Here is a 230,686-nt window from a genome sequence, read left to right on the forward strand (position 1 = left end):
GGCGCCGCCACATCCCGCCGCTGCGGCTCGGATAGGGCGTACCAGCGCGCATAGGTCTCCTGCACCACATCCTCGGCCTCGGCCAGCGAGCCGAGCAGCCGGTAGGCGAGATTGATCAGCTGACGGCGCTCGCTGATCACCGAGCGCAGTTGCGGATCGGTCATGGTGTCGGCTCCTTCGGTCGATGCGGCCCTCACTGAATTGACGAAACAGCGACCCGAACTGTGAGGCGGCCTGACATTCCGGTCGGCTGCGTCGTCGGAAGGTCGTGACACCTTCAGCAGAGCAGGAGTTCCGGACATGATCAGAATCGGCATCATCCTCGGCAGTACCCGGCCCAACCGCAACGGTCCGCAGGTCGCCCAGTGGGTTCTGGACACGGCAGCGCGTCGCGGCGACGCCGAGTTCGAATTGATCGACCTGCGCGAGCACCCGTTACCGCATCTGGACGAGCCCGTGCCACCGCTGTTCGGCCCCTCCGTACATGAGCACACCCGCGCCTGGGCCGAGCGGGTCGCCCCGTTCGACGGGTTCGTGATCGTGACCCCCGAGTACAACCACTCGGCCCCCGGGGTGCTGAAGAACGCCATCGACCACGTGTTCACGGAGTGGGTGAACAAAGCAGTCGGATTCGTCTCCTACGGTGTGAACGGGGGCGTGTGCGCGGTGCAGCAGCTGCGGCTGGTCTGCGGCACCTTGGGCATGGCCGATGTGAGCCCCGAAGTGGCGCTCTCGCTGCACACCGATTTCGAGAACCACGCCCACTTCGCCCCGAGCGACCACCATGCCGTGACCCTGAACAAGGTGCTGGATCAGCTCATCGCATGGAGCGCCGCACTCGCGCCGCTACGCCGGGCCACCGCTGAAACCACTCTCATCAATTCCTGAGGAGCCAATCATGCTGACACCAAACGACTTTCGGTCACTCGCCGACCGTGTCGAGATCGAAGCACTCCGCGGCGAGTTCACCGACGCGGTGATGATGCGCGACTTCGACCGCCTGGCATCACTATTCACCGATGACGCGGTGCTACGCATCCCCGACGCCGGTATCGAAGTCGCCGGCCGCGCCGAATTCCAGACCAAAATGCGGCTGATGCAAAACGCTTGGGACTATTTCGTTCAGCACACCCATCCCGGCACGATCGACATCGATGGCGACACCGCCAGCGGCCGCGCCCACATCTGTGAACTCGGCCGGTTGACAAGCGGCAGTGCACATTTGAACTATGCGATCTACCACGATCGCTACCGGCGAACGGCCGACGGCTGGAAGTTCACCGAGCGGGTCTACGAGATTCGATACCTCGACAACTCGCCGCTAGCGGGCTCACCGCCGGGAGAGAACGGACTGGGTGTGGACGCATCCGCTGTGCAGCTACACGGGTGATCGTGCGCTGGCCACGGGGCCGCTGCTACCACCGGCAGCATCACGCCCCGCTGGCCTCGCCGGCGGCACAGGTTTCTGCAATCGCCTGCCTCGACTAGTTGTCAATCGGCTTTCATGGATGTGGGTGGATCAGCGACGGACTCGACAATTGGCGTGTCGCACAGGAGTCCAGCGTCGACCCAAAGCCCGTCGAGCGCTGGATCACAAAGGGCCGCAAGCCTTTCCCACGGGTAGGTGGATGAGTGTCCGGCTAAATCGACGATGCCGGCGGGGGTGGGTAATCGTCGACGGTCATGGAGTTGTAGACACGTGCGCTCTTGGCGGTGAGGCGGAGGAAGGCGCGGCTGGGCCCTGCGGGCAGGACGGAGAGCAGGCGAGTGCCCTGGACCAATCCCCGCACACCGAGGCGGGAGGTGGGGATCAGGGTTTTCGCCGCGCTCAGCGCAACCGCGCGGCTGTCCCGCACGTGCTCTGTCATCGCGCGCTCGTAGGCAGGAAAGGCGCGCTCAGGGTCGCCGCCCGCCCGCGCCAGCTCCCCGGCCAGGACGTACGCGCCGACGACAGCCAGACTGGTGCTGCCACCGACAGCCGGGCCGGGACAGTAGCCCGCGTCACCGACGAGCGTCACCCTCCCCCGTGACCAGGTGTCCATGCGGAGCTGGGTGATCGAGTCGAAGTAGAAGGCCGGAGTGTGGTCGACCGCGTCCAGCCAGCGCTCCACCTCAGGGTCCATACCGCTGAACGCGGCGCGCAGCAGATCCTTCTGTCTTGCGCGGAGCCGGCGCGCGCTCGACAACCGTGACCGAAAAGCCGTGTCTGGTAAGCCAGTACGCCAGCACCGGACCGGCGACGCTGGCGCCGGAGATGAGAATCTGCATGAGTGTGCCCTACGTTTGTTGGTGTCCGGGGTTCGATGCCCTGAATTCCCCGGGCGGTGGGTTCGAAGTCGTGTGGTTGCCTTCGTCGAGGGCCGAAAGGGTGCCCGGCGAACTGGTGGCCGGGTCGGCCGGGTTGACCGGTACCGCACAGACCCGATGCCGGATCGGGTGGGCGGGATCGAGGGTGTCACAACGCATCCGGCCGAATGACGGAGCCTGGACACCACCGGTTTCCCAGCACCGCGGTAATCGTGGGTCGAAACCACCGGACAGCGGACGCCGGGCACGATCGGCCCGTTGACCCGGCACTAGGACAGTCACGCACGAGGGGTTGTTCAGTATTGCTCGGCGAAGTCGCGGATGAGGGTGCCGGTGGCGCCGGGATCCTCGATCATGGGGGTGTGACCGCAATCGAGGGACTCGATCCGGACGTTCGGGACTCGGCGATAGTCCTGGAAGGACGCTGCCGGCCAGCGTTTGTCCTGGGAGCCATAGATCACCATGGTCGGTAGGCCGAGGTCCACGAGGCGGTTCGGTTCGGGGCGGTCCCGCAGGTACGCATCCGACGCGTTCGACGTCGCGGTGAGGCTACGGTATGTCATACCTCGGACGTCGGCGATGATCCGCTCGGGAACTGGTACGTCGCGGGTGAAAGCACTGCTCAGGGAGTACCTAATAGCGGCGTCCGGAAGCAGCGGCCACAGCGGTTGCCCGATCGCCGGGTTGAGCAGCAGATCGCCGGCCGGGCCGTTGTCGGCGAACGCGTCCAGCCGTGAACCGGTATCGATCAGCGCGAGCGCCGTCACCAGATCATGGCGCTGTTCCGCCAACGAGGTCGCCACATAGCCACCGGTGGAGTGTCCGACGACGATCGCGTGGCGCACGCCGAGTCGATCGAGCACCTCTGCGACCCGGCTCGCCTGCTCGGCCATTCCGTAACCACTATCCGGTTTGGCCGATTCGCCGTGTCCGAGCAGATCGATCCGCACCACGTATCGATTCTGCAGAGCGGGCATCACCGGGTCCCACCATGTGGTCGATCCGGCCAGCCCGTGCAACAGCACCACGGCATCCGCACGGGGAACCCCGCTCGAGATGACATGGATGTCTCCAGTGGGAAGGTGCACCATCTGCTCCTGGGAAACGTCCGGCGCGGCGGTCGCGACACCTGCCGCGTTGCCCGCGAACAGGGCGGCCGACACCGCACCGATCATCAGCCCGATGCGTCGTCGCCGACCCGGCGTTGCGGCAGCGGTGGTCTCATTCATAGGTCCTCCTTCGACCGATTCGTGACACCACCACCCTGCTGGGCGACAACGACATTCGTCTTGAAGAAATGTCAGCGACGGCGGTCGGCATCGACTGCCGATACCCGACGGCTCATATAATCGCGGTGTGGCTTGGGAGATCACACGACCACCGCGGACACCCGCGCTGCACGGTGTAGACATGGCCGGATTCCGCATTCACGGTGACGGCCCAGCTCAGCTGCGCGCCATTCCCCATCCGGCCGTCACGGTAGCTGTCAGCATCGGTGACCATTGCTTCGACGTCCGCGACTCGACAGGCCGAACCCACTCGGGCAGCCTGGCCCTCGGCCTGACCGGCACCGCGGCCCCGGTGCGCGTCCAAGCCATCGAGTGTGTACAGGTCCGCCTGTCACCGGTCGTTGCACCCGCCATCCTCGGATTACCGCTCGCCGAATTGACCGGGAACATCGTCGCGCTCGACGATCTGTGGGGTCGCGACGCGACGCGCCTGAGTGAGCGCATGCACGAAACGTGCAGCTGGCACGAACGATTCGCGCTGATCGAGACGATGCTGTCGGCACGGTTGCGCGACGACCGCCGGGCCGACCCGGAGGTCGCGTGGGTATGGCACCAACTCATCCTCAGCCGAGGCCGATTGCGCGTCGAGCGCTTGGCCACAGAGGTCGGGTGGAGCCGCCAACGGCTATGGTCACGCTTCAGCACGCAGATCGGCCTCACGCCCAAGCGCGCCGCCATGCTGGTGCGGTTCGACCACGCCATGCACCAATTGGTCCGGGGACACTCACCCGCGCAAGTGGCGGCCGACAGCGGTTATGCCGACCAGCCCCATCTCCACCGCGACGTACACGGATTCACCGGCGCTCCCCTCACCTCCGCGGCCGGCGAACCATGGCTCGCAGTGGACGACAAGGCCTGGCCATCGAGCACTGCGGGCTGAACGGCGTTCGGCGAACGGGCTCGATGCCGAAACAACCCAGCGCTACTCCGCCCTGAGCCTGGTCGAAATTCCGGGCCGCCGGCCGAGCCTGCCAAGCCGTCGAGGCGGCGGCGCGGGCACTCGGAGCGCAGACGCCTCGGCCCGCGCCGCCCAGCCCAACCGAGTGATCTGCTGGCGGCCCGGCGCGGCAGTGTTCAATATTCCCTAGCGTTCAATTAAACTGAACAACGTGGCCGACCGAACACAACACCGTGACATCGAACACTCGACAGCCCAGGCGCTGTCGGAGTTATCGATCGAGTTCTCCGTGCGGCACTGGACGTCGGATCAGACCGCGATCGTCAACGTGAGCCGCCACGGCTTCGATATGACATATCGGATGGCTTGGTTGCCGCACGCGACTCTGTCAGAACTATCGCGAGTCGACCAGCAAGACCGCGCGCATCGACTGCTGGTGACCGGCCCACAGATAACCAGTCGCACTGCGGAGGCACTCCGCGCCGCCGAAATCGACTACATCGATTACGCAGGAAACGCGCATCTGAACTTCGGCCCTGTACTGGTAGATATCCGCGGACGTCGTAGTCCAACCAAGGAGCCGAGTCATCGCCCTGCGGATGCCAACCTGTTCAGCGCTCGACGGATGCAGGTCCTCTTCGTGTTGCTGGCATGGCCGGATTTCGTGGATATGCCGGTTCGCAAGATTGCAGAGGCTGCCGGAACGTCGGTGGGGATCGCGCAGTCGACGCTCGAAATCATGAAGGAGTCCGACTACCTCATCGGAAGATCACTACAACGTCGCGATGAACTGGTCGACCTATGGGCCGCTGCATTCCGAGGTGCACTCCTGCCGAAAATCCGGCGTAGCTCCTTCAGCGGAAGTATCGAAAGCTGGTCGCCGCCTCACGGATACTTCGTGAGTGGAGAATCTGCTGTTGAATTGATCCGGCAACCACAGACACTCACGATTTACGTCGAGCACTTCGACCTCACAGAAGCCATCCGAAACGGCTGGCAGAAGTCCGACGACCCGAATATCGAGGTTCGCCAGAAATTCTGGAAGGAGCCCAACTGGACGGCCCCATCCGATCGACACGGTGTCTTCACCAGGTCTGCGGCCCCTCCGCTCATGATCTACGCAGATCTCCTGACGTCCAGTGAGCCACGACAATCCGAGGTGGCGAGAACATTGAGGAGGGACCAACTTGTTTGACCCTCTTCGAATCGGTACACAGTCATTGGATCTGATCGACAGCGTGGTGGTCGAATTGATCTCAGGCGCTAAGGCTGACGAGACATCGATCATGGTCATCGGTGCGCACTGTCGCGACTTGCTGCACACAGCCTTTGGTCGCACCGATCTACTACGCTCTACGAGTGATGTGGATATCGCCATCGCCGTCGACGGCGATGCCGAATATCGACGGATCATCGCGGCACTACCTCGGTCGGGAACCACCGATATCCGTTTTTCGATCGCGGGAGTCGCGGTCGATGTAGTGCCGTTCGGCGACATCGAAGACCCCGCCGGAACGACCTCCCTAACAGGCAGGACAGAATCGCTCGACGTCTTCGGCTTCCGGGAGGTCTTCGCCCATTCGATCGAGTTGCGATTACCGAGCGGCTATCGGGTGCGGATTCCCGTGCCAGCAGGCTACGCCGCGCTCAAGTTGAAGGCTTGGTGCGATCGATCCGTCAACGGCGAGTACAAGGATGTCGGCGACATCGCGACAGCGTGCGGCTGGTACCAGGACGACGCTGACATTCGAGCAGCGCTCTACGGAGCACGTACCGATCTGCTGATCAGAGCTGAAACAGACGTCGACCTCGCCGCTCTGTATCTTCTCGGCGAGGAGATCGCGGACATTCTCGGTCGAGTACGAGTAGCTGAGCTAGCAGCGGCATGGGACCGCACAGATCGCGAGCTGCTCGCCCATCACTTCGCTCGGCACCGGTCTAGGACACATCCCGACCATGCGGCGGCAAACAGAGCGATACTGGCTGTGAACAACTTCCTCTTCGGCTGAACGGCGGCACGCGTTCGAAATCGGTGCGCAGGAACACTCTCCTGTTGGAGAACGCCCCAGCGCTGCCTCTGCAACATGCGCCTGGGCTCCTCCATTTGCCCCGGGCGCAACGAATTACACGTTGAAGCGGAACTCGACGACGTCCCCGTCGACCATGTTGTAGTCCTTGCCTTCCATCCGAACCTTGCCCGCAGCCTTCGCCGCCGCCATGGAGCCGTGTTCGACGAGATCGGCGAAGGAGACTACTTCGGCCTTGATGAAGCCGCGTTCGAAGTCGGTGTGGATGACGCCGGCGGCCTTGGGGGCGGTGTCGCCCTGGTGGATTGTCCAGGCGCGGGCCTCTTTCGGGCCTGCGGTGAGGTAGGTCTGCAGGCCGAGGGTGTGGAAGCCGGCGCGGGCGAGGGCGTGCAGGCCGGGTTCGGTCTGGCCGATGGATTCGAGGAGTTCGGTGGCGGATTCGTCGTCGAGCTCGAGCAGTTCGGATTCGACCTTCGCGTCGAGGAACACCGCATCGGCCGGGGCCACTGCGGCTTTCAGCTCCGCGATCTTCGCCTCGTCGGTGAGCACCGCCTCGTCGGCGTTGAAGACGTAGAGGAACGGCTTGGTGGTGAGCAGCGAAAGCTCTTTCAGCAGTTCGTTGTCCAGCTTCGCGCGGGCCGAGAAGAGGGTCGCGCCGGTGTCGAGGACTTCCTGGGCGGCCTTGGCTGCGTCGAGAACCGGCTTGCGGTCCTTCTTGACCTTGGCTTCCTTCTCCAACCGCGGGATCGCCTTCTCCAGCGTCTGCATGTCGGCGATGATCAGCTCGGTCTCGATCACCTCGATGTCGGAGGTCGGGTCGACCCGCCCGTCGACGTGGATGACGTCGTCGTCGGCGAACACCCGAACCACCTGGCAGATGGCGTCGGCCTCACGAATGTTGGCGAGGAACTTGTTGCCGAGGCCCGCACCTTCGGAGGCGCCTTTCACGATGCCCGCGATGTCGACGAACGACACCACAGCGGGCACGATGCGCTCGGAACCGAAGATCTCGGCGAGCTTGTTCAGCCGCGGGTCCGGCAGTGGCACCACCCCGACGTTCGGCTCGATGGTCGCGAACGGGTAGTTCGCCGCAAGCACGTCGTTCTTGGTCAGCGCGTTGAACAGCGTCGACTTTCCGACGTTGGGCAGGCCGACGATTCCGAGGGTGAGACTCACGAGGAACAGAGTCTACGCGGCGGTCCGGGCCACTCTTCCCGCGCCGTCGCCGAACGGCTGTCACACTGCCTGCGCCGCCGCGCACCGGATGGGATGGCGACGCAGGCTTCGGGCAACGTCAGGGAATAAGGACGACCTTGCCGAGGTTGGCGCGGCCTTCGACGACGGCGTGCGCCGCGGCGGCGTCGTCGAGTGCGAATTCCGCATGGACGGCGGGGCGCAGTTGGCCCGAGGCGAAGTACTGCCAGAGTTCCTGCCGCCAGTGCTCGTACAGATCCGGGGAGTTCATGGCGATCAGCGCGAGCTGGAAACCAGTCACCGATTTGGCTCCGACGAGCAGATCGTAGGCCTGGATCGTGCCGCCGCCGGAGCTGTAGGCGACCAGCCGTCCGCCTGGTGCGAGTGCCGCGATGGCGGGGGTGAGCAGTTCGCCACCGACCGCGTCGAGCGCGTAGTCGACGGGGTCGCCCCACGACTCCTGTCCGTATCCGACCACCTGGTCCGCGCCGAGATCACGCACGAAATCCGCCTTGACGAGATCAGAGACCGCAGCGACCACCCGCGCCGCACCGCGCACCCGTGCCAGCTGAACAGCAAGGTGCCCGACGCCGCTCGCGGCAGCCGTGACCAGCGCGGCCTCGCCGTCCTTCGGGTTCGCGGCGTCGAGCGCACCCAAGGCGACGAGCCCGCTGCGCACCAGCGCGACAGCATCGACAGCGGAGGCGCCGTCGGGGATGGGCGATGCCATCGCCACCGACAACAGCGCGTAATCGGCATAACCGTGGCCGAACACCAGTCCGGTCACCCGGTAGCCGGGCGCGTATCCGGTGACACCCTCGCCGACCGCGACCACTTCACCCGCGATCTCGCCGCCCAGCGCGATCGGCTCCCGCGGCTCACGCACCTTGCGGACCACCGGCAGGGTCACCCCGATCGCCTCGACCCGAACCAGAAGTTCACCCGGGCCCGGCGTCGGCGCCTCGACCGACACGACCTCGAGTACCTCCGGACCACCGCTGCGCTCGTATTGAACCCGCCGCATCACACCTCCAAAATACTTAGAAGCGGTAACGGTAACCGGACAACAGTGTGTTTCCGCAGCACCTCGGCGGCCCGAGTGCTCCATCTCACCATCGCTCGACATCGGCTGAGAGGCACGTTCGGGCCCTTGCCGCGCAGAGGTTCAGCTGTGCGACTCTCCGCCCGCGTCCGGACCGAGGGCCCGAGTGAGCGTCCGTGCGAGATTCTGTGCGAGCTCGTCCGGCGCGGGTATCGCATCGGGTCCCGCTTCATAGAAACGCAGGAAGGCCTGATGGAAGCAGGCTCCGTCGAGGAGGGCCGCGACTGTATCGACGTCGGCGGCCGAATCGACCCGACCGAGTTCCTGCTCGGCGCGCAGATAGCCGACGATGCCCGCGATCGCACGACCGGGACCCGCGCCATGACGATTCATCGAATCACGGTGTGCCGCCATCCGTTTCGGCTGCGCCAACAGGCCACCGAGCAGTGGCAGCGATTGCTGATAGAAGCTCAGTGCGCCGCGCGCCATCGCGGCGAGATTGTCTTCCACCGTGGCCGCACCCGGCTGCGGCCCGGCCTCGATCGAACCCGGCATGCGATGCCGCAGGACATTGAGTATGAGGTCTTCTTTGTCGCTGAAGTGCTTGTAGAGCGCGGCTTCCGAATACCCTGCGGCCTTGGCGATCTCCTTGGTGGTAGCGAAGGCCACCCCACGGTTGCGCATGATCTCGGCGGCGGCGTCGAGGATCTGATCGCGCGTTCCCACAGTGCCTCCCGGTTGACAAGTTAGTAAGTACTCACCCATCCTAGGTTAGTAAATACTCACCAACTAGAAGGGTCCGTCATGCGACTCACAATTTTCGGAGCAACCGGACGCACCGGCGAACACCTTGTGCACCAAGCCCTGGCGGCCGGGCACCAGGTGACCGCGGTGGTCCGCGGTGTGCACTCGATCCAGGACCGTCCCCAGCTCCGTGTCGCGTCGGCCGACGTCATGGACCCCGGATCGCTCACGGAAGCGATCCGAGGTGCGGACGCGGTGCTCGACACCATCGGCTCCAGAGACAAAGGACCGACGAGTGTTGCGACCGACACCGCCCTGTCCATCACCAAGGCCATGGAATCGGTCGGCGTCCGCCGCATCGTCCTGGTCAGCAACAGCGCCAGAATCGCAGGGCCGGGCGACGACTGGTTCACCCGCTTCGTGGTCAAGCCGCTCATCCTGCGTCCGCTGCTGCAACACAGCCTCGACGACATGGCCGCAGCCGAGCAAGCGGTGCGTGACACCGCGCTGGATTGGACGATCATCCGTGCACCCCAGCTCACCGACAAGCCGGCGAAAGGCTCCTACCGGACCGCAATCGAGCGCAATGTGACGTTCGGGATCAGAATCTCCAGGGCCGATCTCGCCACATGCATGCTCGACGCAGCGGCCGACCCGCAGCTGATCCGCGCGCACATCAATGTCGCGAGCTGAGCGACAAACCCATCCTGTGGTGCCGCTCGGTTGGCATCGACGATCCGGCGGCGCGCCGATCATGCATGACCCCGCCTGCCCGATGCACGTGTACCAGAGCACTTCGGGTGGCCGGTGCAGTTGTGGCAAGCACAGTTCCGCGTTGCGCTCTGACGGCGGGTTGCGGGAACCGGCGACGGGCGTAGCGTGACGTTCATGGAGCCGACCACCGAAGTGGTGACGGCACGACCCGCACCCGCGCTCGCGGCCTTCATCGACCGCTACGTCGGCTACCGCATGTCCGGGTTCGCGCCCGGACTGCATCGGGGACTGCCGTCGCGGCACATGACGTTCATCGTCGCCATCGGGCACACCATCGACGTTGTCGCGCAAACCGATCCGCGACAGACACCCGACAATTACGGCTGCGTGCTCAGCGGCCTGCAGGCCAGCAGTGCGACCATCGCCCACGACGGTTTTCAAGAGGGCGTGTCGATCGCCCTGACTCCACTGGGCTGTCGCACCCTGTTCGGCATGCCCGCGGGCGAACTCTGGAACCTGTCGATGGAATTTGCGGATGTGATCGGCCTGGCCGGGCGCCAACTGTGGGAGCAAATCCAGACATTGCCCGCCTGGCCGGATCGCTTCGCCGCGTGCGATCGCGCACTGACCGATCTGGCCTGCCATGATCGGGTGGTGACGCCCGAATTGACCTGGGCCTGGCGGACTTTGGTCGATACCGGCGGCACCGCGCCCATCGGTCCGCTGGCCGAGAAGATCGGCTGGAGTCGGCAGCACCTGGCCCGCCGTTTCGGCGCGGAGTTCGGCCTCGGCCCGAAGCTGGCCGCGCGGGTCGCCCGATTCGAACGTGCGCGACACATGATCGAACGCACCCCGTCCTTCGTGAGCATTGCCCAGGTCGCGGCCACCTGTGGCTACTACGACCAGGCCCACCTCAACCGCGACTTCGCGGACTTGGCCGGCTGCAGCCCGACGACCTGGCTGGCCGAGGAGATTCCATCCGTCCAAGACGACGCGGGGTTCGCCGGATGAGGCTGGAGACATGACAAATCCCACGACAGCAACCAGCACCACCCGCACCGCCACCGCGATCTGGCCCTGCCTGATCTTCCGTGACGCTCGCGCCATGTCCGCGTTCCTCGTCGAGGCCTTCGGCTTCGAGGAAACCGGCGTCTATGCCCGCGAGGATGACCCGTCGATCGTCGAACACGGCGAGCTACGCTGGCCGCTCGGCGGCGGCATCATGTTCGGCTCCCACGGCCGCGACGACACTGTGTTCGGACAGCGCTCCCCCGGCAACGACTCCACCTACGTCGTCTGCGACAACCCCGACGACCTCTTCGCACGCGCGACCGCCGCGGGAGCCGAGGTGGTGCGCGGCCTGCGCGATGAGGACTACGGCTCTCGCGGCTTCACCGTCCGCGATCCCGAAGGCAATGTCTGGAGCTTCGGCACCTATTGGGGCGAGTAGATCGGCGGCAAGCGCGGCCGGGTTCGCCCATGGACGCCCGGCCGCGTGCGCGCATCCTGAAGACGGTACGGCTCGGGTGCCCGGAAACCGCTGATAAGCCGGTTTCACCAGGCGTGCATCGAATTTCGACCGAGGAAGGGCGTAACCAGCGCGATCGAGCAGAACTCAGCGGCCGCCCATTCCCGACTGTGCGATGCCGCTGACGAAGGACTTCTGCGCGATCGCGTAGATCACCAGCAGCGGGGCGAGCAGAACCATGGTGGCGGCCATCAGGATCGGCCATTGGGTGTGGTATTGGCCTTGCAATCGCACCAAACCCAAAGTGGCGGTGGCAATCTCGTTGCGCTGGATCATCACCAGCGGCCAGAGGAAGTCGTTCCAGACGCCGATCCAGGTGAGGACGGCCAGCACCATGAGGGCGGGGCGGGTGTGCGGGAGCAGGACGCGCCAGAAGACCTGCCAGGTGGTGCAACCGTCGATGATGGCCGCTTCCTCGAGCTCCGCGGGCAGGGTGCGGAAGAATTGGCGCATCATGTAGGTGCCGAACGCGCTGCCGAACAGGCCGGGCACGATCATCGCCCATGGGGTGTCCACCCAGCCGAACGCGCGCATGATCAGAAACTGCGGGATCACCGTGACGGTCAGCGGCACCATGAGGGTGCCGAGATAGGCGAGAAACAAGGCGTCGCGACCGCGAAATCGCAGGCGGGCGAAGGCATATCCGGCCAGCGCGCAGAAGAAGACCTGTCCCGCGGTGACGCACAGCGCATAGACGGTGGTGTTGAGCAACATCCGGCCCAGCGGCAGCAGATCGAAGATCTCGCGATAGTTCGACCATTGCGGTTGCGCGGGCAGCAGTGTCGGATCGGTGATCTCGCCGTCACGCTTCAGTGAGCCCGACAGCGCCCACAGGATCGGGGCGAGCGCGCACCAGGCGATACCTACCAGAGCAACATAGCCGAGGGTGCCCCGCAGGGTACGCCGGAGGATTGCCCGCTGAACCCGACTGCCCCGGACAGCGACACCGATCTCGGTGGCCGGTGCACAGGCGGGGGCTCGCATCGGCCGCTCCACTGTTTCAGCGCTGCGCTCTATCGATGATGCACGGCGAACAACCCTGTAGGCGTTCACAATTCGATCTCCTCGCGCCGCGCGAACCGCAACTGCACCAAGGTCACCACCAGCAGGATCGCGAAGATCACCCAGGCCAGCGCCGCCGCGTACCCGACCTCATAGAAGCTGAATGCGTTCTGGAACAGCATGATTCCGAGCAGATAGGTGCCCGTCTCCGGCCCGCCGTTACCGCCGGTCAGCGCATACGCCTGGTCGAAGGCCTGCACCGAGCTGATGATCGTGATGACGAAGACGAACGACAGCGGTCCGCGAATCAGCGGCACCGTGATCGACCAGAACCGCCGCAGCCCACCGGCCCCGTCGATCTTCGCCGCCTCGTACAGCGTCTCCGGCACCCCCTGCATGGCGGCCAGCAGGATCACCGTCGCGAAAGGCACGCTCTTCCACACGGTCACGATGCTCAGCGACACCAGCGCCCAGTCCGGATCGATCAACCACGGCAGCGGATCGATACCGACCCAGCCGAACACGATGTTGAGCAGCCCGTCGTCACTGGTGAAAATGAACCGCCACACCACAGCCATGGCCACGGTGGAAGCCACCAACGGTAGAAACGCGATGGTCCGAAAGATGCCGATACCCATCAACTTTCGGTTGAGCACCGCGGCGACGCCCAACCCGATCACCACCGTCGGCACCAGCGTCAGCACCGTGAAAGCCGCCGTATTCCGTAACGCGATGAGAAACAGCGGATCCGCCGCGAACAACCGCCGATAGTTCGCCAACCCCACGAAGCGGGGCGCACTGAACAAATCCCACGCGTGAAAGCTCAAATACAGCGAAAACCCCAACGGAAAAAGCAAAAATACCCCCACCGCCGCCAGGTTCGGCGCCACGAACAACCATCCCGCCCGCTCTCGCTGCCGGGCCAGCCGCCCGCGTTCGCCGAGTGACACAGGGTGGTGGGCACTGGTCGAGGTTCGCCGCAGCCCGGTGCCGCTCGACAGGCGCTCGCGCAGCGTGGTCATGTGGTGGGCTCCAGGAGGGCGTTGATGTCGGTGGTGAAGTCGCCGTTGAGGGAAGCCGCGGTGGCGGCGCCGCGGAGGACTCGGTTGCCGCCGCGTTCGAGCAGGGCCGAAACCTTGCCCCAGGCGGGGGTGACCGGGAGTGGGCGGGAGCCGGCGGGGCCGCCGGTGAGGACTTCCAGGTTGCGGATTTCGCGGTGCGCGTCGGCGAAACCGCGCGAACCCATGGCCGATTTCAGGACGGGGACGAACAGACCCGAGGCGGCGATGATGGCCTGGCCTACCGGGCCGGTCGCGAATTTGACGAATTCCCAGGCCTGTTCGATGCGCGGGCTGTCCGCCGCGATGGACAGACCGGTGCATCCCACATCGGTGATCGCGCCGGGACCACCATGTGGACCGACCGGCAGCACCGTGAGATCGACATCGAGGTCCTTCTTGCCGACGAATTCGGAGTACAGCCAGTGCCCGCCCATCATCATCCCGGCCTTGCCACGCCGGAACAGGTCGGGCGCCGAAACCGATTGCTGGTCAGCGACTCTCGGCGCGACGTGATGCCGCACCGCGAGATCGGCGTAGAACTGGAATCCCTCGGCGAACCGGGGATCGCCGAGATTGGTTCTGGTCGGCCCCACCGACGGCGTGAACCACTCCACCCCGTTGTTCATGCCGAAGCAGGCCGCCGAGAAGTACGGCACCCAGGCGTCGGTGAAGCCCCATTGCCGCGTTCGGCCCGAGGACTCGCGGTGGGTGAGAGCCTTTGTCGTGTCGAGGAATTCAGCGAAACTCCACGCCTCGGTCCAGCGGGCGGGCGGAGTTGGTCCGGCCTCGGCGAACAGCTGCCGGTTGTAATAGAGGAACACCCCGGACCACTGCTCGGGCAGCGCGTATTGCCCACCGGAATAGGTGAATGTGTCATACAGCGTCGGGAATCCGTCACTTCGCAGCGCGGCGGCGTGCTCGGCGTCGCGCTGGAGCAACGGGTTGAGGTCCAGGAGCACGCCGCGCTCGGCGAGACTGGCGTAGAGCAGTTCCCAGGCCATGATGATGTCGGGACATTTGCCGCCCGCACAATAGGTGAGCATCTGCTGCAGCGCATCGGGCCCCGACACAATGGTGCGAATCTTGATGTCCGGGTGGGTTTTCTGGAATTCCTGAATGATCCGCTGCCGGACCCGCGCTTCCTGTGGCCGGGCGCCGAAGAAGAAGGTCAAGGCGTCGTCGTCGGCGCCGCACCCGGTGGCGAGCAGCGGCGCGGCCAGGGCCGAAGCCAGCAGCGTGCGCCGGCGTAGCTGCCGAACCGGCGGGGCGGGTTGCGTTGAATCCAGCTGAGGTGGATGCATGGCGATCGAAACTAACCCTGGTCCATTCGGACACAGCGCATCGCGAACTGCCAGAAGTGGGGACACCGGGTGGGATACAGGTCAGCCCTCCTCGGGGCGGATGTAGCGCATCACGAACCGCATGGCAGCATACGTCCGGCAACACCGAGGTGATGGCCGACACACGAACAATATTTAACGTCGGCCGAAGGAGTCGGGAAACGCGCCCGCACGCCGTCACCGATCGGATACGTTGTCACGTGTTTCAGCAAGATCCTGCGCGTTTTACAGGAGAGTAGGGCGGATGGCGACAATCGAATATTTACGGACCGATCCCGAATTGCCGCCCGTCGGCGTTGTCGATCGGTCTCCGATAACCCCGGCCAAGAAGGCGGTGTTCGCCGTCATCGCGGTTCTCGGCGCGGTCGCGTGGGCCGTGGTCGCCATCGCACGAGGCGAGAACGTCAACGCCGTGTGGATCGTGATCGCGGCGGTCTGTAGCTACGTGATCGCTTTCCAGTTCTACGCAAGGCTCATCGAATACAAGATCACCAAGCCGCGCGACGACGTGGCAACGCCCGCTGAAGAAATGGAAAACGGCAAGGACTATATGCCGATGGACCGGCGGGTGCTCTTCGGACACCACTTCGCCGCCATCGCGGGCGCTGGTCCGCTGGTCGGTCCGGTGCTCGCCGCGCAAATGGGCTACCTGCCGGGCACGATCTGGATCATCGTCGGCGTCGTTTTCGCGGGTGCGGTGCAGGACTACCTGGTGCTGTGGGCCTCGTCGAAGCGCCGCGGCCGTTCGCTCGGGCAGATGGCCCGTGACGAGCTCGGCCCGATCGGCGGCGTCGCGGCGATCGTTGCGGTGCTGGTGATCATGATGATCCTGCTCGCGGTGCTCGGCATCGTGGTCGTGCAGGCGCTCGCCGCGGTCAAGGGCGCGGACGGCCAACTGCACGGTGGCAGCCCGTGGGGCGTGTTCTCCATCGGCATGACCATCCCGATCGCCCTTTTCATGGGCGTCTACCTGCGGTACGTGCGACCGGGCCGGGTCGGGGAGGTCTCCGTTGTCGGGTTCGCACTGTTGCTGCTCGCCATTATTTCCGGGCGCTGGGTCTCCGAGTCCGGTTGGGGCCGTGACCTGTTCACCCTGTCCGGCACCACCATCGCGTGGATGCTGATCCTCTACGGCTTCGTCGCCTCGGTGCTGCCGGTGTGGCTGCTGCTCGCACCGCGCGATTACCTGTCGACCTTCATGAAGATCGGCACCATCGGCCTGCTCGCCATCGGCATCGTGATCACCATGCCGGTGCTGAAGGCCCCCGCGGTGTCGGAGTTCGCGCACACCGGCAACGGTCCGTCCTTCGCCGGCAGTCTGTTCCCGTTCCTGTTCATCACCATCGCGTGTGGTGCGCTGTCGGGATTCCACTCCCTTGTCTCCTCCGGCACCACGCCCAAGCTGCTGGAGAAGCAGTCGCACGCGCGGATGATCGGCTACGGCGGCATGCTGATGGAGTCGTTCGTCGCGATCATGGCGATTATCACCGCCAGCATCATCGACCAGCACCTGTACTTTGCGATGAACGCGGGCGCCGGGCTCACCGGCGGAACCGCCGACAAGGCGGCCGCCTACACCAATTCGCTCGGGCTCAGCGGTGACCCCATCACCGCCGCAGAACTCACCAGGGCCGCGACCGAGGTCGGCGAGACCAGCATCGTCTCGCGCACCGGTGGCGCGCCGACGCTGGCGGTGGGTATGTCCCAGGTGATGTCGCAGTTCCTCGGCGGCTCCGGCATGAAGGCGTTCTGGTACCACTTCGCGATCATGTTCGAAGCGCTGTTCATCCTCACCACGATCGACGCGGGCACCCGTGTCGCGCGCTTCATGCTCTCGGACTCCCTCGGCAATCTCGGCGGCCCCGCCAAGAAGTTCAAGGACCCGTCGTGGCGGCCCGGCGCGTGGATCTGCTCGGCCGTCGTGGTCGCCGCATGGGGTTCGGTGCTGCTGATGGGTGTCACCGATCCACTGGGCGGCATCTACACGCTGTATCCGCTGTTCGGCATTTCCAACCAGCTGCTCGCGGCAATCGCGCTGACCGTTGTGCTGACCATTCTGATCAAGAAGGGCCTGGTCAAGTGGGCCTGGATCCCGGCGCTGCCGCTGATCTGGGATCTGACAGTGACCATGACCGCGTCCTGGCAGAAGATCTTCTCGGCCGATCCGAAGCTGGGATACTGGAAGCAGCACAGTAACTACAGCACGGCCCGCGATGCCGGAAAGCTGTTGGCGCCTGCCAAGAATGTCGACGACATGGACAAGATCGTGCGCAACACGTTCATCCAGGGCAGTTTGTCGATCATCTTCGCGGTGCTCGTGCTGATCGTGGCGGTGGTCGGCGTCGTGGTCTGTGTGCGCGCGTGGCGTGCGGGCGGCGGCCCGAGCAGCGAATCACCGGAGGAACCCTCGAAAATCTTCGCGCCACGTGGGTTCATCGCCACTCCCGCGGAGAAGGAAGTACAGAAGGAATGGGACGCCCTGATCGAATCGGGGCAGGTCCGCGCGCCGGGCGCCGCACACGCCCGAGGGCATTGACCGCATCCGACGCCCCGCGCACCGGCCGGTCTCCGCGACCGGCCGGTGCGCGGCTGCGCGCAGCCGCAACCGCCTGCGGCACTACGGTGCGCGCGCTCGGCTGGTGGTTCAACTCAGTTCTCGGCGGTCAGGACTATCAGCGCTATATCGCGCACCTGCGCCGAGCCCATCCCGGCTGCGAAATCCCCACCGAACGGGAGTACTGGCGTACCCGCCACGCCGACGCCGATCGCAACCCCAGCAACCGCTGCTGCTGAGCCCCCAAGGGGGTAGTGGCGGATTTCCGCTAGCGCACAACGAGGGTTGCTGCCATTGTGGTTGGGGTGACGATCACGGCATTGGATTTCGAGCGCTGCTACCGGGCGGTGTCCACCAAGGACTCCCGCTTCGACGGCCAGTTCTTCACGGCGGTGCGCACCACCGGAATCTATTGCCGCCCTTCGTGTCCGGCGATCACGCCGAAGCCGACCAATGTGACCTTCCTGCCGACGGCCGCGGCAGCACAACAGGCCGGATATCGCGCATGCCGCCGCTGTCTGCCCGATGCCGCGCCGGGATCGCCGCTCTGGAACACCCGCGCAGATCTGGCCGCCCGAGCGATGCGGCTCATCGGTGACGGCGTCATCGAACGCGGCGGGGTGCCCGCGCTTGCCGCAACGCTCGGCTACTCGCAACGCCAGCTGACCCGGGTGCTCACCACCGAGCTCGGCGCCGGGCCGCTGGCCTTGGCGCGAGCGCACCGCGCGCACACGGCCCGGCTGCTGATCCAGACCACCAGCATGCCGATGTCCGACATCGCCTTCGCCGCCGGATTCGCCAGTATCCGTCAGTTCAACGACACCGTGCGCGAAGTGTTCGCGGTCAGCCCAACCACCATGCGCACCGAGGCCCAGCGGGTGACGCGCTCGGGGAACGGTCAGGTGGTCGCGCCGACGAATGGTTCGCTGACACTGCGGTTGCCCTACCGGGAGCCGCTGGATCGGGCGTGGCTGGAGTGGTTCCTGTCTTCACATGTGGCCCCCGGGATGGAGCTGTGGGAGGACCGCGCCTACACGAGAAACCTGCGCACGCCGCACGGGCACGCAACGATCCGGCTGAGCTTCCAAAGCGACCATGTGCGCGCCGAACTGGCGCTGCACGATATGCGTGACCTGGCCCCGACCGTCGCGCGCGTACGCCATCTGCTGGATCTGGACGCCGACCCGGTCGGCATCGATGAGGCGCTCGGTGCCGGTCCCGCCGCTGTGCCGACGGAGCAGAGCCGGGTGACCCGATTGGACTACGAAACGGTGGCCTCGCGGCGAGCGGCGGCACACCGCCCCGACGCTGCGGAGTTCATACCCGACGGTGCCGACCTGCCCGACGCGGGGACCGCACCCGCACAGCACCCGTTCAATGTCGGTGTGACCGTACGCACCACTGATCACCGTCAGCCTGCCTTCACACCGGGAATCCGGGTGCCCGGGTGCCTGGATGGACCGGAGTTGTTGCTACGCACCATGATCGGGCAACAGATCTCGGTCTCCGCGGCCGCCACCCACACCGCGCGGCTGGTCGAGGCACTCGGCGAGCACGTGGATGGACCGGTGCCGTTGCTCTTCCCGACTCCCGACGCGATCGCCGAACGCGGCGCGGAGGTACTGACCGGCCCCGCGCGGCGTATCCGCTCGATCCTCGCCGTCGCCGAGGCACTCGCCGCAGGCGAGCTCGTGCTGCACCAAGGCCGCACCGCAACGGATTTGCGGCGCGAACTCATGGGTCTCGATGGTGTCGGACCGTGGACCGCCGACTACGTCACCATGCGCCTGCTCGCCGACCCGGACATCCTGCTCGATACCGACCTGGTGGTACGGCAGGGCGCCGGCCTGCTCGGCCTCGACCTCACCGACACCTCCCGCTGGGCGCCGTGGCGTTCGTATCTGTCCATGCACCTGTGGAAGACGGCACTGGCGGGCCGCGGCACCAAGGCGGCGGCTCGTTCGAAGCCACGCACCAACTCCTGATCACCCCTGCCAACTCGAAAGCGAGTGCCCAATCGTGACTGCTGCGATTGCAATTCCCCACGAAACTGTCCAACCAGCAACCACCACAGCTGATTTCGCAATCACCGAAACGCCGATCGGCCCATTCACGGCACTGGTGGATGCCGACGGGGCGGTATTGGCCTCCGGCTGGACCGCCGACGCCGAGAACCTGCGCGGGCTGATCCACCCGAGCCTGCGACCCGCCGAATTACGCCACCGTGATTCCCTCGGCGAAGTGACCCGAGCGATCACCGCCTATCACGACGGTGATCTGACGGCGATCGACGACATTCCCGTCCGCCAGCAATCCGGCGAATTCCTCGTGCACGCGTGGGAAGTGCTGCGGACCGTCCCCGCGGGGAGCCCGATCACCTACACCGACTATGCCGTGATCTCCGGCCGCCCCAACGCCACCCGCGCGGCCGCCAACGCCTGTGCGCGCAACGCCGCCGCCCTCTTCGTCCCCTGCCATCGCATCTTCCGCATCGGTGGCGCTCTCGGCGGCTTCCGCTGGGGACTGGAGGTGAAGCGCTGGCTGCTCAACCACGAAAGCCCCACGTATCAGCTGGGACTGAGCAGTCTGAGGACCGACCCGAATTCCTGACAGCCGAACGCCGTGGCCGACATCGACGCGCCCGCACTTCCTGCACTACGTCGGCGAAACATCGCGGCGGCGAACAAGGCGGTGCCGTTGTGGCCGACGGCTGCGCTCGTCGCCGGTGCCGAGGGAAAATCAGGCGACAGTAGTTTCGAGGCGGGAGCCTGCGCGGCCACGCAGGACGTGCAGGCGGCTCGGGATGCGTTGGCGCATTTCGTCGACATGGCTGACAACACCGACTACCCGGCCGCCGTCACGGAGTTCGTCCAATACGCCCATCACAGCATCGAGCGTGTCGGCGTCGAGGCCACCGAAACCTTCGTCGATGAAGAGGGTGTCCAGGACCAGGCCGCCCGACTCGGCGGCGACCGTGTCCGCCAGACCGAGCGCCAATGATAGTGAGGCCATGAAGGTTTCGCCACCGGAGAGGGTTTTCGCGGGGCGAACAGCGCCGGTGTAGTCGTCGCGGATATCGAGACCGAGGCCGCCGCGACGGCCACGCGGGCCGGCCTTGTCGGAATGGACGAATTCGTAGCGGCCACCCGACATTCGGCGCAGCCGGACCGATCCGGCCAGTGCGACCTCCTCGAGGCGAGCGGCGAGCACATAGGAGCGCAAGGACATTCGACGGTTGTTCTCGCCCCTGCCGGCGACCACCTCGGCCAGCGCGGCGAGCTCCTCATGGGCGCGCTGCACGGGGGCGATGCGCTCCACCGCCGCCCACAGCTGACCGCCGAGACGCTCCAACTGGCTCACCCGACGTGACGCCTCCGCGTGCGCGGCGACCGCGACGTTCAGCTCGGCCTGCGTGGCGGTCACCAACGCCTCCAGCTCCGCGAGATCGCCGGGTTCGGCTCTGGCCGCCGCTTGGATATCCGGTTCCGCGAGAACGGCTTCCGCGTGGGCGCGAGCCCGGTCTGCGGTCACCAGCTCGGCTTCGATCTCGGCTTGCCGCTGCGCTGTGCGCGCGGCCGCCGTCACCACCCGCGCGTAGGCGGTCAGCATAGCCACGTCGTCGCGCCGTACGGCGGCTGGTTCGGATCCCGTACCGAGCGCACGCGCATCGACCGGTTCGCTATCTGCAGCCGAACTGTTGGTATCGACGACGCCTCGCCGCGGATCCGGCGGATCTCCGGCCACTGCAAAACCCGCTGCTATTGCGAGACTTTCGACGCGGTCGGCGACTACGGTCACCTGTTCGGCGGCAGTCGCGGCGTCATGGCGCGCGTCGCGCAGCGCGGTGGCGTCGGCGATCAGAGTGTGCAGGCGGGCGCGGCGGCGATCAATCGTCTCGTCAGCACCGGCGGCGGCGCGCAGCCGGGCGGTGAGTTCGGCGAGGCGGGTGGTCGTGGCCGAGATGCCTGCGGCGACCGTGCTCCGGCGGGTGTCGGATCGACGGAGTTCCTCGTGCAGGCGCAGTTCATCGGCCCGCAGGCGGGACAGCTCGGCCGTGAGGCCCTCGGACCGGCCCGCAAGTTCGGCGGCGTCCTCGTAGCGATCGGTGGCGGCGCGCAGCGTGGCGGCCAGTTCGACTCGGTCGGCATCGCCGCCGCGCGCGATCAGCGCCTCGATGTCGCGTTCCAAGGTGGTGATGTGCGACAGCACGCGGTCGCGGGCGTCCTCGGCGGCGCGTTCCGCTGCGGCCGCGGCATCCTCGGCATCCTTGGATACGGCGCTGGCAGCCGGCCGGGCGGGCGCGGGATGGTCGGCGGAGCCGCACACCGTGCACGGCTGTCCTTCCGACAGCTGTCCGGCGAGTTCGGCGGCCATCCCGGCCAGCCTGCGCTCACGCAGGTCCAGCACCCGTTCTTTGGCGTCGTTGTGCGCGGTGCGGGTCGACTCGAATTCGATCCGTGCACGGTCGAGAGCGCTTCTGTGTCCGGCGATCTCGACGGCGGCTGCCGCCGCGATCTGCAGGCGTTCGCATTCGGCGGACACCCCGGGCAGCGAAGCCGCGGCCTCGGTGGCCTCGCGCAGCCTGCCCTCTGTGGTGACGATCGATCCGGGGAGCTCTTCGCGCAGCCGAGTCAGCTCGCAGACCCGGGCGGTCAGTGTGGCGGCCTCGTCGTGCAGGCCGGACAGCTCAGTGGTCAGCGTGGTCGCTACGGCCGCGTCGGCGGCGACCTCGTCGAGCGCGCCGATCTGACCGCTCCACCGCCGAATGGCCGCATCGATATCGGCGTCTACACCGGCGATCGGGGACGCGTCGGCACCAGCCTCGATGGCAATCAGGTCGATCCCAGCGATATCGGCGGCCGCTGGTTCGCCGAGCAGGCCGGCCAGTCGCGCGGCGATGCGCTGAGATTCGTCGGCCTTGCGGCGCGCGTGCATGACGGCCGCACGAGCCTCGCCGATCGCCTCGTCGACCGGCGCTGCGCGACGGGCTGATTCGAGTTCGGCTTGCAGATCAGCGCGGTGCACGGCACCGCTGATGTACTCGTCGAGCTGTTGTCGGGCGACTGCCATCCGGCGGCGCAGCTCGTGCACCCGGCGCTGCTGCTCGGCGAGGGTCCGCACGCGCACCGACTCTTGTTGCCTACCTTCGGATTCCGCTGCGGCAGCCGCCAGTTCGGCACGGGCGGTGGCGAGCAGGTCCTGCGACCACGACACCGCCTCCAGCGTCTCGACGGATTCGGCGCGGCCGAGTCCCACCGCACCTCGAATCTCGGCGATCAGTTGATTGATCCCGTCCTTGCTCGCCTCGACCTCGACGGCCGACGCTCGGCGCTTGTCGGCCAGCCACTGCTCGGCCGTGCCGAATCGTTCGGTGTCGAAGAGCTTTTCGAGCAGCTTCTCGCGATCCTCGTTGTCCGATCGCAGGAATCGCGCGAAATCACCCTGTGGCAGCAACACCACCTGGAAGAACTGTTCGGCACTCATACCGAGCAATCGGACTATTTCCTCGCCGATATCCGGTATGCGAGAGAGGTTCTGGCCCTGCCCATCCAACCATTCCAACGTCGCTTTGGCCTGTTCGGTACGGACGCCGCTGCCACGCACCTTGGGCCGCTCGAACTCTGCGGTGCGCGTCAACCGCACTCGCCGCCCGCCGAGCGTCGCCTCCAAAACCACGCGTGGCGGCGTCTGCTCGGGCGCATGATCGGAATGCAACCGCTTTCCCTCGCCGCGTGCGCCGGGCACCTTGTTGTACAGCGCGAACGCGATCGCATCCAGCACGGTGGTTTTGCCCGCACCGGTCTGGCCGTGCAGCAGGAACAACCCGTCCGCGCCGAGCGCGTCGAAGTCGACGACTGTTGTTCCGGCGAACGGGCCGAACGCGGTCATCTCGAGCCGGTGCAGTCTCACGCGACGGCCCCGACGCCAGGCAGCGCAGACAGATGTATCGCGGAGCGGAGCCGGTGGTCACCGCAGGCCCGCAACCTCGAGCCCGGCCACGTTGGTTCTGCGCCACCCGAGGTCACCCGATCCACGTCCGACACGCGAAGCGGTAGCCCGGATCGCCCTCCACCGGCGCGAGCGTCCGTGCTCACGCGGACAATTCCTGGGTCGTGCCGCTCGCCGCCGTTACCGCGTCCGGTTCGGTGACTGCCGCCGCGAGAGCTCGTTCCAGCCACTGCATGTCGCTTGCGGTCGGCACCCCACGGACATCGGCGAGGAAGCTCTGCGCTACATCGGTGTCGCGGCGGCCGTGCACTCGTTCACGGTAGCGCAGCTCCGGATTGCCCTCCGGGCGTGCCCATTCCACGTGCACGGCATGCGGGAAGCGTTCGCGGAGCTTGCGCATGGCATCGACGGGGCGCGCGTGGTCGGTGAGGGTGGCCGAGACGTAATGGTCCTCGGCCGCGGTGTGCACCGGGTCGGCGAGCAGTTCGTCGAGAGTGCCGGTGAGCTTGCTCAGCCCGCGCACCGGCGGCAGGTCGTGGCGGCGCACCGATTGCAGCCCTTCGGCATCCAGATCGATGATCCAGACGGCTTTGCGGTGGGAGTTCTCCGCGAACGAGTACGGCAGCGGTGAACCCGAGTAGCGGACCGACTCCGACAGGGACTGTGGCGAATGCAGGTGACCGAGGGCAACGTAGTCGATGCCCTCGAATGCCGACATCGGCACCGTCTCCACCCCGCCGACCGAAATGGATCGCTCCGAGCCTGTCGCTTCCCCACCGACGACGAAGGCGTGTGCGAGCACCACCGTGCGCGTTCCCGGCCGCGCGGCGATATCGGCCCGTATCCGGCCCATGGCTGCGTCCAGGATCTCCGCATGCGAACGTGCCTGCGGCACACCGAGTTCGGCGCGGGTGATCTCCGGCTCCAGGTAGGGGATCCCGTAGAAGGCGACCTCACCGTGTTCGTCGGTCAGCAGTACCGGCCGGTCGGCATCGGCGACGGTGGTGCGCAGATACAGACCGCCCGCGGCCGCGAAACTGGCTCCCGCGCCGAGGCGGGCGGGAGAATCATGGTTGCCAGCGGTCGCGACGATCTGCGCTCCGGCCGCGCGGATGGCCTCGAAACCTCGATTACATACGGCGATCGCATCGGAGCTCGGGATGGACCTGTCGTACACGTCGCCCGGCACCACAACGACGTCCACCGACTCCGCGACCACCAGGTCGGCGATGGCAGCCAGCGACCGAGCTTGGTCGGTTAGGAGGTCGACCCCATGGAACGTGCGGCCGATGTGCCAGTCCGAGGTGTGCAACATCCGCATGCCGCGAAACCGTAGGCGAACCCACCGACAGACTCAATTTTTTGGCAGCGCCTGCGGCGCGGCGTGTTCGCGGCCCCCTTGGTCTCGCTTCCGAGCCGTCGAGACTCGCGCCTGCGGCGCATGCGCTTCGACGACTCGGAAGCGAGACGGGCCGCGAACTCTAGTGCTCGGTCTCGCTTCGCTCGGAAGACATCATCGTGCCGAGTGAGGGAGTCGGTAACCGAGCTTGCGACTTTGGTCGATGCGCTTCGGCTGGTGTGGAGGTGAGGTGCAGACGCTCGCTGGCGCGGAGGGTGCCTCGTCCCGCGCGGGCGCGTCCAGTGGCGAGGCTTGCGACTTCGGTGGATGCGCAGTGGCTGTTGTGGAGGTAGGACGGGCTGCGGACACTTGGGCTGGGGTCTCGCCGCTCTCGGAAGGTGTCACAGTGCCGAGGACGTGTTCGATGGGGATGATCGCGACTTCGGTGGATGCGCCAGCGGCGCGGAGGGCGAGGAGCGGCGCTTGTGCGACTCGGTTCTTGGTGGTTTCGGGTGGTGCCGGTCTGGGCTTCACTCGATGTCAGTCGATAGCGCAGCGCGGTTTGCTGAGCTCGCCGCGGCAAGCGGCCGCGCACGCTGTCGGTGCGGTTCCGCGGCTGTTTGTCGAGGTGCTGCTGCCCGGTAGCTCGGCGGATTCGTTTCTTGTCGGTGGAGTGCGGCACTATCTGCGCTATGACCGCACCGATGCTCGTCGCACTGATGCTGGTATTCGCCGCGGGGGTCGGCCTCGGCTGGCTCGGGCACGCGGCGCGCGCGGGGCATCGGGCGACGGCCGCGGAGGCGAGATTGTCGGCGGCCGCCGATAACGAACGGTTGCTACGGCAGTCGCTCACTGCGGCCAATGAGGATGCGGCGCGCAGGCATTCGCATGCCATCGGCGCCATGGTCGATCCGTTGCGTGAAGCGGTCGGCGCGCTGAATCAGCACATCCAGCAGGTCGAGCATCATCGCATCAATGCCTATTCCAGCCTGCGCGAACAGGTTGCGGGCATGCAGCGCACCTCGCACCAGCTCACCAGCCAGACCAGTCAGCTCGTCGCGGCGTTGCGCGCGCCACAGGTGCGCGGGCGGTGGGGCGAGATCCAATTGGAGCGGGTGGTCGAGCTGGCAGGCATGAGCAGGCACTGTGATTTCGACACCCAGGTGACCAAGGCCACGCGCGGCGACGGAACTTCCGAACGAACCGCCATGGTCCGACCCGACCTGGTGGTCCACCTGGCGGGCGACCGGCAGATCATCGTGGACGCCAAGGTGCCGTTCACCGCCTATCTCGACGCAACCATGGCCGATGATCCCGACGTGCGCGCCGAACTGCTCGGCAGGCACGCCAAGCATCTGCGCTCCCACATCGATCAGCTGGCCGACAAGGCATATTGGACCGCATTCGACCCGACACCGGAGTTCGTCGTCTTGTTCGTGCCGGGTGACCCTTTCCTCGATGCCGCGCTGACCACGGATTCCGGACTGCTGGAGCACGCGTTCGGCCGCAACGTGATCCTCGCAACGCCGACGACATTGATCGCTTTGCTCCGCACGATCGCGTTCAGCTGGCGTCAAGAGGCATTGTCTCGGGACATGGCAACCGTTCAGCAATTGGGTAGGGAGCTGTACGCCCGGCTCGGCATGACCGGCAAGCATTTGGACCGGCTCGGCGCACAACTCGGTAAGGCCGTGGACGCTTTCAACTACACCGTCGCATCCGTGGAGTCGCGGGTGATGGTCACCGCACGCAAATTGCACGACCTGGAAATAGCTGAACGCGAGGTGCCAGCAATCCATCGTGTGGATTCCTGGCCGCGCGCGGTGGGCTTCGCCGACGCCGACGATTAGCCCGGACAATGGACGTGCCGTAACACCACCGAGCGTGATGGCAGTTAGTGTTCATAGCGTGGCTGCTTCCCAACGTGTGCAATCCCGGGTGCCCGCGCCGCATCGTTCGATCCTGCCGTCGGTCCCGGGCATCCCGGTCGGCGCAGCGGTCCTGATCGCGGTCGCCTGCACGTTTCTGGGGTTCCTTATCGATGCCAGCGGCGAGGGCGGCGAGCTGACCGGCACCTTTGCGACGCTGTATGTGGTCGGCTGCGTGATCGCGGTACTCGCCGTGCGCTACCGCGGACTGTTCACCACGATGGTGTTGCCGCCGCTGCTGCTGTTCGTTTCGGTGCCGCTGGCCTATCAGCAACTGACCGGGCGCGAATCGACCTCGATCAAGGACATCCTGCTCAATCTGGCGATCCCGTTGGTGAACAGGTTCCCAACGATGGCAATTGCCACGCTGCTCGTGCTGGCGATCGGCGCGGGCCGGATCCTGCTGCACCGGCGCGAAGCAACCTCCGAGCGCACCGACGAGTCCAGGCGCGGCACAAGCTGGGGACGCAGCGCACCGAAACGCCCACGGACCGGTACGTCCGCGCGCACCCTGGCCGAATCCACTCGCCGCCGGGTCAAGCGCGCCGAGCCCGAACCCGACGACCTCGACGCCGATGAAGCATCGCCGCGAATCCGCAAACGCTCCGGCGAGCAAGTGGCCGATACGCCGCCGCGGCTGGCCGCGACCGCCGCGGAACCCGGGGCCGACGACCGTCCCACCGCAAAATATCCCCGCGGCAACCGTGGCCCCGCCCGGCCTACTGCCGCGATGCCGCGCGCAGGCGCCGAGCCGAACCGCAGGTCGGAAGCTCGTGGGCGCGCCGAGCTACCGCCGCCGCATCCGCAGCCCAATGTCCGCTACCGCGAACGTGATTCGAGCAGGACCGAACGGCGCAAGCCGGGGAACCTGTAGATGCGACCGCGCCCGGGCGCCTATTACGGCCCCGGGCAACAGCGATCAGTGCGACAGTGCTCAGTTCCGAGTCGTGCGCAACTCCCGCGGCAACGCGAACACCAGCGTCTCATTAGCGGTGGTGACGGGCTGAACATCGGCGAAGCCGTGCTCGGCCAGCATGTCCAGCACACCGCGGACCAGGATTTCCGGCACCGAAGCGCCGGAGGTGATGCCGACCGTCCGCACCCCCTCCAGCCACGCCGGATCCACTTCACGGGCGTAGTCGACCAGGTAGGAAGCCTTGGCGCCGGCGCCGAGGGCCACCTCGACCAGCCGCACCGAGTTCGACGAATTGCGCGAGCCGACCACGATCACCAGATCGCACTCCGGCGCCATCGCCTTGACCGCGACCTGACGGTTCTGGGTGGCGTAGCAGATGTCGTCGCTCGGCGGATCCTGCAGCGAGGGGAACCGCTCGCGCAGCCGCTTGACCGTCTCCATCGTCTCGTCGACGCTGAGCGTGGTCTGCGACAGCCAGATGACCTTGGACTCGTCGCGGACTGTGACGCGATCCACCGAATCGGGACCGTCCACCAGCTGTACATGGTCGGGGGCCTCCCCCGCGGTGCCCTCGACTTCCTCGTGGCCTTCGTGGCCGATCAGCAGGATGTCGTAGTCGTCGCGGGCGAAGCGCTTGGCTTCCTGATGCACCTTGGTCACCAACGGGCAGGTCGCATCGATGGTGTGCAGATTGCGGGCTGCCGCCGACTCGTGCACCGCGGGCGAGACACCATGCGCGGAGAACACCACGACCGCACCCTCCGGCACCTCGTCGGTCTCGTCGACGAAGACAACGCCCTGCTCACGCAGTGTTTCCACGACATGCCGGTTGTGCACGATCTCCTTGCGCACATAGATCGGCGCACCGTGCTTCTCCAGGCTCTTCTCCACCGTTTCCACCGCGCGGTCCACGCCGGCGCAGTACCCACGTGGCTCCGCGAGTAGCACTCGCTTTCCGCCGTCGGCATCGGCAGATCCGGAGCCGGCCGAGCGGGCGATTCCGAGGTTCAAGGATATGGCCGAAGACATGCCGTTCAGCTTACGTGCGCCGGACGAATCGATCAGCGGCCGGTCACCGCCACGACGCCATGGTGCGGAACAATATGGGTGACGTCCGGACATCCGTCTGGGACGAATCGGCCGGAATGGTGGTGGATGACGGTGCCGGACGGTGACACATACGCATCTGTTCTTTGCATAACAACCCGCTTCGGGCAGGCTAGGACCATGTTCCGACCACCATTCCTGGCCCGCGTCGCCGCCGGTGCGGCCGTTTATGCCATCGAAGAAACCCGTCGGCTACCTACGGCGGCAATGAATCTCCCGATCACCGCGATCAGCCAGATGTTGCAGACCACGATGCACATCCAACAGTTCGTGACCAGCCTCGCCCTCAAGGGCGACGCGGTCTTCGAGCAGTTCACCAATAGCCCCGTGGAACAACCCGAGTGGGCCACGTTCGACGAGGACGAGGCACCCGAGCAAACCCTCGGCTCCGATACCCCCGCCACCGCACGATCCAGCCGTTTCGACCTGTACACCGCCGAGGAACCCACCGAATATCGGTCCAACGGCCACAGCTCCGCCGTGCAGACCCTCATCGAACCGGAAACCGCCGAGCAGGAAACCGCTGCCCCCGACACCGACGAGCCCGAGCCGGAGATCACCGAACCGGAAGTCGCCACCCGCTACGACTACGCCAACATGACCCTGGCCCAGCTACGTGCCCGCCTGCGCATGCTGACCGTCGAGGATCTGAGCGCGCTGCTGGATTACGAGCAGCAGACTCGCGCCCGCGCGCCGTTCATCACCATGCTGACGAACCGGATCGCCACCGTGCGGGCCCAGTGACCGAACCCCCGACGTCTTCGTCGACGGTTGGCCGGGTGTCCTCCGGCCAACCCGCCCGTCCGGCCGATTCGGCCAAAGCCGCGCCGGCCAATTCCGCCGAGCAACCGTGGCCGGTGCGTTCGGTGGCCATCAAGGTCGCGCAATGGATCGATCGGCTCGGCAGTATCTGGGTCGAGGGCCAGATCACCCAGATCAATCTGCGCCCCGGCACCCGCACCGCGTTCCTGGTTTTGCGCGATCCATCCGCCGACATGTCGTTGTCGGTGACCTGCGACCCCGACTTGATCCGCAAATCGCCTGTCCCGCTGCAAGAAGGCAGCAGGGTGGTGGTCTATGGCAAGCTTTCGTTCTTCACCGGCCGCGGCACAGTGTCATTGCGCGTCATCGAGATTCGCCCGGTCGGCATCGGTGAGCTGCTGGCCCGCATCGAACGCCTGAAGGCGCTGCTCGGCGCCGAGGGTCTGTTCGATCCCCGGCTGAAGCGACCGATCCCATTCCTGCCCAAGACCGTCGGCCTCATCACCGGCCGGGCCAGCGCCGCCGAGCGAGATGTCCTCACCGTGGCCCGCAATCGTTGGCCCGCAGTGCATTTCGAGATTCGCAATACCGCGGTGCAGGGCCCGACCGCGGTGCCGCAAATGCTGGAGGCGCTGGCCGAGCTCGACCGCGACCCAGCCGTCGAGGTGATTGTGCTCGCCCGCGGCGGCGGCAGCGTCGAGGATCTGCTGGCCTTCTCCGACGAGGCACTGTGCCGCGCGATCGTCGCCGCGACCACCCCGATCGTCAGCGCGATCGGCCACGAACCCGACAACCCGCTCAGCGATCTGGTCGCCGACCTGCGCGCGGCCACCCCCACCGACGCCGCCAAGCGCATCGTGCCCGACGCCGCCGCCGAGCTGGCCGGTGTGCGCGATATGCGAGCTCGCTCGGCGGCCGCGCTGCGCGGCTGGGTCGACCGCGAAACCAGGGCGCTGGTGCAGCTGCGTTCCCGGCCGGTACTCGCCGATCCACTGCGCGAACTCGAACGCCGCTACGAAGAAGTCGAACGACTGCGCACTGCGACCAGACGCACCGCCGAACATCTGATCCGCACCGAAGCCACGGCAACGCGCCATCTACGCGAGAAGTTGACCGCGGTGGGCCCGGCCGCGACGCTGGCCCGTGGCTACGCTGTCGTGCAGCGTGTGAACGGTAAGGAGCGGCATGTAGTGCGCTCGATCGACGACGCGCCCGCGGGCAGTCAGCTGCGTATCCGCGTCGCCGACGGCGCCGTGACCGCCGCCGCGCTCGGCACCCAACAGCTCGGCACCCGAACAGTGGTCGCCGAGCCCACCGAAAACACCGAAGCAGGGAGGAAATGACCGTGGCCGACTCCGGCAAGGACGCCGACACCGAGCTGGCCGAGATCGCCACCTTCGGCTATGAACGCGCCCGCGACGAACTGGTCAACGTCGTGAAAATGCTCGAGCAGGGCGGTATGGACCTCGACGATTCGCTCGCGCTGTGGGAGCGCGGCGAGGCACTGGCCAACCGCTGCGAGGAACATCTCGCCGGCGCACGTAAGCGCGTCGAGGACGCTTTGTCCCGATCCGAGGCCGAGTCCGAATAAGCCGGAGGAGCAGTAATGACCATTCGTCGCGCCACCCCCGACATCCGCACCGACGACATGGAGAGCAGCCGCGAGTTCTACAAGCTGCTCGGCTTCGAAGAGGCCATGGATCTCGGCTGGGTGGTGACGATGGCCTCGCCCTCCAACCCGACCGCCCAGGTCCTGCTCGTCGGCCCGGAAGCCGAACAGCTGCAACCCGATATGAGCGTCGAGGTCGACGAGGTCGATGCCGTGCACGACGACATGGTCGCCGCGGGCGCCGACATCGTGTACGCACTGCGCGACGAACCATGGGGCGTGCGCCGCTTTTTCGTCCGCGACCCGAGCGGCACCATCGTCAACGTGGTGAACCACCGCTGACGGGCCGTTCCCGCTCGACCCGCGGTTCCCGCATCGTCGGCCCACCCTCGCCATCCGGTTTGCACCGGGCAGCGCGACCGGCGCGCGGTTCGAGTGGTGCACACCCGCCCCACACGCCGGTCCCGGCGATCAGTCCGCCGCGATAATGCGGAAGCGGGCCTTATCGTCTGCTGTAGCCCAGTGCTGGAATCCGGCCTTCTCCAGTACGCGGATCGAGGCCGGGTTCGACAGCTCCACATTCGCGTATACGGTGTGCACTTCCGTTGTGGTCAGCGCGAATTCGGCGAGGGCGCTGGTCGACTCGGTCGCGTACCCGCGACCCTGCCGCGAGCCGACGACGCCGTATCCGATCTCCAGCGCACCGTCCACCGGCGGCCAGAACAGGCCGAGCGAGCCGACGACGAGGCCGGTTTCGCATTCGATGATCTGGCGGTGGCCGTACTCGGTCAACCAGCCGGGATGCTCCGCGACGAGGGAGACGATGACGCGGTCGCCCTCGGCGGGGAAGTCCTCAGCCCAGTGGGCGAGGCGGCGGCCGTCCAGTACGGCGGCCACCTCATCGGCGGTCCACGATCGCAGCATGAGGCGATCGGTGATCAAGTCGGAATCGGCGGTCGAGAAATGGCGAGACATAGGGACACTCCTGACGATCGGAAGAGTCCGGCCGGCAAGTGAATTCGAGATTCAGCGGCGAGCAGACCGGATGCGGACGTGCGGAAGACGGCTACCGACAGCCATATTCATCAACCTCCACCCGACCTGGTCCTCGCGTATCTCGCGCCAGGGCAACCGTAGCGCCCACACTTGGTTCGCGGCAACGTGCACAACTACCGGCAACACCAGCGGGGGTGACGCCTCGGCGCTCCAAGCACCCCCGCGCCTCAGTGCTCAGCGAACTCAGTGCTCAGCGAACTCAGTGACTCAGCGCTTCAGTGGCTCCGCGGCGGCGACGGCAGCGGCCAGTGTCCGGAAAGCGGCCTCGTTGCCCGCGCCGGTGACGAGCACGCGCGACCGACCGAGATCGGCGATCCACGCCGATTCTTCACCGGGCTCGGCGTAGACGACCCACTTCTGGTCGCCGACCTGTTCGGCGCCGCTGGCGTAGCGCGAGCCCAGCACGAAACGGGACAGCGACTCCTCGGTCGCACTGCTCTGGCTCATGCGCATATAGGTGCCCTGCGGGGTGAGGTACCCCACCGTGCTGACCGGTCCGCCGCCGTTGCTCGTGATGGTGTCGCGGCTGCCGGAGTTGGGCGTCCAGCCCGCGGGCAGGCTCGGATTCCGGATCGGGAAGGGCAGGGTGCGGGCGTCCGCGGTCAGCGCGGCGGTGACGTCGAAGTGCGGGATCTGCCCTTGCGTCGGGCCCTTGGCCGCGAAACTGCACTGGCTTGCCAACCCGGCGAAAACCACGGCGATCAGCACCAACGGGAGCAGCGACCAGAGCAGATCCCGGTAGTCGTTGAGAATGCGCGGCTTTTGGTACGACACGCTCCCAGTATCCACGCACCATCTGGCAGGCTCGACCACAGGTGGCCCTGGGCCGGTACGGGTGTACCTGATCGGGAACGTCCATGCTTCTGAGACAATCACTCCTAGCAACGACCGTAGGAGGCACACCGTAATGACGGCATCTTCGCCCGCACCCAGCCGCCGCGAGGCGCCGGACCGCAACCTCGCGCTCGAACTGGTCCGGGTCACCGAGGCCGGTGCGATGGCCGCGGGTCGCTGGGTCGGCCGTGGTGACAAGGAGGGTGGCGACGGCGCGGCCGTCGACGCCATGCGGCAGCTGGTCAGCTCCGTTTCCATGCGCGGCGTGGTGGTCATCGGCGAGGGCGAGAAGGACGAAGCGCCGATGCTGTACAACGGTGAGCTGGTCGGCGACGGCACCGGTCCCGAGGTGGACTTCGCGGTCGACCCGGTCGACGGCACCACGCTGATGTCGAAGGGCTCGCCGGGCGCCATCGCTGTGCTCGCGGTCGCCGATCGCGGCGCGATGTTCGATCCGTCCGCGGTGTTCTACATGCGCAAGATCGCGGTCGGCCCCGACGCCGCCCACGTGATCGATATCTCCGCACCGATCGGCGAGAACATCCGCAGGGTCGCGAAGGCCAAGGGCCTCCTGAAGTCCGACCTGACCGTGTGCATCCTGGACCGGCCTCGGCACGCCGAGCTGATCCAGGAAGTCCGCGACGCGGGCGCCCGTATCCGGCTGATCTCCGACGGCGACGTCGCGGGCGCCATTGCCGCCGCGCGACCCGACTCCGGAACCGACATCCTGGTCGGCATCGGCGGCACCCCCGAGGGCATCATCGCCGCCGCCGCCATGCGCTGTATGGGCGGTGAACTACAGGGCATGCTCGCGCCCACCGACGACGCCGAGCGGCAGAAGGCGCTCGACGCCGGACACGATCTGGACCGGGTACTGACCACCGAGGATCTGGTGGCAGGCGACAACGTCTTCTTCTGCGCCACCGGCGTCACCGACGGCGACCTGTTGCGCGGCGTCCGCTACTACGGCGGCGGCGCATCCACCCAGTCGATCGTCATGCGCTCCAAGTCGGGCACCGTCCGCATGATCGACGCGTACCACCGCCTCACCAAGCTGCGCGAATACTCCTCGGTCGACTTCATCGGCGACGAGGACGCAATCCCCCCGCTACCGTGACGGGCCGCTGACTTCGATCACCCCTGGACCGCCGACCACTCCCCGATGTGGTCGGCGGTCCAGTCGCATTCGCCCTGCGCACACGGCCGACCCGAAATCGCCGCATAACCACCACCCACCCTCGCGGCACGATGACATCTTCCGAGCGCAACAAGACCCAGCACCAGCGTTCCCGGCGCATCCCACCCCTCACAAACGACGCGCATCGACCAAAGTCGCAAACTCAGCTACAACGCCCCCACTCGGCACGACGACACCTTTCCGAGCGCAACAAGACCCAGCACCAGCGTTCCCGGCGCATCCCACCCCTCACAAACGACGCGCATCGACCAAAGTCGCAAACTCAGCTACAACGCCCCCCACTCGGCACGACGACACCTTTCCGAGCGCAGCAAGTCCCAGCACCAGCGTTCGCGGCCCGTCCCACCTCCAGAACAACCAACGCGTATCGACCAAGGTCGCAAGCCCAGCTACCAAACGCCCCCACTCGGCACGATGATGTCTTCCGAGCGAAGCGAGACCGAGCCCTAGAGTTCGCGGCCCGTCTCGCTTCCGAGCCGTCGAAGCGCATGCGACGAAGTCGCGAGTCTCGACGGCTCGGAAGCGAGACCAAGGGGGCCGCGAACACGCAGCGCCGCAGGCGCTGCCAAAAGACACAGCGAACACGCAGCGCCGCAGGCGCTGCAAAGACAACACAGCTAGGGTCGATTTTATGACGACCGAGGAGACGCAGTACCGCATCGAACACGACACCATGGGCGAGGTCCGAGTACCCGTGCACGCGTTGTGGCGGGCGCAGACCCAACGGGCCGTGGAGAACTTTCCGATCAGCGGACGCGGCCTGGAGCGTGCGCAGATTCGCGCGCTCGGCCTGTTGAAGGCAGCGTGCGCCGAGGTGAACCGCGATCTGGGTCTGCTCGATGCCACCAAGGCCGACGCGATCATCGCCGCGGCCGTGGAGATCGCCGAGGGCAAGCATGACGACCAGTTCCCGATCGATGTCTTCCAGACCGGTTCCGGCACCAGCTCGAATATGAACGCCAATGAGGTGATCGCCTCGATCGCCAAGGCCAACGGCGTCATCGTGCACCCCAACGACGACGTGAACATGTCCCAGTCGTCCAACGACACCTTCCCCACCGCAACGCATCTGGCCGCCACCGAGGGCGCCATCAAAGATCTGATTCCGGCGCTGGATCATTTGCGGCTTGCGCTGCTGGACAAGTCGACCGAATGGCGCACGGTGGTGAAGTCCGGGCGCACCCATCTGATGGACGCGGTACCGGTCACCCTCGGCCAGGAATTCGGCGGCTACACCCGCCAGGTCGCGGCGGGTATCGAGCGCATCATGGCGGTGCTGCCGCGCTTGGGTGAGCTGCCCATCGGCGGCACCGCGGTCGGCACCGGCCTGAATGCACCGGACGGTTTCGGCACGAAAGTCGTTGCGGAACTGGTGCGCTCGACCGGCCTCGATGCACTGTCGGAGGCCGAGGATCACTTCGAGGCGCAGGCCGCGCGCGATGGCCTTGTCGAGGCTTCCGGCGCGCTGCGCACTGTCGCGGTCAGTCTCACCAAGATCGCCAACGATATCCGCTGGATGGGTTCCGGCCCGCTCACCGGCCTCGGTGAACTGCAGCTGCCCGATCTGCAGCCCGGCAGCTCGATCATGCCGGGCAAGGTGAATCCGGTACTGCCCGAGGCGGTTACGCAGGTCGCCGCGCAGGTGATCGGCAACGACGCGACCGTCGCGTTCTCCGGCGCGAGCGGTGCGTTCGAACTGAACGTCTACATCCCGGTGATGGCACGCAATCTGCTGGAGTCGATCCGCTTGCTCGCCAATGTCTCCCGGCTGTTCGCCGACAAGTGCATCCGTGGCCTGGTCGCGAACGAGGACCACCTGCGCACCCTGGCCGAATCGTCCCCGTCCATCGTGACGCCGCTGAATTCGGCGATCGGCTACGAAGAGGCGGCTGCCGTCGCGAAAGAGGCGCTGAAACAGCGTAAGACGATTCGGCAGACGGTCATCGACCGTGGCCTCATCGACGAAAAGCTGACAGAGCAAGAACTCGACCGCCGACTCGACGTGTTGTCGATGGCGAAGGTGAAGGACGGACAGCAAGCGTCCGCCAGCGAATAGCCCCTCAGCGCCACAAAAAACCGGCCGGTGCACGTGTCCGTGCACCGGCCGGCGGCAATTCATTCGCGTTATCCGCGACAGCCCGAATCAGGCAAGCGACTCGGCACGCAGATGCGCGAGCTCGGCACGAGCCTTTTCGCCTTCGTCACCGAGATCGGTCCGTTCGAACACGTTCCACCGGGCCAGCAGCGGAGCGAAAACCAGCTCGCCCTCCTTGGCCCGGTCGTAGATGCCCGCGTCGGCCAGCAGGTCGTCGCTGCTGCGCCCGTCTGGCAGCGTCACCGTCGGCACGTGGAAGCTCGCCACACTGTCAGCGATGGCACGCATCGTCTGATCGGGCGCGATGTCGAAGGCGGCAGCGATCAGGTTGGCGAAAAGGACAGACTGCAACTCGTCGTCGGCCGCAATGCGCTCGGCCATGAGGGTGACCATCTTGTTCTCGCGGAGGGCCGCGGTGTTGCGATGCCGGATCGCGGCGGCCGATTCCTCGAACGCGCAGGTGGCAAGCACGTCGAGCAGGTGCAGCGCAGGACGGCGGAAGCCCTTGGTCATGTGGTCCATCCGCAACCGCTCCAACTCGATCGGATCGACCGAGCGGGTGACCATGAGGTAGTTGCGGATCATGATCTCGTGGCGGTTTTCCTCGGCCGTCCACCGGCCGACCCAGCGCCACCACGAACCGGTGCGCAGGTACTTGCCGATCTCACGGTGGTACGAGGGCAGGTTATCGGCGATCAGCACGCTGACGGTCAACGCCAGCTTGGCGGTCTCGCTGAGCTCTGATTGCTCCGGCTCCCAATCGATGCCGCCCAGGAAGCCGAAGTTCCGGCCATCGTCCCACGGCACGTAGTCGTGCGGCTGCCAGCCGTCTGCGGCTTCGATATGACGACGCAGATTCAGTTCCACCTCGTCCGCAAGCGCTTGCAGAAGCTCGCGGTCGGTCAAGAGATTTTGCACTCACACAACCTAGCTGCTGGGCCCGCGGTGCGGGCATCGACAGATGAGAAACAGGGGATGGAGACCGGCGTCCGGCAACGTGCGCGCACGGCCCCGGACGCCGCGGCCGATCAGGCCTTGGGCGTGACTGTAGTCTTGCCGTCCACCCACGTGATCGTGCCCCCGCTGAAATCGCTCTCCTTGCCGCCCTCGATGTCCTGCTCGTCGCTGGTCGGGTAGCCGAGCTTGCCGTTGGCGCCGCCGTTGTCTTCCCACGCCTTGCGAATCTCGCCCCACACGATGTGCGAGCCGGTGTCCTTGCTCCAGAAGATGGTGCCGCCGGTGAAGTCCTGGTACTTACCATCGTTGGGCGCAGTCTCCAGCGCCTCCAGCGGGGCACCGAGCGGACCGGTCGGACCACCTGTCGCGGTGTACTTTTCGAGGATCTCACCGGCAACGGCGATGTCGCCACCCTGCGTAGCGATCTTGGTTTCATCCGCGGCGCCCGCAGTGTGCTCCTCCATGTGCTCCATGGGCATCGAGGTGGTCGTCTCCGAAGCGGGCTTCGAGTCTTTGTCGTCATCCTTGCTGCAGCCCGCGGCAAGCAGCAATGCGCCTGCCGCGAGCACCGCGGTGAGTCCAGCCGTTCGTCGAGCGAAGTGGTGCATTTCCATCCTCTCGAAAGTGGCTACCGGCGACACCGCGGACGCGGTGACGTCGGCCGTAGCCTAGGCCGCTGCCCGGCAACGACCCGGCGAATCGATGACCGACTCGCCGGGTCGTTGCTGAACACGTATCGCGGCGGATACTACCCATTCGATTGTGAGGTGAAACACACCCTGAATAGTTGCTGGCTACTCAGGCGCCGCACGGGGTTTGCCGGGCTATGCGCTCGGGCCGTACTCCTCCAGCATCTCGGTCACCAGCGCGGCGATCGGCGACCGCTCGCTACGGGTGAGGGTGATGTGCGCGAAAAGCGGGTGCCCCTTGAGCTTTTCGATCACCGCGGCGACACCGTCGTGCCTGCCGACGCGCAGGTTGTCGCGTTGTGCCACATCGTGGGTGAGCACCACCCGTGATCCCGTGCCCAGTCGGCTGAGCACGGTGAGCAGCACATTGCGTTCCAGCGATTGCGCCTCGTCCACGATCACGAACGAATCGTGCAGCGAACGACCGCGAATGTGGGTGAGCGGCAATACCTCCAGCATGTCGCGGCTGAGCACCTCCTCCATCACCTCGCGACTCGCCAACCCGTCGAGGGTGTCGAAGACGGCCTGTGCCCACGGGCCCATCTTCTCGCTCTCGGAGCCGGGCAGGTAGCCGAGGTCCTGTCCACCCACGGCATACAGCGGCCGGAACACCACCACCTTGCGCTGGGTGCGGCGCTCGAGCACCGCCTCCAAACCCGCGGTGAGCGCCAGCGCCGACTTGCCGGTGCCCGCTCGGCCGCCGAGCGAGATGATGCCGATGCTCTCGTCGAGCAGCAGATCGAGGGCGATGCGCTGCTCGGCCGAGCGGCCATGCAATCCGAACGCCTCGCGCTCGCGCACCAACTGCACTCGTTTGTCGGGAGTCACCCGGCCGAGCGCGCTGGAGCTGGAGCCGAGCAGCCGAATTCCGGTGTGGCACGGCAGTTCCTTGGCATCATCCAGATCGATCGCACTCTCGGAGTACAGCCGGTCGATCTGAGCGGAGTTGACATCTAGCTCTACCATCCCGGACCAGCCGGAGGTGACCACGTCCTGGGCGTGGTACTCATCGGCCTGCAATCCCACCGCACTCGCCTTGACGCGCAATGGAATGTCCTTGGAGACCAGCACCACGGCGCGGCCCTCCGCCGCGAGATTGAGGGCACAGGCCAGGATTCGGGAATCATTGGTGTCGGTGCGGAACCCGACCGGAAGTACCGCTGGGTCGGTGTGGTTCAGTTCCACCTGCAGCGTTCCACCCTCGGTGCCGATCGGCACCTGCTGATCCAGCCTGCCGTGCTGCAGGCGTAGATCGTCCAGGTTGCGCAGGGCTTCCCGCGCGAACCAGCCCAGTTCGTGATGGTGTCGTTTGCCTTCGAGCTCGCTGATGACAACCAGCGGTAGGACGACATCGTGCTCGCCGAACCTGGTGAAAGCCCAGGGATCCGACAGCAACACCGAAGTGTCGATCACAAAGGTCCTGGCACCGGAACTGTGGGAATGCATGGGGCGGGCCCCCTTGGTGTCCGAAGAGACAGCGGCGGAATCCTTATTTTTCGCGGAGCGGGAATGCGCCGAGGGAGCGGGAACGGAGCGTGCAGCAGTCACGGTGGGCTCCTTTGTGTCCGCGCGGCACCCGCACAGACGATCTCGCTGGACCGGTCCGTCCTGATGGGATCCGACGTGAGTCAGATGCCACGAGGGCCGGGTGCCGGCCCCCTCGTACTGAATAGCTCAGTCACGGTCAGGACCTCCCGTGCGAGTCACACCGACGCGACCCGCACCACCGACGCTACCGCCGACCGAGATTCCTCGCTCCCGGACTGGTAGGCGTGTCCGTGAATTTGTCGTTAACCCGAGCTCACGGGAACATCCGGCGCCCAAGGGTTAGAGTCGCAGACATGGCCGGTTACGAGGATCTGGAGAAGCTGTCGTCCAAGGAGTTGCACGACAGGGCGATAAAACTGGCGGTGCGCCACGGAGACGTGAAGTACCTGTGGCGATTGCTCACCTCGATCCCCGCTGCCGAGGCTGCGGCGGGCAACCTCGGCCAGAGCGCGGCCGACATCAAGTACGTCGTCCCGATGATCGATGACTACGTCCACGCGGGCGACGGCGAAGTCGCCGAGGTGTTGCGCCCGTTCTACCTGGAGTACCTCATCGAGCACTCCTAGTTCCCGGCTCAGCCGCCGGGAACACCGCGCGCCACAGCCCGACAGCGGTGCCGCGCAGGAAGTTCTCCCAGCTGAAGTGGTCGTCCCACAGGATGATCCGGCCCTCGCGCAGTTCGAAGGTGCCCGCGACCCAGAACGCCACGTGCACCGGACCGAACCGCAGGATGTCGGTGCGGTCGGTGAGCACCACGTTGTCGTCCTCGGCCGCAATGTGATGCATCTCGACGGCGAAGCCGAACTGGTCCCGGTGCAGACCGCGCAGGATGCGCCGGGCCAGACCGCCGCCGACGTCGGGCAGCGTGGAGTTCTTCCAGACGAGGTCGGGGTGCAGAAGCTCCAGCGCCTCCTCCACCGCGCCCATTTCCAGCGCGGCGAAGAATTCGCGCACGGTGATGATCGCGTCTTCTGTCAATTCGGTCTGATCGGACATGTTCCGACTGTATGCCGCGCGGGTCGGCTCCGGGCGGATCAGCGCCGGTCTGCGATGAAGACGGCGAGTCCGTCCAGGATGCGGTCGATGCCGAAGTTCAGCGCATTGTCACGGCCGGCCCCTGGTTCGGAGGCACCGACGACAGCTTGCTCGGCGAAGGCCGCGACTGTCTCGGGGTAACGATCGCCCGCGGCCGCCATGACCTCCCCGAGCTCACGCATCAGCTGTTGTTCCAGTCCCTCTTTACCCACCGTCATCGATTGCTGCGCGAGGCTGCGGACGTGACCGTTCAGCAGCACCATGGTGTCGAGGCGTTCGGCTCCGGTCAGGCCGGTGCCCGCCAACACCTGCAGCGCGGCCTCCATCCACAACAACTCGTTGGGCCCGAACGGACGCACTCCCACGGAGAGTTCGAGCGACCACGGATGCGCGTTGTACTTCTCGAAGATCGCCTCCGCCCACCGGCGCAGGCCGATGCGCCAGCGCTGCTCGACCGAATCCGCTTGGATCGCTGCCATATCCGGCGGCGTGCCGAGGGCCGCGTCGAGCATCAGCGCGGTGAGCTCGGCCTTGCCCGGCACGTAGCGATACAGCGACATCTTGGTGTAGCCGAGGCGCTCGGCCAGACGCTGCATGGACAGGTTTGCCAGGCCTTCGGCATCAGCGAGGGCGATAGCCTCGGCGACGATCCCATTCAGTGACAGCGAGGGCTTCGGTCCACGCTTTGGTCGCTGCTGGGTTCCCCATAGCAGCTCGACAGCGGTAGGTGATGGCATCACCACATCCTTCCGGAGATACGGCTTGACTCGGAACTGTGTCTACCATACTCTCATTCGTGTCTGACGGAAACAGATTCCATGGGACGCAGAATATAGGAGTTTTCATGCGAAACAAGACCGTCCTCATCTCCGGCGCCAGCGTTGCCGGTCCCGCTCTCGCCTACTGGCTGAACCGATACGGATTCGCCGTCACCGTGGTCGAGCGGGCACCTACGCTGCGGACCGGTGGTCAGGCCATCGACTTCAAGGGCGAGACGCACCGCATCGTGCTCGAGCGGATGGGGATCTGGGACGATATCCAGGAGCAGCGCACCGGCACGACCGACATGGTGTTCGTCGACGAAGCAGGCAAAGAACTCGGCGTCATGTCCGGCGACTTCACCGGCGGCGACGTGGAAATCCTGCGCGGTGACCTCGCGGCGATCATGTACAAGAAGACCGCCGACGAATGCGAGTACCTCTTCGGTGACTCGATCAGCACACTCACCGACACCACCGACGGTGTGTTCGTCGAGTTCGAGCGCGGCCCGGCGCGCACCTTCGACCTGGTGTTCGGCGCCGACGGAATCCATTCGCGGGTACGGAAATTGGCCTTCGGACCGGAAAAGGACTTCGTCAAGCACCTGGGCCACTACTACTGCGTCGCGGGTGCGAGCCCGTGGAGCCTCGACGCCGACGGGCCGCGCGACCGCGCGACCGCGTATGCGCACAACACACCGGGCAGGCTCGCGGTCAGCGGCGGCTCGAAAGCACAGCAGCTCTACATGTTCGCCGCCGAGGAACTCGACTACGACCGCAACAGCACCGCGGACCAGCAGCGGGTCATCAAGCAGACCTATGCCGACGTCGGCTGGGAACTGCCGCGCATGCTCACCGAAATCGACGAGTTCGAGGACGTCTTTCTCGATTCGATCAGCAAGGTGGACATGAAGAAAGCCGGTTACACCAAGGGACGGGTCGCGCTGGTCGGCGACTCGGCCTACGGAAACACCCTGGGCGGCTTCGGAACCGGACTCGCGATCGTCGGCGCCTATGTCATCGCAGGCGAACTCGCCGTCACCGACGATCACACCACCGCCTTCGCCAACTACGACGAGATCATGCGCCGCTACACCAAGCTCGCGGGCAACAGCAATGCGGGTGCGTTCCTCGCGCCGAAGACCGCGCGCGGCATCAAGATGCGCAATTGGTTCATGAACTCGCGGATGTTCACGCTCATGATGAAGTACAGCGACAGCGCGGCGAACAACATCGACCTGCGGGACTATCCGGCTCTGGTCACCCAGTCCGTTGCGAACTGAACCGGTCCGACGGTGCGAATCCGCCGCGGCGTGGCTAGCACCGGAGGGCAGGGGTGTGTTTCGATGGAACCGGGGCAGGGTCGGGTGCGTCTATAGGGTCAAGACGGCACTGACGGAAGGGCGGAGGGCCGGTCATGAGACCAACCGACGGCCGCGCGATCACCAATCCCGAGAACGCGCAGAACTTTTCGCACGCAGAGATCAAAAAGGCGTCGGTTCAGATGAACCCGGCCGGGCTCGACGGCGCCCTCGAAGCCTGGTCGGCCATCGCCTCGGCGGTGACCAAGGCCGGGGAACAATTCGAGGCGGCCATTCAGCAAGCGACCGACCAGGATTGGGAGGGTGCCGCCGCGGACAGCGCCTTGCGTGGCATCCGGCAGTTCACCGCGCGGATGAGTGAGCTCGGGCAGGCGCTGAATCAGCAGTCCCAGCCGCTCTCGGCGGCGGCAGGCGCGGCAGCGCGGTTCAAGGCGGCAGTGCCCGAGGTGATCGAAAGTTCCGGAACCACAACCGATCCTGCGGCCCGGAACACCGCCGAAGAGCAGGCCCGCGACGATATGAACACGCTGTACATCCAACCGTATGGGAATACTGCCCCGGACATTCCGACGCTGCCACCGCCGGTGCGACCCGCCGGTGTGAATCCAGGTGGTATCGGCGGCGTGGACGCCGGCGCGCAACCCGGCAGTCCGAACGGCACCGGATCGGGCAAACCCGGCACGCAGAGCGGGACCGAGCACGACAATCCGACCGGCCACGACGAGCCCGCCGCGCCGGACAAACCCACGGACAAGCCGGCCGCTGGAGACCGACCCACAGATCACGGCGCACCGGCAGAGCAGGACACACCGGGCGAGCAGGACACACCGGCCTTGCAGTCCGAATCGGAGCAGCAAGGGAATCCGGAAGCAGAGACTCCGCGGCAAGTCTCGACCGCATCGAGCGGGCAGAACGGCGCGCCCACCATTCCAGCAGGCACCACACCCACCTCTACGAGACCGGTCATGCCCTCGACACTCGGCCCTGCCTCGTATCCGGCAACGGTCCCGACCGCGTACACGCCGATCGCGCCGGTCACGCTCGACGGCATCCCGAGCCGGCCGACGACACAGAGCTCGCCCACCGCGGCACCGGTCTACAGCAGCGAACCTCGACCAGGCACGTCGGTCCCCGGTCAGCTGGGCCCGACGGCGGGGACGCCGGGGACGCCGGGGACGCCGGGGACACAGCCTGTCGCCGGCCCTGCCGGTCGTCCCGGTGCGACAGTCGGAGCGGGCTATTCGAACATGGTCCCGCCGCGCACCCGGGCACGAGGGACCGACGGCGAGCACGACTCGCCCAGCTACCTGCGCTCGGAGGAGCACGCCGCGGAACTTCTCGGCCCGGTCGAGCGGACCGTCCCGCCGGTGCTCGGGGCCGAGTGATGGCGCAATGGTTGCTCACGGCCGAGCAGTTCGCGGCCGCGTGGTTCGGAACCGGCATGGACCGTTTACCTTTTCCGTTCCGGTTCACCAGCCGCTTCCCCGGCCGCAACGAGTATCAGGCGTATCAGCAGCAGTTCCGCGCGGAACTGGCGCACGAGGACCACATCCACCTCCGGCGCGCGCTCGGTGTGCTGGCCCGACCCGATTGGCGCATCGAACTATTCGGCATCGACAATGCCCGCGAGTCGGCGGAGATTCGGGCCATCGGGTGCGCGACCCGCGGCGGCCCCGGCGTCATCGCCGTGCAGCCGCCCGGCCCCGACGGTGGCAAGGTGCGCTTGCGCCGCTGCCGCGTCGACCAGCTCGCCACCGAACTGGTTCGGCTACTGCCGGACCCGCCTGCGGGTACCGCGGCCGAAAAGAGCTACCTGCTCGACGATCTCAACGACGACCGTCCGGACCCGTTCGCCAGTGCGCCCTCGCGCGCGATCAAGGAACGCTACCGGCGCTTCTGGCGTCAGCCCTACGACACCAGAGGCTCTGCCGTTGTGTTGCTCGGCCCACGCAACGGCGCGCCGATCCGGACCGGCAAGCTGCGCTGGATCGATACGACGGAGGGCCGCTACTGCGAGATTCCCGCCAACCGCGCCCTCATGATCCGGCCGTCAACCAGCACGGATATCACCCGCTACCTGGACGAGTCCATCATTCGCGGCAAAGCGCGGCTCGACGGTTAGGGACCTGCGACGCCCTGCGCGCCCTGGTGTCCGTACGTTTGCCGGGGATTATCCTGCCCGCATGGCGACTCGGCGGCCGCCAGGCCGGAGCAGGCCGCGACGGTTCCTGCGCAGCGCCGTGGCCACGCTGGCGCTGCTGTTGTGCGTGGCCGCTGCCGCTGCCGCGCTCTGGATCACCCATCGCGACTCGACACGGTCGGCGGTGGGTTCGCCGAGTCCTCGGCCCTCCTCGGCGGCGTGGTTCCCGCCCGGTCCCGGATCCGCGCGGGCACTGCTGAACAGCCTGACCGTGGGGCGCGACGAGCATTGGGAGAGCTACGCCCGCAACGCATTCGGTCCCGGTTGGGCAGGCCGCGGCGGCGAACCGGTGCAGTCGGACGGATGCACCGCACGGGATGCGGTGCTGCGCCGAGACCTGCACGAGGTGCGAATGGCCGACCGCGATCGGTGCATGGTGTTGTCCGGCAGGTTGGACGATCCCTACACCGGTACACCATTGCCCTACAACCGCTTCAAGGCCTCCGACCTCGAGATCGACCATGTTGTCCCACTCGGTGACGCGTGGCGTTCGGGAGCATGGGATTGGCCCGCGGATCGGCGCGAGCGCCTCGCCAATGACATCGACAACCTGGTTGTGGTGCAGAAACAGGCCAATCGGGACAAGGGCAGCAAGAGTCCGGACCGGTGGCGGCCGCCCCGCCACGAGTACTGGTGCGAGTACGCCAGACGCTGGGTCGGTGTGAAGGCCCGCTACGGCCTGCACGTCACCCCGCCCGAACGCGACGCGCTCGGCGAGATGCTCGACAGCTGCCCGGCGCAGTGAGTCGAGGGGACGTCGCTATCGGCCGACCCGATCGGCGCCCGCCTGATCACCAGGTCCGACCGCTACCGCGATGCGGCCGCCGACCTCGCTCCTGACACCACCGTGCGGATACTCGACCCTGGCCACGCACTCGTGCTGTTTCGCGACACGGCAACCAGTACTCGCGTTTCACGGGTTCCGCCAGGGTCAGTTTCTCCCTGTCTACCGAGTCCGCATGCCCAGTAGCGTTGGCTCGCATGAGCATCCGCCTCGGTTATCAGATGCCGAATTTCAGCCACCCAGGCGCGGTCCGCGATCTGTTCCCCTCGGTGGTCGCGCAGGCGCAGGAGGCCGAAGCGGCCGGGTTCGACACCGCGTTCGTGATGGACCACTTCTATCAGCTGCCGGTTATCGGGCCGCCAGAGGAGCCGATGCTGGAGGCGTACACCACGCTGGCCGCGCTCGCGACCGCCACCGAGCGAATCCAGTTGTCGGCGTTGGTCACCGGCAATACCTATCGCAATCCGGCGCTGCTGGCCAAGACCGTCACCACGCTGGATGTGGTGAGCGGCGGCCGGGGGGTGCTGGGCATCGGTGCGGGTTGGTACGAACTGGAACACCGGCAGTATGGATTCGAATTCGGCACCTTCACCGATCGGTTCGCCCGGCTGGAGGAGGCGCTGCAGATCGTCATCCCGATGTTGCGCGGACAGCGGGCCAGCTTGGACGGGGCCTGGTACCGCGCGGAGGCGGCGATGAATGAACCGCGCCTGCGCGACGACCTGCCGATCCTGCTCGGCGGTGGCGGCGAGAAGAAGACCTTCGCGCTGGCCGCCCGCTACGCCGACCACCTCAACATCATCTGCCACGCTGCCCAACTGCCGCAGAAGTTGGCCGCACTGCTCGAACGCTGCGCCGAGATCGGCCGCGACCCGGCGACTCTCGAAACCAGCTACCTCGCCAACGTCATCCTCGACGAGGACGGCGACCGCGCCCGCAAGCTACAGGCAGACCTGCTGCGTAAACAGGGCGACGAGCTGTCGGCGCTGCCCGCCGAACTGCGCAACTCGCAGGCCGATCGCCAATTCGCCGGTGACCCCGACGATGTCGCCGAACAGCTGCAGCAACGCGTCCTCGACCACGGTGTCGACGGCTTGATCATCAACATGGTCACCAACGGCCACGAGCCGGGCATCGTCGAACTCGCCGGCCGCACGCTGCGTCCGCTGGTGCGGTAGCACAGCGACTTCCGTTCCGGCACAGGCAATCTCGTCGGTGCATCCATGAAAAACGTCTCCGCACACCTCGAATGGTGTGCGGAGACGTCGGTCGGAGCGGGTCGGCTCAGCCGAGCAGGTTCCAGTCCTCCAGGCCCTGGTACAGCGGGAGGTCGCGGGCCAGCTTGACGACGCGGGCGCGCAGCGATTCCGTGTCGGAGCCGCCGGCGAGCGCGGTGGCGATGATGTCGGCGACCTCGGTGAACTCGGCATCGCCGAAGCCACGGGTGGCCAGGGCGGCGGTGCCGATGCGCAGACCGGAGGTGACCATCGGCGGGCGCGGATCGAACGGAACGGCGTTGCGGTTCACCGTGATTCCGATTTCGTGCAGCAGATCCTCGCCCTGCTGGCCGTCGAGTTCGGAGTTGCGCAGGTCGACGAGCACCAGGTGCACGTCGGTACCGCCGGTGAGGACGCTGATGCCCTTGTCCTTGACGTCGGCGCCGCCGAGGCGTTCGGCGAGGATCTTCGCGCCGGACAGGGTGCGCTCCTGGCGGTCCTTGAACTCGGCGCCGCCAGCGATCTTGAAGGCCACGGCCTTCGCGGCGATCACGTGCATGAGCGGGCCGCCCTGCTGGCCGGGGAACACCGCGCTGTTGAGCTTCTTCGCGTACTCCTGCTTGGCCAGGATCAGGCCTGAGCGCGGACCACCGAGGGTCTTGTGCACGGTGGAGGACACCACGTCGGCATACGGCACGGGCGAGGGGTGCAGACCCGCGGCGACCAGACCCGCGAAGTGCGCCATGTCCACCCACAGGTAGGCCCCGACCTCGTCGGCGATCTCACGGAAGGCGGCGAAATCCTGGTGGCGCGGGTAGGCCGACCAGCCTGCCACGATGACCTTCGGGCGCGCGGCCAGCGCGGTCTTGCGCAGCTCGTCCATATCGATGCGGTGGTCTTCCTTGCTGACCCCGTAGGAGTGCACCTCATACAGCTTGCCGGAGAAGTTCAGCCGCATGCCGTGGGTGAGGTGTCCGCCGTGCGCGAGGTCGAGGCCGAGCAGTTTGTCGCCCGGATCCATCAGCGCCATCAGCACCGCCGCGTTCGCCTGCGCGCCGGAATGCGGCTGCACATTGGCGAATTCGGCGCCGAAGAGCTCCTTGGCGCGATCGCGGGCGAGGGTCTCGACCACGTCGACGTGCTCGCAGCCACCGTAGTAGCGACGGCCCGGGTAGCCCTCGGCGTACTTGTTGGTGAGCACGCTGCCCTGTGCCTGCAGCACGGCGCGCGGCACGAAGTTCTCGGAGGCGATCATCTCGAGGGTGTCGCGTTCGCGGGCGAGTTCGCCTGCCATCGCGGCAGCAAGCTCCGGATCGAGCTCACCGAGAGACTGGGTATTGACAGAGGCGGTCGTCTGCGTCACCGCATCAGTCTATTGGCCCCCGTATACGCCCACCGCCAGGGGGTTCGCTCTGGCCGAAACATCGCCGAGCAGCACACCGCTGTGCGTCCGTCTCGACATTCGCGACAGCCATGTGCCAGTCGCCGAGCCGCGTCGCACCAGCGGGCGAGTCAGGCCGGAGTTGTGGCGGATAGGAGGGCCACGAGATGTTCCTGTGCCTCGTCGAGGGGCGTGGTGGATTTGCGGGCGCGGGATTGGACGATCGCGCCTTCGATCGCGCTGACGACGAAGCTCGCCAGTGATGCGGCTCGGGCCGGGGGGATGCCGCTGCCGGTGAAGGCGGTGGTGAGGTGGTCGGCCCAGTCGCCGAGTGCCGCACCTGCGGCGGCTTGCACGCGGGGCTCGGATTCGGCGAGCGCAGCGCCGACGATGGGGCAGCCCGCGGTGAACGCGCTCTGCTCGAGGACCTGCTTCCACCAGCCGATCAGTGCGGCGAGCCACTGTTCGGGCGGGCCCGCGGCGGTGACCTTATCGATCACGGAGGTCATCCGGTCACCGGCGATCTTGGTCGCGGTCTCGACCAGTTCACTCTTTCCGGCGGGAAAGTGCTGGTAGAGCGAGTTGCGTGAGGCATTGCTGCGGTCGAGCAGCGCGGCGAGCCCGGCGGCGTGCACGCCCTGTTCGCGGACCAGCTCGATGGCGCTCTCGATCAGCCGGGCGCGCGGGCCTGCGGTCATCGGTGTCCTCCTCACAGTTGCGTGAACCGATCGGTCCATGTTCCAATCATGACAGATGTGGACCGATCGGTTCATCGAAAGGATGGAACCCATGAGTTCGGAAACCACGGCCGCCCCGGAGATAGATTTCACCGAGCTGTCGGGGCTGGAGCTGCTGCGGACGGCAATGACGATGGCGGGCCGGCCGCGGTTCATCGGCGATCTGCTCGGCATGGAGGTCGACCTGCTCGAACACGGCAAGGTGGTCTTCGGCCTCGAGACCCGACCGGATTTCGCCAACCCGCTCGGCACCACGCACGGCGGCATCTGCGCGACGCTGCTGGATTCGGTGATGGGCTGCGCCGTGCACACCACGCTGGACCCCGGGGTCGGCTACACGACGCTCGAATTGAAGGTCAACTACATCCGCTCGGTCCCGACCGACGGCAGGCGACTCACCGCGACCGGCACCACCATCCACGTCGGCCGCACCACCGCCACCGCCGAGGGCCGCGTCGTCGACGACAAGGGCCGCCTCGTCGCACACGCCACCACCACCTGCGTCATCTTCCGCTGACCCCCACCCTCCCGACGCCACGAGCGGCACGAGCGGCACGAGCGGCACGAGGGTAGTCGAATGGCGGCTCCCACCACCGAACTAACCACCATTCGACTACCCTCGTCACCGAAAATGCTTGAAACGCAACCACAGCCAGTCCTCACGCTGGAAGTTGTTGCCTGTCTGCCCAGGCTGCGGAAGACAAAGCCGGGTACGGCACACGACGTACCCAGCACTGCCCGGAACACCGCTGGGACGTGAGTTTGCTCGTCGAGCCGGGGCACGCGACCCAGCTCGGCTCACCAGTACACGGTGATGTTCTGGGGTGGGCTTGTCTTCCGAACCGGGGGCACGCCACCCAAGATCTCCGGACTAGTTCACCGTGATGTTCTGACAGGGTGACTCGCCTTTCGAACCCCAGGGTGTGCTGTCCAGTTTCGGGTTGCCCTCCAAGGGTTGACCGGGCAGTGCTGGGCGCGTCAGGTGGGGTACCCGGCTTTCTCTTCCGCAGCTTTGCGAGGCAGGCACACGGCTTCCAGCGTGCGGACTGGCTGTAGTTGCGTACTCGTACCTTCTTGGTCCCGGCATCCGATCGATCACTGGCCGATCTCGACGCAGCCGCACCCCGTGCGGTCCGCACACCCTTGCGGCAACCGGGCACCCCGTGTGGTGAGTGTCCGGTTGCGTCCTGGGGAGGATGTGCGGATTATCGGGTCACATCGCGCGCACCGCACCGGGGGTGAGCGGTTCGTCGAGGAGGCGGCGGAAGCGTTCGACTCGGTCATCGGAGGTCGATGCGCGATCGAGCCAGCCGCCCAGTAGGCGATAGCCCTCCACATAGGTGCTGATGTAAGCCCGCCACAGCGGTGAGGACAGGAAGCGCAGCGACTGGCGGGCACGCTCGGGGGTGATCAGGTTCCAGCGCTGCAGAAATTGCGCGACCTCGTCTGCGTCGCGGTGCCGGTCGTGCAGCAGCAGCGCGGCGTCTTGTCGCACGCCGAGCAACTTGCTCGACGCAGTCGCCAGGCGTTCGGCGCGCTCACCATCGAAGCGCAGGCCGAGATCGGCGTATATCTCCTGCGCCCATTTCCCCCAGCCAGGTCCGACGATCGCACCGAGCGCGAGATCGGCGAGACCTTCCGCCATGAGGCACTGCGGCGTGTTCACCAGGAACAGCGTCTGCTCGGCCTGGCCTGCCGCAACCAGGCCGGCCTCCTTACGGCAGTGCTCGGTGTGATGGCCCGGGTAGGACTCGTGCGCGATGAGGTGCGGCAGGTTCGCCATGTGCTGTTTGAGATCGGAGTTGATCGCCACCGTCGACTGGTAGTTGCCCAGGTAATAGTTGAACCCGGACCAGGGCTTGTCGCCGACCACCTCATAGGTGACGTGCTCGTTGTCGGGCAGCGGATAACGCGCACGCACGAGTTCACGCAATGCGCCGGAGAACTCTTCGACACAGGCGCGTAGCCGTTCCGGCGGAATCTCGTCGGCCTTGCGATGGGCGGCGACCCGCTCGGCCAGCGATCCTTCGCCGGCCAGCACCTCGTCCATCTGCCGGTGCGCGTCACGGTAGGCCGCCTCGTCGTCGGGCGCGATGTCGACATCGAAGTAGGCCCGCACCTCCTCGACGAATCCGATCTCGTCGCCGGCGAACTTGCGACCGGAACATTCCAGCGCGCGTAGGTGCACGTCGAGGAACTCGGTCCGCTCCGGCGCGAGTCCCGCGGCGGGCAATTCGGCGCGCAGCGCTGCGGCCCGGCGAGCCAGCGCACGTGGTTCCGGTGCGGGTGCGTTCTCGACCTCGCGACGCAGCGCCGGATCTCCGGTATAGGCGTCGACGAAACCTTCCTCCAAGCGGTCGAAGGCCAAACCGAGTCGCAGGTACTCCGTCACGAGCGGATGCGCTTCCATGCCGCCCGACATTAGCCGCTGTCAGCACCGGTATCGACCCGGTTACCATCGGGTAGTGGCACCCCGCTTTTCGCACGCTGTTGACGCAGAGCAGAATCCGGCTATGCGGCCAGAGCTAGACCGAATCTCACAGCAGCGCCACGTTATGTGTGCGTGTTTGCCTAACAGGAGCGTCGGGTAAGTGGCACGAATGAGCGAGCCGAGTCCGTATGTGGAATTCGACCGGAAACAGTGGCGCACGCTGCGGAAGTCGACTCCACTCGTGCTCACCGAGGAAGAACTGATCGGGCTTCGCGGCCTCGGCGAACAGATCGACCTCGAAGAAGTCGCCGAGGTCTATCTGCCGCTCGCTCGCCTGATCCACCTGCAGGTTGCCGCACGTCAGCGGCTTTTCGCCGCGACGGCGACCTTCCTCGGCGAGAAGCATCCCGACCAGCAGGTGCCCTTTGTCATCGGCGTCGCGGGCAGTGTCGCGGTCGGCAAATCCACCACGGCACGCGTGTTGCAAGCGTTGCTCGCCCGCTGGGATCACCACCCGCGTGTGGATTTGGTCACAACCGACGGATTCCTCTACCCCACAGCCGAACTGACCCGGCGCGGCATCATGCATCGCAAGGGTTTTCCGGAAAGCTACGACCGCCGTAAACTTCTGCGCTTCGTCACCGAGGTGAAATCCGGCGCACCGGAAGTGTGCGCACCGGTGTATTCGCATATCTCCTACGACATCATCCCCGATAAATTGCACTGCGTGCGGCAGCCGGACATTCTCATCGTGGAGGGCCTCAACGTCCTGCAAACAGGTCCGCGACTGATGGTCTCGGACCTGTTCGACTTCTCGATCTATGTCGACGCCCGCATCGAGGACATCGAGAAGTGGTATGTGCAAAGGTTTCTCACACTCCGGGAAACCGCATTCGCCGACCCGAACGCACACTTCCACCACTACTCCGGATTCACCGACGAGCAGGCGACCACCACCGCACAGGAGATCTGGAATTCCACCAACCGCCCCAACCTGGTCGACAACATCTTGCCGACCCGCCCCCGGGCCACCCTGGTGCTGCGCAAGGATGCCGACCACACCATCAACCGGCTGCGCCTGCGCAAGCTGTAGCCCGATCGGTGTACCAGCCGGTCGCTAGAGTTTCCAGGCCGCGTCGAGCCGGGCGGCGACGTCGATATCGCGGGCAGCGGTGATATGCGGTTTGCGAATTTCCTTGGCGATGTAGCGGGCGACGAAACGACGAATCTCGTGGTCGACGCTGGCGAGGATGCGCAAGAGCCGGCCGCGCTTGGTGGCGGTGGCGACGTTGATGCGAACGTCGCTCGGACGCGGCTCGGCGATGTCGATGATCACCCGAAGCGGCTCCGCTGTGCGTGCGGTCAGGTGCAGGTGGATATAGCCCTCGACCTGGAAGCGATGCCGGTCGACTGCCAGGTCGATGAGCATGTCGACGCTCAGCGGGATGCTCAGCTCGAAGGAGATGTACTCGTCGACGCCGCGACGCACCCGCGGCCGTCCGAGCTGGACCTGGGCACTGGCCTTGACAAGGTGACCGGGCCCGACTCCGATCGGGCCGAAATCGAATGCCGCACCGGCCAATTGGCCGAAGGCGCCGGCGATGCGTGCTTCGGAGGCGGCGTATTCCAGGAAGCGCCTGCCGAATTCCTCGTAACTGACGTAGGACACCGGATCACGGTGCTGCCCTGCCGTCTCGTCGAGCGCGAATTCGCGTGGCCCGCCCGGCCAATCGTCGTACGCACTCATAAGACCGCACGGTACGCGAGAAGCGGCGAGGCGGAACCCGATTCGCGCCGCGATCGAGTGCTCAGACCCCGAAGCGGCGATGCCTGGCGGCGAAATCGCGCAGTGCGCGCAGGAAATCCACCCGCCGGAACTCCGGCCAGTACGCCTCGGTGAACCATATTTCCGAGTATGCGCTCTGCCATAGGAGAAACCCGGAAAGTCGCTGCTCACCGGAGGTGCGGATGACCAGATCGGGATCCGGTTGGCCGGAGGTGTACAGGTGCTGGCCGATGGCGTTGACGGTGATCGACTGCACCAGGTCCTCGCCGGTCTCGCCCGCCGCCATCTCCTGACGGACCAGCTTACGGACCGCGTCGGCGATCTCCTGCCTACCGCCGTATCCGACGGCCACGTTCACATGCACCCCGTCTCGACCGCTGGTGCGTTCGGCAGCGGTGCGCAGCCGCTTGGCGATCAGCTCGGGGAATCCGTCGAGCGAGCCGACGATGCGCACGCTCCAGTTCTGTTCCGGATCCGATAGTTCCTCGACGACATCGGTGATCACCTCGAAGAGGGTCTCCAGCTCGTCGGGATCGCGCTGTAGGTTCTCGGTCGAGAGCAGGTAGACGGTGACCATCTCGATGCCCTCGGCGGCACACCAGCCGACCAGTTCGGCGATCTTCAGCGCACCGACTCGATGCCCGTGGCTGACATCGGTGAAACCGTTCTCCCGCGCCCAGCGCCGATTACCATCGCACATCACCGCGACATGCCGGGGATGTTGTTTGCCGGCCAGCTGCTTGGACAGCCGCGCCTCGTAGATGCGGTATGGCAAACCGCGCACCCGACTCGGAAACTCCACGGCGACCTACAGTACGCCTCACCGGCAGGATCCCGGCAGCGACCGCGAATCCCGTACAGTAACGGAGAGCCATAACTTACGGTCCCGTAGGTTACTGGACGGTACAAACTGGAGGTAACTGGTGTCCGAATCGGTCGCCGCCGACGCGGCATCCAGCACGACCCCGGGCACGGCAGGCGAATCCTTGACGGCGGCGCTCGGCAAGCCGCGGCTGCGCGGCTGGATCCACACCTGGGCCGTCGGCATCGCGGCAATCGCGGTCATCGCCCTGGTCGCCACGGCCGCGACCATCTCGGCGACGGCAGGCTGGTCGACACTGGTCTACGGGCTGACAGTGTGCGGACTGTTCGGGATCAGCGCCGTCTACCACCGGGTGACCTGGCCGACCGCGAAGGCGCGCATCCGGATGAAGCGCGCGGACCACTCGATGATCTTCCTGTTCATCGCCGGCAGCTACACCCCGTTCGCCCTACTCGGACTGCCGGGGCGGACCGGACAGACCCTGCTGCTGGTGGTCTGGATCGGCGCGCTCGCGGGCGTCGCGCTGAAACTGCTGTGGCCGACGGCGCCGCGCTGGGTCGGTGTGCCGCTGTATCTGCTGCTCGGCTGGGCCATCGTCCCGGTCGCCGGGCAGCTGAACTCGCAGGTCGGCATCGCGCCGCTGATCCTGTTGTTGATCGGCGGGCTCGTCTACAGCGGCGGTGCGATCCTCTACGCCACCAAATGGCCCAATCCGTGGCCCGCGGTATTCGGCCATCACGAGTTCTTCCACGCCGCGACCGTGCTCGCGGCACTGTGCCACTATGCCGCAATCTGGCTGGTCGTCTTGCGCTGACCGGCCACAACGGGCGAAGTGAACAATTTCGACCGTCCCATTCCCTCGGTTTCGGCAATACAGTCGGATGCGAGGGAACTCGATTCGGGGCGGCAGACGATGGCACAACAGACGATCCACACCGACAAACCGGCCACGGCTCGGCCACCGGAACAGCGGTTGGCCTATCGCTGGGGCGTCACCGTGGCGCAGTACCGCCGTCCGATCGCGGTGCTGTGGCTGTTGGTCATCGTCGCCTGCGCGATCGCCTACCCGAAACTCGACGGCAGGCTGGAGGCCGCCGAATTCCACGCCGACAATGTGGAATCGACACGGGCCAGCGAGCTGCTCGCCGCGCACTATCCCGATCTCGGCGCCGAAGAGCTTGCGCTGGTGTTCTATTCGGCACAGCGGACGGTGGACGACGCGCAGTACCGAGCCCTCATCGAACGAGCGGTCGAGGATGTGGGTGGCGTTGCGGGTGTCCGGATCGCTCTCGGTCCCTTCCAGGGCGACCAGAAGTCCCAGATCTCCGCGTCCAGGCATGCCGCGCTGGCGATCATCGGGATCGATGGCGATATCCCGACGCGTGCCGCGCTGTCCGCCGAGCTCCAGGACCTAGCGGGCCACCACTCCGGCGACGAGGTCACCGTCGGCCTCGCCGGGTTCTCCCCCGGACTGCGCGATCTGATGGAAATCGAGGTCGCCGATTCCGGCCGGGCCGAAGCGATCGGTTTGCCGGTCGCGTTTGTGCTCCTGATCATGGCCCTCGGCACCGTTGTCGCCGCGCTCGTGCCGGTCGCGGTGGCGCTGAGCGGGCTGCTGCTCGCATCCGGCGGACTTTTCCTGATATCGCATGTGATGGGCACCAGTTCCCTGATGCTCGCGGTCGCGACCATGATCGGCACGGGCATCGGATTGGACTATGCGATGTTCGTGGCCAGCCGGTTCCGAGAAGAACTCGCCAAGCAGCCACCCGGCGGCTCGCAAGCGGGCATCGCGCATGCCTGCGGCGTAGCCGTCGCCACCGCGGGCAAGACGATCGTCGCCTCCGGGCTGATCGTGATGATCTCGCTGTGCTCGCTGATGGTGGTACGCGCGCCCGTGTTTCGCGGAATCGCGGTCGGCGTCGTGGTCGCGGTCATCGCGACGCTCACCGTGGCGATGACGCTACTGCCCGCGCTGTTGGCGCTGCTGGGTCCGGGGGTGAATCGCGGCGCGCTCCCGGTCCGCTGGCAGCCGCTGGAGACACGGGCGGGCGCGGACGCCGTCGATCCGGCCACCGGCCGGTGGGCTCGCTGGAGCCGGACGGTGATGGCACGACCCGCGCTGTTCGGCATCGCCGCCACGCTGGTTCTGCTGCTGGCCGCGGCACCACTCGCTGGAGTGCGCTACGGCGTCGACATGGGCACCGCGGCCATGAGCGAGACCGACTCCGGGAAAGCCGGTGCCATCGCCACGGACAATTTCGCGCCAGGATTGCTGGCGCCGATCACGCTCATCGCGACCGGCCCCGGCGACACGGCACTGTCCGCCGACGCGGCCGGACAGGTGCAGACCTTCCTGACCGAGCTCGGCCACGACGAGCGCATCGACCGGGTGCTGCCGTTCCAGCGCGATGGGCGGATCTTCGCGACAGTGATCGCCGAGACGCCGTTCGATTCGCCCGAAGCCACCGCGCTGGTCGGGGATATCCGCGCCGATGCCGCGGGGCTGCCGGATTCGCAGGTGGTGGTCGGTGGCGTGACCGCCGAATTCGCCGACATGTCCGACGAGATCACCAGGAAACTGCTGTTGGTGGTCGCACTGGTTCTATGCTGCTCGTTCGTGTTCCTCGTCGCTGCCTTCCGCAGCATCGTGCTGCCGGTGAAGGCGATCGTGATGAATCTGTTGGCCACCGGAGCCGCCCTCGGTATCACCGTCGCGGTGTTCCAATGGGGTATCGGTGAGTCGCTGCTCGGGTTCCAGAGCACCGGGTTCATCCAGGTATTCCTGCCGAGCATGGTGTTCGCCATGCTGTTCGGACTGTCTATGGATTACGAGGTGTTCCTGATCCGGCGGATCAAAGAGTTCTGGGAGGACAGTCCGCGCACCGCCGCCGACAACGAGCACGCGGTCGCCGCAGGGCTACAGCACACGGCACGGCCGATCAGCGCGGCCGCCGCGATCATGGTCGTCATCTTCGGCAGCTTCCTCATCGCGAGCGTGCTGGAGCTGAAGCAGATCGGACTGGCGCTGGCCGTCGCCGTCGCCATCGATGCCGCGCTGGTGCGGCTGATCCTGGTGCCCGCGCTGATGAAGCTGTTCGGCACCTGGAACTGGTGGCTGCCGACACTCGTCGGAGAAGGTTCGCGAAACCGGTGATCGCCAAGCTGGTCGTCTGGGCACTGCGGGCCCGCTGGGGTCTGGCCGCGGTCGTCATCACCTGCAACCTCAGTGGTCTCGCCGTCATCGTCACCGAGCTGTGGCTCAGCGGCTTCTTCCACCGGCTCGGCCCCGACACCGTGCGCGCCATGGCGCTGGTGGCTGTCTACCCGGCGGTCGGATTCCTCGCCGGTATCGCACTCGCGATCCGCGACCGGACCGTGTACTTCGGCTGGCTCGACGACGGGCGCAAACCCACACCGGAAGAGGCCCGCCGCCTGCTGCGGCTGCCGATCGCCATCACCACGCGCGCCCTTGCCCTGTGGCTGCCCGGTGTGATCATCTCTGCCGCGGCGTTATCGCGGGTAACCCCGCAGCACGACCTCGCCGTCATGATGGCGATGTTCGTCCTCGGCGGATTCGAATCGGCGGCATTGACCTTCCTGATCGTCGATCGGCTGATCCGACCGACCATTCCGATCGTTACCGCCGTGCTCGGCGCGACAATGCATTGGAGCTCAACGGTATTCGTCCGTGTCGTGCTCACCTGGGTGGTCTCGGGGGCGATGCCGCTGTTGATGCTCATCGTGGTGCTCGCCGACCCGGTGTCCGGTGCGTCCGACCGCATCCGCACCGGCATCTACGTCGCCGCGGTCGGGATCGGCGTCGGGGCGCTCGCCACCGCGACGCTGGCCCGCGCCGTAGCCGCACCGCTGCGGATGCTGCGCCGGGCGTTGGACCGGATCACCCATGGTGAGCTGGATGTGCGAGTGCCGATCGGCAGCGCGAGCGAGATCGGGCGGCTCGAACATTCGGTCAACGATCTTGCCACGAATCTGCGCGAACGGATGCGGATGCGGGAGGTGTTCGGCAGGCATGTCGGGACGGAAGTCGCCGAACGGGCCCTGGCCCGTGGCGTCGATCTGACCGGCGATGTGCGCGTGGTCGCGGCACTGTTCGTGGATGTCACCGGCTCCGTGGAACTCTCCACCGGGCTGCCGCCGCAGGAGTTCGTCGCCAAGCTCAACCGGCTGCTCTCGACGGTGGTCGCGGCGACCGAGGCGAACAACGGTCTGGTCAACAAGTTCGAGGGCGACGCGGCACTGTGCATCTTCGGCGCACCGATCGCGTTGCAGGACAACGCGACCCCGGCTCTGCGGGCCGCCCGCCGGATCCGCGACGAAGTGGTCGCCGCCGGTGAACTGGATATCGGCATCGGCGTCGCCCTCGGCCTGGTCTTCGCGGGCGACGTGGGTTCCGATACCCGGCTGGAATACACCGTCATCGGCGACGCGGTCAACGAGGCCGCACGGCTGACGACCGAGGCCAAGAAGGTCCCCCGCCGAATCCTGGTAAGCGGCACAGTGATCGAAGCCGCCGCGGACCACGAGAGGGCCGAATGGACCCTGTACGAATCGATCCGGCTGCGCGGCATGAAGGAACCCACCGCCTGCTGGACCGATATCGACCCCACGGGCAGCACCGGCCAACCCACCGCCGGCACCGAACACACCGCAGCGACGATAGCCACGGATGGCGCCACACCGGTGAGTGCGGTCACCGAAATCCGCTGCACGGCACCGGAGACCAAGGAAAGCAATGCGGTCGCCGCGGCGCCGGGCGGCAGCACGGACCCGACAGCCGATCGCAGTCCGATCTCCGAGAACCGCACGCCGGCAACGGGAGACGAGTCCGACACGCTCCACGTGCGCGCAGCGGGGTCCGACGCGGTCACCACGAGTCGCACACGGGGCGAAAAGCCCTGACTTCGTTCACTGCCTGCCCAGGGCGGCCTGCACGTCCGTAGCGGTCCTGACCGGGAGGTCGCAGACCGAGCCGCGACACACGTACACCGCGGCCGCGCCGTCGATCAGGGGGCGGTCGGCCAGCAGCGGCACCGAGTCCGGTTCGCCCGCAACGATTATCGAGCCGCCAGGGGCTGATTTCCTTGCGGCCGAGAGCAATCTCCGCTCTTCCTGGAACTCGAGTGCGCCCGGCGCATCGAGCGACAGTTCGCCGCCGCCGAGGTATGCACCACTCGGACCGACGATCGCAACCTGGAGCGGACCGCGCAGCGCCGCCTCGGCGACTGTCAACCATTGCCCGGCCGAGCGTGGTGCGCGAGCGAGCACCACCGCGCCTCGGGTGAGAGTCTGGTCGGCCAGCTCGCGGTAGCGCACCGCGCGGGCCGGATCGCTTGCGGCGCTTGCGGTCAGGAGTGCTTCGGCGAGCGCGGAGGCGCCCGCCGGGGTGGCGCCGTCGATCGGGTCGCGCGGGCGGGTGACCAGGATTTCCGCGTCGTCGGCAGTGTCGAACCAGCTGCCCGGCGCCGCCGGGTCGGCGAAGTGCTCGATGGCCTTGTCCAGCAGGCGTTGTGCGTCGGCGAGCCAACTCGGTTCACCGGTGGCTTGGTGCAGGGCGAGCAGCCCGACAGCCAGCCATGCGTAGTCCTCCAGTACACCGGGTGCTGTTCCGGCGACGCCACCGAACGAGGCGCGCAGCACCCGGTCATCGACGACGTGCCGGCCGAGCAGATAGCGTGCGCAATGCGCCGCAGCCGCAACCCAATCGGGGCGGCCGTGCGCAGCTCCCGCTTCGGCGAGCGCAGTGATGGCCATCCCGTTCCATGCGGTTACCACTTTGTCGTCGCGCGCAGGCTGCGGGCGACGGTCGCGGGCGGCGCGCAGCGTGGTTCGAATGCGCTCGAAGCGGGCGGGGGCATCCGGATCGACCGGCACCGCGGCCTTGATGGCGTCGGGATCGGTGTATCGGGTGAGGATCGAGGTGCCTTGCTCGAAGTTGCCCGCAGTGGTTACTCCGAAAACCTCTGCGGCCCAGGCACCGTCGGTGGATCCGAGCTCGCCGATCAGTTCGGCGGGTGTCCACACATAGGTGGCGCCCTCGATCCCCGGCCCGCCCGGCTCCAGGTGGGTGTCGGCATCCAGTGCGGAGGCGAAACCGCCCTGTTCGGTGCCGAGATCGTCGAGCAGGAAGCCTGCGGTCTCCTCCGTGATGCGCAACGCGAGCGGCCACGCGAGGACCGTTTCGCCCGACGTCGATCCGGTCCGGCGCGCCAGATGCGCGTAGGCGCGCAGCAATTGGGCGTTGTCGTAGAGCATCTTCTCGAAATGCGGTACCAGCCAGGCATCGTCGACGGAATAGCGCGCGAAGCCGCCGCGCAGCTGGTCGTAGATGCCGCCACGAGCCATCGCTTCCGCGGTGTGGGACACCGCATCGAACACCGCGGGATCACCGGTGCGCTCCCAGCTTCGCAGCAACCCCTCCAGCAGCGCCGACGGCGGGAACTTCGGCGCACCACCGAAACCGCCGTGCTTATCGTCCACCTCGCGCAGCACCGCGGCCACCGCATGGTCGAGCAGTTCGGCGGTGATGCTGAAATCGCCGCCGGGCAGCCCGGCCGCCTGCGCCCGCAGCGCCTCGGTCACCTGCGCGGACGCCTTGTTCACCTCGTCGCGCCGGTTGAGCCAGGTGTCGGTGATCGCGGCGAGCAGTTGGGTGAACGACGGCATGCCGCCGCGGGGCAGCTTCGGGTAGTAGGTGCCGCAGTAGAACGGTTCACCGTCCGCGGTGAGGAAACACGTCATCGGCCAGCCGCCCTGACCGGTCATGGCGACGGTGGCGTTCATGTAGACCGCGTCCAGATCGGGCCGTTCTTCCCGGTCTACCTTCACACACACGAAGTTCGCGTTCATCAGCGCTGCGGTCGCCTCGTCCTCGAAGGACTCGTGCGCCATCACGTGGCACCAGTGACAGGACGAATATCCTATGGACATCAGGATCGGGACGTCCCGCTCCGCGGCTTCAGCTAAGGCTTCGGCATTCCATTGCCGCCAATCGACCGGATTGTCAGCATGCTGACGCAGGTAAAGCGATGTGGCACTAGCTAATTGGTTCACACCCACCAACCTCCTATGTTGAGTCAGCGCACAGACACGCTCAGCCCAGTCCAGCCTCCGTACACGAAGCACAGACTTGGCGAACTGGCACAATCGTCCCACTATCGCATCGCGGACTCGTGCGCCATCACATGAAGAGTAGTGCGCCATCATCTCAGACACTTGGCCAATGGCCGCTTCGCACCGCGCGCCACGCGGCTAGTAGAGACTGGTGTCAGGATCAAATCCCGGCCAGGATTTGATCCAGGTGCCCGGTGGATTGCCCCCTGAATGCGCCTATGGAGCTATTCCGAGACCTTCGGCGAGCATAGGCCAGGACTGATAAAACGCGTCGCGCCAGTACCCCCAGGAATGCGTGCCTGCGGGTGCGTAGTCGAAGGTTGCCGGGATCTGGAGTTGGTTGAGGCGGTCCTGCAGATTGTGGGTGCACCAGTTGGTGGCGGCCTCGATGATGCCGCCGACCAGGATCTGGTTTCCCAGACCGTAATTGCCGGGCAGTGCATAGGGGCCATTGAGTGTGTCCCACTGGCCGGGGAGACCGTTACCGGTGGACATGAACAATTTGGTGCCGCGTAGGGCCTCGGCGTGCACCACCGGATCATTTGCGGCCCAAGCCGGATCGTCGTCCTCGCCGTACATGTTGCGCACGTCGCCACCACCGTAGGTTTCGACGACCAGTTTGGTGAACCGTTTGCCGAGCGGGTCGGCGATCTGTGCGCAACCGCTGTATCCGGCGACGGACTGATAGAAGCCGGGCTTGGCTTCGGCCATCTGCAACACCGATGTCGCGGTCATCGAATTCGCGGCGATAGCGTTAATCCCGTTGGTGCCCAACGCTTGATCGATCAGCGGCGGCAGTTCGTCGAGGAAGAATGTTCGCCATTTGTTGCGCCCCATCGCAGGGTCGTCCTTCTGCCAATCGGTGTAGTAGGCGAATGCGCCACCGATCGGCATCACGACATTGACGTCCTTGGTTGCCAGGAAATCACCCACATCGGTCTTGGCCCACCAGGTGGCCGCATCCGTCCCGCCGCCCGCCCCGTTGACCAGGTAGAGAACCGGCCGAGGTTGGGATGCGTCGTTGGGGCGCTGCACCCTGACGGTGATGTTCTCGGCCATCGCCGTGGAGTAGACCCGCAATGTCAAATTGCGCCCGTCGATCGTGCCGGAGGCGATCTTCGAACCATCCGGCGCGACAGGATCCGCAAGTAGCTTCTTGGACTCGACAATCGGATCGCCAGCGGTAGCCGAGCCATTCCCCGCCCCGAATGTTGTCACACCCACGGCAAGTGCAGTAGCGACGATGAACAACATTGCACGCCTGGGCGATTGGCGTCTCAACTCGAACCCCCAAGTCAATTGCATCCTGCGGACATACCGCATCCGAACAACACTAACGCAGCACTGGACGAATGACCGAACGTGGCGTGGAGCTGCGCAGACCGGCCGGTTCGTATACCCTCCTCCAAGTCCACTTCGGAAGAGGGCGATCCGGCGTGGCTCGCTCTCTTCTTCGCGTCGATGGTTGTATGGGGTAGAGAGATGGCGAGTAGCGACGTCGAGCTGGCAGCTCGTTGGTGGCAGTGGGCGATGTCGGTGCCGAACGCCAAGAATCCGGTAGTGGACAAGACCGGAGAGTTCGCCGCGATCGATCAGCCGACGGATGTCTGGTTCCTGGCAGGCACCTTCGGTGGGCGGGTCGAGCGGCGGTGCACGATTCCGCACGGCCGGCCGATCTTCTTCCCGGCTTTCAACATGTTCGAGAAGGTTCCGGACGGATTTTTCGCGCGTGGCGAGGTGCCGGTGGCGCCCGCGGCGTCCGGTCACGCCGCATTGAACGGAGTCCCACTGCCCGTGCGAGCAGTGACCAACGACAAGCCATTCCGGATCACGGCGGCAGCGGGCGGTCCCTTCGGTCACACCGGCCGGTTCAAGGCCAAAGCTTGGGGACTGTGGGTCCGTCTCGATGATCTCGCGCCTGGCGACTACGTCCTCACCTTCGGTGGCGAATACGAGCCCGGCGGCTTCTGGGTCGAGATCACCTATCAGTTGGAGATCCGCTAGTGCCGCGTCAAGCAACGTTGGGTCGGTGATCCGCACTCCGGACCTTTGACCCGACCGCAAAGTCGCGGAACTCAGTACAGCTGGCCGGTCCGCAAGTCCAAGGCACCGAACATATGCCGGACACCCTGGGTGCGGTCGTAGATCGCCCGCAACCGTTTCGGCCTGCCAGCGGCGAACCAGCTGCGGCCTGCTCGGGGCGGACTACCAGGCGCGGCGGGTGCTGGACACACTCGAATCCTAGAACCAGCCGACATGTTTCCCGACCCAGCACCCCGAGCTCGTCTGGTAATCCCCCCGGGCGGGTCATCAGGATCTGCCAGCAGCGTCGGCGCCGTCAAGACCTACCGTCCAGGCGCGGTCGCTGGTGATGTCATCGCTCGATCGACGGTGGACACCCCTCGACTGAACGGCACCGCGTGGGCCTCGACGATCACGTCCGCAACCGAGGCGCGGGGGATTGTGGTGTAACGAGTTATGACTGGGTGAGGGCAGGCTGCCGCTGCGCTGAAGTACGGGCAGCGGCGCGGTGCGCGGCCAGGGCGGCCGCCACACCCAGAGCGGCGATGGCGGCGAGACCGAACTCGAGGAAACGGGCCGAGCGCAACGGGGAGGGTTCGCCGAGGTTCACCAACACGCCGGAGATGGCCGCGCCGAAGGCGGTGGCGATCAACTGCACGGTGCCGATCGCGGCGGCAGCCTGCTGCGCTTCGGCCGGATCGGGGCTGCTGGCCATGACCGCCGCCGACAAGTGCGGCCAGGCCAGGCCGATGCCCGCACCCGCGATCATCATGCACAGCACCCACACCAGCAGGGTGGACAGGCCCGCGTGGCGGATCTGTGTGAGAGCGGTGAGCGTCAGACCGACAGTCAGCACGACGGGACCCGCCAGCCGCAGTCGATCGACGGTGCCCGGCCGCTGCGCGCCCGCGCTGACGACCTGTGCCAGCGTCCAGCCCAATGATGCTGCCGCACCGACGAATCCGGCCGCCAGCGGGGCGAGCCCACCCAATTCCTGGGCGAAGAGCGGCACGAAGTTTTCCAGGCTGATACCGATCGCAACCGCGACCATGGTCAGGTAGATCCAGCGCAGCGGCGACCTTTTCACGAAGGTCAGGCGCGGCAGCACCGTCACCGCGGCGCGCCGCTCCCAGGTCAGGAATCCGGCCACGACCAGCAGCGCCGCCACGACACCGGCCGCGGTCCAACCGCCGCGTGGCAGCACGCCGGCGACGCTGACCAGCGCAGCGGCCGCCATCAACAGCGTCAGCGAGACCGCGGGAATCCGCTGCGCGTGACCGGATCTTCCGGTGCCGCGCAGCGCAATCGGCACGATCGCCCCGACCGATACCGTCAACACCGCAAGGCACGCGAACGCCAGCCGCCACGGCCCCAGCTGAGCGAACACACCCCCCAGCGCCGGGCCGACGAACGTCCCCACACCCCACATCGCCGACACCAGCGCCGCCGCCCGGGCGCGCAGCGCGGCCGGATACGCCTGGTGAATCACCGCGTACCCCAACCCCATCAGCAGGCCACCGCCCAACCCCTGGACCGCCCGGCCCACCAGCAGCAGCGACATGGACGGGCTCACTGTGCAGATCACGGTGCCGATCGAGAACAGCCCGAACCCGGTCAGATACGACCCGACCGGACCGCGGGCGGCGAGCATCGCGCCCACCAGCGTCGACGACACGATCGAGGCCACCACGAAAACAGTCGTGGCCCAGGCCAAATAGCGCGCGCCACCGATCTCGCCGATCGCCGTCGGCAACAGGCTCGCAGTCACATAGCTACTGATGGCGTACAGGGCGGTGCCGCCGGCGAGCACGATCGTCACACCGAGACGGTCACGAGTCAACAGATCACCCCAACCGGGGCCGGATTCGGGCACAGAGCTCATCGGGTCTTCTCAATCTCACTAGCAGCAGCAGAAATACGGGACAGCAGCGGGAACCGCATGCCCGCCAAAACGGCGGCCATGCCGACCGCGGACCCGGGGTCAGCCCAGAACAGGGAAGTTCGCGCGAATAACGTTGTGCGGATCACGGTTTCGCTTGATCTCCCGCAACCGCGCCAGCGTGTCCGGGTCGAACGCCGCGGCGGCGGACTCACCGGGAGCCAGGAACGTATAGGGCTTGGTGCCGGTGATTTGCGTCCCGAGCGCGTCGGTGATCTCCTCGAACCGGCCACGGATATCACCGAGCAGCTGCGGCAGCCCGAGTCCGAGCAGGTACAGCGCGTAGGGTTCGGTAACCGCGCCGCGCGCACCGCCGTCCGGCCGGTCCTGGGCGAGCGCACCGCCCAGGCCGCGGATCTGCACATTGAGCAGCGGTGCGACAGGTGCGTCGATGAGCGTCTTCACCACCGCGTCGTCGAGTTCGGTGAGCAGTTCGCCACGCGAGAGCGACGGGCTGGGGTCGGTGGGTTCGGCGGTGATTTTGCCGATCTCGGCTGGGCTCAGTTCGCCGCGGGTGTCGGCGACGGCGCCGTCGATCGCGTCGAGCCGGCTGGTCAGATGGCGTCCCTCGGCGGGATCACCGAGGTAGGCGAAGTCGATCGCGACGGTCGGCGCCACGCCTGGAATCTGATAGCGCTGCAACCACACCGACAGCTCGGCGGGCGCGCCGGTGGTGAGTTCGGTGAACAGGTCGAAGACCTCGCGGGTGCGGTCGGCCGCCCACATCACCCGTCCGCCGTAGAGGCGGGGCAGCGCGAACAACTCGAACTCGAGACCGGTGACGATCGCGAAGTCGCCACCGCCGCCGCGCAATGCCCAGAACAGGTCCGGATCGGAATCGGCGGTGACTCGCTGCGGCCGCCCGGAGGCATCGACGACCTCGACGGCGCGCACCGCGTTCGCGGCCCACCCGTACTTTCGGGCGAACCAACCGAAACCGCCGCCCAGGGTGTATCCGGTCACACCCACGACCGGGTTGCTCCCGGCCAACCCCGTGAGCCCGTGCCCGGCCGCCGCGGCCTGCACCTGCCCCCACTGCACACCACTGCCGACTCGTGCCACGCGCCGCTCGGCGTCGATGTCGATGCTGTCGAAGCGCGCAGTGCGGACCAGGATCGCGCCGTCGATATCGCCGGTCGCACCGTGCCCGGTCGGCTGCGTCACCACGGCACGACCCGCCCGCTGGGCGTACTCGAGTACCGCCGCCACATCCAGTGCGTCGGCCACCTCGACAACGCCGGCCACGGACTGCGCGACTGCCGTGTTCCACGGCCGCGCCGCCTGATCGAAATCGGCGTCGCCCGGCAGGATCACACCGCCACGGACCGCAGTGCGCAAGTTCTCGATAGACATTCTCAATCCTCATTCATCATTGTCGTGCTGGGTTGTCTACTGGTCGACGAAATAGGGCCCGCCGGTGTGACATGAGCTCCTCGCCAACGAAGTGACATCGCTTACTCGTTGCCGGGTGTCGATGGTGCGTCGACCGTCTTGCCTCCGAACTGCGCCCGGCGTGGCCTCCGAGACTACGAAGTGCGGCGCATCCGCGCTATCCGGCAAGTGCCCCTAGTTCTTCATGGTTTGCTGCACCATTGCCTATCCGGATTAGTTGGGCACATGCTGTACGGCCGAGCGCTCGAGGAACGGCGGATCAGCACACTGGTGAGCCACGCTGAAGCCGGCCAGAGCGCTGCCCTGGAAACCGTGGCCGCAGCGACATGACCGAGCACGATCAGTAGTCCGCCAGGGTGATGGCGTTGGCGGCGCGCTCGATCGGTTTGATGATGGGGCGCAGGGCCAGGCCCTTCCAGGGCATGTGGCGGAGCATGCGGAGCATGGTGGTCTGGGTGCGGATGGCGCGGCGGTCGGTGGCGACCATCTGGGTGGCGTTGGACCAGCCGAGGGTTTGGTTGCGGGAGATGTAGTCGCTCATGGCTTCCTGGTAGCGGGGGAAGGCGGCGTCGTGGTCGCCCCTGGCCGCACGTAGTTCACCGGCCAGGACGTATGCGCCGACCAGGGCCATGCTGGTGCCTTGGCCGGACAGGGGGGACGGGCAGTAGGCGGCGTCACCGACGACGGCCACGCGGTTGTCCCACCAGTGGTCGAGGTGGATCTGGCTGACGGTATCGAAGTAGAAGTCGGGGGATTCGGGCATGGCGCGCAACAGGTTCGGGGCTTCCCAGCCCGCGTCGGCGAAGGTTTCCATGACGAGGCGCTGTTGGGCGGCGATATCGCGGCGGTCGGGGAGCTGGTCGGGGGCCGGGAAAATGAACTGGGCCTTGGCGGTGGTGTGCTGGGTGCTGTAGAGCTGGACGACCTTGCCGGGGGTTGGGTGGACCAGTTCCCAGCGGTCCAGGCCGAGGTCGTTGGGGACCGAGAACGCGCAGACCGCCATGCCGGTGTGGCGGGCGAACTGCTCCTCGGGGCCGAAAGCAATGCGACGCACGGCCGAATGCATGCCGTCGGCACCGATGACCAGGTCGAAAACGCGCGGGGCGGCATTGCGGAAGCCGACAGTCACACCGTCGGCGTGCTGGGCCATATCCGTGATCGAATCGCCGAACAGGTACTCGACATCGCCCTTGGTGGCATCGAAGAGGATGCGGGCGAGGTCGCCGCGCAGCACCTCGTCATCGCCGGGCGAGCGCAGGCCGATCAGCTCGGGGCCCAGCGTGGCGAGGGCCTTGCCGGACGCGTCGACCCAAGCGCCGCCGCGCATATCGGTGGAGGCTTGGCGCAGCTGCGGCATGAGGCCCATGCGCTCGACGACATCCATCGCCACACCGCGGATATCGACCTTGTAGCCGCCCTCGCGCAGCGTCTGCGACTGCTCGACGATGGTGACGGTGAAGCCGTAGCGGGCCAGCCAGTAGGCGAGGGCCGGACCGGCGATGCTCGCGCCGGAGATGAGGACGGTCTTGTTGGTGAACTGCTGTGTCTCGGTCATGGAAAGTAGCTTCGCGGGGGCCGCTCACCGTGCCCTGACCATAGGCTCACCGTCACTCACCGACCAGTGCGGCCACCTCCTCGACGGTGCATCCGCGGCCCTTGCGGTAGGCCGCGAGGAATCCGGATTCACCCAGTTCGGAGCGGGTTTCGATGGTGATGCGGGCGACCTCACCATCGCCTTCGGAGCACAGACCGCGCAACGTTTCGGCGGCACCGAGCAGTTGGGCCGCACACTCCACATCGCCGCACGTGGCGGCCACTCCGGCCAAGCCCTCGACGGCCGTGGCCGCCACCGGTCGCAGATGGTGGCGGTGTGCGAGTTCGAAGGCCCTGCGATGTGTGGCGCGTCCCGCCTCCAGGTCGCCTTCGGAGACGGCGACCCAGCCCAGACCGATGAGCGCGCGGGCCCGGGCCTCGGTCGCGCCCACTGGGCCTTCGGATGCCAGGTTCAGGGCCGCGGTGTATCGCTCGCGAGCGCTCGACAGGTTCCCGCCGGCGCGGTCCAGATCGCCGAGCCCGCGAATCGCATTGGCGTGCATATCCGTCGCGCCCACCGAGCCGGACAGTTCGGCGGCGCGTTCGTAGGCGGCGCGGGCGGCGGCGGGGTCGCTGCCTGCCAAGATGTCACCACGGCGGTTGAGCAGATCGGCGGTGTCGTCGACGGTGCCCAGCTCGGTGTAGCGCTCCACGGCCTCATCGATCAGGGCCACGGCGGCCGGTCGATCGCCGCGCCAGTCGGCAACCGCCGCAAGTTTGTCCAGCGCCGTGGCGATCGCCCAGCGGTCGCCGGTTGTGCGGAAACCGTCCAGGGCACCGTGGAATTCAGCCTCGGAGTCGAGAATGCGCCCGGACATGAGCAGGCGCAGCCCATCACCCAATCGGAGGAAAGCCTGCGACCACGAGTCAGGCCCGAAGAGCAGTCGCGAACGATCCGGATCGACGGTTGCCATACCGCCCGCGATGGCGAGCAGAAACACCAGATGCGGTCGCCGCAAAGGGGTTCGGGATTCCGATACCGCCGCAGCCGCGCGTTCGATCGCCGCTCGCGACTCGCCGCCTGCCCGCGCCGCCACTGCCGCGCACAGCGCGTACTCCTCGACGGACGCAGAATCAACTCGAGGCAGTAGATGTTCGGCTATTTCGACCGCGTCGCCGGGCCGACCGTTCAACCACCAGTACCACGCCTGGGCGGCGATGAGCCGTTGCGCCAGCGGCGGATCGGTACGCACCGCCCAGTGCAGCGCCGCTTGCAGATTGCCGTCATCGGCGGCCAGCCGCGCCAGCCAATCCAGCTGATCGGCCCCGCGCAGCAGCGGGTCGGCTCGCTCGGCGAGGTCGGTGAAATACCGAGCGTGCGCGTCGAGCAGCCGCTCATGCTCGCCCGAGTCGATCGCCTGCCGGCGCGCGAACTCGCGAATGGTCTCCAGCATTCGGTAGCGGCCGCCGGTCACCTCCACCAGTGATTTGTCGGCCAGATCGTCGAGCAGTTCATCGGCATCGTCGATATCGCAGACATCGCGCGCGGTCCGCGCGGTGGCTCCGCCCGCGAAGACCGAGAACCGTTGGGCCAGTAGCCGTTCAGCCGGGGCCAGGAATTCCCAGCTCCACTCGACCACCGCCTGCAAGGTGCGATGGCGGGGCTCGACGGTACGGTCACCGCGGGCGAGCAGCCGGAAGCGGTCGCCGAGGCGCGCGTCGATCTCGCCGAGATCGAGGGTGCGCAGCCGGGCGGCGGCGAGTTCGAGGGCCAGCGGCAATCCGTCGAGGCGGGCGCAAACGCGCCGGACGACGCCGATCGTCGCGGCATCCACGGCAAATCCGGGTCGCGCGGCGGCGGCGCGATCGGCGAACAACCGGACGCCGGCGCACTCGAGCTGCTCGGCCAATGCGGCATCGGCCGCGGCGACGGGTAGTTGCCCGACCGGGAAGACGGTTTCGCCGGTGATCCGCAAGGGTTCTCGGCTAGTGGCCAGCACGCGCAAACCAGGGCAGTCCAGCAGCAGCCGGTGCAGCAAGCGTGCGGTGTCGAGAATCAGGTGCTCGCAATTGTCGAGAATGATCAGCTGCGGTCGTTCGGCGAGCACCGCGCGCACGCGGCTCTCGATATCGCGGGGCTCCCCCGGGGTGTGCCCGCCGCTCTCCCGCCCACCCAACGCCGCGGCCACCGCCTGGACCACCTGCGCCCCGTCCACCAGCGGGGCCAGATCCACGAAGCACACCGGCCCCTCGGTGCGAGCGCCCGCTTCCAAGGCCAACCGCGTCTTGCCGGTCCCGCCCGGACCGGTCAGCGTCACCAGCCGGGACTGCGCGAGCAGCAGCGCTACCCGCGCCAATTCCGCATCGCGCCCGAAGAATCCGGTGAACGGCGTGGGCAGCCGCCGGACCGCGCGTTCGGGTGCGGCATCCGCGCGCAGGATCGCCAGATGCGCCTGCGCCAATTCCGCCGAGGGGTCGGCACCCAGTTCCTCGGCGAGCAGCTCCCGCCCCTCCTCGAACAGCGCCAGTGCCTCCGCCTGCCGCCCCGCCCCGTACAGGGCCCGCATCAGCAAGGACCGTGCCCGCTCTCGAAGCGGGTGCGCCGCAACCATTTCGGGCAGGGTGGCCAGCGCTGCCCGGTGATCGCCCAGCGCCACCGCCGCCTCCGCGCGATCCTCCAGAGCCGCGAGCCGCGCCTCGGTGAGGCGAACAGTCTGCACCGCGGCGAAGGGCGCATCCGCCACATCGGCAAGGGCCGGGCCGCGCCACAGCCGCGCGGCCTCGTCCAGCAAGACGGCAGCGGTGGCGAAATCCTTGTCGTGCACGGCCTTTCGACCGTCCTGAGTGAGTTGGACGAACCGATGCGCATCGACGTCCCGCGGTGCTACCGCCAATCGATACCCGGCAGCCGAGGACTCGATGATCTCCTCGGTGCGGCCCGCTCTGCGCAGTGCACCCCGCAGCCGCGACACCTGCGCCTGCAGGGCATGCCCGGCATTGGCCGGTGGCTGCTCCCCGTAGAGACCATCGATCAACCGATCTCGCGACACGACGCGGCCGGCGTCGATCGCCAGCAGTGCCACCAGCGCCCGCACCTGCGGGCCGCCGACCGCGATCGGACTCCCGTCGGCCAGGCGGACTTCGATGGGACCGAGGATTCCGAACTGCACGGTTCACAGTATGCCCGCGCATTCTCCTAGCTACCGGTTGGACGGCTACTGGGCACCGATGGCCGGGCTGATGGCGGTGCCGCCGCTCACATCGACCACATTGGCGGTGATCCAGCGGGCATCCTCGGAGGCGAGGAAGGCCACCACATCGGCGATATCTGCGGGCTGCCCCACCCGGCCCAGCGCGGTCATGGCACTGATGCTGGCCCGCACCTGCGGATTGCCATCGAGGAAGGCGGCCATCCCCTCGGTCTCGGTCGCACCGGCGGCCACCGCGTTCACGGTGATACCGCGCGGACCGAGCTGTACCGCGAGGGTTTTGGTGAGCACATCGATCGCCCCCTTGCTCATGGCGTAGGCCACCTGCGACGGGGCCGCCACCCGCGGTGCGCACGAGGAGATATTGACAATGCGACCGCCATCGCGCAGCAGTGGCATCGCCTGCTGCGAAATGAACAGCGGCGCGGCTACATTCACTGCGAAGAGGCTGTCCACCGCCGCCGGGGTCAGTTGCTCGATCGAGCCGTTGCCACCGCCGCCGCCCGCATTGTTCACCAGAATGTCCAGCCGTCCGTCCGGCAGGCTCTTCGTCAGCTCGGCGAACAGCACGTCGATTCCGGCGGGCGTGCTCAGGTCGGCGCGGATAGCGAACGCCTGCCCACCCGCCGCGCCGATTTCCGCGACGGTCTTCGCTGCCGCTTCGTCATCGTGTCCGTAGTGCACCGCGACCACCGCGCCGTTCGCCGCCAACCGCAGGGCGATGGCGCGGCCGATTCCGCGAGAAGCGCCGGTGACGAGGGCGAACTTACCGATCTGAGACATTGGAACTCCTGTGCTCGGGTTTGTTTCCTTGACACAGACGTTCGCCGACCGCTCTCACCAAACCCTCACCGTGTGCTCACGGACGGTGATTTCGCCCAATCACCCGATCGCGGAGGATGAGCGGGACCATACCTACCCAGCAGTCTGGACCGATCCAGACCGAATCTCTCAATTCGAAACGAACCCGGGAGGCCGGTCATCATCGGGATGAATCCCGCACAAACGCTCGGCCACGATCGGAACCGACTCCTCAGCGTGCACCAGGTGAATTCCAGCCATGCTGCCAGACAACAACTCCCGGCCCTATCGGTCAGATGCCCCCAGTTCGCGTATAGGAGACACGCTCTAGGCAGCCGTGGCGCGTTCGCGTTGGTCGCCGCGGCCTCGACGCTGACGAACTCGTTCGCTCCGGGGAGTGTGCCGCCCCTTGCGAGCGAGCTGATCGCAATACCGATATCGAAACCGATATCGTCGCAGCGTGGATCCCCTGCGCCAACTGCGGTATTTCATCGTCGTCGCCGAAGAACTGCATTTCGGACGCGCGGCGGAGCGCCTCGGCATCGCCCAGCCACCGCTGAGTCAGCGGATCCGCAAACTCGAGGCCGACCTCGGTGCGCGACTGTTCGATCGCGACAGTCGCCGGGTAGCGCTCACCGAGGCCGGGCAGATTCTGCTTGCCGAGTCCCGCGATCTGCTCGCGCGCTGGGAGCGGACGACAGCGCTCGTCGGCAAAGCGCATCGGGGCGAGATCGACGCCTTACGCGTCGGGGTGCCGCCCGAGCTGGCCGGGCGGGTGCTTGCCGCGGTGCTGACCGCATTCGAGAGCCGTGACATCCGGGTCGACCTGCAGGAACTGTCCACCGCCGAGCAGGTCCGATTGCTGGCCGACCGGCAACTCGACGCCGGTCTGTTGCAGCATCCGGTCGACATGATCGGCCTGGAAACGGGACCAGCGGTGGACACGCCGCTGGGCGTGGTTTTGCCGCGGGATTCACCGCTGGCCGTGCGTTCCTCACTCACCCTCGCCGACCTGGCCGGGCATGGACTGGTGATCTTTCCGAGAGCCGCGGCGCCCGGGCTGTACGACGCGACGCTGCGCACCTGCTGGGACCACGGTTTCCGGCCGACGTCGGTGCAGCACGCCCGCAATCCCGAGTTCGTACTCGGCATGGTGCTTTCCGGCCGCGGCGTGGCCTTCGACCAGGGCATGGTCGCGCAAAAGGAGCCGCGGGTGGTCTGGCGCCCCTTGCCGGAAGGAACATTGAGCTGGCGACTGTCGCTGGCATGGCCCGCTACGGCACCGCATCCGCTGGTGCGTGAGCTCGCCGAGCTGGTCGCGAATGTGGTGCAGGGTGACGGAGCTTCCCGCCCCGCACCTGTTCAGGAAATACCGCAGCGTCCATGGAATGTGGTGTACGGCAGGCCGTGAACAATGTTTTCGATCGCGTGCTTCGCCGCCGCGCCGATCGCACGGTCCACCTCGGGTAACCGCTGTTCGAGGGTGTCGGCCCTGGTAAAAACCGCCACGGCGTAGCGACTTCCGCCGGGATATTCCACGACGCCGATCTCATTGCGAACGCCGGGCAGTGTGCCGGTCTTGGCCCAGAGTCGCACCTCGGGCGGAAACGCCGCGGCGAGGCGGTGCCAGTTGACCTGTTGACGCATGAGATCGCGCACCCATCGGCAGGTCTCGGCGGTGCCTGCCCGATCCGCGCCGATGAGCGTGAGCAGCTCGGTCATTTCGCGCGGCGTGCTCGCGGTGGTCCGAAGCGGATCCAGGGCGCGGGTGCCGAGGACCTCGGCGGCACTCAGCGCGGGAAACCGTGCGGCGAAGTCGATCGGGTCGCGGGCTCCGATGTCCTCGGCCATGGTCTGCACGATGTGCCGTGGCGACCCGACGATCCGAGTGCCGGTGAGTCCGAGCTCGCGCACGAGCGAGCGCACATTGTCGAGGCCGATCCGATCGAACAGCAGATCGGCCGCGGTGTTGTCGCTGAGCGCGAGGGCGAAGAACGCGGCATCGCGCAAGCTCAACTCGACATCGTCCACGCATCCCGCCGTGCCGACGCCGCCGAGCCGGTCCCGTGCGGCAGCACGCACCCGATCGGCCGGGTCCAGCTGACCCGCGGCGACCTGGCGGGCGAACTCCAACACCAACGGCACCTTGACCACCGACGCCAGCACCACCGGCTCGTCGGCGCCCAGGCCCACCGCACCGCCGCAGTCGAAACACCTGGCGTGCACCCAGCCTCGTACACCGACCTTCCGGAAGAACTCGTCCACGACAGCCAGCATTCACGGTGGGCTCGGCCACGGGGCAACCCGCCCGCACCATTCGAACGACGCGCCGAACCCGCGTCTTGACTCTCCCGTCGTTGGAGGGTCCACGCTGGCCACGAACAGGCAATTCGACAGGAGGACCCGCTGGTGAAGATCGATCTGGCCAAGACCGACAAGCACTATTACGACGCGTCACGAGATCCGGCTCTGCGCACGTTCGACGCCTACAACTACGTGACGGTCACCGGTTGCGGCGCACCCGCGAGCCCGGCATACACCGACGCCGTCGCGGCGTTGTATCGCGCCGCCTACGGCGCCAAGAAGCTCGCCAAGGCCGCGGCCCAGGATTTCGTGGTACCAAAACTGGAGGGCCAGTGGTGGGTGGAATCGGACGAGCCGCCGCTGTCGGTGCCGCGCGAGCAGTGGCACTGGAAGTTGCTGATCCGCATGCCCGAGGTCGTCACCGCGGGCATGGTGACCGGTGCGAACTTCGAAGCACTGACCGAGGGCGAGGCGATTCAGGTGATGCACGTCGGCCCCTATGCGACCGAACCCGAGACCCTGGCCCGCATGGAGGCGTTCATGACCGCGGAAGGGCTGGCGATGAACGGCCTCCATCACGAGATCTACCTCTCCGATCCACGCAAGTCGGCAGGCGCGACCACCAAAACCATCCTGCGCCACCCGGTTCGCCGCGTCGGCGACTGACCGGGGCTACCGCGGCGTGCTCACCACGTCCGGCCGACGTAGCCGAGTAGCCGTCGATGGGCGGGGGCGTCGGCGGCTACGGCGACCTCGTTGTCGAACATCCCCGGCTTGCGGAAGCCGTCGATGCCGCCCATCGCCTGCATGGTGGCGAGCAATTCGGCGCACAACTCGTCGTCCGCGAGATCCGGCCGCTGCACGCCGAGCGCGAGGTCGACGCCGTGCACCACCAGTTCGGTGAGGTGGACCGTCGCCGCGGCCCGGCCCGGCAGGTCACCCAGCGAGAGGTGCACCGTCCCCGTCAGTGCGTCCGGGCGATGCCATGCGGCACGATCCACCTCCGCGGCCGCGGCGTAAGCGCCCTGTGGATCGATGCCGAGCCAGTCGTCTTCGCGCTCGGCGCCCGCATCCGTACCGCTCAGCGCGGCGGCGAACAGGTGTATGCCGCCGACGACATGATTCAGCACCTCGCGCACATCCCAATCCTGGCACGGGGTCGGCGCGACGAGCCGGTCGTCGTCCACCGTGGCGACGATCGCCCCCGTCATGTCCAGGGCGCGGTCGATCTGGTCGATCACAGAATCCATCGTCTTCCTTCGGTCGGCGGGGTTCGCTTGAATGAGTAGCACACCGGGCCGACATCCAAACCGCGACCAGCACAGACGGGCGCGTCGAAAACCCCATCGCCGCGACCGAATTCGAATCGCCGAGGCCGGGTACCCCGCGATATCTCGGTCAGCCGACGGGACCTGCCCGGTCCGCTACCGACGGCCGATCATCGCCCTGAGGCGCAGCGCCTCCGGCAGTGGCTTCGGATCGCGCTGCGCTGGTGCGCGCAACGCCCATATCAGCCAGCGCGACAGGACTATCCGAGCACCGGGTAGTTGGCCCGAATCACGCCGTGCGGGTCACGGGCCCGCTTGATTTCGCCGAGGCGAGCCGGTATCGACTCATCGAAGGCGGCCAACTTCGGAAACGAGTCGCGCGGCCGCCGATCCACACCGGATGCACTGCTCGGGTGTGGTGGCTCGTGCCGCGACTACTTCAATGACGAAGTAGAACCTGCGAATGTCACAACGGCCGCCCGCTCGGTGCGGACGGCCGTTGTGACAGGCGGAAGCCTCAGGTTTTGTCGGCCTTGCCGTCGGGCTCGGCGATCTCGGTGGCATCCTCGGACACCCGCCGGGTGATACCGGGCTCGGTGCCCTCGTCGGCCTCCTGATCCGGCTCGGGATGCTCCGGCTCGAAGGTCGGGGGCAGATTCTTCAGATGCCGGTTCATCGAACGCACCAGCAGCACCGTGCCTGCGAGCAGGATCAGGATGATGACCAGCCCGAGCGGCGACGCCTTACCGAACTCTGGCCCGGTCGGGGTGCCAGGAGACTGCGCGAGCAGGGCGAGCATCACAGATCCTCGATGCCTGCGAACAGGTCGTTCTCGGGGATCGCGGTGCGCACCTTCGTCTTGGCCAGCTCGAATTCCTCGGTGGGCCACACCCGTTGCTGCATCTCCAGCGGAATCGCGAAGAAAGCGCCGTTCGGGTCGATCTGGGTGGCGTGTGCGCGCAGCGCGTCGTCACGCTGTGGGAAGTATTTGGCGCATTCGATCTGCGTGGTGACCCGCGACATCACATCACCGCGCTCGACGGCGTACTTACGAATCCGATCCAGCCACTCCTGCATCGGGAACGGTTCGCCGATCCGCTCGAACTCCGCGGCGAACGCCTCCATCCGCTGCAGGCTGAACCCGTGGTCGTAGTACAGCTTCAGCGGCGTCCACGGCTCGCCGGCATCGGGGAACCGCTCCGGGTCACCCGCGGCCTCGAACGCGGCTATCGAGACGTCGTGGCACCGGATGTGATCCGGATGCGGGTAGCCGCCGGTCTCGTCGTAGGTCGTCATCACATGCGGCCGGAACTCCCGCACCACCCGAACCAGCGCCTCGGTGGCTTCTTCCAGCGGAACGAGCGCGAAGCAGCCCTCCGGCAGCGGCGGCAGCGGATCGCCCTCGGGCAGACCCGAATCGACGAATCCCAGCCAGGTCTGACGCACCCCGAGCGCGGCGGCCGCCGCGGCCATCTCCTCGCGCCTGACCTCCTCGATCCGGTCGAGCACGCCGGGGATGTCCATCGCGGGATTGAGGATACTGCCGCGTTCGCCGCCGGTCAGCGTGACGACGAGGACCTCGTTTCCTTCGTCGGCATAGCGTGCGGTCGTCGCGGCACCCTTGCTCGATTCGTCGTCAGGGTGGGCATGGACCGCCATGAGGCGAAGGCCACTCACGTCTCGTTCACCTCATCGCTCTCGCTCGCGGCTGCTTGGGCTTCGTTCCCTATAGTTCCATTCGACAGACTTTTGTTCCGACGTACCCCCCGGGAGCGACCACTCATGACCGAGCCTGCGCCGGAATCCGCCGGTGGCGATGCGGCCATCGAACGGCGCGCCGACCGCTACGGCACCGCGCCGCGCCGCAGACCGCGCTGGATTCCACCGGTTCTGGGCGGGGTCGTCGTGCTGCTCGGGTTGGGTGTCGCCTACCTCGGATGGCAGAAATACGGCCCCGAGGACATCGAGGCCGAGCAGCTCGGCTACGTCGTCGTGGACGACTCGACGCTGACCGTCCGGATGAAGATCACCCGCAACGATCCGCAGCAGCCGGTGGTGTGTTTCGTGCGGGCCATGGACAAGGACGGCACCGAGGTCGGCCGCCGCGAAGTCCTGGTGGAGCCGTCCGACAGCGGCACGATCGAGCTGTCCACGACCGTGCGGTCATCTTCGCGTGCCTCCGCGGGCAGCATCTACGCCTGCAGTGATCAGGTCCCTGAGTACCTTCGCGCGGGCTGACTACCTTCGAACGGCTGATCTATACCCCAGCCACGGCAAAACAAACTCCGACCTGCATGTTTATGATTCATGCTAAAATAGCCTGATACACGGTTCCGGGGCTCGGAGCCGTGTTTGCTGCATTGGCGGCCAGCGCTGTCGGTTCCGGATTTTCGTATTTGCCCGGAGCAGAGGCCTGTCGGGGTTCGAAGAACTTCCCCAGGATGGCACTAGCCGTCGGCTGGTGCGTGCCCGCCCCCTGTGGGCACTGCAGCGGTTATCAGGGAATCCCGGCCTGCCGGGAACAACTACTAGGGAGTGATCGAGATGACTGAGACGCAAGTGACTTGGCTGACCCCGGAGTCGCACGACAGGCTCAAGGGTGAGCTCGACGCGCTCATTGCCAATCGTCCCGTCATCGCTGCCGAGATCAATGAACGCCGTGAAGAGGGCGACCTCAAGGAGAACGGTGGATACCACGCCGCTCGTGAGGAGCAGGGCCAGCAGGAGGCGCGCATCCGCCAGCTGCAGGAACTGCTGAACAATGCCAAGGTCGGCGTCGCACCGACGAAGGCAGGCGTCGCGCTCCCGGGCTCGGTCGTCAAGGTCTACTACGACGGCGACGAGTCCGACACCGAGACCTTCCTGATCGCGACCCGCGAAGAGGGTCTGAACGACTCCAAACTGGAGACCTACTCGCCCGCCTCGCCGCTCGGCGGCGCGTTGATCGACGCCAAGGTCGGCGAGACCCGTGAGTACACGCTGCCCAACGGCAACACCATGAAGGTGACGCTGGTCAGCGCGGAGCCCTACCACAGCTGACGCACCCGGCCGAGGCATTGCGCCCGGCCTCCTCGGACAGAGGAACCACGCTCTCCCCCGAACGCAAGCGGCCGCACCCGATTCCGGATGCGGCCGCTTCGTCATGTCCGATACCTCAGCCGGCGAGTGCCTGCTCGACATCGGCGATCAGGTCGCTGATGTCTTCGATGCCGACCGAAAGCCGCACCAGATCGGCGGGCACCTCGAGATCGGAGCCCTCGGTGGATGCGTGTGTCATCGCGGCGGGGTGCTCGATCAGCGATTCCACGCCGCCGAGCGATTCGGCCAGGGTGAAAATCTTGGTCCGCGAGCAGAAGTCGCGCGCCGCGTCCGGGCCGCCGTGCAGCCGCACCGAGATCATGCCGCCGAAGCGCTTCATCTGCTTGTCGGCGATGAAGTGGCCGGGATGCTCGGCCAGCCCGGGGTAGATGACCTGTGAGATCGCAGGGTGCCTGGTGAGGAACTCGGCGATGGCCTCCGCGTTATCGCAGTGCCGATCCATCCGCAACGCGAGGGTCTTGGTGCCACGCAGGGTAAGGAAGGCGTCGAACGGGCCTGGCACCGCGCCCGCACCGTTCTGCAGGAAGGCAAATGCCGCGTCGAGCTCCGGGTCGTTGGTGATCAGCGCGCCACCGACCACGTCGGAGTGCCCGCCGAGGTACTTGGTGGTCGAATGCGTGACGATGTCGGCGCCGAGCAGCAGTGGCTGCTGCAAGTACGGCGTCGCGAAGGTGTTGTCTACCACCAGTTTCGCGCCCGCCGTGTGCGCGACCTCGGCCAGTGCGGGGATGTCGCCGATGCTGAGCAGCGGGTTGGTCGGGGTCTCGATCCAGACCAGTTTGGTGTTCGGACGGATCGCGGCGCGCATCTCGTCGACGTTGAACACGTGGGCGGGCGAGTGCTCGATGCCCCACTGGCTGAACACCTTGTCGATCAGCCGGAAGGTGCCGCCGTAGGCGTCGTCGGGAATCACGATGTGGTCGCCGGGCCGCAGCGTGGCGCGCAGCGCACAGTCGGTCGCGGCCATGCCGGAGGCGAATGCCCGTCCGAAGCGGCCCGATTCGAGCGCGGCGAGGTTGGCCTCGAGCACGGTCCTGGTCGGGTTGCCGGTCCTGGCGTACTCGTAGCCGTCGCGCAGCCCGCCCACCCCGTCCTGGGCAAACGTCGAACTCGCGAAGATGGGCACGTTCACCGCACCGGTCCGCGGATCGGGATCGAATCCGGCGTGCACGGCCCGTGTAGAGAATCCCAACTCACTCATGGCCCCAGCCTAGATGGCGGTGAATTATGGGCAACTGGCTGGTGCGACCTCTTACTGCGTATACCGGGCCGTCTGTTCCCCGCCGCCCCTCGGCCATCGGCAGCAGGCGGCCGCGGACAGTGTCCCGGAGCCTTGTGACGGGCGGTCGGAGTGAGGCCGGTCTCGGTGCCGCCGATCCGAATTAGGCTGAGGCCATGGTGACTGTCGAAGAACTGTTCGCGATCGATGCCCTGCTATCCGACGAGGAGCGTGAGATCCGGAATACCGTCGCGGCCTTCGCGAACCGACGGCTGCGACCGCATATCGCGGACTGGTTCGAATCGGGCACCTTTCCGGCCCGTGAGATCGCCCCTGAGCTGGGCAAGCTCGGGTTGCTCGGCATGCATCTGGACGGTTACGGGTGCGCGGGGATGTCGGCGACCACCTACGGGCTCGCCTGCCAGGAGCTCGAGGCGGTGGACTCGGGGGTGCGCAGCATGGTGTCGGTGCAGGGGTCACTGGCGATGACGGCGATCCATAAGTTCGGATCCGAGGAGCAGAAGCAGCAGTGGCTGCCCGAGATGGCGGCGGGCCGCGCGCTCGGCTGTTTCGGGCTCACCGAACCCGATTTCGGCTCCAACCCCGGTGGCATGCGGACCCGCGCCAAGCGCGACGGCGCCGACTGGGTGCTCAATGGATCGAAGATGTGGATCACCAACGGATCGGTGGCCGATGTCGCGGTGGTCTGGGCCCAGACCGAGGACGAGGGCAAGCAGGTGGTTCGCGGATTCCTGGTACCTGCGGGCACGCCCGGGTTCACCGCGCGGGAGATGCATCGCAAGCTGTCGCTGCGCGCCTCGATCACCGCGGAACTGGACTTCAGCGATGTCCGGCTGCCCGCCGATGCCTTGCTGCCGCAGTCACGCGGGCTGAGCTCCCCGCTGGCCTGCCTGAGCGAGGCCCGTTTCGGCATCATCTTCGGTGCGCTCGGCGCGGCCCGCGACTGCCTGGCCGCGACCATCGAATACGCGAGGACCAGAGAAGTCTTCGACAAGCCACTGGCCGCCTACCAGTTGACCCAGGCGAAGCTGGCGGACATGGCGCTGGAGTTCGGCAAGGGCCAGCTGCTCGCGCTGCATCTGGGTCGGTTGAAAGACCAGGGTGTGGTGCGCCAGGAGCAGATCAGCGCGGGCAAGCTGAACAGCACACGGGAGGCCATCGCGATTGCCCGCGAATGCCGCACCATTCTGGGCGCCAACGGCATCACGCTGGACTATCCGGTGTTGCGTCATGCGAACAACCTGGAGTCGGTGCTCACCTATGAGGGCACCGCGGAGGTCCACCAACTCGTGCTCGGCAAAGCGCTGACCGACGCGAATGCGTTTCGCTGAGAATTGAAATTGCCACGGATGTGCTGACGCAAGTCGGCTCAGGCATTCGACTCTGCGACCAGCCGAGCGATTTCGCGAGGACATAATCCGGTCCGTGGCGCACCGTCCCATGACGCACGTCCGCCGCGAACCGGATCGGCCCGCGGCGGACATCGCACCTACTCGGTGTCGGCTGCCTATCGCATATCGCGCGGATCGCCGTACTGCGAATAGCCGCCCTGCGGATATCCGCCGTTCGAATACCCACCCTGCGAATACCCACCCGAATACGACCCGTCCGACGCCTCCGGCCGCCACTGCTGTCCACGGGCGGCCTGCTGATCCATCCACAGCTGCTCGCGCGACGCATCCTCTCGGCCACGGTTATACGCCTCCGCATGCCCTTTCACCGCGGACATCTCCGCTTCGAGGTTGCTGAGCCAGCTGTCCCAGCGCCGCTGCATCGGACGGACCATGCCGCCGCCCACGCCGACCACCAGAATGCCGCCGATGGTGGCGAGGACAGTAATCAGAATCGGCATCGTGACCGAGGTCGCCACCCCGATCTGATTCAGTGCCGCAACGATGCCGACACCCCAGATGAACATCGCGGCGAACCAGCCGAGCGTCGGGCCATAGGACAGGCCGCCGAGCATGTTCGTGACGATGTCACGAACGGCGTGCGCGATCGCCGCCGCGATCACCACGATGACGATCGCAACCGCGGCCTTCGGCAGCCAGGAGACGATGCCGTTCAACATATCGCTGACCGGGTTCGGCCCGAATACGCCGAATCCGAGCTGCAGCGCGATAAGCAGGATCGCATAGTAGGCCAGCTTCACCAGTAGATCCGAAGCGTCATAGCGGCTGCGCGACAGTATCTGTTTGATCCCGCCCCGCTCGACGAGCCGGTCGAAGCCGACCCGCTCGAGCACTCGGTTCACGATCGCCGCGACCGCTTTCGCAACGATCCAACCGATGAGCAGGATGACGAGGAATCCGGCCAGCTTGGGGACAAATGTCGCGACGGAACTCCACGCGTCCGAGAAACCTTGCTGGAAATCGATAGCCGAACTGTAGGTGTGCACGGCCCATCCCTTCGCTATCCCGATTGTGTCCCGACGATTTGCCAGGGCAGCTTCCAGGCCGGTTATACCTCGGCGTGAGCATCGGAATCATTGATTTGCGGACAATTTGCCATCCCCGCGGCGGCCTGATGTTCAGCGCTTCGTGCCAGCCCGGACCGTGGCGGCGCTATCGGTGGTTCCGAACCGTCGGGGCCGGGAGGCGATCGCGCACCCAGGGTCATCTGATCGGCCGACGAAGCGCCCCGGCTTCGGCGGCCGATCCGCACGGGTGCGCGCTATTGACATTCGATGTGAACTAGATCACACTCCTAACTGTGTTAGGTGAATCTACTCGCAATAGGCAAGCCGAACGGCGTGAGGCAACTCGGCAGGAGATTCTGGAGGTTGCCTGGGAGTTGGTGCGGGAACACGGCCTCCCGCAGCTGACGCTGCGCGAAGTGGCGAGCCGGGTCGGCATGCGGGCCCCCTCGCTGTACACGCACTTCGCTTCGAAGAACGCCATTTACGACGCGATGTTCGGCCAGGCCTGGCAGGAGTACGAGCGAGTGTCCCAGCGCGCGATCGCGGAGCTGCCCGCCTCGCCTCGGGCACAGATGCGGGTACTGTCCCGAGCCTTCTTCGACTTCGCGGTCGCCGATCTGGCGCGCTACCAGTTGATGAACCAGCGGACCATCCCCGGCTTCGTACCGTCGTCGGAGTCGTATGCGCCGTCCGTCCGGGTAATGCACCAGGGCCTCGAACTACTCGCGAATATCGGCGTCACCGATCGCGGCGATGTCGAGATCTGGTTCGCCCTCCTGGCCGGACTCGTCGATCAGCAGCTGGCCAACGACCCGGGCGGCGACAGCAGACGCAGGCTGCTGGATCGCGCAGTGGATATGTGGGCCGATGGTGTCGGCCTGGCACACGACAGCGGAACAACCGAGTGACAGCGCAAGGAAGCGACCATGACAACGATGAGCACCAGCGAACGGACCGAGCTCCGCCGACCCACGCTCGACCATCCCGAGGCAATGCGGCTGGCGGCAACGGAATACACGCGCATTGCGCAAGCGGTGGCCGGGCTCGCCCCCGATGACTGGGCGAAGCCCACCGAATGCACGGAATGGACTGTGCACCAACTGATTTCGCATGTAGTCGGCATGGCCGCAATGGCGGCCTCCCCGCGAGAGAACTTCCGGCAGAACCGGATCGCGAACAAGCGACCGGGCGGCGAAGCCGAAACGATCGACGCGCTGACCGCACTGCAGGTCCGCGAGTTCGGCGAGCACACGCCTGCGGAGCTCACCGCGCTACTCGCGAAGCTCGGCCCCCTAGCCGCCCGGATGCGCCGCCGCATACCCGGATTCATCCGCCGTCGGCCGATGCCGGGTTCGCAGCTGGTCAACGGCGTCGCCGAAAGATGGAGCCTCGGCTACCCGATCGACATCATCCTGACCCGGGACCCCTGGATGCACCGGATCGACCTGTGCCGGGCCACCGGCCAGGATCTGATGCTCACCACCGACCACGACGGACGCATAGTCGACAACGTCGTTCGCGAATGGGCCCGGCGCCACGGTATGCCCTACCGGTTGACGCTCACCGGACCGGCGGGCGGCGCCTGGTCATCCGCCGACACACCTGATCCGCTCGAACTCGACGCCATCGAGTTCTGCCGGGCACTCTCCGGCCGCGGCGAAGCAACCGGCTTGCTGCGCACCCAGGTCCCGTTCTGATTCGCGCCGACCAACCCTTTCGAGGACGCCATGAACATCCATCAGCTCACCGCCGATGTCACCGCGCTCAGTGACTGCGCCGAGGTGCCCGGTCTCGGGTTCATCCCGGTCAACGCTTTCGTTCTGCACGCCGCCGAGCCGGTCGTCATCGACACCGGTTTGAGCAACTCCGACAAGGACTTCCGCACCGAGCTCGGGCCGGTCATCGACCCCTTCGACGTGCGCTGGATCTGGCTCACCCACCCGGACCGCGATCACACCGGCGGGCTGTGGAGCCTGCTCGACGCCGCACCGCACGCCCGCATCGTCACGACCTTCGCCGGCGTCGGAATCATGTCCTGCGAGTGGACGATTCCGCTCGATCGGGTGTTTCTGCTCAACCCCGGGCAGCAATTGGATGTCGGGGATCGCACACTGATCGGCTTCCGGCCGCCGCTGTTCGACAACCCCGCTACGGTCGGCGTTTTCGATACCAGCTCCGGGGCACTGTTCAGCTCCGACTGTTTCGGCGCGCCATTGCCGAGCGCGGAGATCGCCATGGGCGCCGATGTGCGCGCCGCCGGACCGGAGTTGCCGCAGGCACAGCTGCTGTGGGCCACGGTCGACAGCCCATGGGTACACACCGTCGATCCCGAAAAGTACTCGGCCACTGTGGATCCGATTCGCAAGCTGGATCCGTCCGGCATCTTCAGCACACACCTGCCGCCCGCCATCGGCATGAACGATCACATGTTCGATACGATCTCGGCGGCCCCGACGGCTCCTCCCTTCGTCGGGCCGGATCAGCGGGCGCTGGAAGCGATGCTCACGACATTCGAACCCTGACCATCGGATAACCCTGCTACGCCACCGATCCGGCAGGCCGCGCCGATAGCGGGCCGCGGCGGCCCCGGGATCGCCGGGCCTTCGGATTCAGCCCGGCGATCATGAGGAAAATCAGTGGCCGATGCTGCCCGTGCTCAGGAAGCCGAGGAGGTCGTGGCGGGTAATGACGCCGACGGGCTTGCCTTCCTCCACCACCATGAGCGCGTCGGTGTCCGACAGCGCCTTGGTCGCGGCGGAGATCGGTTCGCCGGAACCGATCAGCGGGAACGACGGGCTCATGTGCTTGGCGACCGGATCCGTCAGGTGTGCGCGGCCTTCGAACACCGCGGAGAGCAGATCGCGTTCGGAGACGCTGCCCGCGACCTCGCCCGCCATCACCGGCGGCTCGGCGCCGACGACCGGCATTTGCGAGACGCCGTATTCGCGCAGGATCTCGATGGCGTCGCGCAGGGTCTCCGACGGGTGCGTGTGCACCAGATCGGGCAGCCCGCCCGACTTGCCGCGCAGCACGTCACCGACCAGCGGCTCGTCGGTGGTGCCATCGAGACGCTCACGCAGGAAGCCGTAGGAGCTCATCCACTCGTCGTTGAAGATCTTGGACAGGTAGCCGCGGCCGCCGTCGGGCAGCAGCACCACGATGAGCGCGTCCGGATCGCGGCGCGCGACCTCGATGGCCGCCACCACCGCCATGCCGCACGAGCCGCCGACGAGCAGTCCCTCCTCGCGGGCGAGCCTGCGGGTCATGTCGAAGGAGTCGGCATCGGAGACCGCGATGATCTCGTCGGGGATGGCCGCGTCGTAGGCGGATGGCCAGAAGTCTTCGCCAACGCCCTCGACCAGGTACGGACGCCCGGTGCCACCGGAGTACACCGAGCCCTCCGGGTCGGCGCCGATGATCTTCACCTTGCCGCCGGAGACCTCCTTGAGGTACCGACCGGTGCCGGTGATGGTGCCGCCGGTGCCGACGCCCGCCACGAAATGGGTGACCTTGCCGTCGGTGTCGCGCCAGATCTCCGGGCCGGTGGTCTCGTAGTGGCTGTCGGGTCCACCGGGGTTGGAATACTGGTCGGGCTTCCATGCGCCGTCGATCTCGCGTACCAGCCGGTCGGAGACGTTGTAGTAGCTGTCCGGATGATCCGGCGGCACGGCGGTCGGGCACACCACGACCTCGGCGCCGTAGGCCCGCAGCACGTTGCGCTTGTCCTCGCTGACCTTGTCCGGGCAGACGAACACACACTTGTAGCCACGCTGCTGGGCGACTAGGGCGAGGCCGACGCCGGTGTTGCCCGAGGTGGGTTCGACGATCGTGCCGCCGGGCTGCAACTGCCCGGATTTCTCGGCGGCCTCGATCATCTTCACCGCGATCCGGTCCTTGGAACTGCCGCCAGGATTCAGGTACTCGATCTTGGCGGCCACCACGCCGGCGTTCGGTCCCACCACAGAGTTCAACCGGACCAGCGGTGTATTACCGATGAGGTCCACGACATGATCCGCGATGCGCATGGCACCCATCGTTGCAGAACCGTCGTCCGGGCAGCCCACCGCCATGTTCTCTACTACCCGGCACCCGGCCGAACACCCTTGGCCCGCACCGCAGAGCCGGTAGATGTGAATTCGGGCACGCCACGTCTGTCGTGACTACCGGCAATCCGTCGCGCCCGCGCCTAGGATCTCTGAGCATGAGGCAGCCGAACATCGCCCGTGCCGCCGCGGTTCTCGCCGGATCGGCGGTGGCCGTGATCGTCGGATCCGGTGCGCAGGCGAACGCGACGACCGTCGAGTTCCCCCAGGTGCCCACGCTGGCCACCGGCGGACTGTGCTGGACGAACGTCAGGACCTGGGTCGAGACCAACCAGCAATGGCCTGGCCGTGCCATATTCAACGTCCGTGCCCTGCCGGTCTCCGGGGTCGGTCCCGGCGCGTACCCGTTCGCGCCGCTGTGCGAGGTCTACACCACCGTCGCTTGGCACAATATGACCACCGGCGCGACGGGCGCTTACAACAACATCGTGGTCACCGGCATCTACGGCAGCATCCAATACTCGCTGTTCCAGGACACCGGCCCCGGCCGTGTCGAGGTCACCGTCACCACCAACAACGTCAGTATCCCGGCCCGCGGCTGGTTCGACGTGCCCGCCTGAGGTCATCGAGTGAACCGCCCGGCGGAATTGTGTCCGCCGCGTGCGTCCGTAAAATTTCTCCCCGTGAGCACACCACGGATCAGCTGGCGTATCGCGGCAGTCACCAGTGCCGCAACCGTGCTGGCCGGTTCCGGCGCGGGGACGGCATCCTGGGCGGCGTATCGCCTGCTCATGGCGCAGGCGGGGGTGGCGAGGGGCGTGATCGGGCGCGACACCTCGAAACCACCGGAGGCCGACGGAATCTACACCGCAGGATGCCTCGTGCCGCAGCCATGGCGAGCCGGTGTGCCCGCGGATCTGCACTTGATGATCTTCGGTGATTCCACCGCAGGCGGCGTCGGCTGTCACAGCGCCGAGGAGGTGCCCGGCGTGCGCATCGCCCGCGGCCTCGCCGAGGCCACCGGACAGCGAATTCGGCTGAGCACCAAGGCGATATCGGGGGCCACCTCCAAAGGACTTGCCGGCCAGGTCGACGCGATGTTCGTGGCGGGGCCGCCGCCGGACGCCGCGGTCATCCTGATCGGCGCCAACGACATCACCAAGAAGCATTCCATCCGGGCTTCAGCACGCAGACTGGCCAGCGCGGTGGCGCGGCTGCGCCGAGCCGACGCCATCGTGGTGGTCGGCACCTGCCCGAATCTCGGCATAGTCACCGCGATTCCGCAGCCGCTGCGGACCGTGGTGCAGAACTGGAGCGCCCGACTGGCTCGGGCCCAGACCGTGGCGACCACCGTCGCGGGCGGGCGCCCGGTGCAGATGGGCAATCTGCTCGCGCCCGAGTTCCGCGCCGCGCCCGAGTTGATGTTCGCCGCCGACGGATTCCACCCTTCGGCGGCGGGCTACGAACTGGCTGCGGCGCTGCTGCTGCCCGCACTGATCGACGCGCTGAACGAGGCGCCCCCCGCTTCCCGCCCAGCAGGACGCGACGTAGATTCGATGAGAACGCACTAGTAACAAACGGTTCGCGGAGTGTGCTCGGACAACGTCTGAACGCCAACACTTACCGTCCCAACAAAGGAGTCCTCATGCCCGAGGCCGTCATCGTTTCGACCGCCCGCTCCCCGATCGGCCGCGCCGCAAAAGGCTCGTTGGTCGATATGCGGCCCGACGATCTGACGACGCAGATCGTGCGCGCGGCGCTCGACAAGGTGCCTGCGCTGGACCCGGCCCAGATCGACGATCTGATCCTCGGCTGCGGTTCGCCCGGCGGTGAGCAGGGCTTCAACCTCGCCCGCATCGTCGCCGTGCAGCTCGGCTACGACTTCGTGCCCGGCACCACCGTGCACCGCTACTGCGCCTCGTCGCTGCAGTCCACCCGGATGGCGTTCCACGCGATCAAGGCCGGCGAGGGTGACGTATTCATCTCCGCGGGTGTGGAGACGGTGTCCCGCTACAAGAACGGCTCCGCCGACAGCTGGCCGAACACGCAGAACTCGCTCTTCGACGAGGCGAGGGCGCGCACCGCGAAGGCCGCCGAGGGCGGCGCGGGCATCTGGCACGACCCGCGCGAAGACGGCCTGATCCCGGACGCCTACATCGCGATGGGCCAGACCGCGGAGAATGTCGCGTCCCTCACCGGCATCACTCGTGAGGACCAGGACCGCTGGGGCGTTCGCTCGCAGAACCGGGCTGAGGCAGCCATCAAGGCCGGTTTCTTCGAGCGCGAGATCACCCCGATCACCCTCCCCGACGGCACAGTCGTTTCCAAGGACGACGGCCCGCGCGCCGGTGTCACCTACGAGGCGGTCAGCCAGCTCAAGCCGGTCTTCCGGCCGGACGGCAGCATTACCGCCGGTAACTGCTGCCCGCTCAACGACGGCGCCGCCGCGCTGGTCATCATGAGCGACACCAAGGCCAAGGAACTCGGCCTGACCCCGCTGGCGCGCATCGTGTCCACCGGTGTCTCCGGCCTTTCCCCCGAGATCATGGGCCTCGGCCCGATCGAGGCCATCAAGCGCGCCCTGGCGCTGGCAGGCAAGACGGTCGATGACATCGACCTGTTCGAGATCAACGAGGCGTTCGCGGTGCAGGTGCTCGGCTCTGCCCGCGAGCTGAAGATCGACGAGGACAAGCTGAACGTCTCCGGCGGCGCGATCGCGCTCGGCCACCCGTTCGGCATGACCGGCGCCCGCATCACCACCACGCTGCTCAACAACCTCCAGACCTACGACAAGCAGTTCGGCGTGGAGTCCATGTGCGTCGGCGGCGGCCAGGGCATGGCAATGGTTATCGAGCGCCTCAGCTAGTTACGTCAATCGAACGGCTCCCTGTCCGGCGGACAGGGAGCCGTTCGGCGTTTCACGCCCACGGCACCCGATCAGGCCGGATGCGGGTTCAGCTTGTCGATGTCACACTTCCCGACCGGGTTCCGTCTTCTAAGCAAACACATAGGTGAACAACCCACCAAGGAGCCCCCTCCCATGCACACCGCCTACGTCATCGTCACTGTCCTCGCCGCCGCCTGGGTCGGCTTCTCCGGCTTCTCGCTGCTGCGGCGCGCCAAGTTCGTGGTGGACCCGCTGGTCGAATACGGCGTCCCCGAGTCGTGGTGGACCTGGCTCGGCCTCGCCAAGACCGCGGGCGCGATCGGCCTGGTCGCCGGCCTGTGGATCCCCGTCATCGGCTATGCCGCCGCGGTCGGCATCGTGCTCTATTTCGCGGGTGCGATCATCACCAACATCCGCGCCCGTGCCTACTCCAGCATCCCCTTCCCGCTGCTGTACATGGTTCCGGTCATCGTCGCGGTGGGGCTGGGCGCCGCCGCCTGATGGCGACCGACCGTCGCCGCAACGACAAACGGCTCCCCATCCGAGATCGGATGGGGAGCCGTTGCTTGTCAGGGTCAGTCGTTGTTGAAGTAACTCAGCAGGCGCAGGATCTCGACGTAGAGCCAGACCAGGGTGACGGTCAGGCCGAGCGCGACGCCCCAGGCCGCCTTCTCCGGCGCCTGTGCGCGGATCAGCTGATCGGCGGCGTCGAAGTCGAGCAGGAAGCTGAATGCCGCGATCGCGATGACGACGAGGCTGAACACGATGGCCAGCGGGCCGCCGTCACGCAGGCCCAGGCCGCCGTCGACGAAGTAGCTGGCGACCGCGTTGCCGAGCGCCAAGACGAGCACGCCGATCATGGCGCCGATGACCATCCTGGTGAAGCGCGGGGTGACTCTGATCGCGCCGGTCTTGTAGACCACGAGCATGCCCGCGAACACACCGAAGGTGCCGAGCACGGCCTGCGCGATCATGGCACTGCCGCCGACCCCACCGAACTCGATATTCGTGAACATGAACGACAGCGCGCCGACGAACAGACCCTCGAACACCGCGTAGGACAACACGATGACCGGGTTGTCCATCTTGCGCGCGAAGGTAGCGACCAGCACCAGCACCAGGCCGACGAGGCCACCGCCGATGACGAACAGCGGCGCGAGCGAGTTGTTCGCGTTGGTCAGGCCGTAGGAGATGATCGCCGAAAGTGCGAGCACGCCGAGCGTGACCGCGGTCTTGGTCACCACATCGTCGATGGTCATCGCGCGCGTGGCGGGGGCCTGCTGATACGGCTGCTGATACGGCTGGCCGTACTGGTTACCGAACTGCTGACCCAGCTGGCCCGCGCCAGTCATCCCTGACCCGAAGTTGGCATAGCCACCGCCCTCTTGCCGAGGGAGATTTCTGAAAACCGGATTGCTTGTCGTGCGCACCGTGAATGCCTTTCTGGAGTCGTGGCCCACGCTCGCCGTGGCCGTTGGTCACTCGATATCCAACTACCCGTCCAACGTGTGTCGGCTGTGCCGAGTTCCCGGAGCCAGGCTCCAGCAACTCACCGAGACGGACAATTCGGACTCTACTATCGATGCGCGTCGTGCAGCCCACGCACCGACCGCGTCACCGTGAACTTTCGATTGCGACCGATCACTTCGGTCTGCCCGACCATCCGCTCGATCACCCCTCGATAATTCAGGTGCGAGTTGAAGACGGTCCAGAGCTCACCGCCGGGACGCAGCACTCGGCCGGTCTCGGTGAACATCTTGATCGCCGAGCCGGTGTGCACGGCCGCGCCGACATGGAACGGCGGATTGCACAGCACCAGATCGGCGCTGTTGTCGGCGGCCGAGGACATCGCGTCATCGCGCACCACCGTCACTCGGTCGGCGACGCCGTTGGCTTCGGCAGTCGCCCGCGCCGAGGCCACCGCCGCGGCCGACTGATCGGTGCCGAGGACGGTGATGCCCGGTCGCGCCTTCGCCAGTGTGACCGCGAGGATTCCGGTGCCGCAGCCGAGGTCGATGGCGTCGCGGGCGTCGGGCTTCATCCACTTCAGGTGCTGCAGCAGGAACCTGGTTCCGATGTCGAGGCGGGCCCCGGAGAAGGCAGCGCCGTGTGCGACGACATCGATGTCGAGATCGTCGATCCGCTCTCGCACCGGGAACGGCAGCTCACCAACCGGTTTCGGCCCCGCGACTAGCAGGGTGCGCGACTTCTGCCTGCCGCGACTGGCGCGCACGTCCGAAAAGGACTCGGCGAGTAGGTCGTTCATCGATGTGGTGAGGTATTTGTCGCGACCACCCGCGAACACCTGGACCTTCGGGTCGGCGTAGCGCGCGATGGCGTCAGCGACCTCGGCGAGCCCGGCGAGGACCCGCGGCAGCCGCAGCAACACCACCTGCACGTTCGCGAGCAGGCTGTCGGTGAGTGGCTGCGCGCTGTAGCGATCCGCGAGTCCGAGCGCGCGGGCGTTGTTGGCCAGCGCCAGCTCGCCGGTGAGCAGGTCCTGATGCACCCGGACATCGCGCAGGTCGTGCCCGGCGATCGCACCGAGGGTGAGCGCACCGTAATTGTCGCCGATAACGGCTATTCTCCCGCTACCAGCCGCGGCGATCGCGTCGTCGGCGACATCGAGGATCAGCCGATCGGCGGCATCCACGGCGTAGAGGTTCTGAGCCTCCACATCCGGATACCGCCGCAGTCGGCCAAGTACTTCCTCGACAGTTCCCACACGTCAAGTGTGCTAGATCGTTGCCGCGCGGTATCGTCGGGGCCGGAAAAACAACCGAGCTACTGCGCCGCAACGGGATCCGGATCAGCTCGCCGTAGCCTTGCCGCCGCTCGGCGCCACCGCGAACCAGGTGCCGCCAACACCTTGGCCGAGCAGATCGCCCGCGTTCTTATCCTTCCCGAAGTAGTACACCGGCCAGCCGCCGACGGTGACTTGACATGCGCCGTCGGCACGTTCGATGAATCCGACGCGCTGCGGGTCGACGCCGGCCACATAGATCGACTGATTTCGGGCGACGGTCAGCGGCGGCCAGGTAACGGCGCACTGCCCGGCGCAATTGGAGGCCGACGGATTGGCGGTGTCCTTGTCGAACCGGTACAGCGATCGACCGGCTCCGTCCGAGACATACTGCCCGACACTCGGATTGCTGGTCACATTGAGCTGCACCGCATTTGCGCCCGCCGGAGCGGGCCCGTCGTAGATCTTCAGCCAGCCCTGCGTCTTCGCAACCGCGGGCACCTGTCCTGCCTGCGGCGCAGGGGCGGCGGCGGACGCGGGCGTGACCGAACTGGTAACGGCGACCGGTTTCGCCGGTTCGGCGCCTCCGCACGCAGTCAGCAATCCGGCGAGTGCCACCGCGGCAGCGGCGAACGGCAGCGCAGAACGGCGGAAGCTTGTGGTCGACAGCATTTTTCGAATCCCTCCATGGATCGTGGTGCACCCGGTGCACCCGGTCACCGATAACTACGTGGCAGCCGCCCGCCTGGTTCACCGGCATCGGCAACCGCATCGTGCAAATCAGCGGCAACACTCGATTCGACGGCTACCATCGGGCCCTATGCGCACAAGGATGGCGTTGGCAGCCGCTGCCGCAGCGGCACTGCTCGCCGGCTGTGATGACGACGGGACTGCCACCTCGGGCTCCCCGACCACATCGGCTGCGAGCACGCTCGCCGACGCGACACCACGGTCCACACCAGAGGACGCGCAACCGAAGCGGGGCAAACCCTCCGGCGACGCAGGCCTCACGGTGACCGATATTCGGATCGGCCACCAACCCGGATTCGACCGCGTGGTCTACAACCTCGGCGGTGTCGGCGACCCGGGCTGGATCGTGCAATATGCCGACCGAGCCGTCCAGGACGGCAGCGGCACGATCATCGACGTAGCGGGCCGCTCGATCCTCGAGGTCCAGATCACCGGCTCCGCGTATCCCTTCGACAGCGGCGCAACCCCCTACGCGGGTCCCGACCCCGCCACCGACCCCAGCGCCCCCGCGGTCGCCGGCGTCTACCGGTCCGGCGTCTTCGAAGGCACCACCCAGTCCTTTATCGGCGTGCACGCCGACCGCCCACCATTCTCCGTGACCACCCTCACCAACCCCACCCGCCTGGTCATCGACATAGCCACACCATGACGAGTTACCCACCAGGGGTATCGCAGAGCGTGGACCCGCCATGCCTAGAATGGGCGAGGTGACGGCACAGCACGCTCCACTGCGCGCATCCGGGCTCCCCCGGCTGCTCGGCGTGCTCGCGCTGCTCGCGGGCATCATCGCGATGCATGCGGGCGTGTTCGCGGTCCCCGGCGAACACCATATGGCCGCAGCGGTTACAACGGCCATGCCTGCCGACGACCACGGCACCGCCGCGACCGGAACGGACTGCGGCAGCGATGGCTGCGGCGACTCCCACGGCGGCATGCACGCGTGCGTGTTCATCCTGACCGCGGTCGGTCTCATCTTGATACTCGTGTTGCTCTACCGGGTCACCGTCGATCGACCGCACCTCGACGCGGCAGCACTGCGCAACGGCAGGTCCCGGCGCGAACGCGCACCGCCGTGGACAGTTCCGTCACTGGCCGAATTGTCGATTCTGCGGATCTGACAGGTCCACCGCGTCCGAGCCACCGAGCACGGCCGCGGCTTCCGCCTGTCCGACACCGAGTCATTCGCATTCATCAGGAGCACAGACATGTTCATCACCCGTACCCGGATCACCGTCACCATCGCCGCAACCGCGGCAGCACTTTTCGTTGCCGGCTGCGGCAACAACGACTCCGGCTCCATGCCCGGCATGGAGCACGGCTCGTCAGCCGGCGCGGCGGCCCGCTCCGGCTTGCCTGCCGCCCGAACCGACTTCAACGCCGCCGATGTGACCTTCCTGCAAATGATGTATCCCCATCACGCGCAGGCCGTCGAGATGGCGAAGCTGGTCCCTGGCCGGAGCGAAAATCAGCAGTTGCTCGCGCTCGCCACAGACGTCGAAAAGGCACAGGCTCCGGAGATGCAGCAGATCAGTACCCTGCTGCAGAGCTTCGGCCAGCAGGCGCCGACCGCGGCAGGCGGACACACCGGCCACGACATGGCGGGCATGATGACGCCTGAGCAGATGAGCGCCCTGCACGCCGCGTCGGGCGTCGAGTTCGATCGCCAGTGGATGACCATGATGATCGATCACCACGCCGGCGCGATCGCGATGGCGAACACCGAGCTCGCCACGGGCACCAACCCGGACGCGAAGGCATTGGCCGGTGCCATCGTCACCGCGCAGCAGGCCGAAATCGGCACCATGCGCGCCATGCTCGGCCAGGGCTGACGCCGCAGGCCGCAGCCGCCGCGCCGGTATCGGTTCGTCATCGATATCGGCGCGGCCCGCTGACGAGCGGCGCGCCGAAAAGTACGGTCGAATGTCCGGCCTCGTTGGTACCTCCAGTGGCCGGGAACTCGGAGGGAAAGAGGGGATCCGACAATGCGTCGACTGGAACGTGCTGGTCTGGCTGCCACCATCGCGGCGACCGGCGTTGGCCTTGTCACGATCGGCGCCTGCTCGACGCAGGTCTCCGGCACCGCTGCGGTCAACCGGACCGACCTCGCGGCCTACACCTCCGAGGTCACCGCGTCCTCGATCGCCGCGTCCTCCTCACGCGCCGCGGCGGCGGAGCGCACGACCGAGGCCGCGTGCACCGCACTGCGCAGCGCGAATGCCAGCTCGGTGCACTCTTTCAACGAATACATCACCGTGAGCAATGATCGCGGGCTCGACGATCCCGAGGTCGATGCCAAGGCCGATGTCGCGGTCGGCACGCTGCGCGACAACGCGCGCAACCTCGACGCAAAGTTGACCAACGAGGTGGCGGTCGACGTGGCCGGTCCGCTGCGCGCCTACCGCGACGACACCAATGGGCTGGCCGACACGCTCGCCCAGCGCGCACCGACCGACACCCTGAATGCCGCCATCGACAGGTTCAACGCCACCAAGGACGCCGCAATCGCTGTCTGCAAAGACCACTGAGACAACTCATTTCGAGCCGCGTTCGGCGCGCTCGAGGAAGTCTTCCAGCAGTTCGTTGAACGGCGCGCCGGTGTCGGGCACGAGGTGATCCATGCCGGGGCAGACGGCGCGCTCACCGCCGGTTCGCTCGGCGATGGCATCGCAGATGTCCTCGAACGCCTGCCGGTGCCCGCCCGAGACCACCAGAATCGGCAAGCCCGCCGCACGGAGCCGCTCCAGCGGCGGATTCGCCTCGTCCGGCGGACGGGCTCCCTGCAGTTGCCGCATTCCGTCGCGCAGATGGTCATCGAACTTCTGCCTCTACGGTGTCAGGGCCAGCAGTACCTGCGCCAAGGTTTCCACGCGATCCAGTTTTCGGCGTCCGCGGCGCTCCAGCCGCGATCCTCCGAGATGGCCGGTTCAAGCCCCCGGCGGTACGACGGCCTGCCAGGAAGCCGGCGCCTCGGGCTCGGCCGTCCGGCTCTGCCGCGAACGCGCGTTCCGGCGCTCGAGCACAATCAGCGCGGTGCCGCCGAGCACAATAACGATGGCGATGACCGCGCCGACCACCGCCGGCCCGCGATAGCCGGCTACCCCGATCGCCGCGGCGGCGATGGTCACCAGACCTCCGATGAACAGCAGGACGAACCCGGCCCAATTTCGTGCGTCGGCCAGCGCTTGTCCTGGTTGGGATTCGGATGTGCGGGCGATATCGGGTGCGTCGTCGAGTGGGGGAATTTCCCACGATCCGTCCGATGTCATGCTGGTACCTCACGTTTCGGTTCGGGCAAAGCGCCCGGCTGCGTCATATCGAGGGGTTGCCCGATTACGCGGCCCCAAACTGTTCGGCAGCTACCACTCGTCGATGGGACTGCACTGCCCCGCCAAGGGAATCAGCAGCGGCCATCCCCGCCGCCGGCGAGCACGCGATCCAGCACAGCGACGAGCTCGCCGGTCGGATCTTCGACCGATGTCGGCGATCGCCAGGCGATGAACTGATCGGGTCGCACCAGAACCGCGCCACCCGCGTCGATCCCGACCTGTCGCGCCCAACTGTTCGCCGAGTCGGTCGCGACGACTGCAAGCGGGACACCGAGACGGTCCGCTGCCATTTTCGCGGCTCGTGCCCACTCCCCACCGCCCGCATCGATGAGCAGCGTGAGGCGGGATTGCACGAGGTCGAGCGTGGACACTCGACTACCGTCCAGGTCGATCCAGGCATGCGGCAGCCGGGAGCCGGGTGCGCCGTCCAGCACCAGCTCGATGTCCTCGGTGGAGGGCAAGTGCGGTTGCGGATCGACCACCGCCGCCGAGTCGTAGCGGTAGCCCAGCTGCACGATCGGGGCGTTGATCATGCCCATCGCCGTCCGCTCCGAGGCTGCCGCCGCACTGGAATCCCAGTGCAGCCGTGGTGCTTTCAGCCGTAGCAACGCTTGCTCCAAGGTGGTCAGCGCCACCGGTCGACGCTCGGCGTGATAGCTGTCGAGCAGCGCGGGACCGGCCTGCCCGGCGCACACCGCCGCCAATTTCCAGGCCAGGTTGTGCGCATCCGCAACGCCGGTGTTGAGGCCGAACGCGCCGAGCGGCGGGACGGCGTGCGCCGCGTCACCGATCAGGAATACCCGCCCTTGTTGGAAACTGTCGGCAACCAATCCACATGCCCGCCATGGCAATCGACTGTGCACCTCGACGTCGAGCCCATGGTCGCCGACGGCAGCGCGGATCAGGGCACGACAGCGTTCGGGCGTGAAGTCGTCGGCCGACTGTCCATCCTCCGGGCGGTATTCGGTGTGAAAGATCCACTCGGTTGCGCCGTCCACGGTCATGAACATGCCCGGTGCATCCGGGGTGGTGATGTCGCAGGCGGCGAAGAACCGCCCACGGGTGTAGGGCCGCAGATCCGCGCGGAAGAGGATGTTCGCTTTCGGATTACCCAGTGCGCCAGGGCCGGTCGTGCCGATCCCGAGCGCGCCGCGGACACCGCTGTGCACGCCGTCGGCCCCGATCAGATAGTCCGCCCGGATCGTCGCACCGTCGTCCAGGTGCGCGGTGACGCCGTCCGCGTCCTGTTCGAAGGACAGCAGCCGAGTCGAGTGCCGAATCGTGGCGCCCCGCGTCGTCGCCGCAGGCAGCACTACCGAATCGAGCCGGTGCTGTGGGCAGGTGCCGCGAATCGTGGCGGGGCTGAATCGGTCGGCGACCCGGCCCGCACGTGCGGGTGCCACATCCGGCAGGGCGCTCGGATCGATCGAGGCCAGCGTGACCGCGGAGATCTTGCCGAGGTTGCCCGCCGTCATGTCCACCGCCACCGCGTCGACCGCGTCGGCGAGCCCGACCTCACGCAGGAATTCGAGGGTTCGCGGTCCGAGGCCGGTCGCGCGCGGATGGATCGAAGGTCCCGATTGACACTCGACGACCATCGCCTCGACCCCATGGTGTGCAAGCAACAGCGCTGCGAACAGGCCGACCGAGCCACCGCCCGCGATCAGCACGGGAACCCGAGTCTGTGTCATGGCCACTCCCTTATGGATACAGTGTTCTCATTACGGCTACACCGTAGCCATACTGCTACGATGTTCGCAAGGTCGGACTTTTCACAAGGAGGACGTAGTGGCGAAGTCGGCGGAGACCCCCGCTGTGGTGTGGACCAAGCAGCGGCGCACCCCACGCCGCAGCGCGCCCGGCGTCGAGCAGATCGTCCGTACCGCCGTCGACCTCGCCGACAGCGCAGGACTCGAGGCCGTCTCGATGCGCCGTATCGCCACCGAACTCGGGTCCGGCACCGCATCGCTCTACCGCTACGTCGAAGGACGCGACGACCTGCTCGACCTGATGATCGATGCGGTCAACGGCGAAGTGGAACCCCCGGAGCTGGCAGGCGATTGGCGCACCGACCTCACCGCGGTGGCCCGCCATCTGCGCGCCACCATGATCCGCCACCCGTGGCTCGCCGCCGAGCTCACCGGACGCCCCACCCTCGGCGCGAATTCCCTACGCCTGCAAGACATTGCACTAGCGGCCGCCTCCGCCCTCACCGCCGACATCACTGTCGCGGCCGCTGTCGTCGACACCGTCGACGCCTACGTCTTCGGGGCCGTCGCTCGACACCTCGCCGAGGAGCAGGCGCAACGCCGCACCGGCCACACCGAAGACGAATGGCGCGTCGCCGTCGCGCCCTACATCCGCGAAGTCATCGCGAGCAACGCCTACCCCCACTTCGCCCGCCGCGTCGCCGACGCCGAGGACGCCGGCCCCGAGCAGCGCTTCGACTTCGGTCTCAACTGCATGCTGGACGGCATCGCCGCCCGCATCCGCGGCTGACAACTACGCCCTGATCAGCCCTTACCGCCCGCTACTCGATCGAACGAGGGTCCAGAACGACCGCGACCGTGACGCACGTCGGCATCCGGCCCTGCTCGGCAGGCCGCATCGCTGCTGCCACCGGCTGCCACCAGCTGCCGCCGGATGGCGTCAACGGCACACGGTTCGACCGCGTGCGGCTTCGTTCGGCCGCGTACCGATCAGCTCTCTCGATTGATGTCGGCGTCCGATGTGACACCAGGCATCAGGGGGCCGACTCGGCAAGGCAGAAGTCGGAAACCTCCGATGATGGCGTGTATGCGGCCAGCAGGGTGGTGGTGATGACGTGGGCGGCGTCGTCGTCGGTTAGGCGGCCTGCGGCGACTTCCGTTGCGGCGCCGTGGATCACGCTGTGATAGACCGCAACCATCCAGGAGGTGGGCAGGTCTGCGCGGAACGCGCCTTCGGTTCGGCCACGCTCGATGAGGCGGCTCACTCGGCGCATCGGGAGGTCGTGGGCTGCGCGGATACGTTCCGCAGGAATGTGATTGTGTGCGGCCACCAGCAGTGAGCGGAACTGGTCGATGAGCTTCCAGGATGCGGCGACGAGTCGGCCGATGGCCGCGCGCGGGTCGCCATCGAGATCGACGCTGTCGAGGGTGTAGTCGCTCTCGGCGACGGCGCGGGTGAACACCGCATCGATCAGTTCCGCACGGGATGCGAAATGCCCGTAGAGGGTGACCCTTCCGACGCCGGCTCGCTTGGCGATCTCGCCGATATTCGCCTCTGGGTCGGCGATCAGCGCCTCCTGGGCGGCATCGAGAATCGCGGCGATATTGCGCCTGGCGTCGGCGCGTTTGGCCTGGCCATGCTGTTGCGTCCGTGGTGTTGCCACCGAGTCGCCACCCCTTCTCAAACAAGCTTGTACGGGTTGTGTGGCAACTATAGAACGGCCGCGAGCGGGGACTGCCGGTGAGTCGTGTCACCAATCCACCTCTTCTCGTACAGCAGTGTTCGAGTTACAGTCGATGCATTAACTCGAACATTCACGTTCAACTTAGGAGCCGTCATGCATCCGCAGACGCCAACTCACCACCACCACGACACCGCCGAGCCCCAGGATCCGCGCCGATGGCGGGCCCTGACGGTGCTCGCGACCGCGCAATTCATGCTCATCCTCGACATCACCGTGGTGACCGTCGCGCTGCCGGATATCGGACGCGATCTCGAACTCGGTCGGGCCGCGACGACTTGGGTGATCACCGCGTACACACTGCTGTTCGGCGGACTGATGGTCTTCGGCGGCCGATCGGCCGACTTGTTCGGCGCGCGCCGCGTGGCGATGACCGGCCTCGTCGCGTTCACCGGTTCGTCGCTGCTGGCCGGGCTCGCGGTGAACGCGCCGATGCTGTTGAGCGGCCGGGTCGGACAGGGTGTCGGGGCCGCGCTGCTGTCGCCGGCGGCCATGGCGATCGTGACCATCACTTTCCACGGCGCGGAGCGCAACAAGGCCCTCGGCGTGTGGGGTGCCCTCGGCGGCACCGGCGCGGCGGTTGGCGTTCTGGTCGGCGGCCTGTTGACGGCAGGACCCGGCTGGTCGTGGATCTTCTTCGTCAATGTGCCGGTCGGGCTGGTGCTGCTAGCGGCAATGACCAGGGTCGTGCCGGATCGACCGGGGCAGCGTGGACGCAGTATCGATGTGCTCGGCGCGGTGCTGGTCACCGCCGCGGTGGGCGCTGCGATATACGGGCTGATCAATGCCGGTGATGATGGTTGGGCCGACTCGCTCACCGTCGTTCCGCTCCTTGCGGCCGTCGTGCTCGGCGCGACTTTCGTCATCTATGAGCGCAATGCCGTAGCGCCGCTGCTGGATCCGCGCCTCCTCGTACGCAGGCCGATTGCGGCAGGGGCGGTGCTGATGCTGGTCGCGACCGGTCTGCTGATCACCGGCTTCTTCCTCGGTTCGTTCTATCTTCAGCAGGCGCAGGGGAATTCGGCCCTGGTCACCGGGCTGCTGTTCGTACCCATCGCGCTGGGCACCATCATCGGAGCCCACAATGCCGGGAGTCTCATCGGCAAATACGGCTATCGACCAGTCGGCGTTGTCGCGCTGACGATCACGGCCGCAGGCGCCGCCGTACCCGCATTGTGGGATGGCACCGCCGCCGTGATCATCGGCCTTACCGTAGCGGCGGCCGGCCAGGGCGCTACCTTCGTCACCGCGACAACCACCGCGCTGGCCAACGTCGCCCACGACCAAGCCGGAGTGACCTCCGGCCTGGTCAACACCTTCCACGAAGTGGGTGCGGCGCTCGGCGTTGCGGTCCTGTCTACTGTTGCCGCGGTCAGCCTCCGCACATCCGGCGCGGACCTGAGCGGTTTCACCAATGCCTTCACCCTGAGCGCCATCATCGCGGCGGTCGTCGCGGCGGCCGCGCTGGCGTTCATCCCGGCAGGCAAGCCGCCGGTCGGCATACGGGTCGGCGCGCACTGACACCAAGCCTCGAAGCGGATCCGGTCGATGGGTGGGTGCGCTTGCCATGAGTCAGGATGCTGGCGTTCTCGAACGTCCGATCATACCAACGAACGAGCCTCTGATCGATGGCCACGCGAGCGTGTTCACTCGAGATCGTGCTGGTCGGTGGCGTTTTCGGCTGTCGTTCCCAGCACGCGGTCCAGTAGATGGTCGATGAGATCGAGTGCGGCGTGTGGGGTGCTGTATCCCTGGAGCAGGCCTTGGGCTAGTCCGCCGATTGTCGCGGTGATGAGTGCGGCGTCGCGGTCTGGTGATGCGTCCACGCGTTGGGCTCGTTCGATTTGGTCGGCGATGATCGTGGCCAGGGTGCGTGGTGCTGCGAAGGTTTCTTCCGCGGTGATGCTCTGGCCGGTGACAGCTGCCCATCCGAAGCTGCCGAGGACGATCGTTTCCTCCCGGCGTTGCTCGTCGAGAGGGAGCAATTCGGTGAGGACCGCGCGGATCACCGCGCGAGGTGTAGCGTCCTGGCCCAGCGCGGTCCACCGGCGCGTGAATCGGGCGCCGGCATCCTCCATCACCGACCGGTGGGTCGCCAGCAGGAATTCCCTCTTGGTTCCGAAGTAGTACTGCACCAGCCGTATCGACATTCCGGCCTCGGTGGCGACCGTTTGAAAGGTGACCGCTTCCAGGCCGCCGCCGACGATGACTCGGCGCACGGCGCTGGTGATCTGCCGCCGCCGCACTTCATGGTCGACCAATCGTGGCACGCGTCCTGCCGCCTTTCTGTTGTGTCGAACAACCCGCCAGCCTAGATGGTACGTACATACCACATACGTGATATGTTCATGACATCAAGATGATACGGTCATACCGTAAAAGGGGACGAAGGGGAGGCTCATGCCGAAGATCGGGCGGTTCACCAGCAGCGAGGCCAAAGCGGCCTACCTGCGGGCCTACGAAGCACTGGCGGTCGACTGGCCGGTGCCGTCGACGGACATCGAGGTCGAAACAACATTCGGGACAACGCGAGTGCGTAAGTCGGGAACGGGGGCAGGCCTGCCGCTGGTGCTGTTGCCAGGCATGCCCGGCAACAGTTTGTTCTGGACCCCATTCATCGAGGAGCTGACGCGTGAGCGTGTCGTCTACACACCGGATGTCATCGGCTGGCCAGGCCGCTGCGAGCAGAGCACACCGGTGCGTGACCATGCCGAGATCATGAAGTGGCTGGTCGAGGTCATCGATGGGCTCGGCGAGGCTCGCATCCACGTGGCCGGGTACTCCGACGGCGCATGGATCGCCGGACTGCTCGGAGTCCATCACTCCGAGCGCCTGGCGAGTCTGTCCATGCTGGAACCGGGCGGAGCCACCTTCGCCAAGCCTCGGTGGGGCCTACTTCTGAAAATGGTCTCCGCAGGTATGCGGCCCACCCGTGAACGCATGCAGAAACTCACCCAGTGGTTGACTCCTGGTGTCGTGCTGAGCGACAAGGAATGGGCAATGGCTGTGGCGGGGTTCAAGTTCCGGCTGGCGTTGCCGTGGCCGAAGCCGTTCACCGATGAACAACTGGCTGCCATCACCGCGCCGCTGCTGGTGTTGTTCGGCGGGGCTACGGTCGTCAACGACCCCGATATCGGAGTGCGGCGCCTTCGCCAGCATGCGCCCGCCGCCGACGTCGAGGTCTACCCCGGTGTCGGACACGAACTGCTGTGGGTACTCCCGCAGAAGGTGATACCCCGGCTCCTCGAGTTCGTCGCCGAAAACGATGCAGTCCGGACATGAGCAAACAAGTTTGATCAGGCGACACACAGTAGAAGCTGCGGAGCGTTCGGCACGGTGTCTCGTGAACGATGCTGCGCTCAGGTGGTCAGTGCATCACCGCTGCTGAGGTGTTCAGCGTAAACCTCTGCCGGACTGCGGTAGCCATGAGACCGAGTTCACCGGGGAAGCATAAGACTCGGACAGTGAGAAGGCTGCCCGCAGCCGCGCGAAAATGTCCAGTCTTGTTTGTTCAAACCCCAAGGCGGGGTAATGGCTTCGGGGATGCCTACGGCGCGATCGGACAGCCCCTCAGCGACCTGCCGAACCCGCGATGAGCTGGATCTGCGGCCAGGTCATTCAACAAAGGTGAAAATGCGGATGCCGAGTGTGGACGCGCCTGCAACGATGTGGTCATGGGGAGCGTGCTGATGACCGGTGATATACACGGCAATACCGATCATGCGGTGCGGTTGGTGCGTGTTGCGGGGCGGCAGAAGTGCGAGCGGATGTTCGTGCTCGGGGACTTCGGCGCCTGGGAACACACGCCGGAGGGCAGGCACTACTTCGATGTGGTGAATCGGGTGGCGCGCAAGCAGCGGGTTCAGGTGTACTTCCTCGACGGCAATCACGATAAGTCGTCGCTGGTCCATGAGCTATATGACGACAAAGCCGATGATGACGGCTTCCTGGTGTGCCGCAGCAATATTCGGTATGCCCCGCGCGGGCATCGATGGGTGTGGGAGGGGACGCGGTTCGCGGCGTTCGGTGGGGCGTATTCGGTCGACAAGTCGTGGCGATTGGCGAAGGAGGCGCAGAGCGAACGGAATGCGGAGCGGCGCAGGCGCTTCAGGTCGTCGCGGCGTCCGGCCACGGCGGGGAAGCTGTGGTTTCCGGAAGAGCAGATGACCGACGAGGAGTTCGATGCGGTGCTCGCCGCCAACCGCACGCCGGTCGATGTGCTACTCGCGCACGACAAACCGCGTGACTCGGCCCCGAACTGGAATCGCAAGAATCTGCCCGAGTGCCTGCCTAATCAGGACCGTATCCAGCGCGCGGTCAACACGCTGCGGCCCGGCCTGATGCTGCACGGACATCTGCACTACCGCTACACCGACATGATTCGGTGCGGTGCCGATCAATGGACGCAGGTCGACGGCCTCGGCGCGGACCCAGAAGCCTCCCATCGGCACGACTACGACCGCGACAAGTCTTGGCTGGTACTGCAATTGCCATATCTCCGCGCGTCGGCGGACCGCGAGCATCCGGAGTTGGCGAGCTGATATTCATCGCGGCTCGCAAGGGTCGTTTCTTGTCTCTCCCACGCGAGTTCAGTGCACTCGAGCCCGGTTTCGCAGTACAAGCGCACCCAGCGCCGCCCCCACCATGCAGAGCCCGACCACCCACAAACCAGCACGCTGGCTGCCCGTCATATCCTTCAGCGCACCGGTCACATACGGCGCGACAAAGCCGCTGACATTGCCGATCGAGTTGATCAGCGCGATGCCGCCCGCCGCAGCGGCGCCGGAGAGGAAGGTGCTCGGCAGCGCCCAGAAAGTGGGCAGCGCGGCGAGCACCCCGACCGCGCACACGGTGGTCGAGTGCCGAATCGTGGCGCCCCGCGCCGTCGCCGCAGGCAGCACTACCGAATCGAGCCGGTGCTGCGGGCAGGTACCGCGAATCGTGGCAGTGCTGAATCGGTCGGCGACCCACGGTATTGCCGTGAATGTCTCCGGTCATCAGCACGCTCCCCATGACCACATGGTGGCAGGCACACCCGCGCTCGGCATCCGCATTTCCACCTACGATCGGCTCCATCGCCACCACCCGCCGGGCCGAAGTGACAGAGCTTTTCGAGCAGCTGCTCGCCGCACACAATCACATCCCCGCCGAACGCATGCGGGCCGCCCACGACCTGCCGATGCACCACGTCGGCCGCCTCATCGCGTGTGGCCGAGCCGAAGGCGCGTTCCGCGCCGACCCACCCACGTCCTGGATGGTCGCGGTCTATCACAGCGTGATTCACGGCGCCGCGACGGAAATCGCCGCAGGTCGACTCGCCGACGACGATGCGGCAGATCTCATCACCAGCACCCTGCTCGCCGCCTACGCACCACCGGCCGAGTAGCTCAGTTGTCCGCGAACAGAATACGGTCGGCGTAAGCGGTATCGAAATACTCCCGGGCCGTGGCGATCTTGCCGTCGCTGACGCGAAAGAGGATGACCACCGTATTCACATACTCCGCACCGGAGACAGTGGTCGCTCGCGTCGTCCACTCGGCGGTCGCGCGGTCGCCGTCCGCGAGGACGGTGTGAACTTCCAGCGTCATAGGCACGGCCGGATCGAAGCGGCGGGTCATCTGGGCGAGAAATCCGTCGAAGATCTCGTCAGGGCCGGTCCAGGTGCGCGAGGTCGGGAGATTGCCGATCAGTGTCCAAGTGCCGTCCGGCGTGAATGCGGCGCGGCATTGCTCGATATCGCCGGTTTGCAGCGCATTGATGTATGCAACGATCGCGGCACGGGTCTGCTCGGTGGTCGACATCGTGTTCCTCATTTCATTTCGATGGTGAGTACCGCGTTTCCACGGATCAGCCGATTGTTCAGATCGGTTAGCACAGTGCGGGTTTCGGCCCAGTCTTCGATTCGCCCGATCTCCGGGTGCAGGGTATCGGCGGCAACCGAATCGACCAGTGCGCGTAGATCCTCGCCGTCCGTGGTCGTGGAGACCCAGTGCGGGAAATGCTCGAGCGTGAACGGGGTTGCCGAGAAAAGCCGAAAGAAGTCGAGCGTGATCGGTTCCAGGCTCGCCTGCCCGAACCACAGCACCTTCCCACCGGGGCGCAACCGGGTCAGCGCCGCCGAAAAGACTGTGCCGCCAACGGATTCGAGCACCACGTCGAATACCCCCACCGCCTCGGCGACGTCGCGCACCACCGCGGCTGCGCCCAGCTCGGCCAGTCGCAGGCCCCGATCGCGCGACGCGGACACCGCCGTCACCGACGCGCCCGCGGCCGCCGCCAGCTCGACCAGGTAGTGGCCGACCCCACCGGAGGCTCCGGTCAGCAGGATCCGTGTGCCGGACAATTCATCGACCCGCCGTAGCAGGCGCAGCGCGGTCAACCCGGCCAAAGGCAACGCGGCGGCGGTGATCGTGGCGACGGCGTCGGGAACTACCGCCAGCTTCGAGGTCGGCACAGCGACCAGCTCGGCCCAACCGCCGCCCTCAGGGTGCGCGACGACCCTGGTACCCATCGCGGGTCCGGATCCGTCGGCTGCGACCGCGCGGACCCGGCCGACGATGTCCTGCCCCATCACTCGGCCCGATGCCGCAGGCGTCCCGTACACGCCCGTCAGCGCGAAAATCTCGCCGCGATTCACCGAGAACGCTTCGACCTTCACCAGCGCCTCGTCAGCTGCGGGTGTGGGTTCGGCCAAATCGACGAATTCCACAAGCATCGGATCGGCGGTAGCTGCCAGTGCTTTCATTGCGCTCTTCCCTTCTCGAACCGTCGCTTAGAACCATATGAGCGATCGTTTCTCTCTGGAAGAAGGCAGTAATTGGTGGTATAGGTACCTGGTGGATACCAAGTTACCGTCAGAGGTGATGGCCTACGATATTTTCAACAGCAGCTGCCCGTCCCGACATGTATTCGATCGCCTCGGCGAACGCTGGACCGGCCTGGTGCTACTGGCGCTCGGGCCGGGCACACAGCGGTTCTCGGAGCTGCGCCGCCAAGTCCAAGGAATCACCCAGAAGATGCTCACCCAGACCCTGCGCGGCCTGGAACGCGACGGGATCGTCGAGCGGCGGGCATATCCGACAGTCCCGGTCACCGTCGAATACTCGCTGACCCCGCTCGGCCGCAGCCTCTGTGATGCGGTCGCGGTGCTGCGCACCTGGGCCTACGAACACATCGACGAGATCGAGGCCGCCAATGCGAAGTACACCCGACCCTGACGGACTTGCCCGTCAGCGCACACGAGCTCGGTGCCGCAGCACGAGCAAACTCAGGGCCGCCCCTACCATGCATAGCCCGACCACCCACAAACCAGCACGCTGGCTGCCCGTCATATCCTTCAACGCACCGGTCACATACGGCGCGACAAAGCCACTGACATTGCCGATCGAGTTGATCAGCGCGATGCCGCCCGCCGCAGCGGCGCCGGAGAGGAAGGTGCTCGGCAGCGCCCAGAAAGTGGGCAGCGCGGCCAGCACCCCGACCGCGCACACGGTGACAGCGGCCATGGCCGCGAATGGATTTCCGAGGTAGAGGGCCACCGGGATGGCGAGTCCGCCGATCAGTGCGGGCAGGGCGACGTGCCAGGTCCGTTCACCGGTTCGGTCGCCGTGCCTGCTCCACAACACCATGACTACCGCGCCGATGACATAAGGCACGGCATTGATGAGACCGCGCTGGACGATCGAGAAGTGCGTTCCGTACTGCTGCTGGAACCCGCCGATGATGGTCGGCAGGAAGAACCCGAGCGCATACAGGCCGTAGACGATGCCACCGTAGACGAGCGCGAGGCCGAGTACGCGCGGATGGGTCAGTGCCTTGCGCACCGTCCAGTGCTCGGCCTGCTCCAGCGCGGCCTGTTCGGCGGCGAGTTCGGCTGTCAGCCAATCGCGTTCGGGCAGCGAGAGCCAGCGCGCCTTGTCCGGACGGTCGGTGAGGTAGAACCAGGTCATGACCGCGAGCGCCAGCGCGGGCAGGCCCTCGACCAGGAACATGAAGCGCCAGCCGGTGAGCCCGAACACGCCATCGCCGTACTGGATGATCAGACTCGACACCGTCGAGCCGAGCGCGGTGGAGATCGGTACCGCGGTCATGAACAAGGCAACGATCTTCGCGCGGTGCTGCTGCGGAAACCAGTAGGTGAGATAGAGCAGAATGCCGGGGAAGAAGCCGGCCTCCGCAACACCGAGTGCGAAGCGCAGCACATACAGCATGGTTTCGTTGGGTACAAAAGCCATTGCGGTGGCGACGATCCCCCAGCTCGCCATGATCCTGGCGATCCACCGCCGCGCCCCGAACCGATGCAGCGCCAGATTGCTCGGCACTTCGAGAATGAGGTAGCCGATGAAGAAGATCCCGGAGGCGAGGCCGAACGCAGTTTCGCTCAGCCCGAGATCGGCCTTCATACCGCTGGGCCCGGCGAAGCCGATATTCACCCGATCCAGGTAGTTGACGAAATACAGCAGCCCGAGAAAGGGCACCAGACGGAGGGTGACCTTGCGCACCGTCGCGCCGGACACATCAGTGGCGTGGACCATTCGGGCACTCTCGACGCGCGACGCCCGGGAGTCAAGTCATCGGGGACGGGAGACTGCCGACCGCGCCGGTGCCGCTATTCGATGTACCAGCGAAAGCTGTCGTTGCCGACGGCATGGGCGTCGATGGTATCCCGCAGGTAGTTGGCCGTTTCGACCACGACGCCGCCGGATTCCCTGCCCCCGATCAAGATTCCGAGGAACGCCGCACGTCCCTCCGGGGTCTGGTTGTACACAATGCCGCCGGAATCGCCCCGGTCGGCGTAGAAGTCGGTGACGAAGTGGTTGTCGCCCACCGAGGTGATGGTTCCGCACGTCCAGGTGGTTGCCGATCCGACGTGGCACACACCCTCGCCGACAAAGGGTTGGGTGTAGGTGGATTGAATGCCGAAGGTGCCGAGCGACGCCGAGATGCCGACATTGTTCGCGAGCCGGATGAGGGCGAAGCCGAGGTTCGCGGTCGTCGAGTCGTCACCATAGCTCTGTTCGAACCATCCGATTATGCCACCGTTTGCGTTGTAGACGCGCGCCCCTGACTGAAAGCAGTGCGCGGCCGTGACGGCGTATTGCGCACTACCCATATGCCCCGTCGCCCCGACCGAACAGATCCGGTCGGCAGCCCGGATCGTCATGCCCGGGTACGCGGTCGCCTGAGCCTGCGCGGTCGCGGGGAATCCCACGCCGAGGCCGACTGCGAGGGCTGCTGCCGCTGTCACCAACCTCGACAGCCTGTTGCGGTAGTGCATGATTCGCCCCTCGGTTGTATCGGCTCGGCCTTTGCGCCGGTAAACCGCTTGGGCTGCCGACACCTGCACGATATCGCTCGCCCCCGCGAGGCGCGCGCTCGAACTTCCCTCCCCCGGCGAGCGGGGGCTCAGGCAGCGAATCCGAGTGCGTCGCCCCGATGACCGGAGCCATGTACAGCAGCGGGAACGGGACGTGGGAGTACGAGCGCGCCCTGAGCATCGTGCCGACGGCACCGCCGAAATACAGCAGCAGGCCGATCGCGGCCATTATGCCGATGAACGGCACGAAAAGCCCGGCCGCACCCATCGCCTTGGCGGCGCCGAGCCAATTCCACCAGGACTCGGACACACCGAATTCTGTCAGTGCTTCGACCACCCAGCCGACCCGAAAGAAGATCGCAGCGACCGAATAACCGATCCAGGCTGCGTCCAAGATGGTGGCGGCGGCATGCGCAGTGGACATCGGTCGGCCGCGCGCACGCCGAACCTGCCGGCCCGCAACACTGTGAGGTCACTTGATAATCGGCTGCGTGGGTCCACACCCCGCCACACCAGGAATTCGATAGGACATCGGTGGGACAAGGCGCGAGCGAGAGCGGCCGTGACTACAGACCTGCGTGTGAGAACAGCCCCGGCGAGCCGATGGACTGCCCCACCGTCACAGGTGCGGCGAACTCGGCGGACCGCCTCGGCAATCGCACAATCCGCTCGAACAGCGTGAGGTAGGCGTCGATCATCCGGTCCGCGTCGAAGCGTGCCTTCACATCGTCCCGGCACACGCGGCGGTCGATCGTGCCGATCTCGGCGACCGCCTCGACCGCAGCGGAGATATCGGTCACCAGAAACCCCGTCGAGCCATCGCGCACGATCTCCGGCATCGATCCCAATGGCGTTGCGATGACCGGTGTTCCGGTCGCCATGGATTCGATGACCGACAGTCCGAACGGCTCGGCGAAACCGATGAGGTGCAGCAGCGCACGCGCGCCGCCGAGCAACTCGTCGCGCTGCGCGGGACCGACCGGACCGACGTAGGTCACCGCCGCATCGGCGAGATGCGGCTCGACCGCGGTGCGGAAGTATTCCTCGTCTTGAATCACGCCTGCGATGATCAGCGGAAGCCCGGCCAGCCGGGCCACCTCGATCGCCAGGTGGGTGCCCTTTTCCGGGTGGATTCTGCCGAGAAAGAGCAGATATTCGCCGTGCTCCGGCCGGAACGTAAAATCCGCGAGGTCGACGCCGTGATGAATGGTCGCGTCATAGCCGAGATCCGGGTGGCGATCGGCGGCACTGATCGCCACGTAGTGCGCGATATCGTCGAATGCCCGATAAACGGGCACGATTTTCGGCGAGGAAAAGCCGTGGATCGTGGTGACCATCGGGGTCGACACCAGCCTGCTGTAGGTCAGCGGCATGAAGTCGAAGTGGTTGGCGAGCACGTCGAACTCTCCCGCATGCTCGAACACGGTCGAATTGTGCAGCGCCTCTAGCACTTTCGCATCCGCGCCGACCGTCTCTTCGTATCCCGAAGGAACGGGACCGACCAGCCGTGCCGACGTCGTCGAGTCGGCGGTGGCAAACAGCGTCACCTCGTGGCCACGCGCGAGGAATCCCTCGGCCAAGGTCGAGGCGATTTGCTCCCACGGTCCATAGTTTTTCGGAGGCGACCGATGTGCGACCGATGAAATAACGCCGATTTTCATAGATCCTCGATTACTGGCGATTTTGCCGCGAGAATCGTCGAGTGACGGAGCGGACTTGATAACACGACCGTACCACGCCCCATGTCCCGTGACCTGGGTGTTACGATCGGGGCCTAGTGGTCGATCCGCCCGTGTCGCAGTCCGGAGCAGATTCTCAAGCGCTCGAGCGCAGCACGATAGCCAATTGAGTGGCTACAGACAGCGCCACCGTAGACGCTGCCTCGAAACAGGAAGGCTGACGTCGTGTCAGTTCGGTCCTATGGAGTTCTGAGCACGTATCCGCCCACCCAGTGCGGGTTGGCGACCTTCACCGACGCCTTGGTCGCTTCGCTGACGTCGCACGAAAACAGTTATACACCAGTCGATTTGGTCCGCGAACCGGCTCGCGAGGTGAGCACGGTCGGCGTTGTCGCCGTTGTCGACACCCCCGAGCAGGCACCGCGGCCCGAGGTGGCGCATCAGTGGGTGCGCAGCGCACGCGGCGGCGCGACCGCCGCGGCCGCGGCGCTCAACCGCTACGACGTGGCGATAGTCCAGCACGAGTTCGGCATCTTCGGCGGGCGAGACGGTGCCGATGTGCTCGAAACCGTTCGCGCCCTTCGTGTTCCAGCGATCGTGGTGCTGCACACCGTGCTGGCCACCCCGACGTCCCGGCAACGAGTGATCCTCGAAGAGCTCGCTCGCATCTGCGCTGCGGTCGTCACGATGACGAAAACCGCAGGCCAACGCCTCATCGATCACTACACGGTCGACCCGACGAAGATCCGGCTGATCCCGCACGGAGCCGCCGACAACCGCGCCGGACAGCCCGAGGACCGGCACCAGCCGATCTCACGGTCACCGGTAATCCTCACCTGGGGGCTGCTCGGTGTCGGCAAGGGCATCGAATGGGGCATCGATGCGATGGCCCAGCTCGCCGATCTGCGACCTGCGGCGCAGTATCGGGTGGTCGGACAGACGCACCCCCGGGTGCTGGAACAGCACGGCGAGTCCTATCGCACGGGACTCGTCGAACGTGCCCGTCGTCGCGGGGTCGGCAACGCCGTGCATTTCGATGCCCGCTACCTGTCGAGCGCCGAGCTGTACCGGCTGATCCGGCAGGCCGATGTCGTACTCCTGCCCTATGATTCGCGCGAGCAAGTGACCTCCGGCGTGTTGATCGAGGCCGTCGCCGCGGGCAAACCGGTGGTATCGACGGCCTTCCCGCATGCACAGGAGCTGCTGTCGAGCGGCGCGGGCCTGCTCGTCGAGAGAGAGTCGCCCACTGCCATCGCGACGGCACTGCGCCGCGTCCTCACCGAGCCCGGCCTCGCGAATCGCATGGGCGAGGAAGCCGATCGTATTGCACCCGAACTGCTCTGGTCCTCAGTGTGCCGCAAGTATCGCGCGCTCGCCACGGAAACCCTGCAGGCCGACCGAAAGCTGGCCACCGCATGAACAACAACACCATCACCATCTCCTACGCACACATGTTCCGGCTCAGCGATGACTGCGGGATCTTCGAGCACGCGAAGTTCAGCGAACCGCGCACCGAGAACGGCTATTGCGTCGATGACGTCGCGCGCGCCCTCGTTGTCGCCGTCCGCGAGCCCGAGCCCGACACGCAATTGCTCGCCCTCACGCAGGTGTATCTGGACTTCGTTGTCAGCGCACTCGCCACCGACGGCCGCTTCCACAATCGCCGCGGAACCGACCGAACCTGGCAGGACGAGCCGAGCCTCGAAGACCATTGGGGCCGCGGCCTGTGGGCGCTCGGCTCGGTGGTCGCCCGAAGACCGGACCTGGCGGAGACTGCGCTCGCGCATTTCACCGTCGGTGCGCGACGGCGTTCGCAATGGCCGCGCGCGATGGCCTTCGCCGCGCTCGGTGCGGCCGAAGTGCTGCAGGCCGATCCGACCAACTCGGTCGCCCGTGAGCTACTGGCCAGCGCGAGCGCACTGATCGGGCCACCGACTCGAAAACTGCACTGGCGCTGGCCCGAACCCCGGCTCGACTACGCCAATGCGGTGCTGGCCGAGGCGATTCTGGTGGCGGGCGCGGCCCTCGGCGAGGAACGAACACACGCCGATGGGCTGGTAATGCTGCGCTGGCTGCTCGAGGTGGAAACGGCGGGCGACCACCTGTCGGTGACCCCCGTCGACGGCTGGACCACCGGCGAGCTGCGGCCCGGCTTCGATCAGCAGCCGATCGAGGTCGCGAGTCTGGCAGACGCGTGCGCCCGCGCCTACGACCAGACCGGCGACCAGCGCTGGAAGGATGCGGTCCTGCTGTGCGACAGCTGGTTCCGCGGCGCGAACGATGTCGGGACGCCATTGCTCGACGAGGTCAGCGGCGGCTGCTGTGACGGACTGGAACCGACCGGCAGAAACGAAAATCAAGGCGCCGAGTCGACACTCGCGCTGATTTCCACCCAGCAACAGGCCCGCCGACTTCAGCGGGCGCGGTAATGGCCGACCCCGCGGCGCCGAGTCCGGCCCAGCTCGCGCGGCGGGGCGACCGGGCGCTGTATCCCGACCAACGCCGGGTCTTGGCCAGACTGTTCCTGCCCGGCCAGGAAATTCTCGGGCAAGGCATTTCGCGCGCCGACGCCATCATCGCGCGAGTGCTCGGTCTCTCCGATGCGGATGTGTCGGCCACCCTGGCCGACACGATGGGCCGGTTCGGCGAACGGCACCGCGATATCGGCGCAACGTTCGCGACGCACTATGCGCGGGTCGCGCACCGGGTACCGCGCACATCGACGCCGACGCTCGAACGCCGTCAGCTCATCGGCGCCTGCTTCACCCAGGAGTACGCGGTCGAAGCCGCCGCGTTGTTCAATCCGTCGATCGTCGCGCATCCCGATCAATCCGGTATTGCCCCTGGCGAACTGCGCTTCGTCATGAGCCTGCGCGCGCTCGGTGAAGGACATATTTCGAGCATCGAGTTCCGAACCGGCACACTCGGACAAGGAGATTCGGTTCGGCTGGACGAGCAGACGCCCTACATCGAGACCGGGCAGTTCACCTCGACGGCGTCCGGCGACTACACCGTAGCCTTTCCAGCCGAACTCCCGATGTGTGAGCGAGTGCTCTTCCCGGCAGCCGACGAGGAGAGCCGCGGGATCGAAGACGCGCGGTTCACCCGGTTCGTCGCGGCGGACGCGACCGTGACGTATTACGCCACCTACACCGCGTTCGACGGCGCGGTCGTCACACCGAGACTGCTGCGCACCAGCGATTTCGCCACCTTCGTCAGCACCACGCTTGCCGGGGACGGGGCCGCGGGCAAAGGGATGGCGCTCTTTCCGCGACAAGTCCACGGCCGATATCTGATGCTGTCGCGGTGGGATCGGGAAAGCATCAGCGTGGTCGGCTCGGCCGACGCCCGAGTCTGGAGTGACCCGGTCACCGCCTATCTGCCGACCCGGCCATGGGAGCTGATCCAGCTCGGCAATTGCGGTCCGCCGATCGAAACACCCGCGGGCTGGCTGGTGCTGACCCACGGCGTCGGACCGATGCGCACCTACGGCATCGGCGCGATTCTGCTCGACCTCGACGATCCGACCCGTGTCATCGGCGCATTGCGCAGGCCACTGCTAGCGCCGGACGAGGCCGAACGCAACGGCTATGTGCCCAACGTCGTGTATTCCTGCGGCGCACTGGTCCACCAGGACACCCTCGTGCTGCCCTACGGGCGCAGCGACTCGGCGGTCGGATTCGCGTTCATAGCGCTGCCTGCGCTGCTGCGGCAGCTCCTGGAAGCCGGCCCCGACTGAGGGCTCGCGGACTGCTTCATCGTTTATTCACACTGTAGTTGTCACTCGTTGACCTACACCGTTGACACTTGACCTATACGGGCGTGTACTGGAGTTCTGGCAGATCAGATCTCGGCCAACGTGGGGTTCCACCTGAATGGGCTCTTTCATCACTATGGTGACTGCGCACCAGAGTTTCGATCTCACCGAACAACGAGGACCTGGTATGGCAATCACCGAAATCAAGGAATACGCGCATTTGAGCGCGGCCGACGTCGAGGCGCTCGGGCAAGAACTCGATGCGATCCGCCGGGACATCACCGAGCGGCGTGGCGAGCAGGACGCGGCGTACATCCGTCGCACGATTGTCTTCCAGCGGGTACTGGATGCCGCGTCGCGGCTGGTGATCGTCGGCAGCAAGACCAAGGCCGGTTGGCTGCTCGGCACCGCGGGCTTGGCGGTGGCCAAGAGCATCGAGAATATGGAAATCGGCCACAATGTATGCCACGGCCAATGGGATTGGATGAACGATCCCGAAATACATTCCAGCACTTGGGAATGGGATATGGCCGGCGTTTCGGCGCAGTGGCGCTATTCGCACAACTATCGCCACCATGTGTTCACGAATGTGCTCGACATGGACGACGACATCGGCTTCGGTGTCATACGGGTGACGCGCGACCAAACCTGGCAGCCCCGCTTTCTGCTGCAGCCATTGCAGAATCTGTTCCTGGCCGCCACCTTCGAGTGGGGTATCGCCCTGCACGGCATGTATGCCGAGCGCGATCGCATGCCCACCCAGGAGCAGAGGACCGCGCAGACCAGGGCGATGATCGGCAAGCTCGTCAGGCAGGCAGGAAAGGACTATCTGCTCTTCCCGGCGCTCAGCGGGCGGCGGTGGCGGCGAACCATAGCCGCGAATGCCTCCGCCAATGTGCTGCGCAATATCTGGGCGTACCTGGTGATCTTCTGTGGACATTTCCCCGACGGCGCCGAGAAATTCACTCCCGAAGTCATGGAGCACGAGACCAAACCGGAGTGGTACCTGCGGCAGATGCTCGGCACCGCGAACTTCGATGCGGGCCCGCTGCTGGCATTTATGAGTGGAAACCTGTGCTACCAGATCGAACATCACCTGTTCCCGGACCTGCCGAGCAATCGCTATGCCGAGATCGCCGAGCGGGTGCGCGCCCTGTGTGACAAATACGATCTGCCCTACACCACCGGTTCGTTGACCCACCAGTACCTGCTGACGCTGCGCACCATCCACAAACTCGCCCTCCCGGACCGCTTCCTCACCGCCACCAGCGATGACGCACCCGAAACCGCGTCCGAACGACGATTCGACAAGGATGTCGCCGCCACGACGTCCGACACCGGCTCGTCGGCGACTCGACGCGGTCTACGCACCGCACTGAAGAACCGCGCCCTCCGCCGGCGCATCGAATCAATTGCCGCACCGCACCTTTGAGAGCCGAACCGCGCCTCCCGCAATCACCCGCGCGGCGCGCGAGCGGCCTTGCCGGGATCAGGCAGTGTCGCGGTGAGGCCGGCGAGCAGGATGTCGAGCCCGCGCTCGAGTTCCGCAGCGCCGTCGTAGGAGGCCAGGACGGGGGCCAGCTCGCGCAGCAGCGGAAACTCACCGATCGGCAGCCGGTGCAGCCCGAGGCGCAGTACTTCGTCGGTTTCCTCCGGACGTTCCACGAGCTCCTGGAGTTCGTTGAGGATGTGGCCGTAGAGGAATCCGAAGAGCGCACGGTAGATATGCAGTGCGTCGGCTCCCGAGAATCCCGCGCGGGTCAGCAGGCCGATGATGTCTTCCAAAGGCCGCACCACGGCTCGGGGGCGCATCCCCAGCGGCGTCGCCAACGGCCGCGTCACCAGCAGCGGAACCACGCGTGGATGCGCGAGCGCCAGTAGCCGGAAGTCGCGCGCGACCACCCGTAACTGGTCGGCCCAGTCGCTACCGGTGGCATCGACCGTCAGTTGGGCGAACACCGACTCGGCGACACCATCGAGCACCGCGGCCTTGTTCGGCACGTGCCGATAGATCACCATCGGATCCCGGCCCACGGCTTCGGCCAAGCGGCGCATCGACAACCCCTCGACCCCATCCCGATCGACGATCTCCAGCGCGGCCGCGAGTACCACCGCCCGCGTGATCTGGCCGTTGTCACGACCCCCTGCGGCAGTGCCCTTGCCGCCGGTCGATGATTCGGCCATCACAAGCACTCCCTCTATGGAACCAGCGTGGGTCATGAGTGTATACCTACAGCGTTGACACCTGTTGTTCATCGGAGTTCACTGGAGGTATTCGGCGACCCAGCTGGTTACCGCCCATAGGAAGTCCACCGCAATGACCCTCGCCGACAAAGCCCGCACCGCGCTCCGTGCCATCCAGCGATTTCTCCGCCCCAGCGAACCTCCATCGATGCATAACGAGGGCCGCCCCACCCGCGCGGCAGCCAAGGCCGAACGAGCAGCCCGCAAACTCGACCGAACCGACGAGCACTGAGCAGTACCGATACCGAGCACGGACCGATACTCGAGCATGCTGCGGATTTACTGGGGTAGGACGAGTACTCGACTACCCGTGTAGTCGAGGTGCGCCGGTCCTACCGTGAGGCAATGGCCGTCCCCCAGCTCTCGGTGGATGTCGCCATCGCGGGCGCGGGAGTCGCTGGATCGGTGGCGGCGTTGATCGCTGCCCGCGCAGGCAGGAGCGTTGCGCTGATCCACGCACGGCCGCGACGCCGAAATCGGGGCGAGACAGTGCCCCCAGAGTTCCGGCCGCTGCTCGAAGAACTCGGACTCTGGCCGGAATTTCTCCGGTCCGGACCTCGCGAGTGTTGGAGCAATCAATCGTGCTGGGGTAGCGCGCAGCCGCGCGAACGGCATTACATCTGCCACCCGTACGGATGTGCTTGGCATGTCTGCCTGCCTGCTTTCGAAGCCGAGCTGCGCGCCACAGCGGCCCAACACCGGGTTCGCCTGATCGACGGCCACGTCACGCGTGCCGAGAACCACACCGAACACGTTGCGCTGTATGTCGAAACATCCGACCGCGCGATGCACGTCGATGCCGCCGTGGCGATCGATGCGACCGGCCGTTCGGCGCGAGTGGCACGCGGACTCGGCGCCACCCGCCTCAACATCGATCAAACGACGAGCTTCGCAACCACATGCGAACCCACCGGAAATGCCGGGGCGACCGATACTTTGGTGGAAGCCACCGATATCGGCTGGTGGTATTCGGCACCAGCGACCGATGGACTATCGGTCATGTTGGTCACCGACACCGAGGTCGTCGATCTCGCAGCGAACAGACTGGGCAAGCAGTGGGTCACGTTGCTGCGGCAAGCTCCGAACACCAGTGCTCGCGCCCGGGCAGCAGCCGACCCCGCCCTTGCCGTCGCCGCGGCCGGCCCGTCCAGGCTGGACCCTGTTGCCGGGCCGAATTGGCTCGCCGTCGGTGACGCCGCGGCCACCTACGACCCACTCGGCAGCAGCGGGATCCTGCACGCGGCCAGCAGCGCGGCTGCGGGCGCGCAGGTCGCCGATGCCCTACTCACCCAAGACTTTTCGTCCATCACCGACTACCCACACCGCGAGATGGAGTTATTCGATGAGCACCTCAGACAGCGCAGCGACCGATACCGGACCGAGCAGCGGTGGCCCGCCTCGGCCTTCTGGACTCGCCGCGGCATCCCCGCCACCAGCCGGCAGTGACACCGACCCTTCGCACATCGCGTTCGCGCGGATCCACCCCGGCATCGGAGTGGCGCGCGTCGGCAACAGCCCCAGAACTCACCAAGCGAATGGCGCTGCCATGGCAGGCCGATTTCTACTACTGCCAGGTCCATTGGTGGCCCGCGCAGCGGCCCGACGAGGTGATCACCGAGGCCGCCTTCGCGGAATTCCTTGCAGCCCTTGCTGATCCGGCCAGTTCGAGCGATCCACAAGCCGCCGCTGCAGGCCCGCAGCCGGATATCGGCGACCTGCCCCGGACCGCACGGCCATGGGCGCGCAGCCTGAACGACACGGCAACCGTCGCCGACGACGAGATGGTAGCCGGCTGGAGCCGCCTCGGCGTGCTCCGACCACGTCGCCTTCCCGACGGCCGGGTCGTCGTAGTCGAGGGGGAATCGGCGGACACCGCCACAGACTCGGAAATCCACTGATAAAGGCGGCACACCAATGCATCTCGACAATCGCGTCGGCGCGGCACTGCAGGGGCGCGGCCCCGTTTTCCGGCAAGGCATATCTCTTCCAAGGCGACAGGTATGTGCGATGGGACCGGAAGAACGACAGAAGACTTCGGCTAACCCATGAACATGTCGACCTGGCACCCGCCGGATCGCCTGTTGTCCGACATCGACGCCGCCGTCACGGATTCGGTCAGCTCGCCGACAAGGCCTACTTCTTCAACTCGATGCAACAAATAACATTACATTGTTGCAGCAACAATTAGGTCAAGAATGTTTCAGAAGGCGCGATCACTGCTAGCGTCGAAGCGTGACCGCCACGCCCACGACCTCGTCGAATACGCGCGAATCGGCCGAATCCATCGAATCGCGCATCCTCGACGCCGCATTGGTTCAGTTCGAACAGGTCGGGATCAAAAAGACGACGATCGAGGACATCGCCCGCCGCGCCGGCGTCGATCGGGTCACGGTCTACCGTCGCGTCGGCTCCCGCGACGACGTCGTGCAGATGGTCACCACCCGCGAGGTGGGGCGCGTGCTCGCCGAACTCGCCGAGATGCCCGCACGCCACGACACTCTCGACGGACTCGTCGCCGACATTTTCGTCACGGTCGTCACCCGATGGCGCACCCATCCCCTCGTGCAACGGATGCTGACCCTCGAACCCGAGCGAGTCCTTCCGCAACTCACCACCGGGGGCGCCGCCACCTTCGCCATGTCGGTCGCGGCGACGTCCGCCGCGCTGCAGCAGGCCGTCGAAAGCAATCTGCTGCCGGACTCCGCCGATTTGCGGACCCGCGCGGAGATCGTCTGCCGTTTCGTCCATTCACTCGTCCTGCAGCCGGACGGATCCATCCCGCTCCAGTCCACCGAGGAGCTCACCGAATTCGCCCGCAAGCATCTGGTGCCGATCATCGCCGGCTGAAATTCCGGATCCCGCCTTACCTCGCACCACAGCCCGCATGCGCCGCACACTCGGTCGACGATCGCGCGGCGGAATCGCTGATCGGCCGCACCGACGGACAACATACCCGCGGCAAGCACCGACACCACGTCCCGAGCGCACGGCGACAACGAAAGCCCTTTGCAATAGAGACTCGGTGATCGTGTGCGCGCGATCGGAGCCGAACACACTTATTGATATGACCGGCGGTTCGGCGCAACACGTCTGGACTAGGGGCGGCGCACCACGATCATCGGACACTCGACCGAATGCAGCAGCGCGTTGCTGGTGGAACCCAGGACCATCCCGGCGAATCCACCGCGGCCGTGGCTACCGACGACCAGCAACTGTGCGTTCGATGATGCGTCCAGCAGCGAACGAACGGGCCGGTCACACGCCACGATTCGCTGCACCGCGATGTCCGGGTAACGGTCGCTCCATCCGGCCATATTCTCCGCGAGCACGACCTCTTCCGATTCCCGTGCCGCGTCCCATCCCGGGACCGGTAGGTAGTCGACCGAGCTGACGTCACTCCAGGTGTGCAAGGCGACGAGCCCGACCTTGCGCCGGGATGCCTGTTCGAACGCGAGCTCGATCGCCGGCACGCTGTTGGTCGAGCCGTCGACACCGACTAGGACGGGCCTGCCGAGTGACACCGTGTCGGTTGCGGAATTCTGGTGCACGACGGTGACCGGGCAGTAGGCGTGATGAGTGAGCGCTGCGCTGACCGAACCGAGCAGACCGCGTCGGAACGCACCGAGGCCACGGCTGCCGACCACCAGCATCGCTGCTGTCTTCGACCGTTCGATGAGGGTCGGGATGATCGCATCGAAGGTCAATTCCGTGGTGTGATCGAGTTCTTCACCCGCGGCCTGCCTGGCGATGCTGGTGGCCTCGGCCAGGACCTGCTCGCCCTGGGCGCGCAGCAAGTCTGTTTCCGGCGGGCCCATCATGACGCCGGGCGCGTACGTGGTGGGTAGCGCTTCCGACGTGACCAGGTGCAGATTGCAGTGATACAGGGCAGCGTCGACCGCCGCCCAGGCCGCTGCCTGATATGAGCTCGCCGAACCGTCCACGGCCGCGATGATCGGATGGTCGTTCATTGTTTGTCCTCTCTGAATTCGCTGCGCCGCCGATTCTGGAGCAGCAGCCGCCGAGGCCTGATTCGACGCGGGGCGAACGATTCATCGAGCCGATCCCGGCGGTCTCCGCCAGGCCCGTATCCACCCTGCTCACGAGCGGGCTGGGCTGCCTCGGACGGAGACAGCTGGCTCACGAACCAGGTGCGGGCGATCTCGGCGACCTTCTCCAGCGCCCCGGGCTCGGCGAACAAGTGGGTGGCGCCCGGCACCTCGGTCAACACCGTCTCGCACGTCATCGCTTGCATCGCACGATGATTCAGTTCAAGTACGCCCTCATCATCGCCTCCGATAATGAGCATGGTCGGTGCCGTGACGTCGCCGAGGTGCGGTCCGGCGAGATCGGGCCGACCGCCCTGCGACACCACCGCGGAAATCCGCACAGCTGGATCTGCTGCCGCCCGTAGGGCAGCCGCCGCGCCGGTCCTGGCTCCGAAGTATCCGATTCGCAAGTCCACGACGTCGCTGCGCCGCGACAGCCAAACCGTGATGTCCACCAGCCGCCGCGACAGCAGCCCGATATCGAAGACTCGGGAGCGATCGGTCTCCTCCTCCCGGGTCAAAAGATCGACGAGCAGCGTCCCGAGCTCGGCACGGTTCAGCACCTCGGCCACATAGCGATTGCGGGGGCTGTGCCGGCTGCTGCCACTGCCGTGTGCGAATACCACCAGCCCGAGCGGGTGCTCTGGAACGGTGAGGTACCCATCCAATGCCACTCCCCCGGTGATCACCCGCACCGGTTCATTCCGCAGCGGTGGATCGTCCGGTTCGGCCGTCGGCGGTGCTTGCAGATGCCCCGCAGCGCGGCGCAGCAGGTCCGCGACCTCGGCATCGGAGACCTGATCGAACCTGCCGTACCACCGTCCGACCGCCCCGAACCACGACGGCGACGCCAGACACACCGTCTCGTCGGCATCGCCTGCCAGCAGAGGCAGGACAGCTCGGGGCACCACAGGAACGGCAAGGACGATCCGGCGCGCACCGCGCGCCCGTGCATCCTGACAGGCCGCACGAATCGTCGCACCTGTCGCGACTCCGTCGTCGACGACGATCACCGTCCGGCCGCACAACGATATGCGCGGATGGGTACTTCGCAACAGCGCGGTACGCCGAACGAGCTGCTGACGTTCATGGCGTTCCACCTCCGCCATCTCGTCGCGGGTGAGTCTGGCACGCGTCACGATGCCGTTGTCGATCACCACGATGCCGTCCTCGCTCACGGCGCCGAACGCGAGCTCCAGCTGATGCGGCACCCCGAGCTTGCGAACCACGATCACATCCAGCGGGGCCCCCAGCCCGACAGCGACCTCGTAGGCGACGGGGACGCCACCGCAGGGCAACCCGACCACCACGGCGTCCTCCTCGTCCAGGTACTTCAGCCGCAGCGACAGCTGACGTCCGGCGTCCGCACGATCATCGAACAGCACGACGAACCTCCTCAGTGATCTCTTCAGCTTCGACATACGCCCACGTAGACGCCAGATCCGATCGTCGCCGCAGAAGGAGACATTGGTCCTCGAATGCACCGTGGGTCCCGGGGGAGTTTCTGACCGAAGCCCCCTCCGACGACATCACAGCTCTGTGGCGGCCCGCCCGGGTTTCGCCGACCGGCTGGCGGCCGACCCCGATGAGAGCGCCGGCCCGATCTGAACAGTCCGAATCTCCTTGCGGTGCTGACACTCGGCGTTGTGAGCCCCGGAGCGCCGCACTCGGCGGGCGGACGTCAGCGTTTGGCGGACCGGCAAGCGCAGCGGGATACCGGTCCGGCGCATTCGGGTAGCGGGGCGTGTCACACACCGACTTGGCATAGCCACAGATTTGCCGGACACGCGGGATGCGACACTTCTCCCTGACCCGGCCGCGCCGACCGCTTAAGCTATCAGCGCCGCAACGTGCGACAAATACTCGAAGTCGAGAAGCCTAAGAGGTAGACGTCCAGGAGGTGCGGAATGCCAGAAGCCGGTCGTTCGCGGCGATCACGTCCGATATTGATTGCGAGCATGTTGCCGATTGCGGTCGTTCTCGGAACCGGAGTAGCCAACGCATTTCTGGATGACACCGCGCAGGCACCTGCCACGCCGCCGACGACAGCGGACTGGCTATCACTGACGCCTCCACTCGGCCAGTCGGCGGCCGACATCGTATCGCCGCTCGACACACGCCGCGGCGATCGAACCGTCAGCCCGGCGAATCCGCTCGCCGCCGGCAATTGGACTCGACTCGTGACGGTGGACGCACCTGACTCGCCGGGCGTGAATCAGGAGCCGATCCAGGCGTTCTGCGAGCACGTCCCCGTAGATCCCCGTCGATGCACCATCACCGCCCTGGACGCAAGCGTCGGTGCGGCAATAGGCGCGGGCATCGGCGCGGGAGTGGTCGCGCCCGTCGCGATAGCCGCCGGAATGGTCGGCGCGGGCGCCGGGTTCGTCGCCGGTATCCCGTTCATGCCGACCGGCTTGGTTGTCGGCCCGCTCGCCGGCGCGGCCGTCGGCGTCGCCGTCGTCGCCGGACCTGCCGCCCTGCTCGGTGGAGCACTCGGGGCGTCGGTCGGGACGATAGTCGGCATCACCACGCCCCTCCCGCAAGAAGACGGCCGAACCGATGGATCCGGCGCGCCCACCACCTCGCCGAAAGAAAACGCGGTCATCAATCCAGTCGTGCATTGATAATCCGGGCGATCTGAGCAATCGCTCCGGGTTCGGTCATTGTGAGGTGGGTCGCATCGATGTCGAAAATCGACATCTGCCCGCGGACCACCCGCGCCCATCCCTCGTGACCCGCAGCATCGGATCGCCTTTCACGTGTCGCGGTGAAGTAGAGCATGTCGCTGTCCAAGACCGCGGGCCGCCACACACTGGCTGCCCGGATCGCCAGGTTGTAGGCATCGGTCAGGCGCTCGATCCGTGCGGCGTCGATACCGAGGCTGCCCCCCAGGTGCCGTTCGATCAGGTCGGCGGCCTCCTCGGCAGTCGCATCGGGGCTCACGTAATCGACGCCCATGACCGGGCCGAGATTGCTGATCAGTTCTCCGGCCGTGACGGCGCGCGGCGTCGACTCGTCGACACCGTCCGCCTCGGCGTCCAACAGCGCCAGTAGCGCAACCTGCTCACCGGCGGCGCGCATCTCGACGGCAATGGTATGGGCGATCGCACCACCCAGTGACCAGCCGAGGAGGTGATAGGGGCCATGTGGCTGAACCGCGCGAATCTCGTCGAAGTAGCGTTCGGCCATTTCTTCGATCGATGTCGGACCGGGGACCTCACCGCCGATTTGTGGCGCCTGAATGCCGTAGATCGGTCGACCGTCGGAGAGGTACTGGTCGAAGGTGCGGTAACACCACGACAGGCCCAAGGCCGGGTGGATACAGAACAGTGGTGCCCGCTCACCGCCGGTCCGGATCGGCAGCAACACATCGAAGCCGACATCGGTCCGGTCGAGGGCGGGGCCGGAGCGCATTCCGGATTCGATCCGCTTTGCCAGGTCGGCTGGACAGCGATCCGACAACATCCAGCTGATCGGAACCTCGTAGTCGAGTTCCTTGCGCAACTCGCTCACCACTTGCACCGACTTCAGCGAGTTACCACCCAATGCGTAGAAGTCGTCATCGACGCCCACCCGATCCACACCGAGTACCGTTCCGAAGGCCCGGGCAACCTCCCATTCCAGCCACGACGAGGGCTCCCTGAACTCCCCTACCGCGAGCACCGGCTCCGGTAACCGCGTGCGGTCCAGCTTGCCCGACGGGCTGAGGGGCACCGTGTCGAGCACCACCATCGTGGTGGGCACCATGTAGTCGGGCAGTTTCGTTGCCGCGTGCGCCGAGACCGCCGCGGTGTCGACCGTGGCGCCCGCGGCAGGCACGAGGTAGCCGACGAGGTGGTCCACCGCACCGGTGGAGCGCACCACAGCGATCGCCCGGGCGACGCTGGGGTGCTCGGCAAGTACTGACTCGATTTCACCGAGTTCGATGCGCAGGCCGCGCAGCTTCACCTGAAAATCGGTGCGGCCCATGTATTCCAATTCGCCGTTCCGGCGCCAGCGCACCAAGTCGCCGGTGCGGTACAGGCGCCGGCCGTCACCGTACGGGTCGGGCACGAACCGTTCCGCGGTGAGGCCCGGACGTGACTGATAGCCGCGCGCGAGCTGGTTGCCCGCCAAGTACAGCTCCCCCGCGACCCCGGGCGGTACCGGATGTAACCGCTTGTCGAGTACGTATGCCCGCGCGTTCCATACCGGTGTGCCCATCTGCATGCTCCCGCTGTCGGCGTCGGTCACCCGATGCGACGTCGCGCACACGGTGAACTCGGTCGGCCCGTACATATTGTGCAACTCGACCCCGGGCACAATTCGCCGCGCGGCGTCCACCACCTCAGGGCCGAATGCCTCACCACCCACCAGGAGCGTCCGCACCGACTCCAGCGACCCCGCAGGCGTCGCGTCCGCAAATACCGCCAGCATCGACGGCACGAACGCGGTGATCGTGACCCGCTGGGTGGCAATGGTTTCGGCGAGATAAGCCGGGTCGGTATGCCCGTCGGCTCGCGCGATCACCAGCCGCGCCCCCACCGCCAGTGGCGCAAACAGCTCCCACACCGACATGTCGAACGTGGCCGGGGACTTCTGCAGTACGACGTCATTCGGCGTCAGTGCGGAGATTTCGTTGACCCACCGCACCTGGTTGACTACCGAAGAGTGCAATATCGCAACACCTTTCGGTCGCCCGGTCGACCCCGAAGTGAAGAGCAGGTATGCAACGTTGTGCGGTCGTAGCGGTGCGAGCCGATCGGCGTCGGTGACCGGCGCGTCATCGAATCCGGACAGCTCCAGCCCTTCGAGGGACGACAGCTCCAGCACCGGTGCGGCGATCGACAGCATGTACGCGATCCGGTCGGCCGGAAGGTCCGGATCGACCGGCACGTACCCGCCGCCCGCGGCCTGCACCGCGTACGTGGCGGTGACCTGGTCCAGTGAACGCCGCATCCGCAGCGCCACCAACGACTCCGGCCCCACTCCGCGGGAGATCAACCACCGCGCCAACCGGTATACGCGAGACGCGAATTCCGCATAGGTCAGCGACTGTTCTCCGACTATTACCGCGGGCCGGTCCGCATGCGCCGCTACGGAGTGGGCGAAGATGGAGACCAGCGTCTCGTCGGGACGGAGCCTGCGATCGGTCGCATTCCACCGCGTCAGAACGGCTTCCCGTTCATCTGCGTCGAGCAGATCCACCTCGTGCACCGGCTGTGCCGAATCGGTCACCAGTGCGCCGAGCAACCGCAGCAGGCGATCGACGATCGTGGTCACCGTTGTCGCGTCGAAGAGGTCGCTCGCGTAGGTCACCGCGCCGCTGATGCCGGCCGCGGCACCGGTGGAGTCGTAGGAATCCGACACCGTGATCTGCAGATCGAACAGTGCGGTGTCGATGTCGGCCGTCACAGCCGACGCCGAGAGCCCCGGAAGTTCGAACTGGGCACTGCCGACGTTCTGGAATGCCAGCATCACCTGGAACAGTGGATGGTGGGCGTGCGACCGCACCGGATTCAGCTCCTGCACCAGTCGCTCGAACGGAACATCGGCGTGCCCTAACGCGGCCAGATCGGTCCCGCGCACGTGCTCGAGCAGCTGTGTGAAGGTCATCCCCGGGGTCAACCGGGTCCGCAGCACCAGCGTGTTGACGAACATCCCGACCAGATCGTCGAGTTCGGGTTCGCCGCGTCCCGCATGCGGAGTGCCGATCGCGATATCGTCCGTATCGGCCAGCCGGGCCAGCGTAGCCGCCAGCGCAGCGTGCAAGACCATGAACAGCGTCGCGTTGTGTGCTCGCGCGACCTGCTGCAATCGCGCGTGCAGATCGGCACCGACGGTTATCGGTACGCTCGCGCCCGCGTGGGTCTGTACGGGCGGGCGCGTTCGGTCGGTCGGCAGCTCGAGCAAAACCGGAAGTTCCGCCAATTCGACTGTCCAGTAGTCGATCTGGGCGCGTAGCAGCGAGTCGGGATCGTCTTCGGTCCCCAGCACGGTCCGCTGCCAGATCGCGTAGTCGGCGTACTGCACCGGCAGCGGCGGGCGGCTCGGTATCTCCCCGGCCAGGCGTGCCGTGTACGCGGTCATCATGTCCCGTGCCAGCGGGCCGAGCGACGACCCGTCGCAGGAGATGTGATGCACCACCACGGCCAGGATCCACTCGTTCGGCCCGAGCTCGAACAACCGGACCCGCACCGGCGCCTCGACCGTCAGATCGAACACCGTCGAGACGAACGCCGACAATGCTTCGGCCAGTTCATATTCCGCGACCGAGGTCACGGTCACCGGCGCGATCGCCTCGGCGGCGGGAAGGACAACCTGCGACAGCTCGCCCTCACCATACGGGTATACGGTCCGCAGTACCTCGTGCCGGTTCAGCACATCCTCGACGGCCGCGCGCAGCGCGTCGAGATTCAGCTGTCCAGACAGTCGTAGCACGATCGGAATGCCGTAGGCCGCCGAGCCGGGGTCGAGCCGGTTCAGGAACCACATTCGCTGCTGTGCGTACGACAGGGGAATTCGCTGCGGCCGTTGCTGTGCGGTCAGCGCCACCCGACCGGTATCGGCCCGCGATTCGGCGCGCGCGGCCAACCGCGCGACCGTCGGCGCCTCGAAAATCATCGACGCCGGGATGGTCGCGTCAAGGGCGGCACCGATCCGTGCGGCTAGGCGGGTGGCCACCAGGCTGTTGCCACCCAGTTCGAAGAAGTCGTCGTCGGCGCCTACCGGACCATCGACGCCGAGGACGTCGGCGAATACGCCTGCCACTATTTCCTGCACCGGTGACGCCGGGGCCCGGAATCGCTTGGCCTGGACGACGGGTGCGGGCAGGGCCGCGCGGTCGAGTTTTCCATTCGGCAACAGGGGGATCGCGTCCAGGATCATCACCGCGGCGGGTACCAGGTACGACGGCAACACCTCGGCCAACGACGCCCGCAACTGTTCGCCCGACAAGCTCACCCCGGCTTCCGGCACCGCATAGGACACCAACATCACCGCACCGGTGTCCTCCCGCCGCGCCACGGTGACCGCGTATGCGACATCCGCTCGCGCGCTCAACACCGCGTCGATCTCGCCGAGCTCGATACGATAACCGCGGATCTTCACCTGGGAATCGTTGCGCCCCAAAAATTCCAGGGCACCGTCGGTATTCCAGCGCACCACATCACCCGTGCGATACATGCGACGTCCCGGTTCCCCGAACGGGTGCGCCACGAACCGCGCCGCATTCGTCGCCGCCCTGTTCAGGTACCCGCGCGCCAGCGCAGGACCCGCCAGATACAGCTCTCCGGCCACCCCTATCGGCACCGGCTCCAACCGGGCATCCAAAACCAGCGTCTGTATTCCCGGCAGCGGGGTACCGATCGTCGGCCGGTCGGCCGGTCGCAGCGCACCTGTCGCCGTGGCGGCGATCGTGGCCTCGGTCGGCCCGTACAGCACCTGGAACTTCCTGGCGCCCGCGGTGTCGGTGCCTGCCCATCGGCTCACCAGATCCGCCGGGACCTCCTCACCACCGGACATCACCACGCGCAAGTCGTCCAGCCCGGCCGGATCCACCGAGGCGAGCGCGGCCGGGGTCAGAAACGCGTGGGTGACCCGCTGTACGCGCAAGAGCTCGGCCAGCTCGCCACCGCCGTAGATCCCCGTCGGCGCCACGACCAGTACAGCGGCCCGGCTGACCGCGATCAGGATCTCCATCAGTGCGGCGTCGAACGACGGCGACGCGAAGTGCAAGACCCTGGACGTGAGCCGAAGCTCGCGGTCGGCGCGCCACCCCGAGACGAAGTCTGCGATGCCGGAATGTGTCATGGCGACGCCCTTCGGCACCCCGGTCGTTCCGGAGGTGAAGATCACGTAGGCGACATCCGAGGCCCGCAGCGGCCGCGGCCGCTCGTCATCACCGATCGGGCCGCTCGCCGCCACGTCGATCTGCGCGGCGACGGCCGGGTCGTCGAGCACGATCCAGTCCACCGAATCGGGCACCTCGGCACGCGCCGAGGACACCGTAATTCCCAGCGTCGCATCGGAATCCGAGACCATCTGCTCGATCCGGCTCGCGGGATAGCCTGGGTCCACCGGCACGTACGCCGCACCCGTCTTGACCACCGCCCACCACGCGACGACGGATTCCATCGACCGCGCTGCCGCCACCAGGACCGGATGCTCCGGTCCGGCGCCACGGCGGATCAGTACCCTCGCCAGTCGGCTGGACCGCTTGTCCAGCTGTGCATACGACAACGTGACATCCCCCGCGACAACGGCGATTCCGTCGCCATTGTCCAGCACGGCCGAGGCGAACACGTCCGGCAGCAATCCGGAGGGCTCCGGCGCCGCCACGGTATGCGCCCCCACCCGCGATGTGAGCGCCGAGCGCTCGTCGGCTTCCAGCCAGTCGATATCCCCGATCACTACGGCCGGATCGTCGGCGACGGCTTCCAGCACCCGCACCAACCGTCGGACGATCGCCGCCGCGGTCGCCTCGTCGAACAGATCCCGCGCATAGGTCATCGTTCCCGAGATGCCCTGCACCACACCGGCATTGCCGAACGAATCGGACAGCGCCAGTTGCAAGTCGAACTGGGTCGCCCCGGTATCCACATCCGCTCGGGCGACCCGGACATCGGGCAGCGCGATATCGACCGTCGACACGTTCTGGAACGCCAGGGCCACCTGGAACAACGGATGCCGCGCCGCCGATCGTTCCGGGCTCAACGCCTCCACGACCCGCTCGAACGGCACGTCCGAGTGCTCGAACGCAAGCAGGTCCGTCTCGCGAGTGCGCATCAGCAACTCGGCGAACGGCTCGCCCGTATCCACCCGGGTCCGCAATGCGAGGGTGTTCACGAACATCCCCACCAGATCGTCCAGAGCGGGCTCGCCGCGCCCCGCGACCGGGGTACCGATCACTACATCATCGCTGCCACCGAGACGCCCCAATACCGTTGCCAGCGCCGCATGCATCACCATGAACAGCGACGACCCGCGCGACCGTGCCAGCGTGAGCAACCGCTCGTGCAGCCTCGCATCGATCTCCACTGGAACCCGGCTTCCCGACAGTGATGCGACGGTCGGGCGTGATCGGTCCGCGGGCAATTCCAGCCGGTCCGGTGCGTCCGCGAGCGTCGAGCGCCAGAACTCCAGCTGTGTGGACATCAACGACGCCGGATCGTCCTCGGACCCCAGCATCTGCCGTTGCCACCACGCGAAATCCGCGTACTGCACGGCGAGCGGCTCCCATTCCGGCGCGTGCCCTGCCAGTCGCGCGGTATACGCCGCCATCACGTCACGGGCCAGCGGCCCCATCGACTGACCATCGCCTGCGATGTGATGGACCACCAGCACCAGCAGGAATTCTCCTGTGTCACCGTCGAGCTCGAACAATCCCACTCGCGTCGGCACTCCGGCCGTCACATCGAATCCGCGCCGCACGAACTCGCCCACCACATCCGGGACCGAATCCACCGGCACTCGCACCGGCTCCACCGGCACCGCGGGCTCGTCGAGAACGACCTGCCGCGGCTCACCGGAGACTTCCGGATACATCGTTCGCAGTACCTCGTGACGTGCCATCACATCCGCGAGCGCGGCCGCCAGCGCCGCGGTGTCCAGCCGTCCCGACAGCCGCAGCATCACCGGAATGTTGTATGCCGCCGAGTCCGGCTCGAACCGGTTCAGGAACCACATCCGCTGCTGTGCCAGCGACAGCGGAACGGGGTCGGGGTGCACTCCGGGCAGTAGGGGCAACCGGCCCCCACCGCTGAGTGTCCCTGCGAGCGCGGCCAATTCGCCGACGGTCGGCGCCTCGAATACTGATCGCACCGGCACGCGCACGTCCATGGCCGCACCTATGCGCGCCACCACAAGCGAGGCGCTCAGCGAATCGCCGCCCAGCGCGAAGAAGTCGTCGTCGACTCCCACCCGGTCCACGTCGAGTACCTGCTCGAATGTCCGCGCGACCAACTCTTCCAATCCCGGCGATGGCGCCCGGAATTCGCGGGAGACGGCAACCGGTTCGGGCAACCGCTCGCGATCCAGCTTCCCGTTGGCGGTCAGCGGCACCTCGTCCAGCACCACCACCGCGGATGGCACCATGTACCGGGGCAACGCCTCGGCCAGCGCCGCACGCAACTCCTCGCCCGATACCTCCGACCCGGTCGCGGGCACGACATAGGACACCAGCAGCACCGGTCGCCCCTCATCGCTGCGCGGCACGGTGACGGCGTATGCCACATCCGCACGCGCACCCAGCACCACGTCGATCTCCCCCAGCTCGATCCTGGTGCCGCGCACCTTCACCTGAAAATCGTTGCGACCCAAGAACTCCATCTCACCATCGGCGGTGCGGCGCACCACGTCACCGGTCGCGTACATGCGCTGACCCGGCTCCCCGAACGGGCATGCGACGAACCGCGCCGCAGTCAACCCCATCCTGGCGATATATCCATTGGCCAGGCCGGGGCCGAACAGGTACAGCTCGCCCGCGACACCGGCGGGCACGGGCCGCAACCAGGTATCCAGGACCACGGCCGCGACCGGGCCGACCGGCCTGCCGATCGTGATCGTGGCACCCGATGCCAGAGCGTCGCCGGAGGTAGCCCAGATAGTGCATTCCGTCGGCCCGTAGACATTGACCATGGCGCGATGCGGCGCCCACCGATCGACCAGTTCCGGCCCGACCGGCTCACCGGCCGCTGCCAGCACGCGCAGCCCGTCGAGATCATCGCACGGGACTGTCGCCAGCGCCGACGGGGTCACTATGGCATGCGAAATACCTTCTCGCCGAATCAGATTCGCCAGCTCGGGACCGGCGTAGACATCGGCGGGCGAGATGACGAGCCGGCCGCCCGAGCCGTGCGCCATCAACAGCTCGAACACCGAGGCGTCGAAACTGGGCGAGGCGACTTGCAGCACCACCGACGTCGGGTCGACGTCGAGTATTCGCCGCTGGGCCGCGACGATATCGGCCAAGCCGCGATGGCTGACGAGAACGCCCTTGGGCGTTCCGGTCGACCCGGAGGTGTAACTCACGTACGCGGTCTGATCCCGCCGAATCGGCCCGCCGCGTTCGGCATCGCTGATCGGCACGGCAGGAACCGAATCCATGGCGCCGAGCGTCTGCTCCGCGTCGAGGATCAGCCAGTCGACGCCATCCGGAAGGTGCTTCCTGGTGGACGTATCGGTAAGCCCGAGGATGGTTTTCGAGTCCGACAGCAGAAATGCGATGCGGTCCGATGGCAGGGCCGGATCAATCGGCAGGAAGGCGGCGCCCGTCTTGGACACGGCCCACAGTGCCACCGTCGCCGCAAGGGATCGCGGAAGCACAGAGGCGACGACCTGTCCCCGCCGGGCGCCGTGCCGCAGCAGGACCCGAGCCAGACGTGCGGAGCGCTCGTCGAGCTGCCGGTAGGTCATGGCGGCCGTACCACACCGCACGGCGATCGCGTCGAGTTCGGCGGCAGCGGAAGCGGAAGCGGAAGCGGCGAGTATGCGGTCCAACGTGTCCGGAATCGCAGCTTCCGCACCCGAAACCGGCCACGACGGCCCCGGTTCCGCGTCGAGCGGCAGCTCACCCAGCCGCACGTCCGCGTTCGCGGCGATCCGGCACAGCAACTCGACGAAGCGATCGAGGATGCGGCGCGCCGACGCGGTATCGAATGCACGGTCGTGGAATCGGAGGATGATCCGCAGCCCCTGTGCCTCACCGTCCTCGGACTGCTTCGGTTCCACGACCAGGCTCAGCGGGTACGGCGTCGCGTCCACACCGCTGAGTTCGTCCACCCGCAGGCCCGCCGAATCGACGAGTTCCTGCAGCGCCGCCCGGTCGACCGGGAACGACTGGTAGGCGATCGCGGTGTCGAAGAGTTCGGGCAGTCCGACGCTGCGGTGAATCTCGGGCAGACCGATATGGTGATGCTCCAGCATGCGCGCGTGCCGCGCCTGAATGCCGGTCAGCAACTCGCGTACCGTCATTATGGGTTCGAGCGGGACTCGCACCGGAACCGTAGTCAGGAACATGCCGAGCGTCTGATCGACCAGCGGCAACTCCGGCGGTCGGCCCGACACCGCGGCGCCGAAGATCACATCGGTCTCACCGGTCAGCACGCGCAGATTCAGGGCCCAGGCCGCGGTGACGGCCGTATTGACAGTGACACCCGCCTGCGCCGCCACTCGACGGAGTTCTCCGAAACGATCCGCCGTCAGCTCGGCCCCGACCTCGGCGGCGGATACCGGGCCCGCCGCGCCGATGTCGCGGGACACCCGGGTGGGTGCGCCGACATCCGAAAAGGCTTGTGCCCATGCCGCTTTGGATGCGGTGCTGTCCTGCCGACCCAACCAGGACAGATAGTCGCGGTAGGAGGGCGCGGGTTCGGCGGAGTCGATATGTGCGGGAGATCCGTAGTAGTCGAGCAGTTCCCGCATCAGCAGCGGCATCGACCAGCCATCCAGGATTACATGGTGATTCGTGACGAGCAGCCGGAAGGACCCCGCATCGAGACGGATCAGCGTCAAGCGCAGCAGCGGAGGAGCCGACAGGTCGAATCCCGCCGCCGCGTCCGCCGCGGCAATGGATCCCGGGTCGGCGGGGGATTCCGCATCGCCGGCATCGGCGAGATCGATCTCCCGGAACGGGATTTCGGCATGGTCCAGCACGATCTGGCACGGCCCGGCTGCCGTCTCCACAAATGCGGCCCGCAGGATATCGTGCCGGTCGACCACGGCCTGAGCGGCACGTCGCAGGCGCGCACCGTCGACCGCGCCGGAAAGTCCGATCATCGTCTGGACGGTGTAGTTGTCCCCGGCATCCGGGTCGAACATCGAGTGGAAGTGCATCCCGGATTGCGTGGGCGACAACGGCCATACGTCCGACAGGCCGCGGTACTGCCGTTCGAGCCGATCGATGTCGGGTTGTGTGAGCGCGACGAGCGGAAACTCCGAAGCATGATCCGCCGTCGGGATTGTCACCGGAGCCGCACCGCCGCCCGCCATTGCGGCGAGGGCGGCAACTGTCTTGCTTTCGAATACATCTCGCGGCGTGAACGTGAGCCCGGCGGATCTCGCCAGCGCCACCAGCCGCATCGAGACGATACTGTCCCCGCCGAGCGCGAAGAAGTTGCTATCGGCGGACACCGTATCGAGATGGAGCACATCGGCGAACAGTTGCGCCACGACCTGCTCGGTATGCGTCGACGGCGGCCTGCCGGCTGCGGTGTCGGAGTCGAAGGCGCGCTGCCGCAACACTTTCCGATCGATCTTTCCCGTGGGCGTGCACGGCATCTCTTCGAGCTGCACGATCGCCGCAGGATTCATATAACGAGGTAGCCTGCCCGCGAGATCGTCGCCGAGCGCCGCCACATCCACGGCAGCACCCGTCGCGGAAACGACATAGGACACCAGAACCGGTTCGCCGGCAGGCCCTTGCACCGCAACGGTGGCGACGCTCGCCATGTCCGGGTGCCGGGCCAGGTGGGCATCGATTTCCCCCGGCTCGATCCGCAGGCCGTGAATCTTGACCTGTTGATCACTGCGGCCCAGATATTCCAGTGCCAACCCGGCGCGTCCGCGCACCCAGCGCACGGAATCACCGGTGCGATAGATCCGCTGGCCGCGGGTGGATCGCGGATCCGCAACGAAGCGCGACGCGGTCACGCCCGGTCGATCGACGTACCCGCGGGCAAGTCCGGGCCCACCGATATAGAGTTCGCCCGCGACACCGACCGGCACCGGTCGCAGCCACGTGTCGAGAACCATCGCGGACGCGCCTCGGATCGGGCCACCGATCGTCACCGGCTCGCCGGGTACGAGGGCATCCGACCCCGCCGCCCAGATCGTGCACTCGGTCGGTCCGTAATGATTCATCAGCCGTCGCCCAGGGCCCCACCGGTTCACGGTGTCCGGCCCGGTCGCTTCGCCGACGACCGCGAGCGATGTCAACGACGGCGTCCGGGACGGATCCATGGTGTTCAGCACGGACGGGGTGATGATCGCGTGCGAAACCTGCTGCGACCGAAGCAATTCCTCGAGGTCGGCCCCGCCGTACACCTCCGGTGGCGCCACCACTAGACAGGCGCCACTGCCGTGCGCCAACAGCAACTCCGACAAGCAGGCGTCGAATCCCGGCGACGCGACCTGCAACACCACCGAATCCGTACCCACACCGAAGGCATCGACTTGCGCCGCGACAAGGTCGGCCAGACCTCGATGGCTGAGGTGGACCGCCTTCGGTTTGCCGGTCGATCCGGACGTATAGATCACGTATGCCGCATTGTCGGCCGACAGCCGGTCGGCCCCGGCCGGGACACCGGACGGACGAGGTAGATCCTCATGAACGTCCGAAGCCGAAGCGTCCAGAATCAACCAGTCGACAGTATCCGGAAGCTGCGGTGCCACAGCGCTGGTCGTCACGCCCAGACTGGTCCGCGAGTCGGACAACAACTCCTCGATCCGCGCGGCGGGATTGCCGGGATCCAACGGCAGGAAGGCGGCGCCTGTTTTCGCCACCGCCCAGATCGCAACCACCAGTTCGACCGAACGGGGAACGGCCAATGCGACGATCGACTCGGCGCGAGCACCGTGGCCGGCCAGCAGACGAGCGCACCCGTTCGCGCGACGCTCCAGCTCACGATAGGTCCACGTGGTGTCACCGCACCGGACAGCCACGGCATCCGGATACCTCCGCGCGGTCCCCCACAGGATGTCGCGCAGCACGAGCTCCGCGGCCGGCTCTTCGCTGCCGACCGAAAGCAGTTCCGCGCGTTCGGAATCCCAGCAGGAGGAGATCGCGGCGACCTCCTGAGCGGGATCGCTGACGATCTGCGTGAGAAGCAGTTCGAATCGTTCGAGCAGTGTGCGGGCATCGTGTGAATCGAATCGGTCGGTGGCGAATTTCAGCATCACCGAGTAGGTGCCGGGCTCGTCGGCGTCCAGTCGTCCGTCGCGACGCGACCGCGGCGGGGTCACTTGCAAACTCAGCGGATACGGCGTGGCATCGTGTGCGTCGATCTCGACGAGCCGCAATCCGGCGTCGGAGAGATTGCGTGCCAACAGTTCCCGGTCGAGCGGATAGGACTCGAGCACCGTCGCGGTGTCGAACATATTGGTGATACCAGTGGCCCGTTGCAGCTCCGCCAAGCCGATGTGCTGGTGATCCAGCATGGCGGCCTGCTCGGATTGCACGCGGACGAGCAGGTCGCCGACGGTTTCGTCGGGTTCGAGCCGGACTCGGACGGGCAGCGTGTTGACGAGGAGCCCGACCGTACGCTCGATATCCGGAATCTGCGGCGGGCGGTGCGACAACGTGTTGCCGAACACCACGTCCGACCGTCCGGTCAGGACGGCCACCAGCAATGCCCACGCCACCTGCAGGGCCGTGTTGGCAGTGACACCGTGCGAGCGGCCCAGATCGAGAATCGCAGCGGTGGTCGCGGCGTCCAGGTTCAGGCCGACTTCGCCGGCGTGCATGGTGACGATTTGATCCGGCCCGCTCGTGACCCGCGTCGGACTGTCGATTCCAGCAAGCATCTCCCGCCACGCGGCGGTTGCGGCGTCGCGGTCCTGAACCTGTAGCCACTGCAGATACTCTCGATACGAACGAGGGGGCGCGAGCTCGGCGGTATCGCCGTCGGATGTGTACAACGCGAGCAATTCGTGGATCAGCAGGGGCATCGACCAGCCGTCCAGCACGAGGTGGTGGTTGGTGACCAGCAACTGGAACATATCGACGTCGGTGCGCACGAGGTGGAAACGCACCAGCGGCGGGCGGGCCGGGTCGAACGGAGCCGCGGCCGCCGTCGCGAGTCGCCGAAGTGCTTCGGCCTGCCGGCCGGCATCGCTGATATCGGTGATACTCGACTCGGCCCAATCGACCTTGGTGTCGCGCAACACGATCTGACGTGGTCCATCGGCACTTTCGACGAACGCGGTCCGCAGGCTGTCGTGCCGGTCGATGAGCACCTGCGCGGCCCGCCGCATCCGCTCCGCATCCACCTGCCCGGCAAACGTCAGCGCCGCCTGCACGATGTAGCCGTCGTCGCCGTCCCGGTCATAGATCGTGTGGAACAGCAGCCCGGACTGCAGGGCGGTGAGTGGCCACACATCGGTCATCGACGGGTAGTCCCGCAGCCAGTTGTCGACATCGTCCTGCGATACCGCGGTGAGCGGGAAGTCGGAGGGGGTGAAGCCGGGTGTGGTGTCGGATCGGACATGATCGGCAAGTGCCCCCAGGGCTCGAGCCCACAGCCCGGCAAGCTCGTCGACGTCCTGACCTCCCAATACCTGCGAGGCGAACTCCCAGGTCACGTCGAGTTCGAGCCCGTCGCGACCTTCCTCGGCGATCGCATTGATATCGAGCACGGCGGACAGCGCCATCCCCGGATCGCTCGTCGCGGTCAGTGCGGTGAATTCGGTCGTCGGCGCCCAGGGCACCGAGCGTTCACCGACACCCACCCGCCCGAGATAGTTGAAACTGATCTGAGGTTCGGGCAGGTCCGCGAGCTCGGCGCTGCCCCGGGAATCGAGGTGACGCAGCATCTGATAGCCGATGCCGTTGCCGGGCACCGCGCGCAACTGCTCCTTCACCTGCTTTATCGCCAGTCTCGCACTCATGCCGCCGGCCAGCGCATCATCGAGGTCGATATTCTCCCCTCCGATCCGGACCGGGAAGCGTGTGGTGAACCAGCCCACGGTGGCGCCGAGATCGGCGCCGGGGACGGCCCGCTCCTCGCGGCCGTGCCCTTCCAGCGAGATCAACTCTCCGGCGGCCGCCGCCGAACCACGCCTGCGCCGCCACTCACCGAGTGCCAGTACCAGGGCCGCGAGCAACGGATCGTTGGCACTGCAGTGGAAGCGGTCCGGAATGGTGGTGAGAACCGCCTCGGCAACCGCTGCCGGGATGCGCTGATGTACCCGGCCCGCCGTGGCCCCGACGTCTCGATCCGGGACCAGACGGCGCGACCCGATGAGCTGATCGCCTCGCTCGAGCATGTCTTTCCACAGGTCGAGCTCCGCCGACCGCCTGTCCGGCGCCTGCTCGACCAGCCCGTGCACCCACCGCCGGAACGAGGTGGTGACCGGGCCGAAATGCGGTTCGCCGCCGCCGGAAACCTGCGACCAGGCTTGCGCGAGGTCGGCGAGGATGATGCGCCACGACACCGCGTCGACGGCGAGATGGTGGATCACCAGCCACATCAGGTCGGGTCCCGAGCCGTTGCCATCCTGAATCCAGACGGCCTGAATGAGCACACCGTTACTCGGGTCCAATCGATCCGCGGCGTTGTGCAGGTGCCGGTCGACTTCGGCGGCGTCACGCCGATCGAGCCGAACATCGACGAGCGCGGCGTCCGGGTCGACCGCTTCCCGATCGAGTACTTCGACGTACCGATCAACCGAATCACCGCCGCGCAGTGCCGCGCGCAGCATATCGTGTCGGTCCAGCAGGGAGCCCAGTACGCGCACAAGGCCCGCTCGATCAACCCCCTCGGGCAGCTGCACGAGCGCGGCCTGCGCAAATCGGTCGTAGTGACCCCGATCGAGCATTGCGCGCATGATCGGTGACAACGGCATCGGCCCTATGCCGCCACCGGGCAACTCGGCCAAACCGGGGGTATCGCCGGCTTCCGTCGCCGTGGCCGCCAGGCCCGCGACGGTCTTGTGCACGAACACATCCTGTGTGGAGAAACTCAGGCCCTCGGCCTTGGCCCGCGCCACCAACCGGATCGACAGAATGCTATCGCCGCCGAGGGCGAAGAAGCTGTCGTCCGCCCCGACTCGAGGCACGCCGAGCACCTCGGTGAACAGCCTTGCGACCGTCTTTTCCCGGGCTGTGGCCGGCGCCCGACCGACCGGCGCGGTCCCGAATTCGGGCTTCGGCAAAGCGCTGCGATCGAGCTTGCCGAAGGCGTTCACCGGGAGGCTGTCCAACCAGAGGATCACCGCCGGGGCCATATGCGGCGGCAGCGAATCGCGGGCGAAGCCTTGGAGTTCGAGCGGATCGATCCGACGGCCGTTGAGCGGGACGACATAGGACACCAGCACGGTCGCGCCGGTGTTGTTCTGCACCGGCACCGTGACGGAAAGGGCCACGTCCTCGTGTGTGGTGAGCACGGCGTCGATTTCACCCGGTTCGATCCGGTATCCGCGGATCTTGACCTGGAAGTCGCTGCGCCCCATCAACTCCAGCGTCAGATCGGCATTGTCGCCGGTCCAGCGCGCAATGTCGCCGGTACGATACATCCGATCACCGGTGCCGCCGTACGGATCGGCGACGAACCGGGCGGCGGTTTCGACGCACAGATGGCTGTATCCACGGGCCAATCCCGGCCCGGCGAGATACAACTCGCCCGCGGTGCCTTTGGGCACCGGTTGGAGCGTTCGGTCCAGCACCATCGCCGAGACGCCACGGATGGGGCCACCGACCGTGTGGGCACGACCGGGTCTCAGCATGGCGCCGACGGCGGTCACGGTGGTTTCGGTGGGACCGTATTCGTTGTACATGGACACCGACGGTGTCCACCGCTCGATGACGTGCGGTGGACATACGTCGCCACCGACCACGACCACTCTCAAGTCGGTCGTCGGAGGCGGGTCCACGGTTGCCAGCATCGTGGGCGTCAGCGTCAGGTGGGTCACGTGCTCGTCGGCCAGCAGTTGCGTGAGCGGCTCACCGCCGGTCACCTCAGGCGGCACGATCACCAGCGTGGATCCGTTCGCGAAGCAGGTCAGAAACTGTTCCAGGGAGGCGTCGAAACTGGGTGAGAGGGCATAGGACACGCGGGATGTCGTGTCGATGCCGTACGTGGTGGCGCGGTCGGCAACGAGATTCGCGAGGCCGGTGTGCGTGACCTGGACGCCTTTCGGCGCTCCGGTGGATCCGGAGGTATAGGTGATATAGGCGACGTTGGACGGCCGTAGTGGGCGAACACGGTCATCGTCGGAAATCGGCCCGCTCGCAGCATCGCATTCCCCCAGCGTTGCGGGGTCGTCGAGAACCACGTGGGGCATCGTCAGCGGGAGCCGCCCGCGCAGGGCGTCGACGGTGATTGCCACAGCTGCGCCGCTGTCGGCGACCATATGTTCTATCCGCTTCGACGGGTACTCGGGGGCCAACTGGACAAACGCGGCCCCGCATTTCGCGACCGCCCAGGTCGCCACGACCGATTCGACCGAGCGTCGCAGCATGATCGCCACCGCCGTGTCCGGCCCACAACCCAGAGCTATCAGATGCCGGGCCAGCTGGGAGGATCTGGTGTCCAGCTCGCCATACGTCATTGTCTGCCCGGCCGAGGTGATTGCGCACGCACTACGATTCCGGCGCGCGCTCTCGGTCAGAATCTCCGGAAGTAGCCGTGTTTCGACCCCGCTGGGCCCCCGGACAGGTAGCAGCGCAGACCGTTCCTGTGCTTCGAGCAGCGGCAGTCTGTTGACCGGACATCCCTCTCCCCCGGCGAGGAACTCGTGCAGAAACATGCAGAACCGCCGATGGTGAGCAGCGAGCTCGTCGGGGCTGTAGGCATTCGGGTTCCCTTGGAAGTCGATATGTGTACTGTCTCTGCCCGCGCCCGGGTAGATATTGACGAAAAGGTCGGCGGTAGGGCCTGAGGTGAGGACGTTCAGGCGGCCCGTCGTATTGCCCAGCACAACCTCGTTCTCGATCATCATGAGGTTCACGGCCGGCCCGAAGGATGCCGCCTCGTCGCGCGCAATCCCCATATCGTGGAATATGTCCTCTTGGCGGTAGCGCTGCCGCCGAAGAGCACTCGTCAACTCGCTTTGCACAGCGGCGATCAGTTCACCGACGCTGCGGCCGGCGACCTGCGCTCGCAGCGGGACCACATTTGCCACCATCCCCCCCGAACGGCGCAGCACGGCAGAGTGCCGACCCGAAACCGGCAGACTCAGCAATACTTCATCGCTTCCGGTCATCCGCGCGAGATAAGCGGCGAACGCCGCGACGATGACCGGAGCCACGCTCGGGCCGTGCTCGAGCGCGACGCTTTCCAGAAGATGCGCGGTGGCCTCCGGCAGCTCTGTGCTGACCAGCGCCGGATGAATGGTGGGCTTGCCCACGCGACCGGCCAGGCTGACGACGGGAGGCGCGCCTGCCAGGTGCTCCAGCCAGTACTTGCGGTCGTTGTCGAAACGCGCCGAACCCCGGTACGCCAGATCCTGCTCGACGACGTCCCCCAGGTCCTGCGCCGCGCACGGTGCCGCTTCCTCGGACCTCACCCAAGCGTTGTACAACTCCGTTATCCGGTGCAGCATTGTTACCGCAGCAAATCCGTCGAGCGCGATATGGTGCGCGCGCTGGTACCACAGGAAATGGTCCTCGCCGACCTCGAACACAATGCTCGTCATGAGGTCGTCATTGAGCAAGTCCAACGGAGCTGAATAATCCTGAACCATAAGTCTGTGCGCAGTTGCCACCGGATCCGCGTGCCGGCGCAAGTCCACGACCGATACCTGACCTCCATTTTCGTCGACGAACTGACACGGCTCTCCGTCGACCTCGATCAGTCGCATATGTCCGGATCCGAACTCACGACTGGCGGTTCTGCAGGCCTCGGCAAGCAATTCCACGTCCAACTCGCCTACGATCTCGACGTATTGGGCCACAGATATCGGCGACGATTCCGCGAGATGCTGGGCAAACCAGATCCCCCGCTGCGCCGCAGTCAGTGGAAGAATGTCGAATGACGGCAGTCGCGTGTCTCCATTACCGTTGGAGCGCGCGCCGGACCCGTTACCAGAATCCGGGTTTCCGGAAGAGCGGAATGAGCTGGTTTCCAACCATTTCGATAAGTCCGGGCTGTCACTCTTTTGGCCCATTTCGACCTCCGCTGACATCGTTGCATTCAGGATCTCAGTTATATTGCTGCAAAGTTGCCTGTACCGGCTTGTTGGAATTTTGCAATATGGTAACGATAACCGGATCGCGTGCTCAGGAAGGGATAGTCGTGGCGATCGGCACCCAATCTCGCCGACGATGCGCGGCGTTCTCGTCGGCCGGACGTTTCAGTCATTCGTCCATCGTCCGGTCGCCCGCAGCGCAGAGCCCAGGGACTGAAGCCACAAGCTTAGAGTACGATTCGACATCCGGCCGCAAATATGGCGCAGACACTTGCCGCGCCGTCAAGATGGCTCTATCGTGGTACGATCGGCCATGTGAGCTCGAAGGAGCAGTTCATACCGGTAGAACAGCAAAGATACAGCTAACGTTCGCCGTGACGGTCCAGGTTAGGCTATCGACAGTTCCACCGCCCCACGGTAGGCCTTGAAATCCCGCGCAACTGCGCGACCCGTTTCGAATGCTCCAGCATCAGGTAGACACCGAATCCTGCGGGAGATCCAGGGCTCCCCACCCGCCAGCGCGATTCCTCGACCAGAGGATTGCTTACGGTTAACTGTGCTATGCATTGGACTGCCGACAGCACTCCGTAGACTGCGGGATTGCCAAGTCAGTACGAGCCTCTGAATTTGCGCTGCGAAATCCCCGTTTACGCCCATGGATGAGCCGGGGACGGTCTGCGGGTTGGAATAGCTATCTGCAACGGTCTTAATTCGCTCGCTCGACAGCGAGCTCGTTATCGAGGGTCTGATCGGCGACGCGCCGTTCCAGCGACAGGATCCGCCGCTCGCCTGCGTCATGCCCGTGCTCCAACGTGGACGTGTCGAATTCGGATCCGTTACCGCCGACCCCGTGCCCGGCGCTCGCGATTCGCTCGGGCTGCGCCACTGGCAAGACCGCGCCACGGTGCACGGCGACAGGATTTCGTTCGAGCATCTACCGCCATCGCTGCCACGTCCGCTCCTTGGAGTTCGGCCTCATGCATCACTCGCCTGGCCCAAGGGGTGTCCCGAGGCCGCCACGCCCGAACCTCAGGCTGCCACCACACGCGCCATCGGACTGCCCGACACCCACCCCCGCCCTACCAGAGGTGGCGGCTGCCCCTCCCATGGAAACTGGCCGGTTTGCCGCCGATGCGTCCTGCGCTCTTCGACATTTCGGCTGCCTGCTGCTCACCACCGCGGCAGCAACCGTCGTGACACTGGTCATCGTGGCTCGCCGCGATATGCACGACTGGCGCCAGGCCTTCGCCATCATCCCGGGGCTGGTTGCCGGCCGGAGAAACCTCGTGCCCCCAGTCGGATTCGAACCGACACTTTGCAGATTTTAAGTCTGCTGCCTCTGCCAATTGGGCTATAGGGGCGCCCGGTCAGCGTACCGACTCGTACTGCCGTACCGAAATACTCCTCGGACGGCTGTGCCTGCCACGCTAAGCCGGATGGGCATGCCTGGGCGACAAGTGGCGCATGATGGCGGAGTTCACGGCGTGTCGCCGCCCTCGTGTGCTGCTCGTCGAAGAATTCGCCGGTTCAGTCGGTGACGTCCGCGGGCTGAGCTGTGCCGGGGTCTTCGTCGGGGGTAGTGCGCAGCACCGAGTGGCGGCGGCCGTAGGTGATGTAGACGAGCAGACCCAGAGCCATCCAGACCACGAAGCGGAGCCAGGTTTCGACGGAGAGGTTGAGCATCAGCCACGCGCAGGCCAGGACCGCGAGGACGGGGATGAGCGGGACAAGGGGGACTCGGAAGCCACGCGGGAGGTCCGGACGGGTGCGGCGCAGGATGAGCACGCCGATGGCGACGAGCACGAAGGCGAACAGGGTGCCGATATTGACCATCTCTTCGAGGGTGCCGAAGTCGATGAAGCCGGCCAGGATCGCGCAGATGACGCCCACGATGACGGTCAGGCGCACCGGGGTGCCATGTTTACCGGTGTGGGCCAACCTGCGCGGCAACAGCCCGTCGCGGGACATGGCGAACAGGACTCGGGTCTGCCCGAGGTACATCACCATGACAACGGTGGTCAGACCCGCGAGCGCGCCGACGGAGATGATGTTCTTCACCCAGGTCGCGCCGTGGATCGCGAAGGCGGTGGCAAGCGTGGCATTGTCACCGGCGAGGGCGGTGTAAGGGACCATTCCGGTGAGCACCAGGGAGACCGCGACATAGAGCACCGTGACGATCAGCAGTGAACCGAGAATGCCCCGAGGCAAGGATTTTTGCGGGTTCTTCGTTTCCTCGGCGGTGGTCGCGACGACATCGAAGCCGATGAACGCGAAGAACACCAGACTGGCGGCCGCGAGCAAGCCGTACCAGCCGAAGGTGCTGTGGCCCGCGCCGGTGAGGAACGAGAACAGCGACTGGTGCAACCCCTCACCTTCCGCTCCCGGCTGCGACGGCGGAATGTAGGGCTTCAGATTCGAAGAGTCGAAATAGGTGGCACCAACGACCAGCACCAGCGCGACCACACACAATTTGATGGCCACCGCCACTGCGGAAACCCGGGATGAGACCTTCGTTCCGACCGCGAGCAACACCGCGAGGATCGCGATGAGAAGTACTGCGCCCCAATCGAAGGTGATAGGCCCGAGATGCACGACCGGCTGTCGAGACCCCATCACTTCACCGAGGTATTGCGACCAGCCCTTGGCCACAACGGAAGTCGCGAGCGCGAACTCCAAAATCAAGTCCCAGCCGATGATCCAGGCGACCAGCTCACCAAAGGTTGCGTAGGAGAACGTGTATGCACTGCCGGCTACCGGCACGGTCGAGGCGAACTCGGCGTAACAGAGCGCCGTGAGCCCACAGGCGATCGCGGCGAAGACAAAAGCGAGCGAAACCGACGGCCCGGCAACATTTCCGGCGGTCCGCGCGGTGAGGGTGAAGATACCGGCACCGACGACGACGGCGACACCGAAGACCGTGAGGTCCCAGGCGGTCAGCTCCTTGCGTAGCTTGGAGTCCGGCTCGTCGGTGTCTCGGATCGACTGCTCCACGGATTTGGTGCGGAACAGAGCGTTTCGACGATCGGGTCGCGAAGTCGTCACACGGTCTCCTTGTATCGTTGATCTCGAAGGGGTACTCGAGACCTCGCTGAATGCTAGTGAACGCCTTGCATGTGTCGGCTCACCAAGGGTGACAAGGCAACGACTACCAGCCCCGCCAGGATCGCGACCGCGCCGGTGATGCCGAAGTAGGCGAATTCGTGGTCGGCATCGTAGAAGCGGGCCAGCGTGCCCGACATCGAGGTGCCGAGGCCGACCGAGAAGAAGTACAGCGCCATCATCTGGGCGCGGAAGGCTTCGGGAGCCAACTGCGTGGTGACCGAAAGACCAATGGGTGAGAGCAGCAACTCCGAGACGGCGAACGCGGCCATGACAGCAAACACCGCCAGTGCGGGAACCGACTTGCCCTCGGCACTCGAGAACAGCACGAACAGCCAGAATGCCAAGCCCATTCCGATGACGCCCATGGCGAACTTGTGCGGGGTACTCGGCGCTCGGTTGCCGAGTTTGGTCCACATCAACGCGAAAAGCGGTGACAGCAGGATGACCCAGACCGGCTCCACCGAACCGATCCAGCTCGACGGTGCGGTCCAGCCGAAAATGCTCCAGTTCATTCGCTCATCGGAGTACACCGCGAGCACCGTGAAGATCTGCTGGAACAGCGACCAGAACACAGCGTTCGCAATGAACAGCGGAATGAACGCACGGACTCGGCTGCGCTCGACCGTGGACACCTTGGCGCTGGTCAGCATGACGACGAAATAGGCGATCGACGCGACGACGATGACCCCGGTGGTGACCTCCGAAAGGTTGTTCAGGTTCACCAGCCCGGTTGCCAGCACTATCGCGACAACGATCGCGGCACCGACGAACAGTGCGGCGATCGGGCAGAGGGCACTGCGCGGCAACGGATTAGGCACCTGCCTGCCCGCAGAGCCGAGGTTGCGGCGGAACACCACGTACTGCGTCAGACCGACCGCCATGCCGACCGCGGCAGCGCCGAATCCATAATGAAACCCCCAGTGCCGTTGCAACAGACCGGTGAGCAGCGGGCCGCTGAAGGCGCCGAGGTTGATACCGAGATAGAACAACGTAAAGCCGCCGTCGAAACGCGGATCGCCGGGTTTGTAGAGGGTGCCCAGCAGCGAGGACGCATTGGCCTTCAGCCCGCCGCTTCCGAACGCGACGAGCACGAGGCCGACACCGACACCGACCAGGCCCGGCAACACTCCGAGCGCGATATGTCCAGCCATCACCACTACGCCGCCGTAGAACACGGTGCGCTCCATACCGAGCAGCCGGTCGGCGATCCAGCCGCCGAGCACCGTGGATAGATACACCAGGCCGCCGTACGCACCGACGATCCCGACGCCGGTGCTCTGCGACAACCCGAGACCGCCCTCGGTCGTCGAGTAGTACAGGTAGTAGCCGAGGATGGTGAGCATCCCGTAGAACGAGAATCGCTCCCATAGCTCGACACCAAAGAGATTGGTCAGTCCAATGGGGTGACCGAACAGGGTCCGCCCCTCGACCGGTTGCTCAGTTATGGCTGTCTCGGACATTGTCCGACGATCCCACGCTGGGCGGGAAATATCCGAGATCCGCGAGATCCGTAAGAATGTTTCATTGATCAGGGTTGATGTTCAGGTGATATGGCCGACGATCTGAACAAAACCTCGCATGACCGGATTGTCGGAGCTCATCTGTGCGGGCTCGACACCGTGCGGCGATCGCAGATCGTGGCGAAGGACAGCCATCGATACCACCTGGCCGTCAGCTTGCTCCGCTCGGCGACTCATTAGGCTGGACATCACGGCGATCGGCACTGATCGCGCGTTTCATCGGCAGCGTCGCCGTGGCGTCCCGGCGGCACACGGTCCAAGAAGGCGGGTACACCGATGATCGAAGCCGAAGTCACCGTGACTGTCGCCCCCGAGCGGGCGTTCGCGGCCCTCGCTGACGGCTGGCTGTATGCGAGCTGGGTAGTCGGCGCGTCGCATATTCGGGAAGTCGATCCCGGCTGGCCCGCAGTCGGCACCCGTATTCACTACAGCCTCGGACTTTGGCCGCTGACCGTGCAGGATGTCACCGAGGTGCGCGCGGTAGACGCACCTCGGATGCTCGACCTGGAGGCGCGGCTGTGGCCGGTAGGCTCGGCGCGCATCCGCTTGGACCTGGACGAGGTCGCGCCGGATGTGACGCGAATCAGAATGACCGAACACGCCATGAGCGGCCCCGGTCAGCTGCTGCCGAACGCCGTGCAGGGCCTGCTGCTCAAACCGCGCAACCAGGAGTCGCTGGCACGACTGTCCGATCTCATCATCGGCAAGTCCCGCGCAGCGACCTGACCGGACCTCAGACGATGGACAGCGCGATGCCGTCGAGGATGTCGTGCTCACTGACGATGAGTTCGGAAATGCCTGCACGCCGGGACAATTCGTCGGCGAGGACCTCGGTGATCACCGCGCCGCCGCCGATGACATCGACGCGGCCGGGATGCATGGGGCCGAGGGCGGCGCGCTGGTCGTGATTCATGGCGATCAGGCTGTCGCAGACCGCGTGGATCTGATCCGCGTTCAGGCGGGTCAGATGAACTCGCTCGGAGTCGTATTCGGGGAGATCCAGGGCGACGGCGGCGATGGTGGTCATGGTGCCCGCGACGCCGACCCACGTGTGCGCGCCTTCGACGGGAACGCGCGCGAAGGCCTCGGCTAGTCGCCGCGCGGCGAATTCCCTTGCGGCGCTGACCTGGTCGTCCGTCGGTGGGTTGCCCGGCAGACAGCGCTCGGTGATCCGGACACACCCGATGTCGGCCGAAAATGCGGCCTGCACACCGTCACTGTCGCCGAGCACGAGCTCGGTCGAGCCGCCGCCCAGGTCGACGACCACGAAAGGGCCACGCTCGCTGGACAATTCGCCGACCGCTCCGGTGAACGACAGCCGCGCCTCCTCGTCACCGGTGATCACCTCGGCCTCTGCGCCGGGCACCACGGTGCCGAGTTCGGCACGGGCCATGTCGAAGAAGTCCTCCCGGTTGGAGGCATCGCGTGTGGCAGAGGTGGCGACCATCCGCACGCGGCTGACGCCGGCCTCGCGCATCAATGCCGCGTAGTCGGCCAGCGCGACCCTGGTTCGTTCGATGGCCTCGGGGGCCAGCGAGCCGGACGCGTCGACGCCCTGGCCGAGCCGGACGATGCGCATCTCACGATGCACGTCCGCGAGGCGACCGTCGCCGAGCACGTCGGCGATCAGTAGTCGGATCGAATTGGTGCCGCAGTCGACGGCTGCTACTCGGTCACTCATGCTGTGCTCCGTCCACTTCCACCGCGAGGTCCACTCGCCGCGAGGTCCAATTCAGCGCCGATCAGCGCTCGTCCGCCTGCGCCTCGGTCCGTTGGTATGTCGGCCAGTCGGCGGGAATCGCCGTGCCACGCAGACCATTGTCGGCCGCGAGAGCCACCGCCTCGTCGCCGAACGGATTGACCCCTGGCCCCTTCGCCAAGGCGTGCGCGATCAGCACATGCAGGCATTTGACCCGCTCCGGCATCCCGCCACCGGTGAAATCGGTGCCGAGGGACTCGATTTCGTTGCGCTCGGCCAGATAACTCTCGTGCGCGGCACGGTAGGCGGCGGCCAATTCCGGGTCGGCAGCGAGCCGGTCGGTCATCTCCCGCATCACACCCGCCGATTCCTGCCTGCTCGCCTCGGCGGTCAGCCTCGGGTCGGTCAGGTAATACAGCGTCGGGAAGGGCGTACCGTCGGGCAGCCGGGGCGCGGTCTTCACTACCGCGGGCAGTCCGTCCGGGGTGCGATAGGCGACGGCGAGCACACCGCGCGGTTCGCGGCCGAGCTGCTTGGCGATGATCTCGAGATCGCGGTCGGTCGGTTCGGTCACCTGGGTCCTTCCGGTCCTGGCGGGGGCGGCGCGGCAGCCGGTGGGCCGGACGGTGTCGGCGCCACCGGATCGGCCGCGAGGGCCTGCGGTTGGGAGATGCTGCGCCACAGCTCGGTGTACCAAGGGTCGGGCGCCTTGGATTTGGGCGCCGCGGCAGGCTGGGCAGGTGCTTCGATACCCGGCACCTGCACGATGTAGGGCGTTTCACCGGGCATCACCAGCCGCAGCCGATCCCTGGCCTCGGTCTTGACGTAGGCCGGATCCTGTTGCTGCGCACGGCGATCACGCAACCGGGCCAGATCGGCTTCCAGCTCGGTGCGTTGCTGCGCCAGATGCGCCGCCTCGGCCCGCTGCGTGAAATAGGTGCGCAGCGGCACCGCCAGAGTGAGTGCCAGTGCGCACACCACGATGGCGAGGACTACCGCCTTGCCGGTGGACAGCCCGAGGATGGTGCGCTCATGCCGGTCGTCGTGTGCACCGGCCCGCGCTACGACCTTCTGTGGCGCTGCTTTATTGTCCGAGTCCGCCCGCTTGCGCGAAGTGCGCGCGGCGGCGGGTCGGGCAGTGGTGTCGGCAGGGCGCGGCCGGACGGCACGCGACGTGCGGCGGTTCCCGCGTCCGGCCGGACTGGTACCACGCGCACGTCGCTCCGTCATACTGCTCCCCTAGTGACTAGCCTTCGAACGCGAACCGCGGGAACGCGACGTCACCCGCATAGCGAGCCGAGTCCCCGAGCGCGTCTTCGATACGCAGCAGCTGGTTGTACTTCGCGACCCGCTCGCTACGCGCCGGTGCACCGGTCTTGATCTGGCCACTGCCGACCGCGACTGCAAGGTCGGCGATGGTGGTGTCCTCGGTCTCGCCGGACCGATGGCTCATCATGGTCTTGTACCCATTGCGATGCGCCAACTCCACCGCGTCCAAAGTCTCGGTGAGCGTGCCGATCTGGTTGACCTTCACCAGCAGCGCATTGGCCGCGCCCTTGGCGATGCCCTCTTCCAGACGCTCCGGGTTGGTGACGAACAGGTCGTCGCCGACGATCTGGATCTTGTCGCCGATCTCGTCGGTGAGCGCGACCCAGCCGTCCCAGTCGTCCTCCGACAGCGGGTCCTCGATGGAGACCAGCGGGTAGGCGGTGAGCAGTTCCGCGTAGAACTGCGTCATCTCGGCGGCGGTGCGAACACTGCCCTCGAACTTGTAGCCGCTGCCCGAGGTGTAGAACTCGGTGGCCGCGACATCGAGCGCCAGCGCGACATCGGTGCCGAGCTTCAGGCCGGTCTTCGCGATGGCGACGCTGATCAGGTCGAGCGCTTCCTTGGTGCCCGCCACCGACGGCGCGAAGCCACCCTCGTCACCGAGGCCGGTCGACAGGCCCTTCGACTTCAGCACCGACTTGAGCGCGTGGTACACCTCGGTGCCCCAGCGCAGGGACTCCTTGAAGGTGGCCGCGCCGATCGGGGCGACCATGAATTCCTGCACGTCCACGCCGCTGTCGGCGTGCGCGCCACCGTTGAGGATGTTCATCATCGGCACCGGGAGCACGTGCGCGTTCGGGCCACCGAGGTAGCGGAACAGCTCCAGCCCCGAGGATTCGGCGGCGGCGCGGGCCACTGCGAGCGAGACGCCGAGCAGCGCGTTGGCACCGAGGCGCGACTTGTCAGGGGTGCCATCGAGGTCGAGCAGCACCTGGTCGACGGTGCGCTGCTCGACGGCGTCCAAGCCGATGACGGCAGGCGCGATCTCGTCGAGCACACCCTCGACGGCCTTCTGTACGCCCTTGCCGCCGTAGCGCTCGCCGCCGTCACGAAGTTCGACGGCCTCGTGCTCGCCGGTAGAGGCGCCCGAGGGCACTGCTGCCCGGGTCAGGGTGCCGTCGTCGAGGGCGATCTCGACCTCGACAGTGGGGTTGCCGCGAGAATCCAGGATCTCGCGCGCTCCGACCTGTTCGATGATGGCCACGAAAACGACACTCCTTCGGCTGCTGGCACGGTGGATAACACGGGAGAACCGTGCGCCTGCGAGCCTAACGCGCCGCACCCGCTCTGCCACATCGCCCCGGTCGGCGCGCCCTGGATCTGTGCACCCGATCCACCACACCACACCGATCGACACAGCCCGATCCATGCACCCGACCCGCCACACACCGCCCGCCGAATCGCCCGCCCGGGACCGCCCACGCTGCCGGACACAGCGGCGCCAGGTCTGCCACATCATGGCCGTCGACGCGGTCGCGTGTGCTGCGCCAGACGTCGGGATCTGCACCGAGTGTGTGAGGCGGCCGGTCCCAGGCGAGGGCTTGGATGTAGCAGATGCGCCGGGTCCGAGTGCGGGTTATGCGCGGCGGCCGACGCTGTAGGCGGCGGCGCGGTCGCGAACTGTGAGGAGGTAGGTGTTGGACTGGTTGTAGGTGAGCAGCGCGCTTTGCCAACCGCGCTCAGAGGTCAGGTCGCCACCGCTGGCGCAGAGGTAGCGGGCGGCGGTGAGGGCGGCATCGTCGATGTTCTGCGGGTCGATCACGCCGTCGCCGTTGGCGTCGACACCCCAGCGTTTCCAGGTTTCGGGGATGAATTGCAGTGGGCCGAGTGCTCGGTCGTAGACCGGGTCACCGTCGAGCTTGCCGCCGTCGGTGTCACGCACGAGCGCGACGCCGGGGGACCCGTCCAGCGGGATGCCGATGATCGACGGGCGTACGGAGCCGTCAGCGCCGACCCCCGCACCCCGGTGGGTGCCGTGCTTGCTTTCCACACTCGCGATGCCCGCGAGGGTCGTCCACGCGATGCCGCAGTCCGGCCGCGATCGCGTCAGCACCGCCGCCGCATACCCATACGCCTCCAAAGCGATCGACGGTATGCCGAGCCGGTCGGCCTGCTCGTCGGCCCAACCACGCAACTGCACTGCGGTCCGACCCGGCGCATCCAGATCGATCACGGGCAACGCGGCACCGGGCCCGGGCGGAATACCCTCGGGAATCGGGGGCAGATTGCGTTCACCTCCACAACCGGCAAGTACAACGGCCACCATCGCAACGGCCAGAACGCCGGTCATCCTCAGGAGCATCCCTCCATCATCCAGATCCGCCGAACCACTCCCGCGAAACCGGAGCACGACCAGTAGAGGAGGAGTTCTCGGATGGCGTTGTGGGTCGGGGAATTCGAGGATTGTGGGGGTGTTGCCGGATTCGACGATTCTGCCGTGGTCGAGGACACGCAGTGGGTGACTGCCAGGGGATGTCGTGGGATGAAGAGGGCGGTGTAGTCATCGAAGCGGATGACATAATCCCAGTGATGCATTCTCGCTATTTTTCGCGACTCGCTTAGGTAAGCCTTGCTTAAGGCGCCGAGAGGCGATAGCTTCGCACATCGAATCGTCCCAACCCGCTTTTCGACCCGATGCGAAGAAGGGAACCCCCGGTGAAAAGCGTTCTCGCCGAACGTAAGACGTTTCACCCGCAGGAGATCGAACAACGCGAGCTGCCCACCGCCGCCGGGCGTGCGGTCCGCGAGCTGGCGCAAGAGATATGCACCACACTGGACAGCCGCGCCGGTGGTGCTGCACACATGACGCACACGCTGACCGATCCCGAACTGCTCGCGCAGATCGACGGCCGCGTCGGCGAACTGCCTGCCGACGTGCGCACGACGATGCGCCCACCCGCCACCACCGCGGGCGCGACCATCGTCAGCAGACTGCCGCTGACCGACGAAGAATTCGGCCCGACCCCGCCCAGCTGGCACGACGCGGCACAGTGGAGCGGCGAAGCAGCCCGTCTCGCAAGCTCTTTCCAGCTCGACATCGTCATGCTGCTGCTGGCCAGGAGCGCGGGCGAACCATTCGGCTGGCACGGTCAGCAGGGTGGTCGCCTTGTCAACAACATCGTCCCGTCCCCCGGACACGAACACGAACAGTCGGGCGCGAGTAGCAAAACGCTACTCAGCCCACATACCGAAGACGCCTTCCACCCGCAGCGGGCCAACCTGCTGATGCTCGCATGCCTGCGCAATCCGGATCGGGTCGCCACCACCGTCTCCTCGGTGCGCCGCACCGAACTCACCGCGGCGCAACGCACTCTACTCAGCACGCCCACGCTGCCGATCCTGCCCGACGTGTCCTACGGTTCCGGCCACGAGCGCTACCCGGTGACTCCGTTGCCCACTCTCTGGCACGCCGAATCCACCGGCGACACCACAGATCTGACGCTTCGATACGACCCGGCCTACACCCCGCTCGCCGATGCCGACGCCGAATTCCGCAGTGCCTACGCACACCTCACCGCGGAGCTGGAGCGCGTCTGCGTCACCGCGGCGCTCGCACCCGGTCAGCTGCTGCTGGTCGACAATGACGTCGCCGTGCACGGTCGGGTGCCGTTCACCGCGCGTTACGACGGCACCGATCGATGGCTCAAGCGGGTGAACGTCCACCTGCCCGAACGACGTCGCCGCGCCGCCGAGGCCGACGAGAATGGCTATGGGCAACAGATCGTCGCCCCGTTCCGCTCGGCTCGCACTGCCCCGCTCGCGACCGGCAGAGCAGTACCGATTCGAGCGGGTGCCGGCCGCGGCCCCGCCTCGGCCGGAGCAGAGCGGGACACAGCCGATGATCGAGGAACCGTTGAACACTCGTGACCGGAGCACACCTCCCGGTGCCGCCCGGCCGGGCACCGAGACCGCGCCGAACCGCGGGTTGCGCCAGATCCACGCGGCACCGATGCCCGCGCTCACCGACGAATGGGAGCGGCGGGTATACGACGATCCGAATCTGCTCGGTGATATCGCCTTCGCGGTCGGCGGGCCGTTCCATCTCATGTATCCCCAGCGGGTCGGGCGGAATATCGAGCGATTCCATGCCGCGTTCGAGCAGGCGGGCGTCGACGGGGTCGTCTACTACGGAAAGAAGGCCAACAAGGCCGCCTGCGTCGGACGGGTCTGTGCGCAACAGGGTGCTGGTGTCGATGTCTCCAGCATCGGCGAGCTGACTTCCGCACTGGCACAGGGTGTTCGCGGGCACGAGTTGATGGTGACCGGCCCGGCCAAATCCGATGACCTGCTGTGGCTCGCGGTCCGGCGCGGCGCACTGATCGCGGTGGACAGCCTCGACGAACTCGACCGGCTCGCCACGCTCACCACCGTGGCCGCACCTGCCGAGGTAGTACTTCGCGTGCTGCCCGCCATATCGACGAGCAGATTCGGGATGACCGGCGGCGAGCTGGGCCGGGCGCTGTCGCTCATCGGCTCCTCCGGCACCGTCGGCAACGAGTCGATCCGGTTGACGGGTTTCAGTTTCCACCTGTCGGGCTACGACGCCGTCGCGCGCGCGGAGCAGGCGCACGCGCTGATCGACCGGTGCCGGGACGCCCGGACGCTCGGCCATCCGGTGACGACCATCTCCATCGGCGGCGGATTCGGTGTCGACTATGTCCCGGCGTCGGCATGGGCCGAGTTCACCGCTGCCGCCGACCCGCGGTGGTTCCATGCGGGCAAGTCCTTCGGTTCGTACTACCCCTACCACTTCCCCGCCCCTGGCCCCGCCATGCTGACCACCATCCTGGACCACCACGGCTTGGCAGGACGCCTGCGCGACAACGGCATCCGCCTCGCCGTCGAACCGGGCCGTGCCCTGCTCGACCACGCGGGCTGCACCGTCTTCCGGGTGCAGGGCAGCAAAACCCGCCACACGGACGGGCAGCCCTACCACCTGCTCACCGTCGACGGCAGCAGTCTGAGCCTGTCCGAGCAATGGTTCGACAGCGAATACCTTCCGGACCCGATGCTGTGGCCGCAGCAACCCGGTGGCACACCCACACCAACCTGTGTCGGCGCGGCGACCTGCCTGGAATCCGACATGCTCAGCTGGCGGCGCATCCCACTGCCGCGGCCCGCGACGATCGGCGATCTGCTGATCTACCCGAATACCGCCGGCTACCAAATGGATTCGAACGAGTCGGCTTTTCACGAACTACCCATACCGCCGAAGGCGGTGTTGCACGAAGCACCCGGCGAACGGTTGCGCTGGACGCTCGACGCCGGATAACCGGAACCCATTCACCCTGGCCCGAACGATGGAGACACCCATGCCGCTCATCACGCGCGTGACGGATCTGATCGGTCGCACCCCCCTGTTCGAACTGGCGACCACTGCGACCGGCACCCGGCTGCTGCTCAAGCTCGAGCAGTTCAACCCGACAGGCGCGGCGAAGATCCGGATGGCGCGTGCGATGGTGCTCGATGCCGAGCGCAGAGGGTTGCTGACCGATGGCGGGCATATCATCGAATCCACATCCGGGAATACCGGACTCGGCCTTGCGGTAGTTGCTGCCGAACGTGGGTACCGCTTCACTGCCGTGGTCGATCATCACGCATGTAAGGACAAACTGCGCGCTATGCGGGCAATGGGAGCTGAATTGGTATTCGTCGCCGACGGGGACGACGACAACCTGGCCACCTCGGCACGAGAGGACCTCGCCGAGGCAATGGCCGCCGGACTTTCCGACGCGTATTTCACCGAGCAGCACAACAACGACGCCAACGCGGTCGGCTACTACGCGGTGGCCGAGGAATTGCTGAGGGACGTGGCGCGGGTCGACATCCTGCTGTCTGCGGTGGGCACCGGCGGTTCACTGTTCGGCACCGCGACCCGGCTGCGCCAGCTCGGCTGCACGCCGCGGGTGATCGGTGTCGAGCCGGTCGGTTCCATCGCCTTCGGCGGCCCCGGCGGGCCGTACTGGCAGTCGGGCACCGGCACGCCGCCCGGCGCGAGCATCGGCACCGCCGTCGACTACTCCCTGCTCGATGAGGGTGTGAAGGTGTCCGATACCGCGGCTTTCGCTACCGCCCGCGCGATCGCGGCCAAGCTCGGCCTGATGATCGGCGGCTCCGCGGGCGGCTCCGTGCACGCCGCGCTCACCAGGCTGGCGGAATTCCCGCCCGGCTCGACCGTGGTCACCATTGTCTGTGACGGTGGCGAAAAGTACCTGGACACCGTTTTCGACGACGACTGGATGAACGACCGCGACCTGCTCGACGCCGCCACCGAACGCGAGGTCTGGGAGATGCTGGACCGTTACTCCCCCACCGCCCGACGCGCCCAGCTTGTGGAGGCGCGATGAACACTCTTTCCCTGCCGAGCGCGTCGCCGGCGGAGGCACCGCGGTGAATCTCTCGAGCTACCGGGCCGACAGTCGGCGGCTGACCGCGGTGGCGACGCCGATCGCGTTGACGCAGTTGGCTCAGATTGCGGTGTCCACCACCAACATCGTGCTGATGGGGACGCTCGGTGTGCGTGAGGTCGCGGCAGGTGGCCTCGCGATCGTGCTGTTCAACCAGATTCGCACCATGTGCGTCGGGCTGATCACCGCGACCGGCAATCAGATCGCGAGCGCGGTGAGCGCGGCGGGCAAGCGCGGCGATTCAGCCGACCGCGAGGTCCGTGCGGTAGTACGGTCCAGCTTCCTGATCGCGACCGTGGCCGGGATCCTCGGTGGCGCAGTGCTGATCGGCCTCGGCTGGGCATTGCGGTGGCTGGGCCAGGACGCGGCAGTGCTCGCCGATGCACGACCGCTGATGGTCGCGCTCGCGCCGGGCCTACTGCCGTGCTTGTGGTTCCAGGTATTGCGCCAATACACCGTCGGCATGCAGCGCCCGCAGGCGCTGCTGCTGGTGACCCTCGGCTCCGTCGCACTGAATCTCGTACTGGCGCTTGCCTTCATCCACGGCTGGGCCGGGCTACCCGCGCTCGGTCTCACAGGCATCGGCATCGCAACCTCGCTGGTCTTCCTGATCACTTTCGGCGTCTTCTGGGCGATGGTGGACCACGACGCGGAACTCGGCGCCACCCTGGCGATCCGGCCGTGGCCGGTGCACCGGGCGACGATCACCTCCGAGCTGAAACTGGGCACGCCGATCGCGCTGACCTACGGCTCGGAAGCGGGCATGTTCTCGGTGCTCGCGCTGGTGATGGGCAGTATCGGCCCGGCCGCGCTCGCGGCGCACAATGTCGTCTACCAGATCATCTACATCGTGTTCCAGGTCGCGATCGGCCTGTCGCACGGTGCATCGATCCTGGTCAGCCATGCGGTCGCGCGCGAGGAATACAGCCATGCCCGCGCGCTGGCCTGGCTGGCGCTGCGCCATGTCGCCGTGGTCGCCGCGGTGACCGGCTCGGTCTACATCGTGGCGCCGAATGTGGTGCTTCGCCTGTTCCTCGAACCGGGCGACACCGCGACCATCGAGCTGGCCCACACCCTGCTGCTGATCGGCATCGTGCTCCAGTTCTTCGACGCCGCACAGAACATCGGCACCGGACTGCTGCGCGGCCTGAAGGAAACCAACGCGGGCTTCCGGCTCTCCCTGGTCGGTTACTGGCTGGTCGGCCTGCCGACCGCGCTGCTGCTGGCCTTCCCGGTCGGCCTTGGCGCCGTGGGCGTGTGGTGGGGGCTCACCGCGGGCCTGGCCACCACCGCCGCGCTCATGTTGCGTCGCTACTTCACGCTGCTCGACGCCAAGGAACACCCACACCCGCGCCTGGTGCCGGAGAGTCTGCCCAGCCCGGGCTGAGTCCCGCCGGCAGCCTGGCTGAATCGGGCCCGACTCCACCTGAATCGGGCCCAGCTCCGTCCGAACGGCTGGCCCAGCCTCAGCCGAGTCGGGCCCAGCCGCGCTGAATCAGATATGGACGCCGTAGTCGCGCGCGATTCCGGCGAGCCCGGACGCGTAACCCTGACCGATGGCACGGAACTTCCACTCGTTGCCGTACCGGTACAGCTCACCGAACACCATCGCGGTCTCGGTGGAGGCGTCCTCGGTCAGGTCGTAGCGGGCCAGTTCGGCGCCGGTGTTCTGGTCCACGACCCGGATGAACGCATTGCGGATCTGCCCGAAGGACTGGCCACGCGCGTCGGCGTCATGGATCGAAACGGGGAAGAAGATGTTGGTGATGGTCGGCGGTGTCGCAGCCAGGTCGACAACGATCGTCTCGTCGTCGCCCTCGCCCTCACCGGTGAGGTTGTCACCGGTGTGTTCGATGGTGCCCTCGGGCGAGCGGAGGTTGTTGTAGAAAATGAAATGCTGATCCGACAGCACTTTCAGGCTCGGCCCGGTGGCGAGCGCGCTCGCATCGAGGTCGTAGTCGGCCCCGGTGGTGGTGCGGACGTCCCAGCCGAGCCCGACCGTCACCTTGGTGAGGTTCGGTGCCTGCTTGGACAGCGAAACATTTCCGCCTTTGGCCAATGTGACGCTCATGATCCCCTTCCGCTCGGCGCGTTCGCGCCGCCTTTCTCCACGATTATGACTCGGTACCAGAAGTGCTGCGTGGGTTCAGTTCTGGTTTTCCGCCCAGGCGCGCAACGTTGTCACGCGGCCTTCCAGCGCACGTAACTCGGTCGCGTCGAGCACCTTACGCTGGATGCCGTCGGCCACCTCGAATGCCGACTGCCGATGATCGTCGATCACCTCGACGTCGATCCGAACCGCCACATAATCGGGCGCGCCGGGCAGGTCCTCAGGGATCACCTGCGCCTTGCCCCGCGCACACAATGCGACGTCGCCACCCCCGAGAATCAGCAGCGCGACATCGGCGCGCTCCCGCAGCCGGGCCAGCGAACCGCGATCGGATTTCAGGCTGAGCAGGATGCGTCGGTCACCGGCACGGACCGGCCAGGACACCGGAATCGCGTGCGGCGCCGGGTCGGTGGTGACGAGTACCGCGATCGTTTCCTGCGGCCATTCGGGCAACACGTCCAGCACGGGGTGATCATCGGTCGAGTGGTCTTGACGTTGCGCAGGGCTCGCTCCGGCTGCCATCTTCGTCACCTCATGGATCGTCACGCGCGACGGGCTGTGCCGCGCTGATAGCAGTCTAAGGTGCTGTGCCCCTTGTCCGCTGGCCCTGCCACCTTTGTCCGAACTGCTTTCAGCCGACTATTAGACCGAGGTCAGGACAGCCTTGGCTGAGTCGAGGAGTGCGCAAGCCCAGTCGCGTGCCATGTCCTCGAGGCGAACTTCGGACGACGCGTCGTGGCGCGCATGCTCACCCACTTGGGTCGCGCCGCACCAACGGAACTTCTCCGCGATGATCTCGCCGCCGCGGTTGAACGTGTCACCGTAGACGGAATCACCGAGACCGAACACGGCGAAGCGCAGTCCGCTCAGATCGGGACTGCGCGCATCGAGGGCGTCGATGAGAGGTTCCGCTCCGGTCGGCAGATCGCCGTCACCGTAGGTGGAGCACACCAGGACGTGGAAATCCCGAACGTCGAGATCGTCGACATCGAAATCGAACATGTCGTACACCGAGGCATCGTGGGCGGCAGCCATGACGTCCGCGATGCTGTCGGCGGCGGTCTCCGCCGTACCCATCTCGGATCCGAACAGAATGACAACGCGCACCGGGATCGCCCCTCTCCGCAGGATATGGTGAGGCTATCCTAACTCAGTCGACCGGCTGTTAGGCGGCGCAATGGCATCGACAGGGCAGTGTGTTCGGATTGACGGCAGGTCGCCATGGATGCATCATTTTCTAGCAACGCCCTGTTCATCTGGGGCTTCTCCCTTTTTCGCCGGCCGATGATTGTCCGGCCAAGCGTGCTGTTCCCGTTCGCGCTCGCCTCGACTCACCGTGCGCACGCCACAGCACTTCCCACGACGCCATGGCGTCCCGCCGTAAGAGAGGTGAGAACGAATGGTTTACCGATCGTCTGGATATCGTGCCGTCAATACGTTTCTCCTCCGCTACGGCACTGTCCCCAATTTCTGAATGCGGCCGCATCGGACGCGGTACCCCTGTCGACGTTCCCGCGTCGGCGGGCCGACCGCTCGGGTGATGCACCCGGTTCGATGCGGCAGCCGGCGAAGTCCCGACGCGCGGCGTCTGCGGACCTTTCGATATGCGGACAGATGTGGAGACAGAAATGGTGGATATGGGGGCAGTGGATCCAAGGGCCGTGGAGATGGTGCTCCGGCCGACGGCCGGGAATCTGATCGTATCGACGACGCTGATCGACGACCTGGGTTATCTGCGAGCGGAACTCGCGGCAGCAGAGGTGCCGTTCCTGCTCGTGCGCGACTGCGGACATCGGCTCGTGCTCGCCGCCGACGCGGCACACCGAGCGATGCTGCAGCGTGTGATCGCGACCGCGATCACCTCGGGTTTCGCCTGTAAGGAAGTGCAGCACAACGTATTACGGCTCGGCCGCGACGCGGACCCGGCACACCACGTCGAGCTGGAGTTGTGGCAGTACCACGGCGACACCGTCGAATGCCCGCGACCGAACGCCTTGACGCGCATGGTTTTCGACCTCGCCGATGTCGAGCAAACCACGGTGCGCCTGTTCGAACGCGGCTGGCCGACGCTGGTGGACATGTTCGCACCGCAGCCGACCGATGTCGCCTTCGATATCGACATCGTCTTCTCCTGGGTGGACGGCTCCGACCCGGAGTTCCGCGCCCGCCGCGCAGGCATGCTCGCGCAGGTCGTCGTCGGTGAAGGCGACGACGCCGACGCGCGCATCCGGCAGATCGACGAACTGAAATACGCACTGCGGTCGGTGGATAAGAACGCGCCGTGGATCCGGCGCATCTTCATCGCGACCGATTCCGCGGTGCCGGACTGGCTCGGCGCGCACCCGAAGGTGACTGTCGTGCGTGCGGTCGACCACTTCAGCGACACCAGTGGGCTGCCGACCTTCAATTCCCATGCGGTGGAATGCCAGTTGCAGCACATCGAGGGGCTCAGCGAGCACTTCTTGTACTCCAACGACGACATGTTCTTCGCCCGGCCGGTGCGCCCATCGATGTTCTTCACCCCGGCCGGGGTGAGCCGGTTCATCGAGGCCGACACCAGGATCGGCCCCGGCCGAAACAACGAGCGCCGCAGCGGTTTCGAGAATGCGGCGCGGGTGAACCGCGAGTTGCTCGCCGCGCGGTTCGGCCATGTCATCACTCGGCATCTCGAGCACACGCCGGTGCCGTTGCGCCGCAGCGTGCTCCTCGAAATGGAGGACGAATTCTCGGGGGATTTCGCGCGGACCCGGACGAGCCGATTCCGGTCTGCTACCGATATTTCGGTGACCAACTCGCTTTATCACTACTACGCGTTGTTCTCCGGACGCGCGGTGCCGCAAGAGTCCGCGCGGATGCGCTACGTCGACACCACGAGCCGGACCGGGCTCACACTGCTCGACGGACTCGCCGCGCATCGCGATGTCGACTTCTTCTGCCTCAACGACGGGAGCTTCCCCGAGATTACCGAAGCCGAACGGGTCCGCGCGGTCTCGGAATTCCTGTCCGGCTATTTCCCCGACCGGGCGCCGTGGGAGCGCGTCAGTGCACCGCCTCGTCATCAGATTTCGGAGTCTGCGCCTGGCGCCGCATAACCCTTGGAATGCGGGTCGCGGGCGGGATCACGATGCCCTCGTCCGCCAGCGTGCGCGCGGCTTCCTCGGGCGTCGACGGGGTCCCGACGGTAGGTCCTCGATCGATGGGGACCACCGAATGGACCACCGTGTCGGGGTAGACGTGGACATAGTTGAACGACTGCGCCCCGTCGCGACCACGCAACCCGCCCTCCGCGACCCCGAGATCCTGGCTATAGCAGGTCGCCGACGCCACCGATACCGGGATGCCCGCGAATGTCGCGCTCGTCGAAAAATGCAAATGCCCGGCCAGAATGGCGCGCACATCGCTGCCGTCGAGCACATCGGCGAGCCTGCGCTGATCACGCAGCTCCACGGTGACGGCCAGGTCGATGACGCATGGCACCGGTGGATGATGCATCGCCAGAATCGTGCCGAACGGGGCCGGCTCGGCGAGCACCGACCGCAACCAGGCCAGTTGGTCGTCGGTGATCTCGCCGTAGTGGTGGCCGGGCACCGACGTGTCGAGGGCGACGATGCGCAAACCGTCGACCATGTGCACTCGGTCGAGCGGCGCAGTGGACTCCCGCTCCCCGAGCAATCGCCGGCGCAGCGCTCCCCGATCGTCGTGATTGCCGGTCACCCAGACGATGGGCGCGTGCAATCGTCGCGCGAACGGCTCGACCAGCGCGCGCAATTTGTCGTAGGCGGCGGGCTCACCCTGGTCGGTGAGATCACCGGTGAACACCAGCGCGGTCGGCCGGATATGACTGGCAGCGGCCTGGTCGAGCAGCTGGCGTAACCGCTGCTCAGCGTCGACGGCACCGTACAGTTCGCCGTCGCCTGCGATCAGATGGGTATCGCTGAAATGGAACAACACGTGATTCGGCCGCGGGTGCTCCGCGACTCTGCTCATGGGCACCGGACCGAACGTCCTCCCCGGCGGTTTTCCCGCCATTGGCTTCGGGTTCCACCGCCAGGATAGCGAAGGCCCACTGACGGGTTTCCCGACGCACGGTGACGACATGCTTGCGGGGAGGTGTGGGTTCGGTGACAAAACTGCCGATCAGAAGCGACGTGCGTCGGCCTGGGGCATCGAGGTCATCGGGGAGATCTCGACACCGCTGCCGTACGTCCAGTCGTGGATGACGGTCGCTTCGCCCGTGTACAGACCGGCGTGGCCGCCGGCGTAGCACGACAACGGGTCGCCTGGTTCCAGTTCATCGACCGATATCGGGGTGCCCGAACCGAGTTGTTCGTAGCTGGTGCGATGCACCGCTGTGCCCGCTCGGTCATAGAACCACTGCGCCAACCCCGAGCAGTCGAAGGCATCCGGGCCCGCGCCGCCGGCGTGCTGCGACTCGAGCTCGGAGCGCGCGAGGTCGACGGCGAGCTCATCGATGGTTCGCGGCGTCGCGACCCGAGGGAGCGCAGGAGGCCTGCTGCCGGGAACATCTGTCAGGAACGGGAATTCGACGCCCGGCACACCAGCGATCAGGGGCTGCACCGCGGCGGGAAGGTCGGAGAGGAACGGGAGTCCGACTCCAGGAATCACGCTGGGCCCGACTCCAGGAATCACACGGAGCCCGACTGCACGAATCACCCGGGGATCGTCGACACCGAGTGCACTTGGGGAAGTGAGCGACTCGAGTCCGGCAGCGTCGATGACACTCTGCGGCTCGGCCCCCGGAATAACGGTGAGCGGCGCGAATTCGAAGCCCGGAACCTCGGTGCGGCCCGGCAACTCGCCGCCGAGCGCATCCATCGGAATCGAGATGCCGTTCGGGACTTCGATGGCGCCAGAGCCGGGAATCGGAACCGGTTGAGCCGCCGCGGGTGCGGCGGTCAACACCAGACAGCCGATACCCGCGGCGGCTGTGGCAACAGTCCAGCCGGCTGCCGCGTGCGAACGTTTTCGATGAACAGAAATCTTCATACGGTCCTCCGATGCTCACATCGAGGCCCAGATGGTCGAACACGGACTCCATCAAGGCCTCGAAAGGATTTCGAAACACATGTATAGAAAGTCCAGCGGATCCAAGTGAAATCTTGCGGCATAGCTCGCCGATTGCGGTATCGACACACCGAATAACTATAACGAAACAATAACGAGCGTTAGAAAACGTGGTTATCTCACAACAAGTCCCGTTCACATAAAGGCCAAAATCACTAACTACCTGCGAGGTTACCGCGAATCGAAGACGGCGCGGCTCGGTCGGATTCGGTTCGACACATGGGTGAACCCACTGTATTTCACGCTGTCGACGACCGATCTCGTTGACCGTCAACCCGATCAGGCAGCCCTGCGGCCGAACCACAGCCTAATCCGCAGCGGGCCAATGCTTCCGCCAGTCCGAGACCGATAGCGCAGCCCGTTCGCCACGGCTCGCTTCGGCGGCATCCTCGGCGGCGCGAATCTCGGCTGCGAACGCGAGAGTCGCCTTGCGGAGCCGTTCTTCGGCGCTACCGGGGCCGCCCAGCCGCACCGTGCGAAGGGCATCCGGAACGAGGTCGTCCGGTAGGCCGGCCTTGGCGCTGCGCTCGCAAACCTTTTCGGCGAGGGCGAGGGCGGGCTGCGCCATGGCGATGCCGTCCAGGCAGGAACGCCGGGACTTTTCACTGGACTTGCGCTCTTCCCACGCTTTTTCCTGGGCCGCGATCTTCTCGGCGACCGTCGCACCGGGGTCGATGGGCGCATCGACGAGGTGCGGGCTGCGATTGACGAGCTTGGCGACCAACGCCGCCGCGACATCGTCGACCGTGAATTCCCCTGCGGCCTCGGCGATCCGGGAGTGGAACAGCACCTGCAGCAACAGATCGCCGAGTTCCTCCTTGATGGTTTCGACGTCGTTGTGCTGGATGGCGTCGAGGAGTTCGTAGGTTTCCTCGAGCAGGTAGGGACGCAACGAGTCGTGGGTCTGGGTGACCTCCCACCCGCCGAAGTTCCAGAGCCGGTCCATCACCTCCACCGCCTCGGCCAATCCCTCGGCGAGCCTGGCCGTGTCGGAGGCGGTGCCCTCCGATGCCGAGGAGCCGGTCATCGCGACGCCGAAACCTCGGTGGCGACGGTGAGATCGACCGCGCCCTGTGCTTTTCCGTCCAACGCCAGCAGCAAGTCGGCGACGAACTGCAGCAGCACCACGTCACGGACCCGCTCGGCGCCGACACTGTCCTCGACCCTCGGCAGCGGCAGCTGGACCACGCCGCTGGCGGCCCGGTAGCCCGCGCTGGGGTAGATGCGCTTGAGACGCATCTGCTTGGAGTCCGGCAGGCTCAGCGGCGCAACCTTGAGAGTGGTTCCGGTGACCGCGATTTCGGTGACGCCGTATTCGCGGGCCAGCAGGCGCAGCTTGGCCACCGAGATCAACCGGCCGACCTCGACCGGCAGCGGGCCGTAGCGGTCGACGAGTTCCTCCACCACCAGGGCCAGGGCCGGATCGTCCTGGGCGGCCGCGAGCTTGCGATAGGCCTCCAAGCGGAGGCGATCGCTGGCGATGTAGTCGGGCGGGATATGCGCGTCGACCGGGAGATCGATGCGCACCTCCTTGATCTCCTCGGTGGTGATCGGCTTGCCGTCCGCGGCGGCGCGGTAGGCCTCCACGGCCTCGCCGACCAGGCGCACGTACAGATCGAAGCCGACGCCCGCGACATGACCGGACTGTTCGGCACCGAGCACGTTTCCTGCGCCACGGATTTCGAGGTCCTTCATGGCCACGGCCATGCCCGCGCCCAGATCGGAGTTCTGCGCGATGGTGGCGAGACGGTCGTAGGCCGTTTCGGTGAGCGGCTTCTCCGGCGGATACAGGAAGTAGGCATAGCCGCGCTCACGGCTGCGCCCGACCCGGCCGCGCAGCTGGTGCAACTGCGAAAGGCCGAGGGAGTCGCCGCGTTCCACGATCAGCGTGTTCGCATTGGAGATGTCGAGCCCCGTCTCGATGATCGTGGTGCAGACCAGCACGTCGAATTCTCGCTCCCAGAAACCCTGCACGGTCCCTTCCAGCGCGTCCTCGTTCATCTGACCGTGCGCGACCGCGACCCTGGCCTCCGGCACCAGATCGCGAATCCGCTTGGCGGCCTTGTCGATCGAGGACACCCGGTTGTGCACATAGAAGACCTGGCCGTCGCGCAGCAGCTCGCGGCGGATGGCGGCGGTGACCTGCTTGTCGTTGTACCCGCCGACATAGGTGAGCACCGGATGGCGCTCCTCGGGCGGAGTGAGGATGGTGGACATCTCGCGAATGCCCGCCAGGCTCATCTCCAGCGTGCGCGGAATCGGCGTCGCGGACATGGTCAGCACATCGACGTGGGTGCGCAGCGCTTTGATGTGCTCCTTGTGCTCGACACCGAAACGCTGCTCCTCGTCGACGACGACCAGGCCGAGGTCCTTCCAGCGCACGCCGGTCTGCAGTAATCGGTGCGTGCCGACCACAATGTCGACACTGCCGTCGGCCAGGCCCTCCAGCACCGCCCGCGACTCGGCCGGATCGGTGAAACGCGACAGCCCCTTCACCGTGACGGGGAAGCCGGCGACGCGTTCGGCGAAGGTCTGCAGATGTTGTTGTGCGAGCAGCGTTGTCGGGACCAGAACCGCGACCTGCTTACCGTCCTGAACTGCCTTGAACGCGGCGCGCACCGCGATCTCGGTCTTGCCATAGCCGACGTCGCCGCACACCACGCGGTCCATCGGGACCGGCTTCTCCATATCGGCCTTCACCTCGGAGATGGCGGTCATCTGGTCGACGGTCTCGGTGAAGGCGAACGCGTCCTCCATCTCCTTCTGCCACGGGCTGTCGGACGCGAACGCATGCCCGGGCGCGGCCTGTCGTGCCGCGTACAACTGCACCAGTTCACCGGCGATCTCGCGAACGGCCTTACGCGCCTTGCGTTTCGTATTCGCCCAGTCGGAGCCGCCGAGCTTGGACAGGCTCGGCATCTCCCCACCGACGTAGCGGGAGAGCTGATCGAGGGATTCCATCGGCACGAACAGCCGGTCGCCCGGCTGGCCCCGCTTGCCGGGTGCGTATTCGATGACCAGGTACTCGCGGCGCGCCCCGCCGACGGTCCGCTCGATCATCTCCACGAACCGGCCGATGCCGTGCTGGTCGTGCACCACCATGTCGCCCGCGTTCAGCGCAAGCGGGTCGACCTGGTTGCGCCGCTTGGCGGGTAGTCGCTTGCCTTCGCCCGGTGCAGTGACCCGGTTGCCGGTGAGATCCGATTCGGCGACGACAACCAATCCGGCGTCGTCGAGCACCATCCCGTCGTGCAGCGAACCGCACAGCACTCCGACCACGCCCGCGGTCGGTTCGGCACCCGCCGCCAGCGCCGCGGCGGGCACCTCGGCGTCGCCGAGTCGCTCCAGAATGCGTTGCGCCGTACCGTGTCCGGCGACGACAACCACGGCACGGCCACCGGTCGCCACGTGCGCACGCATCGACGCGAAGATCGTCGCGACCAGTTCGTCGGAACCGCGCGCCGCGGGACCGGCCAGCACCGGCAACACAACCTCGGCGGGATCGCCGGAGGTGAGCGGGCTCAGGCTCCACCAGGGCAGTCCCTGCGCGTTCGCGCTGTCGTGGATTTCCGGCAGCGCACGGTAGCCCGATGCGGCGAGGTCGAGACCATGTGCGCCCAGCGGCGCGTCGCTGCCGAACGAGGCCGCGGTCCAGGAGGCTTCGAGAAATTCCTCGCCGGTGCGCACCAGATCGGCTGCGCGAGTGCGGATCTTCTCCGGATCACACAGCAGCAGATGGGTTCCGTCCGGCAGCACCTCGGTGAGCAGCCGCAGCTCGCCGGGCTGCAGCACCGGAAGCAGTGCTTCCATGCCCTCGACCGGGATGCCCTCGGCCAGCTTCTCCAGCATCTCGACCAGCGCGGCATCGGCCGCGTTCTCGACGGCGACCTCGGCGGCGCGATCCCGGACCGCCGCGGTCAGCAGCAGTTCGCGACACGGCGGCGCGACGACGAGGTCCACCTCAACGTCGAGCAGCGATCGCTGGTCGGCGACCGCGAACGGCCGCAGCTCGGTGATCTCGTCGCCCCAGAACTCCACGCGCACCGGGTGATCGGCGGTCGGCGGGAAGAGATCGAGGATGCCGCCACGCACCGCGAACTCGCCGCGCTTACCGACCATGTCGACTCTGGTGTAAGCGAATTCGACCAGGCGCGTGAGCAATTCGTCGAAATCCAATTCGGCGCCGACGCGCAGCACCACCGGCTCGATATCGCCGAGCCCGGCAGCCATCGGCTGCATCAGCGATCGCACCGTGGTCACCACTACACGCAGCGGCTCCGGGAACGTCGGATCCTCCGGATGCGCCAGCCGTCGCAGCACCGAAAGCCTGCGCCCGACCGTGTCCGCCCCCGGCGAGAGCCGCTCGTGCGGCAGCGTCTCCCAGGAGGGGAACTGCGCAACGGCGGGGCCGAGAATCTCCTCGAGCTCGACAGTCAGGTCGTCGGCCTCACGACCGGTCGCGGTCACCACCACCAGCGGCTCGCGCGCCGCGATCGTCGCCGCCACGAACGGCCGCACCGCGGCCGGCGCGACCAACTCGACCGGCGACTTCCCGACCAGGTCGGCGACGGTTCGCAGCGCGGCGTCGGCACCGGCCACCGCGGCCAGTCCCGCCAATGGTGGACGATGGGTGGACATGCGGACTCCTGAGCTCAGGCGGGGTTTAGGACGGCCAACCGAGTCTAGCCACTCCCCCTGACAGGCAACCCGGCCCCACATGGGGACCCGATCTCGACCGAACATTCCATCCTGGCCGACCCGCACAGGTGAGTCCTATGGGCCCGTTCGCGGCCACGCGGCAAAATTACGGCACGTAGCGGCGGAGACGGCGAGCGGCGAACTCACGGAAGTACGACAATTTCTCCGGCGGCACGATCGACGGCAGCAGGAAGAACCACATGCGTTCCATCCGCGCGGCCATCTGATCCATCGAATCGGTGCCGACGGCGATGATGTGCACGCCCGCGGTCATCTCCTGCAGTAGCACCCCGATCACCTCGGGATCGAGCTCGGGCTCCAGATCGCCCTGGGTGATGGCGCGTTCGGAGAGCACGCGGTAGGTGTCGCCCCACGTCTTGGCGATGTTGTCGCCCTGGGCGCCGCGGTAGTCACCGATCTGATGGGTCAGCTTGAGCATCGCGCCGACCATCGGGTCGTTCATCGATAGGTCCGCGACCACATAGGTGATCCCGATGCACGCTTCGAGCGCGGGCACCCGGGGATCGAAGAAACCCTGGCACGAACTGACCAGGCGCTCGTTGCCCTGGTCGACCACGGCGCGCGCTAGCTCTTCCTTCGAACCGAAGTGAAAGTACAAGGCGCCCTTGGTCACGTTCGACTGCGCGATGATCTCGCTCAGGCTCGCATTCGCATATCCCAAGCGCAGAAAGACATCGGCAGCGCCCGCAAGGACGGAATCGCGGGTGATCTCCGCGCGCGCTTGCCTAGCCATCAAATCCGCCTGTCATCCCTAAAACCAGCCATCCTGAAGTAGACCGACATCACGAACAAGACCGACTTACCGCCCGAACAGCACCCAGAGGATGCGTGAACCGTACCACCAGGTGGGCGCCCGCCAATCAATTCGAGCATTCGATCGGACCTCCGTCGCAATTTGCTGGTTACCAACCCGGTCTTGCACCGAACAATCCCGGTTACCCCAACCGTGTCAATCACCCTTGTCAGTGCGCCATTCCGAGCTCAACTGCGGATCGGCCTCCAGGTTGCTGAGCCCATTCCAGCAGAGGTTCACCAGATGTGCCGCGACAACCTCTTTCGACGGTTTGCGCTCATCCAGCCACCAGGTTGCCGCGGTGGAAACCATGCCGACCAATGCCTGCGCGTACATCGGCGCGAGACTGGTATCGAAGCCTCTGCGCTCGAAATCCCCGGCAAGGAGGTGGGATACCTGATTGACCGCTTCGTTGAGCAGGCTCGAGTAACGCCCATCGGTGGTCGTCGCAGGCTGATCGCGGAGCAGGATTCGGAAGCCGTCGGTGCGCTCGTCGATATAGGTCAGCAGCGCGAGCGCGACCTGCTCGAGCCGGATCCGCGACCGGTTCTGGGTCAGCGAGGAGGTGATCATGTCGAGCAGCATCGACATCTCCCGGTCGACGACGACCGCGTACAGACCTTCCTTGCCGCCGAAGTGTTCGTACACCACGGGTTTGGAGACCTGGGCCCGCTGCGCGATCTCCTCGATCGAGGTCGCGTCGTACCCGCGTTCGGCGAACAGTGCGCGACCGATCTCGATCAACTGCTGACGCCGCTGCGTACCCGTCATCCGGGGCCGGGGCACGCGAGGCTCACCCGAAGACATCGCTCCCGCCTCCCTTGCGCACGACCATAAGTTGGCAACAACTGTTCCAGACAGCCCCACTGCACCACGAGTCACCCCGGGCAGCGCCGATCGATCGGCACTGCGCCGACGCCGAACCAAACATCCGACGACCGGCAAAAAGACGCCGGGAGACGGGGAGCATTCGCCCGAGAGCGCAACAGTATGCGAGGATCTTCATCGTGCTCGAGCACAGCGGCGGGTTCACCCATCCGCCGGTGTGATAATCCGCCGTAGTGTAATGGCAGCACCTCTGATTTTGGTTCAGATAGTTCAGGTTCGAGTCCTGGCGGCGGAGCTCACCGGCACGATGGCCTATCGTTGGCCCCGCACGTTGGCCAGCACGATGACAGGCAGCCGAGGGAGATCCATGCCACAGCAGACCGCCGTCGTCGTTCTCGCAGCTGGTGCCGGGACGCGGATGCGGTCGAAGACCCCTAAAGTGCTGCATTCGCTCGCCGGTCGAAGCATGCTCGCACACGCGCTGCATGCGGCTAACGAGATCGACCCCGCGTTTCTCATCACCGTGGTTGGACACGACCGCGAGCAAGTCGGCGCCGCGGTCGGCGCCGTCGCCGCCGATCTCGGCCGCGAGATCATTACCGCAATCCAAGAACAACAGCTCGGCACCGGACACGCCGTGCAATGCGCACTGCAGGCGCTGCCCGAAGATTTCACCGGCGACCTGCTCGTCACCTCAGCCGATGTGCCGCTACTCGACGGGCACACCCTGTCCGCGCTGCTCGATGAGCACCGCAGCTATGCCGAACGCTCCGCGGTCACGGTGCTGACCTTCGTGCCCGACGACCCGAACGGCTACGGCCGCATCGTCCGCAATGCCAACGGCCAGGTCACCGAGATCGTCGAACATGCCGACGCCACACCGGAACAGAGCGCGATCAACGAGGTCAACTCCGGTGTGTACACCTTCGACGCCGCAGTGCTTCGCACCATGATCGGCCGACTGTCCACCGCCAACGCCCAGCATGAGCTGTACCTCACCGATGTGCTGCGATTGGCCCGCGAAGCCGGACATCCGGTGCACGGCGCCCGGCTCATCGACGCGGCGAAGGTCACCGGCGTCAACGATCGGGTGCAGCTGTCGGACGCCGCGCGCACGCTCAACCGCTACATCTTGGAGCGGCATATGCGGGCCGGGGTGACCATCCTCGATCCCACGACCACCTGGGTCGATGCGAACGTGAAGATCGCGCGGGACGCGGTGATCCGGCCGGGGGTGCAGCTGCTCGGCGGCACCGACATCGGCGAGGACGCCGAGATCGGACCGGACACCACCTTGACCGATGTGGTCGTCGGCGTCGGCGCTCGCGTCGTGCGGACCCACGGCGACCAGGCCATGATCGGCCCGGGCGCGACTATCGGCCCCTTCAGTTACCTGCGACCCGGCACCGTGGTCGGAGAGTCCGGCAAGCTCGGCGCATTCGTCGAAACCAAGAACGCCACGATCGGCGCGCATTCGAAAGTACCGCACCTCACCTATGTCGGCGATGCCACCATCGGCGAACACAGCAACATCGGTGCGTCGAGCGTTTTCGTGAATTACGACGGAGTGAAGAAGCATCACACCACTGTCGGATCGCATGTGCGCACCGGGAGCGACACCATGTTCGTCGCACCGGTCACCGTGGGTGACGGCGCGTATACGGCGGCGGGTACTGTACTGCGCAGAAGCGTTCCACCGGGGGCTCTCGCGGTGTCAGGTGGACCACAGCGCAATATCGAAAACTGGGTCCAGCGGTACCGTCCCGGCACTGCTGCGGCGCACGCGGCGGCGGAAGCCATCGCGGCCAACGAGATGTCGAGTCAGGCAATCGAGCAAAAGGATGGCAAACAGCAGTGACCGCGTCATGGACCGACAATCAGAAGAACCTGATGCTCTTCTCTGGGCGCGCGCATCCTGAGCTGGCCGAGCAGGTCGCCAAAGAGCTCGACGTACACGTCACCCCACAGACCGCGCGCGACTTCGCCAACGGCGAGATCTTCGTCCGCTTCGAGGAGTCGGTCCGCGGATCCGATGCGTTTGTCCTGCAAAGCTTTCCGGCGCCGCTCAACCAGTGGCTCATGGAGCAGCTCATCATGATCGATGCGCTCAAGCGTGGTTCGGCCAAGCGGATCACCGCGGTGCTGCCGTTCTACCCGTACGCCCGCCAGGACAAGAAGCACCGCGGCCGTGAGCCCATCTCCGCCCGCCTGGTCGCCGACCTGCTGAAGACCGCAGGCGCCGACCGCATCATCACCGTCGACCTGCACACCGATCAGATCCAGGGCTTCTTCGACGGGCCCGTCGATCACATGCATGCGCAGCTGCAGCTCGCCGAGTACGTGCGCAACAACTACAGCCTCGAGCACATCACCGTGGTCTCCCCCGACTCCGGTCGCGTGCGCGTCGCCGAGAAATGGGCCGACTCGCTCGGTGGCTCGCCGCTGGCGTTCATCCACAAGACCCGCGACCCGCTGGTGCCCAACCAGGTCAAGTCCAACCGGGTCGTCGGTGAGGTCGAGGGCCGCACCTGCATCCTGATCGACGACATGATCGACACCGGTGGCACCATCGCGGGCGCGGTCAAGGTCCTCGAGGAAGCCGGCGCGGGCGACGTCGTTATCGCCGCCACGCACGGCGTGCTGAGCGATCCGGCCGCCGAGCGCCTCGCGAACTGCGGTGCCAAAGAGGTCGTCGTCACGAACACGCTGCCGATCAGCGAGGACAAGAAGTTCCCGCAGCTGACCGTCCTCTCCATCGCGCCGCTGCTGGCCCGCACCATCCGCGAGGTCTTCGAAAACGGTTCCGTCACCGGCCTTTTCAACGGCAACGCCTGAGACATTGCCCCGGAAACGGCGGCCGGGACCACGGGTCCCGGCCGCCGTTTCGCGTCGGTGGTCCGCGGCTGCGGTTACCGTTCGCCGTGTCGGGTCCCATTTGCAGGATGGGCGCCGGAGGATACTGGTCGTATGGACCGTGAATCGCTGGACACCGACATGGGGGACGACAAGCAGGCGGACGAGATCAGGGAGTACGAGCGCAATATCGAGGATCCACCCGCCGACCTGCTGATTCGTGACCATGAGAACGACGACGACGGCCGCCTCGGCATCGCCGAGGAGCTCGAGCAGGAGTGGACGCCAGACAGTCAGGCCACCGAGGATGCCGAAGCCGACGAACGTCCCGCGGAGGTCGCCGCCATGGTGATCATCGACGATTCCGAGGTATGACACCGTTCCCTGCCGAGTAAACAGGCCCGACCCGTCCGGGGAAATCGAAACGCGTGATCGTGCGAGGGCCGGCTCCACCGTGGTACCCCGCAGAGCGCGACCGGACACACACGAGGAGGGCGTCATGACTACTCCGCAGCATCCCGACAACCATGACAAGGCGGCCGCGCCGACCGGCGGCGGGCCCCGACCGCCCGAAGACGAAGCGCCCCCGGCGCAACCCGGCAGCGCGCCCCAGCCCACCGGCGATGCGCCACAGCCCACCGGCGATGCGCCACCGCCGCCGGACGCCGGATCACCGTCGCTCGCCAAAGAGCCTGAGCCGCTGCAACCTTCAGGCACGGAGTGGGCAACCCCCGCGGTCGGCGCGCCGGACAACTACCCGCAGACCGGAGCCCCGCAGGAATCGCCCTACGGCGGGTTCCCCGCCTACACCCAGCAGCCGTATCAGGAGTACGGTGCCGCGCCCCAACGATCCGGCGCTCAGATCTATTCGATCATCGCCTTCGTCTGCGCGGCGCTCTCGCTGCTTTTCTGCCCCATCCTGTTCGGCCCAGCAGGCATCATTCTCGGCGTCATCGGCCGCAACAAGGGCGAATCCCTCGGCAAGGTCGCCGTCATCGTCGCCGCGGTCGCCATGGTCATCGGAATCGTCGTGAGCTACATCGTGCTGGCCGGCGACGCACTCCCCGACCAGAGCTGACCGGGGAACCCACCGGGTAGATTTTTCTCCATGAGCGGATTCGGTGGGTTCCCCCCGGCGGGATTGGACTTCTACGAGGACCTCGAGGCCGACAATTCGAAGGCCTTCTGGAATGCGCACAAGGACGTCTACGAACAGTCGGTGAAAGCGCCGATGGTCGCACTCGCCGCGGAACTGGAGCCGGACTTCGGCACCGCGAAGATCTTCCGCCCGTACCGCGACGTCCGCTTCTCGAAGGACAAATCGCCGTACAAGACCGCGCAGGGCGCGGTGGCAGGCGTCGCACCGGGTGCCGGGTGGTACGTGCAGATCAGCGCGGCCGGGTTGTTCATCGGCGGCGGCTTCTATTCGGGCTCCCCCACCCAGGTCGCCCAACTGCGCGCCACCGTCGCCGACGAGGTGCGCGGCGCCGAGCTGGAGGCCATCCTCGCGAAGCTGACCAAAGCGGGGTACACGATCGGCGGGGACAAGCTCAAAACCAAGCCGAAGGGCTACGAGGCGGACCATCCCCGCATCGATCTGCTGCGCCACAAATCTCTCACTTGCAGTAAAGAATTCGGCGCGCCGCCATGGCTCGACAAGCCGAGGGCCGCGAAGGAGATTCGCGCCGCGTGGGAAGGGATGCGTCCCCTCATCGAATGGCTTGCGGCCGTCGTGGGATGAGCCCGGCTCAGTGCCGGGGCGGCAGCGGGATTCTCGCCAGGTCTTCCGCGACAACGATCGGGCCGGTGAAATGCCGTGCGGCTTCGGCGAAATGCTCGTCGAGGTCCCGGTATCGCTGGGAGAAGTGCGTCAGCACGAGCGTGCGCACTCCCGCTGCCGCGGCCACCCTGGCCGCTTGTCCTGCGGTGAGGTGCCCGTACTCCTCGGCGAGGCCGGCATCGGCGTCCAGGAACGTCGCCTCGATCACCAGCATGTCCACCTCGGCGGCCAGCTCGTGGACGCCCGCGCAGAGCCGAGTGTCCATCACGAACGCAAAACTCTGCCCCCGCCGCGGCGCACTGACTTCGGCCAAGGTGACTGTGCGCCCACCCCATTCGATCGCACCCTGTCGCTGCAACTGCCCGACGATCGGTCCGCGAAGCCCGATGGCACGGAGTCGATCCGGCAGCATACGGACACCGTCGGGTTCGGTGATCCGGTAGCCGAAGGCCTCGACCGGATGCGACAGCGGCACCGTGGCCAGGGTGAAAGGCGCGCCGGATGCGGCCAACGAGCCCGGCCCGGTGATCGGATGCCTGCGCAGCTCGACCGTGTGATGGAAGGCGGTGGCATTACTGAGCCGATCGAGATACTGCTCGCCGGAGGCGGGGTAGTACACGTCGACCGGATGTGGGACTCGGTCCAGATTGATCCGCTGGATCACCCCGGGCAGGCCGAGGCAGTGGTCGCCGTGGAAGTGGGTCACCGCGATGCGGGTGATATCGGTGACCGAAACCCCCGCGTACGCCATCTGCCGCTGCGTGCCCTCGCCGGGATCGAAGAGCAGGCCCTCCTCGCCCCATCTGAGCAGGTACCCATTGTGGTTGCGCTGTTTGGTCGGCACCTGGCTCGCGGTGCCGAGGACGACGAGTTCGCGTGGTGACATGGGTGCTCAGAGCGCTGCGACGGCGGCCACGAAACGGTCCAGCTCCTCGAAGCTGACGAAGCAGTGCGGGGAGGCACGGACCACCGACGCCAGACCACGCGCGGTCATATCCAACAGCGTGGAGGAGGCGTGACTGACCGTCACCGTAATTTCTTGTGCCGCAAGATGATCGCGGACCTCGACGGAGTCGATGCCGTCGACGGTGAAGGAGACGATGCCGTTGTGCCTGATGCCGATGTCACGGACGGTGACGCCGTCGATCTCCGGCAGCGACTTGCGCAAGTACGCCGCGCGGGCCGCGATGGCGGCGTAGACATCGTCGGGGCCGAGGTCGAGCAGGTACTGCACGGCGGCGCCCAAGCCGAGGCGGGCCGCGACATCGCATTCCCAGAATTCGAATCGCCTCGCATCGGGGGCGAGGGTGTAGGTGCCGGGCGCCGTCCACCCTGCGCTGTGCAGGTCGAGACGTTGGGGCACCATCGACGTGGCCAATTCCGGGCGCAGGTATAGAAATCCGGTGCCGCGTGGTCCGCGCAGCCACTTGCGGCCGGTCACCGAGAGCGCGTCGACGCCGAGTTCGACCACATCGATCGGGAGCTGCCCTGCGGACTGGCAGGCATCCAGCAACACCAAGGCGCCGACCGTGTGCGCGATCCTGGTGGCCTCGGCGGCCGGGTTGACCAGTCCGCCGTTGGTCGGCACGTGCAACAGCGAGACCAGCTTGACGCGCTCGTCCATCATGGCCGCGAGGGCGTCGAGATCGAGCTGGCCACTGCTGTCGCTGGGGATGTGCTGCACGGTTGCCCCAGTCGCCTTCGCGCGCTGCAATGCCGCGATGGCGTTGCTCGCGTAGTCGGCGCCGGAGATCAGGATGCGATCGCCGGGCGAGAGCGGCACCGAGTAGAAGAAATCGGCCCAGGAGCGGGTGGCGCTGTCGCTGAGCGCGATGCTGACCGGGTCGGCGTTGATGAGCGTGCCGATCACGGTTTTCACGCTGGCGAGATCGTCGAGACGTTCGTTTGCAGCACGGTAGCCACCGATCTCGGCTTCGCGACGCAGGTGATCGACGACGGTGTCGGTGACAGTCCGCGATGGCAGTGACGATCCCGCGCTGTCGAGGAAAACCAACCCGGTTCCCGAACTCGACGAGATGCCTGGAGTGTCGTCCCGTACGCGATGGTCGTCCAGCATGCCGACGACCATATCCGGTCAGGAGTTCGAAATCTTGTCGCTTTTTTGTCAGTCTCGCTCGCTACCCTGGTTTGAGTCGGCGTACGCGGAATGCAACAGGCTGTCGCAGCGATACACCAGCTAAGGCGGACACGAACCCGCCGACCAGGGCGCTCGGACGGACCTACCCGTCCGGCCGCCGACAGACTCATCAGCGGAGGTTGGCATGGCGGTCACGCTGGAACATCCGGAATCGGTCAGCGCCATCCAGGACGGGGATCTGTCCTCGCGGGTCGCGGCCGAGGCCTATGTGGGTGGCGTCTGTTTCAAATTGGGACCACCAATGCTGATCGGCGCCGAACTCGAGTGGCTCACCGTGCAGGGTGAGTGTTCGACGTCAGGCCGATCGGCCGCTCCCCGCCCGCAACTGGCTGCACTCGCAGCTGCTCTCGGACCCTATGCACCGAGGTCCATCGCCCCCGATTCACCGGCGCTCTCACTGCCGGGGGGCAGCCGGGTCACCATCGAACCCGGCGGTCAGATCGAACTCTCCAGCGCCCCGTTCGCCGCTGCCGCGCAGCTGTGCGAGGGATTGCGCATCGACTCCCGGATGTTGCGGGATCTTCTCGAATCCCGATCCATCCGCACTGTCTCCGGCGCCGCCGACGCGGACCGCCGCCCCAAACGGGTGTTGCAGCTGCCGCGCTATCGCGCCATGGAGCAGTCCTTCGGCGGTATCGGCCCCTTCGGCAAACTCATGATGTGCAATACCGCCGCCACCCAGGTCAGCGTCGATGCGGGCGCCGATCGCACGGAGGTCACTGCCCGCTGGACAGCGCTGTACACGATCGGTCCCGCACTGCTTGCCGCATTCGCCTGTTCGCCCGCGCTGCGTGGTGCGCCGGTGGGCGATTGGGCCTCGCAGCGGATGCGCACCTGGTTGCGACTCGACCACGCGCGCACCCGCCCACCTGTGGAGGCCTGGCCGAATCCGATCGCCGACTACGGCAGGTGGGCGCTGGATGTGCCGCTGCTGTGCGTGCGCAGGCCGGACCCGGCGCACGATGGCGATGCCGCCGCGAACGGAGCGGGCGACAACGGGCATGATCCCGGTTGGTCCGCACCACCGGGGGCTTCGTTCGCCGATTGGCTTTCCGGCGCGCTCGACGACGAGGTGGGTCGCCGCCCTGATATCGGAGATCTCGACTACCACCTGACCACGTTGTTCCCGCCGGTGCGCGCGGCGGGGCACCTCGAGGTCCGCTACCTCGACGCCCAGCCCGACGACGACTGGATGGTCCCGATCCATGTGGTCGACGCGCTCATGTCGACCCCTGCCGCGGTGGCCGAGGCGACCGCGGTGGCCGCGCCGCTCGCCGGACAGTGGCTGCACGCGGCGCGCTGCGGCCTGGCCGACCCGCAGATCCGGTCGGTAGCTGTCGAGCTGTTGACCCTCGCCGAGGCTTATGCGGCCACACCGGACGCGGCCCGCGAGATCGCCGGAGCGCTCCGGCGATGTCGTGGTGGTCGGACTCCGACCGGCGAGGCCGTCGCCGACGGCGCAGGAGGAGGGTCGTGATCACGGTTGCGCGCGTTGGAGTTTCCCACGCGGGCAGCCGATTACCCGCCGACGTGCCGACGACACCCATGCCCGCGCGGGGAAAGGTCGCGCGCAGCGGCCGAATCAGCTCGCCGGCCGACCATGACCAACTGTGGAGAGCAGTCTCGTGACCATTCATCACCCGAGCACCGACAACACCGAGACCGAACGGCTCCGGGACCAGATCGCCGAAGTTCTGACCCGGGCGCGCGACCGCACCCTCACCCTCACCGACAGCCTCGACGAGGCCGAGCTGATCGCCCAGCATTCCCGGCTGATGAGCCCGCTGGTGTGGGACCTCGTGCACATCGGCAACCAGGAGGAGCTGTGGCTGGTGCGCGATGTCGGCGGACGTGAGCCGGTGCGCGCCGACATCGATGAGCTCTACGACGCCTTCAAGCACGCGCGCGCCAACCGGCCCGCGCTGCCGCTGCTGGACCCGACGCAGGCCAGAGGCTATGTCGGCACTGTGCGCGACAGGGTGTGGGAGGTGCTGGACCGCAGCGCATTACGCGGCAGGGAACTCGTCGACGGCGGTTTTGCCTTCGGCATGATCGCCCAGCACGAGCAACAGCACGACGAGACCATGCTGGCCACCCATCAGCTGCGAACCGGGCCCGCCGTGTTGTCCGCGCCCGCAGCGCCGACGGTGACCACCCCGGTCAGCGGCGAAGTGATCATTCCCGCAGGGGAATTCACCATGGGTACTTCGACCGAGCCGTGGGCCCTGGACAACGAGCGCCCCGCGCACCGAGTGCAGGTGCCGGCCTTTGCCATCGACGCCGCGCCGGTGACCAACGCGCAGTACCTGGCCTTCGTCGGTGACGGCGGCTACGACCGACCCGAGCTCTGGTCGGAGCGCGGCTGGGCGCATCGTCAGCAGGCCGGGCTCGTCGCGCCGCAGTTCTGGGAGCGCGATCCGGCCGGGCAGTGGTGGCGCCGGGTTTTCGGCGTGCCGACACCGCTGCGTCTGCATCAGCCGGTGCTGCACGTGTGCTGGTTCGAGGCCGAGGCCTACGCCAACTGGGCGGGCAAGCGCCTGCCCACCGAGGCCGAATGGGAGAAGGCGGCCCGCGTCGATCCGGCCACCGGGGAGTCGCGCCGCTACCCGTGGGGTAATGCCGAACCCGATTCCAGCACCGCGAATCTCGGGCAGCGACATCTGGAGCCCGCCGATGTCGGCGCGTACCCGGCGGGTGCGTCCCCGGCCGGCGTGCACCAACTCATCGGTGATGTCTGGGAGTGGACCGCTTCCGGCTTCGATCCGTACCCGGGCTTCCGTGCCTTTCCGTATGCGGAGTACTCGGATGTCTTCTTCGGTGGTGACTATCGAGTGCTGCGCGGCGGATCGTTCGGCACCGATCCCGTTGCCTGCCGCAGCACTTTCCGCAACTGGGACCATCCGATCCGGCGGCAGATCTTCTCCGGCTTCCGGCTGGCCCGCGACCTTCGACAGGGTGAAGGCGAATGAGCACTACGGCAGCGGCAGGCCACGATCGCCACGGCTGCCGGGATGCGGTGCTCGGCATCGGCTTTCATCGTTGCTACCCGCGAGCCGCCGATGTGTAGGCAGCTCGGTTACCTCGGCCCGCAGGTGCGGGTGGGTGACATGCTCACGCTCGGAACACATTCACTGCGCACCCAGGCGTGGGCGCCGAAGGACATGCGTCGTGGCGGCACGATAAACGCCGACGGGTTCGGTGTCGCCTGGTGGCGCGACGGCGACGATTCGGTGACGGTCAGCCGCTACCGCAATTCGGCGCCGATCTGGACCGACCCGGCCGTCGAAGAGGTACTGCCGCAACTGGAATCGTGGGCGGTGCTGGCCGCGGTACGCTCGGCCACCGTCGGCATGCCGATCGAGCGGAGCGCCTGCGCGCCGTTCACCCACGGCCGCTGGGCATTCAGCCACAACGGCATGGTGTCGGATTGGCGGCGCACGCTCGCCGCGGTGGCCGCGGAATTCGACAGCACCGCAGCCGAACTCGGCGCCGGGCTGTTCACGCCGACCCGGTTGCTCGAAGCGGAATCGGCCACCGATTCGGCAACGCTCTGGGTGATTCTGCGCGGCCTGCTCGCCACCGGCGCGCCCGACGGCGAGTGGGGGGCCGCGCCCGCCGCGCTGAGCCTGCTGGTCTCCGCCGTGCTCGCCCACGCCCCGCAATCGCGACTGAACTTCCTGCTCGGCGATGGCGCCCAACTGTGGGCGACCACCTGGCATCACTCGCTGTCGGCGCTGGTCACCGACGACTTCGCCATCCTCTCCTCCGAACCGTTCGATGACGACCCCCGCTGGCAGCCGATCCCCGATCGGAGCCTGGTCACCGCACGGCCCGGCGCGCTGTCGGTCGATCCGCTTCCCTCCGCACCCGCGTCACCCGAGAAAGACGCGATACCGAAAGGCACTCCGCTATGACTGGACCGACGCTGGAGATCTACCTATCCGACGACGACCTCACCTCGGCGTTGCGGGCGGATGCCAGGCTCGGGCTCACCGCGGACCCGAAGTGGTTGCCACCCAAGTGGTTCTACGACGCCCGCGGCAGCGAACTGTTCGAGCAGATCACCGAACTGCCGGAGTACTACCCGACGCGCACCGAACGCGCATTGCTGCAACAGGTTGTCGGCGAGATCGCGCGCACCGCGCAGGCCGAGGTCCTCGTCGAGTTGGGCGCCGGTTCGGCAGCCAAAACTCGGCTGCTGCTCTCCGCGCTCACCAGCGAGGGGCCGTTGAAGACCTATGTCCCGCAGGATGTCTCGTCCTCGGCGCTGCGCGCGGCCGCCGACGAGATCGCGGCGGAATTCCCCGGTCTCGCCGTCCACGGAGTGGTCAGCGATTTCACCGACACCCTGCACAACCTGCCCGGCGGCGGCCGCCGCATGATCGCCTTCCTCGGTGGCACCATCGGCAATCTCGTCCCGGCCGAACGCGCCGATTTCCTTGCGAGCATCCACGACGTGCTGGAACCCGGTGAACAACTGCTGCTCGGCGCCGGCCTGGTCATCGACCCCGCCGTCCTCGTCCCCGCCTACGACGATGCCGCGGGGGTCACTGCGGAGTTCAACCGAAATGTCCTGCATGTTCTCAACAACCGGCTCGACGCCGACTTCGAACCCGACAAGTTCGAGCACATCGCCGTTTGGGATGCCGAGAACGAATGGATCGAAATGCGCCTGGAGGCAGTCGAGGACATGACCGTCGGGGTCCGCGATCTCGACCTGACCGTCGAATTCGCCCGCGGTGAGCAGCTACGCACCGAAATCTCCGCCAAGTTCCGTATCAATGGGCTCGACGCCGAACTGACGGCAGCAGGTTTCCGCACCGAACACGTCTGGACCGACCCGGACAACCGTTTCGCGCTGGTACTCGCAGCCAGAATATGACCGGTCGCCTCTCGTTCAGGCGACGTGCAATTCGATCACCCGGGCGACCAGTGCCCGCACATCGATAGCCGGACCGACCAGCCGAAGGCTGCGGTTGGCTTGCAGCGCCGCGATGCCGTGCAGATTGGTCCACAGCGCAATCGCCCGCTCCCCCGGCGGACCGGAGTCGGTGTCCGCCGGGGTCGCCTCGTGGACGAGCGCGGCGAACCGCCGGAACAGCGGCAGCGTCGTCGAGCGCAGGTTCTCGCCGGAGCCCTCGAGCAGATCGTGGCGGAACATCAGGGTGAACATCTCGGGCCGCAGTCCCGCGAACTCGACATATGCCGCACCCATGCGCTCCAGGTGCTCGCGTGCCGTCGCCGCACCCGCCTCGACCACATCGAACCATTCGATGAGATCCGCGAAGCCACGGGCGGCGATGGCGGCCAGCAAGGCATTGTGGGTGGGGAAGTGCCTGCGCGGCGCACCGTGTGACACCCCTGCCGCCCTGGTGATCGCGCGCAGCCCGAGCCGGCCCGCGCCGACTTCCTCCAGCAGCTCGACACCGGCACCGACCAGCCGTTCCCGCAGTGACTCGTTTCCGACCATTGCGACATTGTCGCAGCGTCGAGTAGACACTGTCTACTTCGTGCTGTAGACAGTGTCTACAGACAACTTTCTCGGAGGCTCTTGTGTGGTACCGGCTGTTCAAGTACGTGTTGCTAGGCCCGCTGTTGCGGTTACTCGGCAGACCCGAAGTGGAAGGGTTGCGGCATGTTCCGAAAGAGGGACCGGTCATCATCGCGGCCAACCACCTGGCCGTGATCGACTCGCTATACCTGGCGCTGGTCATGCCGCGGCGAGTCACGTTCCTGGCCAAGCAGGAGTACTTCACCGGCACCGGGGTGAAGGGACGCTTCCAGCGCTGGTTCTTTACCGCGTCAGGCCAGGTGCCGGTGGACCGGACCGGCGGCACCGCGGCCGCGGACGCTCTCGCCGCCGCCACGAAGATCCTGCGGTCGGGCGGCGTCTGGGCGATCCACCCGGAAGGCACCCGCTCCCCCGACGGCCGGATCTACCGCGGCCGAACAGGTGCGCTGCGCGTCGCCATGGCGACGGGCGCTCCGGTAATCCCGGTGGTGTTGTCCGGCACCGACAAGGTGAACCCGCGCGGCAGCCGGTGCTGGCGCTTCGCCAAGGTCCGCATCGATGTGGGCGCACCGCGCTACTACCCGCCGATCGTGCTGCACACCGAGGTGCCCGTCGAGCGCGTTCGTGCCGCAACCGATCTGTTGATGCGGGAACTCGCCGCGCGGTCGGGCCGCCACTACGTCGACCGCTACGCGGCCACCTTCGGCAGCAAGCAGTAGCCGGAATTACCAGAACAGATCGGCCGGCGAATCGAAAGAGGGTTAACGCCGGGTCGAAATGGCGGGATAGTGGAGACAGGCCGGGAAACGGCTGCAGTGCGCTCGGGCGAGGCGGATCCGGCCACTGCGTTCGTGATGAGGGAGTTGGACGTTGAGCAGGTTCACCGACGAGATGTACGCGACGGCCGACACCTCCACCCACGGGCTTGTCACCGGAGAACCCGACGCCCCGCGACGCCAGACCTGGGGCGAAATCCATCAGATCGCACGCCGCATGGCGGGTGCACTTGCCGAAGCCGGGATCGGACACAGCGACGCTGTCGGCGTGCTCGCCGGCCTGCCGGTCGATATCGCACCCGCATGCCAAGCCATCTGGATGCGGGGCGCGTCGATCACCATGTTGCATCAGCCGACCCCGCGCACCGATCTGATGATGTGGGCTCGTGACACCGAGACCGTGCTCACCATGATCGAGGCGCGGGCCGTGGTGCTCGGCGCTCCCTTCGAGGCCGCGGAGCCGCTGCTGCGCGAGCGCGGCATCACGGTGGTGCGCATCGATCAGCTGCACAACGGCAAGGACACCGATCCGGTGCCGACCACCGAATCCGATATCGCGTTGCAGCAGTTGACTTCCGGGTCGACCGGATCGCCCAAAGCGGTGCAGATCACGCACGGAAACTTCTTCGTCAACGCGTACGCCATGTTCGATCGGGTGAAGTTCCAGCTCGACGACGATGTGATGATCAGCTGGCTGCCCCTGTTCCACGACATGGGCATGGTCGGATTCCTCAGCGTCCCGATGCAATTCGGCGCCGAGGTGGTGTGCGTGACGCCGCTGGACTTCCTGATGCGCCCCCTGCTGTGGGCGGAGCTGATCGACAAGTACCGCGGCACCGTCACGGCGGCACCGAATTTCGCGTACTCCCTGCTGGCTCGCCGGCTGAAGCAGGCGGAGGCGGGATCGCTTGATCTCAGCAGCGTCCGCTACATGTGGAACGGTGCGGAGCCGGTCGATCCCGACACCATGGACGCGCTTGCCGCGGCCGGACAACGCTTCGGGCTCAACCCGATGGCACTGACCCCCGTCTACGGCATGGCCGAAACCACCCTGGCCGTCTCGGTCCCGGACCCGGGCCACGGCCAGGTGCTCGACATCGTCGACGCCGACCTGCTCGAGGCGCTCGGTAAGGCGGTGCCGGTGCACGACGACCATACGCACCAGGGCAATGTCCGCAGACTGCCGACGCTGGGCTACCTGGTCGACAACCTGGAGGGCCGGGTAGTCGACGCCGAACGCCAGCCGCTGCCGACCCGATCGGTAGGCGTCATCGAATTGCGCGGCCCAGCGGCTACTGCCGGCTATATCACCGTCAACGGCTTCCGCTCCGCACAGGACGACGAGGGCTGGCTCGACACCGGCGACATCGGCTACTTCACCGAAGAGGGCCTTGTCGTGGTCTGTGGCCGCATCAAGGACGTCATCATCATGGGCGGCCGCAATATTTACCCCACCGACATCGAGCGCGCTGCGATGCACGTCACCGGCGTCCGGCCGGGCAATGCGGTCGCCGTCCGTCTCGACGCCGGTGAGAAACGCGAAAGCTTCGCGGTGGTGGTGGAGAGCAACGACCACCAGAACGCCGACGAGGTCAAACGCATCGAACACGAGATCGTGCATGCGGTCTTCACCGAGGTCGGCGTCCGCCCTCGCACCGTCACGGTGCTCGGTCCGGGTGCGCTTCCCAAGACCTCCTCGGGCAAACTCCGCCGCTCCGCCACCGCCATCCACCTGCACTGAACATCAGCCTGCACGGCGCAGCGATGAATGTCTGCCACGGCCGTCGTCTCGGCATCGCCCCCACCGAGGTCCTCGCCTTCGGCAAGGGCGAGGACGACCCCCCGACGCGCTATCGCTTTCCCCGCTGATCTGGCGACATGCCTTGTACCCGTAGGAAATTGGTGCCGCGAGCGGGCGTTCAGTGCAGCTGGTTCTGTGCCGTCTCCAGCCCGACGCGCAGCAGCAGCTCGACCGCGTCGGCGGTCTGCTCGACGATCACCGGAACTTCCTTGCGCTCGGGAGCCGAGAACGGCTTGAGCACATAGTCCGCGGGATCCTGACGACCGGGCGGACGGCCGACGCCGAACCGAACCCGCAGGTAGTCCTTCGTGGTCAGGGCGCTGGACACGGAGCGAAGACCATTGTGGCCGCCCTCGCCGCCGCCGCGCTTGAGTCGCACGGCGCCGAAGGGGAGATCGAGTTCGTCGTGGATGACGATCACCTCGGTGAGCGGCACGGAGAAGAAGCGGGCCAATGCGGCGACCGGGCGACCGGACAGGTTCATGAACGATCGCGGTTTGGCGATCAGCACCTGACGGCCGTCGAGGCGGGCCTGCAGTAGATCCGCGCCCGACTTCTTGTGCACGGCAAAACGGCCGCCGACGCGCTCCGCGAGCACGTCGGCGACCATGAAGCCGACATTGTGCCGGGTGCGCTCGTATTCGGGACCTGGATTACCCAGTCCGACTACGAGTGCGGGCCCGGTCGTGGATTCGGTCATGAAGTAACCGACCCGTTGGAGTTCTTACTCGGCGCTCTCGGCAGCACCCTCGGCGGCAGCCGCAGCGGCCTCCTCGGTCTCCTGCGCGGAGGCCGGGGCGGCGATGATGTTGACGATCAGGGCTTCCGGATCGCCGGCCAGGGTGACGCCGCTCGGCAGCTCGATGCCACCGGCGGTGATCTGGGTGCCCGCCTCGATGCCTTCGATCGACACATCGATGGACTCGGGGAGCTTGGTGGCGTCGGCCTCGATGGAGAGGGTGGTGCTCTCCTGGGTGATCAGGGTGGCCGAGGCGGCCTCGCCGGTCAGCACGATCTGCACATCGGCGGTGACGCGCTCACCGCGCTTGATGATCAGCAGGTCGGCGTGCTCGATGTAACGGCGAATCGGGTGCACGACAACGGATTTGGTCAGCGCGAGCTGCTTCTTGCCGTCGATGACGAGGTTCAGCAGCGCGTTGGTGCCGTGCTCACGCAGGATGGCGGCGAAGTCGCGTGCGTTGAGGGAAAGGTGCTGCGGTTCGGCGGCATGGCCGTACAGCACGGCGGGGACGTTGCCGGAACGACGGGTGCGGCGGGCGGCGCCCTTGCCGAACTCCGTACGAACGGCGGCTTCGAGAACGTTGGCGTCGGACATGACTGGATCTACTCCCTACGGCTCTTCCGGGCTTGGTCAACAGTGCTCACCAGGGACTGTTTCCGCCCTGGCTCTAAGTTGGTCAACTCGTCGGGCGAAGACCGAACGAGGACGGCCGGAAGCCGAGCCGCGTCGATCACGGTGAGCGCAAAGGTCTGCGGTCACCCTCGCCGAGACAACCCGAACACCATAGCGCAATGGTCATGCGCGAGGTGAATCGGGTGGTTACTGCGCGTCGAGCAATGGTCATACCGGTCGCGTACGCTGGAGCGGTTGCCGATCGGACGTTTGCGAAAGGTTGTTGAAGTTGACCGCCTCCACTGAGGGTGTCGTCGCGCCCACGCCGCGCGGGCTGCCCGCCGAGGTTGCCCGGCGCCGCACCTTCGCGGTGATCTCCCACCCCGACGCGGGCAAGTCGACGCTCACCGAGGCGCTCGCACTGCACGCCAAGATGATCTCCGAAGCGGGCGCGATCCACGGCAAGGCCGGACGCCGCTCGACGGTGTCGGACTGGATGGAGATGGAGAAGGCCCGTGGCATCTCGGTCTCCTCGACCGCGCTGCAGTTCAATTACCGCGCCGCGGGCTCCGATGTCGACAACGTGATCAACCTGGTCGACACCCCCGGTCACTCGGACTTCTCGGAGGACACCTACCGGGTGCTCACCGCCGTCGACGCCGCGGTCATGCTCATCGACGCCGCGAAGGGCCTGGAACCACAGACACTGAAGCTCTTCCAGGTGTGCCGCCACCGCGGCATCCCGGTGATCACCGTCATCAACAAGTGGGACCGGCCGGGCCAGGCACCGCTGGAACTGCTCGACGAGATCCACGAACGAATCGGCCTCACGCCGACCCCGCTGTTCCTGCCCGTCGGCATCGCAGGCGACTTCCGCGGCCTGCTGCGCCGCGGTCCCGACGGCGCCGCGGTCGAATACATCCACTTCACCCGCACCGCCGGCGGCGCGACCATCGCGCCGGAGGAATCGCTGACGCCGGAATCTGCCGAAGCGCGCGAGGGCGAAGCCTGGACCACGGCCGCCGAGGAGAGCGAATTGCTCTCGGCCACCGGACAGGACCACGATCAGGAACTGTTCCTCGCCGGTCAGACCTCACCTGTCATCTATGCCTCGGCGATGTTGAACTTCGGTGTCCGGCAGCTGCTGGAGGCACTGGTGGCGCTCGCGCCCGCACCCGGCTCGCGTCCCGATGTGGCGGGCACGGCGCGCAACACCACCGACCCGTTCAGCGCTGTGGTGTTCAAGGTGCAGGCGGGCATGGACGCGGCGCACCGCGACCGGCTGGCGTTCATGCGGATCGTCTCGGGCGAGTTCGAGCGCGGCATGGTGGTCACGCATGCCCAGACCGGCAGGCCCTTCGCGACGAAGTACGCGTTGACCGTGTTCGGCCGCGAACGTTCCACCGTCGACACCGCCTACCCCGGCGACGTGGTCGGCTTGGTCAACGCGACCGCGCTGGCGCCGGGACACACGTTGTTCGTGGACAAGAAGGTGGAGTTCCCGCCGATCCCGTCGTTCGCGCCGGAGCACTTCGCGGTGCTGCGCGCGGAGAGCGCGGGCAAATACAAGCAGTTCCGCAAGGCTATCGACCAGCTCGACTCCGAGGGCGTGGTGCAGGTGCTGCGCAATGACATCCGCGGCGACGCTTCCCCCGTGCTCGCGGCCGTCGGTCCGATGCAGTTCGAGGTGGTCACCGCCAGGATGATGGCGGAATTCAATGTGGAGACCAGGATGGAAAACCTGGCCTACACCTTGGCGCGGCGCACCGACGCCGAGTCGGCGCCCGAGCTGAGCCGTCAGCGCGGGGTGGAGGTCTTCACCCGCAGCGACGGCGCGCTGCTTGCGTTGTTCAGCGACAAGTGGCGGCTGCAGTACATCGAGAAGGAACACCCGAGCCTCACGCTGGAACCGCTGGTCGCCGCCGCCGACTGAGTCACCCGGCGTCCGGCTCCCGCCGCAACGGGGTGGTTGGTTCTCGTTCGACCGAGGCGAAGCTGCCGTCTTCCTGGGCGATGAGGCCCCAGCGACTGGAGGTCAGGCGCAGGCTCGGGAGGTCGCTCAGCGAGAGGACCACCTCATAGGTGCGCTCGTAGCCGGTGTGCGATATGCGCCAGTTGCCATCGCCGCAGCGCACGTAACTGTCGGTGTAGAACGCCGCGCCGCGCAGCAGCATATTGTGCGCCGGGATGAGCACGGTGTCGGCGAGATACCAAGTACCGGTGGCGGTGTCACCGTCGACATCGATCTCCGGATGATCGCATCGGTGCTCGGTGATGACGTGCGGACCGAGGGTGTTGCGCATAAAGGCAAGGAAGGCATCGCGGGACTCGAACTGCAGGTATTCGCTGTAGGTCGCCGTTGCCTCCGGCACCATGGTGTCGGCGAATTCTTCCCACGATTTGGTGTCGAGGGCGCGCAGGTATCGGAACTTCAACCGGCCGATGGCGGACACAGCATCCTGATCCATACCTCAAACAATCCCATTCGAAGCGGCCGTACTGCGGGATTTGCGAGATTTGTATCAGATTGCTATGACGGGGCCGTCCGATTCGGAAAGCCGGGGGTGTCGAAGATCAACTTCCGATCGTGAAGCAGGTGCGGCAGAAGTCCTCGCCGAACTCGGTCAGACGCAGACTTTTGCGCACGATCTTCGGCGCCCGGCCCGCTTTTTTCAGCGCCGCCTCGACCTCGGGCTGCACTTCCAGCACCATGTAGCGGCTGAGCACCACCGGATCTTCCGAGGTCAGCGTAAGCCCGAGCCGGTTGAGGTTGATCAGATAGGTGCGCGACCGATCGGGGTAGCGGACGCCGGCCTGCTCCGGCACCGAGGTCAGATCACCGGTCACCAGCTCCGAGCCGATGCCCAGCGGCCGATTGGTCCGCACATCGACCGAGGGCTGCGGACCGTTCAACGCCATGAAGCGCAGAATGCGCGCCTCGTCCGGAGCCAGCTCGTCGAGAATGCGGTCGTAGGCCGGATGGACGTCCTCGGAGAAGTAGACATCCGCCGAGCGGGCCAGCAGCGCGTCACCGCGGCGGCGCAGGTCCTCGATGGAGGCCGAATGCAGCGGCGCGCCCAGGCCGATCGCCTGCTGCGCGGCCGGGCCATTGGAAGTCGGTACGTAGCTGACGATTTCGCGCACCGAGCCCTCGGTGACGCCGAGCGCGCTGCGCGCGATAGACCGCAGCGCATTGCCGGTCCGCTCGGCGATATCGGCCGAAGACTCTCCGTCCAGCGCGGCCTGCGTGATCTCCTTGGTCACCTCATAGGAGGTGTTCACCGCCCACTGACTGCCGCGCACCACAGTGCCCGCCGCCAGCCCTGCCGCCCGGAACACACCGCGGATCAGCCGTGCCTCATCGCTGATCTGCCGCTGTTCGACATCCGAGCTGCGCTCGACCGCGCGGGAACCGGCCCGGGTCACGTCCTGTCCGGTCCTGTCGTCTGCCACGTCCTACTCCGATGTATTGCCTAGTGAACGAATACGCCCACAGATTATTGCCCGACAGCCTTCCAGGTATGCCCAACTCGCCAGCCGTGTGGCTTCCGCTCACAACTGTGCCGCTCACGACCGGCCCCGCGCCGACGCAAACCCCCAAGCACCCGTACCTGTGGCGAGTGGGATGTGGTTGGTCGTCATTGTCTCCGCTCCGGATGGGCAGTACGACATTCTGGACATGCACTGTGACTGATGTCTCAGACAATCCGGCGTGGCCCGCCACACTCGATGTTGGCCGCATTCCGTACTTCACAGTAGGGTCCAGTCGCCGACAGGGTGCTACTTTGAGTTCCCGGTGAAGCGGCGATCACCGGTTTATCGGCAGGAGGGTGTCGTGTTAGAGAGTGTGTTCCACCCAACCATTGCGCTGGAACTGATTACGATTCCGCTCTTCACCGGCATCATCGGCTACATCACCAACTGGACCGGTGTCCTGATGCTGTTTCGCCCTATCGCCTTTCACGGCATTCGGTTACCCGGACTGCGTGCGTTATACCCGTACCTGCCCAAGCGAATTCAGGTACTGCCGTTACTGAGCTACGACGGCCGAATCGGCTGGCAGGGCATCGTGCCGTCACGTGCGGACAAGATGGCGAGCATTGCCGTCGACAAAGGGCTCGCGAAACTGGGCAGCATCACCGACTTCTATCGAGAGATTGAGCCGGACGCCCTCGCCGAACATTTGACTACTATCGCGGAAACGCAAATCCACGACATCGTCGAGGAAATCTTGCGCCGCGAACATCCCCAGTTCTGGTACAACCTGCCGACCCAGGTGCGCGACATGGTGCACGACCGGGTCCGTCAGCAACTGCCCGAAATCCTGCGCAACCTCACCGACGAACTCGGCGCGAATATCGATCAGCTGCTCGATGTGAAACAGATGGTCATCCGCTACTTCCAGGCCCGGCCGCAGCTGCTCAATCAGCTGTTCCAAGTACTCGGCGCAAAAGAGCTGCGGTTCATGATCAACTTCGGCTTCTACTTCGGCGCGCCGATGGGCGCCGTGCTCGTCGCGATCCTGCACGTGACCGGATGGTCCACGCTCGCGGTGCTGCCGATCGGCGGCGTCATCATCGGCTGGGTGGTCAACTGGGTCGGCATCAATATGATCTTCGCGCCCGCCTACCCGAAGTGGTGGTGCCCGTGGCGGCAAGGCCTGCTGATCAAGCGGCAGTCCGAAATCACCGCGGGCTACGCGGAATTGGTCTCCAGCCAGGTCATGACCGTTGCCAATATCGGCGACGAACTCCTCAATGGTCCGCGCTCGGACCGCACGATGCAGATGCTGGAGGACACCCTGCGCCCGGCCGCCGACCGGGCGCTCGGACCGGCGAAGTCGGCGGTCAAGTTCGTGCTCGGCAGCCGCGAGTACAACGCACTGCAGTCGACGCTCACCGCAGAGGCCATGAACATCGCCCCGATCGCGTTCGCCGATCCGGAGTTCAACGTCCGGCAGGGCAAGCAGATCAACGAGTACATCGCCAAGCAAATGTCCGCCCTATCGCCCACCGATCTGGTCGACATGCTGCGATCGGCGATCAAACAGGACGAATGGCTGCTTTTCCTCCATGGCGGTGTGCTCGGCCTGTTTGCCGGATACGCTCATATCCTGATCTTCGGGACAGGAGTGGCAACAGCATGGTGGTGAGGGAACCCGGTGGCGACGGCGACGATATGCAGGCCGTCGAGCCTCTAGAGCCGGCTGCGCCGTCGAAGGAGATCGCGCGACGGCCCATCACCGAAATCCAGTTTGCGGACGAATCGCCAACGCGCGGAAGACAATCCGGCGTGCGCAAGACCGTGCGCGCGGCGACCGGCGTTGCGCGGGTCGCGGTGACCGCAGCCACCGAGGTCGCCGCGTGGAGCTTCGACACCGCACTCGGCGTCGGCGCGACGGTCGTGCGCGGCAGCGTCGCCGGTGTGCCACCACGGGAGGTCCTCGCGGAGGCAGAGGCCGAAGTGCGCGATGCGGTGCGCCGAGCGCTGCGCCTGCCCGCCACGCCGGAGCCGCCCGACCCCGCCGCGCTGCCCACCTTGCGCGAACAGGGCGCCGCGCTGCTGCGATTGTCGGCGAGCACGCAGGGGGAGCACAGCGACAGCCACCCAGCCTTCGCCAGGATGCTGGCGGACCTGACCCCCGACGAGGCACGCATCCTGCGTTTCCTGCACCTCGACGGGCCGCAGCCCTCGATCGATATCCGCACCGGCCGCCCGCGTGGCCTCGGCGCCGAACGAATCATGTCCGGACTCAACCTGATCGGCGAACACGCGGGACTGCGCTTCCCGAACCGCATTCAGCAATACCTGCCCAACCTGCGCAGGCTCGGCCTGATCGAGTTCGTCAAGGAACCGGTCGGCAACGCGAATCGCTACCAGCTCCTCGAAGCACAGTCCCCCGTGCGCGAGGTGCTCAAACGGTCCGGATTCGGCACCAAGGTGCACTACCGCAGCATCGCACTCACCGGCTTCGGCGCCGACTTCGTACAAACCTGCCTACCGGTCGTCGTCCAAGACGGCCGCACCGCAGGCACCAGCTGACCCACGATCAGACGCCTTCGGCCAGTTCCATCCAACGCTCTTCGGCGGCTTCCTTTTCCGTGACCACCTGCTTGAGCTCCGCGCCGAGCGCGAGCAGCTTGTCCGGCTCCGTCGCGGCCTCTGCCAACGCGGCGTGTAGTCGCTGCTCGCGTTCGTCGAACTTCTCGATGGCCCGTTCGAGCTTGGAGAGTTCCTTGCGTGCGGCGCGCTGAGCCGCGGCGTCGGTCACAGGTGCGGACTTCACCTCGGCGGCGCCCGCGCGAATCGCGACATCGCCCTGCGCGGCGCGCTTCTTCAGGTACTCATCGATGCCGCCGGGCAGGTTGGTGAGTTTGCCGTCGCCGAACAACGCCCAGGTGGAGTCGCAGATACGCTCGATCAGGTAGCGGTCGTGGCTGATGACGACCAGGGTGCCCGCCCAGTTGTCGAGCAGGTCCTCCAGCTGCTGCAGGGTGTCGATGTCCAGGTCGTTGGTCGGCTCGTCGAGCAGCAGCACGTTGGGCTCGGCCATCAGGATGCGGGTCAGCTGCAGCCTGCGCCGCTCGCCACCGGACAGATCCCCGACCGGCGTGCGCTGGCGAGCCGGGGTGAAGCCGAGCCGTTCGGCCAGCTGGCCCGCGGAGATCTCCTTGTCGCCGAGCATGATTCGCTGCGCGACCTGTTGCACGGCTTCCAGCACGCGCATATCGGTCGGCAGATCGTCGAGTTCCTGACGCAGCCAGCCGATCTGCACCGTCTGGCCCTGAATGCGCTTGCCCGCGGCCGGTTCCGTGTCCCCGGCCAGGGTGCGCAGCAGGGTCGTCTTGCCGGATCCGTTCACGCCGACCAGGCCGACCCGCTCCCCCGGCGCGAGACGCCAGGTCAAGTCGCGCACCAGCTCCCGGCCGTCCGGGGTGGCGAGGGTGGTGTCCTCCAGCTCGATGACGACCCGTCCGAGACGTTTTCTGGCGAACGCGGCCAGCGAGACGCTGTCGCGTGGCGGCGGCACATCGGCGATCAGCGCCTCGGCCGCCTCCACCCGGTAGCGCGGTTTGGAGGTGCGTGCCTTCGCGCCGCGCCGCAGCCAGGCCAATTCCTTGCGGGCCAGATTGCTGCGTCGCGCTTCGGAGGCGTCGGCCTGCCGTGCACGTTCGGCGCGGGCGAAGATCCAGTCGCCGTAACCGCCCTCATAGCTTTCCACCTTGCCGCCGACGACCTCCCAGGTATTGGTGGCGACGGTGTCGAGGAACCAGCGATCGTGGGTCACGACCACCAGTGCACTGCGGCGGTTGAGCAGATGTTCGGCCAGCCACTGCACACCCTCGACGTCGAGGTGGTTGGTCGGCTCGTCGAGCACGAGCAGATCGAGATCGCGGACCAGCGCGGCGGCCAGGGCAACTCGACGGCGCTCGCCACCGGATAGGTTGTCGATCGAGGTCTCCAGGCCGAGCCCAGCGATCCCGATGCCCTCCATCACCGAGCGGATGCGCGGATTGGCAGCCCATTCGTGTTCGGCGACATCGTCGGTCATCGCGTCGTCGGCCAGCCCGGCCAGCACCACGGAACCGACCGTCGCACCAGGTGGCAGCACCCCGCGCTGGGTCACGACCGCGATTCGCAGACCGCCGACTCGGCTCACCCGGCCACTGTCGGGTGGCTCGAGGCCGGTCAGCACCTCCAACAGGGTGGTCTTGCCGCCGCCGTTGAGGCCGACGACACCGATCCGCTCGCCCGCGTGCACGCCGAGCGACACGGTATCCAGGAGCGGGGTGATCCCGAAGCTCTTGGAGACCTGTTCGAGGTTGATCAGGTTGGACATAGATCCTTCCGAGTCATGCGCGGGCGGAGTGCTCGCCCCGGAGCAAGCGTACTGTTCCGGCTCTTCGCGTCCTCAGGCCATACAAGTGGGCGGCCGAGGAGCCTTGTTCTCACCAGGGGGCACTCGCCCGAGGTCGCCGGGCAGTTACCAATGCGAAGATCCGGTCGTGGTCACGCCCGCGCTCCGGTCGGCGCCGCAGACAGTTGCGGAACGAACGGCGTTCGTTTACAGTGGCTTCAGCGAACAACGTTCGTTACGAACAATGTTAGTTCGAATGGCGCTCTCGAAGTACAGCCGCAGAATGGGAGCCCCACCTCGTCGCGAGGTGCAAGGGGCGGCACGGTTCGACTACCCCTTACCTGGAGGTTTCTCATGCACATCGGTCTCGGTCTGCCTATTTCCGATCCCGCCGCCCTGCTCGATTGGGCCCGCCGCGCCGATGCGGGCCCCTTCTCCACCCTGGGCCTGCTCGACCGGCTCGTGTACGACAACCCGGAACCCCTTATCGCACTCGGCATGCTCGCCGGCGCGACCAGTCGCATCAAAGTGCAGACCGAGGTGCTCATCGCACCGCTGCGCGAGCCGTCGCTGCTCGCCAAACAAGCCGCCACCCTCGACCGCATGTCCGGCGGCCGCCTTGTCCTCGGTCTCGGCGTCGGCGGTCGCGAGGACGATCACATCGCCTCCTGCACCGACATCCGCACCCGCGGCCGACGCCTGGACGAGCAGATGGAGATCATGCGCCGCCTGTGGTCCGGCCAGGCCTACGGCACCGACTGCGGCCCTGTCGGTCCCGCGCCGCTGCGCCCCGAAGGCCCCGAGGTGCTCTTCGGCGGTTTCCAGCCCGCCGCCATCGACCGCGTCGGCCGCTGGGGCGGCGGCTTCCTCGCCGCCGCGGCGCCGTCCTGGGCCGGTGGCCTCTTCGATACCGCCCGCCGCTCGTGGACCGAACACGGCCGCGCCGGTAAGCCCCGCATCGTCGCCCAGGTCAATGTCGCACTCGGCGCGCCCGACCTGGTCGAGGAAGCCCGCGCCGCCATGGGCGCCTACTACGAATTCAGTGGCCGCGCCGACTACATGGTCGCCGGAATGCTCACCACGCCCGACGAAATCCGCGCCGCCATCAAGCAATTCGACGATCTCGGTGCCGACGAAGTAATGCTCTACTGCTACGGCGCCGACGCCGACCAAGTCGACCGCCTCGCCGACGTCATCGGCTAGTCGCGATTCGTCAGCGCTTGCCCTGGTCCTCGCCGCTCAAGATACGAGCGCCGGGGACCGGGCCGCTCGCGGTGCGAACACTGCGGCAGACACCCGCGCCCGCGAGTTCGGCGGCGACCGCCACGGCGGATTCCGCACTGTCGCAAAGGAAGGCACAGGTGGGGCCGGAGCCGGAGACCAGACCGGCCAGCGCGCCCGCGGTGACACCCGCACGCAGGGTGCGGCGCAGCTCGGGTTTCAGCGAGAGCGCCGCGGCTTGCATGTCATTACCGAGTAGTGGCGCGAGCTGGTTCGCGTCGCCGGAGGCCAACGCCTGCATCAGCTGTTGCGGCTCGCCGAGGCGAGGCGGGGCGCCGTGCGCACGCAGGCGATCGAGTTCGCCGAATACCGCGGGGGTGGACAGCCCGCCCTTGGCCAGTGCGAGCACCCAGTGAAAGGTATTGCGGGACAACACCGGAAGCAGCCGCTCGCCGCGGCCGGTGCCCAGCGCGGTGCCACCGTGCAGCGCGAAGGGGACATCACTACCCAGTTCGGCTGCGACCGAGGATAATTCGTCGCGAGTCAGTCCGAGGTCCCATAGCTCGTTCAAGCCGACCAACGCAGCCGCGGCATCCGCGCTACCACCCGCCATACCGCCCGCCACCGGAATGCCTTTGCTGATGGCGATTTCCACCAGTGGGGACCGGCCGGCCAGGTGCGCGAGCCGGACGGCCGCCTTCCACACCAGGTTGGTGCGGTCGGTCGGCACGTCCGCCGCGCCCTCGCCGGCGACCCGCACCATGAGCGAGGCCGACGGCGAGATCTCTAGATCGTCGCTCAGCGATAACGCCTGGAACACCGTGGTCAGATCGTGATAGCCGTCCGCGCGCAGGTCGCCGACGCCGAGATGGAGATTCACCTTGGACGGGGCGCGCACGACGACTGGGCTGGGCACAACTGACAACACGGTGGTCAAGCTTAGTGGGCACAGCCGGACAACGTCCGTCCCAAACCTGCGCCGGACCGAGCAAAGGCGAGCCACCCCCACAAGCCCCGGACCGAGCGGAGGCGAGGTAGCCGCTTATGCGCCGGACCGAGCGGAGGCGAGGTAGCCGCTTATGCGCCGGACCGAGCGGAGGCGAGGTAGCCGCTTATGCGCCGGACCGAGCGGAGGCGAGGTAGCCGCCTATCGGGTGCCTACGACAGGTGCGCGGCTCGCGATGAGTCATGCACCGGATGTGTGTCATTCGGTTACAGGAGGGCACCTCCGGTGGCATCGATCCATTGACCGGTGACCCAGCGCGAGTCGTCCGAGGCGAGGAACGCCACCACATCCGCGATATCGGCGGGCTGCCCTACGCGCTTAAGCGGAGAGTAGTCGGCCACCATCGCCTCGGCCTGGTCGTTGCGCAACCAGGCCGCATTCATATCGGTGTCGATGATGCCCGGCGCCACGGCGTTCACCGTGATGCCGCGAGCGCCGAGTTGCTTGGCCAGGTTGGCGGTGAAGACGTCGATCGCACCCTTGCTCATCGTGTAAGCGATCAGCTGGGGCATCGCGAAGCCGTGGGTGAGCCCGGTAGAGGTATTGATGACGCGGCCGCCGTCGCGCAGTCGCTCGAGGCCGTGCTTCGTGACGAAGAACGGCGCCTTGGCGTTGACCGCGAACACGCGGTCGAAGGCGGCTTCGTCGGTATCGCCGATGGGCGTGCGGACATCGCCGACCCCCGCATTGTTGACAATGATGTCCACGCCGTCGGCGTGCGCGTCGAACGCCGCCCACAGTGCGGCGGCGTCGCCGGGCACACCGAGCTCGGCCCGAATCGCGAACGCGGAGCCGCCCGCCGCTTCGATCGCCGCAACGGTCTCCTTCGCCGCCTCTTCGTTCCCGTTGTAGTGCACGGCAACCCGCGCACCGTCCCGTCCCAGCCGTTCGGCGATGGCGCGGCCGATGCCTCGGCTGCCGCCGGTGACCAGTGCCGTCTTGCCTGTGAGTGCACCCATGAGGCGAGTTCCTTTCTCTAGCGATCGCTATAGAATGGACGTTAGCACATTTTCTAGCGATCGCTATAGAATGATTTCCATGAGCGCACCCACCCGGGGCCGACCCCGTTCCTTCGATCGCGATGCGGCACTGGAGCAGGCGTTGCGACTGTTCTGGGCGCGTGGATACGAAGCAACCTCGATCGGCGACCTGACCGCCGCGATGGGCATCGGAGCGCCGAGTCTGTACGCCGCCTTCGGCGACAAGGCCAAGCTGTTCAACGAGGTGGTGGCAACCTTCGGCGCGCGCTACGGCGGATTCGTCGCGCGCGCACTCGCCGAAGAACCGACGGCCGAGGCGACGGTGCGGCGCATCCTGCGCGAGGCGGCGACGGAGTACACCCGGCCCGACTGCCCGCACGGCTGCCTGGTGATGAGCGCCGGACTGAACACCACCAGCGCCGAGATCGCCGCACTGCTGCGCGGCATGCGCAATCGGAACATCGAGGTCTTCACTGCCCGCATCCAGGCGGATATCGACGCGGGAATCCTGCCCGCGGACACCGACGCGGCCATGCTCGCCCGCTACATCGGCACAGTCATGCAGGGCATGTCCCAGGCCGCGCGCGATGGAGCCGCGTCGGCCCAGCTCCAGCAAGTCGCTGAATGGGCCATGCACGGCTGGCCGGGCGCCGCTCCAGCGAACACCAGCAGGTCGGCATCGACCGCACGGCGATAGCCGAGCCCGTGCCCGAACTCCGGCGTTCACCAGCACGACGCCACAGCCACAGGAACTATGAGCACGACGCAAACGACTACCCGACGACGCGGTCGGCGCGGCCGATCGATCAACACTTGCGCGTAATACCCATGGGGGGTATGTTCATTCGTGCCGGGGATACCCCGGGTCCGTATGATCAACCACGAGCGAAGGAGTCGGACATGGCCACCACCACTTACACCGTTACGGGGATGACCTGCGGGCACTGCGTCAGCTCGGTCCGCGAGGAGATCGGCAAGATCGACGGCGTGACCGGTGTCGATGTGGACCTCGCGACCGGCGCGGTCAAGGTCGACAGCACCACCCCGGTCGCCGATGCCGATATCGTCGCCGCCGTGGACGAGGCAGGCTACGAGGTCGCCGTCTGATGCAGGACCGGCTGAAGTTCGCCGCGGTCGGCGGCGGGCTCGTCGCGCTGTTGGGCATCGCGCTCGGCATCGGCGCCCTGGTGGGCGGTCCGGCCGCGCAGGCGCCGGACCACAGCGCGATGCCGCACACCGGCCAAGATGCGGCCACCGGGCTGTCGGATGCACTATCCGGCTATGCCATGTCCGATGTGACCGCTCCGGCGGAACCGAACCAGGCCGGTTCACTGCAGTTCCGGATCACCGGGCCCGACGGGGCTCCGGTGACCCGATTCACCACCCAACACGACAAGAAGCTGCATCTGATCGTCGTCCGATCCGACACCACCGGGTATCGGCACCTGCATCCGACCATGGACGACGCGGGCACCTGGTCGATCGAGTGGAGTTGGGCGGCCCCGGGCACGTATCGCGTATTCGCCGACTTCGTCCCGGAAACCAGCGGCGCCGGGCCGGGCGATCTGGTGCTCAGCCGCACCATCACCGTCTCGGGAGCGGCCGTGCCACAACCACTTCCCCCACCGACACCGAGCGCAACGGTGGACGGATATCAGGTGACGTTGGCAGGCGATCTCGGTACCGCGCGCAGCGAATTGCGCTTCACCGTCGCGCGCGCCGGCCTTCCGGTGTCCGATCTGGAGCCGTATCTCGGCGCATACGCGCACCTGGTCGCGTTACGCGCCGGCGACCTTGCCTACCTGCATGTGCACCCACAGGGCGAGGTCGGCCGCACCCCTGCGGGTCCCGAGGTGTCCTTCCATGCGCAGGCCCCGAGCGCGGGCGCGTATCGGCTGTATCTAGACTTCGCACACGGTGGATCCGTCCACACCGCGGAGTTCACCGTCGAGGTCGAATCATCCACAGTGCCATCCACATCCGGTAGTCACTCGCATCCGGGTGGCGATCGCTGATGGCCACGCCCGCCGAACAGCGCTCGATCGAGCTGGAGATCGGCGGGATGACCTGCGCGTCCTGTGCCGCGCGGATCGAGAAACGGCTCGGAAAAATCGAGGGTGTCACGGCCACCGTCAATTTCGCGACGGAAAAGGCAAAAGTTAGTTATCCACAATCCGTTTCGCCGGAACAGCTGGTCGAGCAGGTGCACGCCGCGGGATATACCGCGCACGTTCCCGCGCCGCCCACAACAGAAACCGACCGGTCCGATGAAAGATCCACCGCGCTCGATCGACTTCGACAACGACTGCTGATCAGCACCGGGCTTGCGCTGCCGGTGGTCGCGATGGCGATGATCCCCGCGCTGCAATTCGATAACTGGCAATGGCTTTCGCTCACGCTCGCAGGGCCCGTGGTGTTCTGGGGCGGCGCCGATTTCCATCGGGCCGCGCTGAGCAATGCCAGGCACGGCGCCGCGACCATGGACACCCTGATCTCGGTCGGCACCCTGGCCGCCTTCGGCTGGTCGGTGTACGCGCTGTTCTTCGGTCACGCCGGAATGCCCGGCATGAAGCACTCGTTCAGCCTGGGCATCGAGCGGGCCGATGCGGCGTCCAACGTGTACTTCGAGGTTGCCACCGGGGTGATCGTCTTCATCCTGGCCGGGCGATATCTGGAAACCCGAGCCAAGGATCGGGCAGGCTCTGCGCTGCGAGCGCTGCTCGAGCTCGGGGCAAAGGACGTTTCCGTGCTGCGCGGCGGCGTCGAAATCCGGGTTCCGGTTGGGGAATTGCGCGTGGACGAGCTGTTTCTCGTCCGCCCCGGCGAGAAGATCGCCACGGACGGTGTGGTGGTCGAAGGCAATTCGGCCCTCGATCTGAGCCTCCTGACCGGAGAATCACTGCCCGTCGACGTCGGTCCGGGCGATGTCGTGATCGGCGCGACGGTGAACGCGGGCGGGCTACTGACCGTGCGCGCCACCCGAATCGGTGCCGATACCCAACTGGCACAGATGGTCGCACTGGTCGAAGAGGCGCAGAACAGCAAGGCGCCGGTGCAACGACTTGCCGATCGAGTCGCGAGCATTTTCGTCCCGATCGTCTTCGTCATTTCGGCGCTCACGCTGGCAGTGTGGCTGGTCACCGGGGCATCGACAGCAGTGGCGTGTGGCGCGGCCGTGGCGGTACTGATCATCGCCTGCCCCTGCGCGCTCGGCCTGGCCACGCCCACCGCACTCCTCGTCGGCACCGGGCGCGGCGCTCAACTCGGCATCCTGATCAAGGGCCCGCAGGTACTGGAATCGACCCGACGGATCGACACGGTCGTGCTCGACAAGACCGGCACGGTGACCACCGGACGAATGACGTTGGCGGACATCGTCACCACGAACGGCACCGGCGCTGCGGGCATGATCTCCTCCGGAGACGAGATCCCGTCCGCGGGCGACCCGCTTGCCGGCCGTGGCGTGTCCGCAGACGAGCTGCTGACCATCGCCGCGGCAGTGGAGTACGGGTCCGAGCATCCGGTAGCGCAGGCGGTCGTCGCCGCCGCGGCCGAACGCAGACTGGTGGTACCGCCCGTGCAGCAGTTCAGCAACCATGGCGGCAAGGGTGTGCAGGGTGTCGTCGACGGTCGCGCGGTGATTGTCGGCCGCAGCGCCCTGCTGGAAGAGTGGTCGATCGCACTGCCCACACCGCTGGCGGCGGCCAAAGCCGCGGCCGAAAGCGCAGGCAATACCGCGATCGCTGTCGCATGGGACGGCGCGGCGCGTGGCGTGCTCGTGGTCGCCGATGCGATCAAACCGACCAGCGCCGAGGCTATTACCGAACTCCGCCGCCTCGGAATGACCCCCGTGCTGCTGACCGGTGACAACGCCGCCGCCGCAGGTACCGTCGCCGACCGGGTCGGCATCGACGAGGTGATCGCCGAAGCACTGCCGATCGAGAAGCTGGAAGCAATACGGCGACTACAGAATTCGGGCAGAGTCGTGGCAATGGTCGGCGACGGAGTCAACGATGCCGCCGCGCTGACCGCAGCCGACCTCGGCTTGGCCATGGGCACCGGCACCGACCTCGCCATCGAAGCAGGCGATATCACCCTCGTCCGAGGTGACCTCCGCACCGTCGGTGCGGCCATCCGCCTCTCCCGCGCCACCCTGCGCACTATCAAGGGAAACCTGTTCTGGGCCTTCGGATACAACGTTGCGGCAATCCCCCTCGCCGCGGCCGGGCTCCTCAACCCCATGCTCGCAGGCGCCGCCATGGCCCTGTCCAGCGTCTTCGTCGTCAGCAACAGCCTGCGCCTGCGCTCCTTCCGCTGACCCCGTCGACCAACGCACCGCAACTGGCTTCAAATTCCACGCCGCTCTGATCGAACGCCGAGCAACGCCACGATTCATCGAGGTGAGTCGAATGGCGGCTATCCGTACTGTGCGCAACCGCCATTCGACTCCGCGCAGCTATCGGTGTCGGCGGGATCGGAGTCTACGCCTGATTCGCGAGGCGGACGAAGGCCGCGGTGTCCAGGGTTTCGCCGCGCGCAGTGGGGTCGATACCTGCGGCGACGAGGCGGCGTTCGGCCTCGGCGGGTGATCCCGCCCAGCCGGCAAGTGCCGCGCGAAGTGTCTTGCGGCGCTGGGCGAACGCCGCGTCGATCACGGTGAACACGCGACGGCGGTGTGCTTCGTCCATCGGCCACGGCGCTTCGCGGTAGCGCTCGACCCGCACCAGACCCGAATCGACGCGCGGCACCGGCCAGAAGACCTGGGTGCCCACCGCGCCCGCGCGGCGCACGGCGCCGAAGAAGCCTGCCTTGACGCTCGGCACCCCGTAGGTGCGGTTGCCTGGTTCGGCGGCAAGCCGATCGGCCACCTCGGCCTGCACCATCACCAATGACGTGGTGATGCTCGGCAATTCGGCGAGCAAATGCAGCAGCACGGGCACAGCCACGTTGTACGGCAGGTTCGCGACCAGGGCGGTCGGCACCGCGGGCAGGTCCCGCGCGGTGATGCGTAGTGCGTCGGCCGCGACGACCTGCAAGTGTCCGGCCAACTCCGGGGCCCGATCCGTGACAGTCACCGGCAGGTGCTCGGCGAGCACCGGATCGATCTCGACAGCTACCACCGATGCCACCACGTCAAGCAACGCCAACGTCAGCGACCCGAGACCGGGCCCGACCTCGAGCACCGTGTCCCCGCGCCCGACGCCCGCCGCCGCGACGATGCGCCGCACCGTGTTCGCGTCGTGCACGAAGTTCTGCCCGAGTTGCTTGGTCGGCCGCACACCGAGCCGCTCGGCCAGCGCCCGCACCTCGGCGGGCCCGAGCAGGGCAGCGCTCCCACGAGCGGAAATATCGGGTTCGGGCACTGGAAGAACCTACCAACTCCGGCGCCGAGCCGACCTCTTGCCTCGACGCAACCGGTCCAGCAACAACGCGCTACCCGCACATCAGCGCATCACCGACACAACAGCGCACCACCCGGAAATTGGAGCACTGCGTCCGAGGCGGCACCCGGCCACAGCGCCCTGCACACGCATCAGTCTGCGATGCAGGGGTCCGCGGCGTCCGGAGAACCCGCCGAAGGCAGTCGGCCCGATCAGCAGTCCTCGCCACGGACCGGTGACATCAGGGCTGGGACGGCACCGCGAAGATGCGCGCGAGGAATTCGTCGAGCGCCGTCGACATCTGCTGGTTGAGCTGAGTATGTTTTCTGGTACCGACCACGGCCTGGAAGTCGACGCGATTGGCTACGAACTGGGCGACGAGCGCGGCGTGCAGTGGGGAGGGGACGACGGTGTCGGTCGCATTGAGCAGCAACAGGATCGGCGCGTCGTAGCCGCTGGTCGGCACGGTCATGTAAGCGTCGAGAGCGGCGCGCATCCGCTGGTCCGACAGCGGACGGGCCAGCAGGTCGCCGATGCCGAGACCCCGCACGCGCTCGATGATTTTGCCGGAGCATTCGGTACCGATGTCATCGAGGATGGACCGGCCGAGTGGGGTCAGGTATCCGTTGACATCGATATCGGGATGCGCCGCGCGTAGCCCGGCCAGGATGCTCACATAGAAGCTCATCCAGTCTTCGGTTTTCGGAATCGCCGGGATGCCGGGCCCGGTCAGCGGGAGCAACTTTTCGACGTCGGACTCGGGGTCGATCGCGATGGTGCCGCGGAAGTCCAGGTCAGGGGCGTAGCTCGCCTGCAGGTGTCCGGTGCCGAGCGCGGCCTGCCCGCCCTGGGAGGCGCCGATCACACCCCACGTCCGAGACAGTTCGGGCCGCGCCACGCGCGCCGCGCGAACCAGGTCGATGGTGGCGGTCGCCTCGGTGCCGATTTCCAGGTACGGGTGCGGCCCGGTGTCGAACCGCCCGAGTCCGAGATAGTCGGGCGCCACCACGGCGAACCCCTTCTCGACCGTGCGCCGCATCATCTCGTCTTGTTTGGTGCGGCCGCGCCGGAACGGACTTCCGACGGGGTCGGCCTGACCGCCGCAGCCCGCACCGAGCCCTGAAGTGCCATGGTCGAAGGCCATCACCGGCCAGCCTCCCGCGGGCGGCGCACCCCCGGGAACGAAGAGTGCTCCGCTGGCCGGCCGCGGCGTGCCGTCCGAACCGCGCATCCAGTACTCGATCACCGACCCGCCGGACATTCCGTGCCAACCATCCGCCTGCGCTACCGCGGAAATCAACACGCCCGGTTTCGACGCGCCCACCGGCGCACTCGTCACCCCTAGCGCAACTCCAGCAGCGACCACCGCGGCAATCACGGTCCGCCCTAACGTCCGCGGCAATCGCATCGAACAACTCATCTCGCCAACCCCAACCACCCCAAACTTGGACGAGTGTACAGTTCGGCGCCCCACCGCCAAGGTCTCTGCGGCGAATACTGAGCAATCCCATAAAGATACAGAGATCCTGTAGAAATCCGCGCACGCAACGCTTACTCGGCGAGCCCTTTCCAGCGACCGGACAACTGATTTCGCAAGCACAGAGGCAATTCACCGGGGCACCCAGGAAAACTCGACCTGGCACCCAACGCAGGAGTAGACCGCAACCTCGCAGCACCCAACTCGCGTGGCCCGAATACGCGCAGCGGCGAATCAGCCCCCGATACCGAGGCGGCTGGTGCATGCGGGCCAAGCACCCCAACCCTGACGACCACGCGTGACTTCAGCGATAGCGATCTGCTCTTCCCGGGTCGCCATATCGGCCCGTGGCGCATACTTCAAGCCGCCCTGCCGTTCCCAGGTGCCTTGATCGAACTGAATGCCACCGAAATAACCGTTGCCGGTATTGATCCCCCAATTACCGGTCGATTCACAACGGGCAAGTGCGTCCCAGATCGCACCATCGCGCACCGGCGGCACCTCGGTGCCCGGTTTGGCGCCCTTGCGAACAGTCTTGGGCTGCGCGGTCACCGTGATATTCGAGGCGATCGGCTGCCTGCTCTCTTCCTTACCGTTCACCATGGTGACCGCGAAGGTGACATCCTGCACCCCTGGCGCACCCGGCGTCTCCACCACGGTGCGGCTCATGTTCATCGTCGGGTCTTCGATCACGTTCTCGGGCGGATCCAACGGCAGTGTCTCCGTGCGGTTTTCGATCCGCTTGCGAGTCACCACGATGTGCAGGCCATCGATCAGCGCCGTGTTCGCGGCAGGCTCGACGGAGTCCTGCTGGATCAGCGGAATGCCTGCCGCAGTGAGGAATTCACCGACCGTCGGTGCGGCGAGCCGAACATCGACCGGCTGCCCGAAGCCGTCGAGCAGCGACACCGAGCGCGGGCTGAACACATTCACCGCCGCACCCTCCAGCGGCAGTTTTTCCCTGCGCGCCGGGGAAACGAAGGTGTCGGCGGGCAGGCGCAGCTGCTCGACGACATCGCCCGCCGTCAATCCGGTGGACCACACCTTTTGTGGTTTGCCGTCCACCGACAGCGTGATTTCCCGCGCCCGGTTCAACATGATCGTCGCGCCGTCGGCAATGGTCGCGGCCCGCGAGGGCTGGACGAGGTCCCGATCGTTCACATCTAATCCGGCAGCCTTCAGCACGCCGCCGACATTGCGCGACATGGTGTCCTGCGTCGACATTTCACCGTCGACGACCACCGTCACCGTCTTGCGGTTCACGATCGCCATCGCGGCACCGACGATCAGCGTCACGAGCAGCGCCGCGACCGCCGCGTACAGCATCGGCGAGCGCGACTGGTTGATCCTCGTGAATGGGGACATGGTCACAGTACGATAACGAAGGGGTCAGAGGTCGACAACCGGGGAATGCGTAGCAGGGGCTTCAGTGATCACGAATTGATATCACCACCGCAGGTAGATCACAAAACGCACCAATAATAGTGACCTAGGACACAACGAAGAGGTCAGGGGTCTTAACGCGACCGTGGCTCAGATGCCGTAGATACGACGCGCGTTAGCGGTGGTGATCTCGGCGAACTCCCCCGCATCCTGCTCACGCAGCTCCGCGAGCGCCCGCACCGTGTACGGCAGGCAATACGGTTCGTTCGGCGCACCACGGAACGGATGCGGAGTCAGATATGGCGCGTCGGTCTCCACCAGAATCTGACCATCGGGCACCACCTTGGCGGCTTCCCGCAATTCGTGCGCGTTCTTGAAGCTCACGGTGCCGGAAAAGCTGAGAATGTAGCCCTCGGCAACGCAGGCCAGCGCCATATTGGTGTCGGAGGAGAAGCAATGGAAGATCACCGTCTCCGGCGCGCCCTCGTCGAGCAATACCGTCAGCAGGTCGTGGTCGGCCTCGCGGTTGTGGATCATCAACGGCTTACCCACGCGCTTCGCCAGATCGATATGCCAGCGGAAGCCTTCGATCTGCGTCTCGATATCGGCGCACCCGTCGAGCTTGCCCGGCCAGTAATAATCGAGTCCGGTCTCGCCGATCGCGACAACCCGCCGATCGGCGACCAGTCGCTCCAACTCGGCCTTCGCCGCATCGTCGAGCGCATTCGCCCGCGTCGGATGTAATGCGACGGCGGCGTACACACGTGCATCCCAATTCGCGGCCTGCACGGCCCACTGCGCGGCGGCAAGATCGTCGGCGACCGTGACCACCTGTCCGACACCGACCGACGCCGCGCGATCCACGATGACGGCCGTCGATTCGGCATCGGTCGCGCCGCAGGCATCGAGGTGGGTGTGCGCATCCACCAGGGGGGCAAGGGGTTCCGGCAGCGCGGGCGCCGAGCGCTTGTCGCTCATCGGCGCGTCTCGACAGACCGGAGCACGGTGCCACGAGAAACGGCGCGTGCGGACAAGAGCGCAGCCGCATCGCGTCCGGGGATATTCGCGTGAGGGTTGGAAACCACGCGCATTACAGTAGACATCACCATGAGCGCAGCCGAACGCCCCGCCTTCTATGTCACAACGGCCATCGCGTACCCGAACGGTGCGCCGCATATCGGGCACGCCTACGAGTACATCTCGGCGGACGCCATTGCCCGCTTCAAGCGGCTCGACGGGTACGACGTGTTCTTCATGACCGGCACCGACGAGCACGGTCAGAAGGTGCAGCAGACCGCGATCGCCGAGGGCATCCCGGTGGAGGAGCTCGCGTCGCGCAACTCCGACGTGTTCGAAGCGATGGACAAGACGCTCGACATCTCCTTGGACCGGTTCATCCGCACCACCGATGCGGATCATCAGGTCGCCAGCATCGCGCTGTGGGAGCGGATGCTCGCCAACGGCGACATCTATCTCGGCACCTACTCCGGCTGGTACTCGGTGCGCGACGAGGCGTTCTACACCGACGAAGAGACCACGCTGCTGGAGGACGGCACGCGGATCTCCACCGAGTCGAAGACGCCGGTCGAGTGGACCGAGGAATCGAACTACTTCTTCCGGCTGTCGGAATACCAGGACAAGCTGCTCGCGCTCTACGAGGAGCATCCCGAATTCATCGCGCCCGCGACCCGGCGCAACGAGATCGTCAGCTATGTGAAGGCCGGCCTGAAGGATCTGTCCATCTCCCGGACCACCTTCGACTGGGGCGTTCCGGTGCCCGGGCATCCCGATCACGTGATGTACGTGTGGGTGGACGCGCTGACCAACTACATCACCGGCGTCGGCTTCCCGGACACGGAATCCGCCACGTTCCAGCAGTTCTGGCCCGCCGACGTGCACATCATCGGCAAGGACATCTCCCGCTTCCACACGGTGTACTGGCCCGCGTTCCTGATGTCGGCAGGCGTCGCACTGCCGAAACGCGTTTTCGTGCACGGGTTCCTGTACAACAAGGGCGAGAAGATGTCCAAGTCGGTCGGCAATGTCGTCGACCCGCTCGCCCTGGTCGACGCCTTCGGGCTCGACGCCGTGCGTTTCTTCCTACTGCGTGAAATCTCCTACGGCCAGGACGGCAGCTACAGCCACGAGGCGATCGTCGGCCGGATGAACAGCGACCTCGCCAATGAATTCGGCAACCTGGTGCAGCGCAGCCTGAAGATGGTGGCGAGGGACTGCAACAGCGCGGTGCCGACCCCGGGTGAGTTCACCGACGAGGACCGCGCCCTGCTCGATAGGGCCAATGGCCTACTCGACCGCTGCCGCATCGAATTCGATGCCCAGCAAATGCATTTGGCGCTGGAAGCGATCTGGCTGACCCTCGGCGAGGCCAATAAGTACTTCTCCGCCCAGGCGCCGTGGACGCTGGCCAAGTCCGGCACCGAGGAGGACCTCGCCCGCGAGGCCACAGTGCTGTACGTGACGCTCGAGGTGCTGCGCATTGTCGCCATCCTGGTGCAGCCGGTGATGCCCGGTTCGGCGGGCAAGATCCTCGACCTGCTCGCACAGCAGAACCGCACCTTCGCCGACATCGCGACGCCGATCGAGGCCGGCGTCCCGCTGCCCGCGCCGGAGGCGGTCTATCCGCGCTATGTGGAGCCGAAAACCGAGGCGTAGCAACAAGTAAATATGTGCCGGAGCCCCCGGCCTTCGAGAGAAGGTCGGGGGCTCTTGCGTATTCGAGGTCAGCTGGTCCAGCGCTGCCGAACAACCGGTCGCGCACGGTGGCCGGGGCGGGTCGAGTACGCCATGACCGAAGGCGGCGACCTTCTCGATGCATTCGCCGGCCAGGACGCGGCCTACGGCCTACTTCCAGCGGTCGAGTAGCCGGTTCGCCTCGGCGGCGAGCGCGAACTGCAGGTAGGGCCCGAAGCTTATTCGGGCGACACCCTGGTCGGCGAGCACCGCCTTGTCGGACTCGCCGGGCACCGCAACCATGCTGACCGGGAGCGGCAGTTCGCTCGTCAGGCGGCGCACGTCCGCGTCGGAGTGGCGGCCAACGGGGAACAGCACGTCGGCGCCCGCCGCGGCGGCCAGCTGGAGTCGTGCGATGGCGCGGTCGAGGCGATCGGATTCGTCGCCGTCCTCGCGCAGGAACATGTCGGTGCGGGCGTTGACGACCACATGCACCCCTGCCGCGTCGGCGTACTGACGCAGACCATGCACGAAGGCCGCGTGCTCTTCGGCGCCGCGCAGCCGACCGCCCTCGCTGTGCACGGTGTCCTCGATATTGAGGCCGATCGCGCCCGCCTCCAACAGCCCCTCGATGAGCTGGGCGGGCTCGAGCCCGTAGCCGGATTCGATATCGACCGACACCGGAACCTCGACGACCTCGGTGATCTGACGGACCCGGGTCAGCAGCTCCGCGAAGGTCATCCCCTCATTGTCGCTGCGGCCGACCGAGTCCGCGACCGGGTGGCTGCCGAGGGTCAGTGCCGAGAAACCCGCGGCCACCGCGAGGTTTGCCGACCACGCGTCCCACACCGTCGGAAAGACGGCGGGATCGCCGGGGCGATGCAGCTCGAGAAATGCCTTGGCCTTGCCTTCCAGTGAGGTCATGGGATCGATTGTGTCAGCCCGCAGCGAAAACCTCATCGGGTGTCACCCGAGGGAACGCGGCGACCCGCCTCGGATGGCAGAGTCTGTAACGGGAAAAGTACGGCTACGCAGAATGATTGGAGCAAGATGAAGGTCGGCATCGTCGGTGCGGGACACATCGGCGGCGGGATCGCCCGCCAACTGGCGGCAGCCGGGCATGAGCTCATGCTCGCCTTCAGCCGCGACCAGGAGACGCTGAGGGCTCTCGCCGCCTCGATCGGGCCGACCGTCACGGTCGGCACGCCCACGGAAGCCGTCGCATTCGGCGAGGTGGTGGTGATCTCGGTGCCGTGGCCGGTGCTGCCCGAAGCCTTGCCACAGCTGGGTTCGCTGGCAGGCAAGATCGTCATCGACACCACCAACCAGTTCGGCGCGCCACAGCCACCGGAAGGGCGCACCGCCGCCCAATTCAACGCCGAGCGGATGGCGGGCGCGCGCTACACCAAGTCGTTCAACACCCTCACCGCCGCATTCCAGGCTCAGACGGCGACCAGGACCGGCGACGACCGTATCGTGCAATGGCTTTGCGGCGACGACGCCGAGGCCAAGAGCATCGTCGCCGGGTTGATCACCGACGCGGGCTTCGTCCCGATCGACCTCGGCGGCACCGCTGACGCGGCCGTGATGGAAGCCCCCCGCCGCGCCGGCGCGGTCTACGGGGAGGAATACCGCGCAGCCGACGCAATGGCCGTCGTAGACGCAGTCGCCGAGGGCAAACCCATCCCCGCCACCCCCAGCTACCAGTAACCCCGCCCTCCCCTGCGGCAACGACGTCAGTGGAATGGTGGTTTCGGGCTCGGCTCGGGCCGCCATTTCACTGCGCTCGATGTCGCACCCGACTCGGCCGCACTACTCTGCGTCGTCGCGGCGGGCAGCGAGGACAGCGTCGTAGAGCTCGTTGCGGGAGGTGCCGTTTGCGATGGCTACTCGGGCACAGGCGTCCTTGAGGCGGAGTCCTTCGGCGGTGAGGGCTTCGACCTCCTCGACCAGATCCGCGGGATCGGCGGACTTGGGTTGCGCACCGGCGACGACCACGGTGATCTCACCGCGCGCGCCGTCGACGGCCCAGGCCGCTACCTCGGCGAGCGTGCCGCGCACCACCTCTTCGTAGGTCTTGGTCAGTTCGCGGCAGACCGCGACTCGACGGTCCGGTCCGAGCACCTCGACCGCATCGGCGAGGGAATCGGCCAGCCGGTGCGGCGCTTCGAAGTAGACGCAGGTTCGTGGCTCGGTGATCAAGGTGCGCAACCACTCTCGACGCTGGCCGGACTTTCGTGGCGCAAAACCGTCGAAGCAGAACCGCTCCACCGGCAGGCCGGACAATGCGAGCGCGGTCGTCACCGCGGACGGGCCGGGCAGGCAGGTCACCGGAAGGTCGCGCTCCACGCACGCCGCGACCAGGCGATAGCCGGGGTCGCTGACCGACGGCATACCCGCGTCGGTCACCAGCAGCACCGTCAGCCCGTCCTCGATATCGCCGAGCAATGCCGGGATCTTCGCGGTCTCGACATGGTCGTCGAACCTGACCACCCGTCCGCTGATCTCCACCCCGAGCGCCTTCGCCAGCGCTCGCGTCCGCCGGGTGTCCTCGGCGGCGACGATATCGGCGGACCCGAGCGTGTCGCGCAGTCGCTGCGACGCATCACCGATGTCACCCATCGGCGTCGCACCGAGCACCAGCCTGCCCGCCGCGTTCGCACCGGTTGCCGCCTCGTCCGTCACCGCACTCCTACCTCGGCCACACATCGGCCTCGTCCTGACAATTGCCCCGGTAGCAGCGTATCGACCGGGCGCCGTCGATCCCGACCACGCCCACCGAAGGCCGGGCATCCGCTGCCGATCCGGAGCATCGAACCGATCGAGACACCCCCGTCGGCAGTCGTACGCACTGTGATTCGCGCGGCGGCATGCTCACCGATGCGCGTCCCCTCCGGGCGCACAGCATACGATCGGGGCGTGACCCAGGTGACCGACCAGCGCGCGACCGCACCAGGGGCCGTGCCCTCCTGGTCGAGCCCCGCGCCTCTGCGGCCGTCGCCCGATTTCGGGCCGCTCGACACGGTGCGGGGGTGGGCGGTCACCGTGTTCCTGACCGCGATCGCGGCGGTGACCCGGTTCACCAACCTGGATTACCCGACCGACGCGCACACTCCGGTCTTCGACGAGAAGCACTACGCTCCGCAGGGCTGGCAGATGCTCACCGGCGGCTGGGTCGAGGACAATCCCGGCTACGGGCTGGTGGTGCACCCCCCGGTCGGCAAACAGCTGATCGCAATCGGCGAGTGGATGTTCGGCTACAACGGCTGGGGCTGGCGCTTCACCGCCGCGCTCGCGGGCACCCTGCTGGTTCTGCTGGTCATTCGCATCACGCGGCGGATGACACGATCCACGCTGATCGGCGCGATCGCGGGCATCCTGCTGATCGCGGACGGGGTCACCTTCGTCTCCTCGCGCATCGGCATGCTCGACATCTTCATGGCGTTGTTCGTCACCGCTGCCTTCGGCTGTCTCATCGTCGACCGCGACGAAGTCAGAGCGCGGATCGCGCGCGTCGACGCCGAGGGCCGCATCGACGCGAGTCCATGGGGTCCGCGCCTCGGGGTGCGCTGGTGGCGATTCGGCGCGGGGGTGATGCTCGGGCTCGCCTGCGCAACCAAGTGGTCCGGCATCTATTTCGTAGTTGCCTTCGGCCTGCTCAGTGTCTGCTTCGACCTGACAGCGCGGCGGGCATACGGTGTGCGCCGCCCCTGGTTCGGCACTGCGCTCCGGGATGTCGGGCCCGCGCTGTACGCGCTGGTGCTCATCCCGCTAGGCCTCTATCTCGCCTCCTACTGGGCGTGGTTCGCCAGCGAGGACGGCGTGTACCGGTATGCGGTCGGCAATCAGGTCGGACGCGGCGGGGCCTTTTCGTGGCTGCCCGATGCGCTGCGCTCGCTGTGGTTCTACAGCGGGGAGACCCTCCGTTTCCACGACGGCCTCACCAACTCGGCCGGTAACCATCACCCCTGGGAGTCCAAGCCGTGGACCTGGCCGATGGGGTTGCGGCCGATGCTCTACTACTACGCCGACAACGGTGTCACCGGCTGCGGCCAAACCCAGTGCGTGAAGGCCGTGATGCTGATCGGCACGCCCGCCATCTGGTGGATCGCGTTCCCGATGCTCGCCTGGGCACTGTGGCGCACGACGGTCCGCCGCGACTGGCGCTACGCCGCGGTGCTCGTCGGCTACGGCGCCGCCCTGCTGCCCTGGTTCTTCACCCTCGATCGGCAGATGTACTACTTCTACGCCGTCGCCCTCGCCCCGTTCCTGGTGATGGGCGTGGCGCTGGTGCTCGGCGACATCCTCGGTCCCGCACGCAGCAGTCCGTTCCGCCGCAGTCCCGCGGGCACCTTCCTGCCCGCGGCACCCAACGAGCGGCACAGTCTCGGCCTGTTGGCGGTCTGTATCTACCTCGGCTTGGTCATCGCCAACTTCGTCTGGCTCTGGCCGATCCTCACCGGCATGGCGATCACACCCGGCAACTGGCACGCTCATCTCTGGCTGCCCAGCTGGCGTTAGGGCTGCACTCGGCCGACCACGGACCTAACTTTCCAGCGCGGATGTCACGTAGCGCAGTGCAGTTTCGTTGTCCAGACCGAGACGGCGAATCGCGTTGACGTAGTCGGTGGCGGCCCGGCCCGCCGCATCCTTGGTCGGATCACCGGAGGAGGCGATGAACGAGCCTTGCCTGCCCCGGGTTTCGACGACACCGTCGGCCTCGAGTTCGCGATAGGCGCGAGCGACGGTGTTCGGCGCGAGACCGAGTTCCGCCGCCAGTGCACGAACCGTCGGTATCTTCGTGCCCGCGGTCAGCTCACCCGACCGCACTTGCGCGATGATGCCCATCCGCAGCTGCTCGTAGGGCGGCGCGGGCGACTCATGGGTGATGGTGATGTTGAACATGGCTCGCTCACACGTCATCTCGGGACAGTGGACAGGATAAGCAGCGTGGGCCGCCGCGCCCGGAACCCAGTTCGGAACCCGGGATTCGGAGTACCTCGATGCCCGCGTCGGTCAGCCGGGAGTTGGTCATCTCATTGCGTTCGTAGGCGACGACCACGCCTGGAGCGAGCGCCAGGGTGTTGTTGCCGTCGTCCCACTGCTCACGCTCGGCGGTGACGCCGTCGAGCCCGGTGTCGATGACCCGCATCTTGCCGATGCCCATCGCCTCGGCGGCCGCGGGCAGGAACGGGTCGGGACCGCGCATGCTCACCCCACCACCGTCCCGAACGCCGTAGCCGTCTTCACGGTGAATCGTGAATGCGCACAGCGAGTCCCGCACGGCGGGATACATCACGATGGCGTCGGTGTCGACCATCGTGCACACCGTGTCCAGGTGCATGGTCGCGCGATTCTGTGCGATCGGCACCACCAGCACGGTGTGCGCGAGACCGTCGTCGAACAGACTGCGCGCCAGTGCTTCCGCCCCGGCGGGTGAGGTCCGCTCGCCGACGCCGACCGCTACGACACCAGGTCCGAGCAGCAGCACGTCGCCGCCCTCGATGGGTGCGGTATGCGATTCGTAGGCGCGGCGCACCCCGAGGAAGCGGGGATGGAAGGCGTAGATGAGGTCGGTGAGCGAGGTCTCGCGTATTCGGGCGGGCAGGGCGAGCGCGGTGATGGCGACGCGCGGCCCGACCCAGAACGAGGAGTCCCTGGTGAACAGCAGATTCGGTAGCGGATCGATGACGAAATCGCCGCCGTGGTGCATCCGGCGCACCAGCGAGGGCGTGTTGGGGCCGAATGGTAGTTCATCGAAGGTCATGCCTGCCATCAGAATGTCGGCCAGTTCGCGCGCAGGCACGCCGCGCAGGTAGGCGGCCAGTTCGTCGGCGAGCCCGTGCCCGAGCCTGCGCGCATCCACGGCCCCCGAGATGCCCTGGATTCGGGCGGCGCCGCTGACGTCGAGGGTGTCGGCGAGCAGGTCGGCGAGCAGCAGCACCTCGACGCCGCGCTTGCGCAGCACGCCGGAGAAGGTGTCGTGTTCCTGCTGGGCCCGCTCCACCCACGGGATGCCGTCGAAGAGCAGTTGATCGTTGTTGCGCGGGGTCAGCCTGCGCAATTCGTCACCGGGCCGGTGCAGCAGCACCGTGCGCAGTGTGCCGACTTCGGACGTGACGGCAAGGCGTCTGCCGGGGTCGCCGGTGCCCCCGCGCCCGTTCCCGTCCGGCTCGCCTGCGTGCCCACCCTGCACAGCCTCTGCTCCCATGATCCGACCGTAGTTCGCCGAGGGCTTAAGAGCACGCGAATGGGGTGTGTTCGATTCCTACCCCAGCACACCCTAACCTGAAGTATTGTTTAGGTGAACGGAGGAGTGTTGATGTCGACAACCGATTGGCGAGCAAAGGAACTGACCCCCGGGCAGCTGTCCGAGCGTAGCGGAGTAGCGGTGTCCGCGTTGCACTTCTATGAACGCGAGGGTCTCATCTCGAGCCGTCGTACCAGCGGAAATCAGCGCAGGTACGCGCGCGAGACGCTGCGACGCGTCGCCTTCATCCGTATTTCGCAGCGCGTCGGCATCCCGCTCAGCGACATCCGCGCCGCGCTGGACAAACTACCGGAAGGCCGCACCCCCACCCGACGTGACTGGGAGACTCTGTCCACCACCTGGCGAACCGACCTCGACGACCGCATCACCCAGCTGACCCGGCTGCGCGACAACCTCACCGGCTGCATCGGCTGCGGGTGCCTGTCGCTCGGCAGCTGCAGGCTGGTCAACGAGCACGATCGGCTCGGCGAGCAGGGACCCGGTGCCCGAGTGCTCGACGTGCAGCTCAACTGCCCGTCGAAGCCAGCAGCCTGCTGAAGCGAGCGCTGACCCTGCGGATGACGAATTCGTAGGGGTAGGCGAATTTCCGTGACCACCAATACCCGAACCGGATATCGAACGAGGTGTAGACCAGGAACCTGTTGCGTTCGATGCCGCGAAGGATCTGCGACGCAACATGTTCCGGCTCCACCGCATGCTTGGTGAACGCGCCGGCCAGCCGGCGCACCCGCGGGTCGTCCTTGTCGATGCCGACCAGATCGAAGGACTGCACCAGCGGCGTGTTCACCGCGCCGGGCACCACCAGATGCACCGAAATGCCGTGGCGCTCCAGATCGAATCGCAACACCTCGGAGACGCCGCGGATGCCGTACTTGCCCGCGCTGTAGGCGGCATGCCACGGCAGCGCGAGCAGACCCGCCGCCGAGGACACGTTCACCAGCGCCCCGCCCCGGCCCGCCCGCACCATCGGCGGCACGAAGTTCTCGATCACGTGGATCGGGCCCATCAGGTTGACGTCCACCATCTTTCGCCAATGCCGGTGTTCGAGGTTCTCGACGGTGCCCCAGGTCGAGGTGCCGGCAATGTTCATCACGACATCGAGGGTGCCGAACTCCACGTGCACATCCTTCGCGAACTCGGTGACCGCGTCGTAGTCGGTGATGTCCAACGCCCGTGCCAGGAGCACGACGCCGCCCGCCGCCCCGATGGCCGACACCGTCTCGTCGAGTCCTTCGGCATTGATATCCGTCAGCACCACCTCGGCGCCGTCCGCCGCGGCAGCGAGCGCACTCGCCCTGCCTATGCCGCTGGCGGCGCCCGTCACCAACACCCTGGCGCCCTGCATCGTCCTACGGCCTGCACGTCCGCGACCAACCATTCGCACCGGTGAACCCCATCTCCCATAGCCCCGAATCAGTCCTCGCAGGGTACTGTGCGCCGCCTATCGGCCCGCAGGATCATCGGCAATTCGCGCCGCCGGTGAAGGCAATCATCGGCCGAGGACCGCGAGCATGCCCGCGACCGCCCGCGGCCAGGTGAATTGCTCGGCCCGGCTGCGCGCGGCCTTCCTGCGCCCCGCGGTCGGCAGTGCCAGCACATCGGTGACCGCTCGGGCGAAATCCGAGGGATGATCGGCGGCCACCGCGCCACACTCCGCGGTGACGATATCGGCCAGCGCGGACGATCGGCTGGCGACGACCGGCGTCCCGGCCGCGAGCGCCTCCAACGCGGCGAGGCCGAAGGTCTCGTGCGGGCCGGGCGCCAGCGAAACATCCGCGGTGGCCAGCAGTTTCGCCACCATCGACCGATCCGAGATGAACCCGGTGAAATGCACCGCCGGTAACCCGCCCGGCAGCACCGGCAGCGCCTTGGCGCGGCGCTCCAGCGCCTCGCGCCGCGGGCCCTCGCCCGCGACGACCAGCCGCACCTCCAGGCCCGCCTTCCGCAGCGCGCCCACCGCCTCGATGCTGCGGTCGACCCGCTTCTCCACCGAGAGCCTGCCGCAGTGCACCAGCAGCGGATGCCCCGGTACGCCGAGATCGGCCCGCAGCGCATGATCGCGCCGACGCGGACTGAACAGCTCCAGATCGACACCGAGCGGTACCAGTTCGACATTCGACGCACCGACGCGCAGAAACTCCGCGCGCGCGAACTTCGTGGTGCACACCACGATGTCGTAGTCCGCGGCGGTCCGCCGGTTGGCCACGTCGGCACAGCGGCGGGCAGCGGGACCCGGCATGACCTGGCCGAGCAGCCGATCCAGCCGTTCGTGCGAGATCATCACGCTCGCCACCTCGCGCCGCCGCGCCCATCGACCGAATCCGCGCAACGTCAGCCGATCGGACACCTCCAGCACGTCCGGACGTAAGCCGGCCAGCACATCGGCCACCCGCCGCGGATCTGCCGCCCGGTAGCCGCCGGTCCATGGAATACCCAAGGCGGGCAAGGTAATCCGCACCGCACCGGTCGGCAATAGTTCTTCGGCGCGGCGCGGCCCCGGCACGATCAGCACCACCTCGTGTCCCGCTGCCACATAGCCCTCACCGAGGTGATGCAGTGCGGTGCGCAGCCCACCGGACCGCGGGCCGTAGAAGTTCGCCAGCTGCACGATGCGCACTCCGCCGATCGTGCAGCGGATCGGGACCGATGCGCCCAACGGCGCATGAACAGCCGTGAAAGAACCGCATAACGGCACAGCCGGACGGATTTCCGTCGCTAGTCGCGCCGGGCCGAGCGAAGGCGACCCAGCCGCAGTGCACCGGACCGAGCGAAGGCAAGGCAGCCGCTTACGGCACTGCCGGGCTGAGTCCGTCGATAGTCGCTGGCCGAGCGAAGGCGACGCAGCCGCCGTTGCGCCGGGCCGAGTGAAGGCGGGCAGCCGCGTGACCAGCTGATTCGCGCAGTGGGTCAGTACTTCGCCGTGCCGCGGCCCGCGCGCGGCAAATCGAGGTCCAAGGGGATTCGGCCCATCGCGAGATGTGGCTCGACCTCGTCTGCGGGCATCGGCCGGGCGATCAGAAAGCCTTGCGCCCGATAGCAACCCAATCCGACCAGGGTGCGCGCCGCCACCGGCGTCTCCACGCCCTCCCCGACGACACCGAGGCCGAAGGATCCGGCCAGGCCGATGATGGACTTCACGATCGCGAGGTCGTCGGTGCTCGCGCCGAGGCGCTGCACGAAGCCGCGGTCGATCTTCACCGCGTCGACCGGCAGCGCCTTGAGGTGCGACAAGGAGCTGTAGCCGGTGCCGAAGTCGTCGATGGCGATCTGCACGCCCATCCGCTTGAGTCCACGCAGTGTGACCTGTGTACGGGCCAGATCCTGTACCACCACATGCTCGGTGATCTCCAGGCACACCGAACTGCCGTCGATGCCGAACAGCCGCAGGATGTCCTCGATGCGCTCCACGAAGTCGAGGCTGACCAGCTGAACCGGCGACACATTGATCCGCATCACCACATTCGCGGCCAGGCCACGCCGCCGCCATTCCGCGAACTGGGCGCACGCCGACCTGATCACCCAGCGGCCGAGTTCGCCCGCCAGATTGGTTGCCTCCGCGACGCTGACGAACGCACCAGGCGGCAACAGGCCCCGCGTCGGGTGCAGCCAGCGAACCAAAGCCTCCAACGCGACGATCCGTCCGGTGCGCAGGTCGACCTCGGGCTGATAGTGCAGCAGCAGCGAGCCGTCGGACACCGCGCCGCGCAGGTTGAGTTCGACATCGTCCTGCAGTTCGAACTGGGCGCGCATAGCATCGGTGAACACCGCGACGCCATTGCCGCCACCCGACTTGGCCGACAGCAGCGCATGATCGGCCCGGCGCAGGACATCGGCGACCGTGGTCTCCCCCGGGATACCCACCGCGACACCGACACTCGCACCGCGGCTGACCGACTCGCCGCCGACGGTGACCCGCCGCCCGATGAGCTGCTGGATTCTGGTCGCCTCCAGCTCGGCCGCCACCGCGTCCATCGGTTTGGCGGGCACGATCACGAACTCGTCGCCGCCGAGCCGGGCGATCATGTCGTTCGGGTCGAGGTTCTCACGCAGTCGCGAGGACAGCGTGCGGATGAAATTGTCACCGGCCGTGTGGCCGAGGAAATCGTTGAGCGCCTTGAGGCGATCGAGGTCGAGGAAGAACGCGGCCACCGGGCCGGAACTGCCCGCGTGTAATCGTTCCTCCATGTGCTCGAGCAGCGCACGGCGATTGGCAAGTCCGGTGAGATCGTCGTGCAGTGCGATGTAGCGCAGCCGCTCCTCGGCGACCACTCGCGCCTGCAGCTGCGCGAACAGCGCGGCAATCGCCTTGAGCACGTTGAGTTCTCTGGTGCTCCAGTCCCGATCGCCCTGTTTGATGAAGCCGAGCACGCCGGTCGATTCACCACGCGAAAGCAGCGGGACGGCGGCCATGGCGACCTCCGGGATCCCCGAGGAACGACGGATCGTCTCTTGATAGTCGGCGGATTCCACGGTCGGCCGCACCACGATCGGCTCGGTGGCGTGTTCGAGCTCGCGGAACACCGAATCCGCGCTCTCGAAGAACACGACCTTCAGCGGATCGGGATCCGGGATGTCACCGCGATGCGGCCACTCCGCGATGAGCACGGTGGCTCTTCGCTCTCGATCGGTGTGTCGCAAATAGCTGAAATCGACGTCGAAGTGCTCGACCAATCTGGCCAGCACCCGCTCACTCGCCGCCACCATCGTCGTGGCGTCGACGCCCATCAACTCGGAGGCGACCTGGGTCACCAATGAGTCGAGCGTTCGCCGAGGCACCTTGTCTCCGATCGTGCTAGCTGCGGTTGCCCGCGCCCGGCACTGGAAGCCGCCTGCTGCGGACCGAGGCTGGCGCCGCATAGCTCAGGCGAAGCACCAATGCCATGATCTCATGCCCAGGTACTCCCAGCAGGTCCAGGAAACGGCCCTGAAGTGACGCTAGTGTATCCGCGAAATCCGTGGAAATCGCGATCAGCTCGTCGGGGTGCCGTGCATACAGGAACACCGGAGAGACCGGTTGCACCGCGAGTCCACGCCGTTGCGCCTCGAGCCAGACGCGCTGCATTCCCGCACCCGCACGGGCATAGTCGGTCAGTCCAGGCCCCGAGGCCCCCTTCTGGTGGGTGAACGTCACCGCGACGAGCGCCGAACTCGACAGCACCCGATCCGCGGTGTGCTCGCCGAGCGCGGCGCCGCCGGACCATTCGCGCAATCGGTCCATCACATCCGCGCGGCGCCCGATCTCGAGCTTCGCGTACTCGTCGGCGGCCAACTCCATACCGCAGACGTCGATTCCGGTGAGCAGATCGTCGCCGGGCCACCGCAGCTCGGCGAACATCTCCTGATGCAGCCGCGGCGTCAAATAACGGATTCGATCCGATTCGCCGAGCAATTCGGCCGCCGTCGCGAGGTCGGCCCGGTCGGTGATGCTGTGCAGCGTCACACCCTCGGTAGCGGCGGCCGCGGCGAGGCCGGCGAGCACACCGCCGGTCAACGGCGCACCCGTGCCGAGACGCCGGTTGGTCTCGCGGGCCAGCGCGGCCTGATAGTCGCGGGCCAGCAACGCATCGGTGGCCGTACCGAGACGCAGCACCGCGGACAGCGCCGTGGTTTTACTCTCGAGGAATTCGTGTTCGCCGAGCATGCCGTGTACGGCGGCAGCGGCGCGCGCATTGTGCAGCGCGGCACCGATCGCCACCGCGCTGCCCCGATAGCCGATATCGAGGGCCGAGGAGCGCGGACGGGCGAGACCTATCCGCAGGTCGGGCCCATCGATTCGCAGCGACCACGGCTGGGTGTTGCCGCCGGAGGGTGCGCGCTGGGCACATTCGAGCACGCTCAGCAGCGCGGTCCCCGCCGGTGCCGGTTTGCCCGCAACCGCTTCCGGCTCGCACACCAGCTCACCCACCGGCTCCGGCTCGGCCAGCTCGTCGAGACCACGCTCCAGATCGATGCGCGTGCGCCCGGACGAAAGTTTCTGTCCGAGCCCGAGCCTGCGCACCGCCGCGGCCACGATGGCCGCGCCGAGCTGTACATCGCTGCCGAGCTGCGGCCATGTGGTGACCGATTCGTCGATCTCCACCAGACTGGCGGCCATCCGCGCCGACAGCTCTTTCGGATCGAGAATCCGCATGACGTGGGGCGCCTTGTCCCTGGTGGACAGCCCGCGCAGGTCGGCGCCCTCGGTGGTGCCGAGCAGTCCGTGGAACGGCGGGCGGCCCGGCTCCAGGTCGTAGCGTTCGACATCGAGCAGGCCACGATCGCTGGTGTCCATCAGCAGCGGGATGCGATGCCTGCGCGCGCCCTCACGGACGGCGAACTTGATGTCGAGCGAATCGCATTCCTCGATCACGATCGACAGTCCCGTCAGGAATTCGTCGACGGAGTCTTCGTCGATGCCCGCGGTGCGCACCTCGACCGGCAGATAGGGATCGAGCTCGGCGATCCGGCGCGCGGTCACGATCGACTTGTTCACCCCGATGTCGAAGATGCCGCCCGGCACCCGGTTCAGGTTGGACAGCTCGATGTCGTCGAAATCGGCAAGGCGCAGCAGGCCACAGCTGCCCTCCATGGCCAGGGTGTAGGCAACCGCATGGCCGACGCTCTGCCCGACGACGCCGATTGTCAAGCCCGCCAGGCGTTTCTGCTCGTCCCTGGTGAGCTTGTTGCGATTGCGGTCCAGCCGAATCGCCCGGTAGGTGCGCTCGCCGGGCAATCCGACCAGGGTGCGCCGCCACGGGTAGTAGACCCACCGGTCCGGATCCGGATCGTCGAGGGCGGGCCGTGACCGCACCTTGGCCAGCTCGCCATGCAGCACATCCCGCAGGTCGATGATGCGAACCTGGGGTGACTTTCGCAGCTGTAGGAGGATCGGGGCGTCGTCCGGGGCGTTTTCATCGAGAATCAGCGGCCTATAGTCCGCGACCGGGCCGGGGTCACCGTTCATACCTGCGCCCGTCCTCCGATCCATGGTCACCCGCACGGTGCCCACCGTGCGGCTGTGCATGCCAGGCTTCGAGCGCGGCCTGCTCGAGCGCTATCAATGAAGTCTGCAATTTTGTGGCAAATGACCGATACGTCTGGGTGTCCCACCACACGGGGACCGTGTGATAACGGTCGTCCGGATAGGGGACAGACGGTATCCGATCGGCCACTCGCCCACCACTGGAGCGATAAAGTTCCAGGCTGTGCGAGGCGGTGGTGACGAAACCGAAGCGCGCATCGAGCAGCCAGGTCGCATGCACAACACAGCGGGACAGCGCAGCGGTAAGCGCAGACCGGCGCGGCGCATTTCGCGCCACCCACACCGCTTTGACCTCGACGACACCCTCCGGTATCCGCTCGGCAATCATCGTGCGCAGCGCGTCCGCACCGGGCCGCCCGGCCCAGGCGCCGAGCGCGTGCACGTCCTCGACCGCCGAGTACGGCCCCTGCGCCCGCAGGCCCGCGACAACCTCGCCGGAAGGATCCACGGCGGTGCAGAACAATGTTGTCGTACAACCGTTTTCGACTTTGTCGTATTCCAGCGCGTGATCGACATCGTAATGCCGGTAAACCTGCAGCGCACCGCGCAAGTATCGACGCCAGAGCTCGGGATGCGCCTCCGGAGTGGTGACATGAAAGACATATCCGGAATGCATATCCCGAAAGCGCAACACCTCGGCATCGCGTGTGCCCCCTGGGCCGACTGCGATTGCTTCGACAGTCATGGTGTTCCCTACTCCGTAGCCACCGCGCCCACGCGCGGTCAATCGAGCCGGTCCAGCTCTCACACCCGACAGCCCGCCGGTCGGGTGAGATTGCCTAGGGAAGTATCCGTCATCCGAAAGGAATTGACCAGACGACCGGTTAATCTTCCGAAAACTAATTTCGGCCCCCGAAATCACCGCAGGTCAGGCCGCACCTTTCGGACAAGGAACAGAACGTGGAGACCAGTTGGTACCGAGGTAGCTACCATTCAGCAACTAGACCAGGATCGAGATGAACAGCTCCACAGACTCCGGTCCGTGCCAGATCTCGACCTCTTCGCGGTAGGCGCGAGTGATCTCCGCCGAGGCGGTCGCATCGTCGACCTGCGCCCACACGTCCTCGACGGGATCGTGGTAGTCGCCATTCGGCACGAAGCGCGCGTAGACGCCCTTCGGCACCTTGACCAGCACATCACCGACCGGAACCACGTCGGGCGCCGGATATTCGAAGCAGACGACAGCGTTGAAGTTCCCCGCGGGATCCGGCACGTACACGGTGTACATCGGGTGATCGGACCGCCGCTGCTCGCCCGCGCGGTCACGCAGCCGGTCCTTGAGAAACTCGATCAGATCGCTATTGCTCACCTTGAAGCTCGGCCGCACCCGCGGCACCACCAGGCCTGCGTAGATCGCCTCACCACGCACGACAATCGCATAGGTCATCGCGCATCTACCGCCAGGTAGAGGTCGATCTTGTAGGCGTGTGGGTAACACTCGAAGTCCCCGGTATAGGTGCGTTTGATGTAGTTGTGCTCCTCGGCATAGGCGATCTGCGTCCACAGGTCGGTCATCACCTGCGGGAAGTTACCGACCGAGGAGAACCGGGCATAGGTGCCGCGCGGCAGCCGCGCGACCAAGTGACCGCGGGTGACGTCCTCGAACGACGCGCATTCGTAGCCGACGATCTGGGTGTTGTACGTGCCGAGCTCACCGGTGTAATCGGTGTATGCGCTGGCCAGCGGGCCACCGAGCTCCTGATGTAGCACCGCGGCCCAGGCCGCCTCCAGATCGTGATCACGCAGTTCCCCGAGCGCACGTTTCGGGCTGCGCACTGGCAGCCCGGCAACCCACGTTTCGTCTCGCTCGACGATTTCAAACTGCATGGAAAGACTCTTTCGAGGTGAATCCGGGGGCGATGCCCGCATCCGGTCGGCCAGAAAGGCCATGCTATCAACCCGCCCCTCGTGGTCACGATCACATGTCCGGGTCGTTATCCGCAGCTCACGGCCGTACTGACCTGGACACACGTCCTGGATGCAAACCTCTGGTTACGAGAGCTGACCCGCCACTGATTGTGATTGGGTTTCCTTGTGTGCCACACCATCGCCGAGTTGGACACCGTCGTCACGGACTGCCGCGCCTGCCCGCGCCTTGTCGCCTGGCGCGAAAGGGTGGCGAGGGAGAAACGCGCCGCTTTTCGCGAGGAAACCTATTGGGGCCGCCCCGTCCCAGGATTCGGCCCGCCCGACGCCCAGCTGCTGATCGTCGGCCTCGCCCCCGCCGCCCACGGCGGCAACCGGACCGGGCGCATGTTCACCGGCGACCGCAGCGGCGACGTCTTGTTCGCCGCTCTGCACGCGGTCGGCCTGGCCAACCAGCCGACTTCCATCCGACGCGACGACGGCCTGCGGCTGACCGGAGTCCGGCTCACCGCGCCCGTGCACTGCGCACCACCGGACAACAAGCCGACGCCGGACGAACGCGACCGGTGCAGTCACTGGCTGCGCACCGAATTGGCATTGCTCGCGCCGACGGTCCGGGCGATCGTCGTGCTCGGAGCGTTCGGCTGGCAGGCGCTGCTGCCCGTGCTCGCCGCGGCCGGGTGGATCGTTCCTCGGCCACGCCCCAAATTCGGCCACAACGTCCGCGTCACGCTGGCACCATCCGACGACACTCGCGAACCGTTGCAGCTCTTCGGCTGCTACCACGTCAGCCAGCAGAACACCTTCACCGGCCGACTCACTCCCGCCATGCTCGAAGCAGTCCTCGCCGATGCCGCAACCGCGGCAGGCCTGCCTACAGCTGCCCGGCATTGATCGCGCCTCCTCCTACCGAGCCGAATGGCGGTCGTCCGGTGCCGCGACACACCCCGACGGCCGACCGATGCCGGGGGCCACAGCGGGAAGTCGCTCAGGACAACGGCTTGCGCAACGTCAACCGAAGCGACCACCGGTGTACGTCGCTGGGCCGATTCACTCGCCTGCGTTGCCGAATGGGCAAGCCGAACAGCATGCGCGCCGACAGCAATGCCAGCCGCAGATGCCCGGACACGGCCCGCTTGGAGAACGCCACCGACCACACCGTCTCGACAGCATTCGGGGCAAGGGCGCGATTGCCGAACCGATCCGACAGCCAATCGATGATCACCGGCGCCCCGATGAACTGCAACGGGAGGTGGGTGCTGAGTCGGTCGCGCAGGTACCGAACACGCACGCCCGCGGCAACATACCGGTCGACGTGCGCATCGACATCGGCTACCGCGATGACCTCGTCGTACACCCCTTGCAGTACCAGCAATGGCATCACGGGCGCGCGATCGCCGGGCCGGATGTCGGCCAGGATGCGTTGCAGCTCCGGCGCGTCCAGCAGACCGGCCAGACCGCCGGTGCAATGGTCATCGAGATTGCGGCGCGCGAAGCGGTACAGCAGCGGGAACGTCGTCGTCGACTCGGCGGCCGCCATGAGCCGGAGATAGTCGGCATCCAGCCGGGAGCGCAGCAGCCGGTCCAATTCCGGGTAGGCCCGGCACAGTCCGGCGGTGAAGACCGCGGCAAACCCGGCGAAGAGTCCGCCGTTCATGCGCACGAACGCCGCCGCGGGATCACCGACCGGCGAACCGGCCACCGCGCCGACAATATCGAGCTCCGGTGCGTACTCGCCCGCCAGCTCCGCTGCCCATGCCGTGGCAAGGCCGCCACCCGAATAACCCCACAGCGCAACCGGAGTCGAGGTGCCGAGGCCGAGCGGTTCGAAGGCGAGGGCGGCCCGAATCCCGTCCAGCGCCCGGTACCCGGGCTCGCGGGCGGCACCGAACTGGCCACCGGTCCCCTCGTGGTCGGGCACCGACACCGCCCAGCCGCTGGCCAATGCGCCCGCGATGAGCGGAAGCTCGAGCTGTGGAATGGCACCGGCGGCCCGCGCACCGCGCCGGAGTGCATACGACGGAAGACATTTCGAGGCGACGGCATCGATCGCGCACTGGAAGGAGACCAGCGGGCGAGCTGCCGTAGGATCCGCACCCCACGGCAGCAGCACCGTCGTCACCGCCACCTCGGGTGTGTCATCCAGGTCGCAGGTCCGATACAGCAGCTGCCACGCCGGAATCTTCTGCGCCACTCGACCGAACAGCGCCAGCTCGACTTCTCGTGCGCGGACGACGGCGCCCGGCCGCAGCTGCCCGATCATTGCCGGCGGCAGGTAGAACGGATCGTCCTCCGGCAACAACGGCGCAGTGGCGGACGGCGTGTGATCGGGGCGGGTCGCGAACGCGGTCGGGTCGGCGGCGACACTCATCAGGGTTGATCCTTTCGAACGGCACGGCACAACATGTGCCGCGACAGCCGGCGCAGGTCGCCGATGAACGAGAGCGCCGCGCCGTCGATGCCGCCGGCTGCCCGTATTCGAGCCTACGAATGCCCGAGAAGGAAAAGAATTGGCAGCGGTCACAATTCGCGCGCCGCGGTTTCTCCTGTCGGTGCAGTGACAGCCTCGTCAGAGGCCGCCGCCGAGCATCCAGGGGTTGAACGCGCACTCCAGATCGGGGTGCGCCGCGGGATCGAGTGCGTGCAGCGCAATGGACACCGACCGGGGCGAGTACATCATGGTGAGGTGATCGGACAGATCCTGTTCACACCCGGCCTGCAGCGTGAGGTTGTCCACCGTCGCGTCGGGCCCGGCCCGCAGGAACGTCCAGTCGTAGGGATTGGTGACCTCGTCATAGCGAGAACCGACCACGGTGTAGTCGACGCCGGGAACGGTGTCGCCGTGGGCATTCAAGCGGGCATAGAACGGTGAACCGAAAGCCTGCTGAATATTGGAATGCCCGACGATCGGCTCGTAGAAGCCGAGAATATCGACACCGAGATTGTTGATCAGCCTGCCGAGCGTGGCGATGCCCATGAGCGAGGTGCCGTGGTGCGTGGCACCGTAGGTGACGAGTTTGCCCACTTTGCCCTGACCGCCATCGAACTTCAGATACTGATTCGCCACGGTCCCACCCTGCGAATGCCCGACGATGTCGACCTGCTCCGCGCCCGTCGCCGCCAATACACGATCGACGAATTCGCTCAGTTGCTGTGCCGAATCCTCCATCGGCCCAACCCCGTAGCGGCCGGGCAGGATCGGGCCGAGCCCGCCGCCCTCCAGGAAAGTGGAACGCCCGAAATTGAAGGCGAACACACAGAATCCGGCGCGTGCCAGGCGCGGAGACATATAGGAGAAGGTGTCGTAGGCGTTGAGCCAAGTGCCGTGCAACAGCACCACCGGCCGGGGATGCTCGGCCGACGGGGTGCAGTTCCAGCGATTCGCGCCCGGCGGCGCCGAATCGGGATGCAGTAATCCGTAACCGAATGCGGCCAGATACGCCGACATCTCGGGTCCCTCACCGAGGACATCGGTGGCCCGGCTCGTCGCCGATCCCGAACCGCTGCCGGTATCGGTATCGACGATCGCCTGCGGCTGCCTGCCGTCCGCGGCCGGGGTGAGCCCGGCGCTGATGAGCTCCGCGAAAGTCTGTTCCGTCGGCGCTGTCTGTCGGTCCGCGGTGGCCCCGCCGCCACCGAGCGCCGTCGCGACGGTCACTGCCACGATCACCGCGGCACCGAAGACGGCCCGTCGAGCACTTTGCTTCATTGCAAACATTCCGTTCATTTCCCATCCAGCATCTCCGCGTTCAAGCTGCGGAGCCCCACCACCAGGTGGCGACGGACCGCGATGCAACCATCGACGAGCGCGAAGACCTCACCGAACGGCGGTTCGAGCAACGGATCCCCATGACCACCAACTGTTTCCTGCGCCACATTCCCGCTTCGGTGTGACCGCGGCCATATTTGTTTCCGCTGCCCAAATCTATGGCCGGCACACCCCCAGCGTCACTGCGCTGCCGAGAGAAGAAACCGCACGGGAACTTGTTGTGTGTGACAAAGTTCCCGTCGATTGGACCGAAGGCTTGCTGCGGTTACTGTCGTTGGAAACAATCGGCTCATGTCCGTCGCTCTCTCACCGGCAAACAGCGAAGGCTCATTGGTTGTTCGGTTGCTGACCAGGTGGCCCCAGATCTCCGAGCGCATGCTCGCCGCTGGGCTGGGTGCGACCCCGCCCGCCGCCGATCTGCCCCCTGGGCATTTCACTGCCGAGGTGCTGCCCGCCATCTACGCCTGCGGCCGCGCGGTCCTGCAGGCCATCGGCGAACAGCGCACTTTCAGCAGGGCCGAGGTCGCGACCTTCGTCGCACCGGTGGTCGAGCGGCATGCGGAGGACCGGTTCCCGCTCGCGGTGCTGATCGAGGCCATCCACGGGTCGGCACAATCGGTGCTTGCCGAGGCCGCGGCACTGGCGACACCCGCCGAGACGGCGGATCTGGTGGTCGTCGGCAGCCGCCTGCTCGAGCTGCTGATGCACATCAACATCACCGTGGTCGAAACCTACTCCGAGGTCGAACAGTCGATCTACAACGCCGAGCGCGAGGCCCGTCGTGAATTGTGTTCGGCGCTGCTGCGTGGGCTGCCCGCCGAAGAGCTTGCGGCGCGGGCGGATACCGCGCTCACCGACGGCTACACCGTGCTGGCGATCCATATCCACCAGGACCATCGGCTGCCGCAGGACAGTCGCTCGAGCACCGTCGCGAATCTGCTGACCCGACGCCGGATCCGCGTCCTGCAACGCGCTTTGGACGGCCTCACCGGTACCACCGCGCTCGCCACCTTCGACGGCTCGAACGGCATCGCGTTGCTACCGAACGTCTCCGAGTCCGCCGACCTCGATCACGAGCAATACCACCGGCTCGCCATCGGATTGGCCGCACAGTTCGGCACCGGAGTCACCGTGGCCGAATGCCCTCCGGTCGCACGCAAATCCGTCCCGCAGGCCGCGCACGAGGCCACCGAGATCGCGGAACTCGCCCGCCTGCTCGGCAGGCCGACCGGCGTCTATCGGCTCGACGATCTGCTGCTCGAGTTCCAGCTCACCAGACCGGGACCGGCCCGCGCCAGGTTGGCCGAGCGCATTGCTCCGATCCTGCGGAGCCCGCATCTACTGGAGGCACTGGACGCGCATCTGCGCCACGGCTCCGAACGCAAGGTCGCGGCAGCCGAAATCCACGTGCACCCCAACACTTTCACCTACCGACTGCGACGCATCACCGAGCTCACCGGTCTGGATCCCACCGATCCGAACGACTCCCGCGTACTCGCGGCGGCCCAGACGATCCACCGTCTGTTCCCGGCAGCCGAAACCGGCAGCCACTGAGACGGCGACCTGCGCTCGGGCGAGGCATCGCCCGGCCGCTCAACAGTCGACGACCGCGACCGCGAGGCCGCCGAGCGAGGTCTCCTTGTATTTGTCCAGCATATCCGCGCCCGTCGCGCGCATCGTCTGGATGACCTTATCGAGTGACACATGGTGGACGCCGTCGCCGCGAATCGCCATGCGGGCCGCGGTGATCGCCTTGACCGCCGCGACACCGTTGCGTTCGATGCACGGAATCTGCACGAGTCCGCCGATCGGATCGCAGGTGAGACCGAGGTTGTGTTCGATGCCGATCTCGGCGGCATTCTCGATCTGTTCGGGTGTGCCGCCGAGTACGGCGGTGAGTCCGGCTGCCGCCATCGCGCAGGCCGAGCCGACCTCGCCCTGGCACCCGACCTCCGCGCCGGAGATCGAGGCGTTCTCCTTGATCAGCTGCCCGATCGCACCCGCGGTCAACAGGAAATCGATCACGCTGTCGTCATTCGGGCCGGTGACGAACTGCTGAACATAATGCAGCACAGCGGGAATGATGCCCGCGGCGCCGTTCGTCGGCGCGGTGACGACCCGACCGCCCGCGGCGTTCTCCTCGTTGACGGCCATGGCGTACAGCGTGACCCACTCCATCGCTCGTAGCGGGTCGGTGTCGTCGGCTTCGACGGTCAATCGTTCGTGCAGCGCTGCCGCACGCCGCCGAACGGCGAGTGCGCCCGGCAGCACACCCGCCGTCGACGTCCCCCGCTGGACGCAGTCCTGCATGACCTTCCAGATCTCGAGCAGGTCGGTCCGGATCCGATCCGGACTGCGCCAGGTCATTTCGTTGGCCAGCATCAGCTCACTGATGGACAGCCCGGTAGCGGCGGTGCGGGCAAGCAGCTCCGCGGCCGAGGCGAACGGGTGCCCGACCGTGGTCCTCGTCTCGGCAGGCCGGTCGATCTCGGTTTCGTCCAAAACGAATCCGCCGCCGACGGAATAGAAGCGACGCTCGACGAGCACCTGACCTTTGGCATCGACGGCGCGGAACATCATGCCGTTGCTGTGGAAGACCGGTCGGATTCGCCAGAGCAGTTCGATGTCCTCGTCGACGGCGAAGCCGATCGGATGCACCCCACCGAGCCGCAGCGTGCCGGTGTCACGCGCCTCGGACGTGGTGGCGGCCACCACCTCCGGATCGACGGTCTCCGGCCGTTCGCCGGACAACCCGGCGACAATCGCCTCGATGCTGCCGTGCCCGCGCCCGGTCGCGCCGAGCGATCCGTAGAGCTCAACCCGAACACCGGTCGTATTGTGCAGCTGCCCATCGGTTTTGAGCTGCTCGATGAACCGGGCGGCCGCGCGCATCGGCCCGACCGTGTGCGAGCTCGACGGCCCGATGCCGACCCGGAACAGGTCGAAAATGCTGACCGTCATGCCCGTTCACGCAGACCGGGATACAGCGGGAACCGATCGACCAGCGCACCGACCCGCTCGCCCAACTCCTCGACCGGCTGCGCCGCGCGCAGCGCCGCGGCAATGATGTCGGCGACCTCGGTGAATGCCGCGGTGTCGAAGCCACGTGCGGCCAGTGCCGGTGTGCCGATCCGCAGACCGGAGCTCACCATCGGCGGTCGCGGGTCGAACGGAACGGCGTTGCGGTTCACGGTGATTCCGATCTCGGCGAGCCGATCCTCTGCCTGCTGGCCGTCGAGCTCGGAGTCGCGTAGGTCTACGAGCACCAGGTGCACGTCGGTACCGCCGCTGACCACGCTGATCCCCGCCGCCCGGCAGTCCACGGCGAGCAGTCGCTCGGCGAGGATCCGCGCACCCGCGAGCGTGCGTTGCTGGCGATCACGGAACGCCGCTTCACCCGCCATCTTGAAGGCGACGGCCTTGGCCGCTATCACATGCTCCAGCGGCCCGCCCTGCTGTCCGGGGAAGACCGCCGAAGCCAGCTTCTTGCCCAATTCCTCGACGGCGAGGATGAATCCACCGCGTGGCCCGCCGAGGGTCTTGTGGGTGGTGGAGGTGACGATGTGCGCGTGCGGCACGGGCGAGGGATGCAGCCCCGCCGCGACCAGACCGGCGAAGTGCGCCATGTCCACCATCAGGTATGCGCCGACTTCGTCTGCGATGCGCCGGAATTCGGCGAAGTCGAGGTGCCGCGGATAGGCCGACCAGCCTGCCACGATCAGTTTCGGCCGATGCTCATGCGCGAGCCGTCGCACCTCGTCCATATCGACGAGATGGTCCTCGGCCCGAACATGATAGGCCGCAACGTCATAGAGCCGACCGGAGAAATTGATCTTCATGCCATGGGTGAGGTGTCCACCATGATCCAGCGCAAGCCCGAGGATGCCGTCTCCGGGTCGCAACACCGCATGCATCGCCGCGGCGTTGGCCTGAGCTCCCGAGTGCGGCTGGACGTTGACGTATTCCGCGCCGAACAAAGCGCGTAACCGGTCGATCGCGAGTGATTCGATCTCATCGACATGCTCGCACCCGCCGTAATAGCGGCGGCCGGGATAGCCCTCGGCGTATTTGTTGGTGAGCACCGAACCCTGCGCCTGCATCACTGCCAGCGGCGCGTGGTTTTCGGAGGCGATCATTTCCAGACCGCGTTGCTGCCTGTCGATTTCGCGGTCGATAAAATGTGCGACGAGCGGATCGAATTCGCGCAGCGACGCGTCGAGCTCGGTTCGGACGGCGGTGTTGCTGTTTCCAGCGACCTGCAAGCGGTCGCCAGCGGTGACAGGTTCGGCCATGAGGAGCCTTTCGTCGACGCATGCGCGTAGGTGGCTCCTCCCGCTCTGTCCAATGGCC

The 230,686-nt window shown here is 66.6% G+C and carries 195 protein-coding genes, 2 tRNA genes, 3 pseudogenes and 1 riboswitch (2 of these 201 cut by a window edge); of the genes and pseudogenes, 95 read left to right on the top strand and 105 right to left on the bottom strand.

Annotation, left to right across the window (positions count from 1 at the left end):
- On the bottom strand, positions 1-164 hold the start of the coding sequence (sigJ, locus tag OHQ90_RS37430) for an RNA polymerase sigma factor SigJ (RefSeq protein WP_328405817.1). It extends 727 nt beyond the left edge of the window; only the first 164 of its 891 coding nucleotides appear in the window; the start codon lies at positions 162-164; the stop codon falls past the left edge of the window.
- Positions 165-300: 136 nt separating this feature from the next.
- Between sigJ and OHQ90_RS37435 the strand changes: the two genes are divergently transcribed.
- Together OHQ90_RS37435 and OHQ90_RS37440 are read left to right on the top strand one after the other, a co-directional pair.
- Positions 301-888, top strand: coding sequence for an NADPH-dependent FMN reductase (locus tag OHQ90_RS37435; RefSeq protein WP_328405819.1), 588 nt, complete (start codon positions 301-303; stop codon positions 886-888).
- A 10-nt stretch (positions 889-898) separates the two neighbouring features.
- On the top strand, positions 899-1,390 hold the full coding sequence (locus tag OHQ90_RS37440) for a nuclear transport factor 2 family protein (RefSeq protein ID WP_328405821.1): 492 nt from the start codon (positions 899-901) through the stop codon (positions 1,388-1,390).
- Between the two features lie 250 nt (positions 1,391-1,640).
- Here the strand turns inward: OHQ90_RS37440 and OHQ90_RS37445 are convergent.
- From OHQ90_RS37445 to OHQ90_RS37450, 3 genes and pseudogenes are all read right to left on the bottom strand, one after another.
- A pseudogene (locus tag OHQ90_RS37445) lies at positions 1,641-2,159 on the bottom strand (FAD-dependent oxidoreductase); the annotation flags it as partial.
- Positions 2,113-2,268 (bottom strand): NAD-binding protein, encoded by a 156-nt coding sequence (locus OHQ90_RS39690; RefSeq protein WP_442941264.1) that lies wholly within the window; start codon positions 2,266-2,268, stop codon positions 2,113-2,115. The gene OHQ90_RS39690 and the pseudogene OHQ90_RS37445, both read right to left, overlap by 47 nt.
- A gap of 335 nt (positions 2,269-2,603) precedes the next feature.
- Positions 2,604-3,536, bottom strand: a complete 933-nt coding sequence (locus tag OHQ90_RS37450) for an alpha/beta fold hydrolase (protein WP_328405823.1) — start codon at positions 3,534-3,536, stop codon at positions 2,604-2,606.
- A gap of 127 nt (positions 3,537-3,663) precedes the next feature.
- Between OHQ90_RS37450 and OHQ90_RS37455 the strand changes: the two genes are divergently transcribed.
- The 3 genes from OHQ90_RS37455 (at position 3,664) to OHQ90_RS37465 (ending at position 6,503) form a co-directional block, all read left to right on the top strand.
- The gene (locus tag OHQ90_RS37455; protein WP_328405825.1) at positions 3,664-4,476 is read left to right on the top strand and encodes an AraC family transcriptional regulator; all 813 of its coding nucleotides are present in this window, start codon (positions 3,664-3,666) and stop codon (positions 4,474-4,476) included.
- A gap of 454 nt (positions 4,477-4,930) precedes the next feature.
- Positions 4,931-5,689: a type IV toxin-antitoxin system AbiEi family antitoxin gene (locus tag OHQ90_RS37460; RefSeq protein ID WP_328405827.1), complete on the top strand. Its 759-nt coding sequence runs from the start codon at positions 4,931-4,933 to the stop codon at positions 5,687-5,689.
- Positions 5,682-6,503 (top strand): hypothetical protein, encoded by an 822-nt coding sequence (locus OHQ90_RS37465; RefSeq protein ID WP_328405829.1) that lies wholly within the window; start codon positions 5,682-5,684, stop codon positions 6,501-6,503. Before OHQ90_RS37460 ends, OHQ90_RS37465 begins: the two co-directional genes overlap by 8 nt.
- Positions 6,504-6,617: 114 nt before the next feature.
- On the opposite strand, the gene ychF is transcribed toward OHQ90_RS37465, so the two are convergent.
- The 3 genes from ychF to OHQ90_RS37480 form a co-directional block, all read right to left on the bottom strand.
- Positions 6,618-7,697 (bottom strand): redox-regulated ATPase YchF, encoded by a 1,080-nt coding sequence (gene ychF, locus OHQ90_RS37470; RefSeq protein ID WP_328405831.1) that lies wholly within the window; start codon positions 7,695-7,697, stop codon positions 6,618-6,620.
- A gap of 118 nt (positions 7,698-7,815) precedes the next feature.
- Positions 7,816-8,739 (bottom strand): quinone oxidoreductase family protein, encoded by a 924-nt coding sequence (locus OHQ90_RS37475; protein ID WP_328405833.1) that lies wholly within the window; start codon positions 8,737-8,739, stop codon positions 7,816-7,818.
- A 141-nt stretch (positions 8,740-8,880) separates the two neighbouring features.
- Positions 8,881-9,483, bottom strand: a complete 603-nt coding sequence (locus OHQ90_RS37480; protein WP_328405835.1) for a TetR/AcrR family transcriptional regulator — start codon at positions 9,481-9,483, stop codon at positions 8,881-8,883.
- A gap of 78 nt (positions 9,484-9,561) precedes the next feature.
- On the opposite strand from OHQ90_RS37480, the gene OHQ90_RS37485 reads away from it, so the two are divergent.
- The 3 genes from OHQ90_RS37485 to OHQ90_RS37495 all read left to right on the top strand — a co-directional run bounded on the left by OHQ90_RS37485 (position 9,562) and on the right by OHQ90_RS37495 (position 11,665).
- A complete protein-coding gene (locus tag OHQ90_RS37485) occupies positions 9,562-10,194 on the top strand; it encodes an NAD(P)-dependent oxidoreductase (RefSeq protein WP_328405837.1) in 633 nt (210 codons plus the stop codon).
- A 195-nt stretch (positions 10,195-10,389) separates the two neighbouring features.
- Positions 10,390-11,226, top strand: a complete 837-nt coding sequence (locus tag OHQ90_RS37490; RefSeq protein ID WP_328405839.1) for an AraC family transcriptional regulator — start codon at positions 10,390-10,392, stop codon at positions 11,224-11,226.
- A 10-nt stretch (positions 11,227-11,236) separates the two neighbouring features.
- Entirely contained in the window at positions 11,237-11,665 is a 429-nt protein-coding gene (locus tag OHQ90_RS37495; RefSeq protein WP_328405841.1) for a VOC family protein, read from the top strand.
- Between the two features lie 165 nt (positions 11,666-11,830).
- Here the strand turns inward: OHQ90_RS37495 and OHQ90_RS37500 are convergent, their stop codons facing one another.
- The 3 genes from OHQ90_RS37500 to OHQ90_RS37510 all read right to left on the bottom strand — a co-directional run bounded on the left by OHQ90_RS37500 (position 11,831) and on the right by OHQ90_RS37510 (position 15,107).
- Complete coding sequence (locus OHQ90_RS37500) at positions 11,831-12,727, bottom strand: carbohydrate ABC transporter permease (protein ID WP_328405843.1); 897 nt, start codon at positions 12,725-12,727, stop codon at positions 11,831-11,833.
- Between the two features lie 65 nt (positions 12,728-12,792).
- A complete protein-coding gene (locus OHQ90_RS37505; RefSeq protein ID WP_442941527.1) occupies positions 12,793-13,671 on the bottom strand; it encodes a carbohydrate ABC transporter permease in 879 nt (292 codons plus the stop codon).
- A 92-nt stretch (positions 13,672-13,763) separates the two neighbouring features.
- A complete protein-coding gene (locus tag OHQ90_RS37510; RefSeq protein WP_328405847.1) occupies positions 13,764-15,107 on the bottom strand; it encodes an ABC transporter substrate-binding protein in 1,344 nt (447 codons plus the stop codon).
- A 283-nt stretch (positions 15,108-15,390) separates the two neighbouring features.
- Between OHQ90_RS37510 and OHQ90_RS37515 the strand changes: the two genes are divergently transcribed.
- The 4 genes from OHQ90_RS37515 to OHQ90_RS37530 all read left to right on the top strand — a co-directional run bounded on the left by OHQ90_RS37515 (position 15,391) and on the right by OHQ90_RS37530 (position 20,310).
- Entirely contained in the window at positions 15,391-17,682 is a 2,292-nt protein-coding gene (locus OHQ90_RS37515; protein ID WP_328405849.1) for a carbon starvation CstA family protein, read from the top strand.
- An 86-nt stretch (positions 17,683-17,768) separates the two neighbouring features.
- The gene (locus OHQ90_RS37520) at positions 17,769-17,939 is read left to right on the top strand and encodes a YbdD/YjiX family protein (protein WP_328413389.1); all 171 of its coding nucleotides are present in this window, start codon (positions 17,769-17,771) and stop codon (positions 17,937-17,939) included.
- 57 nt (positions 17,940-17,996) lie between these two features.
- Positions 17,997-19,685 (top strand): DNA-3-methyladenine glycosylase 2 family protein, encoded by a 1,689-nt coding sequence (locus tag OHQ90_RS37525; RefSeq protein ID WP_328405851.1) that lies wholly within the window; start codon positions 17,997-17,999, stop codon positions 19,683-19,685.
- 34 nt (positions 19,686-19,719) lie between these two features.
- A complete protein-coding gene (locus OHQ90_RS37530) occupies positions 19,720-20,310 on the top strand; it encodes a methylated-DNA--[protein]-cysteine S-methyltransferase (RefSeq protein ID WP_442941266.1) in 591 nt (196 codons plus the stop codon).
- 129 nt (positions 20,311-20,439) lie between these two features.
- On the opposite strand, the gene OHQ90_RS37535 is transcribed toward OHQ90_RS37530, so the two are convergent.
- Positions 20,440-23,589: an SMC family ATPase gene (locus OHQ90_RS37535; RefSeq protein ID WP_328405853.1), complete on the bottom strand. Its 3,150-nt coding sequence runs from the start codon at positions 23,587-23,589 to the stop codon at positions 20,440-20,442.
- Positions 23,590-23,791: 202 nt separating this feature from the next.
- Positions 23,792-24,970: an exonuclease SbcCD subunit D gene (locus OHQ90_RS37540; RefSeq protein ID WP_328405855.1), complete on the bottom strand. Its 1,179-nt coding sequence runs from the start codon at positions 24,968-24,970 to the stop codon at positions 23,792-23,794.
- Between the two features lie 710 nt (positions 24,971-25,680).
- Here OHQ90_RS37540 and OHQ90_RS37545 point away from each other — a divergent pair.
- Both OHQ90_RS37545 and OHQ90_RS37550 read left to right on the top strand, forming a co-directional pair.
- Entirely contained in the window at positions 25,681-26,838 is a 1,158-nt protein-coding gene (locus OHQ90_RS37545; protein WP_328405857.1) for a DNA recombination protein RmuC, read from the top strand.
- A 58-nt stretch (positions 26,839-26,896) separates the two neighbouring features.
- Positions 26,897-27,790, top strand: coding sequence for a DUF6542 domain-containing protein (locus OHQ90_RS37550; protein ID WP_328405859.1), 894 nt, complete (start codon positions 26,897-26,899; stop codon positions 27,788-27,790).
- 60 nt (positions 27,791-27,850) lie between these two features.
- Here the strand turns inward: OHQ90_RS37550 and OHQ90_RS37555 are convergent, their stop codons facing one another.
- Positions 27,851-28,861: a 4-hydroxy-3-methylbut-2-enyl diphosphate reductase gene (locus OHQ90_RS37555; protein WP_328405862.1), complete on the bottom strand. Its 1,011-nt coding sequence runs from the start codon at positions 28,859-28,861 to the stop codon at positions 27,851-27,853.
- Positions 28,862-29,059: 198 nt separating this feature from the next.
- Here OHQ90_RS37555 and OHQ90_RS37560 point away from each other — a divergent pair, with 198 nt between their 5' ends.
- From OHQ90_RS37560 to OHQ90_RS37575, 4 genes are read left to right on the top strand one after another with little or no spacing between them, the layout of a single operon-like run.
- Positions 29,060-29,683 carry a lipid droplet-associated protein gene (locus tag OHQ90_RS37560; RefSeq protein ID WP_328405864.1) on the top strand — a complete coding sequence of 208 codons (624 nt, stop codon included), beginning with the start codon at positions 29,060-29,062 and terminating at the stop codon, positions 29,681-29,683.
- 35 nt (positions 29,684-29,718) lie between these two features.
- Positions 29,719-31,044 carry an exodeoxyribonuclease VII large subunit gene (gene xseA / locus OHQ90_RS37565; RefSeq protein WP_328405866.1) on the top strand — a complete coding sequence of 442 codons (1,326 nt, stop codon included), beginning with the start codon at positions 29,719-29,721 and terminating at the stop codon, positions 31,042-31,044.
- Positions 31,041-31,292, top strand: a complete 252-nt coding sequence (locus tag OHQ90_RS37570) for an exodeoxyribonuclease VII small subunit (RefSeq protein WP_328405868.1) — start codon at positions 31,041-31,043, stop codon at positions 31,290-31,292. The genes xseA and OHQ90_RS37570 overlap by 4 nt, the downstream gene beginning before the upstream one ends.
- Before the next feature lie 15 nt (positions 31,293-31,307).
- Positions 31,308-31,652 (top strand): VOC family protein, encoded by a 345-nt coding sequence (locus OHQ90_RS37575; protein WP_328405871.1) that lies wholly within the window; start codon positions 31,308-31,310, stop codon positions 31,650-31,652.
- A 129-nt stretch (positions 31,653-31,781) separates the two neighbouring features.
- Here OHQ90_RS37575 and OHQ90_RS37580 read toward each other — a convergent pair whose 3' ends face one another.
- Positions 31,782-32,285 carry a GNAT family N-acetyltransferase gene (locus OHQ90_RS37580; protein ID WP_328405873.1) on the bottom strand — a complete coding sequence of 168 codons (504 nt, stop codon included), beginning with the start codon at positions 32,283-32,285 and terminating at the stop codon, positions 31,782-31,784.
- Positions 32,286-32,573: 288 nt separating this feature from the next.
- A complete protein-coding gene (locus tag OHQ90_RS37585; protein ID WP_328405875.1) occupies positions 32,574-33,140 on the bottom strand; it encodes a DUF4245 domain-containing protein in 567 nt (188 codons plus the stop codon).
- A gap of 133 nt (positions 33,141-33,273) precedes the next feature.
- Between OHQ90_RS37585 and glpX the strand changes: the two genes are divergently transcribed.
- Together glpX and OHQ90_RS37595 are read left to right on the top strand one after the other, a co-directional pair.
- Complete coding sequence (glpX, locus tag OHQ90_RS37590) at positions 33,274-34,317, top strand: class II fructose-bisphosphatase (protein WP_328405878.1); 1,044 nt, start codon at positions 33,274-33,276, stop codon at positions 34,315-34,317.
- A gap of 712 nt (positions 34,318-35,029) precedes the next feature.
- A complete protein-coding gene (locus OHQ90_RS37595; protein ID WP_328405880.1) occupies positions 35,030-36,454 on the top strand; it encodes a class II fumarate hydratase in 1,425 nt (474 codons plus the stop codon).
- 87 nt (positions 36,455-36,541) lie between these two features.
- On the opposite strand, the gene OHQ90_RS37600 is transcribed toward OHQ90_RS37595, so the two are convergent.
- The 3 genes from OHQ90_RS37600 to OHQ90_RS37610 all read right to left on the bottom strand — a co-directional run bounded on the left by OHQ90_RS37600 (position 36,542) and on the right by OHQ90_RS37610 (position 39,687).
- Positions 36,542-37,411 carry an acyl-ACP desaturase gene (locus OHQ90_RS37600; RefSeq protein WP_328405882.1) on the bottom strand — a complete coding sequence of 290 codons (870 nt, stop codon included), beginning with the start codon at positions 37,409-37,411 and terminating at the stop codon, positions 36,542-36,544.
- 110 nt (positions 37,412-37,521) lie between these two features.
- Positions 37,522-38,058, bottom strand: a complete 537-nt coding sequence (locus OHQ90_RS37605) for an LGFP repeat-containing protein (RefSeq protein WP_328405884.1) — start codon at positions 38,056-38,058, stop codon at positions 37,522-37,524.
- A gap of 216 nt (positions 38,059-38,274) precedes the next feature.
- Positions 38,275-39,687 (bottom strand): PhoH family protein, encoded by a 1,413-nt coding sequence (locus OHQ90_RS37610; RefSeq protein WP_442941267.1) that lies wholly within the window; start codon positions 39,685-39,687, stop codon positions 38,275-38,277.
- A 293-nt stretch (positions 39,688-39,980) separates the two neighbouring features.
- Here OHQ90_RS37610 and OHQ90_RS37615 point away from each other — a divergent pair, with 293 nt between their 5' ends.
- Entirely contained in the window at positions 39,981-40,253 is a 273-nt protein-coding gene (locus OHQ90_RS37615; protein WP_328405888.1) for a hypothetical protein, read from the top strand.
- On the opposite strand, the gene OHQ90_RS37620 is transcribed toward OHQ90_RS37615, so the two are convergent.
- Both OHQ90_RS37620 and OHQ90_RS37625 read right to left on the bottom strand, forming a co-directional pair.
- The gene (locus OHQ90_RS37620) at positions 40,237-40,683 is read right to left on the bottom strand and encodes a limonene-1,2-epoxide hydrolase family protein (RefSeq protein WP_328405890.1); all 447 of its coding nucleotides are present in this window, start codon (positions 40,681-40,683) and stop codon (positions 40,237-40,239) included. The two genes, OHQ90_RS37615 and OHQ90_RS37620, sit on opposite strands and share 17 nt — an antisense overlap.
- A gap of 38 nt (positions 40,684-40,721) precedes the next feature.
- Positions 40,722-41,459, bottom strand: coding sequence for a TetR/AcrR family transcriptional regulator (locus OHQ90_RS37625; protein ID WP_328405892.1), 738 nt, complete (start codon positions 41,457-41,459; stop codon positions 40,722-40,724).
- Positions 41,460-41,566: 107 nt separating this feature from the next.
- On the opposite strand from OHQ90_RS37625, the gene OHQ90_RS37630 reads away from it, so the two are divergent.
- The 5 genes from OHQ90_RS37630 to OHQ90_RS37650 all read left to right on the top strand — a co-directional run bounded on the left by OHQ90_RS37630 (position 41,567) and on the right by OHQ90_RS37650 (position 46,964).
- On the top strand, positions 41,567-42,763 hold the full coding sequence (locus tag OHQ90_RS37630) for an FAD-dependent monooxygenase (protein ID WP_328405894.1): 1,197 nt from the start codon (positions 41,567-41,569) through the stop codon (positions 42,761-42,763).
- Between the two features lie 134 nt (positions 42,764-42,897).
- Positions 42,898-44,187, top strand: a complete 1,290-nt coding sequence (locus OHQ90_RS37635) for a hypothetical protein (RefSeq protein WP_328405896.1) — start codon at positions 42,898-42,900, stop codon at positions 44,185-44,187.
- Positions 44,187-44,924, top strand: coding sequence for an ESX secretion-associated protein EspG (locus OHQ90_RS37640; RefSeq protein ID WP_328405898.1), 738 nt, complete (start codon positions 44,187-44,189; stop codon positions 44,922-44,924). Before OHQ90_RS37635 ends, OHQ90_RS37640 begins: the two co-directional genes overlap by 1 nt.
- A 61-nt stretch (positions 44,925-44,985) precedes the next feature.
- Entirely contained in the window at positions 44,986-45,747 is a 762-nt protein-coding gene (locus OHQ90_RS37645) for an HNH endonuclease family protein (RefSeq protein ID WP_328405900.1), read from the top strand.
- A 236-nt stretch (positions 45,748-45,983) separates the two neighbouring features.
- The gene (locus tag OHQ90_RS37650; RefSeq protein WP_328405902.1) at positions 45,984-46,964 is read left to right on the top strand and encodes a TIGR03560 family F420-dependent LLM class oxidoreductase; all 981 of its coding nucleotides are present in this window, start codon (positions 45,984-45,986) and stop codon (positions 46,962-46,964) included.
- Positions 46,965-47,070: 106 nt separating this feature from the next.
- On the opposite strand, the gene glyA (OHQ90_RS37655) is transcribed toward OHQ90_RS37650, so the two are convergent.
- Positions 47,071-48,297, bottom strand: a complete 1,227-nt coding sequence (glyA, locus tag OHQ90_RS37655) for a serine hydroxymethyltransferase (protein ID WP_328413392.1) — start codon at positions 48,295-48,297, stop codon at positions 47,071-47,073.
- Between the two features lie 218 nt (positions 48,298-48,515).
- Positions 48,516-49,082, bottom strand: coding sequence for a TetR/AcrR family transcriptional regulator (locus OHQ90_RS37660; protein ID WP_328405904.1), 567 nt, complete (start codon positions 49,080-49,082; stop codon positions 48,516-48,518).
- 91 nt (positions 49,083-49,173) lie between these two features.
- Here OHQ90_RS37660 and OHQ90_RS37665 point away from each other — a divergent pair, with 91 nt between their 5' ends.
- Positions 49,174-49,638 (top strand): PaaI family thioesterase, encoded by a 465-nt coding sequence (locus OHQ90_RS37665; protein ID WP_328405906.1) that lies wholly within the window; start codon positions 49,174-49,176, stop codon positions 49,636-49,638.
- A 696-nt stretch (positions 49,639-50,334) separates the two neighbouring features.
- Here the strand turns inward: OHQ90_RS37665 and OHQ90_RS37670 are convergent.
- Complete coding sequence (locus OHQ90_RS37670) at positions 50,335-51,531, bottom strand: DUF885 domain-containing protein (RefSeq protein ID WP_328405908.1); 1,197 nt, start codon at positions 51,529-51,531, stop codon at positions 50,335-50,337.
- A gap of 181 nt (positions 51,532-51,712) precedes the next feature.
- On the opposite strand from OHQ90_RS37670, the gene coaA reads away from it, so the two are divergent.
- Positions 51,713-52,645 carry a type I pantothenate kinase gene (gene coaA, locus OHQ90_RS37675; protein WP_328405911.1) on the top strand — a complete coding sequence of 311 codons (933 nt, stop codon included), beginning with the start codon at positions 51,713-51,715 and terminating at the stop codon, positions 52,643-52,645.
- A gap of 24 nt (positions 52,646-52,669) precedes the next feature.
- Here coaA and OHQ90_RS37680 read toward each other — a convergent pair whose 3' ends face one another.
- Together OHQ90_RS37680 and OHQ90_RS37685 are read right to left on the bottom strand one after the other, a co-directional pair.
- Positions 52,670-53,299 (bottom strand): hypothetical protein, encoded by a 630-nt coding sequence (locus tag OHQ90_RS37680; RefSeq protein ID WP_328405913.1) that lies wholly within the window; start codon positions 53,297-53,299, stop codon positions 52,670-52,672.
- Between the two features lie 61 nt (positions 53,300-53,360).
- The gene (locus OHQ90_RS37685) at positions 53,361-54,140 is read right to left on the bottom strand and encodes an isoprenyl transferase (RefSeq protein WP_328405915.1); all 780 of its coding nucleotides are present in this window, start codon (positions 54,138-54,140) and stop codon (positions 53,361-53,363) included.
- A 184-nt stretch (positions 54,141-54,324) separates the two neighbouring features.
- Between OHQ90_RS37685 and trhA the strand changes: the two genes are divergently transcribed.
- From trhA to OHQ90_RS37700, 3 genes are all read left to right on the top strand, one after another.
- On the top strand, positions 54,325-54,975 hold the full coding sequence (trhA, locus tag OHQ90_RS37690; RefSeq protein ID WP_328413394.1) for a PAQR family membrane homeostasis protein TrhA: 651 nt from the start codon (positions 54,325-54,327) through the stop codon (positions 54,973-54,975).
- 99 nt (positions 54,976-55,074) lie between these two features.
- Positions 55,075-57,318 carry an MMPL family transporter gene (locus OHQ90_RS37695; RefSeq protein ID WP_328405917.1) on the top strand — a complete coding sequence of 748 codons (2,244 nt, stop codon included), beginning with the start codon at positions 55,075-55,077 and terminating at the stop codon, positions 57,316-57,318.
- Entirely contained in the window at positions 57,315-59,084 is a 1,770-nt protein-coding gene (locus OHQ90_RS37700) for an adenylate/guanylate cyclase domain-containing protein (RefSeq protein WP_328405919.1), read from the top strand. The genes OHQ90_RS37695 and OHQ90_RS37700 overlap by 4 nt, the downstream gene beginning before the upstream one ends.
- A 6-nt stretch (positions 59,085-59,090) precedes the next feature.
- On the opposite strand, the gene OHQ90_RS37705 is transcribed toward OHQ90_RS37700, so the two are convergent.
- Entirely contained in the window at positions 59,091-61,235 is a 2,145-nt protein-coding gene (locus OHQ90_RS37705) for a thioredoxin domain-containing protein (RefSeq protein WP_328405921.1), read from the bottom strand.
- Between the two features lie 276 nt (positions 61,236-61,511).
- Positions 61,512-62,549 (bottom strand): alpha/beta hydrolase, encoded by a 1,038-nt coding sequence (locus OHQ90_RS37710; protein WP_328405923.1) that lies wholly within the window; start codon positions 62,547-62,549, stop codon positions 61,512-61,514.
- 228 nt (positions 62,550-62,777) lie between these two features.
- On the opposite strand from OHQ90_RS37710, the gene OHQ90_RS37715 reads away from it, so the two are divergent.
- Positions 62,778-63,299: a hypothetical protein gene (locus OHQ90_RS37715; protein WP_328405925.1), complete on the top strand. Its 522-nt coding sequence runs from the start codon at positions 62,778-62,780 to the stop codon at positions 63,297-63,299.
- A gap of 472 nt (positions 63,300-63,771) precedes the next feature.
- On the opposite strand, the gene OHQ90_RS37720 is transcribed toward OHQ90_RS37715, so the two are convergent.
- The 5 genes from OHQ90_RS37720 to OHQ90_RS37740 all read right to left on the bottom strand — a co-directional run bounded on the left by OHQ90_RS37720 (position 63,772) and on the right by OHQ90_RS37740 (position 72,173).
- On the bottom strand, positions 63,772-65,199 hold the full coding sequence (locus OHQ90_RS37720; RefSeq protein WP_328405927.1) for an MFS transporter: 1,428 nt from the start codon (positions 65,197-65,199) through the stop codon (positions 63,772-63,774).
- Between the two features lie 99 nt (positions 65,200-65,298).
- Positions 65,299-66,609: an FAD-binding oxidoreductase gene (locus OHQ90_RS37725; RefSeq protein WP_328405929.1), complete on the bottom strand. Its 1,311-nt coding sequence runs from the start codon at positions 66,607-66,609 to the stop codon at positions 65,299-65,301.
- Between the two features lie 379 nt (positions 66,610-66,988).
- The gene (locus tag OHQ90_RS37730; RefSeq protein WP_328405931.1) at positions 66,989-68,203 is read right to left on the bottom strand and encodes an FAD-dependent monooxygenase; all 1,215 of its coding nucleotides are present in this window, start codon (positions 68,201-68,203) and stop codon (positions 66,989-66,991) included.
- Positions 68,204-68,255: 52 nt separating this feature from the next.
- Positions 68,256-71,351 carry a BTAD domain-containing putative transcriptional regulator gene (locus OHQ90_RS37735; RefSeq protein WP_328405933.1) on the bottom strand — a complete coding sequence of 1,032 codons (3,096 nt, stop codon included), beginning with the start codon at positions 71,349-71,351 and terminating at the stop codon, positions 68,256-68,258.
- Between the two features lie 45 nt (positions 71,352-71,396).
- Positions 71,397-72,173 (bottom strand): SDR family NAD(P)-dependent oxidoreductase, encoded by a 777-nt coding sequence (locus tag OHQ90_RS37740; protein WP_328405935.1) that lies wholly within the window; start codon positions 72,171-72,173, stop codon positions 71,397-71,399.
- 478 nt (positions 72,174-72,651) lie between these two features.
- Here OHQ90_RS37740 and OHQ90_RS37745 point away from each other — a divergent pair, with 478 nt between their 5' ends.
- Positions 72,652-73,602, top strand: coding sequence for a LysR substrate-binding domain-containing protein (locus OHQ90_RS37745; protein ID WP_328405937.1), 951 nt, complete (start codon positions 72,652-72,654; stop codon positions 73,600-73,602).
- On the opposite strand, the gene OHQ90_RS37750 is transcribed toward OHQ90_RS37745, so the two are convergent.
- Positions 73,554-74,456, bottom strand: coding sequence for a serine hydrolase (locus OHQ90_RS37750; RefSeq protein WP_328405939.1), 903 nt, complete (start codon positions 74,454-74,456; stop codon positions 73,554-73,556). The two genes, OHQ90_RS37745 and OHQ90_RS37750, sit on opposite strands and share 49 nt — an antisense overlap.
- Before the next feature lie 144 nt (positions 74,457-74,600).
- Between OHQ90_RS37750 and OHQ90_RS37755 the strand changes: the two genes are divergently transcribed.
- On the top strand, positions 74,601-75,161 hold the full coding sequence (locus tag OHQ90_RS37755) for a GyrI-like domain-containing protein (RefSeq protein WP_328405941.1): 561 nt from the start codon (positions 74,601-74,603) through the stop codon (positions 75,159-75,161).
- Positions 75,162-75,181: 20 nt separating this feature from the next.
- On the opposite strand, the gene OHQ90_RS37760 is transcribed toward OHQ90_RS37755, so the two are convergent.
- The 3 genes from OHQ90_RS37760 to mca all read right to left on the bottom strand — a co-directional run bounded on the left by OHQ90_RS37760 (position 75,182) and on the right by mca (position 77,440).
- The gene (locus OHQ90_RS37760; protein WP_328405943.1) at positions 75,182-75,745 is read right to left on the bottom strand and encodes a TIGR03086 family metal-binding protein; all 564 of its coding nucleotides are present in this window, start codon (positions 75,743-75,745) and stop codon (positions 75,182-75,184) included.
- A 535-nt stretch (positions 75,746-76,280) separates the two neighbouring features.
- Positions 76,281-76,562: a hypothetical protein gene (locus OHQ90_RS37765; protein ID WP_328405945.1), complete on the bottom strand. Its 282-nt coding sequence runs from the start codon at positions 76,560-76,562 to the stop codon at positions 76,281-76,283.
- A complete protein-coding gene (gene mca, locus OHQ90_RS37770; RefSeq protein WP_328405947.1) occupies positions 76,562-77,440 on the bottom strand; it encodes a mycothiol conjugate amidase Mca in 879 nt (292 codons plus the stop codon). The genes OHQ90_RS37765 and mca overlap by 1 nt, the downstream gene beginning before the upstream one ends.
- 105 nt (positions 77,441-77,545) lie before the next feature.
- Here mca and OHQ90_RS37775 point away from each other — a divergent pair, with 105 nt between their 5' ends.
- On the top strand, positions 77,546-78,001 hold the full coding sequence (locus OHQ90_RS37775; protein WP_328405949.1) for a DUF4307 domain-containing protein: 456 nt from the start codon (positions 77,546-77,548) through the stop codon (positions 77,999-78,001).
- A 306-nt stretch (positions 78,002-78,307) separates the two neighbouring features.
- Positions 78,308-78,802: a transcription elongation factor GreA gene (gene greA / locus OHQ90_RS37780; RefSeq protein ID WP_328405951.1), complete on the top strand. Its 495-nt coding sequence runs from the start codon at positions 78,308-78,310 to the stop codon at positions 78,800-78,802.
- A 115-nt stretch (positions 78,803-78,917) separates the two neighbouring features.
- Here greA and OHQ90_RS37785 read toward each other — a convergent pair whose 3' ends face one another.
- Entirely contained in the window at positions 78,918-80,063 is a 1,146-nt protein-coding gene (locus tag OHQ90_RS37785; RefSeq protein ID WP_328405953.1) for a cystathionine gamma-synthase, read from the bottom strand.
- Between the two features lie 194 nt (positions 80,064-80,257).
- Between OHQ90_RS37785 and OHQ90_RS37790 the strand changes: the two genes are divergently transcribed.
- A complete protein-coding gene (locus OHQ90_RS37790) occupies positions 80,258-81,433 on the top strand; it encodes an acyl-CoA dehydrogenase family protein (RefSeq protein WP_328405955.1) in 1,176 nt (391 codons plus the stop codon).
- Positions 81,434-81,609: 176 nt separating this feature from the next.
- Here the strand turns inward: OHQ90_RS37790 and OHQ90_RS37795 are convergent, their stop codons facing one another.
- On the bottom strand, positions 81,610-82,500 hold the full coding sequence (locus OHQ90_RS37795) for a mechanosensitive ion channel family protein (protein WP_328405957.1): 891 nt from the start codon (positions 82,498-82,500) through the stop codon (positions 81,610-81,612).
- A gap of 314 nt (positions 82,501-82,814) precedes the next feature.
- Between OHQ90_RS37795 and OHQ90_RS37800 the strand changes: the two genes are divergently transcribed.
- Genes OHQ90_RS37800 through OHQ90_RS37810 form a run of 3 tightly spaced genes read left to right on the top strand, consistent with a single transcriptional unit; the run spans position 82,815 to position 85,043 of the window.
- Entirely contained in the window at positions 82,815-83,429 is a 615-nt protein-coding gene (locus tag OHQ90_RS37800; RefSeq protein ID WP_328405959.1) for a TetR/AcrR family transcriptional regulator, read from the top strand.
- 18 nt (positions 83,430-83,447) lie between these two features.
- The gene (locus OHQ90_RS37805; RefSeq protein WP_328405961.1) at positions 83,448-84,218 is read left to right on the top strand and encodes a maleylpyruvate isomerase family mycothiol-dependent enzyme; all 771 of its coding nucleotides are present in this window, start codon (positions 83,448-83,450) and stop codon (positions 84,216-84,218) included.
- Between the two features lie 30 nt (positions 84,219-84,248).
- Positions 84,249-85,043, top strand: a complete 795-nt coding sequence (locus OHQ90_RS37810) for an MBL fold metallo-hydrolase (RefSeq protein WP_328405963.1) — start codon at positions 84,249-84,251, stop codon at positions 85,041-85,043.
- 111 nt (positions 85,044-85,154) lie between these two features.
- Here the strand turns inward: OHQ90_RS37810 and OHQ90_RS37815 are convergent, their stop codons facing one another.
- The gene (locus tag OHQ90_RS37815; protein WP_328405965.1) at positions 85,155-86,546 is read right to left on the bottom strand and encodes a cystathionine beta-synthase; all 1,392 of its coding nucleotides are present in this window, start codon (positions 86,544-86,546) and stop codon (positions 85,155-85,157) included.
- 176 nt (positions 86,547-86,722) lie between these two features.
- On the opposite strand from OHQ90_RS37815, the gene OHQ90_RS37820 reads away from it, so the two are divergent.
- The 4 genes from OHQ90_RS37820 to OHQ90_RS37835 all read left to right on the top strand — a co-directional run bounded on the left by OHQ90_RS37820 (position 86,723) and on the right by OHQ90_RS37835 (position 89,952).
- Positions 86,723-87,184, top strand: a complete 462-nt coding sequence (locus tag OHQ90_RS37820; RefSeq protein WP_328405967.1) for a hypothetical protein — start codon at positions 86,723-86,725, stop codon at positions 87,182-87,184.
- A gap of 63 nt (positions 87,185-87,247) precedes the next feature.
- Positions 87,248-88,135: an SGNH/GDSL hydrolase family protein gene (locus OHQ90_RS37825; protein ID WP_328405970.1), complete on the top strand. Its 888-nt coding sequence runs from the start codon at positions 87,248-87,250 to the stop codon at positions 88,133-88,135.
- Between the two features lie 74 nt (positions 88,136-88,209).
- On the top strand, positions 88,210-89,430 hold the full coding sequence (locus tag OHQ90_RS37830) for an acetyl-CoA C-acetyltransferase (RefSeq protein ID WP_328405972.1): 1,221 nt from the start codon (positions 88,210-88,212) through the stop codon (positions 89,428-89,430).
- A 174-nt stretch (positions 89,431-89,604) separates the two neighbouring features.
- A complete protein-coding gene (locus tag OHQ90_RS37835) occupies positions 89,605-89,952 on the top strand; it encodes a DoxX family protein (protein ID WP_328405974.1) in 348 nt (115 codons plus the stop codon).
- 74 nt (positions 89,953-90,026) lie between these two features.
- On the opposite strand, the gene OHQ90_RS37840 is transcribed toward OHQ90_RS37835, so the two are convergent.
- The 3 genes from OHQ90_RS37840 to OHQ90_RS37850 form a co-directional block, all read right to left on the bottom strand.
- Complete coding sequence (locus OHQ90_RS37840; protein ID WP_328405976.1) at positions 90,027-90,881, bottom strand: Bax inhibitor-1/YccA family protein; 855 nt, start codon at positions 90,879-90,881, stop codon at positions 90,027-90,029.
- A gap of 146 nt (positions 90,882-91,027) precedes the next feature.
- On the bottom strand, positions 91,028-92,176 hold the full coding sequence (locus tag OHQ90_RS37845) for a class I SAM-dependent methyltransferase (RefSeq protein ID WP_328405978.1): 1,149 nt from the start codon (positions 92,174-92,176) through the stop codon (positions 91,028-91,030).
- A gap of 84 nt (positions 92,177-92,260) precedes the next feature.
- A complete protein-coding gene (locus tag OHQ90_RS37850; protein ID WP_328405981.1) occupies positions 92,261-92,866 on the bottom strand; it encodes a hypothetical protein in 606 nt (201 codons plus the stop codon).
- A gap of 148 nt (positions 92,867-93,014) precedes the next feature.
- On the opposite strand from OHQ90_RS37850, the gene OHQ90_RS37855 reads away from it, so the two are divergent.
- The 4 genes from OHQ90_RS37855 to OHQ90_RS37870 all read left to right on the top strand — a co-directional run bounded on the left by OHQ90_RS37855 (position 93,015) and on the right by OHQ90_RS37870 (position 95,469).
- Positions 93,015-93,593 (top strand): AMIN-like domain-containing (lipo)protein, encoded by a 579-nt coding sequence (locus OHQ90_RS37855; RefSeq protein WP_328405983.1) that lies wholly within the window; start codon positions 93,015-93,017, stop codon positions 93,591-93,593.
- A gap of 58 nt (positions 93,594-93,651) precedes the next feature.
- Positions 93,652-94,062 carry a DUF6153 family protein gene (locus OHQ90_RS37860; protein ID WP_328405985.1) on the top strand — a complete coding sequence of 137 codons (411 nt, stop codon included), beginning with the start codon at positions 93,652-93,654 and terminating at the stop codon, positions 94,060-94,062.
- An 87-nt stretch (positions 94,063-94,149) separates the two neighbouring features.
- The gene (locus OHQ90_RS37865; RefSeq protein ID WP_328405987.1) at positions 94,150-94,773 is read left to right on the top strand and encodes a DUF305 domain-containing protein; all 624 of its coding nucleotides are present in this window, start codon (positions 94,150-94,152) and stop codon (positions 94,771-94,773) included.
- A gap of 153 nt (positions 94,774-94,926) precedes the next feature.
- Positions 94,927-95,469 carry a hypothetical protein gene (locus OHQ90_RS37870; RefSeq protein WP_328405989.1) on the top strand — a complete coding sequence of 181 codons (543 nt, stop codon included), beginning with the start codon at positions 94,927-94,929 and terminating at the stop codon, positions 95,467-95,469.
- Between the two features lie 6 nt (positions 95,470-95,475).
- Here the strand turns inward: OHQ90_RS37870 and OHQ90_RS37875 are convergent, their stop codons facing one another.
- The 3 genes from OHQ90_RS37875 to OHQ90_RS37885 all read right to left on the bottom strand — a co-directional run bounded on the left by OHQ90_RS37875 (position 95,476) and on the right by OHQ90_RS37885 (position 97,961).
- Positions 95,476-95,736, bottom strand: a complete 261-nt coding sequence (locus OHQ90_RS37875; RefSeq protein WP_328405991.1) for a hypothetical protein — start codon at positions 95,734-95,736, stop codon at positions 95,476-95,478.
- A 132-nt stretch (positions 95,737-95,868) separates the two neighbouring features.
- A complete protein-coding gene (locus OHQ90_RS37880) occupies positions 95,869-96,210 on the bottom strand; it encodes a hypothetical protein (protein ID WP_328405993.1) in 342 nt (113 codons plus the stop codon).
- Between the two features lie 131 nt (positions 96,211-96,341).
- Positions 96,342-97,961, bottom strand: coding sequence for an FAD-dependent monooxygenase (locus tag OHQ90_RS37885; protein WP_328405995.1), 1,620 nt, complete (start codon positions 97,959-97,961; stop codon positions 96,342-96,344).
- 97 nt (positions 97,962-98,058) lie between these two features.
- Here OHQ90_RS37885 and OHQ90_RS37890 point away from each other — a divergent pair, with 97 nt between their 5' ends.
- On the top strand, positions 98,059-98,769 hold the full coding sequence (locus OHQ90_RS37890) for a TetR/AcrR family transcriptional regulator (RefSeq protein WP_328405997.1): 711 nt from the start codon (positions 98,059-98,061) through the stop codon (positions 98,767-98,769).
- Between the two features lie 244 nt (positions 98,770-99,013).
- Here OHQ90_RS37890 and OHQ90_RS37895 read toward each other — a convergent pair whose 3' ends face one another.
- The gene (locus OHQ90_RS37895) at positions 99,014-99,643 is read right to left on the bottom strand and encodes a TetR/AcrR family transcriptional regulator (protein ID WP_328405999.1); all 630 of its coding nucleotides are present in this window, start codon (positions 99,641-99,643) and stop codon (positions 99,014-99,016) included.
- A 174-nt stretch (positions 99,644-99,817) separates the two neighbouring features.
- On the opposite strand from OHQ90_RS37895, the gene OHQ90_RS37900 reads away from it, so the two are divergent.
- A complete protein-coding gene (locus tag OHQ90_RS37900) occupies positions 99,818-101,242 on the top strand; it encodes an MFS transporter (protein ID WP_328406001.1) in 1,425 nt (474 codons plus the stop codon).
- A gap of 125 nt (positions 101,243-101,367) precedes the next feature.
- On the opposite strand, the gene OHQ90_RS37905 is transcribed toward OHQ90_RS37900, so the two are convergent.
- Positions 101,368-101,991: a TetR/AcrR family transcriptional regulator gene (locus tag OHQ90_RS37905; protein ID WP_328406003.1), complete on the bottom strand. Its 624-nt coding sequence runs from the start codon at positions 101,989-101,991 to the stop codon at positions 101,368-101,370.
- Positions 101,992-102,121: 130 nt separating this feature from the next.
- On the opposite strand from OHQ90_RS37905, the gene OHQ90_RS37910 reads away from it, so the two are divergent.
- Positions 102,122-103,003 carry an alpha/beta fold hydrolase gene (locus tag OHQ90_RS37910; protein WP_328406005.1) on the top strand — a complete coding sequence of 294 codons (882 nt, stop codon included), beginning with the start codon at positions 102,122-102,124 and terminating at the stop codon, positions 103,001-103,003.
- 407 nt (positions 103,004-103,410) lie between these two features.
- Entirely contained in the window at positions 103,411-104,262 is an 852-nt protein-coding gene (locus OHQ90_RS37915; protein WP_328406007.1) for a metallophosphoesterase family protein, read from the top strand.
- 48 nt (positions 104,263-104,310) lie between these two features.
- Here the strand turns inward: OHQ90_RS37915 and OHQ90_RS37920 are convergent.
- Positions 104,311-104,580: pseudogene (locus OHQ90_RS37920) on the bottom strand (MFS transporter); the annotation flags it as partial.
- 152 nt (positions 104,581-104,732) lie between these two features.
- On the opposite strand from OHQ90_RS37920, the gene OHQ90_RS37925 reads away from it, so the two are divergent.
- Positions 104,733-105,107: a hypothetical protein gene (locus OHQ90_RS37925; RefSeq protein ID WP_328406009.1), complete on the top strand. Its 375-nt coding sequence runs from the start codon at positions 104,733-104,735 to the stop codon at positions 105,105-105,107.
- 1 nt (position 105,108) lies between these two features.
- On the opposite strand, the gene OHQ90_RS37930 is transcribed toward OHQ90_RS37925, so the two are convergent.
- Positions 105,109-105,522 carry a nuclear transport factor 2 family protein gene (locus OHQ90_RS37930; protein WP_328406011.1) on the bottom strand — a complete coding sequence of 138 codons (414 nt, stop codon included), beginning with the start codon at positions 105,520-105,522 and terminating at the stop codon, positions 105,109-105,111.
- Between the two features lie 8 nt (positions 105,523-105,530).
- A complete protein-coding gene (locus OHQ90_RS37935) occupies positions 105,531-106,466 on the bottom strand; it encodes a zinc-binding dehydrogenase (RefSeq protein WP_328406013.1) in 936 nt (311 codons plus the stop codon).
- Positions 106,467-106,584: 118 nt separating this feature from the next.
- Here OHQ90_RS37935 and OHQ90_RS37940 point away from each other — a divergent pair, with 118 nt between their 5' ends.
- Complete coding sequence (locus tag OHQ90_RS37940; RefSeq protein WP_328406015.1) at positions 106,585-106,938, top strand: winged helix-turn-helix transcriptional regulator; 354 nt, start codon at positions 106,585-106,587, stop codon at positions 106,936-106,938.
- A gap of 12 nt (positions 106,939-106,950) precedes the next feature.
- Here OHQ90_RS37940 and OHQ90_RS37945 read toward each other — a convergent pair whose 3' ends face one another.
- From OHQ90_RS37945 to OHQ90_RS37960, 4 genes and pseudogenes are all read right to left on the bottom strand, one after another.
- A complete protein-coding gene (locus tag OHQ90_RS37945; RefSeq protein ID WP_328406017.1) occupies positions 106,951-108,255 on the bottom strand; it encodes an MFS transporter in 1,305 nt (434 codons plus the stop codon).
- A gap of 74 nt (positions 108,256-108,329) precedes the next feature.
- Complete coding sequence (locus OHQ90_RS37950; protein WP_328406019.1) at positions 108,330-108,998, bottom strand: trypsin-like serine protease; 669 nt, start codon at positions 108,996-108,998, stop codon at positions 108,330-108,332.
- A 217-nt stretch (positions 108,999-109,215) separates the two neighbouring features.
- A pseudogene (locus OHQ90_RS37955) lies at positions 109,216-109,461 on the bottom strand (DoxX family protein); the annotation flags it as partial.
- Positions 109,462-109,603: 142 nt separating this feature from the next.
- Positions 109,604-110,698: a glycosyltransferase family 4 protein gene (locus OHQ90_RS37960; protein ID WP_328406021.1), complete on the bottom strand. Its 1,095-nt coding sequence runs from the start codon at positions 110,696-110,698 to the stop codon at positions 109,604-109,606.
- Between the two features lie 243 nt (positions 110,699-110,941).
- Here OHQ90_RS37960 and OHQ90_RS37965 point away from each other — a divergent pair, with 243 nt between their 5' ends.
- The 4 genes from OHQ90_RS37965 (at position 110,942) to OHQ90_RS37980 (ending at position 115,905) form a co-directional block, all read left to right on the top strand.
- Positions 110,942-112,135, top strand: a complete 1,194-nt coding sequence (locus OHQ90_RS37965; RefSeq protein WP_328406023.1) for a glycosyltransferase — start codon at positions 110,942-110,944, stop codon at positions 112,133-112,135.
- Positions 112,132-113,145: a glycosyltransferase gene (locus OHQ90_RS37970; protein WP_328406025.1), complete on the top strand. Its 1,014-nt coding sequence runs from the start codon at positions 112,132-112,134 to the stop codon at positions 113,143-113,145. The genes OHQ90_RS37965 and OHQ90_RS37970 overlap by 4 nt, the downstream gene beginning before the upstream one ends.
- Entirely contained in the window at positions 113,145-114,455 is a 1,311-nt protein-coding gene (locus OHQ90_RS37975; protein ID WP_328406027.1) for a glycoside hydrolase family 130 protein, read from the top strand. The genes OHQ90_RS37970 and OHQ90_RS37975 overlap by 1 nt, the downstream gene beginning before the upstream one ends.
- Before the next feature lie 205 nt (positions 114,456-114,660).
- A complete protein-coding gene (locus tag OHQ90_RS37980; protein ID WP_328406029.1) occupies positions 114,661-115,905 on the top strand; it encodes a fatty acid desaturase family protein in 1,245 nt (414 codons plus the stop codon).
- Between the two features lie 23 nt (positions 115,906-115,928).
- On the opposite strand, the gene OHQ90_RS37985 is transcribed toward OHQ90_RS37980, so the two are convergent.
- Entirely contained in the window at positions 115,929-116,657 is a 729-nt protein-coding gene (locus tag OHQ90_RS37985; RefSeq protein WP_328406031.1) for a TetR/AcrR family transcriptional regulator C-terminal domain-containing protein, read from the bottom strand.
- Positions 116,658-116,790: 133 nt separating this feature from the next.
- Between OHQ90_RS37985 and OHQ90_RS37990 the strand changes: the two genes are divergently transcribed.
- The 4 genes from OHQ90_RS37990 (at position 116,791) to OHQ90_RS38005 (ending at position 119,564) form a co-directional block, all read left to right on the top strand.
- Entirely contained in the window at positions 116,791-116,949 is a 159-nt protein-coding gene (locus tag OHQ90_RS37990; RefSeq protein WP_328406033.1) for a hypothetical protein, read from the top strand.
- A 113-nt stretch (positions 116,950-117,062) separates the two neighbouring features.
- A complete protein-coding gene (locus OHQ90_RS37995; RefSeq protein WP_328406035.1) occupies positions 117,063-118,163 on the top strand; it encodes a tryptophan 7-halogenase in 1,101 nt (366 codons plus the stop codon).
- Positions 118,160-118,615: a LodA/GoxA family CTQ-dependent oxidase gene (locus OHQ90_RS38000; RefSeq protein WP_328406037.1), complete on the top strand. Its 456-nt coding sequence runs from the start codon at positions 118,160-118,162 to the stop codon at positions 118,613-118,615. Before OHQ90_RS37995 ends, OHQ90_RS38000 begins: the two co-directional genes overlap by 4 nt.
- Before the next feature lie 334 nt (positions 118,616-118,949).
- Positions 118,950-119,564, top strand: a complete 615-nt coding sequence (locus OHQ90_RS38005; RefSeq protein WP_328406039.1) for a TetR/AcrR family transcriptional regulator — start codon at positions 118,950-118,952, stop codon at positions 119,562-119,564.
- A 248-nt stretch (positions 119,565-119,812) separates the two neighbouring features.
- Here the strand turns inward: OHQ90_RS38005 and OHQ90_RS38010 are convergent, their stop codons facing one another.
- Positions 119,813-120,685, bottom strand: a complete 873-nt coding sequence (locus OHQ90_RS38010; protein WP_328406041.1) for a universal stress protein — start codon at positions 120,683-120,685, stop codon at positions 119,813-119,815.
- Positions 120,682-122,184, bottom strand: coding sequence for a phosphoribosyltransferase family protein (locus tag OHQ90_RS38015; protein ID WP_328406043.1), 1,503 nt, complete (start codon positions 122,182-122,184; stop codon positions 120,682-120,684). Before OHQ90_RS38015 ends, OHQ90_RS38010 begins: the two co-directional genes overlap by 4 nt.
- Before the next feature lie 765 nt (positions 122,185-122,949).
- Between OHQ90_RS38015 and OHQ90_RS38020 the strand changes: the two genes are divergently transcribed.
- On the top strand, positions 122,950-123,387 hold the full coding sequence (locus OHQ90_RS38020) for a hypothetical protein (protein WP_328406045.1): 438 nt from the start codon (positions 122,950-122,952) through the stop codon (positions 123,385-123,387).
- Here the strand turns inward: OHQ90_RS38020 and OHQ90_RS38025 are convergent.
- The 5 genes from OHQ90_RS38025 to OHQ90_RS38045 all read right to left on the bottom strand — a co-directional run bounded on the left by OHQ90_RS38025 (position 123,368) and on the right by OHQ90_RS38045 (position 146,148).
- Positions 123,368-141,565 (bottom strand): amino acid adenylation domain-containing protein, encoded by an 18,198-nt coding sequence (locus OHQ90_RS38025; RefSeq protein WP_442941268.1) that lies wholly within the window; start codon positions 141,563-141,565, stop codon positions 123,368-123,370. The genes OHQ90_RS38020 and OHQ90_RS38025 overlap by 20 nt on opposite strands.
- Before the next feature lie 727 nt (positions 141,566-142,292).
- Positions 142,293-142,520, bottom strand: coding sequence for a hypothetical protein (locus tag OHQ90_RS38030; RefSeq protein WP_328406047.1), 228 nt, complete (start codon positions 142,518-142,520; stop codon positions 142,293-142,295).
- 353 nt (positions 142,521-142,873) lie between these two features.
- Positions 142,874-142,947: transfer RNA gene (locus tag OHQ90_RS38035), tRNA-Leu, on the bottom strand.
- Positions 142,948-143,113: 166 nt separating this feature from the next.
- Positions 143,114-144,628, bottom strand: coding sequence for an amino acid permease (locus OHQ90_RS38040; protein WP_328406049.1), 1,515 nt, complete (start codon positions 144,626-144,628; stop codon positions 143,114-143,116).
- A 53-nt stretch (positions 144,629-144,681) separates the two neighbouring features.
- Positions 144,682-146,148, bottom strand: coding sequence for a peptide MFS transporter (locus OHQ90_RS38045; protein WP_328406051.1), 1,467 nt, complete (start codon positions 146,146-146,148; stop codon positions 144,682-144,684).
- A gap of 336 nt (positions 146,149-146,484) precedes the next feature.
- On the opposite strand from OHQ90_RS38045, the gene OHQ90_RS38050 reads away from it, so the two are divergent.
- Positions 146,485-146,934 (top strand): SRPBCC family protein, encoded by a 450-nt coding sequence (locus OHQ90_RS38050; RefSeq protein WP_328406053.1) that lies wholly within the window; start codon positions 146,485-146,487, stop codon positions 146,932-146,934.
- Between the two features lie 7 nt (positions 146,935-146,941).
- Here the strand turns inward: OHQ90_RS38050 and OHQ90_RS38055 are convergent, their stop codons facing one another.
- The 5 genes from OHQ90_RS38055 to OHQ90_RS38075 form a co-directional block, all read right to left on the bottom strand.
- A complete protein-coding gene (locus tag OHQ90_RS38055) occupies positions 146,942-147,889 on the bottom strand; it encodes a Ppx/GppA phosphatase family protein (protein ID WP_328406055.1) in 948 nt (315 codons plus the stop codon).
- Positions 147,890-147,950: 61 nt separating this feature from the next.
- The gene (locus OHQ90_RS38060; protein WP_328406057.1) at positions 147,951-148,481 is read right to left on the bottom strand and encodes a DUF501 domain-containing protein; all 531 of its coding nucleotides are present in this window, start codon (positions 148,479-148,481) and stop codon (positions 147,951-147,953) included.
- The gene (locus OHQ90_RS38065) at positions 148,478-149,137 is read right to left on the bottom strand and encodes an FtsB family cell division protein (protein ID WP_328406059.1); all 660 of its coding nucleotides are present in this window, start codon (positions 149,135-149,137) and stop codon (positions 148,478-148,480) included. Before OHQ90_RS38065 ends, OHQ90_RS38060 begins: the two co-directional genes overlap by 4 nt.
- A 16-nt stretch (positions 149,138-149,153) precedes the next feature.
- Complete coding sequence (gene eno, locus OHQ90_RS38070; RefSeq protein ID WP_328406061.1) at positions 149,154-150,440, bottom strand: phosphopyruvate hydratase; 1,287 nt, start codon at positions 150,438-150,440, stop codon at positions 149,154-149,156.
- 372 nt (positions 150,441-150,812) lie between these two features.
- Positions 150,813-151,526 (bottom strand): lytic transglycosylase domain-containing protein, encoded by a 714-nt coding sequence (locus OHQ90_RS38075; RefSeq protein WP_442941269.1) that lies wholly within the window; start codon positions 151,524-151,526, stop codon positions 150,813-150,815.
- Between the two features lie 365 nt (positions 151,527-151,891).
- Between OHQ90_RS38075 and OHQ90_RS38080 the strand changes: the two genes are divergently transcribed.
- Genes OHQ90_RS38080 through OHQ90_RS38095 form a run of 4 tightly spaced genes read left to right on the top strand, consistent with a single transcriptional unit; the run spans position 151,892 to position 157,030 of the window.
- Entirely contained in the window at positions 151,892-153,103 is a 1,212-nt protein-coding gene (locus OHQ90_RS38080) for a TauD/TfdA family dioxygenase (protein WP_328406063.1), read from the top strand.
- A complete protein-coding gene (locus tag OHQ90_RS38085) occupies positions 153,075-154,508 on the top strand; it encodes a Y4yA family PLP-dependent enzyme (protein WP_328406065.1) in 1,434 nt (477 codons plus the stop codon). Before OHQ90_RS38080 ends, OHQ90_RS38085 begins: the two co-directional genes overlap by 29 nt.
- A 40-nt stretch (positions 154,509-154,548) precedes the next feature.
- The gene (locus OHQ90_RS38090; RefSeq protein WP_328406067.1) at positions 154,549-155,583 is read left to right on the top strand and encodes a PLP-dependent cysteine synthase family protein; all 1,035 of its coding nucleotides are present in this window, start codon (positions 154,549-154,551) and stop codon (positions 155,581-155,583) included.
- 43 nt (positions 155,584-155,626) lie between these two features.
- Positions 155,627-157,030, top strand: a complete 1,404-nt coding sequence (locus OHQ90_RS38095) for an MATE family efflux transporter (protein ID WP_328406069.1) — start codon at positions 155,627-155,629, stop codon at positions 157,028-157,030.
- Between the two features lie 108 nt (positions 157,031-157,138).
- Here OHQ90_RS38095 and OHQ90_RS38100 read toward each other — a convergent pair whose 3' ends face one another.
- The 3 genes from OHQ90_RS38100 to OHQ90_RS38110 all read right to left on the bottom strand — a co-directional run bounded on the left by OHQ90_RS38100 (position 157,139) and on the right by OHQ90_RS38110 (position 158,860).
- On the bottom strand, positions 157,139-157,714 hold the full coding sequence (locus OHQ90_RS38100; RefSeq protein ID WP_328406071.1) for a TerD family protein: 576 nt from the start codon (positions 157,712-157,714) through the stop codon (positions 157,139-157,141).
- A gap of 75 nt (positions 157,715-157,789) precedes the next feature.
- Entirely contained in the window at positions 157,790-158,275 is a 486-nt protein-coding gene (locus tag OHQ90_RS38105) for a hypothetical protein (RefSeq protein ID WP_328413398.1), read from the bottom strand.
- A 120-nt stretch (positions 158,276-158,395) separates the two neighbouring features.
- Positions 158,396-158,860, bottom strand: coding sequence for a flavodoxin domain-containing protein (locus OHQ90_RS38110; RefSeq protein ID WP_328406073.1), 465 nt, complete (start codon positions 158,858-158,860; stop codon positions 158,396-158,398).
- Between the two features lie 560 nt (positions 158,861-159,420).
- Here OHQ90_RS38110 and OHQ90_RS38115 point away from each other — a divergent pair.
- Complete coding sequence (locus OHQ90_RS38115) at positions 159,421-160,845, top strand: stealth family protein (protein WP_328413400.1); 1,425 nt, start codon at positions 159,421-159,423, stop codon at positions 160,843-160,845.
- On the opposite strand, the gene OHQ90_RS38120 is transcribed toward OHQ90_RS38115, so the two are convergent.
- The 6 genes from OHQ90_RS38120 to OHQ90_RS38145 all read right to left on the bottom strand — a co-directional run bounded on the left by OHQ90_RS38120 (position 160,793) and on the right by OHQ90_RS38145 (position 169,121).
- Positions 160,793-161,740 carry a phosphodiesterase gene (locus tag OHQ90_RS38120; RefSeq protein ID WP_442941528.1) on the bottom strand — a complete coding sequence of 316 codons (948 nt, stop codon included), beginning with the start codon at positions 161,738-161,740 and terminating at the stop codon, positions 160,793-160,795. The two genes, OHQ90_RS38115 and OHQ90_RS38120, sit on opposite strands and share 53 nt — an antisense overlap.
- Before the next feature lie 150 nt (positions 161,741-161,890).
- Positions 161,891-162,760, bottom strand: a complete 870-nt coding sequence (locus OHQ90_RS38125) for a C40 family peptidase (protein ID WP_328406077.1) — start codon at positions 162,758-162,760, stop codon at positions 161,891-161,893.
- Positions 162,761-163,145: 385 nt separating this feature from the next.
- A complete protein-coding gene (locus OHQ90_RS38130; protein WP_328406079.1) occupies positions 163,146-163,865 on the bottom strand; it encodes a MazG family protein in 720 nt (239 codons plus the stop codon).
- On the bottom strand, positions 163,862-167,476 hold the full coding sequence (gene mfd, locus OHQ90_RS38135; protein ID WP_328406081.1) for a transcription-repair coupling factor: 3,615 nt from the start codon (positions 167,474-167,476) through the stop codon (positions 163,862-163,864). The genes OHQ90_RS38130 and mfd overlap by 4 nt, the downstream gene beginning before the upstream one ends.
- Positions 167,477-167,642: 166 nt before the next feature.
- Positions 167,643-168,290 (bottom strand): TetR/AcrR family transcriptional regulator, encoded by a 648-nt coding sequence (locus OHQ90_RS38140; RefSeq protein ID WP_328406083.1) that lies wholly within the window; start codon positions 168,288-168,290, stop codon positions 167,643-167,645.
- Positions 168,291-168,506: 216 nt separating this feature from the next.
- Positions 168,507-169,121, bottom strand: a complete 615-nt coding sequence (locus OHQ90_RS38145) for a TetR/AcrR family transcriptional regulator (RefSeq protein WP_328413402.1) — start codon at positions 169,119-169,121, stop codon at positions 168,507-168,509.
- A gap of 281 nt (positions 169,122-169,402) precedes the next feature.
- Between OHQ90_RS38145 and OHQ90_RS38150 the strand changes: the two genes are divergently transcribed.
- The 6 genes from OHQ90_RS38150 to OHQ90_RS38175 all read left to right on the top strand — a co-directional run bounded on the left by OHQ90_RS38150 (position 169,403) and on the right by OHQ90_RS38175 (position 173,772).
- Positions 169,403-169,473 (top strand) — tRNA-Gln (locus tag OHQ90_RS38150).
- Between the two features lie 72 nt (positions 169,474-169,545).
- Positions 169,546-171,036 (top strand): bifunctional UDP-N-acetylglucosamine diphosphorylase/glucosamine-1-phosphate N-acetyltransferase GlmU, encoded by a 1,491-nt coding sequence (gene glmU / locus OHQ90_RS38155; protein ID WP_328406085.1) that lies wholly within the window; start codon positions 169,546-169,548, stop codon positions 171,034-171,036.
- A complete protein-coding gene (locus OHQ90_RS38160; protein WP_328406087.1) occupies positions 171,033-172,013 on the top strand; it encodes a ribose-phosphate diphosphokinase in 981 nt (326 codons plus the stop codon). Before glmU ends, OHQ90_RS38160 begins: the two co-directional genes overlap by 4 nt.
- Positions 172,014-172,145: 132 nt before the next feature.
- Positions 172,146-172,406: a hypothetical protein gene (locus OHQ90_RS38165; RefSeq protein WP_328406089.1), complete on the top strand. Its 261-nt coding sequence runs from the start codon at positions 172,146-172,148 to the stop codon at positions 172,404-172,406.
- A 124-nt stretch (positions 172,407-172,530) separates the two neighbouring features.
- Positions 172,531-173,109, top strand: a complete 579-nt coding sequence (locus OHQ90_RS38170) for a hypothetical protein (protein WP_328406091.1) — start codon at positions 172,531-172,533, stop codon at positions 173,107-173,109.
- A 30-nt stretch (positions 173,110-173,139) separates the two neighbouring features.
- Positions 173,140-173,772: a DUF2461 domain-containing protein gene (locus tag OHQ90_RS38175; protein ID WP_328406093.1), complete on the top strand. Its 633-nt coding sequence runs from the start codon at positions 173,140-173,142 to the stop codon at positions 173,770-173,772.
- Positions 173,773-173,779: 7 nt separating this feature from the next.
- Here the strand turns inward: OHQ90_RS38175 and OHQ90_RS38180 are convergent, their stop codons facing one another.
- Both OHQ90_RS38180 and OHQ90_RS38185 read right to left on the bottom strand, forming a co-directional pair.
- Entirely contained in the window at positions 173,780-174,697 is a 918-nt protein-coding gene (locus OHQ90_RS38180; protein WP_328406095.1) for a ribonuclease Z, read from the bottom strand.
- 6 nt (positions 174,698-174,703) lie between these two features.
- On the bottom strand, positions 174,704-175,888 hold the full coding sequence (locus tag OHQ90_RS38185) for an aminotransferase class V-fold PLP-dependent enzyme (protein WP_328406097.1): 1,185 nt from the start codon (positions 175,886-175,888) through the stop codon (positions 174,704-174,706).
- 205 nt (positions 175,889-176,093) lie between these two features.
- On the opposite strand from OHQ90_RS38185, the gene egtA reads away from it, so the two are divergent.
- The 4 genes from egtA (at position 176,094) to egtD (ending at position 180,851) form a co-directional block, all read left to right on the top strand.
- Positions 176,094-177,446, top strand: coding sequence for an ergothioneine biosynthesis glutamate--cysteine ligase EgtA (egtA, locus tag OHQ90_RS38190; RefSeq protein ID WP_328406099.1), 1,353 nt, complete (start codon positions 176,094-176,096; stop codon positions 177,444-177,446).
- 148 nt (positions 177,447-177,594) lie between these two features.
- Positions 177,595-178,938 carry an ergothioneine biosynthesis protein EgtB gene (gene egtB, locus OHQ90_RS38195; RefSeq protein WP_328406101.1) on the top strand — a complete coding sequence of 448 codons (1,344 nt, stop codon included), beginning with the start codon at positions 177,595-177,597 and terminating at the stop codon, positions 178,936-178,938.
- 90 nt (positions 178,939-179,028) lie between these two features.
- Positions 179,029-179,883, top strand: a complete 855-nt coding sequence (gene egtC, locus OHQ90_RS38200) for an ergothioneine biosynthesis protein EgtC (RefSeq protein WP_328406103.1) — start codon at positions 179,029-179,031, stop codon at positions 179,881-179,883.
- Complete coding sequence (gene egtD, locus OHQ90_RS38205) at positions 179,880-180,851, top strand: L-histidine N(alpha)-methyltransferase (protein WP_328406105.1); 972 nt, start codon at positions 179,880-179,882, stop codon at positions 180,849-180,851. Before egtC ends, egtD begins: the two co-directional genes overlap by 4 nt.
- Positions 180,852-180,866: 15 nt before the next feature.
- Here the strand turns inward: egtD and OHQ90_RS38210 are convergent, their stop codons facing one another.
- On the bottom strand, positions 180,867-181,439 hold the full coding sequence (locus tag OHQ90_RS38210; protein WP_328406107.1) for a TetR/AcrR family transcriptional regulator: 573 nt from the start codon (positions 181,437-181,439) through the stop codon (positions 180,867-180,869).
- Positions 181,440-181,522: 83 nt separating this feature from the next.
- Here OHQ90_RS38210 and OHQ90_RS38215 point away from each other — a divergent pair, with 83 nt between their 5' ends.
- Both OHQ90_RS38215 and OHQ90_RS38220 read left to right on the top strand, forming a co-directional pair.
- Positions 181,523-182,200: a lysophospholipid acyltransferase family protein gene (locus OHQ90_RS38215; RefSeq protein ID WP_328406109.1), complete on the top strand. Its 678-nt coding sequence runs from the start codon at positions 181,523-181,525 to the stop codon at positions 182,198-182,200.
- A 151-nt stretch (positions 182,201-182,351) separates the two neighbouring features.
- Positions 182,352-183,998, top strand: a complete 1,647-nt coding sequence (locus OHQ90_RS38220; protein ID WP_328406111.1) for a fatty acyl-AMP ligase — start codon at positions 182,352-182,354, stop codon at positions 183,996-183,998.
- Positions 183,999-184,176: 178 nt separating this feature from the next.
- On the opposite strand, the gene pth is transcribed toward OHQ90_RS38220, so the two are convergent.
- Both pth and OHQ90_RS38230 read right to left on the bottom strand, forming a co-directional pair.
- The gene (pth, locus tag OHQ90_RS38225) at positions 184,177-184,758 is read right to left on the bottom strand and encodes an aminoacyl-tRNA hydrolase (RefSeq protein WP_328406113.1); all 582 of its coding nucleotides are present in this window, start codon (positions 184,756-184,758) and stop codon (positions 184,177-184,179) included.
- Between the two features lie 24 nt (positions 184,759-184,782).
- Positions 184,783-185,394, bottom strand: a complete 612-nt coding sequence (locus OHQ90_RS38230) for a 50S ribosomal protein L25/general stress protein Ctc (protein WP_328406115.1) — start codon at positions 185,392-185,394, stop codon at positions 184,783-184,785.
- A 307-nt stretch (positions 185,395-185,701) separates the two neighbouring features.
- On the opposite strand from OHQ90_RS38230, the gene OHQ90_RS38235 reads away from it, so the two are divergent.
- Positions 185,702-187,345, top strand: coding sequence for a peptide chain release factor 3 (locus OHQ90_RS38235; RefSeq protein ID WP_442941271.1), 1,644 nt, complete (start codon positions 185,702-185,704; stop codon positions 187,343-187,345).
- A gap of 1 nt (position 187,346) precedes the next feature.
- On the opposite strand, the gene OHQ90_RS38240 is transcribed toward OHQ90_RS38235, so the two are convergent.
- Both OHQ90_RS38240 and OHQ90_RS38245 read right to left on the bottom strand, forming a co-directional pair.
- A complete protein-coding gene (locus OHQ90_RS38240) occupies positions 187,347-187,880 on the bottom strand; it encodes a nuclear transport factor 2 family protein (RefSeq protein WP_328406117.1) in 534 nt (177 codons plus the stop codon).
- A 106-nt stretch (positions 187,881-187,986) separates the two neighbouring features.
- Positions 187,987-188,865, bottom strand: a complete 879-nt coding sequence (locus OHQ90_RS38245) for an Abi-alpha family protein (protein WP_328406120.1) — start codon at positions 188,863-188,865, stop codon at positions 187,987-187,989.
- Between the two features lie 382 nt (positions 188,866-189,247).
- On the opposite strand from OHQ90_RS38245, the gene OHQ90_RS38250 reads away from it, so the two are divergent.
- Complete coding sequence (locus OHQ90_RS38250) at positions 189,248-190,564, top strand: hypothetical protein (protein WP_328406122.1); 1,317 nt, start codon at positions 189,248-189,250, stop codon at positions 190,562-190,564.
- Positions 190,555-191,454 carry an Abi-alpha family protein gene (locus tag OHQ90_RS38255; RefSeq protein ID WP_328406124.1) on the top strand — a complete coding sequence of 300 codons (900 nt, stop codon included), beginning with the start codon at positions 190,555-190,557 and terminating at the stop codon, positions 191,452-191,454. The genes OHQ90_RS38250 and OHQ90_RS38255 overlap by 10 nt, the downstream gene beginning before the upstream one ends.
- Positions 191,455-191,461: 7 nt before the next feature.
- Here the strand turns inward: OHQ90_RS38255 and OHQ90_RS38260 are convergent, their stop codons facing one another.
- On the bottom strand, positions 191,462-193,252 hold the full coding sequence (locus OHQ90_RS38260) for an ABC-F family ATP-binding cassette domain-containing protein (RefSeq protein WP_328406126.1): 1,791 nt from the start codon (positions 193,250-193,252) through the stop codon (positions 191,462-191,464).
- Positions 193,253-193,624: 372 nt separating this feature from the next.
- On the opposite strand from OHQ90_RS38260, the gene OHQ90_RS38265 reads away from it, so the two are divergent.
- On the top strand, positions 193,625-194,473 hold the full coding sequence (locus OHQ90_RS38265; protein WP_328406128.1) for an LLM class flavin-dependent oxidoreductase: 849 nt from the start codon (positions 193,625-193,627) through the stop codon (positions 194,471-194,473).
- 10 nt (positions 194,474-194,483) lie between these two features.
- Here OHQ90_RS38265 and OHQ90_RS38270 read toward each other — a convergent pair whose 3' ends face one another.
- Positions 194,484-195,419, bottom strand: a complete 936-nt coding sequence (locus tag OHQ90_RS38270) for a 4-(cytidine 5'-diphospho)-2-C-methyl-D-erythritol kinase (RefSeq protein WP_328406130.1) — start codon at positions 195,417-195,419, stop codon at positions 194,484-194,486.
- A gap of 284 nt (positions 195,420-195,703) precedes the next feature.
- Positions 195,704-196,456, bottom strand: a complete 753-nt coding sequence (locus tag OHQ90_RS38275; RefSeq protein WP_328406132.1) for an SDR family oxidoreductase — start codon at positions 196,454-196,456, stop codon at positions 195,704-195,706.
- A gap of 79 nt (positions 196,457-196,535) precedes the next feature.
- On the opposite strand from OHQ90_RS38275, the gene OHQ90_RS38280 reads away from it, so the two are divergent.
- The 4 genes from OHQ90_RS38280 to OHQ90_RS38295 all read left to right on the top strand — a co-directional run bounded on the left by OHQ90_RS38280 (position 196,536) and on the right by OHQ90_RS38295 (position 200,795).
- Positions 196,536-197,174: a TetR/AcrR family transcriptional regulator gene (locus OHQ90_RS38280; protein WP_328406134.1), complete on the top strand. Its 639-nt coding sequence runs from the start codon at positions 196,536-196,538 to the stop codon at positions 197,172-197,174.
- A 203-nt stretch (positions 197,175-197,377) separates the two neighbouring features.
- Entirely contained in the window at positions 197,378-197,584 is a 207-nt protein-coding gene (locus OHQ90_RS38285) for a heavy-metal-associated domain-containing protein (protein WP_328406136.1), read from the top strand.
- On the top strand, positions 197,584-198,492 hold the full coding sequence (locus OHQ90_RS38290; RefSeq protein WP_328406138.1) for a hypothetical protein: 909 nt from the start codon (positions 197,584-197,586) through the stop codon (positions 198,490-198,492). Before OHQ90_RS38285 ends, OHQ90_RS38290 begins: the two co-directional genes overlap by 1 nt.
- On the top strand, positions 198,492-200,795 hold the full coding sequence (locus OHQ90_RS38295; protein WP_328406140.1) for a heavy metal translocating P-type ATPase: 2,304 nt from the start codon (positions 198,492-198,494) through the stop codon (positions 200,793-200,795). The genes OHQ90_RS38290 and OHQ90_RS38295 overlap by 1 nt, the downstream gene beginning before the upstream one ends.
- A 163-nt stretch (positions 200,796-200,958) precedes the next feature.
- Here the strand turns inward: OHQ90_RS38295 and rsmA are convergent, their stop codons facing one another.
- The 4 genes from rsmA to OHQ90_RS38315 form a co-directional block, all read right to left on the bottom strand.
- On the bottom strand, positions 200,959-201,840 hold the full coding sequence (gene rsmA, locus OHQ90_RS38300) for a 16S rRNA (adenine(1518)-N(6)/adenine(1519)-N(6))-dimethyltransferase RsmA (protein WP_328406142.1): 882 nt from the start codon (positions 201,838-201,840) through the stop codon (positions 200,959-200,961).
- Positions 201,841-202,099: 259 nt separating this feature from the next.
- Positions 202,100-203,266, bottom strand: a complete 1,167-nt coding sequence (locus tag OHQ90_RS38305; protein ID WP_328406144.1) for a lipase family protein — start codon at positions 203,264-203,266, stop codon at positions 202,100-202,102.
- 303 nt (positions 203,267-203,569) lie between these two features.
- Positions 203,570-204,700: a transglycosylase family protein gene (locus tag OHQ90_RS38310; protein WP_328406146.1), complete on the bottom strand. Its 1,131-nt coding sequence runs from the start codon at positions 204,698-204,700 to the stop codon at positions 203,570-203,572.
- 168 nt (positions 204,701-204,868) lie between these two features.
- A complete protein-coding gene (locus tag OHQ90_RS38315; RefSeq protein ID WP_328406148.1) occupies positions 204,869-205,696 on the bottom strand; it encodes a TatD family hydrolase in 828 nt (275 codons plus the stop codon).
- A 129-nt stretch (positions 205,697-205,825) separates the two neighbouring features.
- On the opposite strand from OHQ90_RS38315, the gene metG reads away from it, so the two are divergent.
- A complete protein-coding gene (gene metG / locus OHQ90_RS38320; RefSeq protein ID WP_328406150.1) occupies positions 205,826-207,391 on the top strand; it encodes a methionine--tRNA ligase in 1,566 nt (521 codons plus the stop codon).
- Between the two features lie 189 nt (positions 207,392-207,580).
- Here metG and OHQ90_RS38325 read toward each other — a convergent pair whose 3' ends face one another.
- Positions 207,581-208,333, bottom strand: coding sequence for an isocitrate lyase/PEP mutase family protein (locus OHQ90_RS38325; protein ID WP_328406152.1), 753 nt, complete (start codon positions 208,331-208,333; stop codon positions 207,581-207,583).
- Between the two features lie 126 nt (positions 208,334-208,459).
- Between OHQ90_RS38325 and OHQ90_RS38330 the strand changes: the two genes are divergently transcribed.
- Positions 208,460-209,119, top strand: coding sequence for an NADPH-dependent F420 reductase (locus OHQ90_RS38330; RefSeq protein WP_328406154.1), 660 nt, complete (start codon positions 208,460-208,462; stop codon positions 209,117-209,119).
- Positions 209,120-209,221: 102 nt separating this feature from the next.
- On the opposite strand, the gene rsmI is transcribed toward OHQ90_RS38330, so the two are convergent.
- Entirely contained in the window at positions 209,222-210,118 is an 897-nt protein-coding gene (rsmI, locus tag OHQ90_RS38335) for a 16S rRNA (cytidine(1402)-2'-O)-methyltransferase (protein WP_442941272.1), read from the bottom strand.
- 210 nt (positions 210,119-210,328) lie between these two features.
- On the opposite strand from rsmI, the gene OHQ90_RS38340 reads away from it, so the two are divergent.
- Complete coding sequence (locus tag OHQ90_RS38340) at positions 210,329-211,930, top strand: dolichyl-phosphate-mannose--protein mannosyltransferase (RefSeq protein WP_328406156.1); 1,602 nt, start codon at positions 210,329-210,331, stop codon at positions 211,928-211,930.
- A gap of 24 nt (positions 211,931-211,954) precedes the next feature.
- Here OHQ90_RS38340 and OHQ90_RS38345 read toward each other — a convergent pair whose 3' ends face one another.
- Positions 211,955-212,314 carry a GntR family transcriptional regulator gene (locus OHQ90_RS38345; RefSeq protein WP_328413408.1) on the bottom strand — a complete coding sequence of 120 codons (360 nt, stop codon included), beginning with the start codon at positions 212,312-212,314 and terminating at the stop codon, positions 211,955-211,957.
- A 7-nt stretch (positions 212,315-212,321) separates the two neighbouring features.
- On the bottom strand, positions 212,322-213,620 hold the full coding sequence (locus OHQ90_RS38350) for an arginine deiminase (protein WP_328406158.1): 1,299 nt from the start codon (positions 213,618-213,620) through the stop codon (positions 212,322-212,324).
- A 111-nt stretch (positions 213,621-213,731) separates the two neighbouring features.
- Here OHQ90_RS38350 and soxR point away from each other — a divergent pair, with 111 nt between their 5' ends.
- Positions 213,732-214,217 carry a redox-sensitive transcriptional activator SoxR gene (soxR, locus tag OHQ90_RS38355; RefSeq protein WP_328406160.1) on the top strand — a complete coding sequence of 162 codons (486 nt, stop codon included), beginning with the start codon at positions 213,732-213,734 and terminating at the stop codon, positions 214,215-214,217.
- On the opposite strand, the gene OHQ90_RS38360 is transcribed toward soxR, so the two are convergent.
- The 7 genes from OHQ90_RS38360 to OHQ90_RS38390 all read right to left on the bottom strand — a co-directional run bounded on the left by OHQ90_RS38360 (position 214,186) and on the right by OHQ90_RS38390 (position 222,528).
- Complete coding sequence (locus OHQ90_RS38360; protein WP_328413410.1) at positions 214,186-215,058, bottom strand: SDR family oxidoreductase; 873 nt, start codon at positions 215,056-215,058, stop codon at positions 214,186-214,188. The two genes, soxR and OHQ90_RS38360, sit on opposite strands and share 32 nt — an antisense overlap.
- A gap of 111 nt (positions 215,059-215,169) precedes the next feature.
- Complete coding sequence (locus OHQ90_RS38365) at positions 215,170-216,297, bottom strand: glycosyltransferase (protein ID WP_328406162.1); 1,128 nt, start codon at positions 216,295-216,297, stop codon at positions 215,170-215,172.
- Positions 216,298-216,587: 290 nt separating this feature from the next.
- Positions 216,588-218,405 carry a putative bifunctional diguanylate cyclase/phosphodiesterase gene (locus OHQ90_RS38370; RefSeq protein ID WP_328413412.1) on the bottom strand — a complete coding sequence of 606 codons (1,818 nt, stop codon included), beginning with the start codon at positions 218,403-218,405 and terminating at the stop codon, positions 216,588-216,590.
- A 67-nt stretch (positions 218,406-218,472) separates the two neighbouring features.
- A complete protein-coding gene (locus OHQ90_RS38375; RefSeq protein WP_328406164.1) occupies positions 218,473-220,623 on the bottom strand; it encodes an Rv1355c family protein in 2,151 nt (716 codons plus the stop codon).
- Entirely contained in the window at positions 220,613-221,386 is a 774-nt protein-coding gene (locus OHQ90_RS38380) for a hypothetical protein (RefSeq protein WP_328406166.1), read from the bottom strand. The genes OHQ90_RS38375 and OHQ90_RS38380 overlap by 11 nt, the downstream gene beginning before the upstream one ends.
- Positions 221,387-221,641: 255 nt before the next feature.
- Positions 221,642-222,088, bottom strand: a complete 447-nt coding sequence (locus OHQ90_RS38385; RefSeq protein ID WP_328406168.1) for an effector binding domain-containing protein — start codon at positions 222,086-222,088, stop codon at positions 221,642-221,644.
- Complete coding sequence (locus OHQ90_RS38390) at positions 222,085-222,528, bottom strand: GyrI-like domain-containing protein (protein ID WP_328406170.1); 444 nt, start codon at positions 222,526-222,528, stop codon at positions 222,085-222,087. The genes OHQ90_RS38385 and OHQ90_RS38390 overlap by 4 nt, the downstream gene beginning before the upstream one ends.
- Positions 222,529-222,735: 207 nt before the next feature.
- Between OHQ90_RS38390 and OHQ90_RS38395 the strand changes: the two genes are divergently transcribed.
- A complete protein-coding gene (locus tag OHQ90_RS38395; RefSeq protein WP_328406172.1) occupies positions 222,736-223,461 on the top strand; it encodes a uracil-DNA glycosylase in 726 nt (241 codons plus the stop codon).
- Positions 223,462-223,555: 94 nt separating this feature from the next.
- On the opposite strand, the gene OHQ90_RS38400 is transcribed toward OHQ90_RS38395, so the two are convergent.
- Both OHQ90_RS38400 and OHQ90_RS38405 read right to left on the bottom strand, forming a co-directional pair.
- A complete protein-coding gene (locus OHQ90_RS38400; RefSeq protein ID WP_328406174.1) occupies positions 223,556-224,938 on the bottom strand; it encodes a lipase family protein in 1,383 nt (460 codons plus the stop codon).
- A 198-nt stretch (positions 224,939-225,136) separates the two neighbouring features.
- A complete protein-coding gene (locus OHQ90_RS38405; RefSeq protein ID WP_328406176.1) occupies positions 225,137-226,276 on the bottom strand; it encodes an esterase/lipase family protein in 1,140 nt (379 codons plus the stop codon).
- Between the two features lie 351 nt (positions 226,277-226,627).
- On the opposite strand from OHQ90_RS38405, the gene OHQ90_RS38410 reads away from it, so the two are divergent.
- Positions 226,628-227,890, top strand: coding sequence for a PucR family transcriptional regulator (locus OHQ90_RS38410; protein ID WP_328406178.1), 1,263 nt, complete (start codon positions 226,628-226,630; stop codon positions 227,888-227,890).
- Between the two features lie 39 nt (positions 227,891-227,929).
- Here OHQ90_RS38410 and OHQ90_RS38415 read toward each other — a convergent pair whose 3' ends face one another.
- The gene (locus tag OHQ90_RS38415) at positions 227,930-229,297 is read right to left on the bottom strand and encodes an L-serine ammonia-lyase (RefSeq protein WP_328406180.1); all 1,368 of its coding nucleotides are present in this window, start codon (positions 229,295-229,297) and stop codon (positions 227,930-227,932) included.
- The gene (gene glyA, locus OHQ90_RS38420) at positions 229,294-230,628 is read right to left on the bottom strand and encodes a serine hydroxymethyltransferase (RefSeq protein WP_328406182.1); all 1,335 of its coding nucleotides are present in this window, start codon (positions 230,626-230,628) and stop codon (positions 229,294-229,296) included. Before glyA (OHQ90_RS38420) ends, OHQ90_RS38415 begins: the two co-directional genes overlap by 4 nt.
- 35 nt (positions 230,629-230,663) lie before the next feature.
- A riboswitch (glycine riboswitch) is annotated at positions 230,664-230,686 on the bottom strand (it continues 79 nt past the right edge of the window).

Origin of the sequence: Nocardia sp. NBC_00403, from assembly GCF_036046055.1 — a bacterium.
Lineage (GTDB): Bacteria > Actinomycetota > Actinomycetes > Mycobacteriales > Mycobacteriaceae > Nocardia.

Coding starts and splice junctions, on each gene's coding strand:
- OHQ90_RS38125 (WP_328406077.1), bottom strand. CDS start 162,760: ATGAAGATTTCTGTTCATCGAAAACGTTCGCACGCGGCAGCCGGCTGG.
- OHQ90_RS37980 (WP_328406029.1), top strand. CDS start 114,661: ATGGCAATCACCGAAATCAAGGAATACGCGCATTTGAGCGCGGCCGAC.
- OHQ90_RS37990 (WP_328406033.1), top strand. CDS start 116,791: ATGACCCTCGCCGACAAAGCCCGCACCGCGCTCCGTGCCATCCAGCGA.
- OHQ90_RS37785 (WP_328405953.1), bottom strand. CDS start 80,063: ATGAGTGAGTTGGGATTCTCTACACGGGCCGTGCACGCCGGATTCGAT.
- OHQ90_RS38130 (WP_328406079.1), bottom strand. CDS start 163,865: ATGACCGGCTCCTCGGCATCGGAGGGCACCGCCTCCGACACGGCCAGG.
- OHQ90_RS38255 (WP_328406124.1), top strand. CDS start 190,555: ATGGTGGTGAGGGAACCCGGTGGCGACGGCGACGATATGCAGGCCGTC.
- rsmI (WP_442941272.1), bottom strand. CDS start 210,118: ATGTGTGGCCGAGGTAGGAGTGCGGTGACGGACGAGGCGGCAACCGGT.
- OHQ90_RS38165 (WP_328406089.1), top strand. CDS start 172,146: ATGGACCGTGAATCGCTGGACACCGACATGGGGGACGACAAGCAGGCG.
- OHQ90_RS37670 (WP_328405908.1), bottom strand. CDS start 51,531: ATGGAAGCGCATCCGCTCGTGACGGAGTACCTGCGACTCGGTTTGGCC.
- OHQ90_RS38375 (WP_328406164.1), bottom strand. CDS start 220,623: ATGAACGGTGACCCCGGCCCGGTCGCGGACTATAGGCCGCTGATTCTC.
- OHQ90_RS38415 (WP_328406180.1), bottom strand. CDS start 229,297: ATGACGGTCAGCATTTTCGACCTGTTCCGGGTCGGCATCGGGCCGTCG.
- OHQ90_RS38310 (WP_328406146.1), bottom strand. CDS start 204,700: ATGTCCCCATTCACGAGGATCAACCAGTCGCGCTCGCCGATGCTGTAC.
- OHQ90_RS37975 (WP_328406027.1), top strand. CDS start 113,145: ATGGCCGACCCCGCGGCGCCGAGTCCGGCCCAGCTCGCGCGGCGGGGC.
- OHQ90_RS38025 (WP_442941268.1), bottom strand. CDS start 141,565: ATGGGCCAAAAGAGTGACAGCCCGGACTTATCGAAATGGTTGGAAACC.
- OHQ90_RS37940 (WP_328406015.1), top strand. CDS start 106,585: ATGGCCTACGATATTTTCAACAGCAGCTGCCCGTCCCGACATGTATTC.
- OHQ90_RS37580 (WP_328405873.1), bottom strand. CDS start 32,285: ATGTCTCGCCATTTCTCGACCGCCGATTCCGACTTGATCACCGATCGC.
- OHQ90_RS38055 (WP_328406055.1), bottom strand. CDS start 147,889: ATGAGTGACCGAGTAGCAGCCGTCGACTGCGGCACCAATTCGATCCGA.
- OHQ90_RS37810 (WP_328405963.1), top strand. CDS start 84,249: ATGAACATCCATCAGCTCACCGCCGATGTCACCGCGCTCAGTGACTGC.
- OHQ90_RS37560 (WP_328405864.1), top strand. CDS start 29,060: ATGTTCCGACCACCATTCCTGGCCCGCGTCGCCGCCGGTGCGGCCGTT.
- OHQ90_RS37930 (WP_328406011.1), bottom strand. CDS start 105,522: ATGTCGACCACCGAGCAGACCCGTGCCGCGATCGTTGCATACATCAAT.
- OHQ90_RS37535 (WP_328405853.1), bottom strand. CDS start 23,589: ATGACCGCGTTCGGCCCGTTCGCCGGAACAACAGTCGTCGACTTCGAC.
- glyA (WP_328413392.1), bottom strand. CDS start 48,297: ATGGCAGGCGAACTCGCCCGCGAACGCGACACCCTCGAGATGATCGCC.
- OHQ90_RS37545 (WP_328405857.1), top strand. CDS start 25,681: ATGACCGCACCGATGCTCGTCGCACTGATGCTGGTATTCGCCGCGGGG.
- OHQ90_RS37630 (WP_328405894.1), top strand. CDS start 41,567: ATGCGAAACAAGACCGTCCTCATCTCCGGCGCCAGCGTTGCCGGTCCC.
- OHQ90_RS37870 (WP_328405989.1), top strand. CDS start 94,927: ATGCGTCGACTGGAACGTGCTGGTCTGGCTGCCACCATCGCGGCGACC.
- OHQ90_RS38085 (WP_328406065.1), top strand. CDS start 153,075: ATGATCGAGGAACCGTTGAACACTCGTGACCGGAGCACACCTCCCGGT.
- OHQ90_RS37475 (WP_328405833.1), bottom strand. CDS start 8,739: ATGCGGCGGGTTCAATACGAGCGCAGCGGTGGTCCGGAGGTACTCGAG.
- OHQ90_RS38410 (WP_328406178.1), top strand. CDS start 226,628: ATGTCCGTCGCTCTCTCACCGGCAAACAGCGAAGGCTCATTGGTTGTT.
- OHQ90_RS37850 (WP_328405981.1), bottom strand. CDS start 92,866: ATGCTGTCGACCACAAGCTTCCGCCGTTCTGCGCTGCCGTTCGCCGCT.
- OHQ90_RS37495 (WP_328405841.1), top strand. CDS start 11,237: ATGACAAATCCCACGACAGCAACCAGCACCACCCGCACCGCCACCGCG.
- OHQ90_RS38015 (WP_328406043.1), bottom strand. CDS start 122,184: ATGTCGAAGCTGAAGAGATCACTGAGGAGGTTCGTCGTGCTGTTCGAT.
- OHQ90_RS39690 (WP_442941264.1), bottom strand. CDS start 2,268: ATGCAGATTCTCATCTCCGGCGCCAGCGTCGCCGGTCCGGTGCTGGCG.
- OHQ90_RS38385 (WP_328406168.1), bottom strand. CDS start 222,088: ATGACCTATGCGATTGTCGTGCGTGGTGAGGCGATCTACGCAGGCCTG.
- OHQ90_RS38390 (WP_328406170.1), bottom strand. CDS start 222,528: ATGCAGTTTGAAATCGTCGAGCGAGACGAAACGTGGGTTGCCGGGCTG.
- OHQ90_RS37805 (WP_328405961.1), top strand. CDS start 83,448: ATGACAACGATGAGCACCAGCGAACGGACCGAGCTCCGCCGACCCACG.
- OHQ90_RS38240 (WP_328406117.1), bottom strand. CDS start 187,880: ATGGATCAGGATGCTGTGTCCGCCATCGGCCGGTTGAAGTTCCGATAC.
- OHQ90_RS37765 (WP_328405945.1), bottom strand. CDS start 76,562: ATGCTCGCCCTGCTCGCGCAGTCTCCTGGCACCCCGACCGGGCCAGAG.
- pth (WP_328406113.1), bottom strand. CDS start 184,758: ATGACCGAATCCACGACCGGGCCCGCACTCGTAGTCGGACTGGGTAAT.
- OHQ90_RS38065 (WP_328406059.1), bottom strand. CDS start 149,137: ATGACGGAGCGACGTGCGCGTGGTACCAGTCCGGCCGGACGCGGGAAC.
- OHQ90_RS37985 (WP_328406031.1), bottom strand. CDS start 116,657: ATGGCCGAATCATCGACCGGCGGCAAGGGCACTGCCGCAGGGGGTCGT.
- OHQ90_RS37435 (WP_328405819.1), top strand. CDS start 301: ATGATCAGAATCGGCATCATCCTCGGCAGTACCCGGCCCAACCGCAAC.
- OHQ90_RS38090 (WP_328406067.1), top strand. CDS start 154,549: ATGCCGCTCATCACGCGCGTGACGGATCTGATCGGTCGCACCCCCCTG.
- OHQ90_RS38275 (WP_328406132.1), bottom strand. CDS start 196,456: ATGGGTGCACTCACAGGCAAGACGGCACTGGTCACCGGCGGCAGCCGA.
- egtD (WP_328406105.1), top strand. CDS start 179,880: ATGACTGGACCGACGCTGGAGATCTACCTATCCGACGACGACCTCACC.
- OHQ90_RS38370 (WP_328413412.1), bottom strand. CDS start 218,405: ATGGGCGTCGACGCCACGACGATGGTGGCGGCGAGTGAGCGGGTGCTG.
- metG (WP_328406150.1), top strand. CDS start 205,826: ATGAGCGCAGCCGAACGCCCCGCCTTCTATGTCACAACGGCCATCGCG.
- OHQ90_RS38180 (WP_328406095.1), bottom strand. CDS start 174,697: ATGTCACCACGCGAACTCGTCGTCCTCGGCACCGCGAGCCAGGTGCCG.
- OHQ90_RS37900 (WP_328406001.1), top strand. CDS start 99,818: ATGCATCCGCAGACGCCAACTCACCACCACCACGACACCGCCGAGCCC.
- OHQ90_RS37885 (WP_328405995.1), bottom strand. CDS start 97,961: ATGACACAGACTCGGGTTCCCGTGCTGATCGCGGGCGGTGGCTCGGTC.
- OHQ90_RS38045 (WP_328406051.1), bottom strand. CDS start 146,148: ATGTCCGAGACAGCCATAACTGAGCAACCGGTCGAGGGGCGGACCCTG.
- OHQ90_RS38105 (WP_328413398.1), bottom strand. CDS start 158,275: ATGGCAGCCGGAGCGAGCCCTGCGCAACGTCAAGACCACTCGACCGAT.
- OHQ90_RS37865 (WP_328405987.1), top strand. CDS start 94,150: ATGTTCATCACCCGTACCCGGATCACCGTCACCATCGCCGCAACCGCG.
- OHQ90_RS37830 (WP_328405972.1), top strand. CDS start 88,210: ATGCCCGAGGCCGTCATCGTTTCGACCGCCCGCTCCCCGATCGGCCGC.
- OHQ90_RS37945 (WP_328406017.1), bottom strand. CDS start 108,255: ATGGTCCACGCCACTGATGTGTCCGGCGCGACGGTGCGCAAGGTCACC.
- OHQ90_RS38360 (WP_328413410.1), bottom strand. CDS start 215,058: ATGGTTGGTCGCGGACGTGCAGGCCGTAGGACGATGCAGGGCGCCAGG.
- OHQ90_RS38400 (WP_328406174.1), bottom strand. CDS start 224,938: ATGAGTGTCGCCGCCGACCCGACCGCGTTCGCGACCCGCCCCGATCAC.
- OHQ90_RS38265 (WP_328406128.1), top strand. CDS start 193,625: ATGCACATCGGTCTCGGTCTGCCTATTTCCGATCCCGCCGCCCTGCTC.
- OHQ90_RS38285 (WP_328406136.1), top strand. CDS start 197,378: ATGGCCACCACCACTTACACCGTTACGGGGATGACCTGCGGGCACTGC.
- OHQ90_RS37615 (WP_328405888.1), top strand. CDS start 39,981: ATGGCCGGTTACGAGGATCTGGAGAAGCTGTCGTCCAAGGAGTTGCAC.
- OHQ90_RS37725 (WP_328405929.1), bottom strand. CDS start 66,609: ATGTCTATCGAGAACTTGCGCACTGCGGTCCGTGGCGGTGTGATCCTG.
- OHQ90_RS37710 (WP_328405923.1), bottom strand. CDS start 62,549: ATGTTGTTCATCGTCGCTACTGCACTTGCCGTGGGTGTGACAACATTC.
- OHQ90_RS38295 (WP_328406140.1), top strand. CDS start 198,492: ATGGCCACGCCCGCCGAACAGCGCTCGATCGAGCTGGAGATCGGCGGG.
- OHQ90_RS38030 (WP_328406047.1), bottom strand. CDS start 142,520: ATGCTCGAACGAAATCCTGTCGCCGTGCACCGTGGCGCGGTCTTGCCA.
- OHQ90_RS38185 (WP_328406097.1), bottom strand. CDS start 175,888: ATGCTGGACGACCATCGCGTACGGGACGACACTCCAGGCATCTCGTCG.
- OHQ90_RS38075 (WP_442941269.1), bottom strand. CDS start 151,526: ATGACCGGCGTTCTGGCCGTTGCGATGGTGGCCGTTGTACTTGCCGGT.
- OHQ90_RS37730 (WP_328405931.1), bottom strand. CDS start 68,203: ATGACCGAGACACAGCAGTTCACCAACAAGACCGTCCTCATCTCCGGC.
- OHQ90_RS37440 (WP_328405821.1), top strand. CDS start 899: ATGCTGACACCAAACGACTTTCGGTCACTCGCCGACCGTGTCGAGATC.
- OHQ90_RS38230 (WP_328406115.1), bottom strand. CDS start 185,394: ATGTCCGACGCCAACGTTCTCGAAGCCGCCGTTCGTACGGAGTTCGGC.
- OHQ90_RS37720 (WP_328405927.1), bottom strand. CDS start 65,199: ATGAGCTCTGTGCCCGAATCCGGCCCCGGTTGGGGTGATCTGTTGACT.
- OHQ90_RS38210 (WP_328406107.1), bottom strand. CDS start 181,439: ATGGTCGGAAACGAGTCACTGCGGGAACGGCTGGTCGGTGCCGGTGTC.
- OHQ90_RS38140 (WP_328406083.1), bottom strand. CDS start 168,290: ATGGCTAGGCAAGCGCGCGCGGAGATCACCCGCGATTCCGTCCTTGCG.
- OHQ90_RS37490 (WP_328405839.1), top strand. CDS start 10,390: ATGGAGCCGACCACCGAAGTGGTGACGGCACGACCCGCACCCGCGCTC.
- OHQ90_RS37815 (WP_328405965.1), bottom strand. CDS start 86,546: ATGCGCATCGCGGATCATGTCGTGGACCTCATCGGTAATACACCGCTG.
- OHQ90_RS37935 (WP_328406013.1), bottom strand. CDS start 106,466: ATGAAAGCACTGGCAGCTACCGCCGATCCGATGCTTGTGGAATTCGTC.
- OHQ90_RS38145 (WP_328413402.1), bottom strand. CDS start 169,121: ATGACGGGTACGCAGCGGCGTCAGCAGTTGATCGAGATCGGTCGCGCA.
- OHQ90_RS38290 (WP_328406138.1), top strand. CDS start 197,584: ATGCAGGACCGGCTGAAGTTCGCCGCGGTCGGCGGCGGGCTCGTCGCG.
- OHQ90_RS37695 (WP_328405917.1), top strand. CDS start 55,075: ATGGCACAACAGACGATCCACACCGACAAACCGGCCACGGCTCGGCCA.
- OHQ90_RS37910 (WP_328406005.1), top strand. CDS start 102,122: ATGCCGAAGATCGGGCGGTTCACCAGCAGCGAGGCCAAAGCGGCCTAC.
- OHQ90_RS38280 (WP_328406134.1), top strand. CDS start 196,536: ATGAGCGCACCCACCCGGGGCCGACCCCGTTCCTTCGATCGCGATGCG.
- OHQ90_RS38380 (WP_328406166.1), bottom strand. CDS start 221,386: ATGACTGTCGAAGCAATCGCAGTCGGCCCAGGGGGCACACGCGATGCC.
- OHQ90_RS37645 (WP_328405900.1), top strand. CDS start 44,986: ATGGCGACTCGGCGGCCGCCAGGCCGGAGCAGGCCGCGACGGTTCCTG.
- OHQ90_RS37875 (WP_328405991.1), bottom strand. CDS start 95,736: ATGCGGCAACTGCAGGGAGCCCGTCCGCCGGACGAGGCGAATCCGCCG.
- OHQ90_RS37575 (WP_328405871.1), top strand. CDS start 31,308: ATGACCATTCGTCGCGCCACCCCCGACATCCGCACCGACGACATGGAG.
- greA (WP_328405951.1), top strand. CDS start 78,308: ATGACTGAGACGCAAGTGACTTGGCTGACCCCGGAGTCGCACGACAGG.
- OHQ90_RS37555 (WP_328405862.1), bottom strand. CDS start 28,861: ATGTCTTCGGCCATATCCTTGAACCTCGGAATCGCCCGCTCGGCCGGC.
- OHQ90_RS37640 (WP_328405898.1), top strand. CDS start 44,187: ATGGCGCAATGGTTGCTCACGGCCGAGCAGTTCGCGGCCGCGTGGTTC.
- OHQ90_RS37790 (WP_328405955.1), top strand. CDS start 80,258: ATGGTGACTGTCGAAGAACTGTTCGCGATCGATGCCCTGCTATCCGAC.
- glyA (WP_328406182.1), bottom strand. CDS start 230,628: ATGGCCGAACCTGTCACCGCTGGCGACCGCTTGCAGGTCGCTGGAAAC.
- OHQ90_RS38345 (WP_328413408.1), bottom strand. CDS start 212,314: ATGTTCAACATCACCATCACCCATGAGTCGCCCGCGCCGCCCTACGAG.
- OHQ90_RS37650 (WP_328405902.1), top strand. CDS start 45,984: ATGAGCATCCGCCTCGGTTATCAGATGCCGAATTTCAGCCACCCAGGC.
- OHQ90_RS38050 (WP_328406053.1), top strand. CDS start 146,485: ATGATCGAAGCCGAAGTCACCGTGACTGTCGCCCCCGAGCGGGCGTTC.
- OHQ90_RS38330 (WP_328406154.1), top strand. CDS start 208,460: ATGAAGGTCGGCATCGTCGGTGCGGGACACATCGGCGGCGGGATCGCC.
- OHQ90_RS37570 (WP_328405868.1), top strand. CDS start 31,041: ATGACCGTGGCCGACTCCGGCAAGGACGCCGACACCGAGCTGGCCGAG.
- OHQ90_RS37450 (WP_328405823.1), bottom strand. CDS start 3,536: ATGAATGAGACCACCGCTGCCGCAACGCCGGGTCGGCGACGACGCATC.
- OHQ90_RS37740 (WP_328405935.1), bottom strand. CDS start 72,173: ATGTCTCAGATCGGTAAGTTCGCCCTCGTCACCGGCGCTTCTCGCGGA.
- OHQ90_RS38305 (WP_328406144.1), bottom strand. CDS start 203,266: ATGCGATTGCCGCGGACGTTAGGGCGGACCGTGATTGCCGCGGTGGTC.
- OHQ90_RS38175 (WP_328406093.1), top strand. CDS start 173,140: ATGAGCGGATTCGGTGGGTTCCCCCCGGCGGGATTGGACTTCTACGAG.
- OHQ90_RS38010 (WP_328406041.1), bottom strand. CDS start 120,685: ATGAACGACCATCCGATCATCGCGGCCGTGGACGGTTCGGCGAGCTCA.
- mfd (WP_328406081.1), bottom strand. CDS start 167,476: ATGTCCACCCATCGTCCACCATTGGCGGGACTGGCCGCGGTGGCCGGT.
- OHQ90_RS37620 (WP_328405890.1), bottom strand. CDS start 40,683: ATGTCCGATCAGACCGAATTGACAGAAGACGCGATCATCACCGTGCGC.
- egtC (WP_328406103.1), top strand. CDS start 179,029: ATGTGTAGGCAGCTCGGTTACCTCGGCCCGCAGGTGCGGGTGGGTGAC.
- OHQ90_RS37540 (WP_328405855.1), bottom strand. CDS start 24,970: ATGCGGATGTTGCACACCTCGGACTGGCACATCGGCCGCACGTTCCAT.
- OHQ90_RS37485 (WP_328405837.1), top strand. CDS start 9,562: ATGCGACTCACAATTTTCGGAGCAACCGGACGCACCGGCGAACACCTT.
- OHQ90_RS37715 (WP_328405925.1), top strand. CDS start 62,778: ATGGCGAGTAGCGACGTCGAGCTGGCAGCTCGTTGGTGGCAGTGGGCG.
- OHQ90_RS38170 (WP_328406091.1), top strand. CDS start 172,531: ATGACTACTCCGCAGCATCCCGACAACCATGACAAGGCGGCCGCGCCG.
- egtA (WP_328406099.1), top strand. CDS start 176,094: ATGGCGGTCACGCTGGAACATCCGGAATCGGTCAGCGCCATCCAGGAC.
- OHQ90_RS38100 (WP_328406071.1), bottom strand. CDS start 157,714: ATGAGCGTCACATTGGCCAAAGGCGGAAATGTTTCGCTGTCCAAGCAG.
- OHQ90_RS37500 (WP_328405843.1), bottom strand. CDS start 12,727: ATGCGAGCCCCCGCCTGTGCACCGGCCACCGAGATCGGTGTCGCTGTC.
- OHQ90_RS37515 (WP_328405849.1), top strand. CDS start 15,391: ATGGCGACAATCGAATATTTACGGACCGATCCCGAATTGCCGCCCGTC.
- glmU (WP_328406085.1), top strand. CDS start 169,546: ATGCCACAGCAGACCGCCGTCGTCGTTCTCGCAGCTGGTGCCGGGACG.
- OHQ90_RS37960 (WP_328406021.1), bottom strand. CDS start 110,698: ATGAAAATCGGCGTTATTTCATCGGTCGCACATCGGTCGCCTCCGAAA.
- OHQ90_RS38405 (WP_328406176.1), bottom strand. CDS start 226,276: ATGAAGCAAAGTGCTCGACGGGCCGTCTTCGGTGCCGCGGTGATCGTG.
- OHQ90_RS37950 (WP_328406019.1), bottom strand. CDS start 108,998: ATGCACTACCGCAACAGGCTGTCGAGGTTGGTGACAGCGGCAGCAGCC.
- OHQ90_RS37660 (WP_328405904.1), bottom strand. CDS start 49,082: ATGACCGCAGGCCCGCGCGCCCGGCTGATCGAGAGCGCCATCGAGCTG.
- OHQ90_RS37665 (WP_328405906.1), top strand. CDS start 49,174: ATGAGTTCGGAAACCACGGCCGCCCCGGAGATAGATTTCACCGAGCTG.
- OHQ90_RS37680 (WP_328405913.1), bottom strand. CDS start 53,299: ATGAGTGCGTACGACGATTGGCCGGGCGGGCCACGCGAATTCGCGCTC.
- OHQ90_RS37820 (WP_328405967.1), top strand. CDS start 86,723: ATGAGGCAGCCGAACATCGCCCGTGCCGCCGCGGTTCTCGCCGGATCG.
- OHQ90_RS37915 (WP_328406007.1), top strand. CDS start 103,411: ATGACCGGTGATATACACGGCAATACCGATCATGCGGTGCGGTTGGTG.
- OHQ90_RS38315 (WP_328406148.1), bottom strand. CDS start 205,696: ATGAGCGACAAGCGCTCGGCGCCCGCGCTGCCGGAACCCCTTGCCCCC.
- OHQ90_RS37775 (WP_328405949.1), top strand. CDS start 77,546: ATGACCGAGCCTGCGCCGGAATCCGCCGGTGGCGATGCGGCCATCGAA.
- OHQ90_RS37510 (WP_328405847.1), bottom strand. CDS start 15,107: ATGCATCCACCTCAGCTGGATTCAACGCAACCCGCCCCGCCGGTTCGG.
- OHQ90_RS37625 (WP_328405892.1), bottom strand. CDS start 41,459: ATGCCATCACCTACCGCTGTCGAGCTGCTATGGGGAACCCAGCAGCGA.
- OHQ90_RS38350 (WP_328406158.1), bottom strand. CDS start 213,620: ATGGGAGCAGAGGCTGTGCAGGGTGGGCACGCAGGCGAGCCGGACGGG.
- OHQ90_RS37995 (WP_328406035.1), top strand. CDS start 117,063: ATGGCCGTCCCCCAGCTCTCGGTGGATGTCGCCATCGCGGGCGCGGGA.
- OHQ90_RS37635 (WP_328405896.1), top strand. CDS start 42,898: ATGAGACCAACCGACGGCCGCGCGATCACCAATCCCGAGAACGCGCAG.
- OHQ90_RS38260 (WP_328406126.1), bottom strand. CDS start 193,252: ATGTCCAACCTGATCAACCTCGAACAGGTCTCCAAGAGCTTCGGGATC.
- OHQ90_RS38120 (WP_442941528.1), bottom strand. CDS start 161,740: ATGAGCAGAGTCGCGGAGCACCCGCGGCCGAATCACGTGTTGTTCCAT.
- OHQ90_RS37835 (WP_328405974.1), top strand. CDS start 89,605: ATGCACACCGCCTACGTCATCGTCACTGTCCTCGCCGCCGCCTGGGTC.
- soxR (WP_328406160.1), top strand. CDS start 213,732: ATGTCGACAACCGATTGGCGAGCAAAGGAACTGACCCCCGGGCAGCTG.
- OHQ90_RS37855 (WP_328405983.1), top strand. CDS start 93,015: ATGCGCACAAGGATGGCGTTGGCAGCCGCTGCCGCAGCGGCACTGCTC.
- OHQ90_RS37925 (WP_328406009.1), top strand. CDS start 104,733: ATGACCACATGGTGGCAGGCACACCCGCGCTCGGCATCCGCATTTCCA.
- OHQ90_RS37760 (WP_328405943.1), bottom strand. CDS start 75,745: ATGGATTCTGTGATCGACCAGATCGACCGCGCCCTGGACATGACGGGG.
- glpX (WP_328405878.1), top strand. CDS start 33,274: ATGACGGCATCTTCGCCCGCACCCAGCCGCCGCGAGGCGCCGGACCGC.
- OHQ90_RS37595 (WP_328405880.1), top strand. CDS start 35,030: ATGACGACCGAGGAGACGCAGTACCGCATCGAACACGACACCATGGGC.
- OHQ90_RS38325 (WP_328406152.1), bottom strand. CDS start 208,333: ATGACCTCACTGGAAGGCAAGGCCAAGGCATTTCTCGAGCTGCATCGC.
- OHQ90_RS38115 (WP_328413400.1), top strand. CDS start 159,421: ATGGTGCTCCGGCCGACGGCCGGGAATCTGATCGTATCGACGACGCTG.
- OHQ90_RS37880 (WP_328405993.1), bottom strand. CDS start 96,210: ATGACATCGGACGGATCGTGGGAAATTCCCCCACTCGACGACGCACCC.
- OHQ90_RS37605 (WP_328405884.1), bottom strand. CDS start 38,058: ATGCACCACTTCGCTCGACGAACGGCTGGACTCACCGCGGTGCTCGCG.
- OHQ90_RS37970 (WP_328406025.1), top strand. CDS start 112,132: ATGAACAACAACACCATCACCATCTCCTACGCACACATGTTCCGGCTC.